Origin of the sequence: uncultured Agrobacterium sp. (assembly GCA_913777615.1) — a bacterium.
GTDB lineage: Bacteria > Pseudomonadota > Alphaproteobacteria > Rhizobiales > Rhizobiaceae > Agrobacterium.
Genome location: CAJYTK010000011.1, coordinates 1 through 229,806, shown reverse-complemented (window position 1 = coordinate 229,806; position 229,806 = coordinate 1). Strand labels below are relative to the sequence as shown.

At 57.4% G+C, this 229,806-nt stretch carries 204 protein-coding genes, 2 tRNA genes and 3 pseudogenes (1 of these 209 only partly in view); 108 read left to right on the top strand and 101 right to left on the bottom strand.

Annotated features, from left to right (window positions below):
* The 3 genes in view from grxC to QZ862_RS10170 are tightly spaced (at most 38 nt apart) and all read left to right on the top strand, a layout consistent with a single transcriptional unit that may run on beyond the window.
* Positions 1 to 208: the 3' portion of a glutaredoxin 3 gene (gene grxC / locus QZ862_RS10180; RefSeq protein ID WP_296020633.1), read on the top strand. The gene continues 47 nt to the left of window position 1, outside the view; only the last 208 of its 255 coding nucleotides appear in the window; its start codon lies off the left edge, out of view; its stop codon occupies positions 206 to 208.
* 38 nt (positions 209 to 246) lie between these two features.
* Positions 247 to 1,107 (top strand): carbon-nitrogen hydrolase family protein, encoded by an 861-nt coding sequence (locus tag QZ862_RS10175; RefSeq protein WP_296020635.1) that lies wholly within the window; start codon positions 247 to 249, stop codon positions 1,105 to 1,107.
* Complete coding sequence (locus QZ862_RS10170) at positions 1,104 to 1,532, top strand: DUF1178 family protein (protein WP_296020637.1); 429 nt, start codon at positions 1,104 to 1,106, stop codon at positions 1,530 to 1,532. The genes QZ862_RS10175 and QZ862_RS10170 overlap by 4 nt, the downstream gene beginning before the upstream one ends.
* Positions 1,533 to 3,513: 1,981 nt before the next feature.
* Here QZ862_RS10170 and QZ862_RS10165 read toward each other — a convergent pair.
* On the bottom strand, positions 3,514 to 4,458 hold the full coding sequence (locus tag QZ862_RS10165) for a hypothetical protein (RefSeq protein ID WP_296099547.1): 945 nt from the start codon (positions 4,456 to 4,458) through the stop codon (positions 3,514 to 3,516).
* 710 nt (positions 4,459 to 5,168) lie between these two features.
* On the opposite strand from QZ862_RS10165, the gene QZ862_RS10160 reads away from it, so the two are divergent.
* Positions 5,169 to 6,134, top strand: coding sequence for a LytTR family DNA-binding domain-containing protein (locus QZ862_RS10160; protein ID WP_296099545.1), 966 nt, complete (start codon positions 5,169 to 5,171; stop codon positions 6,132 to 6,134).
* Positions 6,135 to 6,250: 116 nt separating this feature from the next.
* Here the strand turns inward: QZ862_RS10160 and QZ862_RS10155 are convergent, their stop codons facing one another.
* The 8 genes and pseudogenes from QZ862_RS10155 to QZ862_RS10120 all read right to left on the bottom strand — a co-directional run bounded on the left by QZ862_RS10155 (position 6,251) and on the right by QZ862_RS10120 (position 15,682).
* The gene (locus QZ862_RS10155) at positions 6,251 to 7,567 is read right to left on the bottom strand and encodes a diguanylate cyclase (RefSeq protein WP_296099542.1); all 1,317 of its coding nucleotides are present in this window, start codon (positions 7,565 to 7,567) and stop codon (positions 6,251 to 6,253) included.
* Entirely contained in the window at positions 7,560 to 8,474 is a 915-nt protein-coding gene (locus QZ862_RS10150) for a hypothetical protein (RefSeq protein ID WP_296099539.1), read from the bottom strand. Before QZ862_RS10150 ends, QZ862_RS10155 begins: the two co-directional genes overlap by 8 nt.
* On the bottom strand, positions 8,471 to 9,457 hold the full coding sequence (locus tag QZ862_RS10145) for an AraC family transcriptional regulator (protein WP_296099536.1): 987 nt from the start codon (positions 9,455 to 9,457) through the stop codon (positions 8,471 to 8,473). Before QZ862_RS10145 ends, QZ862_RS10150 begins: the two co-directional genes overlap by 4 nt.
* A gap of 209 nt (positions 9,458 to 9,666) precedes the next feature.
* A complete protein-coding gene (locus tag QZ862_RS10140) occupies positions 9,667 to 11,448 on the bottom strand; it encodes a PAS domain-containing methyl-accepting chemotaxis protein (protein ID WP_296099532.1) in 1,782 nt (593 codons plus the stop codon).
* Positions 11,449 to 11,996: 548 nt separating this feature from the next.
* Positions 11,997 to 12,101, bottom strand: a pseudogene (locus tag QZ862_RS10135) (integrase); the annotation flags it as partial.
* 62 nt (positions 12,102 to 12,163) lie between these two features.
* A pseudogene (locus QZ862_RS10130) lies at positions 12,164 to 12,837 on the bottom strand (IS6 family transposase); the annotation flags it as partial.
* 475 nt (positions 12,838 to 13,312) lie between these two features.
* Complete coding sequence (locus QZ862_RS10125) at positions 13,313 to 14,317, bottom strand: substrate-binding domain-containing protein (protein ID WP_296099528.1); 1,005 nt, start codon at positions 14,315 to 14,317, stop codon at positions 13,313 to 13,315.
* 9 nt (positions 14,318 to 14,326) lie between these two features.
* Positions 14,327 to 15,682, bottom strand: a complete 1,356-nt coding sequence (locus QZ862_RS10120; protein WP_296099526.1) for an ROK family protein — start codon at positions 15,680 to 15,682, stop codon at positions 14,327 to 14,329.
* A gap of 191 nt (positions 15,683 to 15,873) precedes the next feature.
* On the opposite strand from QZ862_RS10120, the gene QZ862_RS10115 reads away from it, so the two are divergent.
* The 6 genes from QZ862_RS10115 (at position 15,874) to QZ862_RS10090 (ending at position 21,953) form a co-directional block, all read left to right on the top strand.
* Positions 15,874 to 16,701 carry a sugar phosphate isomerase/epimerase family protein gene (locus QZ862_RS10115; protein ID WP_296099525.1) on the top strand — a complete coding sequence of 276 codons (828 nt, stop codon included), beginning with the start codon at positions 15,874 to 15,876 and terminating at the stop codon, positions 16,699 to 16,701.
* A gap of 38 nt (positions 16,702 to 16,739) precedes the next feature.
* Entirely contained in the window at positions 16,740 to 17,861 is a 1,122-nt protein-coding gene (locus QZ862_RS10110) for a substrate-binding domain-containing protein (protein WP_296099524.1), read from the top strand.
* Between the two features lie 121 nt (positions 17,862 to 17,982).
* Positions 17,983 to 19,149, top strand: a complete 1,167-nt coding sequence (locus QZ862_RS10105; RefSeq protein WP_296099522.1) for a Gfo/Idh/MocA family oxidoreductase — start codon at positions 17,983 to 17,985, stop codon at positions 19,147 to 19,149.
* Entirely contained in the window at positions 19,146 to 20,720 is a 1,575-nt protein-coding gene (locus tag QZ862_RS10100) for a sugar ABC transporter ATP-binding protein (RefSeq protein WP_296081329.1), read from the top strand. The genes QZ862_RS10105 and QZ862_RS10100 overlap by 4 nt, the downstream gene beginning before the upstream one ends.
* Positions 20,713 to 21,654 carry an ABC transporter permease gene (locus QZ862_RS10095; RefSeq protein ID WP_296099521.1) on the top strand — a complete coding sequence of 314 codons (942 nt, stop codon included), beginning with the start codon at positions 20,713 to 20,715 and terminating at the stop codon, positions 21,652 to 21,654. Before QZ862_RS10100 ends, QZ862_RS10095 begins: the two co-directional genes overlap by 8 nt.
* On the top strand, positions 21,651 to 21,953 hold the full coding sequence (locus QZ862_RS10090; RefSeq protein ID WP_296039264.1) for a putative quinol monooxygenase: 303 nt from the start codon (positions 21,651 to 21,653) through the stop codon (positions 21,951 to 21,953). Before QZ862_RS10095 ends, QZ862_RS10090 begins: the two co-directional genes overlap by 4 nt.
* Positions 21,954 to 21,987: 34 nt before the next feature.
* Here QZ862_RS10090 and QZ862_RS21320 read toward each other — a convergent pair whose 3' ends face one another.
* From QZ862_RS21320 to QZ862_RS10075, 3 genes are all read right to left on the bottom strand, one after another.
* Positions 21,988 to 22,389 carry a DUF6538 domain-containing protein gene (locus QZ862_RS21320; protein WP_296076779.1) on the bottom strand — a complete coding sequence of 134 codons (402 nt, stop codon included), beginning with the start codon at positions 22,387 to 22,389 and terminating at the stop codon, positions 21,988 to 21,990.
* A gap of 158 nt (positions 22,390 to 22,547) precedes the next feature.
* Positions 22,548 to 22,621 (bottom strand) — tRNA-Gln (locus tag QZ862_RS10080).
* 109 nt (positions 22,622 to 22,730) lie between these two features.
* Complete coding sequence (locus QZ862_RS10075) at positions 22,731 to 23,168, bottom strand: Lrp/AsnC family transcriptional regulator (RefSeq protein WP_296039269.1); 438 nt, start codon at positions 23,166 to 23,168, stop codon at positions 22,731 to 22,733.
* A gap of 132 nt (positions 23,169 to 23,300) precedes the next feature.
* Here QZ862_RS10075 and rocF point away from each other — a divergent pair, with 132 nt between their 5' ends.
* Entirely contained in the window at positions 23,301 to 24,221 is a 921-nt protein-coding gene (gene rocF / locus QZ862_RS10070; RefSeq protein WP_296099519.1) for an arginase, read from the top strand.
* 13 nt (positions 24,222 to 24,234) lie between these two features.
* Positions 24,235 to 25,323 (top strand): ornithine cyclodeaminase, encoded by a 1,089-nt coding sequence (locus tag QZ862_RS10065; protein ID WP_296099517.1) that lies wholly within the window; start codon positions 24,235 to 24,237, stop codon positions 25,321 to 25,323.
* Here QZ862_RS10065 and QZ862_RS10060 read toward each other — a convergent pair.
* Positions 25,318 to 26,202 (bottom strand): DMT family transporter, encoded by an 885-nt coding sequence (locus tag QZ862_RS10060; protein ID WP_296099515.1) that lies wholly within the window; start codon positions 26,200 to 26,202, stop codon positions 25,318 to 25,320. The genes QZ862_RS10065 and QZ862_RS10060 overlap by 6 nt on opposite strands.
* A gap of 233 nt (positions 26,203 to 26,435) precedes the next feature.
* Here QZ862_RS10060 and QZ862_RS10055 point away from each other — a divergent pair, with 233 nt between their 5' ends.
* Entirely contained in the window at positions 26,436 to 28,718 is a 2,283-nt protein-coding gene (locus tag QZ862_RS10055; protein ID WP_296099514.1) for a heavy metal translocating P-type ATPase, read from the top strand.
* A 111-nt stretch (positions 28,719 to 28,829) separates the two neighbouring features.
* Here QZ862_RS10055 and QZ862_RS10050 read toward each other — a convergent pair whose 3' ends face one another.
* The 5 genes from QZ862_RS10050 to QZ862_RS10030 form a co-directional block, all read right to left on the bottom strand.
* Entirely contained in the window at positions 28,830 to 29,291 is a 462-nt protein-coding gene (locus QZ862_RS10050; protein ID WP_296099512.1) for a molybdenum cofactor biosynthesis protein MoaE, read from the bottom strand.
* Positions 29,292 to 29,294: 3 nt separating this feature from the next.
* Positions 29,295 to 29,549, bottom strand: a complete 255-nt coding sequence (gene moaD, locus QZ862_RS10045) for a molybdopterin converting factor subunit 1 (protein WP_296099510.1) — start codon at positions 29,547 to 29,549, stop codon at positions 29,295 to 29,297.
* The gene (gene pgsA, locus QZ862_RS10040) at positions 29,549 to 30,136 is read right to left on the bottom strand and encodes a CDP-diacylglycerol--glycerol-3-phosphate 3-phosphatidyltransferase (RefSeq protein WP_296018134.1); all 588 of its coding nucleotides are present in this window, start codon (positions 30,134 to 30,136) and stop codon (positions 29,549 to 29,551) included. Before pgsA ends, moaD begins: the two co-directional genes overlap by 1 nt.
* 102 nt (positions 30,137 to 30,238) lie before the next feature.
* Complete coding sequence (uvrC, locus tag QZ862_RS10035; protein ID WP_296099509.1) at positions 30,239 to 32,281, bottom strand: excinuclease ABC subunit UvrC; 2,043 nt, start codon at positions 32,279 to 32,281, stop codon at positions 30,239 to 30,241.
* On the bottom strand, positions 32,278 to 33,045 hold the full coding sequence (locus QZ862_RS10030; protein WP_296099507.1) for an SDR family oxidoreductase: 768 nt from the start codon (positions 33,043 to 33,045) through the stop codon (positions 32,278 to 32,280). The genes uvrC and QZ862_RS10030 overlap by 4 nt, the downstream gene beginning before the upstream one ends.
* A gap of 369 nt (positions 33,046 to 33,414) precedes the next feature.
* Between QZ862_RS10030 and QZ862_RS10025 the strand changes: the two genes are divergently transcribed.
* Complete coding sequence (locus tag QZ862_RS10025; protein WP_296018128.1) at positions 33,415 to 34,065, top strand: outer membrane protein; 651 nt, start codon at positions 33,415 to 33,417, stop codon at positions 34,063 to 34,065.
* A 76-nt stretch (positions 34,066 to 34,141) separates the two neighbouring features.
* Here the strand turns inward: QZ862_RS10025 and QZ862_RS10020 are convergent, their stop codons facing one another.
* A complete protein-coding gene (locus QZ862_RS10020) occupies positions 34,142 to 34,735 on the bottom strand; it encodes a glutathione S-transferase family protein (RefSeq protein ID WP_296018126.1) in 594 nt (197 codons plus the stop codon).
* Between the two features lie 18 nt (positions 34,736 to 34,753).
* Positions 34,754 to 35,482, bottom strand: coding sequence for a ribonuclease (locus QZ862_RS10015; protein WP_296099505.1), 729 nt, complete (start codon positions 35,480 to 35,482; stop codon positions 34,754 to 34,756).
* A 205-nt stretch (positions 35,483 to 35,687) separates the two neighbouring features.
* On the opposite strand from QZ862_RS10015, the gene QZ862_RS10010 reads away from it, so the two are divergent.
* Positions 35,688 to 36,644, top strand: coding sequence for a lysylphosphatidylglycerol synthase domain-containing protein (locus QZ862_RS10010; RefSeq protein ID WP_296099503.1), 957 nt, complete (start codon positions 35,688 to 35,690; stop codon positions 36,642 to 36,644).
* 109 nt (positions 36,645 to 36,753) lie between these two features.
* Here QZ862_RS10010 and QZ862_RS10005 read toward each other — a convergent pair whose 3' ends face one another.
* Positions 36,754 to 37,602, bottom strand: a complete 849-nt coding sequence (locus tag QZ862_RS10005; RefSeq protein ID WP_296099501.1) for a 23S rRNA (adenine(2030)-N(6))-methyltransferase RlmJ — start codon at positions 37,600 to 37,602, stop codon at positions 36,754 to 36,756.
* Positions 37,603 to 37,667: 65 nt separating this feature from the next.
* On the opposite strand from QZ862_RS10005, the gene QZ862_RS10000 reads away from it, so the two are divergent.
* On the top strand, positions 37,668 to 39,818 hold the full coding sequence (locus tag QZ862_RS10000) for a molybdopterin oxidoreductase family protein (RefSeq protein ID WP_363315915.1): 2,151 nt from the start codon (positions 37,668 to 37,670) through the stop codon (positions 39,816 to 39,818).
* A 12-nt stretch (positions 39,819 to 39,830) separates the two neighbouring features.
* Positions 39,831 to 40,448, top strand: coding sequence for an NUDIX domain-containing protein (locus QZ862_RS09995; protein WP_296099497.1), 618 nt, complete (start codon positions 39,831 to 39,833; stop codon positions 40,446 to 40,448).
* Between the two features lie 11 nt (positions 40,449 to 40,459).
* On the opposite strand, the gene QZ862_RS09990 is transcribed toward QZ862_RS09995, so the two are convergent.
* Entirely contained in the window at positions 40,460 to 41,311 is an 852-nt protein-coding gene (locus QZ862_RS09990) for an AraC family transcriptional regulator (protein ID WP_296099495.1), read from the bottom strand.
* Positions 41,312 to 41,441: 130 nt separating this feature from the next.
* On the opposite strand from QZ862_RS09990, the gene QZ862_RS09985 reads away from it, so the two are divergent.
* Positions 41,442 to 42,380, top strand: a complete 939-nt coding sequence (locus QZ862_RS09985) for a phytanoyl-CoA dioxygenase family protein (RefSeq protein WP_296099494.1) — start codon at positions 41,442 to 41,444, stop codon at positions 42,378 to 42,380.
* A gap of 67 nt (positions 42,381 to 42,447) precedes the next feature.
* On the opposite strand, the gene purN is transcribed toward QZ862_RS09985, so the two are convergent.
* Together purN and purM are read right to left on the bottom strand one after the other, a co-directional pair.
* Entirely contained in the window at positions 42,448 to 43,107 is a 660-nt protein-coding gene (purN, locus tag QZ862_RS09980) for a phosphoribosylglycinamide formyltransferase (RefSeq protein ID WP_296099492.1), read from the bottom strand.
* Positions 43,104 to 44,177, bottom strand: a complete 1,074-nt coding sequence (gene purM / locus QZ862_RS09975) for a phosphoribosylformylglycinamidine cyclo-ligase (RefSeq protein ID WP_296018109.1) — start codon at positions 44,175 to 44,177, stop codon at positions 43,104 to 43,106. Before purM ends, purN begins: the two co-directional genes overlap by 4 nt.
* Before the next feature lie 234 nt (positions 44,178 to 44,411).
* Here purM and QZ862_RS09970 point away from each other — a divergent pair, with 234 nt between their 5' ends.
* The 4 genes from QZ862_RS09970 to ppx all read left to right on the top strand — a co-directional run bounded on the left by QZ862_RS09970 (position 44,412) and on the right by ppx (position 50,068).
* Positions 44,412 to 45,566, top strand: coding sequence for an AI-2E family transporter (locus QZ862_RS09970; protein WP_296080211.1), 1,155 nt, complete (start codon positions 44,412 to 44,414; stop codon positions 45,564 to 45,566).
* Entirely contained in the window at positions 45,566 to 46,279 is a 714-nt protein-coding gene (gene hdaA, locus QZ862_RS09965; RefSeq protein WP_296099490.1) for a DnaA regulatory inactivator HdaA, read from the top strand. Before QZ862_RS09970 ends, hdaA begins: the two co-directional genes overlap by 1 nt.
* A 64-nt stretch (positions 46,280 to 46,343) precedes the next feature.
* Positions 46,344 to 48,548, top strand: a complete 2,205-nt coding sequence (locus QZ862_RS09960) for an RNA degradosome polyphosphate kinase (protein WP_296018106.1) — start codon at positions 46,344 to 46,346, stop codon at positions 48,546 to 48,548.
* The gene (gene ppx / locus QZ862_RS09955) at positions 48,545 to 50,068 is read left to right on the top strand and encodes an exopolyphosphatase (protein ID WP_296099488.1); all 1,524 of its coding nucleotides are present in this window, start codon (positions 48,545 to 48,547) and stop codon (positions 50,066 to 50,068) included. The genes QZ862_RS09960 and ppx overlap by 4 nt, the downstream gene beginning before the upstream one ends.
* Before the next feature lie 76 nt (positions 50,069 to 50,144).
* Here ppx and QZ862_RS09950 read toward each other — a convergent pair whose 3' ends face one another.
* From QZ862_RS09950 to rnd, 3 genes are all read right to left on the bottom strand, one after another.
* Entirely contained in the window at positions 50,145 to 51,506 is a 1,362-nt protein-coding gene (locus QZ862_RS09950; RefSeq protein WP_296099484.1) for an esterase-like activity of phytase family protein, read from the bottom strand.
* 205 nt (positions 51,507 to 51,711) lie between these two features.
* Complete coding sequence (locus QZ862_RS09945) at positions 51,712 to 52,734, bottom strand: adenylate/guanylate cyclase domain-containing protein (RefSeq protein ID WP_296018100.1); 1,023 nt, start codon at positions 52,732 to 52,734, stop codon at positions 51,712 to 51,714.
* A gap of 170 nt (positions 52,735 to 52,904) precedes the next feature.
* Positions 52,905 to 54,074 (bottom strand): ribonuclease D, encoded by a 1,170-nt coding sequence (rnd, locus tag QZ862_RS09940; protein ID WP_296099482.1) that lies wholly within the window; start codon positions 54,072 to 54,074, stop codon positions 52,905 to 52,907.
* A gap of 286 nt (positions 54,075 to 54,360) precedes the next feature.
* Here rnd and aspS point away from each other — a divergent pair, with 286 nt between their 5' ends.
* Positions 54,361 to 56,148 (top strand): aspartate--tRNA ligase, encoded by a 1,788-nt coding sequence (aspS, locus tag QZ862_RS09935; RefSeq protein ID WP_296039319.1) that lies wholly within the window; start codon positions 54,361 to 54,363, stop codon positions 56,146 to 56,148.
* Positions 56,149 to 56,153: 5 nt separating this feature from the next.
* Positions 56,154 to 56,630 carry an FUSC family protein gene (locus QZ862_RS09930; protein WP_296080154.1) on the top strand — a complete coding sequence of 159 codons (477 nt, stop codon included), beginning with the start codon at positions 56,154 to 56,156 and terminating at the stop codon, positions 56,628 to 56,630.
* A 103-nt stretch (positions 56,631 to 56,733) separates the two neighbouring features.
* On the opposite strand, the gene QZ862_RS09925 is transcribed toward QZ862_RS09930, so the two are convergent.
* Entirely contained in the window at positions 56,734 to 57,369 is a 636-nt protein-coding gene (locus QZ862_RS09925; protein WP_296018094.1) for a queuosine precursor transporter, read from the bottom strand.
* A gap of 193 nt (positions 57,370 to 57,562) precedes the next feature.
* Entirely contained in the window at positions 57,563 to 57,853 is a 291-nt protein-coding gene (rpmB, locus tag QZ862_RS09920) for a 50S ribosomal protein L28 (protein WP_296018092.1), read from the bottom strand.
* A gap of 251 nt (positions 57,854 to 58,104) precedes the next feature.
* On the opposite strand from rpmB, the gene QZ862_RS09915 reads away from it, so the two are divergent.
* Positions 58,105 to 58,878, top strand: a complete 774-nt coding sequence (locus QZ862_RS09915) for a DUF3108 domain-containing protein (protein WP_296018091.1) — start codon at positions 58,105 to 58,107, stop codon at positions 58,876 to 58,878.
* Between the two features lie 11 nt (positions 58,879 to 58,889).
* On the opposite strand, the gene QZ862_RS09910 is transcribed toward QZ862_RS09915, so the two are convergent.
* Both QZ862_RS09910 and gloB read right to left on the bottom strand, forming a co-directional pair.
* Positions 58,890 to 59,321 (bottom strand): cupin domain-containing protein, encoded by a 432-nt coding sequence (locus QZ862_RS09910; RefSeq protein ID WP_296018088.1) that lies wholly within the window; start codon positions 59,319 to 59,321, stop codon positions 58,890 to 58,892.
* Entirely contained in the window at positions 59,321 to 60,091 is a 771-nt protein-coding gene (gene gloB, locus QZ862_RS09905; protein ID WP_296099479.1) for a hydroxyacylglutathione hydrolase, read from the bottom strand. Before gloB ends, QZ862_RS09910 begins: the two co-directional genes overlap by 1 nt.
* Positions 60,092 to 60,192: 101 nt before the next feature.
* Between gloB and QZ862_RS09900 the strand changes: the two genes are divergently transcribed.
* The 6 genes from QZ862_RS09900 (at position 60,193) to QZ862_RS09875 (ending at position 64,922) form a co-directional block, all read left to right on the top strand.
* Positions 60,193 to 60,966 (top strand): class I SAM-dependent methyltransferase, encoded by a 774-nt coding sequence (locus QZ862_RS09900; RefSeq protein WP_296018084.1) that lies wholly within the window; start codon positions 60,193 to 60,195, stop codon positions 60,964 to 60,966.
* A gap of 83 nt (positions 60,967 to 61,049) precedes the next feature.
* On the top strand, positions 61,050 to 62,156 hold the full coding sequence (hisC, locus tag QZ862_RS09895) for a histidinol-phosphate transaminase (RefSeq protein WP_296099477.1): 1,107 nt from the start codon (positions 61,050 to 61,052) through the stop codon (positions 62,154 to 62,156).
* On the top strand, positions 62,156 to 63,085 hold the full coding sequence (locus tag QZ862_RS09890; protein ID WP_296099886.1) for a prephenate/arogenate dehydrogenase family protein: 930 nt from the start codon (positions 62,156 to 62,158) through the stop codon (positions 63,083 to 63,085). The genes hisC and QZ862_RS09890 overlap by 1 nt, the downstream gene beginning before the upstream one ends.
* Before the next feature lie 112 nt (positions 63,086 to 63,197).
* The gene (locus QZ862_RS09885) at positions 63,198 to 63,794 is read left to right on the top strand and encodes a hypothetical protein (RefSeq protein WP_296018078.1); all 597 of its coding nucleotides are present in this window, start codon (positions 63,198 to 63,200) and stop codon (positions 63,792 to 63,794) included.
* Positions 63,791 to 64,354, top strand: coding sequence for a hypothetical protein (locus QZ862_RS09880; protein WP_296099474.1), 564 nt, complete (start codon positions 63,791 to 63,793; stop codon positions 64,352 to 64,354). Before QZ862_RS09885 ends, QZ862_RS09880 begins: the two co-directional genes overlap by 4 nt.
* Positions 64,341 to 64,922 (top strand): hypothetical protein, encoded by a 582-nt coding sequence (locus tag QZ862_RS09875; RefSeq protein ID WP_296080135.1) that lies wholly within the window; start codon positions 64,341 to 64,343, stop codon positions 64,920 to 64,922. The genes QZ862_RS09880 and QZ862_RS09875 overlap by 14 nt, the downstream gene beginning before the upstream one ends.
* A gap of 22 nt (positions 64,923 to 64,944) precedes the next feature.
* On the opposite strand, the gene QZ862_RS09870 is transcribed toward QZ862_RS09875, so the two are convergent.
* Positions 64,945 to 66,249 carry a hypothetical protein gene (locus QZ862_RS09870; RefSeq protein WP_296099472.1) on the bottom strand — a complete coding sequence of 435 codons (1,305 nt, stop codon included), beginning with the start codon at positions 66,247 to 66,249 and terminating at the stop codon, positions 64,945 to 64,947.
* 88 nt (positions 66,250 to 66,337) lie between these two features.
* Positions 66,338 to 67,339 (bottom strand): DUF2125 domain-containing protein, encoded by a 1,002-nt coding sequence (locus QZ862_RS09865; RefSeq protein ID WP_296099470.1) that lies wholly within the window; start codon positions 67,337 to 67,339, stop codon positions 66,338 to 66,340.
* Positions 67,340 to 67,387: 48 nt separating this feature from the next.
* Between QZ862_RS09865 and QZ862_RS09860 the strand changes: the two genes are divergently transcribed.
* Complete coding sequence (locus tag QZ862_RS09860; RefSeq protein WP_112953097.1) at positions 67,388 to 67,921, top strand: gamma-glutamylcyclotransferase; 534 nt, start codon at positions 67,388 to 67,390, stop codon at positions 67,919 to 67,921.
* A gap of 78 nt (positions 67,922 to 67,999) precedes the next feature.
* Here the strand turns inward: QZ862_RS09860 and QZ862_RS09855 are convergent, their stop codons facing one another.
* The 6 genes from QZ862_RS09855 to QZ862_RS09830 form a co-directional block, all read right to left on the bottom strand.
* The gene (locus QZ862_RS09855; RefSeq protein WP_296099468.1) at positions 68,000 to 71,155 is read right to left on the bottom strand and encodes an efflux RND transporter permease subunit; all 3,156 of its coding nucleotides are present in this window, start codon (positions 71,153 to 71,155) and stop codon (positions 68,000 to 68,002) included.
* 9 nt (positions 71,156 to 71,164) lie between these two features.
* Positions 71,165 to 72,298, bottom strand: coding sequence for an efflux RND transporter periplasmic adaptor subunit (locus QZ862_RS09850; RefSeq protein WP_296018141.1), 1,134 nt, complete (start codon positions 72,296 to 72,298; stop codon positions 71,165 to 71,167).
* 89 nt (positions 72,299 to 72,387) lie between these two features.
* Complete coding sequence (locus tag QZ862_RS09845) at positions 72,388 to 72,945, bottom strand: TetR/AcrR family transcriptional regulator (RefSeq protein ID WP_112953094.1); 558 nt, start codon at positions 72,943 to 72,945, stop codon at positions 72,388 to 72,390.
* Positions 72,946 to 73,142: 197 nt separating this feature from the next.
* Positions 73,143 to 73,901, bottom strand: a complete 759-nt coding sequence (locus QZ862_RS09840) for an amino acid ABC transporter ATP-binding protein (protein ID WP_296018062.1) — start codon at positions 73,899 to 73,901, stop codon at positions 73,143 to 73,145.
* Positions 73,898 to 74,578, bottom strand: coding sequence for an amino acid ABC transporter permease (locus tag QZ862_RS09835; protein WP_296018060.1), 681 nt, complete (start codon positions 74,576 to 74,578; stop codon positions 73,898 to 73,900). The genes QZ862_RS09840 and QZ862_RS09835 overlap by 4 nt, the downstream gene beginning before the upstream one ends.
* Positions 74,579 to 74,689: 111 nt before the next feature.
* Positions 74,690 to 75,475, bottom strand: coding sequence for an amino acid ABC transporter substrate-binding protein (locus QZ862_RS09830; RefSeq protein ID WP_296099465.1), 786 nt, complete (start codon positions 75,473 to 75,475; stop codon positions 74,690 to 74,692).
* Positions 75,476 to 75,863: 388 nt separating this feature from the next.
* Here QZ862_RS09830 and katG point away from each other — a divergent pair, with 388 nt between their 5' ends.
* Positions 75,864 to 78,047 carry a catalase/peroxidase HPI gene (gene katG, locus QZ862_RS09825; RefSeq protein WP_296099462.1) on the top strand — a complete coding sequence of 728 codons (2,184 nt, stop codon included), beginning with the start codon at positions 75,864 to 75,866 and terminating at the stop codon, positions 78,045 to 78,047.
* A gap of 122 nt (positions 78,048 to 78,169) precedes the next feature.
* Here the strand turns inward: katG and QZ862_RS09820 are convergent, their stop codons facing one another.
* Positions 78,170 to 79,273: a TRAP transporter substrate-binding protein gene (locus QZ862_RS09820; protein WP_296018054.1), complete on the bottom strand. Its 1,104-nt coding sequence runs from the start codon at positions 79,271 to 79,273 to the stop codon at positions 78,170 to 78,172.
* A gap of 145 nt (positions 79,274 to 79,418) precedes the next feature.
* Positions 79,419 to 79,883 (bottom strand): truncated hemoglobin, encoded by a 465-nt coding sequence (locus QZ862_RS09815; protein WP_296099459.1) that lies wholly within the window; start codon positions 79,881 to 79,883, stop codon positions 79,419 to 79,421.
* A 149-nt stretch (positions 79,884 to 80,032) separates the two neighbouring features.
* Here QZ862_RS09815 and QZ862_RS09810 point away from each other — a divergent pair, with 149 nt between their 5' ends.
* Positions 80,033 to 80,392: a response regulator gene (locus QZ862_RS09810; protein WP_062427616.1), complete on the top strand. Its 360-nt coding sequence runs from the start codon at positions 80,033 to 80,035 to the stop codon at positions 80,390 to 80,392.
* A gap of 301 nt (positions 80,393 to 80,693) precedes the next feature.
* Complete coding sequence (gene clpB, locus QZ862_RS09805) at positions 80,694 to 83,312, top strand: ATP-dependent chaperone ClpB (protein WP_296099457.1); 2,619 nt, start codon at positions 80,694 to 80,696, stop codon at positions 83,310 to 83,312.
* Positions 83,313 to 83,374: 62 nt separating this feature from the next.
* On the opposite strand, the gene hpt is transcribed toward clpB, so the two are convergent.
* Both hpt and QZ862_RS09795 read right to left on the bottom strand, forming a co-directional pair.
* Positions 83,375 to 83,920: a hypoxanthine phosphoribosyltransferase gene (hpt, locus tag QZ862_RS09800; RefSeq protein WP_296099454.1), complete on the bottom strand. Its 546-nt coding sequence runs from the start codon at positions 83,918 to 83,920 to the stop codon at positions 83,375 to 83,377.
* 73 nt (positions 83,921 to 83,993) lie between these two features.
* The gene (locus tag QZ862_RS09795; RefSeq protein ID WP_296099884.1) at positions 83,994 to 84,665 is read right to left on the bottom strand and encodes a hypothetical protein; all 672 of its coding nucleotides are present in this window, start codon (positions 84,663 to 84,665) and stop codon (positions 83,994 to 83,996) included.
* A gap of 198 nt (positions 84,666 to 84,863) precedes the next feature.
* Between QZ862_RS09795 and ftsE the strand changes: the two genes are divergently transcribed.
* From ftsE to QZ862_RS09775, 4 genes are all read left to right on the top strand, one after another.
* Positions 84,864 to 85,523, top strand: a complete 660-nt coding sequence (gene ftsE / locus QZ862_RS09790) for a cell division ATP-binding protein FtsE (protein ID WP_296018044.1) — start codon at positions 84,864 to 84,866, stop codon at positions 85,521 to 85,523.
* Positions 85,516 to 86,517, top strand: coding sequence for an ABC transporter permease (locus tag QZ862_RS09785; RefSeq protein ID WP_296018042.1), 1,002 nt, complete (start codon positions 85,516 to 85,518; stop codon positions 86,515 to 86,517). The genes ftsE and QZ862_RS09785 overlap by 8 nt, the downstream gene beginning before the upstream one ends.
* A gap of 97 nt (positions 86,518 to 86,614) precedes the next feature.
* The gene (locus QZ862_RS09780; RefSeq protein WP_296018041.1) at positions 86,615 to 87,268 is read left to right on the top strand and encodes a YdcF family protein; all 654 of its coding nucleotides are present in this window, start codon (positions 86,615 to 86,617) and stop codon (positions 87,266 to 87,268) included.
* Positions 87,269 to 87,405: 137 nt separating this feature from the next.
* Positions 87,406 to 88,194 (top strand): 1-acyl-sn-glycerol-3-phosphate acyltransferase, encoded by a 789-nt coding sequence (locus QZ862_RS09775; protein WP_296099449.1) that lies wholly within the window; start codon positions 87,406 to 87,408, stop codon positions 88,192 to 88,194.
* Between the two features lie 3 nt (positions 88,195 to 88,197).
* On the opposite strand, the gene QZ862_RS09770 is transcribed toward QZ862_RS09775, so the two are convergent.
* From QZ862_RS09770 to QZ862_RS09755, 4 genes are all read right to left on the bottom strand, one after another.
* A complete protein-coding gene (locus QZ862_RS09770; protein ID WP_296099882.1) occupies positions 88,198 to 89,169 on the bottom strand; it encodes an esterase-like activity of phytase family protein in 972 nt (323 codons plus the stop codon).
* A gap of 58 nt (positions 89,170 to 89,227) precedes the next feature.
* On the bottom strand, positions 89,228 to 91,135 hold the full coding sequence (cobT, locus tag QZ862_RS09765) for a cobaltochelatase subunit CobT (RefSeq protein WP_296099446.1): 1,908 nt from the start codon (positions 91,133 to 91,135) through the stop codon (positions 89,228 to 89,230).
* A 157-nt stretch (positions 91,136 to 91,292) separates the two neighbouring features.
* Positions 91,293 to 92,282, bottom strand: a complete 990-nt coding sequence (gene cobS, locus QZ862_RS09760; RefSeq protein WP_296099443.1) for a cobaltochelatase subunit CobS — start codon at positions 92,280 to 92,282, stop codon at positions 91,293 to 91,295.
* Between the two features lie 63 nt (positions 92,283 to 92,345).
* Positions 92,346 to 92,972, bottom strand: a complete 627-nt coding sequence (locus QZ862_RS09755; RefSeq protein ID WP_296099438.1) for a J domain-containing protein — start codon at positions 92,970 to 92,972, stop codon at positions 92,346 to 92,348.
* 111 nt (positions 92,973 to 93,083) lie between these two features.
* Here QZ862_RS09755 and QZ862_RS09750 point away from each other — a divergent pair, with 111 nt between their 5' ends.
* Positions 93,084 to 93,365 carry a BolA family protein gene (locus QZ862_RS09750; protein WP_296037604.1) on the top strand — a complete coding sequence of 94 codons (282 nt, stop codon included), beginning with the start codon at positions 93,084 to 93,086 and terminating at the stop codon, positions 93,363 to 93,365.
* 30 nt (positions 93,366 to 93,395) lie between these two features.
* Here QZ862_RS09750 and aroB read toward each other — a convergent pair whose 3' ends face one another.
* Together aroB and QZ862_RS09740 are read right to left on the bottom strand one after the other, a co-directional pair.
* Positions 93,396 to 94,526, bottom strand: coding sequence for a 3-dehydroquinate synthase (gene aroB, locus QZ862_RS09745; protein WP_296099435.1), 1,131 nt, complete (start codon positions 94,524 to 94,526; stop codon positions 93,396 to 93,398).
* A 4-nt stretch (positions 94,527 to 94,530) separates the two neighbouring features.
* Positions 94,531 to 95,112, bottom strand: coding sequence for a shikimate kinase (locus tag QZ862_RS09740; protein WP_296037600.1), 582 nt, complete (start codon positions 95,110 to 95,112; stop codon positions 94,531 to 94,533).
* A gap of 287 nt (positions 95,113 to 95,399) precedes the next feature.
* On the opposite strand from QZ862_RS09740, the gene QZ862_RS09735 reads away from it, so the two are divergent.
* From QZ862_RS09735 to QZ862_RS09710, 6 genes are all read left to right on the top strand, one after another.
* Positions 95,400 to 95,552, top strand: a complete 153-nt coding sequence (locus QZ862_RS09735; RefSeq protein ID WP_296037598.1) for a hypothetical protein — start codon at positions 95,400 to 95,402, stop codon at positions 95,550 to 95,552.
* A 15-nt stretch (positions 95,553 to 95,567) separates the two neighbouring features.
* Entirely contained in the window at positions 95,568 to 96,530 is a 963-nt protein-coding gene (xerD, locus tag QZ862_RS09730) for a site-specific tyrosine recombinase XerD (protein ID WP_296099433.1), read from the top strand.
* 63 nt (positions 96,531 to 96,593) lie between these two features.
* Positions 96,594 to 97,547 carry an acetyl-CoA carboxylase carboxyltransferase subunit alpha gene (locus QZ862_RS09725; RefSeq protein ID WP_296099431.1) on the top strand — a complete coding sequence of 318 codons (954 nt, stop codon included), beginning with the start codon at positions 96,594 to 96,596 and terminating at the stop codon, positions 97,545 to 97,547.
* A 173-nt stretch (positions 97,548 to 97,720) separates the two neighbouring features.
* Complete coding sequence (locus tag QZ862_RS09720; RefSeq protein WP_296099428.1) at positions 97,721 to 98,458, top strand: YrbL family protein; 738 nt, start codon at positions 97,721 to 97,723, stop codon at positions 98,456 to 98,458.
* 235 nt (positions 98,459 to 98,693) lie between these two features.
* On the top strand, positions 98,694 to 99,746 hold the full coding sequence (locus tag QZ862_RS09715) for a glycosyltransferase family 10 (RefSeq protein WP_296099425.1): 1,053 nt from the start codon (positions 98,694 to 98,696) through the stop codon (positions 99,744 to 99,746).
* Between the two features lie 421 nt (positions 99,747 to 100,167).
* Positions 100,168 to 102,117: an acyltransferase family protein gene (locus tag QZ862_RS09710; protein WP_296099422.1), complete on the top strand. Its 1,950-nt coding sequence runs from the start codon at positions 100,168 to 100,170 to the stop codon at positions 102,115 to 102,117.
* A gap of 318 nt (positions 102,118 to 102,435) precedes the next feature.
* Here the strand turns inward: QZ862_RS09710 and QZ862_RS09705 are convergent.
* Positions 102,436 to 102,520 (bottom strand) — tRNA-Leu (locus QZ862_RS09705).
* A 229-nt stretch (positions 102,521 to 102,749) separates the two neighbouring features.
* Between QZ862_RS09705 and QZ862_RS09700 the strand changes: the two genes are divergently transcribed.
* Positions 102,750 to 103,268 carry a disulfide bond formation protein B gene (locus QZ862_RS09700; protein WP_296099418.1) on the top strand — a complete coding sequence of 173 codons (519 nt, stop codon included), beginning with the start codon at positions 102,750 to 102,752 and terminating at the stop codon, positions 103,266 to 103,268.
* A 24-nt stretch (positions 103,269 to 103,292) separates the two neighbouring features.
* Here the strand turns inward: QZ862_RS09700 and QZ862_RS09695 are convergent, their stop codons facing one another.
* Positions 103,293 to 103,850, bottom strand: a complete 558-nt coding sequence (locus tag QZ862_RS09695) for an HNH endonuclease (RefSeq protein WP_296022431.1) — start codon at positions 103,848 to 103,850, stop codon at positions 103,293 to 103,295.
* 99 nt (positions 103,851 to 103,949) lie between these two features.
* A complete protein-coding gene (locus QZ862_RS09690) occupies positions 103,950 to 104,594 on the bottom strand; it encodes a DNA-3-methyladenine glycosylase 2 family protein (RefSeq protein ID WP_296099415.1) in 645 nt (214 codons plus the stop codon).
* 54 nt (positions 104,595 to 104,648) lie between these two features.
* Here QZ862_RS09690 and gluQRS point away from each other — a divergent pair, with 54 nt between their 5' ends.
* Positions 104,649 to 105,530, top strand: coding sequence for a tRNA glutamyl-Q(34) synthetase GluQRS (gluQRS, locus tag QZ862_RS09685; RefSeq protein ID WP_296099412.1), 882 nt, complete (start codon positions 104,649 to 104,651; stop codon positions 105,528 to 105,530).
* On the opposite strand, the gene QZ862_RS09680 is transcribed toward gluQRS, so the two are convergent.
* A complete protein-coding gene (locus QZ862_RS09680) occupies positions 105,501 to 106,409 on the bottom strand; it encodes a YihY/virulence factor BrkB family protein (protein WP_296022426.1) in 909 nt (302 codons plus the stop codon). The genes gluQRS and QZ862_RS09680 overlap by 30 nt on opposite strands.
* A 172-nt stretch (positions 106,410 to 106,581) precedes the next feature.
* Between QZ862_RS09680 and QZ862_RS09675 the strand changes: the two genes are divergently transcribed.
* From QZ862_RS09675 to QZ862_RS09645, 7 genes are all read left to right on the top strand, one after another.
* A complete protein-coding gene (locus QZ862_RS09675; protein ID WP_296099409.1) occupies positions 106,582 to 107,415 on the top strand; it encodes an SDR family oxidoreductase in 834 nt (277 codons plus the stop codon).
* A 168-nt stretch (positions 107,416 to 107,583) separates the two neighbouring features.
* Positions 107,584 to 107,781: a twin transmembrane helix small protein gene (locus QZ862_RS09670; protein WP_062423947.1), complete on the top strand. Its 198-nt coding sequence runs from the start codon at positions 107,584 to 107,586 to the stop codon at positions 107,779 to 107,781.
* Position 107,782: 1 nt separating this feature from the next.
* Positions 107,783 to 108,370: a cob(I)yrinic acid a,c-diamide adenosyltransferase gene (locus QZ862_RS09665; protein WP_296039924.1), complete on the top strand. Its 588-nt coding sequence runs from the start codon at positions 107,783 to 107,785 to the stop codon at positions 108,368 to 108,370.
* A gap of 29 nt (positions 108,371 to 108,399) precedes the next feature.
* Positions 108,400 to 109,176 (top strand): rhomboid family intramembrane serine protease, encoded by a 777-nt coding sequence (locus tag QZ862_RS09660; protein WP_296099406.1) that lies wholly within the window; start codon positions 108,400 to 108,402, stop codon positions 109,174 to 109,176.
* Between the two features lie 181 nt (positions 109,177 to 109,357).
* Positions 109,358 to 110,104, top strand: a complete 747-nt coding sequence (locus tag QZ862_RS09655; protein ID WP_296099403.1) for an electron transfer flavoprotein subunit beta/FixA family protein — start codon at positions 109,358 to 109,360, stop codon at positions 110,102 to 110,104.
* Between the two features lie 23 nt (positions 110,105 to 110,127).
* Entirely contained in the window at positions 110,128 to 111,057 is a 930-nt protein-coding gene (locus QZ862_RS09650) for an electron transfer flavoprotein subunit alpha/FixB family protein (RefSeq protein WP_296099400.1), read from the top strand.
* Between the two features lie 164 nt (positions 111,058 to 111,221).
* Positions 111,222 to 112,103 (top strand): 3-hydroxybutyryl-CoA dehydrogenase, encoded by an 882-nt coding sequence (locus QZ862_RS09645; protein ID WP_296017721.1) that lies wholly within the window; start codon positions 111,222 to 111,224, stop codon positions 112,101 to 112,103.
* Here QZ862_RS09645 and QZ862_RS09640 read toward each other — a convergent pair whose 3' ends face one another.
* Complete coding sequence (locus QZ862_RS09640) at positions 112,104 to 112,772, bottom strand: TlpA disulfide reductase family protein (RefSeq protein WP_296099397.1); 669 nt, start codon at positions 112,770 to 112,772, stop codon at positions 112,104 to 112,106.
* 22 nt (positions 112,773 to 112,794) lie between these two features.
* Between QZ862_RS09640 and argH the strand changes: the two genes are divergently transcribed.
* The 6 genes from argH to QZ862_RS09610 all read left to right on the top strand — a co-directional run bounded on the left by argH (position 112,795) and on the right by QZ862_RS09610 (position 120,770).
* Positions 112,795 to 114,195, top strand: a complete 1,401-nt coding sequence (argH, locus tag QZ862_RS09635) for an argininosuccinate lyase (RefSeq protein ID WP_296099394.1) — start codon at positions 112,795 to 112,797, stop codon at positions 114,193 to 114,195.
* Between the two features lie 107 nt (positions 114,196 to 114,302).
* Positions 114,303 to 114,497 (top strand): lipoprotein, encoded by a 195-nt coding sequence (locus QZ862_RS09630; RefSeq protein WP_296017727.1) that lies wholly within the window; start codon positions 114,303 to 114,305, stop codon positions 114,495 to 114,497.
* A 12-nt stretch (positions 114,498 to 114,509) separates the two neighbouring features.
* A complete protein-coding gene (lysA, locus tag QZ862_RS09625; RefSeq protein WP_296099390.1) occupies positions 114,510 to 115,778 on the top strand; it encodes a diaminopimelate decarboxylase in 1,269 nt (422 codons plus the stop codon).
* Positions 115,779 to 115,953: 175 nt separating this feature from the next.
* The gene (locus tag QZ862_RS09620; RefSeq protein ID WP_296099386.1) at positions 115,954 to 118,641 is read left to right on the top strand and encodes a TIGR02302 family protein; all 2,688 of its coding nucleotides are present in this window, start codon (positions 115,954 to 115,956) and stop codon (positions 118,639 to 118,641) included.
* A gap of 153 nt (positions 118,642 to 118,794) precedes the next feature.
* Complete coding sequence (locus QZ862_RS09615; protein ID WP_296099383.1) at positions 118,795 to 119,964, top strand: zinc-dependent alcohol dehydrogenase; 1,170 nt, start codon at positions 118,795 to 118,797, stop codon at positions 119,962 to 119,964.
* Positions 119,965 to 119,975: 11 nt separating this feature from the next.
* Positions 119,976 to 120,770, top strand: a complete 795-nt coding sequence (locus QZ862_RS09610; RefSeq protein WP_296099381.1) for an SDR family NAD(P)-dependent oxidoreductase — start codon at positions 119,976 to 119,978, stop codon at positions 120,768 to 120,770.
* Positions 120,771 to 120,788: 18 nt separating this feature from the next.
* Here QZ862_RS09610 and QZ862_RS09605 read toward each other — a convergent pair whose 3' ends face one another.
* On the bottom strand, positions 120,789 to 121,805 hold the full coding sequence (locus QZ862_RS09605; RefSeq protein ID WP_296099879.1) for a substrate-binding domain-containing protein: 1,017 nt from the start codon (positions 121,803 to 121,805) through the stop codon (positions 120,789 to 120,791).
* Between the two features lie 258 nt (positions 121,806 to 122,063).
* Between QZ862_RS09605 and QZ862_RS09600 the strand changes: the two genes are divergently transcribed.
* The 9 genes from QZ862_RS09600 to QZ862_RS09560 all read left to right on the top strand — a co-directional run bounded on the left by QZ862_RS09600 (position 122,064) and on the right by QZ862_RS09560 (position 132,825).
* Positions 122,064 to 123,332, top strand: coding sequence for an ABC transporter substrate-binding protein (locus QZ862_RS09600; protein WP_296099379.1), 1,269 nt, complete (start codon positions 122,064 to 122,066; stop codon positions 123,330 to 123,332).
* Positions 123,333 to 123,395: 63 nt separating this feature from the next.
* The gene (locus tag QZ862_RS09595) at positions 123,396 to 124,364 is read left to right on the top strand and encodes a sugar ABC transporter permease (protein WP_296099377.1); all 969 of its coding nucleotides are present in this window, start codon (positions 123,396 to 123,398) and stop codon (positions 124,362 to 124,364) included.
* Entirely contained in the window at positions 124,361 to 125,194 is an 834-nt protein-coding gene (locus QZ862_RS09590; RefSeq protein ID WP_296099374.1) for a carbohydrate ABC transporter permease, read from the top strand. The genes QZ862_RS09595 and QZ862_RS09590 overlap by 4 nt, the downstream gene beginning before the upstream one ends.
* Before the next feature lie 10 nt (positions 125,195 to 125,204).
* Entirely contained in the window at positions 125,205 to 126,233 is a 1,029-nt protein-coding gene (locus tag QZ862_RS09585) for an ABC transporter ATP-binding protein (protein WP_296017744.1), read from the top strand.
* 56 nt (positions 126,234 to 126,289) lie between these two features.
* Positions 126,290 to 127,075: a ThuA domain-containing protein gene (locus QZ862_RS09580; protein WP_296039903.1), complete on the top strand. Its 786-nt coding sequence runs from the start codon at positions 126,290 to 126,292 to the stop codon at positions 127,073 to 127,075.
* A gap of 6 nt (positions 127,076 to 127,081) precedes the next feature.
* Positions 127,082 to 128,125, top strand: coding sequence for a Gfo/Idh/MocA family oxidoreductase (locus QZ862_RS09575; RefSeq protein WP_296099372.1), 1,044 nt, complete (start codon positions 127,082 to 127,084; stop codon positions 128,123 to 128,125).
* A 268-nt stretch (positions 128,126 to 128,393) separates the two neighbouring features.
* A complete protein-coding gene (locus QZ862_RS09570; RefSeq protein WP_296099369.1) occupies positions 128,394 to 130,559 on the top strand; it encodes a GumC family protein in 2,166 nt (721 codons plus the stop codon).
* A gap of 31 nt (positions 130,560 to 130,590) precedes the next feature.
* Complete coding sequence (locus QZ862_RS09565; protein WP_296099365.1) at positions 130,591 to 131,865, top strand: oligosaccharide flippase family protein; 1,275 nt, start codon at positions 130,591 to 130,593, stop codon at positions 131,863 to 131,865.
* A gap of 42 nt (positions 131,866 to 131,907) precedes the next feature.
* Positions 131,908 to 132,825 (top strand): ATP-grasp fold amidoligase family protein, encoded by a 918-nt coding sequence (locus QZ862_RS09560; RefSeq protein ID WP_296099361.1) that lies wholly within the window; start codon positions 131,908 to 131,910, stop codon positions 132,823 to 132,825.
* 54 nt (positions 132,826 to 132,879) lie between these two features.
* On the opposite strand, the gene ubiG is transcribed toward QZ862_RS09560, so the two are convergent.
* Positions 132,880 to 133,626, bottom strand: coding sequence for a bifunctional 2-polyprenyl-6-hydroxyphenol methylase/3-demethylubiquinol 3-O-methyltransferase UbiG (gene ubiG / locus QZ862_RS09555; protein WP_296099359.1), 747 nt, complete (start codon positions 133,624 to 133,626; stop codon positions 132,880 to 132,882).
* Between the two features lie 214 nt (positions 133,627 to 133,840).
* On the opposite strand from ubiG, the gene QZ862_RS09550 reads away from it, so the two are divergent.
* A complete protein-coding gene (locus QZ862_RS09550) occupies positions 133,841 to 134,623 on the top strand; it encodes an SH3 domain-containing protein (protein ID WP_296099356.1) in 783 nt (260 codons plus the stop codon).
* Between the two features lie 36 nt (positions 134,624 to 134,659).
* Here the strand turns inward: QZ862_RS09550 and QZ862_RS09545 are convergent, their stop codons facing one another.
* Positions 134,660 to 136,504, bottom strand: coding sequence for a DEAD/DEAH box helicase (locus QZ862_RS09545; protein WP_296099353.1), 1,845 nt, complete (start codon positions 136,502 to 136,504; stop codon positions 134,660 to 134,662).
* Between the two features lie 340 nt (positions 136,505 to 136,844).
* Between QZ862_RS09545 and QZ862_RS09540 the strand changes: the two genes are divergently transcribed.
* The 5 genes from QZ862_RS09540 to QZ862_RS09520 all read left to right on the top strand — a co-directional run bounded on the left by QZ862_RS09540 (position 136,845) and on the right by QZ862_RS09520 (position 143,832).
* Positions 136,845 to 138,125, top strand: coding sequence for an aspartate kinase (locus tag QZ862_RS09540; RefSeq protein WP_296014179.1), 1,281 nt, complete (start codon positions 136,845 to 136,847; stop codon positions 138,123 to 138,125).
* A 265-nt stretch (positions 138,126 to 138,390) separates the two neighbouring features.
* Entirely contained in the window at positions 138,391 to 140,658 is a 2,268-nt protein-coding gene (ptsP, locus tag QZ862_RS09535) for a phosphoenolpyruvate--protein phosphotransferase (protein ID WP_296014182.1), read from the top strand.
* Positions 140,659 to 140,689: 31 nt separating this feature from the next.
* Positions 140,690 to 141,769: a peptide chain release factor 1 gene (prfA, locus tag QZ862_RS09530; protein ID WP_296014187.1), complete on the top strand. Its 1,080-nt coding sequence runs from the start codon at positions 140,690 to 140,692 to the stop codon at positions 141,767 to 141,769.
* Positions 141,766 to 142,629 (top strand): peptide chain release factor N(5)-glutamine methyltransferase, encoded by an 864-nt coding sequence (gene prmC, locus QZ862_RS09525; protein WP_296099349.1) that lies wholly within the window; start codon positions 141,766 to 141,768, stop codon positions 142,627 to 142,629. Before prfA ends, prmC begins: the two co-directional genes overlap by 4 nt.
* A gap of 387 nt (positions 142,630 to 143,016) precedes the next feature.
* The gene (locus tag QZ862_RS09520) at positions 143,017 to 143,832 is read left to right on the top strand and encodes a DUF4167 domain-containing protein (RefSeq protein WP_296099346.1); all 816 of its coding nucleotides are present in this window, start codon (positions 143,017 to 143,019) and stop codon (positions 143,830 to 143,832) included.
* A gap of 90 nt (positions 143,833 to 143,922) precedes the next feature.
* Here the strand turns inward: QZ862_RS09520 and scpA are convergent, their stop codons facing one another.
* The 8 genes from scpA to QZ862_RS09480 form a co-directional block, all read right to left on the bottom strand.
* Positions 143,923 to 146,064 carry a methylmalonyl-CoA mutase gene (scpA, locus tag QZ862_RS09515; protein WP_296099344.1) on the bottom strand — a complete coding sequence of 714 codons (2,142 nt, stop codon included), beginning with the start codon at positions 146,062 to 146,064 and terminating at the stop codon, positions 143,923 to 143,925.
* 154 nt (positions 146,065 to 146,218) lie between these two features.
* A complete protein-coding gene (locus tag QZ862_RS09510; RefSeq protein WP_296099343.1) occupies positions 146,219 to 147,499 on the bottom strand; it encodes a GNAT family N-acetyltransferase in 1,281 nt (426 codons plus the stop codon).
* Between the two features lie 184 nt (positions 147,500 to 147,683).
* On the bottom strand, positions 147,684 to 148,577 hold the full coding sequence (locus QZ862_RS09505; protein WP_296099340.1) for an EamA family transporter: 894 nt from the start codon (positions 148,575 to 148,577) through the stop codon (positions 147,684 to 147,686).
* A gap of 79 nt (positions 148,578 to 148,656) precedes the next feature.
* Positions 148,657 to 149,703, bottom strand: coding sequence for a glutathione synthase (locus tag QZ862_RS09500; protein WP_296099337.1), 1,047 nt, complete (start codon positions 149,701 to 149,703; stop codon positions 148,657 to 148,659).
* A gap of 11 nt (positions 149,704 to 149,714) precedes the next feature.
* Positions 149,715 to 151,589 carry a flavohemoglobin expression-modulating QEGLA motif protein gene (locus tag QZ862_RS09495; RefSeq protein ID WP_296099335.1) on the bottom strand — a complete coding sequence of 625 codons (1,875 nt, stop codon included), beginning with the start codon at positions 151,587 to 151,589 and terminating at the stop codon, positions 149,715 to 149,717.
* Positions 151,586 to 152,404 (bottom strand): N-formylglutamate amidohydrolase, encoded by an 819-nt coding sequence (locus tag QZ862_RS09490; protein ID WP_296099332.1) that lies wholly within the window; start codon positions 152,402 to 152,404, stop codon positions 151,586 to 151,588. The genes QZ862_RS09495 and QZ862_RS09490 overlap by 4 nt, the downstream gene beginning before the upstream one ends.
* Positions 152,405 to 152,522: 118 nt before the next feature.
* Positions 152,523 to 152,756: a sulfurtransferase TusA family protein gene (locus QZ862_RS09485; protein ID WP_296099329.1), complete on the bottom strand. Its 234-nt coding sequence runs from the start codon at positions 152,754 to 152,756 to the stop codon at positions 152,523 to 152,525.
* Positions 152,753 to 154,057 (bottom strand): L,D-transpeptidase family protein, encoded by a 1,305-nt coding sequence (locus tag QZ862_RS09480; RefSeq protein ID WP_296099876.1) that lies wholly within the window; start codon positions 154,055 to 154,057, stop codon positions 152,753 to 152,755. The genes QZ862_RS09485 and QZ862_RS09480 overlap by 4 nt, the downstream gene beginning before the upstream one ends.
* Positions 154,058 to 154,182: 125 nt before the next feature.
* Between QZ862_RS09480 and QZ862_RS09475 the strand changes: the two genes are divergently transcribed.
* The 4 genes from QZ862_RS09475 (at position 154,183) to QZ862_RS09460 (ending at position 157,737) form a co-directional block, all read left to right on the top strand.
* Positions 154,183 to 155,643: a phospholipase D-like domain-containing protein gene (locus tag QZ862_RS09475; protein WP_296099326.1), complete on the top strand. Its 1,461-nt coding sequence runs from the start codon at positions 154,183 to 154,185 to the stop codon at positions 155,641 to 155,643.
* Between the two features lie 48 nt (positions 155,644 to 155,691).
* Positions 155,692 to 156,513, top strand: a complete 822-nt coding sequence (locus tag QZ862_RS09470; RefSeq protein WP_296014206.1) for an endonuclease/exonuclease/phosphatase family protein — start codon at positions 155,692 to 155,694, stop codon at positions 156,511 to 156,513.
* A 205-nt stretch (positions 156,514 to 156,718) separates the two neighbouring features.
* Positions 156,719 to 157,249, top strand: a complete 531-nt coding sequence (locus tag QZ862_RS09465; protein WP_296014207.1) for a DUF992 domain-containing protein — start codon at positions 156,719 to 156,721, stop codon at positions 157,247 to 157,249.
* Positions 157,250 to 157,350: 101 nt separating this feature from the next.
* Positions 157,351 to 157,737 carry a cytochrome c family protein gene (locus QZ862_RS09460; protein ID WP_296099323.1) on the top strand — a complete coding sequence of 129 codons (387 nt, stop codon included), beginning with the start codon at positions 157,351 to 157,353 and terminating at the stop codon, positions 157,735 to 157,737.
* Between the two features lie 10 nt (positions 157,738 to 157,747).
* On the opposite strand, the gene recX is transcribed toward QZ862_RS09460, so the two are convergent.
* From recX to QZ862_RS09440, 4 genes are all read right to left on the bottom strand, one after another.
* The gene (recX, locus tag QZ862_RS09455; protein WP_296099320.1) at positions 157,748 to 158,293 is read right to left on the bottom strand and encodes a recombination regulator RecX; all 546 of its coding nucleotides are present in this window, start codon (positions 158,291 to 158,293) and stop codon (positions 157,748 to 157,750) included.
* Position 158,294: 1 nt separating this feature from the next.
* On the bottom strand, positions 158,295 to 159,542 hold the full coding sequence (locus tag QZ862_RS09450; protein WP_296080014.1) for an adenylate/guanylate cyclase domain-containing protein: 1,248 nt from the start codon (positions 159,540 to 159,542) through the stop codon (positions 158,295 to 158,297).
* A 186-nt stretch (positions 159,543 to 159,728) separates the two neighbouring features.
* The gene (locus QZ862_RS09445; protein WP_296099314.1) at positions 159,729 to 160,079 is read right to left on the bottom strand and encodes a helix-turn-helix transcriptional regulator; all 351 of its coding nucleotides are present in this window, start codon (positions 160,077 to 160,079) and stop codon (positions 159,729 to 159,731) included.
* An 89-nt stretch (positions 160,080 to 160,168) separates the two neighbouring features.
* Positions 160,169 to 161,062: a helix-turn-helix domain-containing protein gene (locus tag QZ862_RS09440; protein ID WP_296039141.1), complete on the bottom strand. Its 894-nt coding sequence runs from the start codon at positions 161,060 to 161,062 to the stop codon at positions 160,169 to 160,171.
* A gap of 86 nt (positions 161,063 to 161,148) precedes the next feature.
* Between QZ862_RS09440 and QZ862_RS09435 the strand changes: the two genes are divergently transcribed.
* From QZ862_RS09435 to QZ862_RS09415, 5 genes are all read left to right on the top strand, one after another.
* Complete coding sequence (locus tag QZ862_RS09435; protein WP_296099311.1) at positions 161,149 to 162,420, top strand: sugar ABC transporter substrate-binding protein; 1,272 nt, start codon at positions 161,149 to 161,151, stop codon at positions 162,418 to 162,420.
* Positions 162,421 to 162,511: 91 nt separating this feature from the next.
* On the top strand, positions 162,512 to 163,372 hold the full coding sequence (locus tag QZ862_RS09430) for a sugar ABC transporter permease (protein ID WP_296014219.1): 861 nt from the start codon (positions 162,512 to 162,514) through the stop codon (positions 163,370 to 163,372).
* Positions 163,369 to 164,205 carry a carbohydrate ABC transporter permease gene (locus QZ862_RS09425; protein ID WP_296014220.1) on the top strand — a complete coding sequence of 279 codons (837 nt, stop codon included), beginning with the start codon at positions 163,369 to 163,371 and terminating at the stop codon, positions 164,203 to 164,205. Before QZ862_RS09430 ends, QZ862_RS09425 begins: the two co-directional genes overlap by 4 nt.
* A gap of 15 nt (positions 164,206 to 164,220) precedes the next feature.
* The gene (gene ugpC / locus QZ862_RS09420; RefSeq protein WP_296099307.1) at positions 164,221 to 165,303 is read left to right on the top strand and encodes a sn-glycerol-3-phosphate ABC transporter ATP-binding protein UgpC; all 1,083 of its coding nucleotides are present in this window, start codon (positions 164,221 to 164,223) and stop codon (positions 165,301 to 165,303) included.
* Positions 165,304 to 165,338: 35 nt separating this feature from the next.
* Positions 165,339 to 167,342: an aldo/keto reductase gene (locus QZ862_RS09415; RefSeq protein ID WP_296099304.1), complete on the top strand. Its 2,004-nt coding sequence runs from the start codon at positions 165,339 to 165,341 to the stop codon at positions 167,340 to 167,342.
* 39 nt (positions 167,343 to 167,381) lie between these two features.
* Here QZ862_RS09415 and QZ862_RS09410 read toward each other — a convergent pair whose 3' ends face one another.
* Positions 167,382 to 168,422 carry a LacI family DNA-binding transcriptional regulator gene (locus QZ862_RS09410; RefSeq protein ID WP_296014224.1) on the bottom strand — a complete coding sequence of 347 codons (1,041 nt, stop codon included), beginning with the start codon at positions 168,420 to 168,422 and terminating at the stop codon, positions 167,382 to 167,384.
* Positions 168,423 to 168,558: 136 nt separating this feature from the next.
* On the opposite strand from QZ862_RS09410, the gene QZ862_RS09405 reads away from it, so the two are divergent.
* The 6 genes from QZ862_RS09405 (at position 168,559) to QZ862_RS09380 (ending at position 174,730) form a co-directional block, all read left to right on the top strand.
* The gene (locus QZ862_RS09405; RefSeq protein WP_296099301.1) at positions 168,559 to 169,593 is read left to right on the top strand and encodes a Gfo/Idh/MocA family oxidoreductase; all 1,035 of its coding nucleotides are present in this window, start codon (positions 168,559 to 168,561) and stop codon (positions 169,591 to 169,593) included.
* 8 nt (positions 169,594 to 169,601) lie between these two features.
* Entirely contained in the window at positions 169,602 to 170,534 is a 933-nt protein-coding gene (locus tag QZ862_RS09400; protein ID WP_296099298.1) for a sugar phosphate isomerase/epimerase, read from the top strand.
* Positions 170,535 to 170,586: 52 nt separating this feature from the next.
* Positions 170,587 to 171,795 (top strand): sugar ABC transporter substrate-binding protein, encoded by a 1,209-nt coding sequence (locus QZ862_RS09395; RefSeq protein WP_296099294.1) that lies wholly within the window; start codon positions 170,587 to 170,589, stop codon positions 171,793 to 171,795.
* 139 nt (positions 171,796 to 171,934) lie between these two features.
* The gene (locus QZ862_RS09390) at positions 171,935 to 172,837 is read left to right on the top strand and encodes a sugar ABC transporter permease (RefSeq protein ID WP_296099292.1); all 903 of its coding nucleotides are present in this window, start codon (positions 171,935 to 171,937) and stop codon (positions 172,835 to 172,837) included.
* Positions 172,827 to 173,657, top strand: a complete 831-nt coding sequence (locus QZ862_RS09385) for a carbohydrate ABC transporter permease (protein ID WP_296099289.1) — start codon at positions 172,827 to 172,829, stop codon at positions 173,655 to 173,657. The genes QZ862_RS09390 and QZ862_RS09385 overlap by 11 nt, the downstream gene beginning before the upstream one ends.
* The gene (locus QZ862_RS09380) at positions 173,654 to 174,730 is read left to right on the top strand and encodes an ABC transporter ATP-binding protein (protein WP_296099286.1); all 1,077 of its coding nucleotides are present in this window, start codon (positions 173,654 to 173,656) and stop codon (positions 174,728 to 174,730) included. The genes QZ862_RS09385 and QZ862_RS09380 overlap by 4 nt, the downstream gene beginning before the upstream one ends.
* Positions 174,731 to 174,733: 3 nt before the next feature.
* Here the strand turns inward: QZ862_RS09380 and QZ862_RS09375 are convergent, their stop codons facing one another.
* Together QZ862_RS09375 and QZ862_RS09370 are read right to left on the bottom strand one after the other, a co-directional pair.
* Positions 174,734 to 175,144: a TIGR02588 family protein gene (locus QZ862_RS09375; RefSeq protein WP_296017616.1), complete on the bottom strand. Its 411-nt coding sequence runs from the start codon at positions 175,142 to 175,144 to the stop codon at positions 174,734 to 174,736.
* A 7-nt stretch (positions 175,145 to 175,151) separates the two neighbouring features.
* On the bottom strand, positions 175,152 to 176,000 hold the full coding sequence (locus tag QZ862_RS09370; RefSeq protein WP_296099284.1) for a TIGR02587 family membrane protein: 849 nt from the start codon (positions 175,998 to 176,000) through the stop codon (positions 175,152 to 175,154).
* A gap of 209 nt (positions 176,001 to 176,209) precedes the next feature.
* On the opposite strand from QZ862_RS09370, the gene minC reads away from it, so the two are divergent.
* The 6 genes from minC (at position 176,210) to QZ862_RS09340 (ending at position 182,483) form a co-directional block, all read left to right on the top strand.
* Positions 176,210 to 176,944: a septum site-determining protein MinC gene (gene minC / locus QZ862_RS09365; RefSeq protein ID WP_288431124.1), complete on the top strand. Its 735-nt coding sequence runs from the start codon at positions 176,210 to 176,212 to the stop codon at positions 176,942 to 176,944.
* 31 nt (positions 176,945 to 176,975) lie between these two features.
* Positions 176,976 to 177,788 (top strand): septum site-determining protein MinD, encoded by an 813-nt coding sequence (minD, locus tag QZ862_RS09360; protein WP_296017608.1) that lies wholly within the window; start codon positions 176,976 to 176,978, stop codon positions 177,786 to 177,788.
* Entirely contained in the window at positions 177,785 to 178,045 is a 261-nt protein-coding gene (gene minE, locus QZ862_RS09355; protein ID WP_296017605.1) for a cell division topological specificity factor MinE, read from the top strand. The genes minD and minE overlap by 4 nt, the downstream gene beginning before the upstream one ends.
* A gap of 113 nt (positions 178,046 to 178,158) precedes the next feature.
* The gene (locus QZ862_RS09350; RefSeq protein ID WP_296099281.1) at positions 178,159 to 178,878 is read left to right on the top strand and encodes a GntR family transcriptional regulator; all 720 of its coding nucleotides are present in this window, start codon (positions 178,159 to 178,161) and stop codon (positions 178,876 to 178,878) included.
* A 135-nt stretch (positions 178,879 to 179,013) separates the two neighbouring features.
* Positions 179,014 to 179,949: a dihydrodipicolinate synthase family protein gene (locus QZ862_RS09345; protein ID WP_296039166.1), complete on the top strand. Its 936-nt coding sequence runs from the start codon at positions 179,014 to 179,016 to the stop codon at positions 179,947 to 179,949.
* Positions 179,950 to 180,284: 335 nt separating this feature from the next.
* Positions 180,285 to 182,483, top strand: a complete 2,199-nt coding sequence (locus tag QZ862_RS09340) for a methyl-accepting chemotaxis protein (protein WP_296099279.1) — start codon at positions 180,285 to 180,287, stop codon at positions 182,481 to 182,483.
* A gap of 29 nt (positions 182,484 to 182,512) precedes the next feature.
* Here QZ862_RS09340 and QZ862_RS09335 read toward each other — a convergent pair whose 3' ends face one another.
* Positions 182,513 to 183,622, bottom strand: coding sequence for an RHE_PE00001 family protein (locus QZ862_RS09335; RefSeq protein WP_296099276.1), 1,110 nt, complete (start codon positions 183,620 to 183,622; stop codon positions 182,513 to 182,515).
* 296 nt (positions 183,623 to 183,918) lie between these two features.
* Here QZ862_RS09335 and QZ862_RS09330 point away from each other — a divergent pair, with 296 nt between their 5' ends.
* Positions 183,919 to 185,238, top strand: a complete 1,320-nt coding sequence (locus QZ862_RS09330; RefSeq protein WP_296017595.1) for an MFS transporter — start codon at positions 183,919 to 183,921, stop codon at positions 185,236 to 185,238.
* Positions 185,239 to 185,273: 35 nt separating this feature from the next.
* Here the strand turns inward: QZ862_RS09330 and QZ862_RS09325 are convergent, their stop codons facing one another.
* From QZ862_RS09325 to QZ862_RS09305, 5 genes are all read right to left on the bottom strand, one after another.
* A complete protein-coding gene (locus QZ862_RS09325; protein ID WP_296099273.1) occupies positions 185,274 to 186,584 on the bottom strand; it encodes an ATP-binding protein in 1,311 nt (436 codons plus the stop codon).
* A 22-nt stretch (positions 186,585 to 186,606) separates the two neighbouring features.
* Positions 186,607 to 187,260, bottom strand: coding sequence for a response regulator transcription factor (locus QZ862_RS09320; RefSeq protein ID WP_296099873.1), 654 nt, complete (start codon positions 187,258 to 187,260; stop codon positions 186,607 to 186,609).
* Positions 187,261 to 187,328: 68 nt separating this feature from the next.
* A complete protein-coding gene (locus tag QZ862_RS09315) occupies positions 187,329 to 188,984 on the bottom strand; it encodes a phosphoethanolamine--lipid A transferase (protein WP_296099270.1) in 1,656 nt (551 codons plus the stop codon).
* A gap of 134 nt (positions 188,985 to 189,118) precedes the next feature.
* A complete protein-coding gene (locus QZ862_RS09310) occupies positions 189,119 to 190,135 on the bottom strand; it encodes a DNA topoisomerase IB (RefSeq protein ID WP_296099268.1) in 1,017 nt (338 codons plus the stop codon).
* A 98-nt stretch (positions 190,136 to 190,233) separates the two neighbouring features.
* Positions 190,234 to 191,457 carry a PQQ-dependent sugar dehydrogenase gene (locus tag QZ862_RS09305; RefSeq protein WP_296099265.1) on the bottom strand — a complete coding sequence of 408 codons (1,224 nt, stop codon included), beginning with the start codon at positions 191,455 to 191,457 and terminating at the stop codon, positions 190,234 to 190,236.
* A 181-nt stretch (positions 191,458 to 191,638) separates the two neighbouring features.
* On the opposite strand from QZ862_RS09305, the gene QZ862_RS09300 reads away from it, so the two are divergent.
* On the top strand, positions 191,639 to 191,824 hold the full coding sequence (locus tag QZ862_RS09300; RefSeq protein WP_296039181.1) for a hypothetical protein: 186 nt from the start codon (positions 191,639 to 191,641) through the stop codon (positions 191,822 to 191,824).
* Here the strand turns inward: QZ862_RS09300 and QZ862_RS09295 are convergent.
* The 3 genes from QZ862_RS09295 to QZ862_RS09285 are packed head-to-tail and all read right to left on the bottom strand — an operon-like array spanning position 191,821 to position 193,765.
* Complete coding sequence (locus tag QZ862_RS09295) at positions 191,821 to 192,450, bottom strand: class I SAM-dependent methyltransferase (RefSeq protein WP_296099263.1); 630 nt, start codon at positions 192,448 to 192,450, stop codon at positions 191,821 to 191,823. The two genes, QZ862_RS09300 and QZ862_RS09295, sit on opposite strands and share 4 nt — an antisense overlap.
* 8 nt (positions 192,451 to 192,458) lie before the next feature.
* Complete coding sequence (locus tag QZ862_RS09290) at positions 192,459 to 193,127, bottom strand: pseudouridine synthase (protein WP_296017586.1); 669 nt, start codon at positions 193,125 to 193,127, stop codon at positions 192,459 to 192,461.
* Between the two features lie 50 nt (positions 193,128 to 193,177).
* Positions 193,178 to 193,765, bottom strand: a complete 588-nt coding sequence (locus tag QZ862_RS09285; protein ID WP_296099261.1) for a YigZ family protein — start codon at positions 193,763 to 193,765, stop codon at positions 193,178 to 193,180.
* A 76-nt stretch (positions 193,766 to 193,841) separates the two neighbouring features.
* Between QZ862_RS09285 and QZ862_RS09280 the strand changes: the two genes are divergently transcribed.
* Both QZ862_RS09280 and QZ862_RS09275 read left to right on the top strand, forming a co-directional pair.
* On the top strand, positions 193,842 to 195,056 hold the full coding sequence (locus QZ862_RS09280; RefSeq protein WP_296099258.1) for a TIGR03862 family flavoprotein: 1,215 nt from the start codon (positions 193,842 to 193,844) through the stop codon (positions 195,054 to 195,056).
* Positions 195,057 to 195,193: 137 nt separating this feature from the next.
* Positions 195,194 to 198,145, top strand: a complete 2,952-nt coding sequence (locus tag QZ862_RS09275) for a PAS domain-containing protein (RefSeq protein ID WP_296099256.1) — start codon at positions 195,194 to 195,196, stop codon at positions 198,143 to 198,145.
* Between the two features lie 10 nt (positions 198,146 to 198,155).
* Here QZ862_RS09275 and QZ862_RS09270 read toward each other — a convergent pair whose 3' ends face one another.
* From QZ862_RS09270 to QZ862_RS09230, 9 genes are all read right to left on the bottom strand, one after another.
* Positions 198,156 to 199,100: a glyoxylate/hydroxypyruvate reductase A gene (locus tag QZ862_RS09270; protein ID WP_296099254.1), complete on the bottom strand. Its 945-nt coding sequence runs from the start codon at positions 199,098 to 199,100 to the stop codon at positions 198,156 to 198,158.
* Between the two features lie 200 nt (positions 199,101 to 199,300).
* Positions 199,301 to 201,649, bottom strand: a complete 2,349-nt coding sequence (locus QZ862_RS09265) for a Wzz/FepE/Etk N-terminal domain-containing protein (RefSeq protein WP_296099251.1) — start codon at positions 201,647 to 201,649, stop codon at positions 199,301 to 199,303.
* 70 nt (positions 201,650 to 201,719) lie between these two features.
* The gene (locus QZ862_RS09260) at positions 201,720 to 202,712 is read right to left on the bottom strand and encodes a glycosyltransferase family 2 protein (protein WP_296099249.1); all 993 of its coding nucleotides are present in this window, start codon (positions 202,710 to 202,712) and stop codon (positions 201,720 to 201,722) included.
* Entirely contained in the window at positions 202,709 to 203,632 is a 924-nt protein-coding gene (locus QZ862_RS09255) for a glycosyltransferase family 2 protein (protein ID WP_296099870.1), read from the bottom strand. Before QZ862_RS09255 ends, QZ862_RS09260 begins: the two co-directional genes overlap by 4 nt.
* Before the next feature lie 20 nt (positions 203,633 to 203,652).
* Entirely contained in the window at positions 203,653 to 204,669 is a 1,017-nt protein-coding gene (locus QZ862_RS09250) for a glycosyltransferase family 2 protein (protein WP_296099247.1), read from the bottom strand.
* On the bottom strand, positions 204,666 to 205,865 hold the full coding sequence (locus QZ862_RS09245) for a glycosyl transferase family 1 (RefSeq protein WP_296099244.1): 1,200 nt from the start codon (positions 205,863 to 205,865) through the stop codon (positions 204,666 to 204,668). Before QZ862_RS09245 ends, QZ862_RS09250 begins: the two co-directional genes overlap by 4 nt.
* 39 nt (positions 205,866 to 205,904) lie before the next feature.
* Entirely contained in the window at positions 205,905 to 206,696 is a 792-nt protein-coding gene (locus QZ862_RS09240; protein WP_296017568.1) for a glycoside hydrolase family 16 protein, read from the bottom strand.
* Between the two features lie 3 nt (positions 206,697 to 206,699).
* On the bottom strand, positions 206,700 to 207,848 hold the full coding sequence (locus QZ862_RS09235) for an acyltransferase (protein WP_296099240.1): 1,149 nt from the start codon (positions 207,846 to 207,848) through the stop codon (positions 206,700 to 206,702).
* 355 nt (positions 207,849 to 208,203) lie between these two features.
* Positions 208,204 to 209,688, bottom strand: a complete 1,485-nt coding sequence (locus QZ862_RS09230) for a lipopolysaccharide biosynthesis protein (RefSeq protein WP_296099239.1) — start codon at positions 209,686 to 209,688, stop codon at positions 208,204 to 208,206.
* 120 nt (positions 209,689 to 209,808) lie between these two features.
* Between QZ862_RS09230 and QZ862_RS09225 the strand changes: the two genes are divergently transcribed.
* Both QZ862_RS09225 and QZ862_RS09220 read left to right on the top strand, forming a co-directional pair.
* On the top strand, positions 209,809 to 210,777 hold the full coding sequence (locus QZ862_RS09225) for a glycosyltransferase family 2 protein (RefSeq protein WP_296099238.1): 969 nt from the start codon (positions 209,809 to 209,811) through the stop codon (positions 210,775 to 210,777).
* Positions 210,778 to 210,811: 34 nt separating this feature from the next.
* Positions 210,812 to 211,765, top strand: a complete 954-nt coding sequence (locus QZ862_RS09220) for a polysaccharide pyruvyl transferase family protein (RefSeq protein ID WP_296099235.1) — start codon at positions 210,812 to 210,814, stop codon at positions 211,763 to 211,765.
* 24 nt (positions 211,766 to 211,789) lie between these two features.
* Here QZ862_RS09220 and QZ862_RS09215 read toward each other — a convergent pair whose 3' ends face one another.
* Together QZ862_RS09215 and QZ862_RS09210 are read right to left on the bottom strand one after the other, a co-directional pair.
* Positions 211,790 to 212,803 (bottom strand): glycosyltransferase family 2 protein, encoded by a 1,014-nt coding sequence (locus tag QZ862_RS09215; protein WP_296099232.1) that lies wholly within the window; start codon positions 212,801 to 212,803, stop codon positions 211,790 to 211,792.
* A 102-nt stretch (positions 212,804 to 212,905) separates the two neighbouring features.
* Positions 212,906 to 213,196 (bottom strand): exopolysaccharide production repressor protein, encoded by a 291-nt coding sequence (locus QZ862_RS09210; RefSeq protein WP_296017554.1) that lies wholly within the window; start codon positions 213,194 to 213,196, stop codon positions 212,906 to 212,908.
* Between the two features lie 342 nt (positions 213,197 to 213,538).
* Between QZ862_RS09210 and QZ862_RS09205 the strand changes: the two genes are divergently transcribed.
* Positions 213,539 to 213,808 carry a DUF6074 family protein gene (locus tag QZ862_RS09205; protein WP_296039217.1) on the top strand — a complete coding sequence of 90 codons (270 nt, stop codon included), beginning with the start codon at positions 213,539 to 213,541 and terminating at the stop codon, positions 213,806 to 213,808.
* Positions 213,809 to 213,827: 19 nt separating this feature from the next.
* On the opposite strand, the gene QZ862_RS09200 is transcribed toward QZ862_RS09205, so the two are convergent.
* On the bottom strand, positions 213,828 to 214,871 hold the full coding sequence (locus tag QZ862_RS09200; protein ID WP_296039219.1) for a LacI family DNA-binding transcriptional regulator: 1,044 nt from the start codon (positions 214,869 to 214,871) through the stop codon (positions 213,828 to 213,830).
* Between the two features lie 162 nt (positions 214,872 to 215,033).
* On the opposite strand from QZ862_RS09200, the gene QZ862_RS09195 reads away from it, so the two are divergent.
* The 3 genes from QZ862_RS09195 to QZ862_RS09185 all read left to right on the top strand — a co-directional run bounded on the left by QZ862_RS09195 (position 215,034) and on the right by QZ862_RS09185 (position 218,705).
* Positions 215,034 to 216,554 (top strand): sugar ABC transporter ATP-binding protein, encoded by a 1,521-nt coding sequence (locus QZ862_RS09195; RefSeq protein ID WP_296099229.1) that lies wholly within the window; start codon positions 215,034 to 215,036, stop codon positions 216,552 to 216,554.
* Between the two features lie 64 nt (positions 216,555 to 216,618).
* Complete coding sequence (locus tag QZ862_RS09190) at positions 216,619 to 217,632, top strand: ABC transporter permease (protein ID WP_296099226.1); 1,014 nt, start codon at positions 216,619 to 216,621, stop codon at positions 217,630 to 217,632.
* 125 nt (positions 217,633 to 217,757) lie between these two features.
* Entirely contained in the window at positions 217,758 to 218,705 is a 948-nt protein-coding gene (locus QZ862_RS09185; RefSeq protein WP_296017546.1) for a substrate-binding domain-containing protein, read from the top strand.
* Positions 218,706 to 218,763: 58 nt separating this feature from the next.
* Here the strand turns inward: QZ862_RS09185 and QZ862_RS09180 are convergent, their stop codons facing one another.
* The 3 genes from QZ862_RS09180 to QZ862_RS09170 all read right to left on the bottom strand — a co-directional run bounded on the left by QZ862_RS09180 (position 218,764) and on the right by QZ862_RS09170 (position 224,187).
* On the bottom strand, positions 218,764 to 220,026 hold the full coding sequence (locus QZ862_RS09180; RefSeq protein ID WP_296099224.1) for an FAD-binding oxidoreductase: 1,263 nt from the start codon (positions 220,024 to 220,026) through the stop codon (positions 218,764 to 218,766).
* A gap of 125 nt (positions 220,027 to 220,151) precedes the next feature.
* Positions 220,152 to 221,729, bottom strand: coding sequence for a glycosyltransferase family 39 protein (locus QZ862_RS09175; protein ID WP_296099222.1), 1,578 nt, complete (start codon positions 221,727 to 221,729; stop codon positions 220,152 to 220,154).
* A gap of 169 nt (positions 221,730 to 221,898) precedes the next feature.
* Positions 221,899 to 224,187 carry an NADP-dependent malic enzyme gene (locus tag QZ862_RS09170; RefSeq protein ID WP_296099219.1) on the bottom strand — a complete coding sequence of 763 codons (2,289 nt, stop codon included), beginning with the start codon at positions 224,185 to 224,187 and terminating at the stop codon, positions 221,899 to 221,901.
* Between the two features lie 384 nt (positions 224,188 to 224,571).
* On the opposite strand from QZ862_RS09170, the gene QZ862_RS09165 reads away from it, so the two are divergent.
* Complete coding sequence (locus QZ862_RS09165; RefSeq protein ID WP_296099216.1) at positions 224,572 to 226,002, top strand: mannose-1-phosphate guanylyltransferase/mannose-6-phosphate isomerase; 1,431 nt, start codon at positions 224,572 to 224,574, stop codon at positions 226,000 to 226,002.
* A gap of 27 nt (positions 226,003 to 226,029) precedes the next feature.
* Here the strand turns inward: QZ862_RS09165 and QZ862_RS09160 are convergent, their stop codons facing one another.
* The 5 genes and pseudogenes from QZ862_RS09160 to QZ862_RS09140 all read right to left on the bottom strand — a co-directional run.
* The gene (locus QZ862_RS09160; RefSeq protein WP_296099214.1) at positions 226,030 to 226,722 is read right to left on the bottom strand and encodes a ParA family protein; all 693 of its coding nucleotides are present in this window, start codon (positions 226,720 to 226,722) and stop codon (positions 226,030 to 226,032) included.
* A 115-nt stretch (positions 226,723 to 226,837) separates the two neighbouring features.
* On the bottom strand, positions 226,838 to 227,926 hold the full coding sequence (locus QZ862_RS09155; RefSeq protein WP_296099211.1) for a chemotaxis response regulator protein-glutamate methylesterase: 1,089 nt from the start codon (positions 227,924 to 227,926) through the stop codon (positions 226,838 to 226,840).
* A 6-nt stretch (positions 227,927 to 227,932) separates the two neighbouring features.
* Positions 227,933 to 228,781 carry a CheR family methyltransferase gene (locus tag QZ862_RS09150; protein WP_296099209.1) on the bottom strand — a complete coding sequence of 283 codons (849 nt, stop codon included), beginning with the start codon at positions 228,779 to 228,781 and terminating at the stop codon, positions 227,933 to 227,935.
* A 12-nt stretch (positions 228,782 to 228,793) separates the two neighbouring features.
* A complete protein-coding gene (locus QZ862_RS09145) occupies positions 228,794 to 229,288 on the bottom strand; it encodes a chemotaxis protein CheW (RefSeq protein ID WP_296017531.1) in 495 nt (164 codons plus the stop codon).
* 96 nt (positions 229,289 to 229,384) lie between these two features.
* Positions 229,385 to 229,806: pseudogene (locus QZ862_RS09140) on the bottom strand (methyl-accepting chemotaxis protein); the annotation flags it as partial.

The window sequence follows — 229,806 nt, the reverse complement described above, 5'->3', positions numbered from 1 at the left end:
TCGCGCCAAGGCTTTGTTGCAAAGCAAGAACGTGAACTTCACCGAATATAATGCGACCGAGAACGCTCAGTATCGTCAGGAGATGATGGATAAATCCGGCCGGAACACCTTTCCGCAGATTTTTATTGGTGACCAGCATGTGGGCGGTTGCGACGACCTCCACGCGCTTGATCGGGATGGGAAGCTCGATCCGCTTCTTGCAGCATAACATTCGATTAAATGCGAAATGACATTGGGAAGAGAGACATGAGCTTCAAGGCCGCTGCAATTCAGATGTGCTCGGGAACAGACCCGAAAAAGAACGCTGAAGCTATGGAGAGGCTAGTGCGGGAGGCGGTGGCCCAAGGCGCCGTCTATGTGCAGACGCCGGAGATGACCGGTGCGCTACAGCGCGATCGGACCGCGCTGCAGGCCGTCCTCAAAGATGAGGCGTGCGACATCATCGTTGCCACGGCCGCCCGCCTTTCTCGCGAACTCGGTATCTACGTCCATGTTGGCTCCACCGCGATTGCCCGTCCCGATGGCAAGATCGCCAATCGCGGATTTCTCTTCGCGCCCGATGGCGGTCGCATCTGCACCTATGACAAGATCCATATGTTCGATGTCGATCTCGATAATGGCGAAAGCTGGCGCGAAAGCGCGACCTATCATCCCGGTGAAGCGGCGAGGATTGCTGAACTGCCTTTGGCGACGTTCGGCTTCGCGATCTGCTACGACGTGCGTTTTCCAACGCTCTTCCGTGCGGAGGCAGTGGCCGGCGCTCAGGTCCTGACCGTTCCCGCAGCCTTCACCAAACAAACCGGTGAAGCGCACTGGGAAATTCTCTTGCGCGCCCGCGCTATCGAGAACGGGGCATTTGTGATTGCCGCTGCTCAAGGGGGAACGCATGAAGACGGGCGTGAAACGTTTGGTCACTCGATGATCATCGATCCGTGGGGCAAGGTTCTGGCAGCCGCAGGCGGCTCTGGCGAGGAGGTCATTCTGGCCGATATCGATCCTGAGGAGGTCGCAGCCGTCCGAGGCAAGATCCCAAATCTGAAGAATGCCCGCGATTTCCAGCTCGACACGGTGGCTTCAGGCGCGCGCTCCCGGAGTAATTTTGCTTGATACGCTACTCGCTGACCTGTGACCATGCGCATGCCTTTGAGGGATGGTTCTCCGGCAGCGCTGATTTCGACAGCCAGGTCGAACGCGGGCTGATCGAGTGCCCAGTATGCAACTCGCGCACTGTGACCAAGACGCTAATGGCCCCTTCCGTCGCAACCGCGCGCAAGAGGGATGCTATGCGGACGCTTGCCATGGACACCGCGCAACGGGAAGTCCTGGCAAAGATTAGGGAAGCCGTCGCCGCTGTTCGGGCCAATGCCGAAGATGTTGGCGACAAATTCCCCGAAGAAGCCCGCAAGATCCATTACGGAGAAGCGCAAGAGCGCGGCATTATCGGTCAGGCATCACTCGAAGATGCCAAGGCGCTTTTGGAGGAGGGGATAGAGGTCGCGCCTCTCCCCCTGCTGCCTGACGATGTGAACTAAGACGCTTCTCGTCGACTTTAACTTGCCGATCGAGCTTATACCTTTGTCGCCCGTCTGCAACAGCGTAATGGTGTCTCGTTGAAGCAATGGTCTAGGACCAAGCTATGCCCGAATTCCACCGGAGGCTGAGGAACCATACCTGCGGTTCAGCCATAACGAAAGCCACTCGAGCAAGAAACCGTCACGGTTCCAGCGCCAGCAGCAGCTTGTCCGGCTCCGCCTTAGTGACTCCGAGTTCCACGCCTTGATTACCCCCTAGTCGCGCATCCGGTCCAGCGCCTGGATTTCGCCATGGCGTGCCTCTTCGAACCTGCCGAGCCAAAGCCTTTCGTTCACGGAAATAATGAAGACCGAGTGAAAGCCGGCTACCGGAACGGAAATGCATTAAAGCGCTCGGAATCCAGCGACGCTAGTAGGGATGTTTCCGCGCGAGGCTCAGATTTCCTACCTCGTGATGCACGCCCATGGCAAAATCCCCGCCTTCGCTTAAAGGGGCGGCTGCGGCACGCTAGTGCCTGGGCATCGCGGCGCCCATCACACCAAAAAGGGTATCCGGCCCGAATGCAAAACCAAGGAATTAAGGAGATTTAGTGAGAATTGGCTGGGGAGCGTGGGTTCTTACATGATTTCAAAAGCTTAGAAGAAGAGCATAAAAATCGCCTTTGTTTTCCCATTCCGAGCGACCGTGGATGCCACCTTTGTGCCCGGACGGCCCCTCCGCGCCAATAGGAGACATGAACTACTCTGAGGTTGGCGGCTGGAATGGGGCCGCATGCGAACTGTCAGGTTACAATTGCTGAATAGGACTAGCTGCCAGAATTCAACTCGCGTCGATCACCGTGAGCAAAAGTCAAAGCGAAGCGCAGCCAGAGACCACGCTCTCTACTTCCTGCTCAAACGGGTCTCGCAAAATCGGCTCGGGACCACCAGATACTATCCGTTTTCAGGCACCCATTGGGGGAACGCAGCCGCCACAGCGTCTGGTAGTCACGCATCAGATAGACTGGTCTCGCTATCGCTGTAACGGGGTGTCGCGTCTGACGAGTTATGATCACAATTGCGCTTTGCTGGACGAAGTCACCTGGCTTCCATCAAACTGCGGCCTCGAGCGGGCTGGACCGTGCAAGGGATGCCTGACGTGTGCGCCCGAGTGATACGGTAAAATTCCCAAGGGTACAGATCATGTACGGCGTTGCGTGAATATTCGCCAATTTCCCATCTCAGTCTTGAAACGTTTGATATGCCAAATTCGAGAGCAATCTGATTTATCGTGCGATATCCGCTTTCAAGCTCCTCAGTGATGTGTCTCAGCGTGACGTATTTACAGTAACTCCTGATTCCAATCGACATTTTGTCCTTGAATACGGCTTCAAGAGTTCGCAAACTTACATTGGTCACCGACGCAACTTCAACAACGCTTTTCACTAGCCCACGCCTCGAATAGATGTAGTCGAGCGCTAGACGTAGTGCGATCGGTGGCTGCTGGTCGGGCGAGAGGCTCAACTCTTGACTGTTGGTGCTGGGCCAAACATGCGCTACTAGCCGGGCGAGATTGTGGAGCATGGCGTCTGGAAGAAGGTCGCCGACCTTAGTACCCTCAAACTTTACAAGCAGCCTCCGAAGGATCGCTGCGACACGCACGACTGAGGCTGAGAGACAGGCAACATGCGGTTCGAAGACAACCGGCGAAAAGACCTTTCTATTGAGGATTTCCACGAAGATCCCTCTCATTCTATCGTGAGAGATTGTGAGATGGATTTGTGGGCCAATTGACCTAAATTCGATCCCGTCGCGCGCAAAGACGATCCGCGATGATGTTGACGCGCATTCCCAGTCCAGACCTTCGCGTAAAATGAAGACAAATTCCGTGCCTTCGTGAGAATGGTGAGCGCTGAAAGCCACATTCGAAGGCTTCGAATTCTGATGTATCCTTGTTGTAAAGTTCAACGAACCGCTCCCGAAACCATGATCCAGCCAGGCTTTATCGATCGCTGATGTTTCGTCCGTATCTAATCCTGTATTCCAGATTGAGCCTCCTGAAGGCACCTGCACCGACCCTGTTTCGTATGGCTTCGATGAACATCTGATCACCCGCTCTTTCCTCGACTGCTCTCAGTCGGGAGCGGGTCACGAACTCAGAGATCGATAGTGACGTGAATTGCCGAAACCCGTTCTGAAGCGTGCGGACGCTGACATTTCCGCTATTGGCAAGGGCAGACATACTGAATTGGGCGAAAGGGTCAGCATGGATCGTCCCGATCGCCGAACGAACATGGCGAGGCGCAACACTCGGTGGCCCATCGGTGTGATTGTGCCACAGACTGTTTGGCCAGACCGCCAAAAGGCATATTTCCAGCGCCTCAATCCTGTTGGCAAGAAGCGCTGACCCAAGGAGACCGGCTTCAACGTCCTGGAAGACTACCTCGATCAAACCAACGATGCAGTCCAGCATTTGCTCATCAAGTTTTGGGGTTTCCTCAAAATCTATTGGCGTTTTGAAAGCCTGACCGTGAATTGACTTGATGTGCCGGTAGAATCGGCGACTTGGAATACCGAGGTGTATCTGCCTCTTTCCAGCCGCAAGCTTCATCCCGCGGCAATGCGACCGAGGAAAGGCAACCGCGCCGTTGGTGCGCAGCGTCCGCCTTGACTTCAGTGAGACCTCAACTTGCCCATCTGATGGCAGGAGAAAGGCGATGACATCGTCCGACTGACGGATCGATACCCGCGTTTCATTAAGATGCGTGGCGCTCAACAGCTCACAGTCCTGCCATCGCAGATGCCTTACTTCGCTCAGCAGCGCCTGATCCTGGCCCTGGTGCTGGCTGAACCAGAATTGGCTCTGTCCACACATGTCGGCGATCTCTCTCGATGTCGCCTCGGCCATAGAGCAATACTGTAAATGGTCCAGACTTGTGTTGGTCATAGCTCGACGTCTCTGATGGCCGTTATCTGCTTACCGATGGCCGATCGGATCACCGCGAGAGGTCTTCAAAGTGATCAGTTGTTGCGCGCATCCCGGCTCAGGCGTCTCGGTCGCAGATCTCTAACGACACCATTGATCTCGATAGGCTGCGCCTATGCCAGCCAAATCTTTCAAATTGCGCTGTAAATTGGCGAACTGAAGAAGCCGGACATTTCGTCATGGACGAGTTGCTTACCAACCTCGATGACTTGGTGTCTCATGCAATTCGCGACCGATTGGATGCGCGCATCGCAACCTATCCAGGGCGGACGGTTGGGCCGGCGATACGGTCAGACATTCAAGCTGTGTATCCGAATTCGCCTCTTTGGAGACACACTTCGGTAGCGGACGACGAAAGGTAGCCTGTTGCCGTTTCAGTCACAGGGGCATCACCCTGCGGGTGCGGCTCTACAGGTGCAAGCACCCAGGGCACTAGCATTGCCTAGCGCGAAGGCTGGAAACTTCGGGTATTGGTCTATCTAGATGTATTGACGGAAGTCTTGCGATCGGAATACGTGCACGACCGAATGTCAAATCTTGCAAGCGCCCAATACAAGATAGGTTTAGTGCAGACGCGAAGCACCGATGCAATTCAGTGGTGTTTCGTCGATGCCCGTCAATCATCATGGCGCGAGAAACCGAAAACCAAACCACGCTGAAGCGACCAGGCGATGAACAAGAACAACCCGATCGACAGGTTTGATGTCACGCTGATCACGGGGAAATCAATCAGCATTTCTCGCCAGGAAGTGACGGGCGTCTTCCTACATCCATGGATCCTGCTGACATATTCTGGGCTGTCTCTGATGACGGTTGCGATGAACCAGCAGCCGTGGACACTGGGAATGCCCATGTGGCTGCGTACGGCAATTTACTTTTTGTCCAGCGTGGTTGGTCTGTTCGGGGCGTGGGCGACATTGATTGCCCTGGCATGGGCTGTCACACGGGGACTCGTTCACAAGGTTCACTCAATCATCTTTGACTTGACCGGCGCATTTATGAGCCTCTTCACCACATACTGGCTGGTGGCCGTAAATCGCCAGCGTCCTGATTTGTTTAGCGCCCCAAGTGCTTTTCTTTATGCCTTTTACATCGTCATTATTGTGCACGTCAGTATCTACCTGTGGAGCGTTGTCATTCCACGTATCCTTTTACAACTGCGTGCGCAGGACGACATACCTTCGTCAACGCAAATCAATGTTAAAAAAGAACCAGATGGTGCCGCTCAGGCAACGATGACCCCAGCGTCTCCTGTTTTGGCAGAACGTGTCATCGACCAACATCACACAGTGGTGATTGGCGGCACACGTATTCCAGCGTCCTTGATCCTGCATATACGCGCTGAAGGAAACTATGTCAGGATCTATACGGCCCAATCAACCTACTTTGAGGCCTTCACCATGAAGGGCGTACTGTCGCAGATGCCCGCTCAGCTGGGTTTACAAACTCACAGAAGCCATTGGGTATCCTATTCGGCAATTCAAAGTGTTGTAAACGACGGGCGCGGGCTCCGAGTATCGCTGACCTCCGGTGTCGAAGTGCCGGTGTCCAGAAGCAACCTAGATAAGGTCAGAACCCTTGCCATTCGCGGCGTAAGTAATGCTCAACTCTCACAAGTGCAACCGCCAAGTGTCTGAGGCCTGAGGCACGATCTGTCCGAGGTCCATACCCAGATGGGTCGCGCTGTTGCCCGGCGCCAGACCATAGATGGGGTTCGACGTCGTTCTCCACCGGCCTTGTGTATCTTGCTAGGCTAGGCCGGCGGGCTAAACAGAAGATTGCTGCAGATTTGGTTGCGTCCCTGTTTCTTCGCGAGATAGAGCATCTGGTCGGCCGCATTCAATTGGTTGTCGAGGCTTTCGCCGACCTCAATTTCCACGATCCCGGCGGAAGCTGTCACGGTGAACTCGCCCTTCGTGGACGTAAATCGAATTTCGCGAATTTCCGCCAGCATTTTTTCCAGGATCGCTATGCCCTGCGTCAGACTATGAGTGCGCATGAGTAACGCAAATTCTTCGCCTCCCAACCGCGACGTGACCACCTCCGCAGATTGGGAGATTTCCTGGAAGGTCGCAGCCAGGGTCTTCAAAACGATGTCGCCGATTTCGTGACCATAGTTATCATTGATTGATTTGAAGTGGTCGATGTCGATGATTGCGACCGTCCCAGTCGAGCCACCTTCTTGTGGACGAGACAGGCTTCGCAGATGAGCATCGGCCTGCTCAAAGAAGGCGCGACGATTATAGAGAGAGGTGAGCGGATCGCGCTCGGCCAGATATCTTAAACGCTTTAGCTGAAGCAGTGTCTCGACATTGTTGTCGATCCTGCACTGCAGCTCTTCGGGGAGAAATGGGCGGTATATGAAGTCGGACGCGCCGGCCTTGAGAAAGGAAGCTGACAGGTGCCGATCACCCGACGCAGAGACGCCGATGATCCGCATACGGTCTGATGTGAAGCGGCGCCGGATCTGCTTGGTGAGTTCGAAACCATCCATGTCAGGCATGAAATAGTCGGTCACGACGATCTCCACACCGGGGTTCTCAGCTAAAATCCGAAGCGCGTCGCGCCCGGTGCGTGCCGCAAATACCCGAAAGTTTTGCCGACGCAGAAAGGAAACCAGTTCCGACCGCGCGGCGGTCATGTCGTCTACAACGAGCGCCGAGGTGGAGCCGTTGGCGACGACCCGGCAGACAGTGGCCGCAACGCGGTCTACAGCTCCCGGGCTCTCTTTGACGATATAGTCGATAAGTCGACGAGAGGCATAGTTCAGCACTAGATCCTCGACGACCGAGGCGGAGAACAGAATTGTCGGGATCTTGTTTTCCGAGAGCAGATGAAGAATCTGTCCACTGGGTGCGTCCGGCAGGTTAAGCCCCGTCACTGCGACCGTAACCTGTGCCGCAGAAATCGTCGCCACAGCTTCAGCATAGGACTTGCACTCGATGACAGAGCAATCAAGCTTCTGAGATATCGAAAGGCGGAGCAAACGCGAGAGGGCTGCTGAGTCCTCAACCAAGAGCACGACTGGCTCCACCTTCGGCTCCCCATCATAGATCGGCAGATCATGCATTCGAGTTTCCTTTTGTCAGAGCTGATGAGGCACGAGCCTGAACCACGGGATCTTGTGGTGTCTTCCGGTTCGAAAGCGCTCGATAGAGATTTTGCGGCAGGATACCCGTCTTCGTTGCCCAGTCGCGTTTTGATAGCTCCTGACGGAGCCTCGAAACGTTGGAGAAGCGGTACACCGGCGCAAGGGAGGCGAAATCCGAATGCGTGATCGCCTGCTGCTCGTCTAGCAAACTCAATCGCATGATCTTGGCGTAGCGCGCGACACCAACGCCAACCCAGTGACTGAACAGCTTCTCGAGCGTTCGCAACCCCGTGCCGGAGTTGTTGGCCACCGACTTTGCGCTCTCGACGACGCCTCGCTTGGAAACAATATAAGCAAGCGCTTGCCTCAGTGCCTGTGGCGGCCGTCGAGCAGGCCCCAGCTCGATCTCAGCTGTTTCGCTGTTTGGCCAATAAAGGACGATGAGCCGAAGGACGCTCTCGAAGAAGAGCGATACCTCAATCTGGTGTCCGTCCACTCGACTTGAGGCTCGACGCGCGGCAAGATGAAGGATGTTGGCGACAGACTCCAAGACGAGATGCAAATCGTCAGGCTGATCCGAAAACTGCGGCGCGCTGAAGACCCTCCGCTGGAGCAAATCGGAAGCAGCAGACATCAGAGCCTCACATCTGACGTCGAAACAGATTTCGGCATCCTGGGGGAAGGTCGGATGGGGAGGCAGGATACAGGTCACGCAAGACAGCGAACTGTCACCGGTATCCGGCCTGCGAGCAGACCGAAAAAAGCGGAACCGAAGCCAGCCAGGTTCAGGGTGGCTGGCCGTTTCCGGCTCATCTGACTGAACCACATTGACCAAGTAAGGAAGCGAAATGGGGCGCGACACCGCCAATGACGGTCTGGACTTCATTCAACGTTTCCAACCGTGAGGCACGACCACTCAACGAGAGGTCGACCATTCATGTTCTCATATCGCTGATTGAGGTATCGAAGCCGGTCCAATCCAACTCTCGTTTTGAGTTTGGCGAGGTCGTCTTGATCGCTCGCGCACTGCTTTAGTTGCTGCATGCGTCGCTGCAGCACGAATTCTCGTGGCGTGCAGGACGCGAAAGCCTTGAACCCGTATTGGAGGGTCCGGATACTTACACCGCATTCGCGCGCAAGATCAAGAATTGCGAGGGGTCGGAACGGATCCGCAGCGATGATATCCATCGCCAGTTTCACCGACATCGGAAGAATTGTGTGGTTTTGGGATTTGACCAACTCGGCGTAATTGTGCGGCCAAAGGTACAGCACCGCTGCCTCAATCATGCCGCCTAGCGCAGAAAGTCGCTCTTCAAACGCGCCATTGTTGCCAGACACCGCAGCGAAGCTGGCGAACACCATGCTACCTAGGACATGCGACAGGTGGTTGACAGTAGGGCTTTGTTCAAAGGCCAAGGGTGTGTGGATCGCGCCGCCCCCTTTGAGTTTTAGATGCGCCATGAGCTTTTTGCGTGCAATGGAAATTCGAATATGGCGGCGGAGCGGGGTGAAGCGGATCCTGCGGCAGTCCTGGGCCGTAACGGCTGTCGGTCCGGTTCCAGCAACAACGCGACCGTATTTTTGATCAATTTCCATGCCGCCTCGAAGAGGCAAGTAAAAGACGAAGGCATCCTCAGGTCTGTCAAAGCCGAGATCCACGTGCTGTAGATAGTCTGCCTGCAGATATTCGAGGCCGTCGAAATCAAGCCAGATAAAATCTTTCACTTCAGAGGATGCTGTATCTCCTGCGAAAACCGAACAATTGCATCGTTTGAAATCATCGAGCTGACAAAGGTCACTGACCATAGCTGATTGCAAACTGATGAAACTGTATTTCATTGTCTTGGTCATTGTGCTCACGACGCTCATAGGAACGCGCCACGCCGGCATGTGGCATTACAGGGATTTCGTAAGGGACTTTGTGCACGCTGCGGCGAAGACAGCACATGCGTGCATCGTGATGGGAGGAACGCGCCCCACGCGCCCGAACACATGCCGATTGGCTGTGCTCGGTCCGACGCGGATCAAGATTGACGGAACTGAATCAGGCTGGTGGCTCTGACACGATTGCGCGATGATCAAAAATCTTCCCAAGCCTCGGCGGCGAGTGCATTACCTCCGGAGAATGTACGAACAAGCTTCGGACCACGTCGCCTCGTTTCTCCGATCTTGGGTTGATTTGTACGCTGCACAGCAGGGACGGCGCGATCGCGAGAGCGAACGCCGTCATCAAGCCGGAACTTGCTCAGCTGCTGGAACAACTCCTCGGCCTCTTTGGCGAGCGAATGCGATGCCGCAGAAGTCTCTTCGACCATGGCAGCATTCTGCTGTGTACCCTGATCGATTGTGTTTACTGCCGTGTTGATCTCCTGCAAACCCGTCGCCTGCTCGCGTGAGGCTTCAACGATCGCTGCTACGTTTGAGTCGACCTGCACGACCTGCGTAACGATTTCCGACAGAGCCTTGCCTGTATTGTTCACGTAGGCCACACCATGATTGACATGTTCGTTGGATGCCATAATCAGGCCTTTGATTTCCTTGGCAGCCTTGGCGGAACGCTGCGCAAGTTCGCGCACTTCCTGTGCGACCACCGCAAAGCCCTTGCCGGCCTCACCGGCCCGGGCAGCCTCGACGCCTGCGTTCAGTGCCAAGAGGTTGGTCTGAAATGCGATCTCGTCAATCACGCCGATGATGCTTGCAATCTCGCTGGCGGAACTTTCAATTCGCCCCATAGCGTCAATGGCCTGACCGACAACGACGCCGGAACGCTCAGCATTCTCCTTCGTCAACCGGGCGAGAGTGCCAGCTTCGTGGGCACGCTGGCTGGAATCGGTGACAGTGGTCGTAATCTCCTCAAGCGCGGCGGCCGTCTCTTCGACAGAGGCTGCCTGCTGTTCTGTACGCCGGTAAAGGTCATCGGAAGCATTCCTGATCTGCTGAGAGGCTGCCGCGATCGCCGAGGCGTTCTCAGCAATTGCAGACATGGAGTCATGCAGTTTGCGGGTCACGAGATTGAAGTCTGTCCGCAATGGTTCAAGGGCCCGGATGAAGGGCGTGCCCAGGCGTTGCGTCAAATCTCCGACGGAGAGCTGCCTAAGGGCCTGCGCCAGGGCTTCAACGTCTTGTACACGCTGGGAGACGTCAGTCGCAAACTTTACGACCTTGTAGACACTGCCTGAAGCGTCAAAGATCGGGTTATAGGTCGCCTGAATATAGACCTTTCTACCGTTCTTTCCGATCCGCAGAAATTCGTCTGAAATATAGCTGCCTTGCGCCAGTCGGCTCCAAAAGTTGCGATAGTCCTCGCTTTCGACGTAGCTTGCTTGGCAGAACATCGAGTGGTGGCGTCCCCTGATCTCCTCAATTGTGTACCCCATGGCGTCGAGAAAATTCCGGTTGGCATCCAAAATCTCGCCGAGCGGGGTAAACTCAATCACCGCCTGGGCGCGGTCGATCGCATTGATTTTGCCGGCATGGTCGGCCGAGCGAAGCTGACGCTCGGTTACGTCGGTCGCAACCTTGACCACTTTGACGGGCCGACCAGAGCGCATGATCGGATTGTAGGATGCTTCAATCCATACCTCGCGGCCGTTCTTTGCAACACGCTTGTAGAGACGATGGTCAAACTCGCCTCTGTTGAGTTTGGCCCAGAAATCCCGATATTCCGGAGAAAGGGCCTCAGCCTGATCAATGAACATGCTATGATGTGAGCCGACAATTTCGTGCGGCTTGTAGCCCATAAGCCCGCAGAAATTTTCATTTGCCTGCAGAACAACACCGTCCATTCCGAACTCAATGATGGCCAGCGACTTATTGACCGCTGTCCAGACAAGCTGCGAAGTAGAATTGAAGATTTGCATGGTCAGACCCTTTCCGAGACGAGACAATCAAAACCCTGCCGATATTTGCAGGCTGTACTCCACGGATTGGCCGGGTGACTTTAATTTTAGTAAATATGAAGAAATCTGTTGCGCTTGTGCTGAGTTCTGAGAATTTTCTTCGCAAATTGTATGAAGCTTAAGGCTCGCTGGCCACCATCGTCCGAACCATCTTCGAGCCAGGCAATGATTGGCTAAGAAGCGCTTACGAGGACGGTAGGCGGATCGAGGTGGTGTAGCGCGTCGGTTCAATTTACGCTGCCGCTAAGGGTAAACCACTACCGTGCTCATAACTGGCCTCTTCAAACGCATCTGGGTTACGGTTTGTCCACCGAAGCATTGGATTGCAGCTTTGGGCATTTTGCGACGAGGCCTTAGAGAGGCTGCCGCGCATTCGTGATCCATGTCCGCCTTCCGGTATCTCACGCGGCGACCTCTAGGTCTGAGAAGAACGCGCGAAGCGGATAGAGTCTTTCGAGAGGCTCACGCGAGAGTCGGGCGTGGCCAACAACGTGCAGAGCCGTCCCCCTTTAAATTTCCGTCCGTTCGGCCAGTGCTAGTGCATCCTCAATGTCGACGCCGAGATACCTAACTCTGTTCTCGATCTTGGTGTAACCAAGCAGAATCTGGATGGCATCGTAATCCTAACCGCAACAAGGGCAGGCCATTGCACCGGCCTATTTCTCCGATCATGCTCGGCGATCTTCGCCCACAGGTTCATCGCCACTGAACGCAATTCGCGATGATGACCGGAGGAGATCTCGTGGCGGGGGATGTGGAACAGCTTGGCGATGGGATCGTGGATACAGACGAAACGCTGGAGGTGTCGCCTTGACTTGAAGCGTTTCATAATCCGAGCCCGCCGCCGGATTGGCTGATGGGAATGCTCTGCCCGATTGTTCAAGCCCTCGCGAGAGCGATGTTCAACACCTGGCATGATCTTGCGCTTTGCGGCGTCTTAGGACCGGAGCCTATCGGTAATCATCACCCGCGGCGCGCCCCCTGGCTCTTCGACAGCTTGCGCATCTGGCGCCTGGACGCCTTCGCATTTAGGCGGCTGTTCACCAGAACCTCGAGCACGAAGCCGTCCTGATCGCCAGCACGCCAGAGCCAGCGCTTCTTGCCACGGATCGAAACGACTGCCTCATCGAGATGCCACTTGTCGCTGAGCCGACCAACTGAACGGCGACGGATTTCGCTGGCGAAGTCCCGCCCGAATTTCTCTTCCCACAGCCAGACTGTTTGATGCGAGACAATGATCCCTCGTGCCGCAAGCATGTCCTCGACCATTCGTAGGCTGAGAGGAAAACCGAAGTAAGAGCCAGACAGCGTGCGCTATGATCTCGACGGGAAGCGATGGCGGCGGTACAGCGAGTCACGGTCTATCAAGCCCTGTCATCTCACAGCCATGGCCAGGCTCGTTTAGTTGACGATGCCATCAGGTCGCCAATGATGCCAAAACGATATCCGGCACGACTGGAAAATCAAGGAATTAAGGGCTTTTCGGGAGAATTGGCTGGGGAACCTGGATTCTCACATGATTTCAATAGCTTAGTGGGTTAGTCTTGAAATTCCCTGTGTTTTCCCCGTCGCGAGCGACCATGGATATCTCATTTGTGCCCTGGCTTTGGGCCTCAGTCAACAGGGCGCTAAAGCGGCAATTATTTCCGGATCGATGCGCTGAACTTTACGCGCAAAAGGGTGGGATATCACGCAGCGCACCGAAGTTGTGCGTGTGGCGGCACGGAGCCCATCGCATGAGACCAATCCGGGTTCTGGTCTCATCAGTCCAATTTTTGGACCGACGAAGGATCGCCTCGCAACAAAATCGTCAGATGAGCCAAACTCAGCGGAGAAGTTTCTGCTGCCTCAAGACTTCTCGAGGCGCCGGAGACCGCCAGATCGTCTGGAACGATTCCACCACATTTGTGGCAGTTACCGCAACGCCGGGCAGGGCTACCCAGGCTGGCGTAAGGCGACTGAGGAGAGCGGTTACCGTTGTCGAGGCGGCCGTCTGCCCCTGCCGGAATGGCTGCTGGGCGGCAATTGTTACAATTGGCCCGCCGCCCGAGAGGCTGATGGCCGCCTCCTTGCCGAGGTCGACTGTGGCGATCGGAACAGACAGGCCAGCGGAGACGAGAGCGGCCGCCGCCGCGATGGCCGGCGTATCCCAGACCACGAACAGCCCTTTTAGGTCCGGAAGCTTTTTTGCTAACGCCGAAGCCGTCGCGCCCGCCTCCGTGAGGGAAGGGAATCGGGCGACATGCAGGCGGTGGCGCGGTCGGTTGATACGCATCCATTTCACAAAGGCGATCTCGCGCTCGTTGGTCGCGAAGAAATCCGATTCGTATCCGAGCACACCGACCTCGGCTTCCTCGCCGAGATGGGGCGCGAGACCTTCTGCTGCCATCTTGCCGAGACCGAAGTTGTCTGCTGAAATCAGCGATACGTAATCCTTGCCCGGCAGTAGACCAGTCGGGACATTATCAAGCAGCACGAGCTTGATTCCGGCGGCGGAAACGCGCGCATGGGCCGTGGCGACCTTGGCATTGGCGACCGGGAGCGAAATGATGGCGTCCGGTGCTTCGCGGATCAGACGGTCCAGCGCCTCGATCTGCACCTCGGGCGTGAAACCGCAGTCGACGACATCGATAACTGCCACACCGCAGTCGCCGAGCGTTCCGACGATACCGGCCAGTTGCTGCTTGGCCCAGTCGCTCGCCAGCGTATGCAGGACGATGGCAATGCGTAAGCCCGCAGCCCGTGCCCGTGCCTTGTCCTCAGGAAGAAGCAAGACCCGCTCTGGTGCGGATGCGCGTTCGCCATGGGGACCAAGTCCTTCAATCACCATCGACACGCCTCAAGTTTTGGGCGGCGGCATGACCGCTGCAACGGCTGCGGTCTGCGCCTCTAATCGGCCGCGAACGGCCTCGAATTGTGGATGCGCCTGCGGGCGCCCTGCCATAATCCAGTCACGGAGAACGGCTGGCGAGAACAGGCTTTCCGTCGCCACGATAGCAGCCCCGACGAGGCCGGAGGAACTGCCCATCTGTGAGCGGATGATCTGTAGGTCGCGACTGACCAACGGGTGGGATGCGCCATAGATGGCCTCGCGAGCGGCTGCCAGCAGGATATCGTTGCTCTGAGCGATCGACCCGGAGAGCACGATCAGTTCCGGGTTCAGCATGTTTGCAAGCGTCGCCACGACCTGGCCGATCATACGCCCGCTTTGCGAGAGGATATCGATGGCCGCCGCGTCGCCCATATGCGCCGCCTGCGCCACTTCGACCGCCGTGATCTCGGCGCCGCGCCGGGCATGCTCGGCGAGGATCGGGCTCAAGCCCTTCTCCGCCTGTAACCGGCCGTCACGAATTATTGCCTCCGAGCCGGCCATGGTCTCCAGCGTACCGTGCCTCTCACCCGAACTCACCGGCACGGAGCCGATCAAGCCGACCGCGCCTTGTGCGCCCCGGAACAGCGCACCGTCGCTGACCAGCCCAGCGCCGATACGTTTACCGATCTTGACGAACAGCATCGCCCGGTGGCCGACGCCAGCGCCGGAGTGAAATTCACCCATGGTCATGGTCTCGACGCTGGACCGCAGCCAGACGGGAACGTCGAATCCCTCGACCAGTTTCTCGACCAGCGGAAAGCTCTCCCATCCCGGCAGCACCGGGGGTGTGCCAGTCTGAAAAAAGCTTTCGCCAGCGTCGGTCACGACGCCAGGCACCGAGATGGAAATGCCCCATAGCTCGCCGGCGTCCGGCTGCATATCGAGGATCCAGCGAAACAGCATGGTGAGCCGGTCGAGCAGCGTAGAGACAGGTTGCGTCAGGTCCGCTGCCTCGTGATGTTCCATCCTCAGATGGCCACCGAGATCGGCAAGGCCGACGCCAAGTGCAGTCTGGTCGAGGGTGGCGACGAGGATGCTGCCGCGATTTGCGGAGAACCGCACGAGCCGCGGCGCCCGACCGCCTGTAGCCGTCCCAAGCTCGCTCTCATCAACGAGCCGAAGTTCGGCGAGCGTCCCCAGGCGATCTGCCACCACGGCGCGGCCGAGTTCGCTTTCACGCTCCAGTTCCTGACGGGTCGTAGCCTTTTCCGTGCGCACTAGGTTAAGAATTTCCACAAGGCTGGGCGCAGCCGTTTCCGCCGTGCGCGGACGCCCCTTTCGTCGCGTGTGCATATCGGCGTCCATCTTCGCCGTAGCAGGCATATCTATTCCTTTCACCCCCCGAACCAAGCGGATAACCCTTGATAAATCCTCACCTTGAGACGTGCAACAACAAACTTTTGTATTAAAACAGCATAAGTTTGCCGATAAATGCATTTTAAATGTTGACATAAGTGGTTTAAAGGCGCACTCAAACCGATATAAGGTGGAAATGTCTTGAGGAGGAGATGACCATGGAGCGTTGCAAGCTGGCTTATCATGCCAATTGCTGGGGGGAGCTCGGCGGAAGTGCCGTTGGCGTCACCTCGATTACACAGCTCTCTTACCGGACCTTCGGTGACATGAGGCGTGCCTTCGCCGATATTGCAGCGGCAGGATATGAAGGCGTGGAGCTTTTCGATGGCAACCTGCTCGATTTCTCCACGGCGGATATGCGTGCCCTGCTGTCCGACAATGGTTTGAGCATTGTCGCCGCATATGCTGGCGGAAACTTCATCTTCGACGATATCCTTCCGGAGGAGTTGGCCCGCGTGACGCGCGCTGCGGAACGGGCCGCCGAACTCGGTGCTCCGCATCTCGTTGTCGGCGGCGGCGCAAAGCGTTTCGACGGAACGCGGGAGGCGGATTTTCACAAGCTCGCGGCAGCGCTTGATCGGGTAGGGGAAATTGCGAGCGCACACGGTTTGCGCGGCCATTATCATCCCCACCTCTCCACAATCGTGGAGGGACCGGAGGAGGTCGCAAAGATCTTCGGCCTGACGTGTATCGATTTCTGCCCGGACACGGCGCATCTCGCAGCAGCAGGCGGCGATCCTGCGCAGCTTATACGCGATCATGCGTCCCGTATTTCCTATGTCCACCTCAAGGGCCTGCAGCGCGAGCCGTTTGCCTTCACGCCTCTTGATCGTGGTGACGTACCGACCGACGGCATTATTGCCGCCTTGCGCGAGATCGGCTTTGCCGGCTGGATCTGCGCGGAACTCGATGCCTGGACCGATCCGCTGGAGGGCGCTCGTGCCAGTATGACTTATCTGAAATCGGCCGATCTCAAGACGGATTGAAGGCCACCGGGGCTGTGCCCCATCCACGGGAGGAAACCATGATTACCAGACGCATTCTTTTGTGCTCCGCGGCCATCGCGGCAGTGCTGTCCATCGCGGCCCCGACATTTGCCGCCGATCCCGATACCGCGCTCGCCAAGCTGCAGGAATCGGTGCTGTCGAAGGGACCGTCGGGTGAAGACCCGTCGCCCGCCTCCGGCGTCTCGCTGACCGCCGAGGAACTTGCCAAGGTCAAGGCAATGGGTGCCACGGCTGCCATCGTCATGCATTACGGCGGCAATGACTGGTCTCGCGCGCAGATCAACGGCTTGCAGACGCAGTTCGCGGCCATGGGCATCAAGGTCATTGCGGTCACGGATGCCGGCTTCAAGCCCGAAAAGCAGGTGGCCGACCTCGAAACCATCATGGCGCAGAAGCCGAATATCATCGTTTCCATCCCAACCGATCCGACTTCGACGGCCTCGGCCTACAAGGCCGCAGCGGACGCTGGCACCAAGCTGGTGTTCATGGATAATGTGCCTGCCGGCTTCAAGGCTGGCAAGGATTATGTCTCCGTCGTCTCCGCCGACAATTACGGTAATGGCGTTGCTTCCGCCCATCTGATGGCAAAGGCACTCGGTGGAAAGGGCGATATCGGCCTGGTGTTCCACGCTGCGGATTTCTTCGTTACCAAGCAGCGCTATGACGCCTTCAAGAAAACCATCGCGTCGGACTATCCCGATATCAAGATCGTAGCCGAGCAGGGCATCGGCGGCCCGGATTTCTCCGGTGACGCAGAAAAGGCCGCCGGCGCAATTCTGACGTCCAACCCGAACGTCAAGGGCATCTGGGCGGTCTGGGACGTGCCCGCCGAAGGCGTCATCGCCGCAGCGCGAAATGCCGGCCGAGACGACCTGATCATCACCACGATCGACCTCGGCGAAAACGTGGCGATCTCGATGGCGCAGAACAGTTTCGTCAAGGGCCTCGGCGCCCAGCGGCCCTATGATGCGGGCGTCGTGGAAGCCAAGCTTGCCGGCTATGCCCTTCTGGGCAAGACAGCCCCAGCCTTCGTCGCCCTGCCGGCTCTGCCTGTCACCCGCGACAGCCTGCTAGATGCGTGGAAGACGGTCTATTCGACCGAAGCGACCGCCAACGTCAAGTCCAGCCTCGGCAACTAAATCGCTTATAGCGCGCGGTGCGGAAAAACCGCGCCGCGCCAGGAGAGCCCCGGTAAGGCGATCGCTGATCCTGCCGGCATGTTGAGCAGCGTGTGGCTGCACCAAATTAGGAGATACCTCGATGACGAAAGTGATGAACGTCGCCATGATTGGCGGCGGCTTCATGGGCAAGGCGCATGCCATGGCCTATGCCGCTATGCCGATGTTCTTTTGGCCGGCTCCGGCGATCCCGCACCGCAAGGTGGTAGTGGATGTGACGGACGGCATGGCCGAGGAAGCCCGCCAACGCTTCGGTTTCGAGGAAGCTTCCTCGGATTGGCGCGCCACGGTCAACCGGCCGGATGTTGACGTTGTCGATATCTGCACGCCGAACAATGTCCATGCTGAGATCGCCATAGAGGCGGCAAAGGCCGGCAAGCATATCATCTGCGAGAAGCCGTTGGCTCGCACCGTGGAAGAAGCCCGCGCCATGGCCGAAGCGGTCAAACAAGCCGGCGTGATCAACATGGTGGCCTTCAACTACCGTCGCACCCCAGCCGTTGCTCTGGCGAAGAAGTACATCGATGAGGGTCGGATCGGTCGCATCCTCAATTTCCGTGGCACCTATCTGCAGGACTGGTCGGCGGATCCGGATTCACCGCTTTCCTGGCGCTTCCAGAAGAAGATCGCAGGCTCGGGCGCGGTCGGCGATATCGGCACCCATGTGGTCGATCTCGCGCACTATCTGGCAGGGCCGATTGCGGAGGTCATCGCGCTGACCACGACCTACAACAAGACCCGTCCGCTTCAACAGGGCGGTATCGACAAACTTGGTGCGGCGGAAAAAGCGGCCGACGCTGAACGTGGCGACGTGGATGTGGACGACGAAGTCGTATCCATGCTGAAATTTGCCAATGGTGCGATCGGTAGCCTTGAGGCGACCCGCAATGCCTATGGGCGCAACAATTTCATCACGCTCGAAATCCACGGTACAAAGGGCTCGATTCACTTCAACTACGAACGCCGTGACGAGTTGCAGGTCATGTTTGCGGACGACCCGGCTGATGCGCGCGGCTTCCGCACCGTGTATACCGGCCCGGCGCACCCCTATGGTGGCGGTCTCTGGCCGATCCCGGGACTTGGCATCGGATATTCGGAAACGAAGATCGTCGAGTGCTACGACTTCTTCCAGGCGATCGCGAAGGGCAAGCAGCCGAGCCCCAATTTTGAAGACGGCCTGCTGACCGAACTTGTCGCGGATGCTTTTATCCGCTCCGGTGAGTCGGGTGTATGGGAGAAGGTGGGATGAACGACAGCGCCGCAGCCGTTCGGATGACAGGCATTTCGAAATCCTTCGGGGGCGTCCGCGCCCTTGAAGGCGTCGATCTCGAGGTGTTGCCCGGCGAGGTTCATGCCCTGTTGGGCGGCAACGGCGCTGGCAAATCCACGATCCTGAAGATACTGAACGGGGTTCATCGGCCTGATCAGGGCACGGTCGTCGTCGCCGGACGCGCATTGACGGCTCACACGCCGGAAGAATCACGTGACGCCGGCATTGCCATGAACTACCAGGAAATGAGCCTTATCCCGACGCTGACGGTGGCGCAGAACGTGTTCCTGACGCGTGAAAGCCGCACCGGCACCGGATTGATCAACGATGCGGACGCGGAGCGCCGCGCCGCTGAACTTTTTGCGCGGCTTGAGGTCTCGGTCGATCCCCGCGCCCTGGTCGGCGATCTCGGTGCCGGCCAGAAGCAGTTGACCGAGATCGCCAAGGCGATTTCGCAGGATGCGAAGGTTCTCGTTTTGGACGAGCCCTCGACGGCGCTCGCGGTCTCCGACGTCGAACGCCTCTTCGTCTTCCTTCAAAAGCTGAAGGCCGAGGGTGTCGCAATCATCTATGTCAGCCACCGCATGGACGAGATCGCCCGCATCGCCGACCGCGCCACCATTCTGCGTGACGGCCGGCACGTCGTCACCGCGCCGCTTTCCGAACTGCCGATCGACACCATGATCGAGCATATCGTCGGCAAGCGCTCGAAAGGACTTTCGGACGTCGTGCGCGGCTCTTCCGTCAGGGGAAAGGTCTTGCTGGAGGTCAGCAATCTGAGCGGTGCGCACAAGCCTGAGCATGTGTCCTTCGCGCTCCACGCCGGCGAAGTCCTCGGCCTGGCCGGGCTTCTGGGTTCTGGACGGTCTTCGCTTGCGCGGCTGCTCGCCGGTATCGATCCTGCTGCAAGCGGCACGATCAGCATCAAGGGCAGGGAGGTCTCGATCCGTAAGCCCGGCGATGCGATCGACAACGGCGTGGCGCTGGTTCCAGAGGCGCGGGCCACCCAGGGCATTATTCCTGCGCATTCGGTGGCATCGAACATGGTGCTCGCGGTCATCGAACGGCTGTCGCGTGCCGGTGTGGTCGACCGCAAGGCCGTGGTCGACCTCACGGACAGGCAGATTGCGCGGCTTTCGATCAAAACGGCGAGCCGCGACCACGCGGTGGCCACGCTATCCGGCGGCAACCAGCAGAAGGTGGTGATCGGCAAGTGGCTGGCCACAGATCCCGACATACTCATTCTCGACGAACCGACAGCCGGAATCGACATAGGCTCGAAGTCGGAGATCATTCGTCTGGTGCGGGATCTTGCCGCCTCCGGCAAGGCCATCATCATGATCTCCTCGGAGCTTTCGGAACTGTTGACCGCTTGCGACCGCATTCTCGTCATGGCGGATGGACGCGTTCACTCGGACCTTCCCCGCGAGGCTTTCGACGATCCGGCAGTGGCGGTGGACGACCCGGCGCATCGCCTGCAGGCAGCGGAGCAAAAGCTCCAGACCGAAATACAGCGGGCGCTCGCAGCCCAGGAGACGATCAATGCTTAAGGCTTTCGCCGCCAACTGGCGCCAGAACATCATTTATATCGGCTTCATCGCCATCTTTGTCGTGTTCGCGGTGACGCTGAACGACAAGGGCTTCCTGACAGCCAACAATCTGCTCAACATCGTGCGCCAGACGGCGATGATCGCTGTCATGGCAATAGCCATCACCTTCGTGCTGTCGGCGGGCGAGATCGATCTCTCGGTCGGCGCGGTGGCAGGCCTGACGACGGTGACCGTCGCCATGGCGATAGCCGTCGGCGGACCTTTTGCAGGCGTGCTGGCAGGGATTGCCACAGGTCTAGCGGTCGGGTCCTTCAACGGCTGGCTGACCACGCGCGTCGGCATTCCATCCTTTCTCACGACGCTGGCGATGATGGGCATCGCCAAGGGCGTCGCCATGTGGATTTCCGCGACCGCTGCGGTTCCGATCCTTTCGCCCGGCTATTCGTGGCTGTTCGGCGGTGGCAATCTTGGTCGGATTCCCGTGCTGCTGGTGTGGATGCTCATGCTTGGCGTCATCGGCCATATGGTGCTGCGGCGCACAGGATTTGGTCGCCGTGTGCTCGCGACCGGCGGCGGCGAAACCGCTGCACGCTATTCCGGTATCGATACCCGCAACATCAAATTCAAGGTTCTGGTAATGTCGTCCTGTGCGGCGGCTCTGGCAGGCATGCTGTATGCAGGGCGTCTGCAATCAGGCCGCTTCCAGCTTGGCGAGGGTGACGAACTCTCGGTCATCGCAGCGGCGGTGCTTGGCGGCACCAGCCTGTTCGGCGGGAAGGGTACCGTGGTCGGTACCATCGTCGGGGCCTTGATGATCGGGCTTATCAACAACGGCCTCATTCTGATGGGTCTGGAATTCAGCCAGCAGTTGATCGCCCGCGGCGGCATCATCATCCTGGCCGTCGCCCTCAGCCAGAAGAAGACAGCATCATGACCGTCACCATTATCGGAACAGTAAAGGCCCGTCCCGAATACCGCGATGAACTACAGGCCATCCTCAGTAATCAGGTAGCTCCGACGCGGGCGGAAGTTGGCTGCATCAACTATGATTTCCATGTGGACGCGGCCGATGACTGTGTCTTCGTTTTCTACGAGAACTGGAGGAGCCAGGAAGACCTCGACCAGCACATGAAAATGCCGCATCTTGTGCCGCTTCTATCGCAGATAGACAGACTGCTGGCAAAGCCGGTCGAAATCCGACACCTGCGGATGATCGGCAACCCGGCCACATGAGCGAGCATTCAGGGCACCGGCCTCCTTGATTAGGCTAAAAGCAGCCTGGTTCTCTTGGCCCGAACTTCGCGACGAGCTGACAGGCCCAACCGGCCTCGAGATCAAGTTCCATCTCCTCGACATCCCCGCCACGGCCGTTGCGCCTGGCAAGCATATTGATCTCGTCGAGTCGCTCGAGTTCCTTGTCGCGCTCATGCTCGAACAGTTTCTGAAGCTGTTGCTTGGACATCATTTCCTTCGAGTTCAACTTCAATTCGGCCAGTCGCGTGTTGAGCTTCCGGCCAATCATCTGAGCCTTTCTATGGTCGGAACAATGAAGGCTGAGTGAAAGGCGGCTACCGGGACCGCAGTTGATGAGAGCGGCCGGGACGCGTGGCCGCCAATAAAAGATGTTTCCGCGGCGGATCAGATTCTCGACTTCGTGGCGGACGGCCATGACGAATGCCCTGTCTTTTCCCGGAAGCTCGTCCATCGCGTCTGTTTCGCGTGGGCATCACCTCTGGGCACCAGTTCTGGGCATCAGGTCGCCATTGATGCCAAAACGATATCCGGCACGACTGGAAAATCAAGGAATTAAGACATTTTAGGGAGAATTGGCTGGGGAACCTGGATTCGAACCAAGATCGACGGAGTCAGAGTCCGCTGTTCTACCATTGAACTATTCCCCAACTTCGAAGAGCGCCGGGCGCTTTCGTTTGGTGGGTCGTCATATAGATGATTTGGTTCGCTATGCAAGCCGAAAAATGCATTTTTCCCAAAGCTTATTCTTCGGCCGTATCAAAGTCTCGCTTTCGTGGACCTTTGTGTCGAAAGGATCAGGCTGGTCTCGCTGCCGGTGATGCCGGGAACAAGGCGTATGCGGCGCAGCACAGCGTCGAATTCGCTTAGCGTTGCCGCGCTCAGTTCGACGATCAGATCCCATCGCCCGTTGGTGGAATGGATTTCGGAAACCTCTGAGATGCCGCCAAGGGCGCGGATGACGCGGTCGGTGACGTGTCCTTCGATCTCGATCATCATGATGCCGCGCACGGCATTCTCTACTGCATCCGCCCGAAGGATCACGGTGTAGCCGATGATCGCGCCGTTTTGCTCCAGCTTTTCCATTCTAGCGCGGATGGTGGCGCGCGAAGCGCCGGTTTCAACCGCAAGGTCCGATATACTCCGTCTGCCGTTGTGGCGCAGAAGGGTGATGAGCTTTTCGTCGAGATGATCCATACGGATAGCCTTATATGGCAGGTTCATTGAACATAATGGTAAGCCAATTGGAGAAATTTGCCAATCAGTGCTGTTCATTCTGCCACCTTGATGTGGTGTCATGTCTCAAGGTTTGGAAAGCTGGAGATAGCGATGAACTGCAAGTTGATCGGAGTGCCTCTGCAGATTGGTGCAGGGCAGTTGGGATGCGAGATGGGACCGAGTGCTCTGCGCATTGCCGGCTTGAAAGCCGCGCTTGAAGAGCTAGGGCATCATGTTGCCGATCTTGGCAATGTGGCGCCCGCACCCTTGCGCGATCTTCAGCATCCGAACGCGGCCGTACATCATTTGTCTGAGACAGTCGCCTGGAGCGAAACGCTGATTGAAGCCGCCTATCGGGAAAGCGCGGACGCCATGCCGATTTTCCTTGGCGGCGACCACGCGCTTTCTGCCGGCACGGTTGCCGGGCTATCGCGCCGGTCTACCGAGCAAGGACGTCCGCTCTTCGTTCTTTGGCTGGATGCGCATACCGATTTTCATACGCTTGAAACGACACGTAGCGGTAATCTGCATGGCACACCTGTCGCCTATTACACCGGCAGAACTGGTTTTGAAGGGTATTTCCCGCCGCTCACACACCCCGTCGATCCGGGCAATGTCTGCATGATCGGAATTCGAAGCGTCGATCCGGCCGAGCGCGCGGCGCTCAAGGATTCCGGTGTTACAGTGCATGACATGCGCATGATCGACGAGCATGGCGTGGCGGTCCTGCTCAGAGATTTCCTTGCCAGGGTCGAGGCTGCCAACGGGATGCTGCATGTCAGCTTCGATGTCGATTTTCTCGATCCGTCGATTGCGCCAGCAGTTGGCACCACGGTGCCCGGCGGGGCGACCTTCCGCGAGGCGCATCTGGTGATGGAGATGCTGCACGATAGCGGTCTCGTCAGCAGCCTCGATCTCGTCGAGCTCAACCCGTTTCTGGATGAGCGTGGGCGCACCGCAACCCTTATGGTGGATTTGACCGCAAGCCTGATGGGCAAGCGTGTTCTCGATCGGCCCACGCGTGCGGGGTGAGGAGGAAAGGATCATGACCGCTATGGCAAAACTCAACGTCGTTCCTTTCGTCAGCGTCGACCATATGATGAGGCTGGTGCTGAAAGTGGGTATCGATACCTTCCTGCGTGAACTCGCGGACGTCATCGAAGAGGATTTTCTGCGATGGGAGAGCTTCGACAAGACACCACGTGTTGCCTCTCACTCACGCGAGGGCGTGATCGAGCTTATGCCGACGAGTGACGGCACGCTTTACGGCTTCAAATACGTGAACGGCCATCCGAAGAACGCCCGTGAGGGTCGCCAGACGGTTACGGCTTTCGGCGTTCTTTCCGATGTCGGCAACGGCTACCCGATGCTCCTGTCCGAGATGACGATCCTGACAGCGCTTAGAACGGCTGCCACCTCGGCGGTTGCCGCAAGGCATCTGGCAAGAGCGGATGCGCGGTCCATGGCCATCATCGGCAATGGTGCACAGAGCGAGTTTCAGGCGCGCGCGTTCAAGGCAATTCTCGGTATAGATCATTTGCGACTTTATGACATCGACCTCTATGCCAGCCGCAAATGCGAGGCCAATCTACGCGGGTTGGGCTTCTCGATCACGATCTGTGACAGTGCCGAGCAGGCTGTCGAGGGCGCCGATATTATCACCACGGTTACCGCAGATAAGCAGTATGCCACGATCTTGACGGATAACATGGTCGGCCCGGGGGTTCACATCAACGCAATTGGGGGCGATTGTCCCGGCAAGACGGAATTACACCGCGATATTCTGCTGCGCTCGGATATCTTCGTCGAGTATCCGCCGCAGACTCGCATCGAGGGCGAAATCCAGCAACTGGACGTGGATCATCCGGTCGTTGAACTGTGGCAGGTTATGGGGGGCAGGACTGCCGGTCGCACAGATGAGCGACAGATCACGCTTTTCGATAGTGTCGGCTTTGCCATCGAGGACTTTTCAGCGCTGCGCTATGTGCGCTCCAAACTGATGGAAACCGGCCTGTTCGATGAACTGGACCTTCTCGCCGATCCGGACGAGCCGCGCGATCTTTATGGCATGCTGCTTCGATGCGAAGCGGCGATGTCCGTCACTGATACGAACAAGCAGGCCGCACTGTCATAGTCCTTGAAGTCGGCGTTTTCTGGCGGTGAGTTGCTCGCGCCAGATGGTGAAGAGACCGGCTGCGATAACGATGAAGGCCCCGATGACCATATGAGCGGTCAACACCTCGCCATAGATCGTAACGCCGACGATGGAGACCAGAACAAGCTGATAGTAGGAGAAGGGCTGCACCGTTGCCGCATTGGCCACTTCGAAGGCTCGGATCAGCAAGTAGTGGCCGCTCATGCCAGTGATACAGAGTGCAAGCATCCAAAGCCAGTCATGCGGCGCCATATTGACCCAATAGAACGGGCCAACGAAGGTCAGCGCTACCGCGCCGGCGACGCCTGTGTAAAAGAAGCTGGTCATCGACGTATCGTCGCGGCTGGCAAGCCGGGTCAGGACACTGTAGAGCGCCAGCATGAACGCGGCGACAAAGGTCAAGAGCAGCGTCAGGTCGATGCCGGTTTCGCCGGGATTGATGATGATCAAAACACCGGCAAAGCCGACGAGGATGGCACACCATCGTCGCCACCCCACTTTTTCGCCCAACATCGGCACCGATAGTGCCGCGACGATCAGAGGAATGCAGGCAAAGATCGAATGGGTGTGGGCAAGGCCCACCAGCTTGAACGAAAATATCGAAAGAACGATCTGGGCGGCCAGCAGCACACCCCGGCTGATCTGCAACCAAAGCCGTTTGGACTGAATGGTCGCCTTCAGCCCGTCGCGAGAGCGTGCGGCGAGGATGACGGCAAAGACCGCAAACGCCCAGTATCGCACCATCACGACGAAGACGGGCGGATAGTACTGGCCGAGATGTTTGGAAATGCCATCCTGCACGGCAAATATTGTGAATGCCCCAAGGGCGTAAAGAAGTCCGGTGGATTGGCTGGGCATCGCTCTCTCTCGGCATATCGGCGGGAGGGAGGACATGCCGATAGTCTGATCACCGAACAATCTAACGAAAAATGACGGGGCGGAAAGGTCCGATTGAATCTCTTCCGTTCCCTCGCTCCTGTATGTGCGGCGCGCTCTGCAACGAATGCTGCGCATAAATCTCATTTTTGCTCTTGTAGCTCTAGTGGCTAGAGGTCGTAAGACGTGTGCAGCATCAAAAAGGGACCCATCGGATGAGCACGGACTTACAGACCAGATTTCGGATCGGCGGCATGGATTGCGCATCTTGCGCGAGCAAGATCGATACAGCCGTTCGGCGCATGCAGGGCGTGGAAGATGTCTCGGTTTCGGTCACCGCGGGAACGATGAGCATTCGCCACGATCAGACAAGCGATCTTGACGCCATCGGGAAGAAGGTTCGTGGTCTTGGCTATTCTGTAGAGCGCTTGGTGGCAGGCCACGCTGGTAATATGACAACGCCGGATCGTCATGTGGCCTGCTGTGGCGGTCATGCGCATGATCATGCGGATGGTGAGGATCATACGCATTGCGGTCAGGTCCACGACCACGATAGCCATGAACATGGCAAGCACCATCATATCGATCGTGCCGCCGCTGTAGAGGGATTGCATGGCCACGATCATGGGCCGAGCGATGGCCCATGGTGGAAGGGCAAGAAAGGCCGCGCAACGCTGTTGGCGGGTGCTTCTCTGGTCGCGGCTTATGTGATCGGTCATCTTGTGCCGTCCATCCAGCTTTATGCTTTCGCCGCAGCCATGCTGGTGGGCTTGGTGCCGATTGCGCGCCGAGCCGTCATAGCAGCGCTTGCCGGCACGCCTTTCTCCATTGAAATGCTGATGACCATTGCTGCCGTCGGCGCGTTGGCGATCAACGCCACGGAAGAGGCGGCGGCTGTCGTCTTCCTTTTTTTGGTGGGCGAATTACTGGAAGGTGTGGCAGCCGGAAAGGCTCGTGACAGCATCAAGTCTCTCTCCGCTCTGGTTCCGAAAACTGCATTGCAGGAAGAGGCGGGCAAAACCAATGAGGTGCCAGCCGAAAGCCTGCAGACCGGCGCTATCATCCTCGTTCGTCCAGGTGATCGCATATCGGCAGACGGTGTCATCGTATCTGGCGATAGCGCCATTAACGAGGCTCCAGTCACGGGTGAAAGCGTACCGGTTCAAAAGAATGCCGGTGACAGCGTGTTTGCTGGAACGGTCAATGGCGATGCTGCATTGCGGGTCCGTGTCACGGCAACCGCTGCCGATAACACCATCGTACGCGTGGTGAAGCTGGTGGAGGAGGCGCAGGAAAGCAAAGCGCCAACTGAACGCTTCATCGATCGCTTCTCTAAATATTACACGCCAGGCGTCGTCGCCGTCGCAGCACTTGTGGCCCTGATGCCGCCGCTTCTCTGGGGGGCGAGTTGGGATGAGTGGATCTACAAGGGTCTTGCCATTCTGCTGATCGGCTGCCCTTGCGCACTGGTTATCTCTACCCCTGCCGCCATTGCCGCGTCGCTCTCGGCGGGCGCACGCAGAGGGTTGTTGTTGAAGGGTGGCGCTGTCTTGGAAGGGCTTGGTCGTCTGACGGCGGTGGCGCTCGACAAGACGGGTACGCTGACGGAAGGCAAGCCAAAGGTCACGGATATTGCATCATTCGGGCTGTCGGAACCGGAAGTCCTTCGTCTGGCAGCAGCGCTTGAAACAGGCTCCAGCCATCCGCTTGGGATTGCCATTCTGGAAAGGGCTTCGGAAGATAAAATTCTTGTGCCCTCCGCAAGGGATGCCAAGGCGCTTGGCGGCAAAGGCGTGTCTGCCACCGTTGAAGGGCAATCGGTTTTTCTCGGTTCGGCGAAAGCCGCTCTTGCCATGGCCGATATTCCGGTTGGCGATCAGGCCACCGTCACCGCACTCAATGATCAAGGGAAGACGGTGTCGGTTCTCATCGTTGACGGTCGGCTTGCGGGTGCAATCGCCATGCGCGATGAGCCACGTGCGGATGCCGCAGAGGGTTTGCAGGCGCTGAAGGACGTGGGCGTCAAGGTCGTCATGCTGACAGGCGACAATGCCCGCACTGCAAGCGCCATCGGCAGGACGCTCGGTATCGAAGTGCGCGCAGACCTTTTGCCGGAGGACAAACAGCGGATCGTCGGCGAACTGAAACAACAAGGTCTTGTTGTCGGTAAGGTTGGAGATGGCATCAATGATGCGCCCGCTCTTGCTGCTGCGGATGTCGGCATCGCCATGGGTGGCGGAACGGATGTGGCGCTGGAAACAGCGGATGCAGCGATCCTGCATGGCCGCGTCGGCGATGTGGCGAGGATGATCGATCTTTCCAGACGCACGATGCGCAACATCTATCAGAATATTGCGATCTCGCTCGGTCTTAAGGCTGTCTTCCTCGTGACCACCATCATCGGCGTCACAGGTCTGTGGCCGGCAATCCTTGCAGATACGGGCGCGACGGTGCTTGTGACGATGAATGCGCTACGCTTGCTCAGGGTGGCGAAGTAGGGAGCAGCTCAAACCGCCAGCAGTCACGTCTCAGGCTTGTCATCTGCGAAGTCTGAGACAGTTCCAAGTGATGACCCGGGGGGTGTGATGAGACTTGGGGGGGCGAGATCTTTAACGCCACTTTTCCTTGGCGCTCTCATCGGCGTCTTTTGCCGACACCCAAGTGCCCGCAGTCCCATCCGTCGCGTGCTCCTTCTTCCAGAAGGGGGCGGCGGTCTTCAGATAGTCCATGACGAAATTGGCGCCGTCAAAGGCGGCTTGGCGGTGGGACGAGGCAGCGATGACAAGAACGATATTGTCGCCGGTGGCGATCTTGCCATAGCGATGGATGACGGTGAGTCCTCGAAGGTCAAAGCGCTCTATGGCGAGCGTGGCGATGCGCATCATTTCCGCTTCCGCCATACCGGGGTAATGTTCCAGCTCCAGCGCAGATAGAGCGCCACCTTCATCGCGGCAGAGACCCGTGAAGGTAACGAGGGCGCCGATCCCAGCGTCGTTGCTGGTGAGCAGTCCGGCTTCCGCCGCAGTGTCGAAGTCTTGGGCCTGCACGCGGATGGTCGGGGTAACACCCATTGATCAGCCACCTGTCATGGGCGGGAAGATACCGATTTCGCGCGCGCCGATGATGCTTTCGTGATGCTCGATATGTTCCTGATTGACCGCGACACGAATGACATTCGGATATTCGAACGCAGCTTCGTATTCTTCGCCAAGACTTTTCAGGTAATGGATCAGCTCGCGCGCGGTGTTCACCTCAGCGGGAATATCGAGGTCCTCTTCCGACTTCCCGATCTTCTCACGCACCCAGGCAAAGTAAACGACACGGGTCATCACTCTTCATCCACGATGTGGCGCAGCCCCGCCTTGAAGTAATCATAGCCGGTATAGATCGTAAGCGCCGCGGCTATCCACAGCAAGCCAATACCGATTTCGGTGGTGTGGGGCAGGATCGTATCACCTGCCGGGCCCGCTAGAAGGAAGGCGATAGCCACCATCTGAATCGTCGTTTTCCATTTGGCGATGCGCGTCACAGGCACCGAAACCTTCAACGCAGCGAGATATTCGCGCAGGCCGGAGACCAGGATTTCACGGCAGAGGATGGTGATCGCCGCCCAAAGCGACCAGCCGGCAATGGTTCCGTCTGCCGCCAGAAGCAACAGGATCGAGGCAATCAACAACTTGTCGGCAATTGGGTCCAGCATGCGGCCGATATTGGACGTCTGGTTCCAGATGCGCGCCAGATAACCATCAAGAAAATCGGTGATGGAGGCGATGATGAAAAGCCACAGCGCGGTCCATCGTGCAAAATCCGAACTCTCAAGTTTTCCTTCCACGAAGAAACACAAAACGATGACCGGCACGGCCAGAATCCGGCCATAGGTCAGGAGGTTCGGGATGTTATAGGTACGCGAAGCCATGGAAAACCTGTCTATCGATATCAAAGCGTTGATGACGCTCCGAGGTGGAAGCGTCAACACCTCTTTGTGTTTTTTTGGCGGGCGGCGGCAAAAGCCGCCCGGTCACTCGCGGCCGCTCTCGTGGAAGTGATTGTAAATCTGTTTTGCAACAGTTTCTGAAATGCCGCCCACGGCCATCAGGTCACTGAGCGCTGCGCGGGAAACGGCCTTGGCGGTGCCGAAATGCTGGAGAAGCGCACGCTTTCTACCCGGTCCGATGCCGCTGACCTCGTCGAGAGGGTTCTTGATCATCTCCTTCTTGCGCCGCGCCCGGTGCGAACCGATGGCGAAACGGTGCGCCTCGTCGCGCAGGCGCTGGACGAAGTAAAGAACGGGATCGCGCGGCGGCAGCGAAAAGTCGCTCCGCGTATCGGTAAAGAAGCGCTCGCGTCCTGCATCGCGGTCGACGCCCTTGGCAACGCCGATCGCTGTCACACAGTCACGGATGCCGAGTTCGTCGAGAATGGAACGCACTGCCGTCATCTGTCCTTGACCGCCGTCAATCAGAATGACATCCGGCCAGGTCGGGAAAGGCATATCTGCCGCATCCTCCGGCGAAACCGCCTGACTGCGGTCGGGTTTGCCTTCTTCCTTGAGCAACCTCGAAAAGCGACGCGTCATCACTTCCCGCATCATACCGAAGTCGTCGCCCGGCGTGATGTCAGTCGATTTGATGTTGAACTTGCGATACTGGTTTTTGACGAAGCCATCTGGCCCGGCCACCACCATGCCGCCTACCGCGTTGGTGCCCATGATATGGGAGTTATCGTAAATCTCGATACGGCGCGGGATCTGGGTCAGGCCGAACGTCTCGGCAAAGCCCTTCAGAAGACGTGCCTGGGACGAGGTCTCGGCAAGCTTGCGCCCATGGGCTTCGCGCGCATTGCCGAGTACATGGTCAACGACATCCTTCTTTTCTCCGCGCTGCGGTACTGAAAGCACGACTTTGTGCCCGGCCTTTTCGCTAAAGGCTGCCGCCAGCAATTCCTGCTCGTCTACGCTTTCAGACAAGAGGATCTGTCTTGGCACCGGTTTGTCATCGTAGAACTGGGCGAGGAATGCATTCAAAATTTCCGAGCCCGGCAAAGACGGGTCGGCCTTGGGGAAATAGGCGCGGTTGCCCCAGTTCTGTCCCGTGCGGAAGAAGAAGACCTGAATGCAGGAAACACCACCTTCGTGATGGATGGCGAAGACGTCTGCCTCGTCGATGCCTGCAGGGTTGATGCCCTGGTGGCTTTGCACATGCGACAGCGCGGCGAGCCGGTCGCGATAAACGGCGGCGCGTTCGAAATCGAGATCTTCTGAGGCCTCGTTCATCTGTCGGGCGATGGTGGATTTCACGCTCTGGCTTTTTCCAGAGAGGAAGTCCTTGGCTTCCTGTACGAGTTCTGCATAAGCCTCATCGCTGACCTCGTGGGTGCAAGGGCCAGAGCAGCGCTTGATTTGGTAGAGCAGGCAAGGCCGCGTACGGCTCTCGAACACGCTGTCGGTGCAGGTGCGAATCAGAAAGGCACGCTGTAGTGAGTTGATGGTCCGACCGACAGCACCGGCAGAGGCGAAGGGACCGAAATAGGCGCCCTTGCGCGCTCTCGCACCGCGATGTTTGAAGATGGCGGGCGCGCGGTTGTCGGCAGTGATCAGAATGTAGGGAAATGACTTGTCGTCGCGCAGAAGCACGTTGAAGCGCGGACGAAAGCGCTTGATGAGATTGGCTTCCAGCAGCAGGGCTTCAGTTTCGGTACGAGTGGTGACGAATTCCATGTGAGTCGTCAGCCGCACCATCTGGCCGATGCGGTTGGAATGCACCCGGCCCTGCGCATAGTTGCTGACACGCTTCTTCAGCGAGCGCGCCTTGCCCACATAAAGAACATCGCCAGCCTCGTTGAACATGCGATAGACGCCGGGATTGTTCGGCAGGTGTTTGACGAACTCGCCGATCAGATCCATGCCCTTCAAGCCGGACTCGTTCTTCCACCCGGCGTTCCAGTCGATACCTGCATTGTCCCGCTCCCCGGCGCTCTCGCCGGTGGACGGTGCAATATCGTCTTCATCGTCGTCGGTTTCATCGAAGAGAACACCGCCATCCGGCAGCTTCTTTCCGTTCATTCATTAATCTCCGCCACGTCCGGGGTTTCCCAGCCAAGGTGCTGGCCCCCGTCGAGTGCGATCATCTGGCCGGTCATCGAGGGGGTGTCGTAAAGAAAGCGAATCGTCCGCCCGAACTCGTCGGGCTTCGGACCTGTCTTCAATATAAGGGCGTCGACCTGCGCCTGAAAGTCCTCGGGGCTTTGTCTCTCATTTTTAAACGTCGGGCCGGGGCCGATGGCATTGACCCGGATACGTGGCGCAAAGCTCTGCGCCAGTGTTTGCGTTGCGGCCCAAAGCGCTGCCTTGGACAATGTGTAGGAATAGAACCGCGGATTGAGCGCCAACACGCGTTGGTCGATGATGTTGACGATCAGACCGGAATGCTTTTGCGGCAGTTGCTTTGCAAATGCGGCTGAGAGGATAGACGGCGCGCGCACATGTACGGCAAAATGCGCGTCGAAGGTCTCGGCGTCGAAGGTTTCGGCCTCGTCTTTATGAAAAACAGAGGCGTTGTTGACGAGAACACCCACGGTTCCAAGGGCTTTTGTTGCCTTTTCCATCAATTCGGCGGTGGAGGCGCAATCCATGAGGTCGGCCTGTAAGACGACCGCTTTGCCACCTTTTCGCCGTAAATCGTTAGCGAACTCTTCGGCTTCGGCCAAAGAAGAGCGTGCGTGGATCGCCACCGCAAACCCTTCGCAAGCAAGGTAATCGGCGATGGCTTTGCCGATGCGGCGCGCTGCGCCCGTGATCAAGACGGTCTTCGGTATAGTCTCTGTCAAAGCGGACCCGTGCTCTGCTTATTCCACATTTACCTGTAGATATAAATCGAAACCGTGAGGTTTGCCCACATCCGAATGGCGTTATACAGATTTATCAGGCACGAGTTTTGCCAGCTTAATTTGATGTAAACACAAGTAAAAACGCGCTTTGCTTAAATTAACGATCCGTTATCCTTAATAGATTTCTGTGTCCTTTTGGCAACGTCCAATTTCCGTCACGGCTGTGCCTCAATCAATTCACATTTTGGCTCTGTGATTTCCTCATTCCCCCATCATTTTGCATTTCCAGACGGGCAGGGAACTAACTGTTTTGTACCGCGTTGGGACCGAGTGTTTGAGTGCCCCCGCGGGTTTGAAAAGGAGAATGGCATGCGTACTATCGTTGCAACACTTTTGGCTTCTACCATGGCCGCGGCAGCTTTCTCGGCAGCACAGGCAGCCGATGCGGTAAATGAAGTTCCGCAGGCGCCGGTCGCAGTTGAGCAGCCCGCACCGATCAAGGATTGGTCTGGCGCATATCTCGGTGGTACCGTGAACTACGACTGGGGTCGTTTCAGCGGCAGCAACAACGGTCGCGATGCTGACGGTTTCGGCGGCGGCGTTTACGGCGGTTACAACTGGCAGAACGGCCAGATCGTATACGGTGGTGAAGCCGATCTCGCTTATGGCGATGAAAAGGGCTCTGCCGGCGGCAACCTTCAGGGCAAGCAGAAGCTCAATGGCTCGTTGCGCGCTCGCGTCGGTTACGACATGAACCCCTTCCTGATCTATGGTACGGGTGGTCTTGCAGTATCGAACAACGAACTGCGTGACACTGTCACCGGCAGCAAGGACGACAAGACGGCTCTCGGCTACACGGTTGGTGCCGGTGTTGAAGCTCTCGTCACCGACAACATCACGGCACGTCTTGAGTATCGTTACACTGATTACCAGGACAAGGACTTCGCCATCAACGGTGGCAACGTCTCGCGCGGCTTCGATGACCACAGCGTCAAGGCCGGTATCGGCGTCAAGTTCTGATCAGTCAGGCATAATGCGGAAAAGCCGGGGTTCGCGCCCCGGCTTTTCTGTTTTTATACCAAGGAAAACTCCACGATCAGCCAGCGGACTTTAGCTCCGTGTATTGCTTGAACTTCTTGCCGAACTTTTCCGGCCAATCCGCTAGCCGCTTGCGGCCATCCGCCCATTGCCCAGAGAAGCGCAGATCGAGATAGCCGATCATCGCAGCCAGTGCGAAGTGGCCACCATGCAATTTCTTGCCGGTCTTCGGCAGATTATCGTTCAGGTAATCAAGCGCTTTCACCACCTTGCGCCATTGCTTATCGATCCACTCCTGGTGGACCTTCTCCTCCGGTCGGAAGCGTTTTTCGTAGACGATCGCCAGCAGGCAGTCCATCACACCGTCGCAAAGGGCTTCGAGGATCTCGGCTTCGGTGCGCTTGGTGTGTTTCTTAGGATAGAGCTTTCCACGGGAAACGCGATCGAGATAATGCATGATCGCCACGCTGTCGTAGACGGAGCCACCCTCGTGCAAGAGCACGGGAATTTTGCCGAGCGGATTGTTGTCGATCAACGTCGCTGGCTCTGCATTGGTGTCAACGCGAACATCGGTGATGCCGATATCCAGATAGCGCGCCGCCATGCGCACCTTGGCGGAATAAGGGGAGGCCGGAGCATATAGCAGTTCCATTGCATTTTTCCTGTTTCACTAACGGATGGGGATAATCTCTGCGACGTTTGACCGGCAGCCCTGGCGATCGACCTCAGGGCAGTCGCGGAAGGACAGACCCTTTGACAGGCAGATCCGCACTTCCTCCAGTCGCGGTCCGTCGCAACTGATGGCGATACCACCCTTCGTCATGCCCGGATTGGCATTCACAAAAGCGGTCTCTATGGCGTCGGCGGAAAGCCGGTTGCTCTGATCGCCGGTCGAGATGTCCGCAGGGAGCTTGATGCGATCATAAGCATGACGGGTCTTGTCGAAATATTGTTTCTGGGTCAGGCCGCTGCAACTGCCGTGCTTGCGCCATTGATGGCCGATGAGCCACATGGACGGCATGATATCGAACATGCTTCGCCCGAGGTTGTCAGGAACGCGCTCCAGTTTGTCGGCCCCGCAGAATTCCGGATAGCCTTGAGCGTTTTGAGGCCAAAGCCCGTGAACCACAAAACCGAACTTCCGATCCGCGCCGCATTGCTGATGGCTATTGCGTCCAGCGTCACTGGCGCAGAAGGCCGGAGACCAGGAGAGCGAGAGTACATAGAAATCAAAACCGGATTCTGAGGTTTCTGTTTTTGTGCTTGAGTTCGGCGATGGGCGGGTTTCAGTTCTTTGCGCCACAGGACCGGGTGCAGGCTGAGGTTGGCCGAGGATAAGCCACCCAACTGCTGCCAGTGACAGGGCGCCAAGTGCGATAAAACCGAAATACTGTTTCATCGAGGACGGTGTCTTTCTGGCAAGGATGACGATGTGTTGAACGGGCTTCGGGTTTTATATCATCTTCCCCCTATGGCAAATAGACTGCCAAAAAATCATCTCTGCGGCATCCTTCGTGTTGAACCGGAGTTGGTATAGTGAATAAGCTTATCGAATCCGGCGTAATGCATCTGCCGGAGGGAGGATTGAGCCTGGGCATGTCCGCATGAAAATGAAAAAGTATCTCTGGCCTGTCGTCGGGATTGCGACGATCTGCTTTTCCGTGTGGCTGCTTTATAAGGAACTGCGCCATCTCTCGCTCGATGATGTCTGGGATAGCCTGATTGCCATCAATACGCATCACTGGTTCATGTCGGGGCTCTGTACGCTGGTTGCCTACGCCGCTCTTGCCGGTTACGACCGCATCGCCTTGCAACACCTGAAACGCAAGGTCGGCTGGCTCTTCATCACGTTGACATCGTTCACCACCTATGCCCTCTCCCACAATGTGGGTGCGTCGGTCTTTTCCGGTGCTGTGGTACGCTACCGCGCGTATACCTCCAAAGGGCTGAGCGCTGCGGAAGTGGGAATTCTCGTTGCGCTCTGCTCCTTCACCTTCCTTATCGGCACGATCATGCTGGTCGGATTCATCCTGGTTTATGAGCCGGAGATCACCGAGCGTTTCGTCGATGTCCTGCCTGTGGAAGCCTCGCGCACCACCGGAATCCTGCTGCTCGCAATCGTCGCGCTTTACATTCTCGGCAGCCTGATGAAGCTGAAGCCGCTAAAAATAGGCTCTTTCACACTGTTCTACCCGGTGCCGAAGCTGGTTGTGCAGCAGCTGGTCATCGGGCCGATCGAATTGATCGGCGCGGCCGGCATCATCTATTTCGCGCTGCCTGAGGTGGGCAACCCCGGCTTTATGGTGATCCTGGGGATTTTCCTGATTTCCTTTTCCGCCGCACTGATCTCGCATGCGCCGGGAGGGCTGGGTGTGCTAGAGCTCGTCTTCGTCATGGGCCTGCCGGATATGAACCCGGCAGACGTCATCGCCGCACTTCTCGTCTTCCGCCTTCTGTACCTGATCATCCCGTTCGTCATCGGGCTATTCGTCATCTTGTTCTTCGAACGCTCACAGCTTGCTGCCGCCGAGCGGGAGGAAAGACGGTTGCAGCAGAAGTAGCGTTTCTAGAGCGTGCCGCGATCTTTCAGATTCGCTCCTTCCGCTTTAGCTCCGTCTTCTGCCGCATGCCGTTATCGCAAAACCGCTGAACACTTTTGCGCGATATGCTCTATTCTTCGCCGCGCAGCCAGAAGGCGCGATGCGAGGCGTATCGGTCCTGCGCCATTATCGACTTCAGCACTGGCAGCATCACGTGCAGCTCATCCTTTAACGTGTAGGGTGGGTTGACGATAATCAGGCCGGAGCCGCTTAAGCCCTCTAGCCGATCGCTTTTGACGGATAGCTCGGTGCAGAGCATTTTTGGGATTTCGTAGGATTGCAGGCGCTCGTGGAAGTCCTTGATAGGCGCGTTCTTTTTTAGCGGATACCAGAGGCAATAAGTGCCTGTGGCAAAGCGGCGGTACGCCTTGTGCAAACCATCCGCGAGGCGATCATACTCGTTTTCCTTTTCGAAGGGCGGATCGACCAGAACGAGTCCACGCTTTTCCTTCGGCGGCAAGTGCGCGCCCAGCGACAGCCAGCCATCAAGTTCGGTGATGCGCGCCTGATAATCACCTTCGAACAGGCGTGACAGTGCACGGAAATCGTCCGGGTGCAGTTCCATGGCTGAAAGCCGATCCTGCGGACGAAACAGCATCCGGGCGAGCTTTGGGGAGCCTGGATAGTATTTGAGCCCGCCCTCCGGGTTCAATTCCCGAACGGCTGAGAGATAAGGCTCCATCAGTTCAGCGACGTCTGTCGGAAGATCGGCGTCCAGTATCTTGCCGATGCCGGTCTGCCATTCGCCCGTCTTCTGCGCCTCTTCGGACGAGAGGTCATACAGGCCGATGCCGGCATGGGTATCCAGAACGCGGAACGCCTTGTCCTTGTTCTGCAGATAGCGGACGAGCCGCGCCATAACGGCGTGTTTGAGAACATCGGCAAAGTTGCCTGCATGGTAGATGTGCCGGTAGTTCATCTGGGGCGATGCCTTTTATGAATTATCTTGATGCGCGTCACTTCGCCCTTTTGGCGACCTTTGACATGCCATATAGAAAATCCATGAATGTTGCGACCCCGATTTCCGCCAAAGCCGTGACCGAAGCGACCCGCACCGGCCACACCGTCTGTCCGCATGACTGTCCGAGCGCCTGCGCGCTTGAGGTCGATATCAACGCTGATGGCCGCATAGGCCGTGTGCGTGGCGCCAATGCCAACACTTACACGGCGGGGGTGATCTGCGCCAAGGTGGCGCGCTATTCCGAGCGCATCTATCATCTGGGCCGGTTGCTGACGCCAAAGCGTCGCAAGGGCGCGAAAGGCGCTGGCGACTGGCAGGAGATCGGTTGGAACGATGCGCTGGACGAGATCGCCAATGCCTTCATCAAGGCGGAAGCTGCGCATGGTGCCGAGGCCGTTTGGCCGTATTTTTATGCCGGTACCATGGGGCAGGTCCAGCGCGACAGCATCGAACGGCTTCGCCACGCCAAGAAATATTCCGGCTTCTTCGGCTCGATCTGCACAAATATGGCCTGGACCGGCTATGTAATGGGCACCGGCGCGCTTCGCGGCCCGGACCCACGCGAGATGGCGAAAGCCGATGTCGTCGTGATCTGGGGTACCAATGCGGTCGCTACACAGGTCAATGTCATGACCCATGCGGTCAAGGCGCGCAAGGAACGCGGTGCTAAGATCGTCGTCGTCGATATCTACGACAACCCGACGATGAAGCAGGCAGATATGAAGCTTGTCGTGCGCCCTGGCACGGATGCCGCGCTCGCCTGTGCGGTTATGCATATCGCCTTCCGCGATGGCTATGCCGACCGCGCCTACATGGAAAAATTCGCCGACGATCCGGCAGGGTTGGAAGCGCATCTTGCGTCGAAGACGCCGCAATGGGCCGCAGAGATCACCGGGCTTTCGGTGGAGGAGATCGAGGCTTTCGCTAAGCTCGTGGGCACCACGAAGAAAAGCTTTTTCCGTCTTGGCTATGGTTTTGCGAGGCAGCGTAACGGTGCGGTTGCCATGCATGCTGCACTGTCGATCGCTACGGTTCTCGGCTCATGGCAATATGAGGGCGGCGGCGCTTTCCACAACAATGGCGATATCTTCCGGCTGAACAAGGCGGAATTGATGGGAACGGCCTATGCCGATCCGAACGTGCGCCAACTCGATCAGTCGCAGGTTGGTCGTATCCTGACCGGCGACTCCGATGCACTACGCGGCGGCGGACCGGTGACGGCGATGTTGATCCAGAATACCAACCCGGCCAATGTCTGCCCCGAACAAAGGCTGGTCAGCCAAGGCTTCCAGCGCGAGGATCTTTTCGTTGCCGTGCATGAGCAGTTCATGACGGAAACGGCTGAGATTGCCGATATCGTTCTGCCAGCGACCATGTTCCTTGAGCACGACGATCTCTATCGCGCTGGTGGCCAGAACCACATACTGCTTGGGCCCAAGCTGGTCGAACCGCCGGAGACGGTATGCACCAATCTCTTCGTGATCGAGGAACTCGCCAAGCGTCTTGGTGTCGACCATATGCCGGGCTTTGGCCTCAGTGAGCGCGAGCATGTCGAGGCCATTCTTCAAGCGAGTGGGTGGGGCAGCTTTGACAATCTGGCTGAGGAGAAGTGGATCGATGCGCAGCCTGAATTCGACATCGCGCATTATCTCCAAGGGTTTGGCTATGGCGACGGCAAGTTCCGTTTCAGCCCGGATTGGCAGAACGGACCTTCCCCCAACAAGCCGCCGAAAAATATCGGCGTCATGGGGCCTGCCGACGCCTTTCCAAAATTCCCCGATCAGGTCGATGTGATCGAAACGGTGGACTCGGAACATCCTTTCCGGCTTGCCACGTCTCCGGCCCGCAACTTCCTGAATTCGACCTTCGCGGAAACCAAGACCTCGGTGCAAAAGGAAGGCCGTCCGGAATTGATGATTTCGCCCGTCGACGCTCTGCGGCTCGACATCGCGGAAGGTGATGTGGTGCAGATCGGCAATGGGCGCGGCGAAGTGCGCATCCACGCCAAAATCGTCGATGGCGCTCGCCCCGGCGTGCTGATCGCTGAAGGGCTATGGCCCAACAAGGCACATCTCGACGGCGAGGGCATTAATGTCTTGACGGGTGCCGATGCTGTTGCTCCTTACGGCGGCGCGGCGTTCCACGATAACAAGGTGTGGCTCAAGAAAGCCTGACAGGAGTTTTCCATGACGCAGTCCACCGCTATTCCAGTCTCGCACGTCGATGACGAAGCACGCGTCAGGCTCATCGAACAGCAGACGGTCTGGAGAAACTTCATCCACCTGCAAACGATGATCTTCGAACAGACGGCTCGCGATGGGCGGATGTTCCGCATCCATCGCGAAGTCCATGATCATGGCGTGGCGGCGGCCATCCTGCTTTTTGATCCAAAGCGGGAGGAAGTGGTGCTGGTGCGCCAGTTCCGCCCCGGCGCTTACGTGAATGGCGATCCAAGCTTCATGCTGGAAATCCCCGCCGGTCTGACGGACGGCGATCAGCCGGACGAGGCCATTCGCCGCGAATCCATGGAAGAGACGGGTTATGCCGTCAGTGCGCCACGTTACCTCTTCGATACCTATGCAAGCCCCGGCACTTTGACCGAAAAGGTCAGCCTTTTCTACGCCCGCGTCGATCTGGACGAGAAGGCGGGAGAGGGTGGCGGTCTCGAAAACGAGGGGGAGGACATCGAAGTTCTGACCGTGTCCCTCGACGCTGCCTATGGCATGATCGCAACAGGTGAGATCACCGACTCCAAGACGATCATCATGCTGCAATGGGCGATGCTTAATCGAACGAGCTTATAAACTGACTTTGCCTAACGCTGAAACGATGCGCGGTACGCGCGCGGCGACATGCCGCGCAGACGGCGGAACTGCCGGTTGAAGTTGGCGAGCGACGCGTAGCCTACTTCTGCCGCGATGAATTGAATAGGCTGGTTCGTCGCCGAAAGACGCGAGCAGGCTTCGCCGATCCGCAGACCGATCAGATACTCCGAAACACTGAGCTGCGTGTGCTTGCGAAAGAGCCGATGCAGGCCTGAAACGCTGAGTGCGGCAATCTCGGCGAGATCTTCCATGCGCAACGGCTGCTGATAGGACTGATGAAGGTGCTGCAGAACGCGATCGATCCGCTCGCGACTGGCCTCTGCCTGCGGTGGCGCCGTTGCTGATAGTGGTTGCGCCTCGAGTGCGGAGATGCGCAGCAGAATGTCCAGCAGGCCGAAAAGGCTCTGGGCTGGCGGCCTGGAATAGATGGCTTCGAAGTCCTTCGCCAGCGACAGGCCGATGGATGGATCGAAAGCAAGACCGCCGCCAGCGCGGTCGATCAGGCGGCGGATGGGGCGCAACTCCACCGTTTCGGTCGTCAACTGCTCAATCCATGCACGGCTGAACCAGAAGACGAGTGCGGTATGCGGTTCGCCTTCCCGGATTCTATCTCGGGATGCCCATGTGTGCGGCAGATTCGGTCCGATGAGAACGAGATCGCCGTCGTCGTAGCGATCCACATGGTCACCGATAAAGCGCTGACCGCGGGAGTTCAGCGTCAGTGTCAGTTCGAATTCGGGATGGTGATGCCACTCGAATGGAATACCGTCGTCGAGACGCCTGTTGAGCCTGCTCCAGGATGAGCCGGGCGGCAGGAGTAGGTGTTCGAGATATGACCGCATTGCGCACTCATCGGGCTGGAGACGCCAGAATAGTATCGAAATTGGCCAGTGTTCGACAACACCAATATCTTGCAGCGCTTAGTCTCCATCCATCGCCTGTTGTTCAGGGAGATTTCGATGGGAGAGGAAAATGCAGACTAGCGCAGCTTTGAAACGCGACAGCCATCCGACGACGACTGCCACAACGCAGCTTAAGGATATCCAAAAAACCTTGCCGCTACGGGTTTTATCGCAGGCCGATTGGGAGCATTGGATCACCAAGGGCTATATCATTGTCCGTCAGGCGGTGCCTGCGGCCAATGTGGAGCGACTTGTCGATTTGCTTTGGCGCTTCGACGAAAAGGATCCGAAAGATTCTTCCACCTGGTACGCGCCGCAACGGCGCGAACACAAGATGAAGGAGCTCAACAATACCGGCATGCTGGAGATCTATAACCATCAGCATCTCTGGGATAACCGTATGGAACAGCGCGTCTATGATATTTTCGTCGATATCTGGGATAGGGAGGACCTGTGGGTCACCATCGACCGGGCCAATCTCAACCCACCCAAAAAAGTGAAGGGCAATCCGAACGGCTTCATCCACTGGGATGTCGATACATCCATCCGCCCCTTGCCGATCGGCGTTCAAGGTGTTCTCAGTCTCCAGAAGCAGGACGGCGATGTCGGAGGCTTCCAATGCGTCCCGTATCTTTTCGAGCATTTTGACGAGTGGGTGGAGACGCAGCCTGAGGATCGTGACCCGATGCACCCGGATATGACCGGTCTTTCGATTGTCAACATCGACATGGAGCCGGGCGATCTAATGATCTTCAACTCGCTTCTGGCGCACGGCGTCAGACCGAACCACTCCGATGATCGGGTGCGCATGGCGCAATATATCTCTATGCATCCTGCCGAGTTCGATAACGAAGAAGAACGACTGGAGCGAATTCGACTGTGGAAGGAACGCGATCACCCGCGCCGAGATGCTTTTCCTGGTGACCCCCGCGAGTGGGAAAAGCACAATGCACAGACGGCAAAACTTAACCCGCTGGGTGAAAAGCTGCTTGGGTTGCAGCGCTGGTGAGGATGCTGCGGGGTCGCCTTCCATATGGGATGGCGACCCGATCGCGACTTCCGGCTAACAACCTCAGTTAGACGGAGATGAGCGTCTGAAGTTCGGAACTGCTGTCTATGCTCCGGGCGACCTTCCCGCCTTCCATCCGCACTTTGCCTTCAGCCAGCAAACGGAGTGACAGCGGATAAAGCTTGTGCTCAACCGTCAGAACGCGGGCGGCGAGGCTGTCCGCCGTGTCGCCAGCGGTAACAGGCACGGCGGCCTGGCCGATGACCGGTCCCTCATCCATGCCCTCAGTCACGAAATGCACTGTACAGCCGGTGATCTTCATGCCGCTGTCGATGGCGCGTTGATGGGTATGGAGGCCGGTGAAAAGCGGCAGAAGCGAGGGATGGATATTGATGATCCGACCCTCATAAGGCGCAATGAACTCGCCTGAGATCAGGCGCATATAGCCGGCGAGGCAGATGATATCGGGCGCAAGCTCGCCGAGTGCTGCCAGAATTGCGGCCTCATGCTCGCTCTTGCTCGCATAATTCTTGCGCTCAAAAACCAGCGTCGGGATGCCAAAGCCTTGCGCCTTGGCAAGCCCGCCTGCCGTTGGCTTGTCGGAGATGACGCAGGTGATCTCTGCGGGAAAATCAGGGGCTTGGCAGGCTTGTGCCAGCGCCACCATGTTCGAGCCGCTGCCGGAAATGAAGACGACCACACGCTTGCGTGGAGCACTGAGGCTCATAGTCCGAGCGTACCCTTGTAGATCGTGCCATGCGCGCCCTCTTCACGGGTCACCATTCGTCCCAGCGGGAACACAGTCTCGCCTTGCGCCGTCAAGGCATCTGTCACCGTCTTGGCATTCTCGGCGGAAACGACAACGATCATGCCGACGCCGCAGTTGAAGGTGCGCAGCATTTCATTTGCCGCAACGCCGCCGGTCTTGGCGAGCCAGGAGAATACCGCAGGCACTTCGATGGAGTTGAGATCGATTTCCGCCGCTAGATGCTTTGGCAGTACGCGCGGAATGTTTTCCGGGAAACCGCCGCCAGTGATGTGGGCCAGTGCCTTCAGCGCACCCGTCTCGCGGATCGCCTTCAGGAGCGGCTTTACATAGATGCGTGTTGGCGTGAGCAGAGCCTCGCCGAGCTTCTTGCCTTCGGCAAAAGGAGCGGGCGCATCCCAGCCGAGGCCGGACAGCGAGACGATCTTGCGCACCAGCGAGAAGCCGTTGGAGTGAACGCCCGATGAAGAGAGGCCAAGGATCAAGTCGCCTTCGGCGATATCGCCAGCTGGTAGAAGCTTTCCGCGTTCGGCAGCGCCAACCGCAAAGCCTGCGAGATCATAATCGCCATCGGAGTACATTCCGGGCATTTCAGCCGTCTCGCCGCCGATCAGCGCACAACCGGATTCCAGACAACCCGCGGCAATGCCGTTGACGATGGCAGCGCCCTGGTCTGGGTCGAGCTTTCCGGTGGCAAAGTAGTCGAGGAAGAAGAGCGGCTCTGCACCCTGAACCACGAGGTCGTTGACGCACATCGCGACGAGATCGATGCCAACGGTGTCGTGGAAATCCGCGTCGATCGCAATTTTGAGCTTGGTGCCGACACCATCATTGGCAGCAACCAGAACAGGGTCGGTGAAGCCCGCAGCTTTCAGATCGAACAGACCGCCGAAACCGCCGATTTCGCCATCCGCACCCGGGCGGCGGGTGGAGCGAACCGCTGGCTTGATCTTCTCGACCATCAGGTTTCCGGCATCGATATCAACGCCTGCATCACTGTAGGTAAGACCGTTCTTGCCCGACTGGCTCATGGCTCTCGTCTCCGCTGGTTTTCTTGGGCTCGCCATTCGCATGAGACGGGTGTCGATGCAAGCATAAGAGCGCTGCAGCCGACGTTTTTCGTGCCTTTTTGCCCGCGTCGAGGCCTTAAGCAATGCGCTGTTGAGGTGTCTGACCACCTGTCGTCACCCTTGACCTCTCCCACCGGGGCATCCTATCTCGTTGCAGTGCGTTATGAGGCGTCACTTGCCGCGAAGGAAAACGAGATGCAGCCACAGATCAGAGGCATCAATCTAAGACGCCAGATATTTTTCTGGCTGGGTGCGCTCGTCGTCTTTGTCGTCTTCCTGATGGTGTTCAGTTCCATTCTGTTGCCTTTCGTTGCAGGCATGGCGCTCGCCTATTTCCTTGACCCGGTTGCCGACTGGCTGGAGCGCCGTGGCTTAAGCCGCATGATGGCGAGCATCTTCATCCTGATTTCCTTCGTGCTCCTGTTTGCGCTTTCGCTGATCATCATCATTCCATTGATCGCGGCGCAGGCGTCGGACTTCATCAGCCGCATTCCGTCTTACATCTCGGCGCTGCAGAATTTGATCGCCGGAGCGGATACGAACCTGTTGCCGTCGTGGGTCAGCGCGCAGATCGACACGGTCAAGGAGAACTTCTCCAAGCTTCTCGCCGAAGGGGCAGGATTCATCGGCACCTTGCTGACGCAGATCTGGAATTCCGGCAAATCGCTGATCGACGTCATTTCGCTTCTGGTCGTAACTCCGGTCGTCGCCTTTTATTTGCTCCTGGACTGGGACCGGATGATTGACAAGGTCGACAGCTGGGTCCCGCGCGATCATGTTGCAACCGTTCGTCAGATCGCGCGTGATATGGATTCGACCATCGCCGGCTTCATCCGCGGGCAGGGCTCGCTCTGCATCATCCTTGGCGTCTACTACGCGGTTGGCCTGTCGCTCGTCGGTCTGAACTTCGGCCTGCTGATCGGCATGTTTGCTGGCGCCATCAGCTTCATTCCCTATATAGGTTCGATGGTGGGTCTGGTTTTGGCTCTCGGCGTCGCGCTCGTCCAGTTCTGGCCGGACTATCTCTATGTGATCCTGACGCTGGCGGTTTTCTTCTCCGGACAGTTCATCGAGGGCAATATCCTGCAGCCAAAGCTCGTCGGTAGCAGCGTCGGTCTGCATCCGGTGTGGTTGATGTTTGCGCTCTTCGCTTTCGGCGCGCTCTTCGGCTTCGTCGGCCTGCTCGTTGCGGTACCAGCAGCGGCAGCCGTCGGCGTTCTTGTCCGCTTCGCTCTGTCACGCTATCTGGAGAGCGATCTCTATCATGGACGCGCAGCCAATCTGCCTTGGCAACCCGATGTGGTGCCTTCGCAGAAGATCGACGCGCAGATCGATTCCAGAGCTGATTGATGAACGAAAGTGATAAGCCCGGCCCGTTCCGGCCCAAGGCCGAACAGTTGCCGCTGGCCTTCTCTCATAGCAGCGCCACGGGGCGGGAAGATTTGCTGGTCGCCGCTCCATTGGATGCGGCTGTCAGTCTCGTCGATGAATGGCCGAAATGGCCGTCACCGGTCGTCATTCTTGCTGGCCCTCCCGGGTCTGGTAAGTCGCATCTTGCCGCGATCTGGAGAAACACCAGTGGTGCCGTGGCGATCAATCCTCAAAAGGGATCGGATGCCGCACGCGCTGCCGAGAAGGCGCCCGTCCTGTTTGAAGATGCCGACCGCGTCGGCTTCAACGACACCGAGCTTTTCCACGTCATCAACAGCGTGCGGGAAAACGGGACGTCGCTTTTGATCACGACAAGACAGTGGCCCGCCAGCTGGCCCGTGTTACTGCCGGACTTACGCTCCCGTCTGAAGGCGGCAACGGTTGTGGAGATCGGCGAGCCCGATGAGGACCTTTTGGCGCAGGTGCTGATGAAGCTCTTCGCCGATCGCCAGCTTTATATGGATGACAAACTCGTCAGTTATATCGTGGCGCGAATGGAACGGTCCCTCGACACCGCGCAGATCCTCGTCGAGCGGCTCGACCGGCTGGCGCTCTCGCGTGGTACACGGATCAGCCGGTCCCTGGCGTCGGAGGTTCTCACTGAACTGGGAGCGGCTTCGCAAGACGATTGACTGTCATAGTTCCGTCGTCAAACTGTTATACGGGCTTTGAAACTTATCAGGGGTGGGCGATTTGATGGATTCGGTTGTGCAGAAAGAGTTGGAAGGTAACAACTCGGCGTCGGCAACGGAGGTTGAAAATCTCTGGGAGAGCCCCAGTCGCTTTGTGAACCGCGAATTTTCCTGGCTGCAGTTCAACCGCCGTGTTCTGGAAGAGACGCTGAATCCCGCCCATCCGCTTCTGGAACGACTGCGCTTTCTCTCCATCTCCGCCGCCAATCTGGACGAGTTCTTCATGGTGCGCGTTGCCGGTCTGGAAGGGCAGGTGCGCCAGTCCATCAGCATGAAGACACCTGATGGCAAGACGCCAGCCGAGCAGCTTGAGGAAATTCTCAAGGAAATCGACAATCTTCAGATGGAGCAGCAAGCCTCGCTTGCCGTTCTGCAGCAGTATCTTGCTAAAGAAGATATGTATATCGTTCGTCCGCCAGCGCTTTCGGACGAAGACCGCGCATGGCTGGAAAACGAGTTCGAGGAACGTATCTTCGCGGTGTTGACGCCGCTCTCCATCGATCCGGCGCACCCCTTCCCCTTCATTCCCAATCTCGGCTTCTCCATGGGGCTCCAGTTGGAAAGCGTCAATGGGCGCGAGCCGATGACGGCGCTTTTGCGCCTGCCAACCGCACTTGATCGTTTTATCCGCCTGCCGGATGACAAGACGGCGATCCGTTACATCACGCTCGAAGATGTGGTGGGGCTCTTCATCCACCGGCTCTATCCGGGCTACACCGTCAAGGGCTTCGGCACATTCCGCATCATCCGCGACAGTGATATCGAGCTGGAAGAAGAGGCCGAAGATTTGGTTCGCTACTTCGAAAGCGCGCTGAAGCGTCGCCGCCGTGGTTCGGTGATCCGTATTGAAACCGATAGCGAAATGCCGCAGTCGCTTCGCCAATTCGTTGTCCAGGAGCTGGACGTTCCGGAAAACCGCGTGGCCGTCCTGCCGGGCTTGCTTGCGCTCAACACGATTTCGGAACTGGCGAAAGCACCACGCGAAGATCTCAAATTTGAAGCCTACAACGCTCGCTTCCCGGAGCGTGTTCGCGAACATATGGGCGACTGCCTGGCCGCCATTCGCGAAAAGGACATGGTGGTTCACCATCCTTACGAAAGCTTCGACGTCGTCGTGCAGTTCCTGCTTCAGGCGGCGCGCGATCCGGACGTTCTGGCGATCAAGCAGACGCTTTACCGCACCTCCAATGACAGCCCGATCGTTCGCGCTCTGATCGATGCCGCCGAACTCGGAAAGTCGGTGACGGCGCTCGTCGAATTGAAGGCGCGTTTCGACGAAGAGGCCAATATCCGCTGGGCGCGCGATCTGGAGCGCGCCGGCGTGCAGGTCGTCTTCGGCTTCATCGAGCTTAAAACCCATGCGAAGATGTCTATGGTTGTGCGCCGTGAAGATGGCAAACTACGCACCTATTGCCATCTTGGTACTGGCAACTACCATCCGGTGACGGCGAAGATCTACACGGATTTGTCCTTCTTCACCTGCAATCCGAAGATCGCCCATGACATGGCCAATATCTTCAACTTCATCACCGGCTATGGCGAGCCGGAAGAGGGCATGAAGCTGGCGGTTTCGCCCTATACGTTGCGCCCGCGCATCTTGAAGCATATCAACGACGAAATCGAGCATGCCAAGAACGGCGCGCCGGCTGCGATCTGGATGAAGATGAATTCTCTGGTCGACCCGGAAATCATCGATGCGCTTTATCGGGCAAGCGCTGCGGGTGTGGAGATCGATCTGGTCGTGCGCGGCATTTGCTGCCTTCGCCCGCAGGTCCCTGGTCTTTCTGACAATATCCGCGTCAAATCGATCGTTGGTCGCTTCCTCGAGCACAGCCGCATTTTCTGCTTCGGCAATGGCCAAGGCCTCCCGTCGGACAAGGCGCTGGTCTATATCGGTTCTGCCGATATGATGCCTCGCAACCTCGATCGACGCGTCGAGACCCTCGTGCCACTCGTCAATCCGACTGTGCATGAACAGGTTCTTTCACAGATCATGCTCGGCAATCTCATTGACAACCAGCAGAGCTACGAGATACTTCCCGACGGAACGTCCAGGCGTATCGAGGTGCGCAAGGGCGAGGAACCGTTCAACGCGCAGCACTATTTCATGACCAATCCCAGCCTGTCCGGACGTGGTGAAGCTTTGAAATCCAGTGCGCCAAAACTGATTGCCGGGTTGATCTCTTCCCGCAAGAAACAGGCTGAATGACACGATCAGAAGCACAGGGGCGGCTCGTCGGCCTTGCCCCCGTTTCCGTCATCGACATCGGTTCGAACTCGGTTCGCCTTGTCGTTTATGAAGGTCTATCGCGCGCGCCTGTGGTGCTGTTCAACGAAAAGGTACTGTGCGGTCTGGGCAAAGGGCTGGCGCTGACCGGGCGCATGGACGATGAAGGCGTAAGGCGAGCGCTGATGACGTTGCGCCGTTTTCGCGCGTTGTCCGATCAGGCGCAGGCCACCCAGGTGCATGTCTTGGCCACTGCAGCAGCACGAGAAGCCGAAAACGGACCTGACTTCATTCGCGATGCGGAAGAGATTCTCGGTTGCGAGATCGAGGTTCTCTCCGGCGAGCGTGAGGCTCTTTATTCGGCCTATGGCGTCATTAGCGGGTTTCACGATCCCGATGGCATTGCCGGCGACTTGGGTGGCGGATCGCTCGAACTGATCGACATCAGGGGAAACACCTGCGGCAAGGGTATCACGCTGCCGCTCGGCGGTTTGAGGCTTTCCGAACAGGCAGGAGGCTCGCTTGAGAAGGCGACGGCTTTTGCCAAGAAACAGGTCAAGAAGAGTGCCGATTTGCTGGCGGCCGGCGAAGGCCGCACCTTCTATGCCGTCGGCGGTACATGGCGCAACATCGCCAAGCTCCATATGGAGATCACCCATTACCCCCTGCACATGATGCAGGGCTATGAGCTTCCGCTTCAGGAGATGTTGAACTTCTTGAATGAGGTCATCGCCTCTAAGGACAGCAAGGATCCGGCCTGGCAGGCCGTTTCCAAGAACCGCCGATCGCTGCTGCCATTTGGCGCGGTTGCCATGCGTGAAGTGCTTGACGTCATGAAGCCGGCGAAGATTGCGTTCTCGGCGCAAGGCGTGCGTGAAGGCTATCTTTACTCGCTGTTGTCCGAAACGGACAAGATGGCGGACCCGCTGCTGGTCGCAGCCGACGAACTCGCGGTTCTGCGTGCCCGGTCTCCCGAGCATGCCCGTGAACTCGCGGATTGGACCGGCAGAACGGTCCCTGTATTCGGCATCGATGAAACGGAAGAAGAAGGACGATACCGGCAGGCGGCATGCTTGCTGGCGGATATCAGTTGGCGCGCCCATCCGGATTACCGCGGGCTACAAGCTCTGAACGTCATTGCTCATTCATCCTTCGTGTCGATCACCCATCCAGGCCGCGCCTTTATTGCGCTCGCCAATTATTATCGCTTCGAAGGCCTGAACGATAATGGCACGACGCAGTCGCTTGCCGACATGGCCGGGCCGCGGCTGCTGGAGCTTGCCAAACTGCTGGGCGGGCTGCTCCGCGTCGTCTACCTCTTCTCGGCCTCCATGCCGGGCGTGGTGGATCACCTGCGGTTCCGCAAGTCGGATAACCCGGATCTCGATCTGGAATTTGTCGTGCCGCATGAGTATTGCGATTTCGCCGGCGAGCGGCTGGACGGACGCCTGCAGCAGTTGGCGAAGCTGACGGGAAAGCGGCTGGCCTTCGTTTTCGAGTAATCTGTGAACACTTAGCGCGGATAATAAGGTTCGCTGAAGGGAGAGAGCGCCGCCGAGAGGGCGACGCTCGTAATCGTCACTTCGCGTCGAGCAGGTCTTTCACGTCCAGGATGACGAACTCATTGTCGTCTGCCTTGTCCAGCGCACGACCGGCCGAGAAGGGCAGGTTGTTGTCGTTGCCGACGATGATATGTTCGGCATCGACACGGTCGACGTTTTCAATGGTGACGAAAGGCATGGTATAGATGCCGTTCTCGGAGCCCTGCCGGGCTTTCGTGTCGGGATCGGCGATCTTCATCAGATCGATGTAGCCGATCTTCCGGGCGGCCTTGCCGACATTGGCGTCGTTGAACTCGATCTTGTAGATGCGTTTCACCTTGGCAGGTGCTGCAAAGCAGTTCGGCTCCGGCTTCTTCGGGTCGGCACAGGCCTTGTCGGACGTACCGGCACCGTTGTCGCGCTCGATCACCAGCGCAGTGCTGTCGTCCAGCATGTTAAAGTCGCCGATTGCCTCGCCACCTTCTGCTAGAGGATAGAGCCATGTGCGGCCCGTCCATGCCTTAGACGCGACGTCGAGTTCGATGATACGCAGGCCAGTCGCACCGTCTTCCGTCTTTTCGACCTGACCGTCAGCGGTGTAGAGCGGGCCTTCCAGCAGGCCATAAATTTTCGTGCCATCCTTTGACATCGCCATGCCTTCAAAGCCACCAGAGCGCTTCAGGTTGAAGGCGGGAAGTTTCTGGGTAGGGTTGCCAGGGAGCGCCAGCATCGGGTTGTCGGGAGACTTGACTTCGATATCACCGGCCTTGGTAGCGATCACATCCGTCAGCTTGCCGTCACGGCTGAACTTCAGAATATAGGGTCCGAACTCTTCGCCGACCCAGAAACCATCCGCGACGGGCTGGATGGATTCCACATCGAAATCCGCGCCTGTCAGATAGCGCTTATCCGAACCTTCCATGACGATCGGGAAGGGTGCCTTTTTGTCGGGATCGGACAGGAAGACCGTTTCGAGCGCGTTCACCTTGCCGGCATCCCAGTCGAATTTCAGGTGGTGAAGCATCAGCATCGCATCGCTGGAGTTCAGCTTCGAGCCGAAGCCGTTGTCGGAGAGGCTCCAGAAGGTACCGTCTTCCACGGCCTTGATGCCGGAAAAGCCCTGCATCGCCTGACCGTCGAACGGCATGGACAGGCCCGTCTGACGAACGCCGTCCTTGCCCGGCACAGTGCCGAGGCCGTCCGCACGTTTGCGGTCTGGCGTGGTGAACTTGCCTGCACTTTTCAAAAAGTCCGGAGCATCGACCGGTGCCGGGATGATCGTATTGGCTGGCAGAATGGCCTGCGATACGAGCTTTGCCGAAAACTCTTTCTCAGCGGCAAGCGCATTGAGGGTTCCGAGCGTGAGGAAGACAACTGAAGAAAGCAGGATTTTTTTCATGGAGCATACCTGTCTGTTGCATAGAGCGGCGTGCTTCCTTTAGGACGCACAAAGGACGCTCTAACTTTTTGGATTTACGCATCGTGCTTTCCGAAAATCGATTCCGATTTTCGGGCCGATGCTGTGGAGGAGCAATGGACCGATAGGCGGGCTTTGTGACAGGCGCACAAAATCACTTTGAAGCTTTGATGACGGCCTTTGTTTCTTACAACGTCGGCTGGCGGCTGAGGGCGCAGACGCCAAGTGTCTGACCGCGACCTTTGACGGCATGTTCGCCGAGATACTCGCTCTTTATGCCCTTGGGCAGGAGAAGTTGATGGGCAAGATCGGATGAGATCAGAATGGGGTGGCCAAGCATTTTGCTCAGCGATTCCAGTCGTGCCGTCGTGTTCACCGTATCGCCGAAATAGGTGATCTTGTGATGGTCCACGCCGATTTCGGCCGTGATCACCGGCCCGCCGTGAATGGCGAAACGAAGCTTCGGTACAGTACCGAACTGGGCAATCCAGGTCGCACGGCTGCTTTCGATTTGCGACAGGATATCGAAGACGCAGTTGATGCAGGCCGCACGACGGATCGCGAGATGATAGGGCCAGGTGATGATCGCCGCGTCGCCGATATAGTCGTCGATGACGCCGCCATGTTTCCTGACCGGAGCGGCATAGGCGGAGAAAAGCTCCCCTAGAAACTCCTGTGCCTTGAGGTCTCCATGGGTCTCGGCAAAGGAGGTGGAACCGACGAGATCGATGAAGAGAAAGACGCGTTCTTCGCTGACCGGCCTGCGATAGCGTCCCAGGATCAGGTCTATGAAGATGTCGCGTCCCAGGAGCTCTCGCACTCGCATGATGAAGACGATGATGGCGCAGACACCCAGCGTAAACACCATCGTCTGCATTTCCGCATGCACGGCGCGCGCCCAGCTTGTGGGAAGAACGCCGGTCGCCCACAGAATGGTGCCGCCGAGACCGAATCCACAAAAGACGAGGATGACATAGACGACCATGCCGACCGCAATATAAGCGGGAGTCGGCAGCATGCTGATCTTTTTAGAAAGGCCCGGGAGAATTTGGCCACGTTCAAAGGCGAGAATCGGCGCGCAGGCGAATAGGGCGTACGTTGCCCCAATAAATGCGCCGCCGCCATATTCGAGGAATGCATAGACCACGCCGCTTCCGGCAACCGCCAGAAACAGCACGACATAGTCCAGCATCGCCAGAATTTTTCTCATCATCTGCCCTTAACTGAGGGGATTGGGTGTCACTTCCTCCCAAGTGAGCAGGTCGATTCCTCCCGGTGCGGGATCATAATGCGGATCAGATGCCGCCAAAAGAGATGTTCAAGCGATCGATCATGAAGAGGCGCGGTTGTGGCAGTTTTGCACGATCCCCGCTTTTCACCTTATTCGGTGGCCTGACTCTGGCCTGGCATCTCGACTGCCTCGACCTTCTTGCCTGCAAAGCGTAGGGCGACTTCTCCGCGGATGAGCTTCAAAGCGGGCTCACCGAAGAGTTCACGACGCCAGCCCGAGAGCGCCTGAACCTCTGCCTTTTCGCCTTCGGATGCGATCTTGTCGAGATCCTCGCTGTTGGCGATCACCTTGGCGGCGACACCGTGCTTGTCCGCCGAAAGCTTCAAGAGCACCTTCAACAGTTCTACGGCGGCACCCGAGCCTTCCGGCGAATGGCTGTGGCGCGGGGCCTGCGGCATGTCGGCCTTGGGAAGGGCTAGTGCCGCATTGACCGTCTCGATGATGGCCGTGCCGGAGGTGGAGCGCTCCCAACCCTTTGGAACGGTGCGCAGGCGTGACAGCGCTTCCGCATCCTTCGGCTGCTGCTGAGCGATCTCGAAAATCGCATCATCTTTGAGCACGCGCGAACGCGGAACGTTGCGCGAGCGTGCTTCGCGCTCTCTCCAGGCTGCAACGAATTTCAGGATGGCAAGCTCGGTCGGCTTGCGAAGCCGCGACTTCAGACGCAGCCATGCATCGTCGGGATGCATGTCATAGGTCTCGCGCGCTTCCAGAATATCCATCTCTTCCTTCAGCCAGGATGAGCGGCCTTCACGCTCCAACTGCGCCTTCAGCGCCAGATAGACATCGCGCAGATGGGTGACGTCCGCCAGCGCATAATCCAGTTGCTTTTCCGAGAGCGGACGGCGGCTCCAATCGGTAAAGCGGGAGGACTTGTCGATCTGGACGTTCTTGGTCTTCTGCACCAGTTGATCGTAAGAAATCGAATCGCCGAAGCCGCAAACCATGGCTGCGACCTGTGTGTCGAAGATCGGATGGGGGATGAGGCCGCCGAGATGATAGATGATCTCGATATCCTGGCGGGCGGCGTGAAAAACCTTCACCACATTCGGATCGGCCATCAGTTCGAACAGCGGCGTCAGATCGATACCCTTCGCCATCGGGTCCACCAGCACTTCGAGCGTGGGGCTTGCCATCTGCACGAGACAGAGCTGCGGCCAGAAGGTGGTTTCGCGGAGAAACTCGGTGTCGATGGTGACGAATTCCGATTTCGCCAGATCCTTGCAAGCGTCGGCGAGTGCTGCTGTCGTTTCAATCATTACGTTTGGCCAGTCCTGGAAAACACCCCGTCTTACTTTCCCTTTGGGCGCCGCATGTCAATATCAGAGGCGGCTTTACTCCACGCTTTTGCCCCGCCAATCGTCGATCTCGTGCCGTATTTTCTTCTTACCCGCCTCTCTTTGGCGTTCAGCAGTAAGTTCCGGCCGGGCGGCAAAGCCTCGTGCGTGGCGCTTTTCCTTGACAAATCGGTTCAGCCATGCGCTTTTCCGCCAAATTTCGAAAGTCGGCCCCAGAGGCCATGACACGCTTCTTCAGGATACAATCATGCATCGCTACCGCAGCCACACCTGTGCCGCTCTTCGCAAGTCTCACGTCGGCGAGACCGTCCGTCTTTCCGGTTGGGTGCATCGCGTTCGAGACCATGGCGGCGTTCTCTTCATCGACCTTCGCGACCATTACGGCATTACCCAGGTGGTTGCCGATCCCGACAGCCCGGCTTTCAAGGCGGCTGAGACTGTGCGCGGCGAGTGGGTGATCCGCATCGATGGCACCGTGAAGGCGCGTTCGGACGATACCGTCAACAAGGGCATGGCAACCGGCGAAATCGAGCTCTATGCACAAGAGATCGAAGTGCTGGGTGTTGCCAAGGAATTGCCGCTGCCGGTCTTCGGTGAGCCTGACTATCCGGAAGACGTTCGCCTGAAGTATCGCTTCCTCGATCTTCGCCGCGATACTCTTCACAAGAACATCGTCAAGCGCACCCAGATTATCTCCGCCATGCGCAATGGCATGGCCGAGGCTGGCTTTGCCGAATACACAACTCCGATCCTGACGGCTTCCTCGCCGGAAGGCGCGCGCGACTTTCTCGTGCCGAGCCGTATTCACGAAGGCAAGTTCTTCGCTCTGCCGCAGGCGCCGCAGCAGTACAAGCAGCTTCTGATGGTGGCAGGCTTCGACCGCTACTTCCAGATCGCGCCTTGCTTCCGTGATGAAGATCCGCGTGCGGACCGTCTGCCGGGCGAGTTCTACCAGCTCGACGTGGAAATGAGCTTCGTAACGCAGGAAGATGTCTGGGCAACCATGGAGCCGATGATGACATCGGTTCTGGAGCAGTTCGCCGAAGGCAAACCCGTCACAAAAGAATGGCCGCGCATTCCTTACGACGAAGCGATCCGCAAATACGGCTCCGACAAGCCGGACCTGCGCAACCCGATCGTCATGCAGGCCGTGACCGAGCATTTCGCTGGTTCCGGCTTCAAGGTCTTCGCCAACATGATCGCGTCGAACCCGAAGGTCGAAGTCTGGGCAATCCCTGCCAAGACCGGCGGTAGCCGCGCGTTCTGCGACCGCATGAATGCCTGGGCACAGGGCCAGGGCCAGCCAGGCCTCGGCTACATCTTCTGGAAGGAAGAGGACGGCAAGATCGCAGGCTCTGGTCCGCTCGCCAAGAATATCGGCGAGGAGCGCACCGAGGCACTGCGCACGCAGCTTGGCCTGGAAGCCGGTGATGCCTGCTTCTTCGTGGCGGGCGATCCTGCCAAGTTCTACAAGTTTGCCGGTGAAGCCCGCACCCGCGCCGGTGAGGAACTGAACCTCGTTGATCGTGACCGTTTCGAGCTGTGCTGGATCGTCGACTTCCCCTTCTTCGAATATAACGAAGAAGACAAGAAGATCGACTTCGCCCACAACCCCTTCTCCATGCCGCAGGGCGGTATGGAGGCGCTGGACGGTCAGGATCCGCTGTCGATCAAGGCCTACCAGTACGACGCCGTCTGCAACGGCTTCGAGATTGCGTCTGGCTCCATCCGTAACCAGTCTCCGGAACTGATGGTGAAGGCGTTCGAAAAAGTCGGTCTGTCGCAGAGCGACGTGGAAGAGCGCTTCGGCGGTCTTTACCGTGCCTTCCAGTATGGCGCACCTCCGCATGGCGGCTGTGCTTTCGGTATCGACCGTGTGGTCATGCTGCTGGTCGGGGCAAAGAACCTGCGCGAAATCACGCTGTTCCCGATGAACCAGCAGGCGCAGGACTTGCTGATGAATGCGCCGTCGCCTGCGACGCCGACACAGCTTCGCGAACTGGCTTTGCGCGTCGTTCCGTCCAAGAAGGACTAAGCGATATGCTCAGGCAGATCGCCGAGCGTCTCCAATCAGCATTCACTCGTGCACTTGCGGCAGCCCTGGCTGCCGCTTTTGCGTTCTGGGCCTCACGATATTTGCTCGGCCATCAGCAGCCCGTCTTCGCTGCGATCAGCGCGTTGATCTGTCTGGCGCCGGGCATTCCAAGCCAGATCCGTCAGGGTTTAGGCCTGATCGTTGGCGTCACCGTCGGCATTCTGGTGGGCGAGCTTGCGCTGATGATCCCGGCAGATCTTGCGGCGGTCCGGATGGCGTCAGCCACCTTCGTCGCCATGATGATCGCTGCTGCCTTCGGCATGGCGCCTGTGGTGCCGATACAGGCCGGCGCATCAGCCATGCTTGTGCTGTTGATGGGGCCACAGGTCGCGGGCCTTGCCCGTTTTCTCGACGTGCTGATCGGCGCCTCGACAGGCCTCATCGTCGCGCTCGTGTTCTTCCGTGAGCGGTTGAAGTTTTAGAGCATTTCTGGCGCCGCTGGCTGTAAATCAAATAAAGCAGCGGAGGCGATCAGCCTTCACTGCTTTATTTCGAAATCCAAGACTTTATGGAGCGACGGTTGGCTTAGATCGAGCGTGCTGGCGGCATGGGTTTGAGCGTGTTCATCAGAGCGCCGTAGGGTAGCAAGAGGACGAGTCCGACGAGAACCTTCACCGACAGATCGCCGAGCGCCCAGGAGATCCAGCGCGGGGCTTCAGTTGAGAAGATGCCAAGGATCGGCGCATTCTCGATGGCGAAGGCATCGTTCGGACCAATGAAGGCAAAGCTCGCTGCAAAGGCGATCGAGAAGAACAGCACGGTATCGAGTACGGAGCCGAACATGGAGCCTGCCAGCGGCGCACGCCACCAGCTTTGGCGACGCAGACGATTGAACACCGAAATGTCGAGCAACTGGCCGATCAGATAAGCGGTGCCGGAAGCAATCGCGATCCGCGGCAGCGAGGTCCAGAAGGATAGCGTGACGCCAACGATGAAGCCGGCCAGCACGACGCGACGCGCAATGGAGGGGCCGAACTGCCGATTGGTCAGATCCGTGACCAGAAAGGCGACAGGGTAGGTGAAAGCACCCCAGGTGAGAAGATCACCAAGATTGATGCCGAAGAGCGTGCCGGACAGCGGATACTGAACGAGAATATTCGATGCGACGACGACGAGGGTCATCAGCAGCACATAGATAAATGTTTGGCGCAGATAAGGCATTTTTTTATCCTGGGTGATGCCACCAGTTGGAGCGAACATATGCAAGCGGCGAGCCGTCTCAAACAGCGATGCAGCCTTGCGCGAAAAACGGGGAAGCTGGACGCAAAGGCATCCGCTACCCCTAAAACAGACAAAAGGCTTGAGCGGCAGAGCCATTCAAGCCTTTTGAAAAGGATAGACGTTTGAGCGGCTATTAAGCGGCTTCAGCGGTCTTCTTTGCGATCTGGCGACGCAGCAGGCGGGCGCGCATCGAGAGCTCGTTTTCGTCAGACTTCAAAAGGAAGGCATCGAGGCCGCCACGATGTTCAACGGAGCGAAGAGCGGCTGCGGAAACGCGCAGACGGAAACGCTGGCCGAGAGAATCGGAAATCAGAGTAACCTGGCAAAGGTTCGGGAGGAACCGGCGCTTGGTTCTGTTATTGGCGTGGCTGACGTTGTTGCCCGTCTGGACGCCCTTGCCGGTCAATTCGCATACACGGGACATGGGTACACCTATTCGTTGTCACTGTAAGACTATCAGTCTGCTCTCCGGCAAAATCCGGTTCGCAATCCAACAGCCGATGATTGGAAAGTTGCGGTTCTATAGTCAGAGCCGTCCGTGCAGTCAAGCCGCTCGCGCCTTTTTGTGCGCGATTTCACCGGTTTTGCTGTGGCTCCCGCTTTTTTATTGCCACAAGTCAGCGTATATGATCGCCGGAAATGCACGGCTTTCGCCGTTGCCGAGGTGATATCTCTATGATCGTCCATGCACAAAGACTTTTTGCCGTGACAGCGCTCGTGCTTTGCGGCCTTACGCCCGCATTGGCCGCCGAATCGCGCCATGACAGCGAATACTCAATCGCGCTCGGACCGTTGCCGATCGCGCGCGCCAACTTTTCGACGAAGATGAACGGCTCGACATACTCGATTTCCGGCTCTTTCAGTTCGGCGGGCATTGCCAGCGTGCTCAAGGATATTTCCGGCAAGACGACTGTCTCTGGCGCCAAGCGCGGCAACCGCATGCAGGCCAACGAATATTCGCTGGTGTATAAGGACGGCAAGCGCACCCGCACCTATGATGTGCAGTATCGGAATGGCAACGTCACCTCCACGACCGTCAATCCGGCACCGAAGGCGCGGCCGGACAATTGGGTGGACGTGAAGGATCGCGATCTTCGTTCCGTGCTCGATCCGATTTCCGGCCTGATCTTCCCGGTTGGCGGCCGTATCTGCCCCAGCCGGTTGCCGATCTATGATGGTGAGTCGCGTCTCGATCTGGTGCTGAGTTCCAGTGGAACGAAACCGTTCAAGACCAATGGCTTCTCAGGCGATGCTGTCGTCTGCAACATGCGCTATGTTCCGAAATCCGGCTTCCGCAAGGGCCGCAAGGATATCGAATATCTGAAGTCGATCTCCATGGAGGTTTGGTTCGCCAAGGCCAGCAGCATGGATCTCTATGCGCCGGTCTATGCCCGGATCCCGACAAAGGTCGGTCAGGTCTATATCACTGCGACAAAGTATGGCGGCTGACGGGCAGGCGATTAACCCGGTGCCCAGCCGGGCTCTGCCATGACAAAGCTGTCGAAAACGAAGCCGGGTGCGACGGTGCAGCCAACGAGGGTGAACTCGCCAAGGCTTTCCGCTGCCTGCCACCAGTTTGCCGGCACGATCGCCTGCGGTTGTTCACCGTCCAGCACCGCTGGCCCAAGCCGCACGGTCGAGACATTCTTTCCATCTTCGCACATATGAAGCGATAGGGCTGAGCCGGCGTAATAGTGCCAGATTTCAACCGCGTCGATCACCTTATGCCAGTGCGATCGCTGGCCCTTTTCGAGCAGATAATAGATCGCCGTCGAATGACCGCGCTCCGGGCCATCGGGATCGCGAAACGTCTGGCGATAAAAGCCACCTTCGGGATGCGGCTCCAGATTGAGTGCGGCGATGATGGCAGCAGCGGATTGTTCTACCGCCATCAGAACTTGTCCTTGCGGGCTCTGATCTCAGCAAAGACATCCTCGTCAGTTGCACCTTCCAAGCCAAGATGAGCACGAATGCTGGCGTCAGCCACGCGCAAATAGGGGTTGGTCTGCTTCTCGAGCGCTATCGTCGTCGGAATGGTGAAGCGGCCCTCGCTGCGCAATGCTTCGACTTCACTCAGGCGGCGCGTCAGTGCTTCGTTCTCGGGATCGACCGTCACAGCAAAGCGGGCGTTGGAGAGCGTATATTCGTGACCGAAGTAGACTTGGGTGTCATCCGGGAGCGCCATAAGCTTTCGGAAAGAGTGCCACATATCGGCGGCTGGGCGCTCGAACAGGCGCCCACAGCCCATGGCAAACAGCGTGTCTGCGGCAAAGAGCAGGCCGTCATCTGGAAGATAGTAGCAGATATGTCCGGCGGTATGTCCCGGCGTGGAGATGATCTGCACGCGACGCCCGGCAATCTCGAATTCATCGCCGTCGGCAGCGGTCTTGTCGAGACCGGGAATGGCAACCGCCTCGTCATGCGGCCCCCGGATTTCGCAGTGGAAGCGCTCTTTCAAAGCCAGATTGGCATCCACGTGATCCTGATGGTGGTGGGTTGTGAAGATGTGGGTCAACTGCCAGCCGCGGCGATTGAGAGTGTCCAGAATCGGCGCTTCCTCTGGCGCGTCGATGGAAATCGTCGTTCCGCTTTCGCTGTCATGCAGCAGCACACCAAAATTGTCACTTCGGCATGGAAAGACTTCGATATCCAGCGGCTTCATGGTCGGCTCCCTATCTCGCAATAAACCTGTCTCTTCTATTTAGGTGACACGCGCTTGAAGTCCAAGCTTGAAGTCCTTTCGCGACCCGCTACATTCCAGCGATGAACACCGATATCGTCGATCTGCGCGAATTTTATCATTCCCCGCTTGGCCGTTCTGCCGAACAGGCGATCACCATGGCGCTGTCGACGCTGTGGCCAACGCTTCCGGATGAGCGCCTCGTCGGGCTCGGCTATGCGGTGCCGTTTCTCGATCGGTTCCGCCACGACACCGAACGCACCTTTGCCTTCATGCCCGCAGGGCAGGGCGCGGTGAACTGGCCGGCGGGCGAACTCTCCTCCACAGCTCTTGTCTTCGACGAGGAACTGCCGCTGCCCGATTCCTCGATCGACCGCGTGTTGATGATCCACTCGCTGGAATTCGTCGAAAATCCGCGCGAGGCTCTCAAGGAACTCTGGCGCGTTTTGGCGCCCGGCGGCCGTCTGGTTATCGTGGTGCCCAATCGGCGAGGTGTGTGGGCGCGCATGGAGCATACGCCCTTCGGTTCCGGACGCCCCTATTCCCGCAGCCAGTTGACGGCCCTTCTGCGCGAAACGAACTTTACCCCTGGCGCCTCTGCCGAAGCGCTGTTCTTCCCGCCGTCCAAGGTGCGGTCCGTGTTGAAGTTTCGCCGCTACATGGAGACGATCGGGCGCAGGCTATGGCCGGTCTTTTCCGGCGTCATCATCGTTGAAGCGCAAAAGCGGCTCTATCAGGGTCTTCCGGTGACACAGCGTGCGTCCCGTCGCGTCTTCGTCCCGGTACTGGCGCCGCAAGGCGTGCCTAGTACCCGAACCACATTGACGCAGGGCCGGAAACAGCAAAAGCCGCGCTGATACTCGACAACGGGTTGCTTCCAGTCTAATGCCTTCGGCATTGTCAGGCCGGATTTCCCGGCGCTTTTTCGAAGGTCGATGAAATGAGTGCAGAGCTTAACCAACCTGTTCCGCGTCCAGGCATACTGGACATCGCCGCCTATGTTCCGGGTAAGGAGCATGTGGATGGTGTTGCGAAGGTCTATAAGCTCTCCTCCAACGAAACGCCGCTTGGCGCCAGTCCCAACGCCATCGAGGCGTTCAAGGCGGCGGCCTCCAATCTGGAAATCTACCCGGACGGTCAGGCGGTGGCGCTGCGCCAGGCGATCGCCGATGTGCACGGTCTGAACCCGGCCAACATTATCTGCGGCAATGGCTCTGATGAACTGCTCGGCCTGCTCTGCCATGTCTATCTCGGCGCGGGCGACGAGGCTATCATCACCGAGCATGGCTTTCTCGTCTACAAGATCCAGATCATGGGTGCGGGTGCCAAGCCAATCACCGTGAAAGAGACCGACTGCACGGTCAATGTCGACGCAATCCTCGATGCGGTTACACCGAACACGAAGATGGTGTTCATCGCCAATCCTGGCAATCCGACCGGCACTTATGTTCCCGTCTCGGAAATCCGCCGTCTCCAGGCCACCCTGCCAAAGAACGTCATTCTGGTTCTTGACGCGGCTTACGCCGAATATGTGCGCAAGAATGATTACGAAGCCGGCCTTGAGCTGGTTTCCGGCAGTGCCAACGTCGTCATGACCCGCACTTTCTCCAAGGTCTATGGTCTGGCAGCGCTGCGCGTCGGCTGGATGTATGCCCCGGGTGCCATCATCGATGCGCTGAATCGTGTGCGTGGTCCGTTCAACATGAACGCGCCGGCCATTGCCGCTGGCGCTGCAGCCATTCGCGATCAGGCCTTCATGCAGCAGGCCGTGGCGCACAACCTGCTGTGGCTAGACAGATTGACCTCGGTCTTCACCGAACTCGGCCTGAAGGTCACGCCGTCGGTTACCAACTTCGTTCTCATTCATTTCCCGGATGAGGACGGCAAGCGCGCAGCCGATGCCGACGAATTCCTGAGCCGCCGTGGCTATATCTTACGTGCCGTGCGTGGTTATGGCTTTGCCAATGCTCTTCGCATGACAGTCGGCTCGGAAGAGGCGAATCTCGGCGTCATCGCAGCGCTCAAAGAGTTCATGGGTCAGGCGTGATGGAGGGCATTCTGTTTGAACGCATCGCGCTGATCGGCATTGGCCTCATCGGCTCGTCGATTGCCCGCGACATCAAGGAACTTGGACTTGCGCGCGAGGTCGTCGTCTCCACACGCCGGGAAGAAACGCTGAAGCGTGCCGAGGAACTGAAACTCGGCACCTCCTACACCGTCTCGGTCGCCGATGCGGTGAGCGACGCCGATCTCATTATCGTCTCGGTTCCCGTCGGTGCCTCCGAAGAGGTGGCAAAGCAGATCGCACCGCATTTGAAGGCAGGCGCGATCGTGACCGATGTCGGCTCCACGAAGGCATCCGTGATTGCCCAGATGGCGCCGCATATGCCTGAGCATGTTCACTTCATTCCCGGCCACCCGCTGGCGGGTACGGAAAAATCCGGCCCGGATGCCGGTTTTGCTGGTCTCTTCCGTGATCGCTGGTGCATCTTCACGCCGCTGCCGGGTACGGATGCTGCAGCTCTCGATCGTCTGAAAGGCTTCTGGCTGGCGCTCGGCTCACGGGTCGATGAGATGGACCCAGAGCACCATGACAAGGTGCTGGCGATCGTCTCGCATCTTCCCCACATCATCGCCTACAATATCGTTGGCACGGCGGACGATCTTTCGACGGTAACGGAATCGGAAGTCATCAAATATTCGGCGTCCGGCTTTCGCGACTTTACCCGATTGGCTGCGTCGGACCCCACCATGTGGCGCGATATCTGCCTGCACAACAAGGATGCGATCCTTGAAATGCTGGCGCGGTTTTCGGAAGATCTTGCCTATCTGCAGCGCGCGATCCGCTGGGGCGAGGGCGACAAGCTGTTCGAGCTTTTTTCCCGCACCCGCGACATTCGCCGCTCCATCGTTCAGGCAGGTCAGGATGTCGATGCGCCGGACTTCGGCCGTCATACGCTAGACCAGAAGAAATAGGATCTGCATTTCCGGCGTCATTCTTGGGCCGGAATTGCGTTGAAGACTTTGGGTTCGCGTCTTCAGCGGATGTTGGAGTAGACTTCACAAGGGCGGCTATCGCTGATCGGCAATGGTGGGGAACACTGAAACACAGGCTCGAAGAGGGCGTCTGCGGAAACTGATTGCAGGGGCGGGCGGTCTTGTTGCCGCCGGCCTGTCGCTTGGTTATTCCATGTATGAGCGGCGCGAGAGCGAGCTTGTCCCGGTGGTGGAAGCTAAAAAGACTATCGATGCCGGGCGTTGGCAAGTGGCGCTGGAATCTGCTCGTATCATCGCGCTCACGCCGAACGGGCTGAAGGTCACTCCCAGGAAACAGGCAGTTGCTGTCGAAATGCGCCTTGAGAACCTGTCCGCAGAAAGCTCAAACATCTATGGCGACCTTATCAAGCTCGACAACATTAAGGATGCACCGCGACCGGCGTTCTATCTCGATCGGGATCGTGATCTGCTGGGCGACTTGCAGCCGGTGATGCCAGAGATGGTTACAGCCGTGTGGGAACTTCCCGCAGATGCTCCGGTGCCATCCTCACTGGACCTCTCGGTTCAGGGTGAGGCTTTTCGTCCGCGCGATAACCTCTATGCGGCACCGGGTTGGTTTGCGAAAGGCCCCGTCGCGAAAGTCGTTCTACCCCTGTCCGGTGGCGCATCCGTCGAGGAAGCACCATGATCCGCGCGGTCTTTTACTCCGCTCTCGTCGCACTTTCGGTGGGCGCCCTGATAGCGCTGAAGGAAACGACGCCGTCATACGCCATGCTGACAGGTCCGATCGTCACAGATGGACATGCGAGGGAGGAGGTATCCGGGCGCGCATTCAGCGGTAAAGTTTCGCAGGTTCGCAAGGCCAAGGTGCTCTCCTATGAGAGCTTCGGACGGAAGGTGGAGCGCAGCACCTCGGGTGTCTGGCTTGTCGTCGCAGTGGACGCTGCTGCATCGGCCGAGACCTTGCCCCTCCAGGCCGCGACAATCGTCGGCGCATCCGGCCGCTCATACAGGCAGTCTACGCGGGTGGACGGTGTGCCGGGCGCCCTGTCGACCAAGACCATCCAACCTGGCTTGCCAACGTCTGGCATATTCGTTTTCGAGTTGCCGGAGGCGGAGACCTCACGAATGTCGCTACTCTTGGCCAGGCAATATTTCCCGCAACTCAGCGACCAGCTCGATATCGCTATTGATGCGGACAAGATTGTCTCCCAAGCGGCATTGGAGATCGGCAATGATGGGCGCTGATCGCGAACGCACATTGTGGTGGATTTCGTTTATCAGCCTGCCTGCCCTGGTGGTGCTGGCTTTCTCGCTGAGCGCCTGGCGCAGCTTTCAGGAATATCAACGCCGTAGTGAAATTGAGATCGTCGGCAACGCAGGCGATCGCATCTACGCCGGAGCGCTGTGGCAGGTCGAGGCGGCGCGTCTGCTGGGCGATGGCAAGGATACGCCGCTTCGGCTTCCCGGGGAACGACGGCTGGTCATCCTTCGGCTGAGCGCAACGGCGGTGAAAGACATCGGGGAAGATTGGTCCCAGTGTCAGATCAGTCTGGTCGATGGCGAAGGACGCCGGTGGTTGCCGCTGGATGTGACACTGTCCAACAATGTCAGTCGCGAACTCGATCCGAAGGCAACGCCGATCAATGGCTGCGGCATCGCCTCGCTGACACCGCTTTCGAAAGGCGAGAACACCTTGATTGAGGAGAAATTCCTTGTACCGGCGCCGGTTGCAGGACGGCTTTCGGCGCGCATCAGTTTCGCCGCGTCCCGCCCCGCCGCACTTTCCATTCCGCTTCGTCTTGGTGCGCGATAGGAAAACTCAGACGAAAGCAGGCCTAAACGTCCAGCGTGCGTGCCCGCCATTCACGGCCTCGCGCAAAGCCGATTTCGAGCGTGGCGGCAAGCAGGCAGATCTTCAGAGGCGAGACCAGCAGTCCCTCTCCGGGATCGCTGGGCGTGCCGAAAAGCAAGGAGATCCCTTGTGCGATGACTGGCCAGAGCGCCGTTTCCTGCGGACCGATCCATCGTGAGATCCCGAACCATGCCCATGCCGAGCCGAAATCGAGCAGGCGGTAGGAGAGAATAGCACAAAGGGTCAAAGCGAAACCGGAGCTGAGCGCCAGCCCAACGCCTTCCGTCAGGGTTCGGTAGCGCTTCAACGTGCCCGCGATGAAGTGAGCGACGAAGTCCTGCAAAAACTTCGGTAGCGCTTGCCATCTGGAGATTGCGGCAGAAAGACCGCGGGCCGGCAGCGGATGTTCGCCATTGATATCGTAGCCATAGATCAGTGCTGCGATCGTCAGCCAGACAGCCGGATAGAGCGCATAGAGGAAGACAGATTGTAGACGTTGGCTGAATGAGGTGTCGGCAAACTCAGCGGGCGCAGGGAGATCCTGCGCGATAGCGCCGGGTACTGGGTCAAGCATCGTAAAGAGGTTGCAGATGACGTCCGGCAGATGCGTGAACCAGTTGCGAATGTCGTCCTGCCAAGTGGAAATGACAAAGATACCGATGAATGCCCAGTTCGCTTCGCAGATAACGATGACTATCGGCCATAAGGGCGACTTCGATCGCTTGCTCATGAATTTCGCAAAGCGTCTGATGGCCCAGGCAATCGCGACGGAAACGACGAGCCAGGCGCCACCCGTGACCTCCAGCAGCTTTGCGGTTTCGCCTGACAGCAAGAGGTCGAAGGAGAGCCTTGCATAATCTCGTAGCGTGTCGGCGAGGAAACCCCAGGCGGCATAGAAGGCGAAGAAGGGAACGAGCGTTAGTGCCAGCGCGGTGACGAAGTTCGTCTTCCTCGCCACGCCCGGCTCTGTCGCTCCCAGATCATTCTGAGCGGATGCGGCTTGGAGCGTTGGAAGGCCGCGCCGGACTGTCTCGAACAGCGCGACGATGATGACCAACTTTAAGAGGACGACCAGCGATAACAGAGACAGGCCCGCCAGTGCATTCCATCGACCAACGAGAGCGGCGAGATCAGTCAGCGCGAGGCCTCCCGAGAAGCCGATCAACCACAGCGCGATGAGTTGCGGCCAGAAGCGTGCAAAGAGCATGAGCGTCAGATGCAGAGCCGCCGCGCAGTCACGTAGCGGGTTGGTTTCAGACGGCTTTATCGACTCCAGAGATTGCTGCATCTGCCTATCAGCGTGTGTTTCAAACCGGACACTTTGACCGGCGCCCATCAATCGGTATGACGGGAGCCGGTCGTGCTCTGTTGGTTTGTCAGATCGGCGGAATTTTGCCGAGTGGAATGAAGCCGCTGACGGTAGCGCGGCCGCGATCAACCACGAGATCGACGGATGTGCGGTCGCCGCCGCCAGCCAGTGCGCCGAGAAGCTTGCGGGCGGTGTCGATGGTCGATTGAAGCTGCGGGAAGGCTTGCTTGGCATTGTCGGCCCAGTCGCCCAGCTTTTCGATTTCCAGCTTGAATTTGCCCGACAGATAACCCTGATCGTCAAAGGCAAACGGGCCGCTGATACGCATGATGCGACCTTCGCCAATATCGAGCATGACACGGCGTAGCTCGCCGCTTGCGCCGTAAAGCCCGGTCGTGTCGCTGCCGTCGATCATGCCGGCCTTGCCCGCAAGCGTCACGTCAGCGATGGCGTTAAGGCGTGGCAGAATCTGCGGCCAGCCTTGAAAGACTGTCGCAGCGTTGTTCAATGTTATGGCACCGTCGAGATCAGCACCGTTCTGGCGAAGATGGACTTCGGTCTTTGCTGCATCGAAGTCGATGGTCTGATTGGTGACGGAAGAGACAGCCTGCGCCTTCAACCCATCAATAACCAGCGAGGTGCGATCGATGCCCTTCAGCTTGGTCACTAGGCTTGATCGTAAATCCGCCCATTGCGCCGAAACGGTCAGCCCATGCGGTGTGCGAATTTCAGCTGGCGAATCCAGCTCCCAGACGATATGGCCCGGCGCGTAGACCTGTGCCGCCGAGCGCAGAGCGCCGAACGATGTCGTAACACCTGTTTTTTTATCTTCGACATTTACTTTTGAGCAAAAGAGGCCGATGCGGAAGGGATAACCGCGAAAGGCCATATCGGTGCATTCGCCCTGAATGCTGGAGGTGCCGCCCGGCGCGATGGCCTTGATCACAGTCTCTTCCAGCCGCTTGGCCGCATAAAACCAGCCAGCCGTGTAGATGGCGATGACAAGCACGATGCCGAGCCCGAGAAAAAGGAATTTTCTGCCTGTACGGGATTGGCTTGACGTTGCCATGATGATCTCCAATGCTGAGCGGCTTCGAATAGTGATTTGGCGTGCGATATGGACGATTTTTGGGTCTTTGGCTACGGTTCGCTGATGTGGAACCCCGGCTTCCCGTTTGAGGAGCGTCAGAGGGCGCGGTTGTTCGGCTACAGGCGAGCGCTCTGCATTCGCTCCAACCATTACCGCGGGACGGAGGAAAGACCGGGTCTGGTGCTGGGTCTTGAGCGCGGCGGCTCCTGCCTTGGCGTGGCTTTCCGGGTCAAGGCGTCGGGCCGCAAGCCCGTGCTCGATTACCTGCGAGAGCGAGAACTGGTGACGAATGTCTACAAGGAGCGCTTGATCATGGTGAGCCTTGAGGATGGTCGGCGGCTCAACGCACTGACTTATGTGGCTGACCCTTGCCACCCGCAATATGTCGGTGGACTGGAGGTGGATGATGCCGCCTCGATCATCCGCACGGCTGAAGGCAGTTCCGGACCCAATGCCGATTATGTCTTCAACACGGTGGAGCATCTGAAGGCCATCGGCATTCGCGATGCACTTCTGGAAAAAATCGCTGCTCATGTTGGGGATGGAGCCGAAGCGACGTAGTTCCAACCGAGATTTGCACGATCGGACAATAAAACGCCGCGGATATTTCGATCCGCGGCGTTTGTGTTTCAATCTTCGTCAGGACGAATGCGCTTCGGACGCCGGTGGCGGTGCCTCGCGGTGTTCGTCATGCTCCGCTACAGGCCGCTTGGTTCGCATCAGCGTCAGGACGAAGACGAAGAAGGCGGGCACGAAGAAGACGGCAAGAATTGTAGCCGAGATCATGCCGCCCAAAACGCCGGTGCCGATAGCGTTCTGGCTTGCCGCACTTGGGCCGGTCGCGATCGCCAGCGGTACGACGCCGAGCGTGAATGCAAGCGAGGTCATGATGATCGGGCGGAAGCGGACGCGTGCAGCCTGTACCGCCGAATCCAGCAGTGACTTGCCTTCCGCATAATAATCCTTGGCAAATTCGACGATCAGGATCGCGTTCTTTGCCGACAGGCCGATGATGGCAATCAGACCCACCTTGAAGTAGATGTCGTTCGGCATATCCCGAACCATGACGGCCAGCACCGAGCCGATGATGCCGAGCGGCACGACCAGCATCACCGAAAGTGGAATGGACCAGCTTTCGTATAGACCCGCAAGAAGCAGGAAGACGAAGAGAATGCTGAGGCCAAACAGGAATGGTGCCTGCGAGCCCGACTTGATCTCCTCAAGCGCCTGGCCCGTCCATTCGTAGCCGATACCGGCCGGAAGTTCCGAGGCGATGCGTTCCATTTCGGTGATGGCGGCGCCAGTGGAATTGCCGGGCGCCGGAGCGCCGGCGATACGGATCGTCGGATAGCCGTTATAGCCAACCACCTGCGGAGAACCCTTTTGCCACTGGGCGATTGCAAAGGAACTCAGGGGCACCATGCCGCCGCTTGCGTTGCGGACATTGAGCTTCAGCAAATCTTCCACCTGAAGACGGTCGCGATCCTGTGCCTGCACGATGACACGCTGCATACGACCGGCATTGGGGAAGTCGTTGATGTAGGACGAACCGAGATTGGCAGTGATGGTGTTGTTGATATCCGCAAATGTGACACCGAAGGTGTTGGCCTTTTCGCGGTCTATCACCAGCAGCACCTGGGCCGCATCCGGCAGACCTTCAATACGCATGCCGGTGAGGATCGGGCTTTTGCCGGCCTTCTGCATCAGTTCTGCAGCTGCGGCAGAAAGGGCCGCCTGGCCGATGCCGTTTCGGTCCTGCAGGCGGAAGGAGAAGCCGCCGGACGTGCCGAAGCCTTCAATGGGCGGAGGCGAAAGCGCAAAGGTCGTCGCATCCTTGAGGCCGAAGAGCTTCATGTTGGCACGGTTGGCGATATCCTGCGCCGAATTGCCTGCACCACGCTCGCTCCAGTCCTTCAATGTCACGAAGGCAAGGGCAGCGTTTGCGCCGTTACCGGAGAAGCTGAAGCCCTGGATCGCGACGATGTCCTTCACGGCAGGATCCGCCTTGAAGATGGTCTCGATCTGCTTGATGGAGGCGAGCGTACGGTTTGCGCTGGCCTCTGGCGGACCCTGGATATCGACGATCAGGAAGCCCTGATCCTCATCCGGGACGAAGGCGCTTGGCAGGCTAATGAAGAGGTAGCCGAGACCGGCGACCAGCGCCAGGTAGATCACCATCATCCGGCCTGCTCGCTTGGCAGTGGCCGTTGCTGTCTTCGTATAGCCATTCGTCAGGCTGTCGAACTTGCGGTTGAACCAGCCGCCAATTCCGCGCTTTTCATGATGCCCCTTGGGGATAGGCTTCAGGAAAGTGGCGCAAAGCGCTGGGGTCAGCGACAGGGCGAGGAAGGCGGAGAACAGGATCGACACCACCATGGTCAAGCTGAACTGGCGGTAGATGATACCCGTCGATCCGGGGAAGAATGCCATCGGAATGAAGACGCAGGCGAGAACCAGCGTAATACCGAGAATGGCGCCGGTGATCTGGCGCATGGCTTTCTGTGTGGCGGCTTTTGGAGACAGGCCCTCTTCGGCCATGATGCGCTCGACGTTCTCGACCACGACGATGGCGTCGTCGACGAGAATGCCGATGGCAAGTACCATGGCAAACATCGTTAGCACGTTAATGGAGAAGCCTGTCGCATACATGATGGCACAGGTGCCGAGCAGCGCTACCGGAACAACCAATGTCGGGATGACGGTGTAGCGGAAGTTCTGGAGGAAGACGAACATCACCACGAAGACGAGAATGATGGCTTCGACCAGCGTATGCAGTACCTTCTCGATCGACGCCGAAACGAACGGGCTGGTATCATAGGGAACGCTATAGGCAACGCCTGACGGGAAAAAGCGGGAAAGCTCCTCAAGCTTGGCCGTCACCGCTTTCGAGGTGGCGACTGCGTTGCCTGTCGATGATAGCTGGATACCGACGGCAGCGCTTGGCTGGCCGTTCAGACGGCTCGAAAAGTTGTAGGTCTCCGCACCGAGTTCGATGCGGGCGACGTCCTTCAAGCGGACCGAACTGCCATCCGGATTGGCGCGAAGAACGATGTTGCCGAATTCCTTCGTGTCTGTCAGCTGACCCTTGACGAGAACCGTCGCCGTCAGATCCTGGGACACGGGGTTAGGGGCGGCGCCGATCTGGCCGGCGGCGACCTGAGCGTTTTGTGCAGTAATCGCGTTATTGATATCGGCGGCCGTCAGGTTGAGACCAACGAGTTTGTCGGCGTCGATCCAGACGCGCATGGCGCGCTGGGCAGAGAAAAGCTGCGCACGGCCGACGCCATCGATACGGCGCAGTTCACCCAGAACGTTGCGGTTGAGATAATCGCCAAGCGCCACCTCGTCCATCGTCCCATCGGTGGAGGTAAGCGTAATGAACATGAGGAAGCCGGATGAGGCTTCTTCAACGGTCACGCCCTGGGAAGCGACGGCTCTTGGAAGGCGGGCTTCTACGCGGCGGATGGCGTTCTGCACATCGACCGATGCCTGGTTGATGTTGGTTCCGGCTTCGAACGTAGCGTTGATCGAGACCTGACCCGACGTATCCGACGTCGATTCGAAGTACATCAGGCCTTCGACACCGTTCAACTCGTCTTCAATGAGACGGGTCACGCCTTGATAGATTTCCTGCGGCGAGGCGCCCGGATAGCTGGTGGAGATCGTCAGCTGCGGCGGCGCCACCTTCGGATACTGCGCGATCGGCAGGAAGGGGATGGCGATAATGCCGGCAATCGAGATGAACAGCGCAAAGACCCAGGCAAGGATCGGCCGTCTGATGAATAGCTGTGCCATGAGGTGACCTTACTGCTTCGGCGCTTGCGCTGCGGCTTCGGCAGGCTGTTGCTGCTGCCAGGGTTCTGCAGCGATCTTGCCGCCCGGCTGAACTTTCTGCACGCCATCGACGATGATCTTCTCACCCGCTGACAGGCCCTTCTCGACAACCCACTCGGTGTCGAGAGCCTGCCCAAGCTCTATCGGGCGGGCTTCGGCAGTGCCGTCATCCTTGGCGATATAGACCATGGGCTTGCCCTCGGCGTTGCGAAGAACGGCGCGCTGGGGAATTGTGATGGCGTCCTGGCGCACGGCCTGTTCGATGCGCACGCGCACATACATGCCGGGCAGAAGGTTGCGCTTGGCGTTGGGGAATTCCGCACGCAGCGTCACCTGACCGGTGGTGGCATCGACGCTGGCGCTGGCAAAGAGCAGGCGGCCGGCATCTGCATAGACGGTGCCGTCATCGAAGACGAGACGCACGCTGGCCTGATCCGGTGCGGGGCTTGCGAGCTTGCCATCTTCGACAGCGCGCTTCAGCGCCAGCATGTCCTGCGCCGACTGCGTGAAGTCGGCGTAGATGGGATCGATCTGCTGGATGAGCGCAAGGTTCTGGGTTCCATCCGCCGTTACCAGCGCGCCTTCGGTCACAAGTGCCGCACCGATGATGCCGGTGATGGGTGCGCGAACTTCGGTATAGTCTAGATTGATCTTGGCTTCATCGAGTGCTGCCTGCTGAAGTGCGACATCGGCATCCGCCTGCGCCAGGTTTACAGCGGCGGTGTCGTACTCGATGCCGGTCGCGACATTGCGCTCGCGCAGCGTCTTCTGGCGTTCAAGCTGCTGGCGGGCATTGGCCTGCGTTGCCTGGGCGCGCTGGAGCGCCGCCTGGGCACTTTCCACTCGAACCTTGAAGAGCTTTGGATCGATGCGATAGAGAACGTCGTCCTTCTGCACCAGCGTGCCCTGCTGGAAGACGCGCTCCAGAAGAATACCGGAAACGCGGGCGCGCACTTCCGCCACACGCGTTGCGGCGACCCGACCCGGCAGCTCGTTGACCACGGGCACGGCGCGCGTCTTCAACTCAAGAACGCCGACCGCAGGCGGCGGCATCTGCATACCGCCTTCCTGCGCGTGCAGCGACGGTCCCGACAGCATGATCATGCTGCCAAGGAACAGGCTTGCAAGGCGTGGCAAAGCTTTTCTGCTCAGCATTTTATAAAGTCCTCGTCTTCATCGCTATCGAGCGATCGTCATTTTTTATCGGGTAGGGAAGCGTAGATGTCTTTGATGCCGTCGAGGATGTTGTGTCTCTCGCTGGTCTCCCAACGGTGGAAATCAAACAGTTCCATGCAACAGAGACCCGTCAGGGCAAGGTAGGCGAGAAGAGCCGCTTTCGGACGCGGCCCGGCTTTCATGGCTTCAAGGTCGGCCTTCGTCCATCCCCGCATGCGCTCATGAACATTTTCCTCGCTCGACATCGCGGCGGAAATGGCAAGACACACGGCTCGATCGATATCGTCCGGGGCCTCTTCTGCAAGGCTGATCCGGCCAAAAAGCTCGGGGTGGGGGGCCTCGCTGTGCGAGCCGACGGCTTCGCGGATGCGCGTTTCCTCGGCAGACATGTGCCGATCAATCAGAGCTTCCAGAAGCGCACTTTTGGACTTGTGGTCATAGACCACGCGCGACTTGCTGACGCCGGCCTCCTGCGCCACCGCGTCGATAGAAAGGCCCGCCGCGCCGTCCCGCATGACAACACGCTCGGCGGCGTCAAGAATATCGTCGGTGCTGATTTTACGGGTTCTAGCCATGAAACGTCCTTTGAAAATTTAAGTACGAACGTTCGTTTTTAAAATCAAGCAGTTTTTGATACCCGCTCAAGCGGAAGATGTGGAAGAAGATACAATTCTAATGTGGCTGAGAATATAATGGCTTATGGAGAGGAAGCGCTCAATATGCGCGGCTTCCGTAAATTCGCCTTTGCCTTGTTATCACGCAGAGTTGAGCATCAAGAGAGTGTTTGAGCCGCATTGATGGAGGAAACGAAGCGACGAGTCCTTTCTTGTTGCGGGCTGCGGAAAATGGCGTCGGAGGTGCCGGTCTCAACCACCTTTCCGGCTTCCAGGAACACGACGAGGCCAGCGATCGTCGAGGCAAGTCGAAGATCATGGGTTGCCATGACCATGGTGGTGCCTTCATGAGCCAATTGTCCCAGTACCTCGACCACTTCGGCTGACAATTCCGGATCGAGCGCTGAAGTAGGTTCGTCGCAGAGTAGGACCTTCGGCGAGGGAGCGAGAGCGCGGGCAATGGCGACGCGCTGCTGTTGGCCACCCGAAAGGTTCGCAGGCCAGGCATCCGCCTTGTGCGCCATGCCAACCTTTGTCAAAAGCTCCATCGCTCTCGCACGGGCCTTTTCCATCGACCACTTCTGCACGACGAGCAGGCCTTCCATGACATTCTCGATCGCGGTTCTGTGCGGGAAGAGCTGGAAGTTCTGAAATACCATGCCTGTCTGGCGGCGGATCTTCTGGATGTCCTGCCAGGCAACCTTGCGACCCTGCTGGAAGGAGACACTGTCCGCGCCGATGCGTACCGTGCCTTCGGTTGGCAGTTCAAGCAGGTTGATGCAGCGCAAAAGCGTGCTCTTGCCGCCACCCGAAGGACCGACAAGGGCCGTCACGCTGCCCTCTGGAAAGCTGAGTGAGATGTCCTTGAGGATCACCGCATCGCCGAAGCGCTTTTCGATGTTGTTAAGTTCGATCATCGGTTGCTCTCCATCATGCCGCCATATCGTGCAAAGCGGGTCTCAAGTCGCGCCTGAAGAGCTGACAGAACGGAGCTCAGCGCAAGATAGATGAGGGCTGCTTCGATATAGAGGATCAACGGCTCGTAGGTCGTAGCGACGATGCGCTGGGCGGATTGAAACAGTTCCGGCACGGTGATGGCTGCCGCAAGCGAGGTATCCTTGACCAGCGAGATAAAGGTGTTCGACAGAGGTGGAACCGCAACGCGTCCAGCCTGCGGCAGGATCGTGCGCTGCATGGCCTGGCGCCAGCTCATGCCGGTGGAGAAGGCGGCTTCCCACTGTCCTTTCGGCACGGACGAAATAGCGGCACGAATAATCTCGGACGTATAGGCGCCGACATTCAGCGTGAAGCCGATAAGCGCTGCGGGAAATGCATCGAGAAGAATGCCGATGCTCGGCAGACCGTAGAAGATAACGAAAAGCTGCACGAGAAGCGGCGTGCCTCGGATCACCCAGACATAAAAGCGGGCGAGCAGAGCAATCGGTGTCGGCCCGAACAGCCGCGCAACCGCGGTTGCAAGCCCAAGTGCCAGGCCGAGGACAAAGGATAGCAGGGTCAGCGGTATCGTGAACTTCACCCCGGCCCACAGAAGCGTGGGAAGTGAATCCATCATCAATTGCAGCCAGTGCGGCACGAAGAAACCCTCAAAACAAAAAGGAAGCCCGGCGCTGGCCGGACTTCGTCTGTGAATGATCAATGTCAGCAGAATATAGCAGATGCGGCGCGTCCGCTATTTAGAAAGCGCTTACTTGGAGACGTCCTGACCGAAATAGGTGTCGGAAATCTTCTTGTAGGTGCCATCAGCCTTGATGTCTGCGAGCGCCTTGTTGATTGCGGCAACCAGTTCATCATCGCCCTTGCGGACGATGATGCCCGAGTAGTCGGCATCCGGCTTTTCAGCCACGATCTTCACCGGGGCCTGCGGCTGCTTCTTCTTGAAATCCAGGAAGGACAGGCTGTCATTGACGGTCGCATCGGCGCGGCCGGTCAGAACCAGCTGGATGGACTGGTCGAAGCCATCCGTGCCGACGAGGTCAGCCCCCGCTTCGGTGGCAAGCTTGCCGAAGTTACTCGTCAGGGACTGTGCCGACTTCTTGCCCTTTAGGTCAGCGAAGCCCTTGATGTCGGTGTTCTTGTCGCTGACGATCAGCACGGCTTTCGAAGCAATGTAAGGCTCGGAGAAGGCGTATTTCTGCTTGCGCGCTTCTGTAATGCCAACCTGGTTGATGACGGCGTCATAGCGCTTGGAATCAAGGCCAGCGATCAGGCCATCCCACTTGCCCTCGATGAATTCCGGCTTCACCCCAAGCTTCTCGGCAACGGCCTGGCCAACCTCGACATCGAAACCGACAAGCTTGCCGCTGGCGTCGTGGAATGTGAAGGGAGCATAGGTACCTTCGGTGCCGATCTTGATGACGCCGGAGGACTTGATCTGATCGAGGTTCTCTCCTGCTGCAGAAGGAGAGATCATTATGGCGTGCAGCGCAACCGTGGTTACGGCCGTCGTCACGATTGTTTTGAACAAGCCCATTGGTATTCCTTTCCCTGTGTTCCGGATAACATCGCTCCGGTTGATGTCTCATCCCATAAAGCGTGACGCATTAAACGGCAGAAACATTCAAAAAGATGCGGCGTCGGAGAATATTTTTGCTGCATTTTTTAATCTCGTTGCGACCTGTGCAGACAATACCGCCCAGTCGCAGTTACAGACGGTTTCGATAACAATTTCCTATCGACGTAATCGGTAAATCCAACTTAAAACTATCACATCTATTGGCTAAGACATGAACCGCGAGGAGCGCCGCGCTGGCTCAATCCAGGAAGGTGGGATGATAGCGCGACGAAAGACGGGTCATATTATTTCCGCAACCGCTCCTCATTGAATTTGATGATTTGATTTAGCAAAGCAGGAGAACATCATGGACAATCCCAACGCCAGCGCGGGCAAATGTCCCGTCGCACACTCTTCCCCGCGTGGAAGAGGCAATCGTGACTGGTGGCCCGATCAGCTGGATATCCAGAAGCTTCACCAGCATTCCAGCCTGTCTGACCCGATGGGCAAGGACTTCGACTACGCGGAAGCGTTCAAGTCCCTCGACCTTGATGCCGTAAAGAGCGATCTTCATGCGCTGATGACGGATTCGCAGGATTGGTGGCCAGCCGACTTCGGTCATTACGGCGGTCTCTTCGTGCGCATGGCCTGGCACAGCGCAGGTACTTACCGCATCACCGATGGTCGCGGCGGTGCCGGCATGGGCCAGCAGCGTTTTGCGCCGCTCAACAGCTGGCCGGACAATGCCAACCTCGACAAGGCGCGCCGCCTTCTGTGGCCGATCAAGCAGAAATACGGCAACAAGATTTCCTGGGCCGACCTGATGATCCTGACGGGCAATGTCGCGCTCGAATCCATGGGCTTCAAGACCTTCGGTTTCGCCGGCGGTCGCGCAGACGTCTGGGAGCCGGAAGAGCTCTATTGGGGTCCGGAAGGCACATGGCTCGGCGATGAGCGCTATAGCGGCGAGCGCCAGCTCTCCGAACCGCTCGGCGCGGTGCAGATGGGTCTCATCTACGTCAACCCGGAAGGCCCGAACGGCAATCCGGATCCGGTTGCCGCAGCCCGCGATATCCGCGAGACCTTTGCCCGCATGGCGATGAACGACGAAGAAACGGTGGCGCTCATTGCAGGCGGCCACACCTTCGGCAAGACGCATGGTGCCGGCGACCCGTCGCTGATCGGCGCAGAGCCGGAAGGTGGCGCGCTTGAAGACCAGGGTCTCGGCTGGAAGAGCAAGTTCGGCACCGGCGTCGGCAAGGATGCCATTACCGGCGGACCGGAAGTGACCTGGACGCAGACGCCGACCCAATGGAGCAACTTCTTCTTCGAAAACCTCTTTGGTTTCGAGTGGGAACTGACCACGAGCCCGGCTGGTGCAAAGCAGTGGGTGGCGAAGAATGCAGAGCCGTCTATTCCCGATGCGTTCGATCCGTCGAAGAAGAAGCTGCCAACCATGCTGACGACGGATCTGTCGCTGCGTTTCGACCCGGAATATGAAAAGATTTCGCGTCGCTTCCTGGAGCATCCGGAACAGTTTGCCGATGCTTTCGCTCGCGCATGGTTCAAGCTGACCCATCGCGACATGGGTCCGAAGGTTCGCTACCTCGGTCCGGAGGTTCCCGCCGAAGACCTGATCTGGCAGGACGTCGTTCCAGCCGTCGACCATCCGCTGATCGACGATCAGGACATTGCCGAGTTGAAAGCAAAAGTTCTGGCGACCGGTCTTTCGGTTCAGGAATTGGTTTCCACTGCCTGGGCGTCTGCTTCGTCCTTCCGTGGTTCGGACAAGCGTGGCGGTGCCAATGGCGCACGCATTCGCCTGGAGCCGCAGAAGAACTGGGAGGCCAACCAGCCTGAGCAGCTGGCAAAGGTTCTGTCTGTTCTGGAAGGCGTCCAGCGTGACTTCAACGCGGCTCAGACGGGCGGCAAGCAGATATCGCTTGCCGATCTCATCGTGCTGGCAGGTGCTGCCGGAATCGAGAAGGCCGCGAAGGCTGGCGGACAGGATGTAACCGTACCTTTCACGCCTGGCCGCGCCGATGCCTCGCAGGAGCAGACCGATGTTGCCTCCTTCGCCGCACTCGAGCCACGCATCGATGGCTTCCGCAACTACGTCAACGAGAAGCGCCACCAGTTCATGAAGGCGGAGGAAGCACTGATCGACCGTGCGCACCTGTTGACCCTGACCGGTCCTGAAATGACGGCGCTCTTGGGTGGCCTTCGTGTTCTCAACGCCGGCAAGCCGGAACATGGCGTCTTCACCGATCGTCCCGAAGTTCTCACGAACGACTTCTTCGTCAACCTTCTCGACATGAGCACCCAGTGGGCGCCGGTCGCTGGAGAAAAGGGCATTTACGAGGGCCGCGATCGGAACACCAACGAGGTCAAGTGGACGGGTACCCGCGTCGATCTGATCTTCGGTTCGCATTCGCAACTGCGCGCCTTCGCCGAGGTCTATGCCTCTGCCGATGCCGGTCAGAAGTTCACCAAGGACTTCGTTGCCGCCTGGAACAAGGTGATGAACGCCGACCGCTTCGATCTCGTCTGAATTCAGAAGACAGGACATATGAAGGGGCGCGATGAAAGTCGCGCCCCTTTTCGTTTGTTCTGAAAAAGGAAAAAGCCATCCGCACGCGTCGGATGGCTTTCGCAGTTCTGCCCAGATAACGCTTAGAGCGTACCGTTGCGCTGCTGGATCATCATGTAGGTGTCATAGGTATATTCAGCGATCTGTGCCCAGAGATAGGCATCCTTCTTGAAGGCCTGCTGGCTTTCGTAGATCGCCTTGAAGTCTGCATTGACCGCTGAGATACCGGCATATGTCTCAACCGCTGCCTTGTGGCAGACATCAAGGATTTCCTGGCTGAAGGGACGGAGGATTGCGCCTTGAGCCACAAGCTCTTTGAGAGCCTTCGGGTTTTGCGTGTCGTAGCGCTCCAGCATATAGGCGTTGCCGGCGGCGCAGGCGTCTCTCAGAATGCGTTTGTAGTTTTCCGGAAGGCCATTGAACTTCTCCAGATTGATAAAGGCGTGAACCGCAGGGCCGCCCTCCCACCAGGCCGGATAATAATAATACTTTGCGACCTTGTAGAATCCGAGCTTTTGATCGTCATAGGGGCCGACGAACTCGGTTGCGTCGATCGTGCCTTTTTCAAGAGCTGCGTAGACATCACCGCCGGCGATCTGCTGTGGTGTAACGCCCACCTTCTGCATCACCTGACCGGCGAGACCGGCGATGCGCATCTTCAGACCTTTCAGGTCATCGATGGTGTTGATTTCCTTGCGGAACCAGCCACCCATCTGTGCGCCGGTATTGCCGAGCAGGATGGAGTAGATGTTGTGCTTGGCAAGAAACGCGTTCAGCAGGTCATTGCCGCCGCCCTGATTGAACCAGGCATTGGTCTGGCGGGCATTGAGGCCGAATGGAATTGCGGTGCCGAGCGCGAATGTCGGATCCTTGCCAACATAATAGTAGGAGCAGGTATGGGCCATCTCGACCGTACCAGCGCTGACTGCATCTGCTGCCTGGAGGGCCGGGACGATCTCGCCGCCAGCGAAATGCTGGATGACGAACTTGCCGCCTGAAGCTTCCTTTACATGGTCAGCAACCAGCTGCCCCGCGCCGAAGAGAATATCCAGCCCCTTGGTAAAGGAAGAGGTCATGCGCCATGTGATCTGCGGGTTTTCCTGCGCGATTGCGGGTGCGGCGAGTGCTGCTGCGGTGACGCCTGCGCCTGCGGCGCCTGCGTTTCTGATAAACGATCTGCGATCCATTACTGATTGCCTTGACTGAAGCTTCGGCGAACCGCTTGGTACGCCTCCCGCCGATGTAATAACCACGTCCGATTGCAGCCTTCAAGACAATAGTGGTGATATTTCGGCCAGCCTCGGGTAACCGCAGGTTGAGATCAGCGATCCGTCAGGATTTGCGTGCGGGGTCGTCGAGGGCGGGGTTGTAGAAAAGGGAAAGGGTCAGGCTTCTGGCGATGCGCTCAGCGGTCTGCATGAACCAACAATGCGCTTCTGACGTAGGTGCGATCTCATCCAGCGTCTGTGAAAACAGTGTCAGCCATTGAGGAAAGAGATCGGCGCTCATGCCGCTGACACCCACATGCGCCTGGACCGGTTTTCCACCATAGGCGCCCGACTTGAAGGCTACGGAAGACCAGAAGCTCTTCATCTTTTCCATGTGCTCCGGCCAGCGACCGGCAAGCTTATTGTCGAAGACCGATCCCAGCGCTTCATGCTCGCGGACACGCATATAGAAAGTCTCGACCAGCTGGGAGATTAACGCGACGTCGATACCCATGCGAGCCATGTCCTCTCGCGCACGTTGTTGCATTGCCATGCTGTGTGCGGCTCTTGCTTGCAGGTCTTCACTCATCAGTTAACGGTTCTGCCTCGGATTGGGTGGAACGCAAATATGGCATGGGTTGTTAACCATGCCACCGGTGGCCTCGCCGTCATTTACTTATTGCAAAGGGAAATGACCGAGTTTGGGCTCGCTGGAATGAATACCAGGAGCAATGGAAGATGGCCAGAATTCTGATTACCGAAGACGAAGACGCTCTGCGTACATTCGTGGCCCGGGCGCTTCGCCTGGATGGACATGAAACCCATGAAGCCGCCGATGGCGAACAAGGGTTTGAAAAATTGAGCGAGCAGGATTTCGATCTTCTGCTGTCCGATATCCGTATGCCTGTCATGGACGGTATCGAACTGGCCCATCGCGCCTCTACACAATATCCCAACCTCAAGATCCTGCTGATGACTGGCTACGCCGAACAGCGTGAACGCGCTGACGATCTCGTCACCAAGATCATTGATGTGGTTCCCAAACCCTTCGCATTGCCGGACATCCGTCTTGCCGTAGCCCGCGCTCTCGCAGCCTGACACATAAACCACTTTGCGCGCGACGGGTTCTTGAACCTGTCGCTTCTGCGGTTCTCGCTCTTTGCCTTTTTACAGGCCGCAGATTTTTGCATGCGCAGTTGCCGCACGCTCTTTAAAGGCATGAAAACACCCACCATATCCTTGTCAATCAAGCAGAGGCGATACTGTTCGCCGAGGCTTGACGGCATCTGCAAATGCAAAATGTACGATGTCGAAAAAGCGGTCTGCCGCTTACGGGGGCTCCAATCCCAACGTTCCGATCTGTGCCGAAAGCGGGCAGGCCGGCAAAGGAGGTTACGATATGAACATTGAAAAATACTCAGAGCGCGTGCGCGGATTTCTTCAATCCGCCCAGACCTATGCGCTGGCGCAGAATCATCAGCAGTTTGCTGCCGAACATGTCCTGAAAGCGCTGCTCGACGACGACCAGGGCATGGCGTCCTCGCTGATCGAACGTGCGGGCGGTAACGCCAAGGAAGCACGGCTTGCCAATGATGCCGCACTTGCAAAACTCCCCAAGGTTTCTGGCGGTGATGGCGGTCTTTCGCTGACGGCGCCGCTCGCAAAGGTGTTTGCAACCGCAGAAGATCTGTCCAAGAAGGCAGGCGACAGCTTCGTGACTGTCGAGCGCTTGCTTCAGGCTCTCGCCATTGAAACCTCTGCGTCGACATCCGCTTCGTTGAAGAAGGCTGGTGTCACGGCGCAGGCGCTAAATCAGGTCATCAACGATATCCGCAAGGGTAGAACGGCAGATAGTGCCAATGCCGAACAGGGCTTCGACGCGCTGAAGAAATTCGCTCGCGACCTGACGGAGGAAGCACGCGAAGGCAGGCTCGACCCGGTCATTGGTCGCGATGACGAAATTCGACGCACGATCCAGGTCTTGTCGCGCCGTACGAAGAACAATCCCGTTCTGATTGGTGAGCCGGGCGTCGGTAAAACGGCGATTGCCGAGGGCTTGGCGCTACGCATCATCAATGGTGACGTGCCGGAAAGCCTGAAAGACAAAAAGCTGATGGCGCTCGACATGGGCGCGCTGATTGCCGGTGCAAAATATCGCGGCGAATTCGAAGAGCGTCTGAAGGCTGTCCTGAACGAGGTTCAGGCCGAAGCCGGCGGCATTATTCTCTTCATCGACGAAATGCACACGCTGGTCGGAGCAGGAAAGGCGGATGGCGCGATGGATGCGTCGAACCTTCTAAAGCCAGCCCTTGCCCGCGGCGAACTGCACTGCGTCGGCGCAACCACGCTGGATGAGTATCGCAAGCATGTGGAGAAGGATCCGGCCCTTGCCCGGCGCTTTCAGCCTGTCATCGTCGATGAACCGACGGTCGAGGACACGATCTCGATTCTGCGCGGTCTGAAGGAAAAATATGAGCAGCACCATAAGGTCCGCATCTCGGATTCGGCTCTGGTGGCGGCGGCTCAGCTTTCCAACCGCTATATCACCGATCGCTTCCTGCCAGACAAGGCAATCGACTTGATGGACGAAGCCGCATCGCGTCTTCGCATGCAGGTTGATTCCAAGCCGGAGGAACTGGACGAACTGGATCGTCGTATCATCCAGCTCAAGATCGAGCGCGAAGCCTTGAAGCAGGAGACGGATGCGTCCTCGGCTGATCGGCTGAAGAAGCTCGAAGATGAGTTGACCGACACTGAAGAGAAGGCCGATGCCCTGACGGCCCGTTGGCAGGCTGAGAAACAGAAACTCGGCCACGCAGCGGATCTGAAGAAGCAACTTGACGAAGCTCGCAACGAATTGGCGATTGCCCAGCGCAACGGTCAGTTCCAGCGTGCAGGTGAGTTGACCTATGGCATCATTCCGGGATTGGAAAAGGAACTGGCTGCGGCGGAAGAGCGCGATGGCAGCGGTGCAGCTTCCATGGTGCAGGAAGTGGTGACCGCGGACAATATCGCTCACGTCGTCTCTCGATGGACCGGCATTCCAGTCGATAAGATGCTGGAAGGTCAGCGTGAAAAGCTTCTGCGCATGGAAGACGAGCTCGGCAAGTCCGTGGTCGGCCAGGGTGAAGCGGTTCAGGCTGTATCGAAGGCAGTGCGCCGTGCGCGTGCCGGCCTACAGGACCCGAACCGTCCCATCGGCTCCTTCATCTTCCTCGGCCCAACGGGTGTGGGTAAGACGGAGCTGACGAAGGCTTTGGCACGTTTCCTTTTCGATGACGAAACCGCGATGGTTCGCCTCGACATGTCGGAATATATGGAGAAGCACTCCGTTGCCCGGCTGATCGGTGCGCCTCCCGGCTACGTCGGCTATGAAGAGGGTGGCGCATTGACGGAAGCGGTTCGCCGCCGTCCGTACCAGGTCGTTCTGTTCGACGAAATTGAGAAGGCGCATCCGGACGTCTTCAACGTGCTCTTGCAGGTGCTGGATGACGGTCGCTTGACCGATGGTCAGGGCCGCACGGTCGATTTCAAGAACACCATCATCATCATGACCTCGAACCTCGGTTCTGAGTTCCTGACACAGATGGGTGACAGCGACACGGTCGACTCTGTCCGCGAAATGGTGATGGAACGCGTGCGCGGTCATTTCCGCCCCGAGTTCCTGAACCGTATCGACGATATCATTCTCTTCCATCGCCTGCATCGCGATGAAATGGGTGCGATTGTCGATATCCAGCTTCGCCGCCTCGTATCGTTGCTGAGCGATCGCAAGATCACGCTCGATCTGGACGAGGATGCACGGATCTGGCTCGCCAACAAGGGTTATGATCCCGCCTATGGTGCGCGCCCGTTGAAGCGCGTCATTCAGAAGTCCGTTCAGGACAGGCTGGCCGAAATGATCCTCGGTGGCGAGGTTCCCGATGGTTCGACCGTCAAGGTGACCTCCGGTACCGACAGGCTGCTGTTCAAGGTCAGGCCAAATTCGGCGCATGATGGCGTGGCAGACGCCGCCTGATATGATTAAGGGCTCCTTCGGGAGCCCTTTTTCGTTTCACTGTCCCCTGAACAGAGAAAGCGTTATTCCGCGTCGCCAGTGACGACGCCGACGAAAGGCAGTTCGCGGAACGCGTAAGCCACATCCATTCCGTAGCCGACGACGAAGTAATCGGGGCATTCGAAGCCGACGAAATCTGCCTCCAGATCTTCCTTCCGCTTGACCTTCTTGTCCAGCAGCACTGCGATGGACACGTTGTGAGCGCCACGCTCGTAAAGCAGTTCTTTGGCAAAGCGGAGTGTGCGGCCGGATTCGAGAATATCGTCGATCAGAAGAACGTCGCGATCCTTCACGTCGCTGTCGATATCCTTGACGATCTTTACGCCCTGCGAAACCGTGCCGGTGCCGTAGCTGGACAGTGTGATGAACTCGACTTCCGGGGCAAGGCCGCTGTCGTGCAGTGCGCGGATCAAGTCGGCGGCGAAAATGAAGGAGCCCTTCAGCACCGCGATCACCAGCAGGTCCTTCGTTGGTCCCTGAGCAATATGCTTTGCCATATCCCGGTTACGCTCGGCGATCTGGTCGGCGGTGTAAAGCGGCTCGATGTTTTTTCCACGAACGACGGGCATATCTTCTCCTGCATTGCTTCGCAGCCAGCGACAGTTTGCCGGCGGGTGGAATGAAGCGCGTGCGGTAGCACAGTCAGCGCGCGGACGCATCCGTTTCGACGAAGGAAAGCTTGATTTCGGGCGTTTTTCCACCGGGATAGCGCAGTTTTGCCGAAAAGCCGTGGCTGAGGCGGGGGCCAACTTCTTTCACGGGAGGCTCGATCAACATGCTGGCAACCTTCTCACCTTTTGCCGCGAAGAGATCGGCGCGGATGGCAGGAATTTCCTGAATGTCGGCCGTGCTGTTTTCGACGATGCCGTTGATGACAAGCACTTCCATGCCGCCAGCGTCTTGTGGCGTGATGCTGACGTGGCTGATGGCCAGCGGTTCCGGCAAGGCGGCGATGGCTTGATGCTGCGTAGGAACAACCGAAAAGCCGCCGGACAGTATGAACATGCCGACCGCTGCGGCGGCGACCACCGCCGAGTATCCATCGACGGAAAGTGAGGAAAGCTTGCGGTCGACCCATGCGATCATCGCTTGAAACGTGTCGACCGCGCCGACCGGCTTTACCTTGCCTTGTTGATAAACGGCGCGGCGATTATCGTTTCCATAGTCACGGTAAAGCGTTTCCTTTACCGTCACAAACTCGGCATCGATCGTCTCATGCTGCACTCTCCTGCCGGTCTTCGGGCGAGGGGCGGGCATGTCCGGCATCAAAAGGTCGTAATCATGTGCCGTGTGGTTGCGGAATGGACGGAACATAGCCATGGAGTTCCCTTGGTCAGGTTTTCAGCCCGGGTGTTACCAGGCATTGAAAGGAATCTTGTCCAGTCGTAAATTTAATTGGTTAACGCTTCGCAAAGATTGCTTGCATCGTGCCGGGCTTCCGGCTGTTTGCAGTTGGCGCTAAGAAGCGGCGGAGCCGGTGCCGGGTCGGAAGAGAAAGAGACTGGAAAAACGTTGATCCATTTCGAAAATGTCGGGCTGCGTTATGGCATGGGACCTGAAATTCTAAGGGACATGACCTTCGATATTCCCAAAGGTTCTTTCCAGTTTCTGACCGGCCCATCGGGTGCGGGCAAGACGACGCTGCTGCGTTTGTTGCTGATGTCGCTGCAGCCGACGCGGGGTCACATCCGCATGTTCAACCGGGATATTTCGCGCATACCGCGTAGCGAACTTCCCATGCTGCGCCGGCGTGTCGGTATCGTTTTTCAGGATTTCCGTCTTCTCGACCACCTCACGACCTATGAGAATGTTGCGTTGCCCTTACGGGTTCGCGGCAAGGATGAGAGCGCCTATCGCAATGATGTGATCGAGTTGTTGAAGTGGGTTGGGCTTGGAGAGCGCGTCAACGTTCTTCCCGCCATTCTCTCCGGTGGTGAGAAGCAGCGTGCGGCCATTGCCCGCGCGTTGATGGACCAGCCGGAAATTCTCCTTGCCGATGAGCCGACAGGTAACGTCGATCCGCCGATGGCCAAGCGGCTCCTCAACCTCTTTCTCGAACTCAATAGGCTGGGGACTGCAGTCGTCATCGCAACGCATGATTTCGCTTTGATGGATCAGGTCGATGCTCGCCGGATGATTTTGACCGAAGGGCGGCTCGACATCTATGAATGAGATGACCCGTAAGACGCCGAATCCGAAAGCGCCGCCGCAAAGCGCGCCGCAGATGCGCATCCGCCCTATGGCGCCAATTCTTCCGCAGTCCAACATTCAAGGCAATGCGCTGATCGTCGTCATCGCCATCATGGCATTCCTCGCCTGTCTGACGCTTGGTGCCGTGAGCATGGTACGCGCCACCGCGGGTAGCTGGCAGAGCCAGATCTCGCGTGAGATCACCATTCAAATCAAGCCTGAAGAGGGGCTCGATATGAACGCGGCGCTTAACAAGGCTCGTAATCTTGCGCTGGGTTTCGTCGGCACGCGCGAAGGCACGATCATGGACGATGCCGCGACAAGCCGGCTTTTGGAGCCATGGCTTGGTTCGGGGCTCGATCTTTCCGAATTACCGGTGCCGCGTCTTGTCATCATCACCATCGATGAAAACAATCCGCCGGATTTCGAAGCCATGCGGGCAATGCTGAAAACCGAGATCCCGCAAGCCTTTCTGGACGACCACCGCACCTGGGTGGATCGTCTGGTCTCCATGGCCCATACCACCGTAATGATCGGGGTAGGTGTGCTGGTGCTCGTCTTTACCGCCATGGTGCTGACGGTGATCTTCGCCACACGTGGCGCACTGTCCGGCAATCGGCATATCGTTGAAGTACTACATTTCGTCGGCGCGGAGAGCGGCTTCGTAGCGCGCGAATTTCAGAAACATTTTCTCAAGATCAGTCTTAAAGGATCGGGTGCTGGCAGCGCGGTGGCCGCGCTGGTGTTTCTTGCTGCAGGCTTCTGGCAATCGCGTTCGCTTGCCACGCCGCAAAGCGATCAGGCAACGGCCTTGTTCGGCACCTTTTCCGTCGGCTTCGAAGGTTATCTCGGTATCCTTGCCACCATGATCATCATTTCTCTGCTGACGACTGTAACGGCGCGGATGACAGTCATCCGCACGATTGACGAAATAGACCGCATCCGCTCAGACCCGTCGAAGAGCGAGGGCTTATAGGCGCTGATGGTGAGGCGGGCTACAACCGCCTGTTCCTTGCCATAGTCCGTGCATATGGTAACCCATGGAAATGAGTCGCATAGACCGGCACGATCATATGGATGATTCGCCGCGAAACCGTCTGTTTTCGCGGCGCGGTCGCCTGCGCCGCTTCGTGCGTATCGCCATACTTGTTTTTGTCGTGACTGCGGGGGCCGTGTTCGGCGGCTTTCTCTGGTTTGCCGATTCCGTTGCGACCATGCGTCCGCCGGAAGGCGCAAGGGCCGATGCGATCATCGTGCTCACCGGTGGATATCAGCGTATCGATCAGGCGGTCGGTCTGCTGCGCGACAAGGTAGGCAAGCGGCTCCTCATTTCCGGTGTCAACCCTTCGACGACGCGCGCGCAGATCAGGAAGATGACGCAAAGTTCTCCCGATCTCTTCGCCTGCTGTGTCGATATGGGCTACAAGGCGATCGACACCATCGGCAATGCCAATGAGGCCGCCGGGTGGATACGCGATAAGGGCTATACTTCCATCGTCGTCGTCACCAATAATTATCACATGCATCGCAGCCTGCATGAATTGAGAAGCGCCAGTCCCGATACCGAATTCATCGCCTATCCGGTCATCAACTCGGATTTGAGCCGCACAAACTGGTTCGCCAATCCGGATGTTTTACGGACCATGATGTATGAATATGCGAAATTCGTCGTCGCCGCCCTTCGCGACCTGACCGGCATCGGCAAGGGCAACGGGCTTCGCGATTGAGGGCCTGATGGACTATGTTTCAGGCGTTGCGGCGGATAGCTCTTGCTGCGCAGCACGAATTTCGTGTAGGCGTTGCCCATCTGCGCTGGCGTGAAGAGCACCCGTCTTCGGCCCGAGCGCCCGGAGACGCCAGGTTCATGCTCAGACTACGTTCGGTTCTGTTCAATACGCTTTTTTATCTCAATTTGATCGTGCGGATGATCGTACTGACGCCGATCTATTTTATCGTACCGCGCAAGCTCGCCTATGAGATTCCGAAGAACTGGGCACGGTCCAACCACTGGCTGATGAAGACGATCGTCGGAACGACATTCGAAGTGGATGGCCTTGAAAACATTCCCCAAACCGGCTGCATCTTCGCACCGAAGCACCAGTCTTTCTGGGACACCTATGCACTGCTGCCGCATCTGAAAGACCCGGTCTATATTCTCAAACGCGAACTGATGTGGATTCCTCTGTTCGGCTGGTATGTCGCCAAGCAGCGCATGATACCCGTCAACCGTGCAGCGCGCGGCAAGGCGATGCTGAAGGTCATGGACCGTGCCAAGGAGGAGATGGCCAAGGGCCGTGAGCTTATCATCTATCCCGAGGGCACGAGGCGTCCTCCCGGTGCAGAACCGGAATATCGTTATGGTATTGCACGTCTCTACCGCGATCTTAAAGTGCCTGTCGTGCCCGTTGCAATGCATCCAGGCCTCTTCTGGCCGCGCCGCTCCACCATGCGCTATCCCGGCCATTTCAAGGTGCGCATCTTGCCCCCGATCCAGCCTGGTCTCGATCCCGATACCTTTTTCCAGACGTTGATCGAGGTCACGGAGAGGGCAAGCGACGAGTTGTTGATCGAGACGGCGCGCAGCAATCCAGACCTACCCATGCCGCCGACGGCGCAAAAGCGGCTGGCCGAGCTCGGTTTTTCCCGGGGCTGAAAATCAGTCCAGCTTGAATTCCAGCATCAGGTTGCGCTGGAGGAAAGAGCGATTGTCATCGGACACGACGATGATGTGCGTCGATCCATCTTGCTGGACCAATACATCCATGCCCTCCATGTTGTCGATCTGATAGGATGGTCCGGCTTCGATCAACGTTTCGCCATCGACGACGGCGCCTGGACGAATATCCTGGCCAGCGATGCGGCGGATGCGCATACCGATCCCTTCGCTCAGATTGAAGCGTCGCTCCAATAGAAGCAAATCGCCATTGGGTAAGAAGGCTCCGTCGGTCACGGCAAAAGACCCATGCCGCTTTACGGAAAAAAGGCCCTTCAACGGTCCTTCCAGAATAGCAGCGAAGAGATCACCATCTTGATTCAGGCTGTCTTCCGCCACGGCAACCAGGGCCCCTTTCAGGGGTGAGTTTTCCGGCGAGGCGACAAGCGTCTCCAGTCCGCCATTGCGACGAAGCTCGCTGTTCGGAATGAGGTGGGGGAGCCGACCCCGCGGCTTCGCCTCGGCCAGATCGTGATCCGGATAAATGCCAATCCGGTGGAATTGTTCGTAGCTGACATAGAGCCGGTCGCCGCGAAGCGCCAATCCCTCGGCATCCATGTCCACTTTTTTACGAGCCGTGTTGCCGCTCTCGTTCAGCATCGGGTCGATGCGAAGATGCGTGACGCCGGAAAGGGCGCCTGTTGCGACATCGCGCTGGATTTCTCCGGTCATCCAGTGGCCGGTGTCCAAAACCGCGACGAAACTGCGCTGATCGGGCCGGAAGCGGATGCTCGAAATCGCACCGAACTGGGAATCGGATGATCGAAGTGTCATGCCGCCGAGAATTTCCAGTTTACCGAAGCGCTTTTCAGTCGATCCAAGAAGGAAATCCCGGATCGGTGTGGCTGTGACAGGTAGATCGGGTGCGGAAGCACCAATTGTAGCCGGGGTCAGACCGACGAGTGTGAAGCCGATTGCTGCAAGGATCGACCTCGAAGATCGACGGGGGCGAACGCCCCCGCCAAGACGTGTCTTATCCCGCACGGCGCATCCTGCCGGAGGACTTGGCCGAGCTTGCGCTTTTATCTTCGAAAAGAGCCGCCAGTTGCTCGGTCATGGCGCCAGCCAATTCATCCGCGTCCACAATGGTGACGGCGCGACGATAGTAGCGCGTGACGTCGTGGCCGATGCCGATGGCGAGAAGCTCGACCGGGGAACGCGTTTCGATCTGTTCGATCACGGCGCGCAGGTGCCGCTCGAGATAGTTGCCCGGATTGACAGAAAGGGTCGAGTCGTCCACCGGCGCACCATCGGAGATCATCATCATGATCTTGCGTTGCTCCGGCCTGTTGATCAACCGGTTATGCGCCCACATCAACGCTTCGCCATCGATGTTTTCCTTGAGCAAGCCTTCCCGCATCATCAGGCCGAGATTGTTTCGCGCACGGCGCCAGGGCGCATCGGCGCTCTTATAGATGATGTGTCGCAGGTCGTTGAGGCGGCCGGGCGACGGTGGCTTACCATTAGCCAGCCACTGCTCGCGCGACTGTCCGCCCTTCCAAGCCTTGGTGGTGAAGCCGAGGATTTCGACTTTCACGCCCGAACGCTCCAGAGTGCGCGCCAGAATATCGGCACACGTTGCGGCGACTGTGATCGGGCGTCCTCGCATCGAGCCGGAATTGTCGATGACGAGCGAAACGACCGTGTCGCGGAATTTCGTATCGCGTTCCTTCTTGAAGGAAAGCGGCTGCATCGGGTCGATGATGAGACGTACGAGCCGAGCCGGATCGAGGTATCCCTCTTCCAGATCGAAATCCCAGGAGCGATTCTGCTGCGCCATCAGGCGGCGTTGCAGACGGTTCGCCAAGCGCCCGACCGCTCCTTGAAGATGCGCCAGCTGCTTGTCGAGGAAGGCGCGCAAGCGATCGAGCTCCGCTTCGTCGCAAAGCTCTTCGGCGTGGATTTCCTCGTCGAATTCCTGGGTGAAGATGCGGTAGTCCACCTTCTCGTTGAAATCGTCAAACGGGCTATTGGGACGGCGGGTCTCTCCGGGCGTTTCTGACTCATCGTCGAGATCGTCGGACATTTCGTCCTCCGACATCTCTGCGCCATCCATCTCGCCGTCTTCCATCTGCTCCTGAGAGGCTTCGCTCTCTTCGGCAGGGGCTGCATCGGAGCCGGCCTCTTCCTCGACCTGCTCTTCCTGCTGCTCGTTGCTGCGCGGCTGGTCCTCGTCGGATTCGGCCTCTTGCGATTCCGGCTCGTCATTCTCGTCGCCGAAATCCTCTGCCATCTGCATGGATGTCAGCATTTTGCGCACAAGCTTGGAAAAGGCTTTCTGATCCTCAATGACGGAGGAAAGATCTTTCAGATCGCCGGACGCCTTGTCTTCGATAAAGGAACGCCAGACATCGAGAATTTTGCCAGCACTTTCCGGTGGCTTCTCGCCCGTCAGCTTCTCGCGCACCAGAAGGGCCACAGCCTCGGCGATCGGCGCGTCTTCCTGGCTGTTGATGGTGCCGAAGTTGGCCTTGGCATATTTCTCCGTGTTCATCGCACGGATATTGTTCGCCATGCCGGGCATGCGCAGCGCGCCAATGGACTCGACACGTGCCTGTTCCACGGCATCGAATATCTGCCGTGCATCGGCGCCCTGCGGCGACATCGTCGCATGCACATCGCTATCGTGGCACGCAAGGCGAAGCGCCATGGAATCACCAAGCCCGCGGGTGATCGCCACTTCCTGCGCCGTCGGCTTCTTGGAGATTTCAGGCAGACGCATCCGCTCGCCAGCAAGACCCGGGCGCTCATTGGCGAAGACCACTTCGACTTCAGAGCTGCCCGCCACTGAGCGCACGCAGCCAGTAATGGCCTGACGCAACGGTTCAGTGTCGATCACCGTGCCGGATTTGGGTCTCGAATTGTCGCCGCGCGCTGCCATGGTCTTTCCTGTCGATTCTGAACGCTCCGCGCAGGCATTATGCCTTGCGCGCGGAAGCGTCTTCGTCTTCATGCATTGAGAGCAACTTCAAACGCAAAGCCGAGCGTGGTTTCGCGTAAGGCCGCTCCAGCGATCTTCCCGGCTCTCGCTGGAAGGATCAGGCGCTGAGAACGATGTTCGCAGCACTTTCCTTGAGCTCGACACCGAAGGCGCGCTGGTACTGTTCTGCCACCAGCGTCCGCTCCAACTCATCGCACTTGTTGAGGAAGGTGACGCGGAAAGCGAAAGCGAGATCGCCGAAAATTTCTGCGTTTTCTGCCCAGGTGATGACGGTACGCGGGCTCATGACGGTGGAGAGATCGCCATTGATGAAGGCCGAGCGCGTGAGATCGGCAACGCGCACCATCTTCGATGCGGTTTCGCGGCCCTTCTCGTTGTCTAGGCTCTTTACCTTTGCGACGATGATGTTCACTTCCTGCTCATGCGGCAGGTAGTTCAGCGTGGTGACGATAGACCAGCGGTCCATCTGCGCCTGGTTGATCTGCTGCGTGCCATGGTAAAGGCCAGTCGTATCGCCGAGGCCAACCGTATTGGCGGTTGCGAAAATGCGGAATGCCGGGTGAGGGCGGATGACACGGCTCTGGTCGAGCAGCGTCAGGCGGCCGGATGATTCCAGAACGCGCTGGATCACGAACATGACGTCCGGGCGCCCGGCATCGTATTCGTCGAAGACGAGCGCGACATTGTGCTGGTAGGCCCAGGGCAGAATGCCGTCCTTGAATTCGGTGACCTGCTTGCCATCCTTCAAGACGATGGCGTCCTTACCGACGAGATCGATACGGCTGACATGGCTGTCGAGGTTGACGCGCACGCAGGGCCAATTGAGGCGCGCAGCGACCTGTTCGATATGGGTGGATTTACCCGTGCCGTGGAAGCCAGACACCATGACACGTCGGTTATGAGCAAAGCCTGCAAGGATCGCCAGCGTCGTATCGCGGTCGAAAAGATAGTCGGGATCTAGATCGGGCACATAGGCGTCACCCTGGCTGTAAGCCGGGACCCGCAGATCCGTATCGATACCGAAGACCTCACGGACAGAAACAGTCGTATCCGGAAGGTTGGTAATATCAAGGTCAATTTTGCTCATCACGTCTCCAAGGCGGGTAGCAACCACCCGGCCACATCTTCATAAGGCAATTACCAAAAGGGCTTAGCAGAAACCCGATTGCTTTAACAATTGGTAGGCTTGAATGACAGCCCGAAAACGCTCTTCCGAACCGCGATCGCCACCATTAGCATCAGGATGGTGCTTTTTGACAAGCTCCTTATAACGCCGTTTTATGTCATCCTGCTTTGCGCCAGCCTCAAGTCCCAGCGTATCGAATGCCTTCGCCTCGAGCGTTTTCAGCTTTCTGTCTGGCTGGACGCGTTGCCCACCTGCCTTGCCCTCGCCAAAACCGTTGGCGAAGCCGAAAGGATCCCGGATGCGCGCGTTTGCCGCACCTGAGCGCAGGGTGGAGTGAAGCGGGCTGTCTCGTGCGGTCTTGTTCACCCCGACCGTCCATGTCGGGCGGTGGCCGGTGATCGCTTCCTTCTGATAGCGGGCAATCTCGCTGTCGGACAGGCCGGAGAAGTAGTTGTAGCCCTTGTTGTAATCTTTCACATGTTCAAAGCAGAACATGAAGAATTGACCTTCGGCATTGCGACCGACGGGTGCGCGGTGATTGCCAGGCTTGTCGCATCCGTCCCACTGACACACGGGGGCCTGAGCCTCCGGCGGTTGCTCTCTTTTGCGACGCGTACGGATGCGGTCGAAATATTTCGAATCCAGTTTCATGATATCCTGATTATGGTGCGCAAAAGCGCACACAACAAGAATTGACAAAGCGGAATGTTACAGGCTTTTAGGGAGCCCCTTCAACAACGCGACAATCAGGAGATGGATGCTATGTCCTTGCGCCAAAGCATGGAAAACAAGCTGCGAGACGCATTTTCGCCGGACCGCCTGAATGTCATTGATGAAAGTCACATGCATGCCGGGCACCAGCCGGATATGACCGGAACAGGCGAGACGCACATGCGTATTCAGATAGTGTCCGAGCAGTTTTCCGGCAAGTCTCGCGTGGACCGCCACCGTGCAATTAATGGCCTTCTGAAGCCCGAACTGGATGCCGGCCTGCACGCACTTGCCATCGAAGCCGCAGCGCCGGGCGAGCCGACGCGGTTCTGATCGGATAACGCGTCTATCGCCGCTGCGGCGTCAGCCGGGATGCTTTTCCGACAGGAAGCTCTGAACCTCGGACGCAGCCACATCATCCGCCACAAAAGAACGGCCGATGCCGCGGGTAAGGATGAAGGTGAGCTTGCCGCCCTTGACCTTCTTGTCCTGAGCGATCGCCGCCATCAGCGTTTCGACCGGCGGAAGCTGGCCGGGAATATCCTTCATCGATGTGGGCAGACCGACTGCCTTCAGATGGGCTTCGACGCGGTTTGCATCATCCGGGCTTGCGAGATTCATGCGAGACGAGAACTGGTGTGCCAGCACCATGCCGATGGCAACGCCTTCGCCGTGGACCAGGCGCTCGCTGTTATATTCCGTTGCCGCTTCCAAAGCGTGGCCGAAGGTGTGGCCGAGGTTCAAAAGGGCGCGAACGCCGTTTTCCTTCTCATCCGCCACCACCACGTCGGATTTCGCCTGGCAGCTCGTGGCGATCGCTTGGATGCGGGCGGGTCCGCCTGTCTCGATCTCTGCCCAGTTCTTCTCCAGCCAAGCGAAAAATTCAGGCTTGTCGATCAGGCCATATTTGACCACTTCTGCATAGCCTGCCCGGAATTCGCGTGGGCTCAGCGTATCAAGTACTGCAGTATCGGCCAGAACCAGATCCGGCTGGTGGAAGACTCCCACGAGGTTCTTGCCATGGCGGCTGTTGATGCCGGTCTTGCCGCCAACGGAGGAATCGACCTGCGCCAGAAGCGAGGTCGGAATCTGCACGAAGCGTACACCGCGGCGCACAATGCCGGCGGCGAAGCCAGCCAGGTCGCCGATGACGCCGCCGCCGAGCGCTATGACTGCGTCGTTTCGCTCGATCCGCGCGGCGAGGATCGCATCGCACACGGTTACCAGGTGCTCGAAGCTCTTGGTCTTCTCGCCTGCGGGTAGCGTCAGCGATACGGCCTCGATACCATCCGTCTGCAGGCCGTCCATCAGGGTTTCGAGATAGAGTGGGGCCACATGCTCATCAGTAATGATGGCGGCCCGCTTACCCTTCAGCCGTGAGGAAATTTCCCCTCCGGCACGGCCAATCAGGCCTGGCCCGATAAGAATATCATAGGCGCGTTCACCCAGCGGAACATGAACAAGGCGCTCGTCGGTCTGGATGGCAGAGGGCATGGAATCAGGCTTTCCTGGTAAGGCTGGCGATGGCTTCAAGAACTTCCGTCGTGATGATGTCCTTGCGAACATCCCGCGATTCGATGGTGATATCGGCTTCGCGATAAATCGGATACCGCTTCTCCATCAGCGCTGCGAGCGTCGCCTTCGGGTTCTCGGTTTTCAGCAGTGGACGATGATCGCGCTTGTTGACGCGCTCCCACAGAATTTCGAGATCGGCCTTCAGCCAGAGAGAGACGCCGCCACGCTTGATATGTCTGCGGGTATTATCGTTGATGAAGGCTCCGCCGCCGGTGGAAACGACCTTCGGACCGCCGCGCAAAAGCCGCTTGATGACCCGCGTTTCCAACGCGCGAAATTCGTCCTCACCGTAAGTGGCGAAAAGCTCCGAAATCGTCATGCGCGACACACGCTCGATCTCATCGTCGGTATCGACGAAAGGGACCCTCATCTGCTGTGCCGCCGACCTGCCGATGGCGGATTTGCCCGCACCCATCAGCCCGACAAAGACGAGATTGCGCCTGCCGAGTGCGGCACGTGCTTTCTCGCCTAAGCTCTGGGGAACGGATAAGTTGATTTCGCTCATGTATGATGGCCCATTTGGCTTCGGTATCTTCAAATGTTTACCAAGCGTCAAGCCAAATCGCGCCTTATAAGCATGTCGCGCAAAAGTGTGCAGCGGTTTTGCGATAACGACATGCGATGAAACAAGAACCTAAAGCCTAAAGCGCGAACCTGAAAGATGACGGCGCGTTTTAGGCCAGAGAAATCGCCTGACCGGATGACGTCGGTCGTCATGCGCAAGGCCAGCGACGCCATGTCCTTGCCAAGATGTTTTAAGAGGCAAGGCTGACCAAGCGCAGCGGAGTGACAATGCCCACCCTTTTCCGTTTCATCTTCATCCTGGCGGCCATCGCAGGCATCGTTTACGGAAGCATGGTGTCGCTCGTCACGCTGGTGAAGCCGCGTGAGCGGGAAGTAACCGTGCGCATTCCATCCGAACGCTTGAATCCTCCAACCCCTTGAGGAGCTGGTAGCCCGATGGCTGGAATGTCTCGCCAGGATCATGCAAGGCTTGAAGGCTTTCTGGAGATGATGAGCGCCGAGCGGGGTGCTGCAACCAACACGCTTGCTGCCTATGAGCGCGATCTTGTCGATGTGATGGAGTTTCTCTCTTCCCGCCAGGCATCTTTGACTGAGGCTACGACGGGGGACCTTTCCGCCTACCTTGCCCATCTCGCCACCCAGGGTTTTGCCGCGTCGTCGCAAGCAAGACGCCTGTCCTCGCTTCGCCAATTCTACAGATTTCTCTATTCGGAAGGTGTTCGGAGCGACGATCCGACGGGAATACTCGATGCGCCGCGCAAAGGCCGCGCTCTCCCCAAGACCATGAGCGTCGCCAACGTGACTGCGCTACTGGCGCAGGCAGCTGAGGAGGCAGAACAGGAAGGGCCGGGGCAACTGTCACGCATCCGCATGCATCTTTTGCTGGAACTGCTCTATGCCACAGGCATGCGGGTGAGCGAGCTTGTCTCTCTTCCCGCCAAAGTATTGCGCCACGAAGGCCGGTTTCTGATGATCCGCGGCAAGGGCAACAAGGATCGCGTCGTCCTGCTGTCGCGTGCAGCCATCGACGCGATGGAAAAATATGACGCGGGCCGCAAGGTGCTTGCACCAAAGAACCAGTCGCAGGGAGAAAGTCCCTGGTTGTTTCCCTCCGTCAGCAAGGAGGGGCATCTGCCGCGTCAGGTGTTCGCCCGCGATTTGAAAGATATCGCCATCCGCGCCGGGTTGACGCCATCGGCGGTCTCGCCGCACGTGTTACGGCACGCCTTTGCCAGCCATCTTTTGCAGAATGGGGCGGATCTGCGCGCCGTGCAGGAACTGCTTGGTCATTCGGACATTTCCACGACACAAATATACACGCATGTGCTGGAAGAACGCCTTCAAGAGCTGGTACAAACGCACCACCCTCTTGCCAAACAGGGCAAAAACCTTGATTAGAGCGACCGGAACCGCCGGGAGACCCCGGTCAAACCTTGCGCAAAACGATCGGAAACGGATCTCATGCTCAGCTATCTCGACTTCGAAAAACCCATTTCGGACCTGGAAGGCAAGATTCTCGAACTGAAGAAACTGGCCACCGAAGATGAGAGCATAGATACGTCCGAGGAAATTTCGCGCCTGGAATCCCGTGTCAATGACGCGATGCAGGATATCTATTCCAAGCTCAACGCATGGCAGAAGACGCAAGTTGCCCGCCACCCGCAGCGACCTCACTTTATCGACTATGCGAGCGCGCTCTTCACCGACTTCACGCCGTTGGCCGGCGACCGCAAATTTGCCGAAGATGCCGCCATCCAGGCAGGCCTTGGCCGTTTCAAAGGTCAGCCAGTCGCCATCATCGGCCAGGAAAAGGGCAACGATACGAAGTCGCGGCTCAAGCACAATTTCGGTAGCCCGCGTCCGGAAGGATACCGCAAGGCAATCCGCGTTCTGGAACTGGCCGACCGCTTCTCTCTACCCGTCGTGACACTCATCGATACCGCCGGTGCCTACCCGGGGGTCGGTGCCGAAGAACGCGGCCAGGCGGAAGCCATCGCCCGGTCGACAGAAATGTGCCTGAACGTCAAGGTGCCGATCGTGTCCGTCGTCATCGGCGAAGGCGGCTCCGGCGGCGCCATCGCGATCGCGACGGGCAACCGCGTCTACATGCTTGAACACGCAATCTACTCCGTGATTTCGCCCGAGGGGGCAGCTTCCATTCTTTGGCGCGACTCGACTCGCGCCAAGGAAGCCGCAACCAACATGAAAATCACCTCCGATGATCTGAAGGCGCTCGGGGTTATTGACGGCATCATCAAAGAGCCGATCGGTGGCGCGCATCGCGATCCGGCGGGTGTCATTGCTGCAACCGGCAAGACGATCGATTCCGCATTGAAAGAACTCACGGCGCAATCCGGAAGTCAGTTACGCGCCGAACGCCGCCAGAAGTTCCTGGATATCGGCCGCAGCCTGTAATTCGCTCGACCCTGTTTTCTGTTTACAAAGGCGCGCCGCTCGCGGTGCGCCTTTTGCTTATCTGTGGTTCACACTGCCGAGCGATAGGCCCGCCTTCTCGCAAACGACGCTTTTGTCTCGCAATAATATGCAATATGAGGAGTATCTCATATTTGTGACAGCAGGAGACAGTGATGTCGGTATCGGCGTCGGTAAGGGATGATTCCCGATTCCCGTTAAGACTTCTGGAAAAGCCGCTGGCGTCCGGCATGTCGCGTGAGGTCTACGCTCTTCCCGGTACCAACATGCTCGTGAAGGTGCAGACAAAGATACCGCCACGCCGCTACTTCCAGAACATCCGGCTGCTGTATCTAGTGCGGCGTTTTTATAAGGCCATCGTGCCACTGCGGCGCGAATTGAGAGAGTATGAGCGGGTCGCACAAGAAGGCCCTAGAACCGCTCGCCATCTCCAGCATTTTGCAGGCGTCGTTTCCACCGACAGGGGCACGGGAATTCTCGTGAAGGCTGTGCGCCGGAGGAACGGTGCTCTCGCGATGACCCTTCAGGATGCGATCGAGAGCGGGCAATACAGCCAGCAGACGGATGCTGCACTTTCGGAATTCCTGGACTGGCTGGTCAAGAGCGAGATTGTTGCCGTGGACGTGCACCTGAAGAATATCGTCGTTGACGAGAAGAACGGTGCACTCGTCCTGATCGACGGCATCGGAGACAAGACCTTCCTTCCCGTCCGGTCATGGTTTTCCTGGCTGAACAGGAGCTATAAGAAGCGGCTGGCCCAGTCGATCCGTGCGGAAGTGGCGCACCGCTTTATGAAGTCAGCGTTAAGCAACCGGACTGTTCTTCTGCTCTTCGTATTCGCAGGTACGGTGTTGGGCATCGATATCTCGGATGGCCAGTTGATTGATGGATGAGAACCAAAGCGATCGTCGCGCCCCCGCGTTCTTAATCTAGAAGTGCGGTCCAAATGGTCCAGCTTGATGTGCCCGTTGCACCAACTTCGATCTTGAGATGGTCGATGGCGACGCTCCGTAATGCGCACAGTCTACTGATCGGATTTTTCTAGACAAATCTGCCTTCCCGTTGAATATGCGAGACTAAACAGAGCGGAATTAGCTTTGGCGCTGGTTACTGTGGACGCACCTCCGCATGACCCACACCATTACGAAGTCGGAAAACTGGATGACGCTGAGATACATAATATACGATCCCCAGCAACGTGATATGGACGACATGTTTATGCCGCCCGCAGATTTGCTCCAAGACGACAGTATTTGGCACATTGTGCAGACGCGTTTTAGAGAAATTGGATTTGAACTCGCGACTCCCGCCTCTTACAAAGGTGATTTGAAAGACGTTAGCTTCGTCATCTTTCAAAACATGCCTATCGAATTCAAACCTTTGAGCTTCGACCGTCGCATCAAAAGACGCTTCAAAGCCTTTTTCAGACAGCCGTCATTTTACCAACAATGCCGTAGGGCGGGGTTGTCAGCAAAAATGGCGGTAATTCTTTACGAACCAGAGGTGGTATTACCATACAACTATAATGAGAAACTGCAAAATCTATTTGCGGCGGTCTTCACATGGAATAAAAATCTTATTGGAATTGGAGCACCTTATAAGGAGTTTGTATTTCCACAACCGGTCTGGTCAAATTCGCCATCGCCAACCATGGCCTTCAATGAACGAAAGCTACTTTGCAATTTTTCAGCCAACAAGAAATCCAGCCATCCTTATGAACTCTACTCAGCCAGGATAGAAGCTATTAAGTTTTTTGAGAACGCCTGCTTGGAAAACTTTGACCACTATGGGCGCGGCTGGTCAGACCAATATAAAAGTTGGAAGGGACCCGTTGCGAATAAAGAATTAATTATGTCGAAGTATAAGTTCAATCTTTGTTATGAAAACGCACGGGGTTTTCCAGGATATATAACTGAGAAAATATTTGATGCCTTCAGAGCCGGCTGTGTACCAATTTACTGGGGTGCGCCTAACGTGAATGAGATAGTTCCTCCCGAGTGCTTCATTGATCGCACAAAATTTTCATCTTATTCGGCCATGCTTGCATTTATAGAGAATATGGATGAAGCGGAATGGAGGACATACGTCTTACATGGAGAGGCTTTTTTAAGAAGCTCTGGATATTCGAAATTTTTACCAAATTCGGTTTTCAATCTTCTCAAGCGCGGACTTCGCCTTTGATGTTGGTCAATACCCGCAAAAAGAACATTTCCAATTCGATCTGGCCATTCCGGCAAATACGTCCCACGCTAAGAAGCTTCTTCCGCCAAATTAACGCAGCTGCTGCTTTTGTTGTCTAAAAACGGCTCCGCTAGTTTGGATAGCGAAGCCTCAACAAGTTGTTGAGTTCGTCCAATCTGAGAGAGCAAGAATGCCTTCCCAAAGGCGAGATCTTGGGCGTTCCTCTTAGCGCGGGCACGTAGGCGTCGTCCACTACATATAGAGAGATTCGTGACCGCATCGTGGAACTTCTTGCTGGTCGTTCACTGAGCGCGGAGCTGCGGTTGAAGGAAGTTTCGGTACGATTACGGCATTCGGAGATTGCCTAGTCGAAGAGCGATTGTTATCGCGATTTGCAACTTAATTTGGATTGTTGAAGACCATGCTGATGTCGAGAGGCTATCGTCCGGAAATAGATGGGCTGCGCGCTCTTGCGGTTCTGCCGGTGCTGTTTTTCCATGCAAAATTGCCAGGCTTTTCTGGAGGTTTCGTAGGAGTTGATGTCTTTTTCGTAATCAGCGGATATCTGATCACGGCAAAAATTTACGCCGACCTAATCGATGGTCGCTTCAGTTTTTCGGACTTCTACGAACGCCGCGCGCGCCGGATACTTCCGCTTCTGCTATGCGTGATTGCCACGTGCGTCCCAATAGCTTTTTTTATCTTGACGCCAGGAGATTATTCCCGGTTTGCCATTAGTATTACTAAAGTACTCGAATTAAAGGCAGAGGTTTATTTCCGCAAAACCGGTGGCTATTTCGACGCGATAGATTATCCGCGACCACTGCTCCACACTTGGAGCTTATCGATCGAGGAGAAGTACTATATTGTATTTCCGATAATTTTTTGTTTTGTGTACTCTAAATGGAGACCGCAGCTCGGCCACGCTTTAGCGGGTGCCACGTTGCTGTTTTTAATACTTTCTGGCGCTCTTACCGTTGCAGCACCCAGCGGTTCATATTATATGTTTTGGGCCCGGATATGGGAAATCCTTTTAGGAGCAAGCGTTGCTATTCTAGGCGAATCTTTCTTAGGAAAGCTAAGCAATCAACAGCGGGATCTGACTTCATGGATCGGTTTCGCAACGCTTATTCTTTGCGTCATTTTGTACCATGAAGGGCTAGCTTACCCCGGCTTAAACTCAGTCCTTCCATCGCTGGCGGCGGCGACACTCATACTCACTCTAAATCGTCAGTCGTTTATAGGAAAAATAATGTCTTGCCGGGCAGCCGTTTTTACGGGCCTGCTAAGCTACAGTATATACATGTGGCATCTTCCAGCATTCGTCATCGCGGAAGAGGCAGGATTATTCTCTACGCCAATCCAACAAGCGCTTGTATTAGTAGGGGTGTTAGGCGCCTCATTAATATCCTGGCGCTATATCGAGACACCCTTTAGAAGTAAAACCATAATCGGGAGAAGGAAATTCTTCCTCTTTGCGCTCAGTGTAGTTGTTTTACTTTTGTTTGCTTCTTCGTCACTTCAACAAATAAACGACAAACGTCTAGCGTCCATTACGCCGCGAAATACAAACGACAGTCAGTTGGTAGACGAGTGCTTTCTGGTGCAAGCATCCGAATTTGCTGAAAAATGCCACCTAGCGACAAATACGAAATTGCGTCAGGTTCTTTTGATTGGTGACTCTCATGCTTCGGCGATATATCCAGCTTTGAAAGACTGGGCGGCCTCCAAGGGTGTAGAACTCAAGGGGATGACAGCAGCATATTGTTTGCCTGTGGTGACGGAGTTCCCCGAAAATAGATCTCAGACAGCAACACAGCGATGTGCGCAGATAAATCGAGCCGTTCGCGCTGAGATAGACAACAGGAAGCCAGATCTCGTTGTGTTGGCGGCATATATGTACGAGTGGTCCGGCCGCGGCGGGAAATCATCAACAGACGAGCGTTGGTCTTACTCGTCTTATTTTGGCGACTTTTCTAAATCGTTGGCTGAACTCACAAAGCGACAAAATGTCGTCGTCGTGGGACAAGTCCCAGTTTGGAAGAAGTTTTTACCTGATATTGTAACTCAAGAACTAGGAGTTTTTCCAAGAGACTTAGCAAGCCTCGCCCAATACTCTAATCGTGGCCTAATGGAAGGACTACGCGAGTTTGATGAGGATTACCGCCGTTCAGTTTCCGCTTCCGGAGCTAAGTATGTTTCTGCAATCGATGCTTCCTGCAATCCGTTTGGATGCCGAAGATACGTAGAGAATGAAGACGGGCAACTTGAACTGACTACTTTCGATTACGGTCATTTGTCAAAAGTCGGGGCGCGCAGCCTTGTTGCTAACGCGTTGGGTCCCCAACTCGATATAATTTTTGAAGAATGACAGTGGGCGTAAGTCTCAAGGCCGGGTGGTCAGCGGGCCGGGAAGACGATAAAGTCGGCGGTTTGAAATTTACACTTGGTGCATGTTGACCGGTCGCGCGGAGTAGGAAAGTCGAGGAAAGCATCGGAGCTCAGCTCCTCGGCCGTAGTTTCCATACTTTGCCATATATTTCGAGCTCTCTGCTTATCGGGTGGGTAAATCTGCCGGACTGTAGGGAGGGCAACAAACGTTAAACCAACGCGCGCAACTGGGCAGCGTGGACCGAAAACCTAAGACGTCAGCTCACAGCTTGCTTCAGTCGTGCAACGTAAAAAAGTTTGGTGCCCCTTGCCGGAATCGAACCAGCACTCCTTTCGGAACCTGATTTTGAGTCAGGCGCGTCTACCAATTCCGCCAAAGGGGCAAATCCGAAGCGTGTCGATTGGTATGCGGCGGACTATACGAACCGCGGGTCTTTGGTCAACCTGTTTTTGCTGAAAAGTGTGTTTCACGAAACTTTGTTTTGGCGCTTCAAACTGGGCGGCTCCGAGGATTGCAGTCTGGCGCGGGCTGGATTAGAGCGATGGTGGTCCCGCCTTATTTTCCACCTGTTCAAGTGGTTTCAAAAATCTCCGAAGTTGTGAAGGACGATCATGACCTATGTAGCCTCAGTAGAAAAAAGCCGTGCTGTTTCGGCGGTGCTCGTCACTACGGGTATGATCTTCACCGTGGGGTCGGCGCTCGGTTTCCAGCATATTGGCGGCTACACGCCCTGCGCCCTTTGTCTGTTGCAGCGTGATCCGTATTATTACGCCATTCCAATGGGTATTCTCGCCATTATTGCCAGCGTCTTCAAGCTGCCGGTGGCGCTGACGCGGGTTCTGCTCGTTTTGATCGGTGTGGCCATGCTGATTGGGCTTGGACTTGGTGTGTATCATTCCGGCGTTGAATGGGGTTTCTGGCCTGGCCCGACGACATGCGCCACAGGCGCCCCGTCGATCACCACAGATGCGGGCAATCTTCTGAGTGATCTTAATGCCATCAAAGCGCCGTCCTGTAACGAGGCAGCGCTTAGAGTTCTGGGGCTTTCCTTCGCAGGATGGAACGTGATTGCAAGTGCGGTGCTTGCGGGCATCGCTTTCTGGGGTGCAAGCCGTAAGAGCGCGCGATAAGGAGAAATTGCAGTCCTTCGAAGATCAGGGCTGCAGCTCGGTATCCCAGTAGAGATAGTCCACCCAGCTCTCATGCAGATAATTCGGCGGGAAGAGCCGCCCGTTATTGTGCAGATCCTGAACCGTTGGCTGATAGGGATGCTGATGCGGGAACATGCCTGCCTGCTTAGGCAGCTTGCTGCCCTTTTTCAGATTGCAGGGCGAGCATGCCGCCACGACATTATGCCATGTCGTCTCTCCGCCATGGGCGCGAGGGATGACATGGTCGAAGGTCAGGTCATCGCGCGATCCGCAATATTGGCATTCAAACTTGTCGCGAAGAAACACGTTGAAGCGGGTGAAGGCGGGATTTCGCGTTGGCTGCACATAGGTCTTGAGGCTGACGACGCTCGGCAGCCGCATCGAGAAGCTCGGTGAGCATACCGCCTGATCGTATTCCGCGATGATGTTCACACGGTCAAGAAAGACTGCCTTGATCGCGTCCTGCCAGGACCAGAGCGACAAGGGATAGTAACTCAGCGGCCTATAGTCTGCGTTCAGTACGAGCGCCGGCAGGGCCTGTGGTGAAACTGCAATCGTCAAGGGATTCTCCTGATCGATTCGGCATCTGCATCTGTATATTAGGTCCGTTGTTACAGGATTGTGAAGCCTCTAAATGAAGCGTGAAAAGAAAGGCGGATTTCAGGCAATCGGCAAGGCATTGCGCCGCGTGACGGATGCGTAATATGCCCAGAAAAGACGCGCTGCGACCGACCGCCACGGAGACCAGATGCGCGCTCTTTCCGTCAGTTCTGCCTTTCCAGGACGGGCATCGAGCGCGAATGCGTGCCTCACGGCGGCCTGAAGCGCGACGTCGCCTGTTGGAAAAATGTCTGCATGCCCACCGCAGAACATCAGATAGACTTCCGCAGTCCATGGACCGATGCCTTTCAACGCGGTCAATTTCTGCATGGCGATCGACGCTTCCAAGCGGGTGATCCCGGCAAGGTCGAGTTCACCCGTGGCGACGGTGGCGGCCAGCGACAGAAGCGTCGCTTTCTTGGCATTCGATAGGCCGAAGCTTGAAAGTCTTGATTCATCCAGGCTCAAAAAATGCTTGGCCGTGACGTCAGCCATGCCAGCCTTCATCCGGCGCCAGATGGCATCGGCGCTGGCGCGAGACACCATCTGGGAAACCACGATGTGCGCAAGCCCGGAAAAGCCCGCCTCGGTGCGGCGTAGAGGAATGTCGCCTGCGCATGCAATCACAGGCTCCAGCCGCGGGTCAGCATGACGAAGTGCTGCGATGCCTTCCTCGATATCCGCCATTGAGCTTACGATCCTCATCGCGTCATCGAAGCTCACGATGACAACAGGCTGGCAAACATGGCAGAAAGCATCATGACTTCATCCCTTCGTCAAAATTCCGTCTATCGCTTCGCGCCCAGTCCCAACGGTCCTCTGCATCTGGGGCACGCGCTGTCTGCTTTCCTGAACTATGATATGGCGCTTGCACAAGGGGGGCAGTTCCTGCTGCGGATCGAAGATATCGATCTGACGCGCTGCACGCCTGAATTCGAACAGGGGATCTACGAGGATCTGTCCTGGCTTGGGTTGAAGTGGCCGCAACCCGTCCGGCGGCAGTCAGATCATCTCTCACACTATCGCGAAACGCTCGACCGGCTCATTCACATGGGTCTGGTCTACCCTGCTTTTATGAGCCGGGGCGAGATCAAGGCTTTCGTGGTGAACTACGAAAGAGCGGGCTCAGCCTGGCCACGTGATCCGGATGGTGCTCCGCTCTATCCGCCACTGGACAAGCGCCGGGCTCCACACGAGGTAGAGGCGTTGCTTGCTTCTCGGGTGAAACATGCATGGCGGCTCGATATGGAGAAGGCGCTAGCCAAAGTCGGTGAGCCGTTGACTTGGAACGAACTGGGGCAGGGAAGCGAAAGGACGATCGAGGCAGACCCGGGGGCATGGGGAGATGTGGTGCTGTCGCGTTCAGATGCGCCGTCGAGCTATCACCTGTCTGTCGTCATCGACGATGCGCTGCAAGGCGTGACTCAGGTGGTTCGCGGGCTGGATCTGTTTCACGCCACCTCAGTACATCGACTTATCCAGAGGCTTCTCGATCTGCCGGCGCCAGACTACAGTCACCATCGCCTTATCTTGGGGCCGGATGGACGCAAGCTTTCCAAAAGCGAAGGCAGCACGGGGCTATCGACCCTGCGTCAGCAGGGGCATACGCCCCTAGATATCCGCCGCCTCGTCGGCCTCTAGCGCTTGCCTAAGGCTCCCGGTGCGGATGCCGACCTTCACCACCCGGCGCACACGGTATTTCATCAGCGCCGCATTCACTTCAGCGCCCAACATGAAAATGACCCCGACCATATAAAGAAATACCAGCACGATCATTACAGAGGCCAGACCTGCATATGTCGCGGCATAATTGGCGAAGGTTGCGAGATAGTAGGCAAAGATCGCAGCACCGATGATCCAGAAAATCATCGTCAGCAGAATACCCGGCAGTACGTCCCAGAGTTTACGACGGCCCGCTGGCAGCCAAAGATGAGCGGCAACGAGGCCCATAGTCAGAACGACGATCGTTCCATAGAGGCCGAGATTGGACACCAACTGCAGAACTTCGGTCAAAAGCGGGGAGCGGGTTTCGACGAATTTCAATGCCACAGGAACGGCAACCAGCACGATGCTGATGCCGGTAAAGACGACTACGGCAAGCACGACATAGAAGAGGCTGAGCAGGCGGGTCACGTACCACCAGCGTGTTTCCGTCACGCGGTAGGCGCGGTTCAACGAGATGCGGATCGCCTCCACGCCATTGGAGGCAAAATACGCCGCCGCCAGAACCGAGATGGTCAGAAGTCCGCCGCGCGGTATCGTCAAAACCTGCTGTACCTGCGCCGCCAACGGTCCGGCGATCGCTTCCGGCCAGGTATCGAAAATGAGATGGACGGCTGTTTCTGAAAACTGGTCCGCTCCGAGAAAGCTGGCCAATGCAGTGCCGAAAATCAGAAAAGGAAAAAGCGCCAGCAGGCCAGACAGCGCCACGTGGCTTGCCATCGCCCAGCCGTCATCCTCTGCAAAATGAATATAGGCGTCGAAGGCAACTTTGCGGGCGAGGCTTAAAGCAGCAGCCATGTCACCTCCTTGATCAGCATTTCATTCGTAGGGTGCAATGAAATATGGGAAATGGGTTTTGATTTGTATAGCGCCTGAGACCGGCCATCGGTTCCATTTCACCGCAAAGAATTGTGCGCTATTCAACGGGACGCAAACTTCCTTATCTTCATCGTGAATTGTCGAGGAACTCATGTCTGAAAAGCCGGTCATCATCGTCACCGGATGTTCAACCGGAATCGGCGCTCATTGCGCGAGCGCGCTTCACCATGATGGCTGGCGGGTCTTTGCCACCCTGCGCCGAACGCAGGATATGGCGCAACTGGAGGCGCTCGGAATAGAAGCGCTGCTTATGGATTATACCAGACCGGAGACTATCGCAGCACTGGTCGATGAGGTCGCATCCCGCACGGACGGACGCATCGATGCGCTGTTCAACAACGGGGCATATGGGCAGGCCGGCGCGGTGGAGGATATTTCGGTAGAGGTTCTACGCCAGCAATTCGAAACCAACGTTTTTGGCTGGCATGACCTGACCTGCCGTGTGATTCCATTCATGCGCAGACGAGGGAAGGGACGAATCGTCCATTGCTCTTCCATCCTCGGTCTGGTGCCTTATCGATATCGCGGCGCGTACACCGCGTCGAAATTCGCTCTTGAAGGACTTGGGATAACGCTGCGCATGGAGCTTGAGGGTAGTGGCATTCATGTCAGCCTCATCGAGCCCGGACCGATCGCCTCGAACTTTACGTCTACCGCCCTGAAACATATCAGGGCCAATATCGATCTCGAGAGCTCTTTTCATGCCGAGGAATACCGAAGACAGCTCGCCCGGTTGGACGGTAGCGGACCGGTTAACAAGCATAAGCTTGGACCGGAAGCCGTCTACAAGGAGCTACGACATGCGCTGACGGCTCGCCGTCCGAAACCGCATTACATCATAACGGTTCCGGCAAAGCAGGGTGTGTTACTGAAGCGACTTTTACCGGCCTCTCTATTTTACAGACTTCTTCGCAAGTTCGACTAGCTAAGTCGACGTTTCATCCGTTAGAACCGGAGCAATGGTGTGGAGTCCGAAGCGTGTCGCGATCAGCAGATTCGCTCTCTTCATGCTTTCGGTTTTGTTTTGTCGCATGCCGCTATCGCAAGGCCACTGATTAGTTTTGCGCGGATCATGCTCTAGGGAGGCAACGAGATGTCGAGCTTTACCACCGTTCTTGCGGTCATCGTCATGGGGCTGGTTGTGCTGGTTCTCATCCGCGGCCTGTTCAACATGCTCAAGGGCACCGACGCCAACCGTTCCAACCAATTGATGCAGCTGAGGCTGATCTTGCAGGCGGTTGCCATCGTTTTGATCATGCTGACCTTGTGGCTCACAGGAGGTGGACGCTGATATGGTAAAGCTCAACAAGATTTATACCCGCACCGGAGACGATGGTACGACCGCGCTGGTTTCGGGCCCGCGCCGGGCGAAATATGATCTGCGCGTGGAAAGCTATGGTGACGTGGACGAAACAAATTCGGTCATCGGCATGGCGCGGCTACATACCGCCGATTTGCCGGAGCTCGATGCGATGCTGTTTCGCATTCAGAACGATCTTTTCGATCTTGGGGCAGATTTGGCCACGCCCGATGATGGTAAGCCGTTGTCTTACGAGCCATTGAGGATCGTCGAATCGCAGGTCACCCGTATCGAGAGGGAGATCGATGCTTTGAACGACACGCTGTCGGCTCTCACCTCCTTCGTACTGCCCGGCGGCTCGGCCGCGGCGGCGCATCTGCATCTGGCGCGCACGGTGTCGAGACGCGCGGAGCGTCGTATGGTGGAGCTTGCGAAGATGGAAGACGAGATCGTTAGCCCAGCGGCATTGAAATACATCAACCGCCTGTCCGATTTCCTTTTCGTTGCTGCGCGTTTCGCCAATCATAATGCGGACGCGATAAAGGCGGATGTTCTGTGGGTGCCGGGCAAGAACCGCTGAGTTGAGCGTAAAAGCAGAGGTCGCATTCCATGTTCATCCCGCTGCATGATGCGAACTCGCTGAAGCACATCAAGCTGCAATATGTGACGGTGTCGCTGATCGGCATCAACATTTTCGTCTGGCTGGTCGTTGGCGCATTTTCGAGCGAGCAGCAGGCAAGCGCTGCGGTGCTGGGGCTAGGTTTCATTCCCGCCGTTCTGTTCGACTATGCTTCGCTCGACCCTGCGCTGGTATTGGTGCCGAAGGATGCGACGATCTTTACCTATGCGTTCCTGCATCTGAGCTTTTGGCACCTCGCCTCGAACATGGTGTTTCTCTGGGTGTTCGGCGACAATGTCGAAGATGCGTTCGGCCATCTCGGCTTCCTGATCTTCTATCTTGCCTGCGCCGCCGCCGGTGCGCTGCTTCACGGGTTCATCGCGCCACAGTCCCAAGGTCCACTGATCGGGGCATCGGGTGCGGTTTCCGGCGTGGTGGCCGCTTATCTTCTGCTGCATCCGCGCGTGCGGGTCTGGGTGCTGGTCTTCATGCGCATTCCGGTGCCGCTTCCAGCCTTCATTCCTCTGGCACTATGGGTTGGCCAGCAATTCGTCATGCTGCTCTTGAGCCCGGAGGAAAGCGTCTCCTGGGGGGCGCATGTGGGAGGCATTCTGACGGGGGCGATCCTTGTCGTTTTCTTTCGTCGAAGCGGCGTTCCACTGTTGGACCGGACACTGGTTACGCCGCGGGCGGTTCAGCATAAAAATCGGGGGCTGCAAGACGCGGGCGTGTCGCAAACGGAACGGCCATCCGACGGGTTTCCGTGAAAATTAGTCTGAGAGCGAGTATTTACGTTGACGTCAACGTAAGGTATCTCGTCAGTGCATGGCGTCATGAGCATTGTTCCGTTGAACTCGATGGAAAAATGCGTATCCATGGCTCAACTTGATTGTCAGGAGGACCGTTTGCGTACGCGCTTAACGGTCAGGAGTTGAAAGAAGGCTGCCGATGAAGATTCTTGTCCCAGTGAAGCGTGTGGTGGACTACAACGTGAAGATCCGCGTCAAGGCGGATGGCTCCGGTGTAGAGCTTGCCAACGTCAAGATGTCGATGAACCCTTTCGACGAAATCTCCGTCGAGGAAGCCCTGCGCCTGAAAGAGGCTGGCAAGGCCGAGGAAGTGATCGTCGTGTCCATCGGCCCTGCAAAGGCTGAAGAGACGCTGCGTACCGCACTCGCCATGGGCGCCGACCGGGCGATTCTGATCGAAACCGACGAAACGGTAGAGCCGCTATCGGTTGCCAAGCTGTTGAAGGGCGTGGTCGAGGCGGAAAATCCAGGTCTCGTCATTGTCGGCAAGCAGGCGATCGATGACGATTCCAACCAGACCGGCCAGATGCTGGCGGCGCTCCTGGGCTGGGGCCAGGGCACCTTCGCCTCCAAGGTGGAGCCGTCCGACGGCAAGGTTGCTGTCACCCGCGAAGTGGATGGCGGTCTCCAGACTGTCGATCTCAAGCTTCCGGCAGTCGTTACCACCGACCTTCGCCTCAACGAACCGCGTTATGCGTCGCTGCCGAACATCATGAAGGCCAAGAAGAAACCGCTCGACAAGAAGTCGCCAGCCGATTTTGGCGTGGATATTGCTCCGCGCCTCAAGGTTTTGAAGACCGAGGAACCCGCTGGCCGCAAGGCAGGCGTCAAGGTCGGTTCTGTTGGCGAACTGGTGTCGAAGCTCAAAGCTGACGGCGTCCTCTAAGGAAAGCGAAAGGGAGATAAACCATGGCCATTCTTCTTCTGGCAGAACACGACAATGCAACCCTTTCCGACCAGACGGCTAAGACGCTGACGGCGGCAACGCAAATTGGCGGCGATGTGCATGTGCTGGTTGCCGGCTCAGGCGCCAAGGCTGCAGCCGATGAAGCTGCGAAGCTTTCCGGCGTTTCCAAGGTACTGCTTGCCGACGACGCATCCTATGCCAACCAGTTGGCCGAGCCGCTGGCTGCTCTGATCGTTTCGCTGGCCGCGTCCTATGATGTGATCATCGCCCCGGCGACGGCTTCGGCCAAAAACGTGCTGCCCCGCGTGGCCGCTCTTCTTGATGTGGCGCAGATTTCCGAAATCACGGACGTCGTGTCCGCCGATACTTTCAAGCGTCCGATCTATGCCGGTAACGCCATTCAGACGGTTCAGGCGACCGACGCCAAGAAGGTCATCACCGTCCGGACCGCGTCCTTTGCTCCGGCTCAGGCTGGCGGTTCTGCCTCTGTCGAATCCGTCTCGGCGGCCGAGAACCCCGGCGTTTCCTCCTTCGTTTCGGACGCGCTTGCTTCGTCCGACCGTCCGGAACTCACCTCTGCCAAGATCATCATCTCGGGCGGTCGCGCGCTTGGTTCTTCGGAGAAGTTCAAGGAAGTCATCCTGCCCGTTGCCGACAAGCTCGGTGCTGCCGTCGGCGCATCGCGCGCTGCTGTCGATGCCGGTTACGCGCCGAACGACTGGCAGGTTGGCCAGACCGGCAAGGTGGTGGCTCCGCAGCTCTACATTGCCTGCGGCATTTCCGGTGCCATCCAGCATCTGGCAGGCATGAAGGACTCTAAGGTCATCGTCGCCATCAATAAGGACGAAGAGGCACCAATCTTCCAGGTGGCGGATTACGGTCTGGTCGCAGACCTCTTCGAAGCTCTGCCAGAGCTTGAAAAAGCAATCTGATCACCGCAATGATAGCAAGCGGCGCGTTTTTACCGACGCGCCGCTTTCGTTTTGTGGCAATATGCGCAACAACGAAGATCTGAAGCGCCACCGGGTTCGGTTCAAGAGCCAAGACGCGCTTCGAAGTGACCAGCGCTGAGACGAATTCAACAGGAGAGATACGCATGACAGGCCCAATCAAGAATATCGGTGTTATCGGAGCCGGTCAGATGGGCTGTGGCATTGCGCATGTCTCTGCTCTCGCGGGTTACAAGGTCCATATCTACGACGTCTCCAAGGACAGGATCGAAGCAGGGCTGGCCACCATCAATGGCAATCTGGCGCGTCAGGTTTCCAACGGCAAACTGGAGGACGATACGCGCAAGTCGGCGCTCGGCCTGATCGGCGGCTCCTCCGATCTCAACGATCTGGCTGCGATGGATCTCGTCATCGAGGCCGCCACGGAAAATGAAGAGGTAAAGCGCAAGATTTACGCGCAGGTTTGCCCGGTGTTGAAGCCAGAAGCCCTGCTTGCCACCAACACCTCGTCCCTATCGATCACCCGCCTCGCATCTGCGACCGATCGCCCCGAACAGTTCATGGGCATTCACTTCATGAACCCGGTGCCGGTGATGAAGCTGGTCGAACTGGTGCGTGGTATTGCGACCGGCGAGAAGACTTTTGAGACTGCCAAGGACTATGTCCGTTCGCTGGATAAGGCGATTACGGTTGCGGAAGATTTTCCAGCCTTCATCGTCAACCGTATTCTTCTGCCGATGATCAACGAGGCGATCTACACGCTCTATGAGGGCGTTGGCACGGTCGAGGCCATCGATACGGCCATGAAGCTCGGCGCCAACCACCCGATGGGTCCGTTGCAATTGGCGGACTTCATCGGTCTTGATACCTGCCTTTCGATCATGCAGGTGCTGCATGATGGTCTGGCCGACAGCAAGTATCGTCCCTGTCCTTTGCTGGTCAAATATGTCGAGGCAGGCTGGCTTGGCCGTAAATCCGGCAGAGGTTTCTACGACTACCGTGGCGAGACACCGGTTCCGACACGTTGATCAAGGCTGCGTAACTGCCGTCACGAGCGCCTTAGCGTCGGGGCTGTCCCAGGCAGCTGGGCCGTTCATGGACGCCAGCAGGCAGCCCTTATCATCCAGAAGCAGCGTTGCCGGCAGGCCGAAGGCGAGACCTTCTTTCTTCAGGACGTTGAACACGCCCATGGAACTATCGCGATAAAGTTTGAGCGAATCGATTTTGTATTCGCTCATGAAGGCCTTCGGCTTTTCATCCTCGCCCGTGTCGATATTGATCGTCGCTACTTCGAACCTGTCGCTACCCTTTTCCTTTTCCAGCGCGTTCAGTGCCGGCATTTCCTCCCGGCACGGGACGCACCATGTGGCCCAGAGGTTCAGCAGAATTGCTTTGCCTTTGAGATCCGCTTGCGTCATCGCCGTGCCTTCCGGAGACTTGAACGAGAGCGGGATCACGCGCGGCTTGTCGGTCGGCGCCATGGCCGCAAGTTGGCCTTTCAGCAGCGGTTCTATGGATGCGATGCGCTTGCCGGCACCCTCACATAAAGCCGCGTCCGCTACCGCTGCCCCTTGAACCTCAGCTTCAGACCCAATATGCCTGAACAACACCACTCCCCCGCCGCTGACAATGCCGGCGATGGCGGCAATTGCAACAAGTCTGGCGGAAGGAAGTCTGAAAGGTCTTTTTTCTGTCATCGAATACTCCAGGGCATGCACAATGGCTGACGGCGCAGAACAGAAATCCTCCAATCAGATGTGGGGCGGACGCTTTGCTTCCGGTCCCTCAGCCATCATGGAAGAGATAAATGCCTCCATTGGCTTCGACAAGAAGCTTTACGCCCAGGATATCCGTGGCTCCATCGCCCACGCCACCATGCTTGCTGCAAAAGGCATTATTTCGGCTGAAGATAAAGACAAGATCATCGAGGGCCTGAACACGATCCTGTCAGAAATCGAGGCGGGCGCATTCGAGTTTTCGCGCAAGCTCGAAGACATTCACATGAATATCGAGGCGCGGCTGGCCACTCTGATCGGTCCGGCTGCCGGTCGCCTGCATACGGCGCGCTCGCGCAACGATCAGGTGGCGCTCGATTTCCGCCTCTGGGTCAAGGAAGAGCTTCAGAAAACCGAAGCCATGTTGAGCGCGCTGATCGCAGCCTTCCTCGACCGCGCCGAACAACATTCCGATACGGTCATGCCGGGCTTTACCCATTTGCAGACGGCCCAGCCCGTGACGTTTGGTCATCACTGCATGGCCTATGTCGAAATGTTTGGGCGCGACCGCGCCCGCGTTCGCCACGCCATCGAGCACTTGGATGAAAGCCCGATCGGGGCTGCGGCGCTGGCTGGAACTGGTTACCCTATCGACCGCCACATGACGGCCAACGCCCTCGGCTTCCGCGAGCCGACGCGCAACTCCATCGATACGGTGTCGGATCGCGATTTTGCGCTGGAGTTTCTCTCCATCGCATCCATCTGCGCCACACATCTGTCGCGTCTGGCGGAAGAAATCGTCATCTGGTCCACACCACAATTCGGCTTCATACGTCTGTCTGATGCCTTTTCCACCGGCTCTTCTATCATGCCACAGAAGAAGAACCCGGATGCTGCCGAACTGGTGCGCGCCAAGACCGGTCGCATCAATGGTTCGCTGGTCGCGCTGCTGACGGTGATGAAGGGCCTGCCGCTCGCCTATTCCAAGGATATGCAGGAAGACAAGGAACAGGTTTTCGATGCGGCGGAGAGCCTGGAACTGGCGATTGCCGCCATGACTGGCATGATCCGCGATCTGGAGGTGAGGGCTGATCGTATGCGTGCCGCTGCCGGATCCGGTTATTCGACCGCGACGGATCTGGCCGACTGGCTGGTGCGCGAAGCGGGGTTGCCGTTCCGTGATGCGCACCACGTGACCGGACATGCCGTGGCGCTTGCGGAAAAGAAGGGTTGCGATTTGGCCGACCTTTCGCTTGAGGAATTGCAGGCGATCAATTCTGCGATCACCGCCAGCGTCTTCGACGTGCTGTCGGTCGAAGCGTCGGTCGCAAGCCGCACGAGTTTTGGCGGCACGGCGCCGTCCGAGGTCCGCAAGCAGATTGCCTGGTGGCGTGGTCGCAACTGATCGGTCGACCGATCAATCCAGCGTTACACCACCATCACAAGAAACAGGGTGCACAAGCGCCCTGTTTTTCGTTATCAGAGATGCAAAGAATTCCTTTGGACGGGTCCATGCTCTTTAAAACCTCTCGCAGTTTCATCATTCCGGTCAGCGTGGCGCTTGCCGCAGGCCTTGCTCTCTCCAGCTGCGGCCGCAAAGGCGATCTTGATGCGCCGAGCACGCCAGTCGAGCAGCGCAACCAGCGCTCGGACAAAAAGGTGGAAACGACGCCGGAACGTCCCTTCGTTCTCGATAAGCTTCTATAACGGAATACGGACGTGAACCATTTTCATTACATCGACGGCGTGCTGCACGCCGAAAACGTTGCTGTGCCTGAAATTGCCAAGGCTGTCGGGACGCCCTTCTACATCTATTCGACAGCGACGCTTGAGCGCCACTACAAGGTTTTCTCTGAGGCCTTCAGCGATGTAGATGCAATGGTCTGCTACGCGATGAAGGCCAACTCCAACCAGGCGGTGCTGAAAACGCTGGCCAAGCTTGGTGCGGGTATCGATGTGGTGTCCGGTGGTGAACTGCGCCGCGCGCTGGCCGCTGGCGTCCCTGCAAGCCGCATCATGTTTTCCGGCGTCGGCAAGACGCCGGCGGAAATGGATCTGGCGCTTGAGGTAGGGATCTACTGCTTCAACGTAGAATCGGAGCCGGAACTCGAAATCCTCAATCTGCGAGCGGTGAAGGCAGGCAAGAAGGCACATGTCTCCTTCCGCATCAATCCGGATGTGGATGCCAAGACGCATGCCAAGATTTCGACCGGCAAGAAGGAAAACAAGTTCGGCATTTCATATCAGCGGGCGCGGGAGGTTTATGCCCATGCCGCAACGCTGCCCGGTATCGATGTCAGCGGCATCGACATGCATATCGGCAGCCAGATCACCGATTTGCAGCCTTTCGAAGATGCGTTCCGACTTTTGCGCGAGCTGGTGGAATCCTTGCGCGGCGACGGTCATACGATCAGCCATGTGGATATTGGTGGCGGTTTGGGCATTCCCTACAAGGATGACAACAATCCACCGCCTTTGCCGGATGCCTATGCGCATATCGTCAAGAACGAATTGAAGAGCCTCAATTGCAAGATCGTCACCGAACCTGGTCGGCTGATCGTCGGCAATGCCGGTATTCTCGTGACCGAAGTTCTTTATGTGAAGGATGGCGGCGAGAAGGATTTCGTCATCGTCGATGCGGCCATGAACGATCTCATTCGACCCACACTTTATGAAGCCTATCACGGCCTTCGTCCGGTGGTTCAGCCGGCGGCCGATGCGCCGCGCATCAAGGCGGATGTGGTGGGACCGGTCTGTGAGACCGGTGATTATCTGGCACTTGATCGCGAGATGGCGTTACCTCAGCCGGGTGATCTCATCGCGGTCAGTTCGGCGGGTGCATATGGCGCTGTTCAGGCCGGAACGTATAACTCCCGTCTTCTGGTGCCGGAAGTCTTGGTCAAGGACCATCAGTTCCATGTCGTTCGTCCTCGCAGCACCTATGAAGAACTGATCGCGCTCGACTCCTTACCCGCCTGGCTGGACTGATTGGCGTCATCACGATTAGGCGAACTGAACTAAAAAAAGAGGGCAAGCCGTGGCTTGCCCTCGTCTTCGCCACAAACGATGTTATCCTGCGCTCTGTTGCACTGAGGGATTTCGTGGCTGCGGCGTTGGCGAGATCGGCGGCGAAATCGTGTGGCCAGACCGGGAGAACGGATTGATGACCACCAGGCAGGGCGCAAGAGGCGCTTTCGATAAAAGACCCGAGCTCGCACGACGCGTGGCAGCGAAGCGGTTCTTTGCGAAAGTCGTTCTGTTTGTCGAGCGCCTCGCTCCGCAGACGGTTCTGCCGCTCTCCATCGCCGCACTCTTCCTGTCTTTTGGCTGGTTCGGACTTTTCCGACAGATGCCCGACATTTTGCGCTGGGCCGTCGTTTTTCTTCTCGTCTTTTCGTTCCTCATATCATTGCTGCCGATAGCGCGATTGCGCTGGCCATCGAAGGATGAGGCGTCGCGCCTGCTCGAAGAGCGTAACGGCCTCGCGCACCAGCCAGTCGGCGTGCAGGAAGACGAACCCGCTTTCGACACCCCGATCGCGCGCGCCTTATGGCGAGAACACCAGACGCGTATGGCCGAGCGGATTGCCGCGCTCGATGCCGGCTTGCCTCGACCGGATATTGCTGGACACGACCGAATGGCGTTGCGCGCCGTTCCGGCGCTTCTTTTGGTGGCGGCTTTTGGCTTCTCCTATTCGAACGGTGCGGGCAGCGTTGCCGATGCGTTTCGCAACCGCCCTGCCTCCGGTCCGCTGAACCCAGATATCCGTCTCGATGCTTGGGTCACGCCGCCATCCTACACCGGCCGTGCGCCGATCTTTCTAACCAGTCAGAATGCCGATCGCGATGAGGCAGTCTCGGTTCCGCAATCTTCCAAGCTGACAATCCGCATGACGGGCGGCGCTGGCCAGGAAGAGGTGACGTTCGAGCCGGACGAGGCTGGCGAGTTGCAAAGGCTCGCGCCCGAAGGGACGGAAGAAAAGAAGACCGCCGCTGAAGCTACAGCATCGCCGCCAAGCCCAGACAATCCCGCTGCCGTTGCGCCGCGGACCTTCACTATGGAGTTCAAGGAAAGCGGGACGATCGAGGCCAATGGCCAGTCCTGGTTCTTCAACATCATCCCGGACAAGCCGCCAGTCATCGCTTTCGATAATCTTCCTCGCCGTGCGGCCAATGGCGCGCTTGAGATCGGCTTTACCGCCAAGGATGATTATGGCGTGCGCGAGGCCCATGCCGTCATCGAGCCTCTTGAGGTTCAGGCAGATGCAAAACCGCTTTATCCGGCCCCGGAGTACAAGCTCGATCTTCCGCGCCAGAACCCGCGCGACATGAAGGGTGTCACCAGCCGCAATCTCACCGAACACCCGATGGCTGGCAAGCGCGTTCGCATTACGCTGGTTGCAACGGACGGCGCCGGGCAGACCGGCAAGAGTCCGCCGCAGGAAATGATCCTTCCCGGTCGCAATTTCTCTGAACCTCTGGCAGCCTCTGTCGCCGAACAGCGGCAAATATTTTCGCTCGATACCCGGCAGATGCCGAAGGCGATCGCCTATAACGAGGCAGTCAGCCTACGCCCCGAAGAGACGATTCCCAACAAGACGCACTATCTCCTGCTGCAATCCGCGCAGGCGCGCATGAAGCTCGCCTATAATGAGGAGATGCTGAAGAATACGGCGGATTATCTCTGGGAAATCGCCTTGGGGATCGAAGACGGTGATCTGTCGCAGGCGGAAAAGCGCTTGCGGGACGCGCAGGATGCATTGTCGCAGGCGCTGGAGCGCAAGGCGCCAGATGAAGAGATCGCCAAGCTGATGCAAGAGCTTCGCGACGCGATGAACGAGTTCATGAAGGAGCTCGCACAGCGCATGCAGAACGCGCCTCAGGGCAATATGAACCAGCAGGCGCAGAACGTGCTGCGCCAACGCGATTTGGAGAATATGATGAACCAGATCGAGAACCTGGCCCGCTCCGGCAACCGTGACGCAGCGAAGGAAATGCTGTCGCAAATGCAACGCATGATGAACAACCTGCAGGCAGGCAGACCGCAGCGCGGCCAGCAGGGTCAGCAGCAAGAAAACAGCCAGTTGCGCCAGCAGATCGACAAGCTTGGCGAGATCATGCAGCAGCAGCAAAAGCTGATGGACGAAACCTTCAAGCTCGATCAGGCACTGCGCGACCGCATGCAACGCGGCGATCCTCAAGAGGGCGAAGAGGGTGGCGAACAGCAGATGGGCGAGAATGGCCAGCCGCCGCAAGACCAGCAAGGCCAGAATGGGCAGCAGCAGAATGGGCAGCAGCAGAATGGGCAAGGGCAAAACCCCGACCAGATGACTGCCCAGCAGCTTCGCGAGGCGTTGAAGAACCTGCGCCAGCAGCAGGACGGGCTTGGTAAGCGGCTTGGCGAGCTTCAAAAGGGCTTGCGCGATCTCGGCATGGAGCCTGGCCAGAACTTCGGTAAGGCAGAGCAGGAAATGAAGGGTGCTGGTGAGGCGCTGGGACAGAGCCGCGGCGAACAGGCAGTCGAAGGTCAGGGCAATGCGCTGAATGCGCTGCGTCAGGGCGCGCAGGACATGATGGGTCAGATCATGCAGGCCATGCGCCAGCAGGGCCAGCGGCCTGGTCAGGGTCAGCAGGGCATGATGGGGCAGGGCGACCAGAATGGTCGCGATCCACTAGGCCGTCCGCGTGCAAATTCTGGTCCGGATTTCGGCGACTCGCAGGTTCGCGTGCCGGATGAAATCGATGTGCAGCGCGCGCGTGAAATCCTCGAAGCGATCCGCGAGAAGCTCGGCAACAATCCACCTGCCGATGTGGAGCGACGCTATCTGGAGCGCCTGCTCGACATCCAGTAATCGTCCATGGGTTTTTAGCAGGACGGTTGCGGGTTCGCCATGAGGAGATTGTCTCATCTGGCGACGTAATGGCTGCGCGATTTCCATCGTCAGGAACATTCTCAGACAGCTCAGGTTCGAAGGGTAACCCCAAGCGAACCTGAGGAGAATGTTATGAAGGCGCTGACTTGGCATGGAAAACACGATATTCGTTGCGAAACCGTGCCCGATCCCGTGATCGAGGATGATCGCGATGCCATCATCAAGGTGACTGCCTGCGCCATCTGCGGCTCCGACGTTCACCTCTATCATGGCTCCGTTCCAGACATGCATTCTGGCGACGTGATGGGCCATGAGGCCATGGGCGAGGTGGTCGAAGTCGGCAAGGGCAACAGCAAGCTGCAAGTCGGCGACCGCGTGGTCGTACCCTTCACCATCTCTTGCGGCCACTGCTTCTTCTGCCAAAGAGGTTTCTTTTCCGGTTGCGAGAACAGTAATCCCGACAAGGAAAAGGCGAAGAAAATGTGGGGAAATTCGCCTGCGGGTCTCTTTGGCTACACGCATATGCTCGGTGGCTATAGTGGAGGGCAGGCGGAATATCTGCGTGTGCCCTATGCCGATGTTGGGCCGGTCAAGGTGCCGGAGGGATTGACCGACGAGCAGGTTCTGTTCCTTTCGGATATCTTCCCGACCGGCTACATGGCCGCTGAGTTCTGCAATATTCAACCTGGCGAAACCGTCGCAATATGGGGCTGCGGACCGGTCGGCCAGATGGCGATCCGTTCCGCCTATATGCTGGGCGCTGAGCGTGTTATCGCCATCGACAGCGTGGTGGAACGGCTGGCGCTTGCAGCCGCCTCGGGCGCATTGACTCTGAACTATCTCGAAACCGATATCTACGACGAGATCATGCAATTGACCGGCGGGCGTGGTGCGGATGCGTGCATCGACGCCGTCGGTACGGAGGCGGATCCGGCGGCCAGTTGGGATTCGCGCATCGACCGCATCAAGGTCGCAACGTTCATGGGCACCGACCGGCCGCATGTACTGCGCCAAGCTATCCATTGCTGCCGCAATTTCGGCACCGTCTCCATTGTCGGTGTCTATGGCGGCTTCCTCGACAAGATCCCCATGGGGTCCGCCATCAATCGCGGGTTGACGCTTCGCATGGCGCAGACACCTGTCCAGCGATACCTCCCGATGTTGATGGATCGGGTATTGAAGGGTGAGATCGATCCATCCTTTGTCATTACTCATCGCGCCACGCTGGAAGAAGGCCCCGGCCTCTTCGAAACATTCAAGAACAAGGAAGACGGCTGCATCAAAGTTGTCATCAAGCCGTAAGGAGAAGCACTATGTCTGAGACGCAAAGGGAGAGGGGGCTTGCGCTCGTGACCGGTGCCTCCAGCGGCATCGGCTTCGAACTGGCAAAATGCGCAGCCGAAAGAGGTTACGACCTGGTCGTGGTCGCTGACGACGAACGTATTTTGAGCGCCGTGAGTGCTTTTACCGTTCGGGGCGTTAAGGCCACACCCGTTATCGCCGACCTCGCAACGCCGGCTGGGATTGAAAGCGTCGTGAAGGCCATCGCAACTCAGGGACGACCCGTAGATTTGCTGATGGCGAATGCAGGTCAGGGGCTCGGCGATGCATTTCTCGACCAGGATCTTTTACGCGGCCAACGTGTCATCAACACCAATATCAGCGGCACGGTGGCGCTGGTGCATCACGTTGGCAATCTGATGCGCAGTAGTGGCTCCGGCAGGATATTGTTGACCGGCTCGATCGCCGGCTTCATGCCCGGCAGTTTCCAGGCGGTTTATAACGCCACCAAGGCCTTCATCAACAGCTTTGCTCTGGCACTACGGGATGAACTGAAAGACACGGGCGTCACTGTTACATGCTTGATGCCAGGGCCAACGGACACCGAATTCTTCGAGCGCGCCGGTATGCTGGACACGCCGGTTGGCCACGGGAAAAAGGACGATCCCACTTTCGTTGCCGAAGTCGGTTTCGACGCCATGATGAAGGGCGACGGCGATGTCGTCAGCGGCTGGAAAAACAAGATCGTGACGGCGGTCGCAAATGCGACGCCGGCTGGCATTCTGGCAAAACAACATCGTCAGATGGCGGAGCCCCAAAAAACGTAATCAAGAATATCGGATGGGTCATGCAAGAGAGCCGGTGGATTGGCGCAGAATCAACTCCACCGGCCATAGCTCTTGGCATTCCTGAACCGGCCTGCCCGATATGATTTGAAGCAGAAGTTCGGTCACGCGCATGCCGGCCATTCGCATGGATGAGCGCGTGGTGGAAAGCGGCGGCATCAGACTTTCCGGCGTCAGGTAGGGGAAGACGTCGTCATGGGCAATCACGGAGACATCCTTGCCGATGGAAAGGCCCATTTGTGTGGCGGCGCGATAGACCCCTTGTGCCGTCATCATCGCGCCTGCGACGAAAGCGGTCGGGCGGGATGGCTGCTCTAGAAGCGCACGCGCGAATCGGAAGGCTGTTTCCTCGCTGAAATGCTCGTTCATCATCAGTTTGGGGTCGGGGGTCAGGGCGTACTCCGTGAGAGCGTCCCGGAAACCCTGTTCTCGGTCGTTGACGAATGTCCTTCCCTTCGGTCCGTTGATCAAGGCAATGCGCCGGTGGCCGCGCTCCAGAAAATGCATGGTGGGGCGGTATGTCACATCGCGATTGTCGATATCGAGCCAGGCATGCGGAAGAGAGATATTTGACCGGCCATGCACGATGAAGGGGACGCCCAACCGGTTGAGCAAGGCGATGCGTTCATCCGCAGGGCGAGGAGAATGGACGACGATGCCATCTACCTTGCCACTTGCCGCCAAGCGGTTGAAGATCGCCAGTTCCTCGTCCAGATTGTTGTCGATAGCCACGCTGACGAGAATGTCGGTTTCCTGTCCTTCCAGACGGGCTGCCATGCCGCCCATGAATTCCGAGAAAAAGTGTCCGCCGCCGCTGCGGCCCATGACAACACCAATAGCGCCTGCGCGACCTGTAACGAGCCTCACTGCGTTGGCATTGGGTCTATACCCAAGCCTGCGCGCAGCCTCCATCACCCGCTCGCGAGTTTCCTGACGAACCTCCGGATAGCCCCCAAGGGCACGGCTGACCGTCGTTGGAGAGAGGCCAACCTGTTCTGCAAAATCCTTGAGCTTCATGATGTCCGCCGTTTTCATCTGCATGCTAGCTCAATTGGAATTTTTCAAGCAACAAAAATCGAAACCGATTTAAAATTATACGATCGTCATGAACCATTTAGATTCATGGGCTTCACGTTGGGCCACGGGTTGTCAACGGAACAGCTCGATTAAATAGCAATTGGCGCCCTATTGACAGAAGAAATGGGAATTGTAAGCTTCCCAAAATTGAAAGCGTTTTCAATTAGTGGTCGTCAAAGTTTCAGAGGGAGGAGAATGATGACGAACTTTTCTAAGAGGGCTTTGTTCCTGTGTGGCAGTCTTTTGGCGTTTGCCGCGTCTGCGCAGGCTGCCGAAATCGCCATGGCCGCGAACTCAACCGGCAAGAACCTCAACTTCATTCGCGAGCGTCTGACCGAATTCGAAAAGCAGAGCGGCCACAAGGTGAAGCTTGTGACGATGCCGCCGTCGTCAAGCGAACAGTTTAGTCAGTACCGGCTGTGGCTCGCAGCTGGAAACACGGATGTGGATGTTTATCAGACCGATATCGTCTGGGCTCCGCAGCTTGCCGATCAGTTCGTCGACCTGACGGCTGCGGCGAAGGACGTCATCGCTCAGCACTTCCCGTCTGTGGTTGCTTCGCAGACAGTGGACGGCAAACTGGTTGCCATGCCGATGTACACCGACGCCCCGGCAATGTTCTATCGCAAGGATTTGCTCGACAAATACGGCAAGCAGCCGCCGAAGACCTGGAAGGAAATGGCGGAAACGGCCAAGGAAATTCAGGACAAGGAACGAGCCGCCGGACAGAAGGACATGTGGGGTTTCGTGTTTCAGGGCAGCGCCTATGAGGGCCTGACATGCAACGCCCTCGAATGGGTGGCATCCGCTGGCGGCGGGCATATCGTCGAGACCAACGGCGATCTCAGCATCAACAATGAAAAGGCTGCCGCCGCACTCGAAATGGCCAAGAGCTGGATCGGCACTATCGCTCCGCAAGGTGCGCTCGCCTACAAGGAGGAGGAGGCCCGCGGCGTCTGGCAAACCGGCAATTCGGTGTTCATGCGTAACTGGCCTTATGCCTATGCTCTGGGCAATGGTGCAGATAGCGCTATCAAGGGCAAGTTCGGCGTCGTGCCGCTACCTGCTGGCGCAGAGGGTCAGGCACCTGCTTCGACCTTGGGTGGCTGGAACGTCGCTGTCTCCAAATATTCAAAGAGCCAGGACGCAGCCATCGAACTGGTGAAGTTCCTGACCTCTGCCGAGACGCAGAAGAAGCGTGCGGTGGAGCTTTCCAACATGCCCACCATCGCGGCACTCTACGACGATAAGGATGTGGCCGCCGCGCAGCCCTTCATGCCGCAATGGAAGCCCATCTTTGAAACGGCGGTACCGCGTCCGTCCGCAGCTACGAAGGTGAAATATAATGAGGTGTCGTCCAAGTTCTGGGGCGCTGTTCACAACACGCTTTCCGGCTCCGGTACGGCCGCAGAAAATCTCGAGCTGCTCGAAGTCGAGCTGACCGATCTCAAGGGAAGTGGCTGGTAACACTTAAAACGCGAAGCGGTATCGCTTGCCGCTTCGCTTCCCGTCCAATCGGTGGAAACTCTCATGAAAACTCCTGTCCCTGATCGACCGGCGGCGACGGTCGGCTCCGACCTGCAATCGGAAAGGCTGCGCTCCGCGTGGCTGTTCCTCGCCCCGACCTTCCTCGTGCTCGCCCTGGTCGCGGGCTGGCCTCTCGTCAGAACCGTCTGGTTCAGTCTGACGGACGCCTCTCTGACCAACCTCTCCGACGCGCAATTCGTTGGCCTGAAGAATTACATTTCCTGGATTACACTCAGCAGCGGTCGCACCGTTTATCGTGGCCTTTTGGCAGACCCTGTCTTCTGGGGTGCCGCTTGGAACACGGTGAAATTTACGATTCTCTCAGTGTCGCTGGAAACGGTTCTCGGTCTTATCGTCGCGTTGGTGCTGAATGCCGAATTCAAGGGCCGAGGCCTTGTCCGCGCCGCGATCCTCATTCCCTGGGCCATTCCCACCATCGTTTCGGCGCGCATGTGGTCGTGGATGCTGAACGACCAGTTCGGCATTCTGAACGATATGATGCTGAGCCTTGGCCTCATCAGCCAGAAGATCGCATGGACGGCCAATCCCGAGACGGCGATGACCGCCGTACTGATCGTCGATGTCTGGAAAACGACGCCCTTCATGGCGCTCCTCATCCTTGCCGGTCTGCAGATGGTGCCGAAGGATATGTATGAGGCGGCCAAGGTCGATGGCATCCACCCGATCAAGGTGTTTTGGCGCGTCACGCTTCCGATGATCCGCCCGGCCCTTATGGTCGCGGTCATCTTCCGTATGCTGGATGCGATGCGTGTCTTCGACCTGATCTACATCCTGACACCGAACAATGCGCAGACCCGGACGATGTCGGTTTTGGCACGTGAGAATCTCTTCGACTTCGACAAGTTTGCTTATGGCGCTGCGGTTTCGACCATGCTGTTTCTCATCATCGCCTCGATCACCATCGTCTATATGTGGCTTGGCCGCGTCAACACTGATGGAGGCGCAAAATGACGGCAACGACGGTTCTCAAAAACACCGCCTTCTACGCGCTCGTCGCCATTATCATCGTAGTGGCCGTGTTCCCCTTCTACTACGCCATCCTGACGAGCTTCAAATCCGGCACGGCGCTGTTTGAAATCAATTATCTGCCAAGGACGTTTTCAATCGGCAACTATGCCGACGTTCTGGCCAATGACAACTTCCTTCGCAATCTCGGCAACTCGTTGCTGGTCGCGACCTGCGTCGTCGCGTTGTCTCTGCTTCTGGCCGTGACTGCCGCCTACGCGCTGGCCCGCGTTCGCTTCCGGGGTCGTGCTCTGCTGCTGCTGACGATCCTGTCAGTCTCTATGTTTCCGCAGATCGCGGTGCTGGCGGGTCTCTTCGAACTGATCCGTTGGGCAGGCCTTTTCAACACCCCCTTGGCGCTGATCTTCTCCTACATGATCTTCACGCTGCCCTTTACCGTCTGGGTGCTCACGACCTTCATGCGGGACCTGCCGGTTGAAATCGAGGAGGCTGCGATTGTCGACGGCGCTTCGCCTTGGGTCATCATCACGCAGGTTTTCTTGCCGCTGATGTGGCCGGCATTGGTCACGACGGGGCTTCTCGCCTTCATTGCGGCCTGGAACGAGTTCCTGTTTGCGCTGACCTTCACCTCATCCAACGAGCAACGAACGGTTCCGGTAGCGATTGCGTTGCTCTCGGGAAGCTCTCAGTTTGAAATTCCCTGGGGAACGATCATGGCGGCTTCCGTCATCGTCACCGTCCCACTCGTCATCCTCGTTCTGATCTTCCAGCGACGCATCATTTCCGGCCTGACAGCCGGTGGCGTCAAAGGCTAGGAGAAATCTCATGACCAGCATTCAACTGCGAAACTTACGCAAATCCTTCGGCGCTTTCGATGTCATCAAGGGCATCGACATGGATATCCGCTCCGGCGAATTCATGGTCTTCGTCGGCCCATCAGGCTGCGGAAAATCCACGCTTCTGCGCCTGATCTGCGGCCTGGAGGAAATCACCGGCGGCGAGCTTTCCTTCGAGGGTGAGATCGTCAATCGCCTGACGCCGGCCAAGCGCGGTGTCGCCATGGTCTTCCAGTCCTATGCGCTTTATCCGCATATGACAGTTTTCGAAAACATGGCCTTCGGCATGAAACTCGCCGGTTCCAGCAAGGAAGAGAGGCGCAAGCGCGTGGAGGCAGCAGCTGAGATGCTGCAGCTAACCCCTTACCTGGAACGTCTGCCCAAGCAGCTTTCGGGCGGACAGCGCCAACGCGTGGCGATCGGACGCGCCATCGTTCGCGATCCGAAGGTCTTTCTCTTCGATGAGCCGCTTTCCAACCTCGATGCCGCCCTTCGCGTCGCCACCCGTCTTGAAATCGCCAAGCTCCACCGTAGCATGCATGACACGACGATGATTTACGTTACCCACGACCAGGTGGAGGCGATGACGCTTGCGGACAGAATTTGTGTGTTGCGGGACGGCCGTGTCGAGCAGATTGGCACGCCACTTGAGCTATATGAAGCCCCGGTCAACACCTTCGTCGCGGGCTTCATCGGCTCACCGAAGATGAATTTTATCGGCGGCCGTCTTGCAGAAAGCCATGGTGCGCATTCGATCGGCATTCGGCCAGAACATATCGTCGTTTCAGACGGTGCGGGTGGCTGGACGGGCGAGATCGTCCACTCCGAAATGCTTGGCTCCGATAGCTACATATACGTTGATATCGGCGCGGACGAGCCGCTCGTCGTTCGCGAGGAGGGGGTTTCCCACCGGGCGACGGGAGAGACGCTCAAGTTATCGCCCTTGCCGGAGCACATTCACCGTTTCGATCAGGCGGGCGTTTCGCTGAGACGCGCAGAAACACGCGGAGCCGCCTGATCAATTTCCGTTCACTGGCGTTAACAACCAGCGCTGGTTCATCAAGGAGTATCTCTATGACCATCAACACCGTCGTGTGGGGTGAAAATATCCACGAACACATCAACGAGACCGTTCGTGCTGTTTACCCAAACGGCATGCATAACACGATCGCCGATGCCCTGAACAAGGACCCGGAGATCAACGCAACGACCGCCACTCTGCAAGAGCCAGAACATGGTCTTTCGCAGGCGAGATTGGACCAGACCGACGTGCTGGTCTGGTGGGGCCACAAGGACCATGGCGCAGTTCAAGACGAAATCGTCGAGCGCGTGGCGAAGCGCGTCTGGGAAGGCATGGGCCTTATCGTTCTCCACTCAGGCCACTTCTCCAAACCGTTCAAGCGGCTAATGGGCACCCCATGCGCGTTGAAATGGCGCGAGGCCGGCGAACGTGAACGCATCTGGACCATCAATCCCCGCCATCCGATCGCGGCTGGTCTGCCGGAGCATTTCGAACTGGAAAACGAGGAAATGTACGGAGAGCAGTTCTCCGTTCCCGAACCATTGGAAACCGTGTTCATTTCCTGGTTCCAGGGTGGCGAGGTGTTTCGCTCAGGCCTGACCTGGCGCCGCGGTGCGGGCAATATCTTCTATTTCCGCCCAGGGCATGAAACATATCCCACCTACCATGACGACAACATTCAGAAGGTGATCAGCAATTCGGTCAAGTGGGCCTACAATCCAGTGGGAGCGCTCAAGAGCATTCACGATGCGCCGAACGTGCCCGTCGAAAAGGCGCTCGAGCCGATCGAGGAACGCGGCCCCAAACTGCACCAGGCTGGTGAAGCAGGTTACAGGTAATTCATTATGAAGCTACTTATTCTTGGAACCGGTGGTATGGCGAACACGCACGCCACCCACTTCTCTCAGATTTCGGGCGTGGAAACCGTTGCCGCTGTTGATGTCGACGAGGTGATCGTGCGCGCCTTTGCTGCACGCCACCACATACCGTTGACCTTCACCTCGCTGGATGATGCTCTGGCATGGGGTGAATTCGACGCTGTGGCCAATGTCACGCCGGATGCGATCCATCATCCGACCAGCCTCAAGTTGTTGGCTGCGGGAAAGCACGTCTTCTGCGAAAAGCCTTTGGCGGAAACCTATGGTAAAGCCGCGGAAATGGCAGATGCCGCCGAAAAGGTAGGCTTGGTTGCCATGGTGAACCTCACTTACCGCAACGTGGCACCGCTTCAGGAAGCGCGCAAGATGGTGCTGGAAGGCCGTATTGGCAAGCTGCGGCATCTGGAGGCTTCCTATCTCCAGAGCTGGCTGGTGTCGAAAGCCTGGGGCGACTGGATGACGGAGAGCAAATGGCTCTGGCGCCTTTCAACCAAACACGGCTCGAACGGCGTTCTTGGCGATGTTGGCATTCATATTCTCGATTTTGCATCTTACGGTGCGGGCAGCGACGTGGAGCGTATCTTCACGCGCCTAAAGACCTTCGACAAGTACGAAGGCAACCGGATCGACGTCTACGACCTGGACGCCAATGACAGTTTCACCATGACGGCGGAACTACAGAATGGCGCCATGGGGGTCATTCACGCCACCCGTTGGGCGACCGGCCATCTGAACGAGCTTCGCCTGCGCCTGCATGGCGACAAAGGTGCGCTTGAGGTTGTTCATACGCCCGAATATTCGACACTGCGCGGATGCCTTGGCGACGATATCGAAAAGGCGATCTGGCGCGATATCGAGCCGGAGCCGGTGCCGACGAATTATGAGAAATTCGCCAAAGCCGTGATGGAAGGCGGAGTTGCCGATCCGGATTTCCGCCACGCCGCCAACCTTCAGAAGGTTCTCGATCTCTCGATCGTCACCGATCGTGAACGACGCGAGATTGCCGTCTGAGGGCAAGAACTACGATGTCGATATTAAAGGTCGGGGAGCATCTAGCCCCTCGGCCTTTTTTGCTGCGTCGTGTCAAAAGACCCGCAAAACGGTATGTTAACAGGTCCCGTTCTAAGGTGACCCAGAAAGTGTCCAGGTCTGGCCGTCTGTTATATTGAGGCGATCCTGTCCAAAACTTAGACCTTTCTTTACGTGGGTCATGGTGTGCCGATGTCTTCACCGGTTCCTCGTCTGCTTTATGTATTGAGTTATAGGCCGGTGAACTGACATGGCGATGAACCAGAATGTGATGGACGAAGCGAGTTATCGCGAACCCACGCATGGGCCGGAGAACCTGTTGCGACTCTTCGCGCTTTTGTGGCGAAACATTCTTCTTATCATCCTCAGCGGGCTGCTGCTGGGCATGGTCGCATTCGGCATTTCACTGCTGATGCGCAATTACTACCAGGCGACCACACAAATCCTGCTCGACCCCGAAGGCTCGCGAATTCTGGAAAGCGAATTGTCCACCCAGCCGCGGGCGGTGGACTCGCATGTGCTGAACCAACAGTATCTGCTGACGTCGAACGAGCTTCTGGCCCGTGTGGTCGAGAAGGAAAACCTCGAGGATGATCCGGAGTTCGGCGCGTTCGGATCCGAGTACACCGACAGCAGAAGCCGCACTCAGCTTGCCATCGATAGGCTGCGTAAGGCTCTGTCCGTGGCGATCGTCGGTAAAAGCTTCATCGTCAATGTAACGGTACGGTCGAACAGCCCGGAGCAGGCGGCGAAGATCGCCAATACCATTGCCAACACGTACCTCCAGCTCCGTTCCGAAATGAATACCGATACGCTGAAACGGACGGGGGGCAGCCTTTCCGCACAGCTCGAACAGCTTCGAAAAGCTGTGGAGGATGGAGACCGCGCCGTTCAGGCCTACCGAGCCACGCATAATCTTGCAAATGTTGCCGGTCGCCCTGACATCGAACAGCAGATCACCGATAGCAATGCCGAAATCGCCCGCCTCTCCGGCACAATCGCCGAGAACGAGGCGCTGGTGTCCGAGCTGACGCAGGCGCGCAACGACAGGCAATATCTGCGATCCATTCCAGACACGTCTCTCACGCCCTCGATCATTTCTCTGAGGGCGCGCTATCAGCAAAGCCAGGAGGAGCAAGCCGTTCTTGCCACCTCGCTTGGCGCGCAGCATCCCGCGCTTCAGGCGGCGAGAGCCAGAACCCAGTCCCTGGCAACGATCCTTGACGATCAGCTTCGCAACTTCGCGACCACCACGTCGCGCAATCTGGATCGACTGAAAAATCAGTTGGCGCTTCTTCAGGCCAATCTCGACACGCTCAAGCGCAATCTCAATGGTGAAGAAGACACCATGGTTCAATTGCGCGAACTTCAACGGAAGCTCGACAGCGATCGCGCTGTCTATGAGTCCTTCCTGTTGCGCACCCGCCAGCTATCGGAGCAGCAAAGCGCACCCGCAGAAAATCCAAAGATCATTTCCGTTGCAGAGGCGCCGTTGCGCAAGGCCGGACCGCCGCGAGCCCTGATTGCAGCAGGTGCCGGGCTGTTCGGTATGATACTTGCAGCAGGTTTTCTGGTGCTGCGCGACCAATTCGGCGGGCGAAACGCAGTCGTGAGCGCGCCAGGTCCGGCAAACGTCATCAACCGCTTTAAACGGTCGAAGGCTGCAAAGGCCCAAAAGGCCGTTGAAACGCTTGCCGAGCCGACCGGAGCGCCCAAGGCTGTCACTGTCGAGGAGGCGAGCCCGCCTACCCAAGCGGTTGCGCCCGCCACGCTATCGGAGCCGGTGGCTAATTCTGCGCTTCGGAGGTCCGGCATCATCTCCGGCGCTCATAGCCGTGCTCTTCTCGCGCGAGACACGGATGATTATGCCGGGCTTGTGAAAGAAGTTTGCGCCTCCGTTCCCCTTGCAAAGGGTTATGCGGTTCTGGTCGTTTCTACCGGTCCGAAAAACCGGGCCTCCAACGCTGCGTTCAATCTGGCCCATGCCGCCGCTCGGTTGGGACGGCGCGTCTTGCTGGCGGACGGCGCAAGCCGCGATCCTGCCTTGACGGCCATGTTGCTTGGCTATTCTCCATCCGTAAAAGACTATGCCGCCGAACCCCATGGTGGAGTGATTGCCGATTTCGAGGAGACGTCGCTTCTCAAATTTTTGCCGGCGGGCGCCGATCTTGAGGCACATCTGTCCGGACATATGGTGAATGATGAGAATGAGGCTTTCGATCTGATCGTCGTGGATGGCGGGATTGCTAGCGCACATGCAGCATCGAGTTCGATTGCAAGAATGATTGATGAAGTCGTTCTCCTTGAAAACGAAGAGGACGCAGGAAGCACTGTCCTCTCGCTCGTGGCTCTCGAAGAAGGTGGGCTAAAGCAGGCGCGTGTGGTTCGTCAGGACCACGCCGGCCTTCACTTTTGAGGTTGGTTTGGCACAGACTGGACACCTTGCGATGAAGCGCTTTCCATTCCTCGGCAATGGCCTTAGGTCGATGGGTCTTAGCGTGCTTTTCAATACCGGGCTTCGTGGGTCGACGCTTGTCCTGCGTTTTGCCCTCTCATTTTATATCGTCAAATTCATGGGTTTGGAGGCGGCCGGCATTTACGGTCTGGCGCTTGGTGTTGTCACTACTGCGCCCGCCATCCTTGGGTGGGGTCTCAATTATTTTATTACCCGCGATGTCAGCGGCAAGTCGAATGGCGTGACCGGCGCCTATATGAAAACGCGGCTTGCGGTTACGGTCGCTTCGCTGTCGATCATGACGCTGCTTTTGGTGGCCTTCGCCTTCCTCTTCGACTATTCAATCAAGCCGCTTTACCTACTCGTTCTCATCGTTGTGTGGTTGGAAACCATTTCCTGCGATATCCATATGCCCTTGATTTCCAAGGAAATGTCGAGCGCTGCCAATATTCTGTTTTTCTTGCGCACCACATCCTGGGTTCTGCCGGTCATTGCACTGGGGCTGCTGTTCTCTTCGTTTCGCAACATTGAGACGGTGTTCGCCGGATGGGCTCTCGGATATCTCGGCATGTTTGCCGGGCTTTTTTATTTTCTGCGGCACTGGCCGCTTGTGCGGATCGCCAGAACACCTATCCGCTACGAGTGGATCAGGAGCCGCATGCGCCGTTCCTGGCTCATCCACATTAGCGATATGAGCAATGTCGGCCTGGTCTATGCGGACCGCTACATCGTGTCGCTGTTGCTGACCTTGTCCCTCACGGGCGTCTATACGTTCTATTGGTCGCTGGCGAATGCGTTGCAGACGTTGATTTCGACGGCGGTGTTACAAATCGCCATTCCCAAATTGTTCAAAGCCTATAGCGATGGTTCGATCAATGAGTGGCGTCGCATGATGATACGGCAGTTCGTCAAGACCGCAGTGGTCGGGCTCGTTCTCGGGGCAGCAATCTTTATTGCGGGAAGCATCGTCGTACAGTTCATGAACATGCCAACGCTTAGCGAGTACAAGGGCATTTTCGCGCTGCTGCTGCTGACGGCGGCGGTGCGTGCCTGTACGGATCTGATGGGCTTCGGATTAAGCAGCCTTAGAAAAGACGGCTCCTACGCCTTCGTCAACCTGTCGAGTGTGATCCTATCTGTCGGAATGAGTTTCCTTCTCATCGGCACATTCGGCTTCATGGGGGCGGGGCTGGCCGCGTTTGTGACCGCGCTGATAACGGCATCCATTTCGGGGATCATGCTCTGGCGGGCGTCCAGAATTGTTTAAAGCTATTGGAGTCAGCCGGTGGGCGGGCGAAAGAGGATGGGCATGGCAGTCGGTCAACCGCAGAAAAGTGTCATCGGAAAACTCTTGAAGGCGCTCTATCACGCCACGATCCGTTGCCTGCCTATCAAGCAGGCGACGCAGTTGCAGTATTTCCGCTATCATAAGCTCTGGCCCAACATTGATCATCCAAAGACGCTGAACGAACATCTGGTCGCCCGCAAAATCGCCTGGCGAGAACCGGCGGACGATCCGCGCCTGATCCTCTTAAGCGACAAGATTGCGGTCAAAGCGCATGTGGCGAAACTGCTTGGCGAGGAATGGGTGACGCCGACGCTTTGGCGGGGCAAAAATCTCGATGATTGCCCGGCGCTGCCGTTTCCTTACGTGATCAAGGTCAATCACGGGTCGGATCGAAACATCTTCGTCTATGGGCCGCAGGATCTGGTTGGCGCGAAAGAGAAATGTGACGCCTGGCTTCAGGGCCGCACCGCTTGGCGACTTGCGGAAGAATGGTACAACCACATCGATCCAGAAATCTTTATCGAGCCCTTTATCGGCGAAAATGGCGAAGCACCGGTCGATTACAAGCTCTTTTGTTTCGAGGACGACATTCCCTGCATCCAAATCGATACGGCACGCTTCAGCGATCACCGGCGTTGCTTTTATGACGAGAATTGGAAGAAGCTGCCTTTCGGTCACTATTACCCGATGGAAGACAAGGAGCTGCCGCGTCCGCCGCACCTCGATGCCATTCTTGCCGCAGCCCGGACGCTTGCGCAAGGCTTCGAGTTCGTCCGTATCGACTTCTACGACAAGCCGACCGGGCCCGTCTTCGGTGAGATGACGTTCTGCCCAACCTCCGGCTTCGGCGCGTTTCGCCCGCCATCGACCGATGCCTGGCTTGGCACCTTCTGGCGCGACACTCCAAAGGGCCACCGTCGCCCATCAGCGGACAGTTGATCGAAGCAGGATGTGGACGAACGGTCATGCGCCATCGCGCTGCCGTCTGAAGGCTTACATGGGGCGCTTTGCGAGCATCATATAATTCACATCCATGTCGGGAGAGAGATTCCACCTGTCTTGCAAGACATTGTAGAACACGCCCGTGCGGTGAGTAATTTCCAGCCCGTTCGCCTTCAAAGGCGCTTCCAGTTCCTCGGGTCGCACCAGCTTTTCATATTGATGTGTTCCGCGTGGCAGCCACTTCAACACATTCTCTGCTGCAAATATGGCAAGCGCGCGGGCCTTCAGCGTCCTGTTGATTGTTGCTGCGAACATCAACCCGCCGGGCCGGACCATCTGCGCGCAGGTCGTCAGGAAAAGATTGACGTCGGCCACGTGTTCGACCACTTCCATGTTGAGGATTACGTCGAATGTCTCGCCCGCGGCCTGCAACTGCTCGGCCGTAACGGCGCGGTAATCGACGCTTACGCCGCTCTTGCGCGCATGGGTAGACGCGATGCCGATGTTTTTCTCAGATGGATCGGCGCCAACGACATCAGCGCCCATCCGCGCCATTGGCTCCGACAGGAGACCGCCGCCGCAGCCGATATCCAGGAAACGCAGACCTTCGAGAGGGCGATGCGCTTTTGGGTCGCGACCGAAATTCTCGCAGACACGGTTTCGAATATATTCGAGCCTTACCGGGTTGAATTTATGGAGCGGGCGAAATTTGCCGGTAGGGCTCCACCATTCCGCGGCCATGGCGGAGAAACGATCCACTTCGCTCTGGTCGATCGTCGTTTTCGCGGTATCGCTCATGGTCATCTCCTAAAATTCTATGATCCTGAAGTCGGATGCTTGAAAGGTGAAGTCAAGGGGCTGCCCGCTATGGAGCAATGGTTTTGCGCGGCCCATAGGCGCAAGGAACCGTTTTGCCGCCCTTTCGTTTCATGCTGCGTTCAGCAAGGCAGCGTATTTTTACAGCGCTGAGTGCCGAACACCGGTGGCCAGTCCTTTGCTTGAGGAGAAAAAAGTGAAGAAGAAATTATTAGGTGCAATTGCACTGCTGGCGCTCGCTGCTGCGCCCGCGCTTGCGCAAGCGGCGACGCGCGGCTTTGCCACCGCCAACGTCAATATGCGCTCCGGTCCAAGCACGGCCTATCCGGCGGTGGTGGTTATTCCAAACGGCGCGCCTTTGACGATTCATGGCTGCCTGTCCGACACGCCCTGGTGCGATGTATCGTTCAGCTATGGACGCGGCTGGGTCGCCGGGCGCTATATCCAGACCACCTATCGCCAGAACCGCGTTTACGTCGAACCGCGCTACTACCGTGATCTCGGCGTTCCGGTCATTACGTTCGAGGTTGGCCGTTACTGGGATCGCTACTACCGCGACCGCGACTTCTATCGCGAGCGTGACCGCTGGCGCCGCCCGCCGCCCTCCGGCGGTTATTGGAATGCACCTCCACCATGGGCCGACCGCGATCGCCCGCGCCCGCCACGCGAGGAGTGGCGTGATCGCCGTGGCCCTGGCCCTAACGACGGACGCTGGGAAGAGCGCTATGGTAACTGGGACCAGAACGACCGGGACCGCCGCGAGCGTGAGCAGCAACGCATAGAGCGAGACAGAGAGCGCGAGCGTGACCGCGACAGGGACCGTCCACGCTGGGAGCGCGACCGTGACCGCGACGGTCAACGCGATCGCAACTGGAATGATGGCGAGCGTCAACGGCGTTGGCAGGAGCAGGAACGCGCTGTCGAGAGCAATGGCGAAATGTCCTGCCGCCCCGGCGACCGCACCTGCGAGGGACGCTAAAACTAAAAAGCCCGGCGCTAAGCCGGGCTTTTTCCGTTAGGCGTGATCTTTTTTCTTAGGTCCGCGCTTTTCGAAAGGCTTGTCTTTCTTGCCCTCGAACTTGCCGGGCCTGTCGCCGGCGGCATTGGCCTTTTTCTTCCAGGGCTTGTCTTCGCCACGACGCTCTCCGCCGAAATCCCCCTTGCCAGCAAACTTCTTCTGCGCCTTTGGCGGACGGGTGTCTTCGCGGCTCTTGCCCGTCATTTCGGGCTTGCCTTCCATGGCCTTGACCCGAATACCCTTTTCGAGCGTCATGTCCTTGCCGAGAGCGGACTCGAAGCGGTCGACGGCATCAGCCGCCAGTTCCACGTAGGTTTCCGTCTGCTGCATGCGGATCGCGCCGATATCCTGGCGTGTCAGCTTGCCGAAGCGGCACAGCATGGGGATCAGCCAGCGTGGCTCGGCGTTCTGCTTGCGGCCGACAGAAAGGGTGAACCAGGCGCTATCGGCGAAGTCCGAACGATCGCGACGCGGCGCATTGTTCTCGACAGTTTCGAAGCTGTCGCGACGTGGCTTGCGGCCATCAAGGGCAACTTCGGAAATGTCTTCAGGCGCCGAGCGACCAGAGTGATACATCCGCACAAAGGCCGCAGCGACTTTTTCCGCGCCATGCTGCTCCAGAAGCTTGGTGACGAAATCGCGCTCGTCATCGGTGACAGGCTCGTTCAGCGACGGATCTGCCAACAGGCGTGCACCATCGCGTTCGACGATCTCGTCGGCGGAAGGTGGATGAACCCATGCGGGGCTGATTTTTGCGCCTTCGAGAAGACGTTCGGCCTTGCGACGCTGGTTGACGGGAACGACGATTGCGCTGACGCCCTTCTGACCGGCGCGGCCGGTACGGCCCGAGCGGTGAAGAAGCGTTTCGGAATTGGTCGGCAGATCGGCATGGATCACGAGTTCCAGCCCGGGCAGGTCGATACCGCGGGCGGCAACGTCAGTCGCCACGCAAACGCGGGCGCGACCGTCGCGCATGGCCTGAAGCGCATGGGTACGTTCGTTCTGGGACAATTCGCCGGACAGCGCGACGACAGAGAAGCCACGATTGTTCAGGCGGGCTGTCAGATGATTGACGGCAGCGCGTGTCGAGCAGAAAACAATGGCGTTGCGCGCCTCGTAGAAACGCAGCGCGTTGATGATCGCGTGCTCGCGGTCCGACGGCGCGACCATCATGGCGCGATATTCGATATCGACGTGCTGCTTCTGCTCTGAAGCAGTCGCGATGCGCACGGCATTCTTCTGGTAGCTTTCGGCAAGCTTGGCGATGCTGCGAGGGACAGTGGCCGAGAACATCAGCGTCCGGCGGTCTTCGGGCGATTCCTCCAGAATGAATTCCAGATCTTCGCGAAAGCCGAGATCGAGCATCTCGTCAGCTTCGTCCAGAACAACGGCGCGCAGCGAGGAGAGGTCGAGTGCCCCACGCTTGATGTGGTCGCAGATACGACCCGGCGTGCCGACCACAATATGGGAGCCACGTTCCAGCGCGCGGCGCTCGTTGCGAATATCCATGCCGCCGACGCAGGAGGCAATCGAGACGCCGGCAAATTCATAGAGCCACTCCAGCTCGCGCTTCACCTGCATGGCAAGTTCGCGCGTGGGCGCAATGGCAAGCGCGAGCGGAGCGCCAGCCTGGCCGAAACGTTCGCTATTGCTCAGAAGGGTACGCGCCAGCGCAATGCCGAAAGCGACCGTCTTTCCCGAGCCGGTCTGCGCCGAGACGAGCGCGTCCTTGTCGGCAAGTTCCGGATCCAGCATGGACTGCTGAACCGGGGTCAAGTCTTTATAGCCGCGCTTCTCCAACGCCTGCGCAATCGCAGGGGCGATACCCTGAGTGTCTGTCATCTACCGTCTTTCGGAATATGGATGCCTGTATTTGTCCCAAACGGACGACGCCACACAGGCCGTTGAGGCCACTATGGCCATTTCATGTGGCGCGCTTTTACTGCCATTGGCCGCATTTGTACAGTGCGGGGCGGTACGCTTGCCGATTTTGCGCTTAGGCCCGCTTCAAGGTCGACACGGGTAAGCCCCCAGAACCGTACCGCATGGTTCACAAACGGCATTGCATGGCCTTATCCTTTTCGCTAAGAGACCCGCAACCTGCAAGCCCGGTCTTTCTGGGGGCGGGATGTCTTCTTATCTGCCGCTCGCGCGGCGCAGTGGGATGGTACTGGTCTAGGCTATGGCTCGCATTGTCATGAAATTCGGCGGTACGTCCGTCGCAAACCTTGAACGTATTCACAATGTCGCACGGCATGTGAAACGTGAAGTGGATGCAGGCCATGAAGTGGCCGTGGTGGTTTCGGCAATGTCCGGAAAAACCAACGAACTGGTCGACTGGGTACAGAACACGCCCAAAGTCGCCGGCGCCAGCGGCTCCGCATCCTTTTACGATGCCCGCGAATATGATGCCGTGGTTGCCTCCGGTGAGCAGGTCACATCCGGTCTTCTGGCCATTGCACTTCAGTCCATGGGTGTGAACGCCCGTTCCTGGCAGGGCTGGCAGATCCCGATCCGCACCGACAATGCCCATGGCGCAGCCCGTATTCTCGACATCGATGGTTCCGATATCATTCGTCGCATGGGCGAGGGACAGGTGGCTGTTATTGCCGGTTTCCAGGGTCTCGGTCCGGATAACCGCATTGCCACCCTCGGACGTGGCGGTTCCGATACATCGGCCGTGGCTATTGCCGCTGGCGTGAAGGCCGATCGCTGCGACATCTACACCGACGTCGACGGCGTCTACACGACCGACCCGCGCATCGAGCCAAAGGCTCGCCGCCTGAAGAAAGTGGCATTCGAGGAAATGCTTGAAATGGCGTCTCTCGGTGCCAAGGTTCTGCAGGTCCGTTCGGTCGAGCTTGCCATGGTCCACAAGGTTCGGACCTTCGTGCGCTCCAGTTTCGAGGACCCCGATGCGCCGGGCATGGGTGACCTTATCAACCCGCCCGGTACTTTGATTTGCGACGAGGATGAAATCGTGGAACAGGAAGTCGTAACAGGCATCGCCTATGCCAAGGATGAAGCACAAATCTCGCTGCGCCGCCTTGCGGATCGCCCCGGCGTTTCCGCTGCGATCTTCGGCCCGCTGGCGGAAGCCCATATCAATGTCGACATGATCGTGCAGAACATCTCCGAAGACGGCTCGCGCACGGATATGACGTTTACGGTTCCCTCCGGTGACGCTCCCAAAGCCCTGAAGGTTCTGGAAGACAACAAGGCGCAGATCGGCTTTGACGTGGTGCAGAACGAAACCGGGCTTGCCAAGGTGTCCGTCATCGGCATCGGTATGCGCAGCCACGCGGGCGTTGCTGCTAGCGCGTTCAAGGCGCTGGCCGAAAAGAATATCAACATCAAGGCGATCACCACTTCGGAAATCAAGATTTCCATACTGATCGATGGCGCCTATGCCGAACTTGCAGTTCGTACTTTGCATTCCGCCTATGGTCTGGATAAAAGTTGATTCTCTGACTTTGACACACGGCACTCGATTCTTCTGAAACGTGCGTTGTCCCGGTCAAATGCCGTCGCGCAAAACCGCCTTGCGATTTTGCGATATCGACATGCGTGAAGCGACGACCTAAAGCTTTAAAGGTGAATCTTAAAATTCGCACACGCTTTAGGGGTACCAATTTCAGCTTGTCGCTGTAAAAGGTGCGCTATAAGTTTGATTGAACCTTTCGTGCGAACCCCTCGCTTCGCACGTTCGGCATTCGGGAGCATACGCGATGAGAGACCTTTCTGCAGGTCCGCGCGTCCTTCTCAGGCGGCTTCGCGAAATGATGGCGGAGCACCTTGAGCCGCAGGAGCGCCTCGACCAGATTGTCCGGCAGATTGCCAGCAACATGGTTGCCGAAGTGTGTTCCGTTTATGTGCTTCGCTCCGACAGCATTCTCGAGCTCTACGCTACTGAGGGCTTGAACAAGGATGCGGTGCATCTTGCCCAGTTGAAAATGGGGCAGGGCCTTGTCGGTACGATCGCCGCTTCCGCCCAACCGCTCAATCTTTCGGACGCGCAGGCGCATCCTGCTTTCCGCTATCTCCCTGAAACGGGTGAAGAAATTTATCATTCCTTCCTCGGTGTGCCGATTTTGAGATCCGGTCGCACTCTTGGCGTTCTTGTCGTTCAGAACAAGACCAGCCGAACATACCGGGAGGATGAAGTTGAAGCGCTTGAGACAACCGCGATGCTTATTGCGGAGATTGTGGCGAGCGGCGAATTGAAGAAAATCACCCGCCCTGGCGTGGAGTTGGATCTGACCAGAGCCGTCTCCATCGACGGTGACGCCTATGCCGAAGGTATAGGCCTCGGTCATGTGGTTCTCCACGATCCGCGCATCGTCGTGACCAATCTTCTCAACGAGGACGCCGATACGGAAATTCGCCGGCTGGCCGAAGCGATCGGCTCATTGCGTCTTTCTATCGACGACATGTTGCAACGTCGTGATGTCGCCACCGAGGGCGAGCATCGCGAGGTGCTTGAAACCTACCGCATGTTCGCCCACGATCAGGGCTGGGTCCGCCGTATGGAAGAGGCGATCCGCAACGGTCTGACAGCCGAAGCTGCGGTCGAAAAGGTGCAGAGCGACACCAAGGCGCGTATGATGCGCTTGACAGATCCCTATCTGCGCGAGCGGATGCATGATTTCGACGATCTGGCCAACCGACTATTGCGCCAGTTGATGGGTTTTGGTGGCAGAAGCCCCGAACACGAGTTTCCGCTCGATGCCATCGTTCTGGCGCGCGCCATGGGTGCGGCCGAGCTTCTCGATTATCCACGTGAAAAGCTGCGCGGACTGGTGCTGGAAGACGGCGCGGTCACAAGCCATGTCGTGATCGTTGCCCGCGCCATGGGTATTCCGGTCATCGGCCAGGCGACTGGAATCGTGGCGCTTGCCGAGAACAATGATCCGATCATCATCGACGGTGATGATGGCAAGGTTCATCTGCGTCCCGTCACGGATTTGCAGCGGGCTTACGAGGAAAAGGTTCGCCTGCGTGCGCGGCGCCAGGAACAGTTCCGTGCACTGCGCGACGTGGAGCCGATCACCAAGGATGGCCAGAAGGTCAGCCTGAAAATGAATGCTGGCCTGCTGGTGGATCTGCCGCAACTGGAAGAGTCCGGCGCGGATGGCATCGGGCTTTTTCGCACCGAACTGCAGTTCATGATTGCTTCCAACATGCCCAAAGGCGAGGAGCAGGAGGCCTTCTATCGCAGTGTTCTGCGCCAGGCCAAAGGCAAGCCGGTAACATTCCGCACGCTTGACATCGGCGGCGACAAGGTCGTCTCCTACATGCGTGGGCAGGAAGAAGAAAACCCGGCACTCGGCTGGCGCGCCATTCGTCTTTCGCTCGACCGTCCGGGTTTGTTGCGTACTCAGATGCGCGCGCTTCTGCGCGCGGCATCGGGGGCGGAATTGAAGATGATGTTGCCGATGGTGACCGAAGTCTCGGAAATCCATGCGGTCCGAGATTTGATGCAGAAGGAAGTTCAGCATCTTTCCAAGTTCAGTCATGCGTTGCCGCGCAAGCTGCAATTCGGCGTCATGCTGGAAGTGCCGTCATTGATGTGGCAGCTCGACGAATTGATGTCGGAAGTGGATTTCGTCTCGGTTGGTTCGAACGATCTGTTTCAGTTCGCGATGGCTGTGGATCGCGGCAATTCCCGTGTTTCGGATCGGTTCGACAATCTGGGCAAGCCTTTCCTGCGTATTCTGCGCGATATTATTCGTGCCGGAGAACGAAACAAGACGCCGGTGACGCTGTGCGGAGAAATGGCCAGCAAGCCCTTGTCCGCCATGGCCCTGATCGGGCTCGGTTACCGTTCGATCTCAATGTCGCCCACGGCGATCGGTCCGGTAAAGGCCATGTTGCTCGGGCTGGATGCGGGTCTGCTCGCAGAAGAATTGAATGCGGCTTTGGACGACAACAAGTCGTTCGAAAATACGCGCGATCTGCTGGTTCGGTTTGCTGCGACGCATTCCATCCCTATTTAACACGATGATCTTAGAGTGGAGTATGTGACAGGTGGCGAAGCTTCCCGTCGACAAAATGCGTGAGCTTGAACGACGCTTCGGTGAAATCGAGGCGCGTATGTCTGAAGGCCCCGCCGCAGACGTGTATGTCAAGCTGGCCTCCGAATATTCGGAATTGCAGCCTGTGGTGAAGACCATTCGCGAATATGAGAAAGCTCAGGCCGAGGCTGCGGACCTCGAAGCGATCCTGTCCGACAAGACCATGGATCGGGATATGCGTGAGTTGGCCGAGGCTGAGCTTCCAGAGCTGTCCGAGCGTATCGAAGCGCTGGAGAAGGATATGCAGATCCTTCTTCTGCCCAAGGACGCGGCAGATGAGAAGAGCGCCATTCTGGAAATTCGTGCCGGCACCGGCGGATCAGAAGCAGCGCTCTTTGCTGGCGATCTTTTCCGCATGTATGAGCGTTTTGCTAGCGGCAAGGGCTGGAAAGTGGAAGTCCTTTCGGCAAGCGAAGGGGAAGCGGGCGGCTTCAAGGAAATCATCGCCACGATCAGCGGTCGCGGCGTGTTCTCAAAACTCAAATTCGAGTCCGGCGTGCATCGCGTGCAGCGTGTGCCGGAAACGGAGGCGGGCGGACGCATCCATACATCTGCCGCAACCGTCGCCGTTCTGCCGGAAGCCGAGGATATCGATATCGAAATTCGCCCGGAAGACATCCGCATCGACACGATGCGTGCGTCCGGCGCCGGAGGTCAGCACGTCAACACGACGGATTCGGCCGTTCGCATTACCCACCTGCCGACCGGACTGATCGTTACCTCCTCAGAAAAATCGCAGCACCAGAACCGCGCCAAGGCGATGCAGGTTCTGCGCTCGAGGCTTTACGACATCGAGCGACAGAAGGCAGACAGCGAACGCTCCGCCGACCGCAAGAGCCAGGTGGGGTCGGGTGATCGATCCGAGCGCATCCGCACCTATAACTTCCCGCAAGGTCGCGTCACCGACCACCGCATCAATTTGACGCTCTACAAGCTCGACCGTATGATCGAAGGCGACATAGACGAGTTGGTGGACGCGCTGATTGCCGATTATCAGGCGGGCCAGCTCGCGCAGCTTGGCGAGCAGCGGTGAAGTCCAGTTTAACAGTTCAGGCTTGCGTGGCCGAGGCAAAGCAGCGTCTCAACGCTGCCGGCATCGCCGATCCGACAACCGATGCTCGTCTATTGATCGGCGGGGTCATTGGCTTTTCCTTGACAGACTTCGTTCTGAACGGTGCCCGTCCGCTTCAAGCGGATGAGGTGGATCGGATCGAGGCCTTGATTGCGCGGCGCGAGAGGGGAGAGCCAGTTCACCGCATCCTCGGACGCCGTGAGTTCTACGGGCTCGATTTTCTGCTGTCGCAGGGGACGCTGGAACCCCGTCCTGATACGGAGGTGCTGGTCAACGCTGCGCTGCCATATGTCCGCGCTGCAGTGCAGCGTAAGGATGCGGCGCGTATCCTCGATATGGGAATCGGAACCGGCGCAATATGCCTTTCGCTTCTCCACGCAGTTCCCGAGGCAACAGGCGTGGGAAGCGATATCTCGCAAGACGCAATTGCGACTGCGCGTGGCAACGCAGAGCGGCTTGGACTTGCAGAGCGCTTCGAGACAATCGAGAGCGACTGGTTCGAGCATATTTCGGGACGTTTCGACATAATCTTGTCAAACCCGCCCTATATTAGAACCGATGTCATCGATGCATTGGATCGCGAAGTTCGCGAATTCGATCCGTTCATCGCCCTAGACGGCGGTGTGGATGGGCTTTTCCCGTATAGAGTTATAGCTGAAAAAGCAGTGGATTTTCTCGAAAGCGGTGGAGTGGTCGGGGTCGAAATAGGCTACGATCAGATGGCAGACGTAACCACCATATTTGCATCCAAGGGATATGAATGCGCGAACCGCGTCAAAGACTATGGCGGTCATGATCGCGTATTGATATTCCGCAGATAGGTCGAAAAGCAGCTGCGGATGTTTTGTTCAAGGATATTTTGCAAAGCAAAAGAAAAGGCTTGGATTTCCGCAGGAAGCGGGCTAGTTTGCGGCCACATGCCGGGTGGCTGAGGGCGAAATAAGATTCGCCAGGGTTTGGATCAGTCCCGAAGCGGGTTCTCTTGGAGAGCTCTGAAAGGCTGGGCATTTCCGGCATGTGATTCAGGAAACTTTGTTCGCAAGCGGCTTGATGCAGCATATGCGCATCCGGTCGGAAAACGCGAAGTCTTGTCTCTCAAGAGAGCAGGGCGCGTAATGGTCGCGGTTCAGGAGAAGCGTTTTGTTGCTCGCCTGGATCGCATCGAAATACGAGAATTATCAGCAAAACAGAATTCAGGTGAGCAATTGATGAGGCCAGGACAGCAAAACAAGCGCGGCCGGGGGCGTAATAACAACAACAATAATAACGGCGGCGGTAACAACAACAATTTCAACCGTAAGGGTGGAAATCCGCTGACCAGGACTTATGACAGTTCCGGCCCTGATGTTAAAATTCGCGGCACTGCTCAGCATATTGCGGAGAAATACGCTGCTCTCGCACGGGATGCGCAAAGCTCTGGCGACCGCGTTATGGCTGAAAACTATCTCCAGCACGCCGAACACTACAATCGCATTATCTTGTCTGCCCAGGCGCAGATGCAGGAACGTTTCCAGCGCGACGATCGCGGCGATTACGGCAACGATCGTGATGGCGACGATATGGATGGCAATGAAAATGACGATGTCGTCGTTGTGCTGCCCGTTGCGCATGAGCAAAATGAACAGCGCGCCCAGCGCCACGATCAGCCCGAGCGCCAGGAGCGTCCCGAACGGCAGGATCGTCAGGACAGAGGTGAACGTCGCGATCGCCGTGACCGTCAGAACCGTCCTGAGCGTCAGCCGCGTGAAGCGCAGGCTGAGGAAGGTGCCGAGACTGTTGTAGCTGCAGCGCCTGTACCGGTCGCGCCTGTTTACGATGCAAGCTCCGCGCCGCAGCCCGTCATCGAGGGTACGCCCAAGGAAGTGGCTGTGGAAGAAGAAGCTCAGGCTGAAGCCGGTGCAAGCGAGCGCGCACCGCGCCGTGCACGCAGCACCAGCCCGCGTCCCCGCCGCCCGCGCCGTACCGCCGGTGCCGAAGAGGCAGAAGGCGCTGAGCCTTCCGAACTGGAGAAGGCAGCCGAATAAGGCCTGCCCTCAACACTCACAAAAACAAAAAGCGATGGGTGCAAATCCATCGCTTTTTCGTTGGGACCATTTTATCGGCGTTGGTTGTAATCAAGCGTTACGCAGTCGACCCTGCATCAGGTCTATCACGGCGCGGGCAGCTTCCAGTACATTGGTGCCAGGTCCAAAGACCGCGGCAACGCCGTTGTCCAGAAGGAAGTCATAGTCCTGACGTGGAATGACGCCGCCGACGATGACGATGATCTTTTCTGCTCCTTTGGCCTTCAGCGCTGCGACCAGTTGCGGCGCCAGCGTCTTGTGGCCAGCAGCAAGTGACGACATTCCCACCACATGCACTTTGTTCTCCACCGCGAGATCTGCCGCTTCCTCCGGCGTCTGGAACAGGGGGCCTGCAATCACATCGAAGCCGATATCGCCAAAAGCGGATGCAATGATCTTCGCCCCGCGGTCGTGGCCGTCCTGACCGAGCTTGGCGATCATCATGCGTGGTTTGCCGTCCACGGTGTGCGAGAGTTCGACGATCCGGTTACGCAAGGTTGCAAACTCCGGATCGTCCTCATAGGCCGCGCCGTAAACGTCGTGAACCACCTCCGGAACGGCGGCATGGTCTCCGAAGACAGCGCGCATGGCGTCTGAAATCTCTCCGACGGTTGCCCTAGCGCGCGCCGCTTCCACAGCCGATTCGAGCAGGTTGCCTTGTCCTGTGCGCGCGACATCGGAAAGGTTTGCCAGTGTTCGTTCAACGTCTACCGGATTGCGCTGACGGCGAACGGTTTCCAGACGCTTGATCTGCGACGCACGGACGGCGGAGTTGTCGATATCGAGAATATCGATCGGCTCTTCGTTCTCCAGGCGGAACTTGTTGACGCCAACGATAATCTCTTCGCCCCGGTCTACAGCCGCCTGGCGTTTGGTCGCTGCCTCCTCGATCAGCCTCTTCGGCAGACCTTCATCGACGGCTTTGGTCATGCCGCCCATTTGCTCCACCTCCTCCATCAGCGCCCAGGCTTTCTCTGCAAGCTCGTTCGTCAGGCTCTCCACATAGTAAGAACCTGCCAGCGGATCGACGACTTTGGTGATGCCGGTTTCATGCTGCAGAATAAGCTGAGTGTTGCGAGCGATACGGGCGGAAAAATCAGTCGGCAGCGCCATGGCTTCATCGAGCGCGTTGGTGTGGAGCGACTGTGTTCCGCCTAGGACGGCGGAAAGGGCTTCATAAGCGGTGCGAATGACATTGTTGAATGGATCCTGCTCCTGCAGAGACACGCCCGATGTCTGGCAGTGGGTGCGCAACATCATAGAAGACGGCTTTTGCGGATTGAATTCTTCCATGACACGCGACCATAGGAGGCGTGCAGCGCGCAGCTTGGCAGCCTCCATGAAGAAGTTCATGCCAATGGCAAAGAAGAAGGACAGGCGACCGGCAAAATCATCAACATTCAATCCCTTCTTCAACGCCGCCCGCACGTATTCCCGTCCATCCGCCAGCGTGAAGGCCAATTCCTGAACCAGCGTCGCACCCGCTTCCTGCATGTGATAGCCGGAAATGGAGATCGAGTTGAAGCGTGGCATCTCGCGCGCCGTATACTCGATGATATCGGCGATGATGCGCATCGAAGGTGCCGGGGGGTAGATATAGGTGTTGCGCACCATGAATTCTTTGAGAATGTCGTTCTGGATGGTGCCTGAAAGCTCCGCATGGGAGCATCCCTGTTCTTCCCCAGCGACGATGAACGACGCAAGGATGGGGATGACCGCACCATTCATGGTCATCGAAACAGACATTTCTTTCAGAGGAATGCCGTCGAACAGGATTTTCATGTCTTCAACGGAGTCGATCGCTACACCCGCCTTGCCGACATCGCCAACGACGCGCTCGTGATCGCTATCGTAGCCCCGGTGTGTCGCAAGATCGAAAGCGACAGACAATCCCTTTTGGCCAGCTGCCAGATTGCGCTTATAAAAGGCGTTCGATTCTTCCGCTGTGGAAAAACCGGCATATTGACGGATCGTCCAGGGGCGGCCGGCATACATGGTGGCGCGGGGTCCGCGAACGAATGGCTTGAAGCCGGGTAAGCTGTCGAGATGGGATAGGCCGTCGAGATCGTCTGATGTGTAAAGGGCCTTGACGGCAATTCCTTCAGGCGTCTGCCAGGTGAGGGTATCGGGAGCGCGCCTCAGTTCCTTTTCGGCTAATTGCTCCCAATCCTTTACCGACTTTTCGTCCGCCATGCCTGTCTCCCTGTTGCATTTCGTCTGATGTGAAAACGAAACGTTTTACTCTCCATCCGGTCGCATATGTGCGCAGCCGGAAGGGCAAGATAAAATCATTGGAGAATTTAACAACCGCGACTATCGATGAAGATGTCGTCACGGGTCGTCACGATCAGGTAGCAGTGCCGCCCTTTCGTCCAAGAGACATGATCCGCTCGCGCAGCGCTTTCGCCAGATTGCGGGTGTTGCGGTACATATGGACCTGGGTTGCCACCTGGCGCACATCTCGGTCGCTGTTTTGCGATAAGCCGACAACGAGCGTTCCCATTTCGGCCGCATCGTCCCACAAGCCTGTGAGCGACAGCTCCTCTTCGACAACGCAATTGTCAGTGCAGATGATGTTGGCGTCATCAAGCTGCCATTCGGTCAGGCGTTGAGTCAGAAGCCGCTCGGGCATGTAGTTCGCATACCGCTCGTTGAACGCTGCCTTCCAGATATAGGCTTCACCCATGGCCATGAGAATGACGACGGAGGCGATCGCCTCTCCATTCAAATCGACGGTGTGGATACGCGCCGCGTCGATCTCAGCCAGATTGTTAATCGCTTCACGGGCAAAGGCAGTGCGGTAGCGATCGGTCACGAGTGCATTGCGCTTGCGCCCTTTCGTGCCATTCGCCTCCAGCGCCAGAAACTCCTCCATCCGCATACGCACATCGCCTGCCTGACGAGCGACATTGTAGGACACAGTCCCCAATGCCTGAAGATCCGACCACTTTGCTTTCAGCAAGTTGCGATCGTCGAAGGAAAGCTTGTTCTGAAGATAGATGTCGGCATCGGGTCCGTTTTGAAGCAGATGCCTTCTGTGGCGCTCAGCCATGGAAACTGGAAGATTTCGGCTTAACGCCACAGCCCTGATCATGCGTACGAAAGGTCCGTTCAGCCGCACCAGCGGAAGCACGAGCACGCTTGGCAACCGAAGTTCAGGCTGCATCAATGCATCGAGAAGATTGTCGATGGTTTCGGCTGCGCCCTCGCTATCCACCAATGGCGTTCCAAGCGGCCCGAACGGGTTGGCCCAGGCGCGCAAGATGGAGGGGCCGACGGAGAAACCGGGTTTCTCGATGGTGAAGGGCATGAGAAAGCGCATGCGACTGCGTCGGCCGTTCTCGTCACGCATCAGAGCGAAGCGAACGGACCGATCTTCGATGCGCGGCATGGCAGGTGCAAGCAGCCGACCGGTGAAAAATACGTTAGGCTCCATCACCCGGTTGGACAAGAAATCAAGTTCTTCCTGAAGGTCGTATCCGAGTTGGGCGGGATATATGCAGAATTCACGACCCTCGCGGCCCACACGGATGCTGCTGTCCGCCTCAGGCCTCTCAACCTCTGCGGCAGGTCTGGGCATGACGAACTGGTTTTCGCTGAAGTCCGGATCGTTCGGGTCACTTGCCATGCTTATCTATACCATCCCCGGGTGTAGTATCACCGTAAGTCCAAGCGACCTCCATCCTTGAACGGTGGCAGGCAAATGAGACAGGTACGCGAATCTCTGCTCTAGCAGATATCATAACATACTGATCATAGAACGAAGTTGGAGAAATGTTGAGGGCCGTCCCGCACGAAATTTTCGCACTTGATTATAAATCCGGCACGACAGGTGCGCGCCTTCGTGCTGGAAGAACGCCCAGCACCAGCGCGCAGCCTATGATGATGATGGCCGCACCGATGAATTGCGCCGCCGAGAGGGGCTCATCCAGCACGAAGGCTCCGATGAAGACGGCGATCACGGTCACCACAAACTCAACGCTGATCGTTTTGGTCGCGCCGATGGTTGCTACCAGACGGAAATAGGTGATGTAGGTGAGCGCACTCATGATGATTGCGAGTGCAATGAGATAGCCTACATCGACGAGTGACGGCAATGCGGGAACCGGTACAACGGCAAGAAGCGGTAGTGTGAGGACGCCGCCGGCGAAAAACGATCCGATGGTGATCTCCCAAGAACCGGTGCCCTTCAGGAAGCGGCTGGCATAATTGCTGCCAAATGCCGCGCAGAGGCAACCGATCATGCAGGCGAAAGAGCCCAGGACAAAAGCCTGCGTTACCGGCACTGCTGGAAAGCCGACAAGAACGACTATGCCGACTATGCCGCAGCAGATGCCGATCATCGACTGCGCTGATATTTTTTCAAGGCCCCAGAGTTGCCCGATCAACATTGAGAACAGTGGAATACTGGCCACGAATATCGCAGCCATGGCAGTGCCGATCTGCGGTGTGGCGTAGGATAATCCGATCAGCTGGCCTGTCACCGTCGTTGCGCCGACAATCGAGAAGGCGCGCCATCCGGCTGAGAAGTCAAGCGGTCTCCCGCTTGCCTTTGCCACCAGATAAAGTGTGCCGCTGGCAATAAGGCACCTCAGCGACACCGCGCCGACCCAACCGAAGGACTCCACAACACGCAGCACGAGCGTGAAGGACAATCCCCAAGCCACGGCAAGGAAAATATAAGCGGCGAGTTGGCCCGGCTTCATGGGATTTGTCGTTCCGGCAAGAGAGATGCTGACGGAACAGTTATGGGAGGGTCAGCAATCCGTCAATCGACTTTCGACCCTAAAGCGTGGCAAGCAACCGGTTGCTGACCATACCTGCGGAGGCTGCCTGCATGGTAACCTTCTTCTCGACAGCCTCAATGACGGTGTCGGTGAAATCCACATTGGTGAGTTCACGAATATGTCCAAGACCGCCCGGTGAAAAGACATTTACTTCCAGGATCTTATCGCCGACGATATCGAGGCCGACGAGGAACATGCCATCCTCCACGAGCTTGGGTCGCATCATCTCCGCCAGCGCCAGCACGTCGTCGTTGACCTCCACCGCTTCGGCGGTGCCGGAAGCATGGATATTGGAGCGTAGATCGCCCTTAGCTGGAACGCGCCGCAGCGCAGCGTAAGCGCCATCGCGCATCAAAGGCTCTCCATTCATCATGAAGAAGCGGATATCGCCGTTTTTCGCCGCTGGCAGATAGGCCTGCGCTATCAGGTAACCTTCGATGCTGATAGCCTCGAAAATCTGATTGAGATTTGTCTCCTTGGAAGACCCGATCTTGAAGACATTCTTGCCGCCGGAACCCTGTAACGGCTTGACGATAACGCCCTTGGGATGCGCGTCCGCAAAGGCCCGTATCTCCTCAACATTGCGGGAAATCAGCGTGGTCGGACGAACGATTTCAGGAAAGCTCTGGAAGTAGAGTTTGTTTTGCGCCAGCGCCAGGCCTTCCGGGTCGTTTAGAACAAGTACGCCCCGTTGCTCGGCAAGTCGTCCAAAAAGAATGCCAGAATGAACTGCCCAGGGTCGCGCGGTCTGGTCGAGAGAGGGATCGTTGCGCAGCATGAGCGCATCGATCTCTTCGATGTCGATGGTTTCTCGCTGCAACTGCCGCTCCTGCAGAGTGGCGTGAAAAGTTTCCACCTTTTTGTATTTTTGTTTCGGCATGACGAGCGCGTGCACAGCGAGCGTATCATCTGGACGCAGAGTGAAATCACCGGGTGTCAGGTAAATGACGTCGTGACCACGGTTGAGCGCCGCCATGGCGAGGAGCCCGGTGGCGTAGCTTGGATGTTCGCCTTCGATCGAATTGACAAAGAATGCTAGGCGCATAGTTCCCTCCCTTAAAGTGTGGCCATTTCGGCGATGGAAAGCCCCGATCGTATTTTTTCGAGTCTCTCATTGGCTCGCGGTAACAGTAGAAAAGCCGGTCGAATGCCGGGTGGACGTAAGAGGCCACGCAAAGACAGTTCCTGCATCACCGGGAAATGAGCAGCCGAGATTTTGCCCATCCAGAAGGGGTCGAGCGCGCCGCCTTTTCGTAAGTGCTGCAAGACTTCGTTCAGCCCGCGCAGATAAATCGCATCTTTCGGCAATCCGCCACCGCGGTAGATGCGCAGCACCATATTGAATGCGTTGGCCGCATCGAACCCATGTTGTTGCGTCATCAGCCGGTAGGTATCGACAAAGGTTGCACCATCGAGCATCGCGGCGCAGGCAACGACGCGTCCGGCAATCAGCCGCAAGCGTTGACGCGTCATGCCGCCTGCCAGATGTTCGGCCAGCACGGCCAGACCTTCCTGCACACCCTCATAACCGGACAGGCCGGTACGAAACAGGCGCAGTCCTTGAGCCGAACCATTAAAGTAGGTCAGCAAATGGACGCCTATTTCGTGATGCAGGAGAGCGTCGACGCGCCGTTGTTCCATCACCGTATGGCGGGAGATAAGCAGCTTTTCGCCCGTCACCATCAGCCCCGGAGGAAGGTCGTCACGAATTTCGACGCGTGCTCTGAAACTCGGTTCCTCGTGATGATAGGCGTCGACCATCTCGCGGGATTTCTGCACCACCTCGTAACAGCCGACCAAAGGTATTTCGCCCTCATCGACCGGCATTCTACACTGCGCGAGCACGTCCGATGCGAGTGTCAGGAGTTCAGTCTCGACGGAGCCGTAAAGAGCCCGCCCGAAGTCTGTGTATTGACGCCTGTGCATATGCGCCAGCATCGTCAGTTGCAGGTCTATTTCCTGCTGCTTTTCGCGGTAGAGGTGATAGAGGACGGGGTCTTCGAGATGATCGAAAGCGACCGAATAGAGTTTACGCTTCTGCTCTTCGACATCGACGCCCAGCGGGCGATAGAGAAAATGCGGAGCATACTGAAAGTCGCTTTGCTGGAACTCATCGAAGGCTTGCCGGGCATTGATGGGCGTGACGGAAAGTAGGAAATCGAACGATTGAGCGATCTCGTCAATGGACCTGTCCGCGCGTCTCACAGCGTCTACGAAGGCTTTTCGGCCAAGCGCCCGGTGCGTGGTGATGCGCAGCGTTTCGGTGTCCGCCGCAAAAGCTGCAAAGGCCCGCAGCCCCGCATCGAAAAGATCGGCAATCATCGTCTCGCGCAGACCCGGGTAATCCGACCCGGATTCCGGTTGCCGATAGATCGGCGCAAAGCGAACGCCGACGCAGGGAAATCGAACATCGGCTTCCTGCAGCCGGAGGACTGGATCCTGCTTGGGTTCCGGGCGTGTGATCCTCGGTGTGCGGAAACGCACTTCGGCATCGCAGATTGCCTTGATGAAGGCTTTTCGCGCGTTCTGCGTCTGGGGTTCGCTTGTGGCCGAAACCGCAACCTCGTAATGCGGCAGGAAGGGTGAATCGTCGGCAAGCCGGATATCATGCTCCAGTTCACCAATGTCCAGTACGATAAAAGCGCCGAAACGCTTCATCATCTCCGCGCCGACGGCTTGGACGATGGGTGCCGCCTCGCTGAGGCTCGATGCGATGAGATAGGACGCGTTCGACGACGTGATGTCGCGTGCGGCCAGATTTTTTGTGCCATAGGTCAGGTGTAGGCAGAGGAATGGCAGGGGACGGTCGATGTGGAGGCGGCCATCCTTGCCGACATCGGTGCGGATCGCCTGACCCTCTGCCAGAGCCGTGGCAATCTTCGTCGATAATGGAATGTCATCGGTTGCTTTGAGCGAAGACACGTTGTTCATCGGCTCTCTCGCAGCAGTCGCTCGAGGACGGGTTCCAATTCAGTTATGGCGTGACGAATGTCGGAGACGATGCGGGTATCTGGCCTTCCCGTCCACTCGTCCATGAAGATCTTCTTGAACTCGATTGCGATGGCGCAGCCGTTCTGTGGATATCTATCATGAACGAAGCGTGTCTGTTCGCCGCGCCCTTGAAAGGCAACGTTCTCACGAACATCCAACTTGCGGCCACCGATATCTGCCGAGGCAAAGTGCGCCATCACGGCGTCCACGACAAAAGACCATCGGCTTCGATCCATGGAGATCGTACCGATATTGATATCGGGTGCTGTCTCCTGAGGAGTTGGCTCTCCATTCGGGCCACCGCGACGGTGATTGTAGCTGTGAATATCCAGTAGAACAAACCGCCCATGAGACATCTCGATCCGGTCGAGAAAGGACGCAAGCATGGCGTAGTAGTCGTCGTGAACGGAAAGCGACGTAGCGAGTGCCGCCTCTGACGGTGGTTCTTTCCAGACCTCAAGGCCCCAGGACTGGTCTTGCGTCAGATAGATGGCGGCATCGCTAGCCCTGTTGAGATCGATTTCAAAGCGCGATCTGTGTCCGATGATCCGGTTCGTCAGCCCGCCGATCATCTCGCCAGTGAACGGGTCCTCCTCATAGAGCCGTTCCTCGTTCGAAAGTGCGATACTGGCAAGGAGGTCTTCTCGCAGAAGATGCCCGTCATGGATCGCAGTGCCAACAATCGGAGAGCCGCCAAAAGCTGCCGACCAGATTTGTTTCTGCATGATTTCGGATGGGGTCCCGTTTCTCGTCATTTGCGCCTCATGGAGTCCGCAGGACAACACGAAGACGAGAACGTTGGTTCCAGGATACCTCTATCTCGATACGAAGGGCCCAGCTGCAGGCCCGTGAGACCTTAGGCAGGCGATCTCTTCAAGCGCGGCGAATGTGGAAGCGATGGCCGTCTGTCGTAACGACGGTTTCGAGAAGAGCATGACCGTCTTCCCGGCACATATGAGGGATGTCGATAACCGCCAGAGGGTCGGTCGTTTCTACAAACACTTCGTCTCCGGAGGCCATTGCGGCCAGCCTTTTGCGGCAGCGCAGGACAGGCAGAGGGCACTTGAGCCCTCTAAGATCAAAGACGGTCCTTGCGGCCAAAATCACTCCTTGGCCCAGAACTTCCAAAAAGGCTTCTTTGTCGGTTCTTCCGGCTCCTGTGCGCTGAAGGCCAGCGGGTTGACGGCCGGAACGGGCACAGTCTGCGTTGCCGCTGCCGGTGCTGCGCGTTGCGGCACCTGCGCTGCTGCAGCCAGCATGATAGAAGACGGCCGTGCGGTCGTTGCCGGCTGAGATGTCATCGGCTGAGAGGCCGGTACGGCTGGCCCTGCTGGAAATGTCGAAGCAGCGGCGATCGCCGTGGCTCCCGTTGCCGAGATGCCCTTCGCCGCCTTCTTTTCCATCAGTGCGGCAAATTCCGTTTCCTTCATCAGCTTGCCGGCTTTCAGCGCAGAGCCCGTCGGCGCGTATGCCGGTTCACGCCCCTTGCGCTTGTCCGCCACCAGCACCTTGCGTTCGGCTTCGGTTGGATCGTACCACACCATGCCATCGAATTTTTTCATGGCCTTGTCATAGGCAAGGTCGTAGCTCTTGTTGTAGCTGACGAGCGCGCTTGCGAGCGCCGGCGGCGTGCTTGTTGCGGGGCAGGCGGCTGCCGCGTTGAATTGACCACCCTGCGCCTGCTGGTTGAAGACGTACTTCTTCTCGCAGAAATTGACGTCCGGTGGACGCTTGGTCACTTCGAAATGATCGTAGCCGATCTTCAGCATCTTCCAGAATTCGTAATTTTCGCTTTTACGATGACGAGCCATGTTTTCCGCCGTCATGCGGAACGGCAAAGCCTGGAGCTGAATCGTCTTCTGGCCGCCCTTGAAGGCGTCCCGTGCGAATGCGTAGATCTCCAGCATCTGTGCGTCGGTCATCGAGTAGCAGCCCGACGACGAGCAAGCGCCATGGATCATCAGGTTTGTGCCATTGCGACCATTCGCCTGATCGTAGCGGTTCGGAAAACCGGTATTGATCGACAGATAATAATTTGAATAGGGGTTCATGTGCCCGGGCGAAAGATTGTAGAATCCTTCCGGTGCCTGACGGTCGCCCTCTTTGACCTTTGGTCCGAGTTTGCCGGACCAAGCGCAGATATCGTAGGAAGCGATCACCTCGAAGCGATTGTCGCGTCTCGCCTTCCAGACTTCCAGCTTGCCTTCTTCCTTCAAGATGCGAATCATGATCGGCGCATTGCGATCCATGTTCTTCTTGTCCATCTCAGCAAGGATGGTGGGGGAGAGAGGATAATCGACCTTGTTTTTGACGTGAGACACGTCACGCTCGACGGTTTCGAGCGTTTCGTTGCAGCCCGCGAGCATTACACCGGCGCAGGCAAGAAGAGCGATGTGTCTCAAACGCATGGGCGTCATACCGATTTGCATGATGTCGAACGGTCCTAAGGTAAATTGGATTTGATTACAAGTCAGTTGTTTTCTCTCGCAATTCAGGTCGTTGCGGCTTGGTCCTTCATCGCTATATTGATGGCATGATCGCATTGTTTGAAGCTTACTGGCCCCACGTTCTCGCACTGCTCTCGCTTGTCATGGGGACTGTGGCTGCGGTGCATGCGACCATGACCAAGCAGGAAGTCCGTTCAGCCCTCGGCTGGGTGGGCGTTATTGTGCTTTCTCCCATCATCGGCGCTTTGCTCTATGCCATCGCCGGCATCAACCGCATCCGCCGTAACACGCTGGGGCAACAACGATCGTTGATGCATGGCACGATCATGGACCGGGTGGCGCGTTTCGATGCCGATAACAGTCTTGTCGTCGAGCGTTTCGGTCGCCGTTTCGTCGCCATGAAGACTGTTGGCGACCGCGTGACGCGCGCGGCGCTGACGACCGGCAACACCATCGAAACGCTGTCCGATGGAGATCAGGCCTATGCGGCCATGCTCGAAGCCATCGGTCTTGCCCGTCGTTCAATCATCCTGGAAACCTATATTCTCGATCACGACCGGATAGGACTGAGGTTCGTCGCAGCTCTGGCCCGGGCCAGGGAGAGGGGCGTCGAAGTCCGTGTTCTGGTCGACGCCGTGGGTGCGCGATACTCTGTGCCAAGCATACTATCGAAGCTGCGGCTGGAAGAAATTCCCTCCGCTGTCTTCAACGGCAATGTCATCATGGGGCTTCGGCTGCCCTATGCAAATCTGCGCACGCACCGCAAGATACTGATCGTCGATGGCAAGGTTGCGTTTACCGGGGGCATGAATATTCGCGAAGGCTTCACACGCGAGTTCCATGGCGACAAGCAATCACATGATACCCATTTCAAGGTCCAGGGGCCGGTGGTATCCGACCTTTTCACCGTGGCCGCCGAGGATTGGGGCTTTGCCAGTGGCGAGCGTCTTGACGGACCTGTCTGGGACGTCACCATACCGAACGGCGTTCCCGGTCAACCGCTCCTCATGCGCGCCGTGGCTTCCGGTCCCGATAACAGCATCGAGACCAGCCATAAGATGCTTATGGGCGCTTTTTCCATTGCCCGTTCCTCTATCCGCATCATGTCGCCCTATTTCCTGCCGGATCGCGAACTGATTTCCGCCCTCACGACGGCGGCAAGACGAGGTGTTATTGTCGATATCATTGTTCCGGCGACCAATAATCTCATGCTGGTCGACAGGGCGATGACGGCGCAGTTCGACCAGTTGCTGAGGAGTTACTGCCGGATCTGGCGTGCCACGGGCCCCTTCAACCACTCCAAACTGCTGGTGATCGACGACCGCTGGTCCTATGTCGGTTCCTCTAATCTGGATCCGCGTTCGCTCAGATTGAACTTTGAGGTGGATATTGAAGTTCTCGACGAGGGCTTTGCAACGACGGTCTCGGAGCGCATGGCGACTGCCATGGAGGGCGCGACACCGGTAAAGCTGGATGAACTGAGGGCCAGACCGTTTTTTGTTCGTCTCACAGAGCGGATATTGTGGCTGGCTTCGCCTTACCTTTGACACCGGGATCGAGTTGAAACCCTTCACGCGATCCAAGACAGGAAACCGATGCGACCGAAGAACGATAGCCTCCCCGCAGTCTTTATGTCGTCGCTGCGCAACCGCAAGAACAGGCGATGTCCGGACCAGATTGCGGCAGAGCAAACCTCCCCCGTCGTTGCATCCTACAATGTTCACAAGTGCGTCGGTCGTGATGGCAAATTCGATCCCGACCGGATCAGCAAGGTGATCCACGAGTTGCGGGCCGATGTGGTCGCATTGCAGGAGGCGGACAGCCGTTTCGGGGAACGAACGGGCCTTCTGGATCTCGGACGGCTTGAACGTGATTGCGGTCTTACCCCGGTGCCGGTTTCCGGGGGCAGCAAGGCGCATGGCTGGCATGGCAACGTCGTGCTGTTTCGCGAAGGTGCCGTCCGCGACGTTCACACGGTCAAGCTCCCAGGGCTGGAGCCTCGCGGCGCGCTAGTCGTGGAGCTCGATCTAAAGGCGGCTGGAACCTTGCGTGTGATAGCAGCGCATTTCGGCTTGCTGCGGCACTCTCGCGCGCAACAGGCTCGAGCCCTGGTGGAACTGCTCAACGCGCGTGAGACACAGCCGACCGTGCTGATGGGCGACCTGAATGAATGGCGGCTTGGTAACGGGTCATCTCTCAATACCTTTCGTGATGCCTTCGGCACTTTGCCGCCCGCAGTGCCGAGTTTTCCTTCGGGGCTGCCAGTGCTTGCGCTGGATCGGATCATTGCCAATCGTGACGGCATGATCGAGAAGGTCGAAGCGCACGATAGCGCTCTAGCGCGTGTGGCCTCCGATCATTTGCCTTTGAAGGCGACGATCAATACCGCACTCCTGGATGGTCCTGTGGCGAAGTAGACCTGCATCATGCTGTTTTAAAATGCCCTGATCCCGCCCAAATAGATGCCTACTCAGATACCGCAATAGGGACGATTGCAAAGAATCCCCGTTTGCCTCGAACGGTTCGAACCATTTCGTTGGAACCAATCTTGGTGGTGCGCAATTGAATGTCCAACAAAGACATCCGGGCTGCCGCGGGTCATAATTAAACAGGAGAAAACAGATGAAAAAGACTTTTGCCGTAACGTTTGCCGCTGTCACGCTTGGACTGAGCGGTCCTTTGAGCGCGGTCGCCGCAGATCTGGCGCCTTATCGCGAGACCTATCAGGACAGCGATGATCGCAACGGCGTCAAGATTGGTTACCTGACCTGCGACGTTGGCGGCGGTGTCGGCTATGTCATCGGTTCTGCCAAGGAACTGGAATGCACGTTCAAGTCCACGGTTGGCGCGCGTCGCACGGACGTCTACACTGGCGTCATCCGTAAGATGGGTGTTGACCTGGGCTTCACCACGCAAGGCAAGCTCGTATGGGCCGTGTTCGCTCCGACCGCCGGCTACCATCGCGGTTCGCTCTCCGGCCTCTATCAGGGCGCTACGGCTGAAGCGACGCTTGGTGTTGGCGTCGGTGCAAACGTTCTGGTCGGTGGCACGGCTGGCTCCATCCAGCTTCAGACCGTCAGCGTCACCGGCCAGGTTGGTCTGAACCTCGCCGCAACGGGCACTTCGGTCACCCTGACACCGGCCAACGGTTGATCGTCATTTCTGCGGCCACGTCAAAATGCCGCATGAAAGAGACTGCCCTTCTCGCTATAATGGCGGGGAGGGCATTTCTGTGAGAGCGAACGAGGAGTGAAATGAAGGCGACCCTATCTGCCGCAGCGTTTCTGCTGACGTTATCTGTCGCGAGCGTCAGCGCCGAAGGTGATCCGGTGGAAGGTGAACGTGCTTTTGGTAAATGCGCCAGTTGCCACAACATCGACAACCCCCGAACACGCCTTGGTCCGCATCTGATGGGTGTCGTCGGTCGTCGTGCCGGCTCCGTGGCGGATTATCCCAATTACTCGCAAGCGATGAAGGACGCTGGAGCCAGCGGTCTTGTCTGGGATGAAGCGGCATTAAGAGAGTTTCTCTCCAGCCCAAAGAAGAAGGTACCTGGCACTTTTATGCGCTTCTTCGGTCTGTGGAGCGCCACCGAAATCGACAATATCATTGCCTATCTGAAGACAAAGCCTGCCCCGTGACGCCTTTTGATCATCGCGAATCGAGGATCTCCTCTGCGTCCTCGATGGACATGGCATACACCCGATTAGCGATGTCGAAACTGTAGCCGTTGCGGGCAAAGGCCGAGATTTCCTTGCTCATGCGTTTTTCATCAACCTCATCGTCCCGGCGAAACGGACCGAAGCGTCGCTTGCGCGCCAGAACGACAGCTGCGTAGAGATCGTCGCTGTCTGCAAGTGCGTGCTCGGCAATATCTCTACTCACGCCTTTCTGGGTCAGTTTCTGCGCAATGGCGCGCCTGGATCTGCCGCTCCTGACGCCAGAGCGCGTGGTGATTTCGGCAAAGGCGTTGTCGTCGAGCGCCTTGATCTCATAGGCAAAGCGGACGGCTGACTCGGCAAGCGCCTGCACCTGTGATGTGGAGATATCCTGGAACTTCTCTTTTGCCTTACGTGAAATGGCGTCGAACAGCTGGCGCTCCGTCATCATCCGCTTTTCGAGACGATAGATTGTGGAATTTCTGGCCCAGGACAGCATCCGGCTCGTCGGGGCGCTTTCAGTCTCGTCGTCGCTCATGTCATGCCGTGGGTGGGTCGATCGTGGAGTTTCGCAGGGCGTAGACACCGATCGGATGTTCAAGGCCTCGCAGCAGGCGCGGGCCGAGGCTCTCGAACGTGCTCTTGTCCTCCAGCATGCTGACGAAGTCCTCGGACAGGAGAACGCGCCTGCCGACGGTCTTCGTCAGGGTTTCCAGCCGTGAAGCGATATTGACTGCCGGGCCAATCACCGTGAAATCGAGACGGGTCCGGGAGCCGATATTGCCGTACATGACATCGCCGACGTGAACGCCAATCCCGTAGCCGAAGGGCTCATGGCCTCTTTTGATATTGTTTTCATTCAGCTTTTTAAGCCCTTCCTGCGCCTCGCCAATAGCTGCAATCAGATTGGTTGCGGCATCGGCATTGTTCAACGGGAATATTGCCAGCAGGCCATCGCCCATGAATTTGAGGATTTCACCGCCGTTTTTCTCGATCGGCTCCGCCATCGCATCGAAATAGCCGTTCAGCAATTCGATCACGTCATCACGCGGCCACAAGTCGGAGATCCGGGTAAAGTCCCGCAAATCGCAGATCATGATGACAGCGCTCACCGTGTTGCCGCTTCCTCTGCGGGTTGCGCCGTCCAGAATTTCCTGACTGGCATGGGGCCCGACATAGGTTTCAAGCAATGTGCGAGCCATACGATTTTTCAGACGAATTTCCGAAACCAGCGCGATCGCCGGCACCAGACTTTTCAGCGTTTCGATTTCGGACGCCAGAAATCCGTTCGGCCGGTCGCTGGCAAATGTCACCACATGGCGCTTGCCGAATGTGTGTTGGAGCGGCCAGGCCACATAGTCTGTCAGGCCTTCTTGGCGTAGATCGCGATAAATCTGGTAGTCCCGCTCGATGACGCCTGGTCCATGGAGCGCCTGACGGACTTCCTCCGCCCCGTTATGGATATCGTACAAGGGGCTGTTCAGATATTCCGCCGCCGTTTCGCTGCCATAGGCGTAGGTGTCGAATGCCGCTTCCGGCTGGCCGTTGCGCCAAAGGATACGAGCGCCGCGCCATTGTGGATGCTGGACAAGGAAGTTCATCGATGCGCGTGCAATAGAGACGCCCTGATCTCTCAGGCGCACGCACATTTCGACGAATATATTGTCGATATAGCGATTGCCGCTGGTCTGTGTGACGAGCCAGTCGAGCACATTGCTTCTCTGGTGTGGCCAGAGCGCTTTGTTTTCGACTGGGTGTGAAATCTCTACGCTGTCAACAAGAGCCATATGCTCGCCTCCTTCGCCTTAACATGCTTGAAGAGGCGGCAGCGCTCCCACTCCATGCAGGGCATTTGGTGCATCATAGCGGAAAATGGAAGAGCGAAGAGGATAAGAAATATTGTATGTGAAAAAGGCGCTTGCATTTGGCATCAGCCGCAAGCGCCCTTCGTCGATCGGCGTGTGTTCAGGTCTTTAAAGAACGGCAGCCAGAGGAATCTGGAGCGCGTTGGCAACGCGCTTGAGGCGCGATGGGTCGCTGTCTGCGCCCGTTTCAAGCGCAAGAATTTCCTGAGTTGTCAGTCCACAGGTCAAGGCCAGTTGATCGACCGTATAGCCTGCCGCATTACGGGCTGAAGCGATTTTACCTGCAAAAGGCGCATTGGCTTCGTGTGCTGTAAAAGATGTTGAGACGGAAATCGTCATTGAAAATCTCCCTGAAAGAATGGACACGGACGTGTCGGCGGCGAGTGCCGTCGCGTTGATTGCATGCGACTGCGCTGCAAAGGAGAGATGATGTTGCAGCGCAGCAGGGAAAATAGCCATCTTTGACGCACATGCAATAGTTAAATTGCGATTAACGGTTTTGCCATCTCACGGTCCGTCGCAGGCTTCAGACAGCAATAACCCTGCGGCTACTGAAAATAGCCATTGCTGCCGCGCCGGAAGCCTGATGGCGGAATACCGGCAATCTGGCGAAACGCCTTGTTGAATGCGCTGACCGATCCAAAGCCGCTTTCCATCGCGATGCTCAGTATGCTCTCCTTGCCATTCACCAGCATGGCCTGCGCCCGTGACAGGCGCAGAAGCGTCAGATACTTCATCAGCGTCATGCCCGTCGATTTGCGGAACAGGTTCATGGCATATTTCGGGTGCAGGTTGGCCACTCGGGCAATATCCGTCGCATCGATATCGTCGAGGAAGTTGGCGGCGATAAAATCGCACATGCGTGCAACGGCAACAGATGCAGCGTTTTCCTGGCTCGTGGTATTGGCGGCTGAGGCCGCCGAAGAGATCACGTCGTAGGGCTCCATGAACATGCGCTCGACTCGCAGGATCAACTCCTCGACCGCATGTTGCGCCTTTGCCGTATCGCCGGATTTAGCATATTCCCGCCATCGGGCGAAGTTCTCGTCATCCGCCTTTCCTGTGACGTCGGTCAGCATAGTCGCGCCACCCATCAGCATGGCCGATACAGCCGGTGGCAAGCGCATTCGGAAGAAGTGAAAAAGTGGCAGATGTGCGCCAGCGTAAAAGGAATCATCTGAGGATTCGTCCATCTGATGCGGTTGCCCGCCCCAGAACAGGCACATTTGCCCGGCGCCCATCCGGAACGTATGGTCGCCCATGCGATAGTGAACGCTTCCCGACATGACATAATTGACCTCGACCTGCGCGTGCCAGTGGGGCATCAGCATGACGGGCGGATGGTCGTAGAAAAACTGCAGCGTCGTTGGCCACCCTTCGATGCTGCTCGCACCCGGCTGATAGACGGCTTTTTCATCGATCTTACTTTTCGACAAATTCACGTTCCCTTTTTACGAGACAGATTTCGCCACCCCGCTAATCTGCGCATGTTCGCTTAAGAACGGCAATTGAAAAAGGGAGGTTTTCAATGTGCTTAAAATTGACGGGCGTGGCGGTATCGCTTGCCCTGCTTGCGGCAGCACCCGCATCCGCACAAACCACCATCACGATCTGGAGCTGGAATGTTGCCGCATCGGCGCTGAAATCTACCTTGGAAGGCTTCAACAAGGCCAATCCAGACATCAAGGTGGATGTCCAGGATCTTGGTAACAATCAGGTTTATGATAAGGCGCTCGCCGCCTGTGCCGCTGGCGGGGAGGGCCTGCCGGATATCGTAACCGTTGAAAACTTTGAGGCCGAAGTTTTCTGGAGCCGCTTTCCGGATTGCTTTACCGATGTCACCGCGCTCGGTTACACGCCTGAAAAGCAGGCGCTTTTCCCTGAATTTAAACGCACGGAACTGGAAGTCGATGGCGTCGCCTATGCCGTTCCGTGGGACTCCGGTCCTGTTGCCGTTTTCTACCGCCGTGACTTCTATGAAAAGGCCGGTGTCGATCCGGCGACCATCAAGACCTGGGACGATTTCATTGCCGCCGGCAAGAAGGTCATGGAGGCCAATCCCGGCGTGGTCATGACGCAGGCCGACTTCAATGGTGATAGCGAATGGTTCCGCATGATCTCCAACGAGCAGGGCTGCGGTTACTTTTCGACAGATGGGCAATCCATCACCATCAATCAGCCAGCCTGCGTTGCGACGCTGGAAAAGCTGAAGCAGATGAAGGATGCGGGCATCATCACAGCCGCGATCTGGGATGAAAAGATCCAGGCCAACACGGCAGGCAAGGTCGCGAGCCAGATGTATGGAGGCTGGTACGAAGGCTCGATCCGCTCCGGCTCTCCAGACCTTTCCGGCAAGTGGGGCGTCTATCCTATGCCGAGCCTAACGGCAGATGGTCCTCGGGCGGCCAACCTCGGTGGCTCGTCGCTTGCCATCAGCTCCGTCTCCAAGAACAAGGAAGCGGCGTGGAAATTCGTCGACTATGCGCTGACAACGAATGAAGGCCAGGTGACGATGCTGAAATCCTTCGGCCTCGTTCCGTCGCTCCTGTCTGCCGTCAACGATCCGTTCGTCAAGGAGCCGCAACCCTATTGGGGCGGGCAGGCCGTATGGACGGATATTCTGGCGACCCTGCCGAAGATCAAGCCGAGCAGAGGCACGGCCTATCAGTCGGATGCGGAAGGCATCTACCGTGCGGTCCAGACCAAATATCTGGCGGGCGGTTACCCGGACGCCAAGACGGCACTCGACGATGCCGCCAAGCAGATCGAATCCGCAACGGGTCTTCCGGCTGCACAGTGATCTCCCAAGCTGAACCAGAGCCGGGCGCCCCTTGCATGGGGCGCCCGGATAGGCTCAGCCTTCATGCACAATCATCATTCGGGAGGTGAAGATGCCCATCAGAACCAGGGTCGCCTACGCGTTTCTCGCGCCCTATCTTTTGATCTTCACGACGTTCTGGCTCTGGCCAATCATCAATTCGTTTCTGCTCTCGTTTCAGAACACACGCGTCAATCCGTGGCGCTTTGCGCCGACGATGAACTGGGGCCGTCTGATCGGCGACCCGGCATTCTACAACGCACTTTACAACACGCTGATCATCCTCGTCATTCAGGTGCCGATCATGATCGCGCTGGCCACCATCATGGCCGTGCTGCTCAATTCTCCCATGCTGAAGGCAAGACCGCTTTACCGCTTTGCCTTCTTCGCCCCGGTTGTCGTGGGTGAGGTTGCCTATGCTGCCGTCTTCCGTCTGATGTTCAGTGCCGATTTCGGCATCATCAACAAGATGCTGGTGAATGTCGGCCTCCCACCCATATCGTGGTTCGACAATGCCACAGCCGCCATGGCGCTGATCATTATCGCCGTGACGTGGCGGTGGGCGGGCTATAACGCGATCATCATTCTTGCTGGGCTGCAATCCATTCCAGGCGACGTCTATGAGGCGGCGCGGCTAGACAGGGTCAGCAAGCGCCAACAATTCTTTCACATCACGCTGCCGCTTCTCAAACCCATTATCATCTTCTGCATGGTGTTGTCGGTCATCGGGACGATGCAGCTCTTCACCGAGCCTTTCCTTATCACCAATCGCGGTGGGCCGGGTGGCGGAACAGAGACGCTTGGCATCTTCCTCTACCGCCAGGGCTTCACCTCGCTCAATTTCGGCTATGCCTCGGCGATTGCCTATACGATCGCAGCGCTTGCCATCGTCATATCGCTCTTCAATCTCTGGGTCGGGAGGGAGCAGAAATGAGGTCGAAATCGAGATCGCTTCTCTGGCAGAAAATAGCACTGCACGCGACGCTGACGCCGCTTGCGCTGATCTGGCTCTTCCCGCTGTGGATGATGTTCGTCTTCTCCACCATGCCGGATTACGGCATCTTCAGCCCAAATATCGAGTTGATCCCGTCGACGCATTTCATCGAGAATTTCCAGAACCTTCAGGCCGATACCGATTTTCTACGGGCCATGTTCATCTCGATCACGGTAGCGGTGGTCTACACGGTTCTTTCCGTCATGCTGACCTCGATGGCCGGATGGGCCTTGGCGCGCTATCGCTTCGCCGGACGTTCGGTGGTTGTCGCCATCATTATCGGCACGATCACCTTGCCCTATGCGGTCGTGGTCATTCCGCAGTTCATTATGGTGGCGCGCGAGTTCAAGCTTGCGAATACATGGGTAGCGTTGATCGTGCCGCCGCTGTTCAACTCGCTCGGCGTGCTCTTCATGCGCCAGTCTTTCACCATGATGCCGGGTGAGCTTTTCGATGCAGCGCGTGTGGAAGGGGTAAAGGAGTGGCAAATCTTCCTGCGCATCGCGCTGCCGCTTGCGCGCCCGACGATGGCCGCCCTTTCGATCATCCTGTTCCTGGCATCCTGGAACAACTACCTCTGGCCACTGCTGATCAATTCGCGGCCTGGCATGATGACCGCACCTGTCGCCCTCGGCACGTTGATCGGGCTCACCAAGGTTTCTTGGGGTGGTATCATGGCAGGTGCTGTTCTGCTCACCGCACCCATTCTCGTCATCTTCGTGGTGTTGCAGCGCCACTTCATCGCCGGCATCTCTGCCGGTGCCGTCAAGTAATCCGGGAGGAGCCGCATGGCGGGACTTTCACTTAAAAACGTCGTCAAACGTTATGGTTCGCTGGAGGTCATCCATGGTGCGAACCTCGAGATCAAGGACGGCGAGTTCGTCGTTTTCGTCGGCCCCTCCGGCTGCGGTAAATCAACTCTTCTGCGCATGATCGCCGGTCTTGAGGATATTTCCGACGGGGAGATCAGCATTGGTGGTGATGTCGTCAACGATGCCGAACCTGCCGACCGTGGCATAGCGATGGTCTTCCAATCCTACGCGCTCTATCCGCATATGACGGTCGAAGAAAACCTCTCCTTCGGCCTTCGCATGAACGGCAATCCGAAGACGGATACAGAAGCCCGTGTGCGGCGTGCCGCCGAAATTCTTCAGATCAACGAGTTGATGCAGCGCAGGCCAAAGCAGCTTTCCGGCGGCCAGCGGCAGCGTGTTGCCATCGGTCGGGCCATCGTGCGCGAACCGCAGGTGTTTCTGTTCGACGAACCGCTCTCAAATCTCGATGCGGAGCTGCGTGTGCAGATGCGCGTGGAAATCTCCAAGCTGCATAAGCAACTCGGGACCACGATGATCTACGTGACCCACGATCAGACAGAAGCTATGACGCTTGCCGACAAGATTGTGGTGCTGCGCGGTGGCAAGATCGAGCAGGCCGGTGCGCCGCTCGATCTCTATGATGATCCTGAAAACCGATTTGTTGCAGGCTTCGTCGGATCGCCAAAGATGAATTTTCTGCCGGGCATCGTCACTGGTGAGGCCGCCGAGGGCGTAACCATCACCCTCGACCACGCGCCGTCATTCTCACTGACCTTGCCGATTGCAGCACGGCCCGGAACCGGATCGCCTATAATTCTCGGCATTCGTCCGGAGCATTTCGAGGATGCCGGCAAGGCTGCTGATTTGACGGTCGCGGTAGATGTCGCGGAACATCTGGGTAACACCAGCTATGTCTACGCCCATCTGGCGGAGCAGCTACCGCTGGTCGTCGAGCGACCCGAGTCCCGGCATGTCGGTAAACTCGATCGGCTTACCGTCTCCGTTCCTGCCAACAAGGCTTTCCTTTTCGACAGCGGTGGCAAGCGCCTACGCTGACCCCATTTTTCCATCAAAAGCAGATGAGGACTACAATGCCCGACCTTCAACCCATACGCTGGGGTATCATCGGACCTGGCACCATCGCAAAGACCTTTGCCGAAGGCGTTGCACACTCCACCACCGGCAAGCTAGTCGCGATCGCCACGCGAAACCCCGATCGCCCGGGCCTGAGCGATGGCTTCCCCGGCGCTCGCATCGTCAGTGGCTACGACGCGCTGTTATCGGATGCCGAGATCGACGCGGTCTACATTTCAACCCCGCACACCGGCCATGCGGAATGGGCCATCAAGGCGATCCGCGCGGGCAAGCATGTGCTGGTGGAAAAGCCGATTGCGCTTTCGGCCTATGATGCCGATGCCATTTTTCATGAGGCCAAGAAGGCAGGGGTCTTCGTTGGCGAAGCCTATATGTACCGGCTGCATCCGCAGACCGCCAAGATTGTCGATTTGGTCAAGAGCGGCGCGATTGGCGAGGTGCGGATTATCCGTTCCAGTTTCGGCTTCAGCATGGGCAGCTTCCGCGCTGATCATCGGCTTTTTGCCAATGAGAGTGCCGGTGGCGGCATTCTCGATGTCGGAGGCTATCCGGTTTCCATGGCACGGCTAATTGCCGGTGCCGCTTCCGGTCAGCCTTTTATCGAGCCTACCAAGGTGTCCGGCGTCGCCCATCTCGGTCAGTCGGGCGTCGATGAATGGGCGTCCGCCGTCCTGAAATTTCCGAATGATATCATAGCCGAAGTCTCCTGCTCGATCATGGCAAACCAGGATAACGTGCTGCGCATCATCGGCTCTGAAGGGCGCATCGAAGTGCCAGACTTCTGGTTCGCCTCCGGCCATAAGGGCGGGGTCGGCAAGATCGATGTGATTAAGGGCAAGGAACGCCAGACCATCAATGTGGCGGAAGATCGCTATCTTTACTCGTTCGAAGTCGATGCGGCGGGTGAGGCCATCCGCAACACATCACCGGAATTTGCTTATCCTGGGATGAGCTGGGCCGATACGCTCGGGAACCTCAGGGTCATGGACCAGTGGCGCGCATCGGTCGGCCTGGAATATGGTGTGGAGACCGCAGCCAAGCGAGTTCTGAACATCGCTGGCGGCAAGGTCGCTCCCGGCAATTCCGTGCCCAAGCGGCAGATTCCGGGCGTTGCAAAGCCTGCCTCCGTCGTGGCGCTCGGTTTCGAGTTCTTTCCCAACTTCGCCTCCGCCTCGCTGACGCTCGACAGCTTCTACGAGGCAGGCGGCAATCTGTTCGATACAGCCTTCGTCTATGGCGGCGGCAAGACCGAAGCGATCTTCGGCGACTGGCACACCAGCCGCAACGTTCCGCGTGAAGAGATCGTGCTGATCGGCAAGGGAGCGCATTCGCCGCTTTGCTATCCTGACGTTATCGCCAAGCAGCTCGACCAATCGTTGAACCGGCTGAAGACGGATTATGTCGACATCTATTTCATGCATCGCGACAATACCGATGTCCCTGTGGGTGAATTCGTCGATGCCATGGATGCCGAGGTGAAGCGCGGGCGCATCAGAGGCATTTTCGGTGGTTCGAACTGGACGCGCCAGCGCATGGATGAGGCGATTGCCTATGCTGAGAAGACCGGCAAGACAGCACCCGGCGCGCTGTCCAACAACTTCTCGCTGGCCGAGATGCTGGACCCGATCTGGGCCGGATGCGTGGCGGCGTCTGACGAGCCCTGGAAAGAGTGGGCGAAAGAACGCCAGATCCCGAACTTTGCCTGGTCAAGCCAAGGCCGAGGCTTCTTCACGGACAGAGCAGGCCGGGACAAGCGCGACGACGAAGAGATCGTGCGCGTCTGGTACTCCGAGCGCAATTTCGAGCGCCGTGACCGTGCCATCGAGCTCGCAAAGGAGCTTGGCCGTCATCCGATCCACATCGCACTTGCCTATGTGATCGCCCAGCCATTCCCGGTCATCCCGCTGATCGGTCCACGGACCATCGCCGAGTTGGAAGACAGCCTGTCGGCGCTCGACATCAAGCTGACGCCTGAGCAGGTCCGTTGGCTTGAGGCTTGAGTGAATGAGGATATCCGGCCTCCTAATGGTGGCCGGATATCATTTGGATTGCGAGGCGGAGATATCGCTATCGCCCGGAATGAGCTGCATCGGCCAGATGATGTTTTTTGGCTGATCGGGGTAAAAGCTGCTATAAGCCGGCATGGTCGACAGCAGGGTCTTGCCGACAGAGACGCCGAGATCACGCAGCGACATGCGAAAACTTGTGAGCCTCGGCTCGAGAAACTGGCCGCTCGGTCCTTCGCGAAACCCGATCACAGCGAGATCTTGTCCGGCGCGCAGGTTAACCTCGGCCAAGCGCCGGTAGAGACCGATTGCCATCAATTCGTAGATCAGAATAAGCGCCGTTGGGCGTGGGCGCATTTGCAGCCATTCGCTTGCCGCGTGATAGCCACCCTGTTCGCTGGACTTGGCGCGGATGATGAGTTGGTCGTCATAGGGGAGCGAAGCTTCCTGCAGACCCTTGCGATACCCCTCCAGAAAAACGTAGCCGAGGTTGATATCGGTATCTGGTGCAGCAACGGCTATTGAACGATGACCTGCAGCGGCAAGACGAAGCACGGCGGTTCTCGCCACGCCTTCGAAATCGAGATCGATCCAGGCGTGATCGGTGCTGGAACCCGTTCGCCCAAGAGTGACAAAGGGAAGCCGTGTCTGCTTGAGGAAATCGACACGCTTGTCGATCCTGCTGGTGGAGGAGATGACCATCGCATCGACCATGCGCCGCGCTACCATCCGCTTTAAATATTCATCCGGATCTTCTTCGGCCGGACAAGGCAGCACAATGAGATCGAGATTGTGGGCGGAAAACACGCTTTGCAGCCCATCCGTCAGGCCGAGGAAGAAGTTGTCTGCATTCTCGACAGTCTGCGCATCGCTGCCTGTCATCAGGCCAATGACGTTGGTCGTTCCCTGTCTCAGACTCCGTCCAGACTGGTTCGCGACATAACCGAGCTTTTCGGCTGCCTCCAGAACCTTGCGGCGGGTGTCGTCATTCACGTCCGGCTTGCCGTTCAAGGCGCGGGATACGGTGCCGATGGAGATATCCAGATAGTCTGCGAGCTGGCGTATGCCCTTCATGCATGTCCTCCCGGCTCCGGAATTGAGAAGCCTTTCACTATCGTCTTGACACATCTAGCATCTTAAGCATAGTCTCGTAAACGTTTACGAAAGCTGGTTGCGCAAAGAGGAGTTTGCGCGCAGCGGGGAGGATCATGTGACATTGAACGCCGTTTTGTGCGGGTGCGGAGCTATGGCCAAAGGCTGGCTGCGCGCGATCGAATCACATCCAGATTTGCAGGCCTCAATCCGCATATGCGGTCTTGTCGATTTGAACGAAACCGCGGCACGAACTCTAGCCGACGAGTTCTCGCTCCGCGACGTCGTCATCGGCAACGACCTCGAGGACGTCCTTACCAAAACCAGTGCAGACGTGGTTTTCGACGTTGTCATTCCTGATGCGCGTTTCAGCGTGGTCGCCACCGCATTGGCGGCGGGGTGCCACGTGTTGAGCGAAAAGCCGATGGCGCCTTCTCTCAAAGAGGCGAAGACGCTGATCGACTTGGCAGCGCATGCCGGAAAAATCCACGCGATCGTTCAAAACAGACGCTTTATCAGAGGCATACGTCGCTTGCGTCGCGCCGTTCAGGATGGGGTCATCGGCACGCTGACCGCCATTCACTGCGACTTCTTTCTTGCGCCGCACTTCGGCGGCTTCCGCGAAGACATGCAGAATGTGCTGTTGCTGGACATGGCAATCCACACCTTCGATGCAGCGCGTTTCGTGGTCGATCAGGATCCTCTTGCGGTCTACTGCGTCGAGAAAAATCCTGCCGGCTCCTGGTATGCCCACGGCGCATCGGCCAACGCGATCTTCGAACTGTCCAATGATGTGGTGTTTACCTATCGCGGCTCTTGGTGTGCCGAAGGCGAGCGTACGAGTTGGGAAAGCACATGGCGGTTGGTCGGATCTGAGGGTATGATCCTGTGGGATGGGGAAGGCAATTTCTCCGCGTCCTTGGCGGGGACAGACAACGGTCTTCTGCGTGGAGCGTCTTCCGTAAACGTTTCTGAAACTGTGGACGAGGAGCAGACGCAAGGGCATGCTAGCGTGCTCCTGTCGTTCCTTAGGGCGATCGAAAACGGCACAGTTCCCGAAACAGTTTCGTCCGACAATATTAAAAGCTTGGCCATGGTCATGGGCGCGATTGAAAGCGCCCGCACTGGCCGGCGTGTTCCTATCGAAATCTGAGGTCTAATATGAGCGATCCAGCAAAATCCGTCCGTATCGGCACCATGGTCAGTGCGACAAAGGGAGACGCCGCCGAGCGCATCTCTGAAATCGGCGACCTTGGTTTCGAGAGTTTCGAACCGTTCTTCTGGCAGACGACCAATGGCCAGGATCTTGCGGAGCTTGGCAAGCGTTGCGTCGAGGCCATCGGCGATCGCGATATCACCATTTCGACGCTCGGCATGTTCGGCAATCCGCTGGAAGAGACGGAGATGGACCTCCAGACCCTTCAAGGCTGGAAGGACTGCATCGACAACGCCCATCATTTTGGCGCCACCTGCGTGGCAGGCTTTACTGGCCGCGTCCGGGGCAAGCCTTTGCCGGAGAGCTTGCCACGCTACAAGCAAATCTGGAGCGAGCTGGCGAAACGCGCTGCCGACAAGGGTGTGAAGATTGCGTTTGAGAACTGCGCCATGGACGGCAACTGGCAGACGGGCGACTGGAACATAGCGCACAACCCGGACGCCTGGGAGATGATGTTCAACGAGACGCCAGACGACAATATCGGTCTTGAGTGGGAGCCCTGTCACCAGATGGTCTATCTGATCGACCCGCTGCCGCAAATCCGCAAATGGGCGCACAAGATTTTCCACGTCCATGGCAAGGACGCGACCATCCGTTGGGATGTGATCAAGGAACACGGCATCTTCGGCAAGCACCCATTCGTTTTCATGCGCACGCCAGGCTTCGGCGACAGCAACTGGACCAATATCATTTCCGAGCTTCGGCTGGCCGGCTGGTCAGGCTCGATCGACATCGAAGGCTGGCATGATCCAGTCTATCGCGATCAGTTGGAAATGACCGGTCAGGTCCATGCGCTCAACTATCTGAAGCATAGCCGGGGAGGGACCTTCGTCGATCTCGCCGCAGAATATGGAGGCGGCGACCCGTCGCTTCTGTAAGGATAAGGCCGGTGGAGGCCGGCATCGCAATCATGATCAAAGGAGGAGTATCATGACTATTGCAAAGCTTATGGGTGCAGTTGCACTTGCCGCATTGTCGACGCCCGCATGGGCGGAGCCGGTTCAGATCAATCTCTGGACCGTCGATCGGCCGGGAGAGTACCACTACAAGATGGCGGAGGAATTCTCGGCCAAGAACCCGGACATCAAGGTCAACGTCCGCTCGGTTCAGTTCCCGGATATGGTCAACGAACTTGCGAAAGCCATGGCGACGGGTGAAGCGCCAGACGTTACCTATATCGACAATCCGGATGTAGCGCTCTTTGCATCGCGCAAGCTGCTGCTCGACATGAAGCCGATGATCGAAAAAAGCTCGGTCATCAAGCTCGACCAGATCCTGCCTGGCCCACTCGCTTCCGTTACCTATAAGGACGGCGTCTACGGTATCCCACGCGGCGCAAACACCATCGCGCTTTACTATAATGCCGACATGTACAAGGCCGCAGGCCTCGATCCGGACAAACCACCGCAGACATGGAACGAGCTTTACGATGCCGCCAAGAAGCTGACGCAACCGGATAAGGGCGTTTATGGCCTGGCCTTCTCCGCCGCAGCGACCGAAGAAGGCACGTTCCAGTTCCTGCCATGGCTGCAGATGGCGGGCGGTGATTACAACAAGGTCAATGTCCCGGGCGGTGTCGAAGCGCTGACACTGTGGAAGAAGTTCATCGACGAGGGGCTCGCGTCCAAGGACACGCTGATCCGTGGTCAATGGGATTCCACTGGCACCTTCAATGCCGGCAACGCTGCGATGAGCATTTCCGGCCCATGGGAGCTGCCGCGCATTAGTCAGGACGCGAAATTCGACTATCGCGTCGCGATCTTGCCTGTTCCAAAGGAAGGCGCGCCGCATGCCTCCGCGCTTGGAGAGGGCGACAACGTCATCGTTGCCAACTCCAAGCATCCGGAGGAAGCCTTCAAGTTCATCGAATATATGTATGAGCAGATGCCGCGTGTCTGGAACGAGTTCGGTTACGTTCCGGCCTATCCGGTCAAGACCGAAGACCCGAAATACCCGCAGGCCTACAAGGTGTTCGAAGAGTCGATGAAGTTTGCGCGCAACCGCGGGCCAAGCCCCGACTGGTCGAAGATTTCAAAGGCGATTCAGGTTGCCATTCAGACGACGCTGACTGGTCAGGCCAAGGCGGAAGATGCCCTGGCGACGGCACAGAAATCGATCGACAAGATCCTGGGCAAATAATCCGCAGCATCTGTCTGTCTCAAAGTGCTGCGGGCGAAGAAGTCTCGTCCGCAGCCGGTTTGCAAACTGCTTGAGCGCTTCAATCCCTAGGGTAGGTCATAGCACCCGGGGATGCTCATGTGAGATATCGGGAGGTGAAATGCTTCGTTTCAATCGAGTTTTTCGGGATGGTGGCGGATTTGACAGTGTGCTCGTGCTGTTCGCGCTCGCCTATCTTGTCGCATTTTCAGCCTTTCCGTTGATCTATAATTTTGTCATCTCGTTCCAGAGCGTCGATCTCTTCACCATCGCCACCTTCGATCGTCCGTTTGTCGGTCTCGATAATTACCGCGAGATCATAGACGATCCGCTATTCATGCCGATTGTTCGAAACACCTTTCTGTTCGTCTTTCTTTCGGTCATTTTCCAGCTGGGCATTGGGCTGGCGCTCGCCTTGTTCTTCCGGCTTGATTTTCCCGGTGCCTCGTGGCTGCGTGGTCTTTTCCTCGCGGGCTGGATCATGCCGGGACTGGTGGTCGGTGCGATCTGGGGCTGGATTCTGGCCGGTGACTTCGGCGTGGTGAACTGGCTTTTGCAATCGCTCGGTATCACCCAGCAGAAGATCTTCTGGCTCTCTGATCCGTCGATCTCGATCTATTCCGTCATCATCGCCAATATCTGGCTCGGCGTCCCCTTCAACATGATCCTGCTGTCGGTCGGCCTCGCTTCGATCCCCGACGATGTCTACGAGGCGGCGGAACTCGATGGCGCGACGCGACTGCAGCGCTTCTTCACCATCACGCTGCCGATGATGCGGGCGCAGCTTGGTGCCGTCATTTCGCTCGGTATCATCTTCACCCTGCAGCAGTTCGACCTCTTCGCAGCGCTTACCCAAGGCGGGCCATCCAATGCCTCCAACGTGTTGCAATATTGGTCGTGGGAGCTTGCCTTCCGCGAGTATCGCATTGGCCATGGGTCGGTCGTTTCCGTCGTGATGACCCTTCTGGTCATCGTCGTTGCCACCGCTTATGTCCGCTCGACGAGGCACGAACATGTTGTCTAGTAACCTCTGGAAACGCTGGCTTCTGCTGGCCATCGCCCTCGTCGTCGTCGCTATCTACCTCTTCCCGCTCTACTGGATGTATGTGACGGCGCTGAAGACCAATACCGAAACCTTCGCCAATCCGCCGACACTCTGGCCGCATCATCCAGAGTTGAAGATAACCCGTGTCTGGAACGACATGGGCATGGATACCTTCATCCAGAACTCGCTGATCATCGCCTTTGGCACGGTGTCGCTTGTCGTGCTCTTCGGTACGGGTTGCGCCTATGCCCTTGCGCGTGTCCGCTCTATCTGGATGGATATGGCGCTCTTCCTTGTTTTGATGCTGCAAGTTCTGCCGCCGTCCCTGATGGTGACGCCCATCTTCGTCGCCTTCAGCCAGCTTGGCCTGCTGTCATGGCCGCGCACGGGCGTGATCCTGGCGACCGCTGCCAACAAGCTGCCGCTCTATATCGTCCTGGTGCGTGCCGCCTTCACCCAGGTGCCGCGTGAACTCGAAGAGGCGGGCATGGTGGATGGGAACAGTCGCATCGGCGCGTTCTTGCGCATCTCGGTGCCGCTTGCGCGAAACGGCATTCTCGTTTCCGCAATTCTTATCTTCCTTCAGTCGCTCGGCGAATATGTCTATTCGCGCTCGCTTATTACCGATCGCGCCTTCCAGCCAGCGACGGTCGGCTTGCAGTTCTTCGTCGGGCCGAACGCCTCCGACTGGACCGGCATCATGACCTTCGCGGCGATCTATGTAACGCCCATTCTCATCATCTTCGTCCTGCTTCAGCGCCGCATCGTCAGCGGGCTGACATCCGGAGCGCTCAAATGACATTGCAGATCGAACTGTCCGGCATCCAGAAACACTACGGCGCCTATCACGCGCTGCGTGGCATCGATATCGCCATCCCCAAGGGTCAATTCGTGGCGCTTGTGGGGCCATCCGGCTGCGGCAAGTCGACCTTGCTACGGACACTCGCTGGTCTGGAAACGATCTCAAGCGGCACGATCCGGATCAAAGGCGAGGATATCACCCGCCAGCCGCCACGCATGCGCGATATCGCCATGGTATTCCAGTCCTATGCGCTCTATCCCCATATGACAGTGGAGAAGAACCTTACCTATTCGCTTCGCCTCAAGGGTGTGGCCAAGGCCGACGCGCGGCGCAAGGCGGAGGAGATCGCCGAGATCACCGGCCTGACTAATCTCCTCCAACGTTATCCACGCGAGCTTTCCGGTGGTCAGCGCCAGCGCGTGGCAATGGGCCGCGCCATCATCCGCAATCCCAAGGCCTTTCTTTTCGACGAGCCGCTTTCCAACCTCGATGCAGCGCTCCGCGTCCACATGCGCGCTGAAATCCGCAAACTGCACAACAGTCTGGATGCAACGTCCGTTTACGTGACGCATGACCAGATTGAAGCCATGACCATGGCCGACCATGTCGTCGTCATGCGAGCCGGCGCTATCGAACAGCAGGGAGCGCCGCTTGAGCTCTATGACCGGCCGGTGAACCGCTTTGTCGCTGGCTTCATTGGCTCCCCCGCTATGAATTTCGTGTCGGCTGTCGCGGCGGAAGACGGACGAACGCTCGTTTTGAATTTCGGTGGAAAGTCGAAGTCTCAAACGATCATGTCGCCCTTAGCTATTGTACCGGGTATGCGGGTCACGGTCGGCGTCCGGCCCGAGCACATCACGCTCGCACCGCCCGGATCCTCGATGATCACGCTGCCGGTCGGGATCGTGGAAACAACAGGGTCAGCGACCTCCGTCACCACGGCGACGCAGCCGGAAATGACGGTGGCGCTTCAGGGAAGGAGCAATGTGAAAGCCGGCGACCTAGTGAGCTTCAACATCGATCCGGCATCTCTGCATCTCTTCGACCATGAGACCGAACAGCGCCTTTGATCGTCAAGGATCGGTGAAGCCCGCAACACGCAAATCCAGCGTGCCCGATCGCGGATCGTTCTTGAGGAACAGCGTGCCGTTATCATGGGATTCGGCAGCGACATAGTCGAAGGTCACATCCGCCGTATCCGTCGCTCCGTCTGCGCTGCGCAGCGCACCGACCACATGAACTGTGGCGGCCGTGGACTGGCTGACATTGTGGATGTCGAAGTTTACCCTGAAGCCGCTGCTGACAGGCTCTATCGAGACGACGGCAAGTTCGAAATCCGCTTTAGAATCGTCATAGCGATAGATGTCCCATGAAATCCAGCCCAGCATCGCTATCACGAGCAACGACGACACGATGCCGGTTACCCACTCGATCCAGTGAGGTGAAGACGTTTCGATATGGCCGTCTGCGGAGGATTTGGTCATGGCGTTCTCATAGCACGAGGCGGGCGGAAGCCGCGCCGATTGCAGCCGGGAAACTTAAAATCACGACGGCTGCAACGATCTGCGACAAGGATGTTCCCGAAAGCCGTTCAAAGCTCCACAGACAAAAGAGGCTGATGCCAAGGGCTATAACATAGCCTGGCATCGTAAAGCGGATGAAGGTGTTCCACCAGGCGCTGTCTTCCGGCTGGCCGTGTCCGCCCTTGAAATGCAGGGCGTAGACAAAACCATGCATCAATACGAGGGACAGCAGAACGGTGATCAGCGTCTGATAGGGTGTGATCTTGTAGGCGATCAGGATCATTTCCTCAGTCGGGGCGACATTCAGCGCAAGGAAAAGAGCGCCTACCAGCATCATGAAAAGCTCGACAAAATAGCTCGTCTCTGTTTCTGCGTCGTCGCTCTCATCATCGTCTTCGGAATGCATGCCGAGTTGGCTGCGGCCGAGAAGCGCACCGATGCTGGCAGGCACGGCTTGGAGTCCGATCTTTGCGACCGTCGTGCTGGTCGTCACCTGGTCGTTGATGATCCCGAAAAGCGCCAGAATGGCAGCGCTGACGATGATCGCAAGCCCGTAGGCTGTGACAGCATCGCGGATTGCCTCAAACCAGGAAGAGGTTTTCTCAAAGCCGACACGCTTTGCCAATACCACGAGAAGCGGGATGTTCAGGAGGCATAGGAGCAGCAGCTTTTCCCGCGGCATGTAGAAGCCGAGAAACCACATCTCCATCGTCATGAACATGGGAAGTGCAAAGAGAAGCGCACCACCGACGCCGCGCGCAAGTCCGATCAGAAACTCCCTTTCCCTAGATGAGTGTTTGGTTGCGTTCTCAGTCATCGTGTTCCCCCCGGATGAGCTTATAACCTTCTGGATTATGGCCGGTTCCCGCAGGTCGTGAAGCGGCCAGTTTGGCAGGGATCGAGCGACTCAGTCCGTCAGACGGTCAAGGGGGTATCGAAGTTAATTTTCGCAGGTGCGGATGGGCCGCGTTAACCATTTGTTAACCAAATCACCGCTACCTCTCTATCAACGAATTCTTTACCAAGATGACCAAAGTGCTAACAGACTCGCGTTCGATCCGTATCAAGGGCCGCTCATTTCTGGCGGTTGTTCTTTCTCCCGAGTCGCCGCTGGATGTCTGGCTGGAGCGACTTGACGATCTGGCAGCACGCTCTGCCGGGTTCTTTCTGTCACGTCCGGTGGTGCTGGATGTGGCCGAGCTGAAGCTCGACAAGGCAGGCCTCAAGTCCCTGTTGGCAGAGCTTTACAATCGCAACGTTGCCATCATGGGCATCGAGGGCGCGCGCCCTTCAATGATTGAAACTGGCATGCCGCCCGCGCTCAAGGGCGGAAAGCCGGCCTCCGATGTTGACGTGGAGCCAGTGGCGCTTGCCGAGGTGGAAACCCCGGCTCAGTCGCAGAAGGCACCGGTGACGGAAATCCGCAGCGTCGTTCAGTCGCTCATGATCAGCGAGCCTGTACGGTCCGGCCAGTCGATTATCTTTCCGGAAGGCGACGTGACGATCGTAGGCTCTGTTGCTTCCGGCGCAGAGGTGATCGCAGGCGGTTCGATCCATATCTACGGTGCGCTTCGCGGACGCGCCATGGCCGGTTCGCTGGGGAACGCCACAGCGCGCATCTTCTGCAAGAAGCTTGAAGCCGAGCTTCTCGCCATCGACGGTGTTTACAAGGTCGCGGAGGATATCGACCCGAAGCTTCGGGGGCAGGCCGTCCAGCTCTGGCTGGAAAACGATACGATCAAGGCGGACAAACTCAATTAAGCCGTAAGCGGCAAGGAAACAGGAGATCAGGATGGGGAAGGTAGTTGTCGTTACCTCCGGCAAGGGAGGCGTCGGAAAGACGACGTCCACCGCAGCACTTGGCGCAGCGCTGGCGCAGAACAAGGAAAAGGTTGTCGTCGTGGATTTCGACGTCGGTCTCCGCAACCTCGATCTGGTCATGGGTGCGGAACGTCGCGTGGTCTACGATCTGGTCAATGTCATTCAGGGCGATGCCAAGCTGACGCAGGCCCTCATTCGTGACAAGCGTCTTGAGACGCTGTTTCTGCTGCCGGCCTCCCAGACGCGCGACAAGGACAATCTGACGCCGGAAGGTGTCGAATGGGTCATCAACGAACTGAAGAAGCATTTCGATTGGGTTATCTGCGACAGCCCGGCCGGTATCGAGCGCGGCGCAACGCTTGCCATGCGCCATGCGGATGTTGCCGTTGTCGTCACCAATCCGGAAGTATCTTCCGTCCGCGATTCCGACCGCATCATCGGCCTTCTCGATTCCAAGACGATCAAGGCTGAGCGCGGCGAGCGGATGGAGAAACACCTTCTTCTGACCCGTTACGATGCCGCCCGCGCAGAGCGTGGCGATATGCTCAAGGTCGATGACGTTCTGGAAATTCTGTCTATTCCGCTGATTGGCATTATTCCTGAGAGCATGGACGTGCTACGCGCCTCAAACGTTGGTGCCCCTGTTACGCTCGCAGACGCCAAGTCGGCACCGGCCATGGCGTATTTCGATGCGGCACGACGTTTGTCGGGTGAAGACATTCCCCTGTCGGTTCCCGGCGAAAAGCGCGGCATCTTCGCCAAGATTTTCGGGAGGGCTGCATGAGCATCTTCAGCCTTTTTCGCAAAGAGAAGTCCGCACCCGTCGCACGCGAACGATTGCAGGTGCTTCTGGCGCATGAGCGCACCAATCAAGGTTCGGATCTGGTGGCTATACTGCGTGAGGAAATTCTCGCCGCAATCGCCAAGCATGTGCAGATCGATAGCGACAAGGTCCATGTGAAGATGGACAGCGACGAACATATGTCGCTTCTTGAAATCGATGTAGAGATCCCCTTGAGCGCGGCGCTTCGCGCAGCCTGAGAAGATCGAGATGACGCCGGGCATTGTCCCGGCGTTTTCATTGGACGGTTTGACCTTCCCATCTGCGGCGATTCTGGACTAAGCCTGTCTAATTGACAGCGAAGGATGAACTGATGGCAGAGCTGGACAAAGCCGACGAGCGGGAAAAACAGACACACCGAAGAGGCTTTGGCGTCTCCACCGTCTATGAGACGCTGCGCAACGAAATCATCGAATTGCGGCTTGCGCCCGGCAGTCCGATCGACGAACTGCAGCTGTCCGAACGCTTCTCGCTATCGCGCACACCCATTCGCGAGGCGCTGGTTCGTCTTTCCGCCGAGGGGTTGATCACGACGCTGACCAACCGCGCCACCATCGTGTCGCAGATCGACTTTCTAGGATTGCCGGAGTTCTTCGATGCATTGACGTTGATGTATCGTGTGACCACCCGGCTTGCAGCCGCCAATCATACAGAAGCGGATATCACGCAGATTCGTGCCCTGCAGAGCGCATTCGCGCTTGCTGTCGAGCAACGTGACGCGCTGGCGATGATTTCCACCAACCGCGATTTTCATGTCGCGATCGCGCAAGCCGGCGGCAACCGCCACTATGTCGAACTCTTCACGCGGCTTCTGGACGAAGGCAGGCGTATTCTTCGTCTCTATTACTCGTCCTTCAACGATGTGCTTCCCAACCAATATGTCAGCGAACACGAGGACATGATCCAGGCAATCATCGACCGCAATGTCGAAAAGGCCGATGCGCTTGCAAGGGCACATGCCGATCAGATCGTCACCCAGATCCGCTCCTACATTACCGCCGATACCCGCCAGAGCGCCAATCTCAGCCTGTGAGTCCGCCAGAGGATACTCACGGGTCAATACAGTTTCGCCGCCAAATTTCTTGTATTTTATTTGTCGACAGAGACGAGCTTTGATGCTAAAAGGGTGCATATCAGGCGGCTGTGGTGCCGCGAAAGGATTGGAACGATGGCCAGCACGATCTTTACCGGATGCATTCCCGCCCTCATGACGCCTTGCAAGGCGGACAGAACCCCTGACTTCGATCTCCTCGTGAAGAAGGGCAAGGAACTGATCGCCGCCGGTATGTCGGCAGTCGTCTATTGCGGTTCCATGGGCGATTGGCCGTTGCTGACAGACGAGCAGCGCCAGGAAGGCGTTAAGCGTCTTGCCGAAGCGGGTGTTCCAGTCATCGTCGGAACCGGCGCAATCAACACCAAGTCCGCCGTCAGCCATGCTGCGCACGCTGCAAAGGTCGGGGCCAAGGGCCTCATGGTCATTCCGCGTGTTCTGTCTCGCGGGTCGTCGGTTTCCGCGCAGAAGGCACATTTCTCCGCCATTCTGGAAGCAGCAAATGGTCTGCCGGCGGTCATCTACAACAGCCCTTATTACGGTTTCGCCACCCGCGCCGATCTCTTCTTCGATCTGCGCTCGCGCTATTCGAACCTCATCGGCTTCAAGGAGTTCGGCGGCAAGCAGGATATGACTTACGCTGCTGAAAACATCACCGCCGGTGACGACGACCTGACTCTCATGGTCGGCGTAGATACGGGCGTCTATCATGGCTTCGTCAACTGTGGTGCCGGCGGCGCCATCACCGGTATCGGTAATGCCCTGCCGAAGGAAGTGCTGCATCTGGTCGCATTGTGCGAAAAGGCAGCCAAGGGCGATGCGACCGCACGCGCTGAGGCCCGCGAGTTGGAAGAGGCACTGACTGTGCTGTCGACCTATGATGAGGGTCCGGATCTCGTTCTGCACTACAAGTATCTGATGGTCCTGAACGGCGATACCGAATACACGCTGCACTTCAACGAAACGGACGAACTCAGCGCGTCTCAGCGCCGTCATCTGGAAAGCCAATATGCTCTGTTCCAGAAATGGTACGCATCGCGCTACCCAGCTTGAATGGTCTGTGACCTCCGTGCGGGAAAGCCGATGGTGTAGCGTCAAGAACGACGCGCGTGCATCAGTCACTCGTTTCTGAGAGGTAGGATTAGAACAAGCAAGGAAGAGGTGGCTGGACGTCAGTCACCTCTTTTTATTTCCGGGCCGTGAGGGAAGACTGATCTGCCAGCTCTCGTGATCTGTCGATCAAGCAGAGCCGTGGGTTTTTCTGACAGATAAAGCAATCAATCCATTTCAAGGACTATCAATTAGACAATGCTCTTCTTTCAGCGATTTGTTTGCAGATTGTTTAAAAGTTTACACTAACGTCGCCCTGAAGTTAGAGGGCTCGTCGCATGAAGAAGATTCTCAATTCGGTTTCCGGAAAGCTTATCCTAGCCACCGGAACAGCTATCGCCGGCATCATGATTGCTTACACCGCCGTCAATGTTCTGAACGTGAAGTCAGCGACAGAGCGTGACGTCATGGCACTTGCAACGGAGAAGGCAGGTGCGGTCAGCCAGCGTATCGCTGCAGATGTATCCGTCGCAACATCGGCAGGCGCAACGCTTGCTGCCACCATCGGTGGCTTCATTGAGAAAGGTTCGCGCAGCCGCGCCGACATCGTTTCGATGATCGAGACCGTAGCGCCGCAATATCCAAACGTTTTTGGCGCATGGATGTGTGAACTGGTTGATGGCAAAAGCCCGAAGCCGACCGTGGGCACCGAGGGGCTGAACAAGGAGGGCATCTTCACGCCCTACTGGACCAAGAGTGATAGCGGCAAGGTTGAGTTCTCGACATGGTCGATCAAGCCGGAGGATGAGTATTATGGCGGCGTGCTGAAGACCGGCAAGCCACTCATCACCTCTCCCTATCTCACCAACATGCAGAAGCTCGTCACATCGGTCTCGGTGCCGGTGAAGGTGGGTGGCACGCTCGTGGGTATGGCGGGTGTCGATATAAAGCTCGACGATCTGACCGCCAGCCTGTCGCAGATCAAGCCTTTCGAGGGTGGCAGCGTCATGTTGCTGGCGAGCAACGGCAAGTGGCTGTCGCACACCAACGCCGACAATCTGATGAAGGACTACGCCGATGTCGGCGCCGATCAGGTCAAGCAGGCCTTGGGAGACGGAAAGGTACGTGTGATCCACGGCCTTCCCGATGGTTCTGTCCGCCTGATCTATCCGTTCACTGCGCCTGGCATGAACACCACCTGGGCGACGGTACTGGACGTGCCGCCAGCGGTTTTCTCCGCGCCTGTCTGGCAGCAGATCTACAACATGCTGATCGGTAGCCTGATCATTCTCGTAGTGACGCTCGGCGTTATTCTCGTCGCGACCCAGATCCTGATCAAGAAGCCTCTGACCTCCGTTTTGGGGTCGGTCGGCAAGATGGCGAATGGCAACTACAAGGACCAGGTAGCCCAGACCGGAAAGAAGGATGAACTCGGCAATCTGGCAGCCGCTCTTGAGAAATTCCGCTTCGCGCTGGCTCGCGGCGAGGACGTCCAGGCCGAGCAGGAGCAGCTGCAACGTCAAGTCGAATCGGACCGCAAGCGTCAGAGTGACGTGGACAACGCCAAAGCAGAAGACCTCCGTCACTTCGTGGAAGTTGTTCAGAGCCGCTTCAACGCTCTGGCGGCTGGCGATCTGACCGTGCGGATGAACGAAAAAGTCGCGCCGGAATTCGAGTCTATCCGGCAGAACTTCAATGTGTCCGTTACCGCACTGGAAGAAACTATCAGCAATGTCGTGCAGGCGGTTTATACCATCCGCTCCGGCCTTACCGAAATTTCCACGGCCTCGAACGATCTTGCGCGCCGCACCGAGCAGCAGGCTGCGTCTCTGGAAGAAACCGTTGCAGCTCTGAGCGAAGTCACCCGCGGCGTCAACGACACAGCTGAAGGTGCATCCGATGCGCAAAGAAAGGTCGCAAGCGCCAGGGGCGATGCTGAAAAGGGTGGTGATGTCGTTGCCCGTGCCGTCGCCGCAATGACTGAAATTCAAGGATCGTCCAGCAAGATTGGCAATATCATCAGTGTGATCGATGAAATCGCCTTCCAGACGAACCTCTTGGCATTGAATGCCGGTGTGGAAGCTGCCCGCGCTGGCGAGGCAGGTAAGGGCTTTGCTGTCGTTGCCCAGGAAGTGCGGGAACTGGCTCAGCGTTCTGCGCAGGCCGCAAAGGAGATCAAGAGTTTGATCTCCATGTCGTCCAGCCAGGTAGAGGTCGGGGTTCAACTGGTTGAGGAAACCGGTGCGTCCCTCGGCAAGATCGTCGAGCAGGTTGTCGGCATGAGCCAGACCGTCAACCAGATCGCCTCCGGCGCTCGCGAACAGGCTGTCAGCCTTCGCGAGGTTTCGTCTGCGGCCGATCAGATGGACAAGGTGACACAGCAAAACGCGGCGATGGTTGAAGAAACCACAGCGGCGGCTCAGAGCTTGTCGCAGGAAACAGAAAACCTGGCCAGCATGGTTGGACGCTTCCGTGTCGGTGGTGAAAGCAGGATCGGCGCGGCGCATTCGCACCCACGCTACGCGATGGCAAGCTGATCAAACCTGCCTAAAGGAGGGGCGTGGGGCTACAAAATCCCCCACGCCCTGAACCGTCCGCGCCCCGTCATCTCTCGCAATTCCAGTTGATTGGCAAGAACGACTGCACCCTGCGGCGTGGTACCGAGCGCCTTGACGATCATCGCGGTGGACACGACAGGATTTGCGAGAACGAGTTCGATCAGGTCGGGAAGCCTCGAATTCGAACGCCTTCCCGCAAGTCGCCTCTCCATGCGGCTCTTGCCGTTTAGCAGGCGGTCATGTTCCCTCATTCCCAGTTGCGAAGCCTCATGCATCCCGTCGAGGATTGCGATCAGACGCTCCTCCTGATGCGGTGAATGGCGTCGCTCTCGTTGAATGGTGCGGAGTCCGGTGTTAAGCGCCGGAAGCGTTGCCAATCCCCCCGCGCGAAGGGAGGCCGCTGCCAACTGACGGCCAAGCCAGGGGCTGCGATCCAGAACCTCAAGGCTGCGCCAGGCATCAAGCAGGATCGCCGCACGGAGCGGTCCGGGATAATCAACGCATTGATCCACAAGCTTTCGCCATTGCTGAAGCCGGTCGTCTTCGCTTTCCTCTACGGCCCCCCTGTCCTCGGGTATTTCTGAGGATCGCAACGCGGGTGAACGGTAGCTGAGGGCATCGCTGACCATAGCGCTGCTGCGTAAAAGCAGGGCATCCATTTCGGCGAGCTCCTCGGCAAGAGCGTCATCCGTATTGTTCTTGTCTTCGCGGTCGGGCTGTTCAGTCTCGTCGTTATCAGTATCGACATTTGGCGATAGCGGCTGCGGTTGTGAACTTTTGCCACGCAATAGATTGATGCCCTCGTCGCCGAACGGCCACTGCGGCGCATGGCTTTCCATCAATCGTCTTGCGCGAAGGATACGGTGTGCGTTGACGATTTCGTTTGTAGGAGCGCGGATATCCATCCGCGCATCGTGAAGGACAAGATCCTCGACATGCACCAATTCGCCATCGATCCAGAGGGAAGAGACCGCGTCCTGAAAATTCTGCCGCTGCAGGAACCCGTCGCGGATTGGCGAACGGCTCACCCGTTCATCGAAGCGCGCCAGCGCTTCGGCTGCCCGCGTGAGCGGCAACAGAAGCTTGGATGGCTTGAGAAGCGAAAACGCATAGGTCATTGGGATTTAATAGGGCAGACGCCGCAGTGAAAGCAATCCTGCAGGTTATGTTTCAAACGATGTTCACAAGTATGGATCGAACTGCCTAGCTTGGCACCTGCGTCGAGGTCATACCGGTCGGATGAAAGTCTCACGGCGAGACGCCACAAAGCACCTATACGTGCAAACAATAAGTAGTCCGAATTATCTTGTCCGCTCTTGTTGCGGGGGTGTATAGCCCTCAGACGCCAGTTGCTGACACCAGCACCCCACGGCCCAAATATTGTTTTTCCGGCTTGAAATAAACGGAGACCACCATGAGCAACCTTCCAGATCAAACAACCGCTGGAACTCCTCCTGATCAAAAAACGAGATTGAAGTCGATCATCGGCGGATCGGCGGGCAACCTCGTCGAATGGTATGATTGGTATGTCTATTCCGCATTTACCCTTTATTTCGCGCCGATCTTCTTTCCATCTGGCAACCAGACAGCAGAGCTGTTGAGTGCAGCCGCGGTATTTGCCGTGGGCTTTCTGATGCGTCCGATCGGTGCATGGCTGATGGGAACCTACGCAGACCGCAAGGGCCGCAAGGCGGGGCTGACGCTGTCTGTAACGCTCATGTGTCTGGGATCTCTAATGATTGCCGTGACGCCCGGGCACGAGACGATCGGCATTGCAGCGCCCGCCATTCTCGTTCTCGCGCGCCTGATCCAAGGGATCAGCGTTGGTGGCGAATATGGCGCAAGCGCAACCTATCTCAGCGAAATGGCGGGAAAGAACCGCCGTGGCTTCTTTTCCAGTTTTCAGTATGTAACGCTTATTTCCGGTCAGCTTGTCGCGCTTGCCGTGCTTCTGGTGTTACAGCGCCTTTTGACGCCAGAGCAACTCAGCCAATGGGGCTGGCGCATTCCCTTTTTCATCGGTGGTATTCTTGCCATCGCGGTGTTCTACATCCGGCGCGGGCTTGTCGAAACCCACTCTTTCCAGAACGCTAAGGCAGCCACCGCTCAGACACCAAAATCCAGCGGATGGGCGCTCTTCAAGCACTATCCAAAAGAGGCGCTGATGGTGATGGCGTTGACATCTGGCGGCACGCTCGCTTTCTATGCCTACACCACCTATCTGCAGAAATTCCTCGTCAATACGTCCGGTTTCAGCAAGGAATCCGCGACCGAGATCACCACGGTCGCGCTTTTTGTTTTCATGCTTTGCCAGCCGCTGGCAGGCGCCCTGTCGGATAAAATCGGCCGTAAGCCGCTGATGGTCGGTTTCGGTATTCTTGGCACGCTGTTCACCTATGTCATCTTCAGCGTTCTTTCGACGACCACAGACCCTTATATCGCGTTTGCCCTGGTGCTTGGCGGCCTATTGATCGTGACGGGCTACACGTCGATCAACGCGGTGGTTAAAGCAGAGCTGTTTCCCGCCCATATTCGCGCGCTCGGTGTGGCGCTCCCCTATGCGCTGGCCAACACCATCTTTGGCGGCACCGCGGAATTCGTAGCCTTGAAATTCAAGCAGATTGGGCATGAAAGCTGGTTCTTCTGGTATGTTACGCTGATGATCGCGCTATCATTGATCGTGTATGTAAAGATGCGCGATACCCGCGACCACAGCCACATCCACGAGGATTGAGCGAACCCGGCCTTCGGATATTGTTTCCGAAGGCCTCAATCTTGCTTTGGCAGATCGATCCGCGCCTCGAAGCCTTCTTCACGGCCGGTTGCGGGAGAGGCAAGCGTCAGGGTCGCGTTCATCCGCTCTGCCAGATTGCTTACGATGGCAAGGCCAAGCCCTGAGCCGGCAGCCTGGGTCTGGCCCCGCATGAAACGCGTCGTCAGGCGTGGCAGCAACGCAGGATCAACGGTCGGACCATCATTGACCACCCGTACGGTGCTATCCTCCACAAACACCTCCACCTTGGAATCCTCCGCGCCATGTGTCAGCGCATTTTCCAGGAGGTTTCGGATAGCGATGCCAAAGGCGTCGGGATCGACTTTGGCTTTCAGCGTCGCATCCGCCGCATGGTGAAGGCGGATGCGGCCGTTACCAAGTTCAGAACGATCCATGTCCGTCACCATCAGTCCAACGACTGGCAGAAGATCGACAAGCGTATCCGAAATGCCGATACCTGCTTCGGCGCGAGACATTTGCAGCAGTTTCTCGGAGAGTTGCGCCAGATTCGAGAGCGACAATTCAATTTGGTCGACGCGGCCTGCCAGGTTGGCCGGAATATCGGCTTTGAGGCGCTGTGCCTGTGCCAATGCGCCTGCGATCGGTGTACGCAATTCATGCGCGCTGTTGGAGGCGAAAGAGCGCTCCGCCTCCAATGCGGAGCGCAATCTTTCCAGAAGCAGATTGACAGAGCGCGCTATTGGATCCAGTTCGGCGGGAAGTGTGCCTGAATCGACGGGCGCGAGGTTGCCGCCATCCTTACGGCCAATATCGTCCCTCAATATCTGGATTGGCGCAAGGGTACGGCGAATGACCAGGATAACCGCGATGATGCTTGCAGGGATGAGGACCAGAACAGGCAGTATAAGTGCCGTTGAAGCCTCCTCTATGGCTTCACGCCGATTGGCGAAGGCATCTGCCACTTGAAGGTAAAGATCGCCTTCCGGTGTGACGACAGTGTAGATCCGCTGGGTATCGGTGTCAGCGAAACCCGGTGTGAGCGGCACGTCGAATCCCTCTCTGGCACTGTCATGAGAGTGCAGCAGGACCGCGCCGTCGCGGTCGCGTACCTGATAAGTCAGATATTCCGTGCCGGTGCTGGGTTGGCCTAGGCGGCGCTGCGCCTCCGGACTGCGCTCGCGAAGATCCTCAGCGACAAGCGGCAGCAGCCTGTCGGCTGTTTCCTGGACGCCGCTGTCGAATATCTCTGCAAATTCGTCCTGCATCACCATCACGCCCATGGCGCAAGCGACCATCCAGGAAAGCGCCAGCACGCTCACGAGAGCAAGAACCATCCGACGCGTCATGCTGTTCTTCGGGGGGATGAGATCAGCGTATCGTATAACCAAGCCCTCTTACGGTTTCGACGCGGTCAGAGCCGATTTTCTTGCGCAGGCGGCTGACATAGACCTCGACGGTATTGCTCTCTATCTCGGCGCCGAATTCGTAGAGCGTTTCCTGTAATTGCGCTTTCGAGACCAGTGCGCCTGGCCTTTCGACAAGTTTCTCAAGCACCGCCCACTCGCGCGCACTCAGCGACAGCAACCGGTCATTGACCGTGATACTCTTCGCTGCCTGATCGATCTCAATTCCCGGTAGCCTGACGATCGGCGTCGAACGGCCTTCATAACGTCGCGACACGGCGAGCATCCGTGCTGTCAACTCGCCCAGATTGAAGGGCTTGACGAGATAATCGTCGGCACCTGCGTTCAGGCCTTCGATCCGATCCGAGACCTGATCATGGGCAGTCAGGATGATAACGGGAACAGGGTTGTTTGCTTTGCGAAGCGTTCGAAGCAGTGTCAGTCCTTCTCCGTCGGGTAGACGCAGATCGAGCAGTATCAAGCCGTAGCTCACAGTCTGAGTTGCGGCTGTCGCTTCGCTCAATGTCTGAAACCAATCCACCGCGTGATTTGCCGCGGCAACATGGTCCCTCAGCGCCTCTCCCAAAACGTGATCGTCTTCAACCAATAGAACCCGCAACTCGACCCTCACTCCTGAACTGCCCATGCGTATCGCTCCGGGCAGTTCGTCGTCAAGGCGATTGTCGGTCAGGTCGAGGGCTTCGACTGACATGGGCGGAACACATCGAGCGATGAGTCATAGACTGAAGTCGATACGTTCATCATGCCGAGGATACTATGGAAGAAATTGTCGTGGGACTTGCCACCAGCCTTCGCCTCGTCGGCAAGGCAGGCGCGGTCGACACCCATGGAGCGTGCAAAATCATCATCCATCCAGACAAGGAAGGGCACGTGCGTCTGTTCTGCCGGTGCAAGCATGTAAGGCGCGCCGTGGAGATAGAGGCCGTTTTCACCAAGAGACTCACCATGGTCGGAAGCGTAGAGCATACCCGTCGCCAGCTTGTCGGAGCGTGCCTTCAGCTTGTCAATGATGGCCGAGAGGAAATGGTCCGTGTAAAGGATCGTGTTGTCATATGAGTTGACGATCTCTTCGTCCTTGCAATTGCCGAGTTCTGAGGTGCGGCAATCCGGCGTGAATGTCCTAAAATTGTCGCCATAGCGAAGATAGTAGGACGGACCGTGGCTGCCGAGTTGATGAATGACGATGACGCTGTCTTTCGTAACGCGGTCGAGCCAACTGTCCAGCCTGTCGAGAAAGATGTCGTCGCTGCATTCACCTGTCTTGCAGAAGGTGGGATCGCGCGTCGCGCTCAGGTCGAAATAGGGAATTCTGTCGGCAACGCCCTTGCTTCCGGTGTCATTGTCGAGCCACTGCGCGTCGATGCCGGCATGGACCAGAACGTCCATGACATTCTCGTTCGAAAGCGCCTTGCTATGTGTGTACTCCGAACGGGTGAACTTCGAGAACATGCAGGGAATGGAGATTGCAGTGGAGGTTCCGCAGCTGACCGTGCTCGGGAAATAGATGATATTTCTTTTCTTCAGTTCCGGATTGGTTTCCCGTCCGTAGCCGTTCAGGGAAAAATTTGCAGCGCGAGCGGTCTCGCCCGCAACGACCACCGTGATGCGCGGCTTGTTGATAGCCACGACCGGGGCCTTCACTTTCGCATCCAGACCAGTCTGCGTGACCGTCAGTTGCGCTTCCTTATTCGCGGCCTGGAGATAATGCGCGGTCGAGAAGATCGGCGTGATTGGGTTCAGGCTCTTGACGATGTCCCGGTGCTGACGAATGGCAGTGGTGAAGGTTTTGGAGTTTAACGCACCCATCCCGGCGATGATGACCAGGCAAGCGATCACGCTGACCGTATTCCAGAAAAGCTTCCCGAGAATTGGGCGATGGCGGATGCGGACGAACGCGAGAAGCACGATTGGAACGAGCGCATAAATGATCATATGCACGACGAAAGCAGATGTGATCAGATTGTTCGCTTCGCCGGTGGTCGTTTCGAATGCATTACGCACCATGTCGCGGTCGATAACCGCTCCGAAGCGATCCATGAACCAGGAGCACAATGCCGAAATGACGATCAACACCATGAAGATCGGCTTCATGATGTACTTCGCCGAGAATGTGACCAGAATTGCGATGAAAAACGCCGTCATCGCAATGTAGAGCGCGTATATGGCAACTGGATAGGCCGACAGATGCGTGTTCACCTTCGACCAGAAGGTCTGGTTCATGAAGAAAAGCAGATAGAGCGCAGTGATAACACTGAGCGTGATGCTGCCGATCTCGGGACGCCGGATAGTGCTGCGATGAAGGTCATCTGTCAAAGGTGCCAAAACGTATGCTCTCCAGTGGCAATGGGTGTAGCCGGAGGCGCACAGTTGTTTTGCTTTGCCGGCTCATCAGCGCCTTCTGGAGGGCGTTGCTGACACCAAGCTGAACGGGACAGATCGGTTAGCGCCCCCCGTTATCAGGGGAGATAAGCAATGAGGCGCCTTTCGTCGGCCCTCAGCCCGGATATCGCTTTCGCAGGGGCTTCGAGAACGGTCTCCAGCCGCTTGATGGCTTTGGGCTCCGTTGCCAGGGAGAGGACGGAGGGATGCACATAACTTTTGCGGCAGATGGTCGGCGTGTTGGACAGTTCTTCAGCGGCTGCCTCGCAGATGCTTTTGATCGTCGGTGTACTTCCGCTCGCCAGCCGCTCGGCGGCATGGCAAAACCCTGCCAGCGTACCGCCCCATGTGCGAAAGGTCTTGGCCGATATGCCTTCGCCTGATGTTTCCGAAAGGTAAGCGTTCAACGCGCTGGAATCGATTGGATGGACGACGTGGTTTTCATCCTGCCAGACGAAGAGCTGCTTGCCGGGCAAGTCGGCGATTTCTTCAAGGATTTTCTGCAGGCGGGGATGCCGGAGGCTTCGGCGGACCTTCTGGCCACCCTTTGCAACGAACCGCAATTCGATGGTTTCTCCGAGTGATACGTGGCGCTTCAGAAGAGTGGTCGCCCCGTAGGTTCCGTTGCTCTCCAGATAGGTCTTGTTGCCCACGCGAAGATAGGCTGCATCCAGAAGGAGCACCAATGCGGCAAGTGTCCGGCTCTGGCCGTTCACGTCCTTTTCTATGTCGGAAATCGCCTTGCGGCGTAGCGCCGGGAGGGCTTCACCAAACGCTTTCAGCTGGAAAAATTTCGTTTCACCGCGGAACGCATGCCAGTCGGCATGATAGCGATACTGCTTACGCGCTCTCGCATCAAAGCCGGTTGCCTGAAGATGCCCGGAGGGCTCCATGCAAATCCAGACGCGCTGATAGGCCGGCGGGATAGCCAGTGACCGGATCCGGGTAATTTCGATCTTGTCAGAGAGCAGCGTGCCATCCGGAAGCCGGTAGGAAAAGCCCTTGCCGCGCCGCTCCCGGGTAATGCCCGGTTCCTGATCGCTGACATAGGTGAGGCCGATTTTCTTCAGGAGTCGGACGGGATGTTGGTTCATGATGCTCACGCTGCCTTCGAGTTTCCTCAAATAACTGTCGTGAACAGCGTCCGTTCCCGCAAAAAAGGAGCGGGACGCGCCCGCTCCTGCGAATTTGATCAGGCTTCCGGAGCCAGGCGAATGATCTGCGATTTTCCGCCGCCCCGCTCTTCGGTCACGGCGTAGACAGAGCCATCTTTTCCAAGCTCCACGTCACGGATGCGTGCGTCCAGCGGCAAACGCCCTTCCGACACAACCTTGTCGCCGTCCATTTTCAGCACCACCAGACCCTTGGTAACCAAGCCGCCGATGAGGAAGGAGCCCTTCCACTCCGCAATTGCATCGCCATCATAGTAAACCATGCCCGAAGGACCGACGACGGGATCCCAATAATAGACTGGCTGCTCCATGCCCTCTTTGGCGGTCGAGCCTTCACCAACCCTGTCGCCGCTATATTCGATGCCGTAAGTTATGACCGGCCAGCCGTAATTCAGACCCGCTTGGGGACGGTTGAGCTCATCGCCGCCCTTCGGCCCGTGTTCTACTGTCCAGAGGCGTCCCTCACCGTCGAGGGCGGCAGACTGGATGTTGCGGTGACCATAACTCCAGATTTCAGGCAACGCGTTTTCACGTCCGGCAAAAGGGTTGTCCTTGAGCGCCTTGCCGCTGGTGTCGATCCGGAAAACTTTTCCCAAGCCGCTGGACAGATCCTGCGCCTGCACACGTGGTTCCTTGTCGGAGCGTTCGCCCACCGTCACATAGAGTTCCCCATTCTTGCCAAAGACCAGCCGCGAGCCGAAATGCTTGTCTCCGTCATAGGTCGGCATTTGACGAAAGATGACGGTGGTGTTCTCCAATGTTGTCGAGCCGTCTTTCTCAACGAGCTTTGCAGAGGCTACCGAGGTGCCGTTCCCGCCATCGCGCGGCTCGGAGAACGAAAAATAGATCATTCCCGATGTAGCGAAGTCAGGTGCGAGTGCAATGTCAAGAAGACCGCCCTGGCCAGACGAAGCGACTTCCGGCACGCCTTCGATAGCAGGACCGACTTTGCCCCCGGCAAGGATGTGCATGGCGCCTTCCTTGGCCGCTACAAGGATACGCCCGTCGGGAAGTAGGGCCATCGACCACAGATGCGGCAGGTCGTCGGCTATGACGGTCTTTTGCAGAGACGGCATTTTCTCCGGCTGTGGCGCCCGGGTCTGCCCTTCGAAAGCAGGACGCTGATCTTTGCCGTGCGGCGGGTTGGTTTCAGCCGGGCCGGATGATTGTGCGATGGCGTAGCCCGGCACAGTTAGCATGGCGGATAGAATCGTGGTGGACAGCATCTTTCGTAGGCGCAACATGGCACTCCCTTCCAGTTTTATCGAGCGGACCGGGAACAATTCGAGCGTTTTTTAGTTGCACCAGTCAGCGTCAAGAAAACTTGATCGACGCGTGTTCGCGCATGCAAAATATCCTCCACGCATTTTAATGAGGAACATTTCCTCTGGCGCGGCGTTTATCCACGTCAGTCAGGAGGGCATCATGCAAATATTGGATAAGGACACGCTTGACACTACAGAGGTCAAGCCGATTTTGAGCGTCATGGAATTTTGCCGGCGCTACAGGCTTGACGAAGCTGAGGAGAAACGTCTTCGCAAGCTTTTCGGGGATTTTGCTTCGCGTCATGAGCTATTGATGAACGCCCATCGCAAACCGGTTTTTCGCTAGTCTTCTGCAGGCAAATTTCGGAACATCATGAAGACGTCGTAGCGGGTGTTTTTTCCGCAAATCTGGTGAGAGGGCTTTGGCAGTCCCTCCATCGGCGCCGCCCTCAGCGGCCACTTAAGTACAACCCTTTTCGATGCGCATTCCAGGGCTGTCATCATCAGCTCAAACTGGTCCGGGTCTGCACCCACCACAGCGCGTAATACCCTCATCTCCTTCTTTACCAGCGCACTGTTATGGCGCGGTGGATGCATCGGATCGACGACAACCACCTCGGGGGATAGAACCTTTATCAAGTCTCTGGAATCGCCAAGAAGAAGGGTCATGCGAGATGCGATCTCTTCGTAGATTCCGCCTTCCGCCTTCGCCCTAGCAATCCCGTCTGCCAGATGCGCATGCATCTCCGGCGATCTTTCAATCAACGTTACGTCAGCACCGAGTGAGGCGAGCAGAAACGCATCCCGGCCCAGTCCCGCCGTCGCGTCCACGACACGCGGTGTACGGCCTTTGGTGAAGCCAGCTGCCTTCGGCAAGGCCTGCCCGCGTCCTTCACCGGAGCGCAGCCGATGACCGACTGCTCCACCGACAAAATCAACGACAAATTCTTCTTTGGTTTGTTTCGGTGCCATCATGCATCTCAAAAGGGGGCTAGAACACGAAAGGTGACATCGCCCCCATCGGGATGGGTGAAGCCGAGCTCTTCCGCATGCAACAGAAGACGGCCCGATGCCGCAAGTGCCTCACTTTCCGCGTAGAATTCATCTCCGAGAATTGGATGACCGATTGCTTTCATGTGGACGCGCAACTGGTGAGTTCTTCCCGTCAGAGGCCGCAGCTCGAGCCGCGTTGAAGGCAGAGGAAGACGCTCCAAAACATGCCATTGCGTTTGCGCCGGGCGACCGTCCGCGTAATCCACCCGATGGCGTGGCTTGTTGTCCTGGTCCAAGGCAAGCGGGAGATCGATCTCACCATCCTCGCCCTTAACGTCTCCCCAGACGATAGCCTTGTAGATCTTTCGTGTCGTGCGGCTTTCGAACTGGCTGGCAATCGCCGCATGCACCTTTTTATTGAGAGACACCAAGACGATACCTGAAGTGTCCTTATCCAGGCGGTTGATCATCTGCGCTGATGGAAACTGTTTTTGCACCCGGGTGGCGAGACTGTCTGCAAGAGCCGGGTCACGTCCCGGTACCGACAGGAGGCCGCTTGGCTTGTCCAGCACGAGAAAGCCTTCATCCTGATGGACAATCGAGATGAAGGGCACGCGCGGCGGATTATAGATCGGGTTGTGCAAATCGACGGACATGCACGCCTCATAGCATGTTTTGGGGAGCATGCCAGCGCAGCACAGACCTGCTACTCCGGCAGGGGAAGATTGGCACGTCCGCTGGTCACGTCCTGGATCGTTTGCGCAATGCGCTCCGCCTCGCTGACCGGCACGGACAACTTCAGATCCGCGCCCGAGTCGGTGAATGTTTCACTCTCGATCACAAGGTGATCGATGGAAAGAAGGCGTGCCTTGACCAGTGCGAGATCGGAAAAAACGCAGCTCATTCGCGCCTGATAGGCTGGAATGATGGCAGTCTTTTCCGCGCTTTTGAGGCAGGATGCCGCCGTTCCGCCATAGGCGCGCATGAGACCACCGCTGCCAAGGAGAATGCCCCCGAACCAGCGCGTCACGACCACCGCGACATGATCGAGGGCATGTCCATCAATGGCCTGAAGAATGGGTTTGCCCGCTGTGCCGGAAGGTTCGCCGTCATCGTTGAAGCGGTAGTTTTGTCCGATCTTCCAGGCCCAGCAGTTATGATTGGCTGCGGGGTTAGAGTGCTGAGCGATGAAGCGTTTAGCCGCGTCCTCATCGGCCACCGGACCAGCTATCGCGAGGAACCGGCTTTTCCTGATGTCCTGCTCGAAGTTTTCCGTTCGGGTCAGTGTGAACATGCCGTCTCAATAGCGGATATACGCACGGTGGCAAACGGATTAATAAGAGCAAACACACGAAGGATGACGGTTGGCGATGCGCAGAAAACAGGTTGCTATCATTGGCGCAGGCCCGGCGGGCCTCATGGCTGCCGAAGAGCTGTCCTCGTCGGGTGTAGACGTAACTGTTTATGAAGCTATGCCGACCGTTGCGCGAAAGTTTTTAATGGCCGGGAAGTCCGGGCTCAATATCACCCATGGCGAGGACTACGCACTCTTCACCACGCGCTACGGTGCTTCGCAGCCTCGGCTGAAACAAGCTCTCGATCGCTTTACCCCGTCTATGCTGCGCGACTGGGCGCATGCATTGGGACAAGAAACCTTCGTCGGCACATCCGGCCGGGTCTTTCCGCGGGCAATGAAAGCGTCACCCTTGCTACGCGCATGGCTTGGCCGTCTCGCTAGTGACGGTGTCGAAATCAGGACCAGACATCGGTGGATTGGACTGGGTGATGGCACCTTTCTCTTCGAGACCCCGACTGGGCCGCTTGAGATCAGACCGGATGCTGTCTTGCTTGCGCTTGGTGGAGCGAGCTGGCCGCGGCTTGGCTCAACCGGGGAGTGGGTGGAAGAACTCCGAAATGCCGGAGTCGATGTCGCGGATTTCCAGCCGGCCAATTGCGGCTTCGACGTTGCCTGGAGCGACCATTTTCGCGATCGTTTCGCTGGCGAGCCGGTAAAATCCGTGACCACGACCTCGTCTGCCGGGCGGTTCGAAGGCGAGTTTGTCGTCACCCGGCATGGCGTGGAGGGTAGTCTGATCTACGCCCATTCCGCCGCGCTAAGGGATAGCCTCTCGGCGACAGGCCAAGCCGTCTTGACAATTGATCTGGCGCCGGGTCGTTCCGAGGAGCGCATCGAGCGGGATCTGGCGCGCGGCTCCAGCAAGGACAGTCTCTCGAACAGATTGCGCAAGAGTGTTGGTCTTCCGCCGGTAAAGGTGGCGCTTTTGCGCGAATGCGGATCCCTCGCGGGCATGTCTGCCAGTCAGATCGCACGGCTGATCAAGGCGCTTCCACTCAGTCTAGATGCGCCTCGTCCGATCGCAGAAGCAATCTCCAGCGCGGGAGGGATTCGCTGGGAGGGCATTGATGACGATTACATGCTCAGAGCACGCCCGGGCGTCTTCGTCGCGGGGGAGATGCTCGACTGGGAGGCGCCGACGGGCGGATACCTTCTAACGGCTTGTTTTGCAACTGGAAAAGCGGCCTCAAACGCTCTTTCGAAGTGGTTGGCACATGGCTGTACCTAATAGCGCTTCCATGCCTCTTGCATAGTGTTGAAAAAAAAGCTTCATAAGTGCATTCGAAAGGGCGAGCGAAAGCGCTTTCCACTTCCTGTGTTCAAGGCTTGGCTGTTGCAAGCCTACGTTCTTGTTGGTGAATTTGCATGAGTGATATGGACGCTTCGGCCAATTGGCCCGTTGGCGGTGGAGAAGCCGGTGCGCTGGTACGGGCGTTCGACTGGTCCAGAACCTCGTTGGGGCCGATTTCCAACTGGTCGTCCATATTGCGGTTGAAGGTGAATTCAGTCGTTAACTCCCCCATCCCGCAGGTTTTGATGTGGGGGCCCGATCATGTGATGATCTACAATGACGGCTACTTCGAAATTGCCGGAAACAAACATCCGCAAGCGCTTGGTGGTACCGCTGCACAGGTGTGGCCGGAAATCTGGGACTGGAATCGGAAAGTTCTGGAAGCGGGTTTTCGTGGAGAAATCCAGTCCTTCCGCGATCAGAGAATGGTGCTTCACCGAAACGGCGCTGCGGAAGAAGTGGTATTCGATCTCTTCTACACGCCGATCTATAATGATGCGGGTGTTGTCGAAGGTCTGTTATGTACGGTTCTTGAGAACACCGAAAAGGTTAAGACAGTTCAGGCGCTGGCGGCAAGCCGCGAGGAACTCAGCCGTTTAACCGCCGCTTTGCCCATTCTCGTCGGCTTCATCGACCTCAACTACACCTATCGCTTTGCCAATCAGGGCTATTTCGAGTGGTTCGGGCGCAAGCCTGAAGATGTTCTTGGCAAGCAAGTTATCGATGTCGTCGGCGAGGAATTCTTTCGCGAGCGCAAGCCCTTCATAGAAAAGGCGATGGCTGGTGAGGAGGTTGTGTCCGATACCACCATCAAACGTGCTGATGGAGTACGGCATGCGGCTGAAATTCGTTATGTTCCAAGACGCGATCACAGAGGTGAAGTCGACGGCTGCTACATCCTCATCATAGATATCGAAAACCGCAAGCAGGCAGAGCGCGAAATTATCGTCAGCAACAGCCGTTTCAAGGCCGCGGTTAATGCAGTTCATGGCGTATTGTGGACCAACAGTCCCGAAGGACGGATGAAGGGTGAACAGCCAGCATGGTCGCAACTGACCGGCCAGTCTTTCGAGGAATATCAGGGTTTCGGTTGGGCCGAGGCGGTGCACCCGGCTGATCGCGAAGGTTCCATAAACAGCTGGAATCGCGCGGTTGCAGCCAAGGCCACCTATGTATGGGAACATCGTGTCCGTAGGTGTGACGGCATGTATCGCACGTTCGCCATTCGTGGCGTGCCGATCATCGGAGAAACAGGCGATATCATTGAGTGGGTCGGCGTCCATACCGACATCACCGAACAGCGCAGCGCGGAGATGGCTCTAAAGGAACATGCCGCTAATCTCGAGCGTGAAATCCGTCACAGGATCAGGGCCGAAGAGCAGCTTCGTCAGTTGAACGAAGGCCTCGAGACGCGCGTCGAAAAGGAAATAGCCGAGCGCCGCCAGACGGAGCTTGCGCTTCAGCAAGCGCAGAAAATGGAGGCCATCGGCCAGTTGACCGGCGGCGTTGCGCATGACTTCAACAACCTGCTCCAGGTCATTGCCGGAAATCTTCAGCTCCTCTCCAAGGATGTCGCGGGTAACGAACGGGCGGAGCGCCGGGTCGGCAATGCGCTGGCCGGGGTCAGCCGTGGCGCGAAACTGGCAAGCCAACTCCTGGCTTTCGGACGTCGTCAGGCGCTGGAACCGAGGGTGATCAATGTCGGCCGTTTCGTCGCCGGCATGGACGATCTTCTCAGACGCTCGCTCGGCGAAGCGGTCGAAGTCGAGGTCATCACGGCGGGTGGCCTGTGGAATACGTTTGCCGACCCGACTCAGGTTGAGAACGCCCTTCTGAACCTTGCGATCAACGCGCGCGATGCAATGGAAGGCGCTGGCAAGCTGACGATCGAAGTGGGCAATGCCTCGTTGGACATGGACTATGCCCGCAGTCATGCGGAGGTCGAACCTGGACAATATGTCATGCTTGCGGTGACCGACACCGGGAGCGGCATGCGACCGGAAATCCTCGACCGCGTCTTCGAACCATTCTTTTCCACCAAGCCGGAAGGCAAGGGGACGGGTCTTGGCTTGTCGATGGTCTATGGTTTCGTCAAGCAGTCCGGCGGCCATGTGAAGATCTATTCGGAGATCGGGCAGGGAACGACGGTTCGCATCTATCTGCCGCGCTCCATTGCCGATGAGGATCGCGAGATCGTCGTTCACAACGGTCCCGTCGTCGGTGGATCTGAAACCGTTCTCGTTGTCGAGGACGACGATGAGGTGCGTGGCACCGTGGTAGAAATGCTGTCTGATCTCGGCTATCGCGTGCTCACCGCACGGGATGCTCAGGCTGGATTGACGGTGGCCGAAAGCGGCGTGCCGATCGATGTCATCTTCACCGATGTGGTCATGCCCGGGCCGCTCAAAAGCAGCGAGATGGCACGGCGCGTGAAGGAGCGCATGCCTCATCTGGCGATCCTGTTTACGTCCGGTTACACGGAAAACTCCATTGTTCACGGTGGCAAGCTGGATCCGGGCGTCGAGCTTCTGTCGAAACCTTACACCCGTGAAGCGCTTGCCAGACGTTTGCGCCATGTCATCGCCAACCAGAAGCAGAGGGCAGAGGCGGGACGCGACCGCACGCCCGACAGCGCCGCCGCGCCCGAGATATCGGCGAAGGTTGCCAGTACAGACGCCTTGCGTATTCTGCTTGTCGAAGATGACGATCTGATCCGCATGAACACGACCGATATTCTGATGGAAAGCGGTCACGCAGTGGTCGAAGCCGCTTACGCATCTCAGGCGCTGGACCTTCTCGACCGCGAAGAGGTGGACGTTCTGGTGACCGATCTCGGCCTGCCGGATATGGGAGGCGCGGAACTTGCCGTGCTGGTCAAACAGCGCAAGCCCGACGTTGCCGTGGTCTTCGCCACCGGCGACAATCTGTTGCCGAAGAACGCTCCTGCTGGTGCCGTGCTGCTATGCAAGCCCTATACTGAAACCGACGTCCGTTTTGCAATCGAGCAGGCAATGGGCAAGCCTTGACGCTCAAGGCTTAGTAGCCTCGCTGCACGTCGATCGTTGCCGGCAGGTTTCCGCTAAGCCGCCAGTTGCGGATATTTTGTGCGACGATCGCCGCAGATGAGCGAGGATCGGTCGGGGCCGAGATGTGCGGGAGAACCGTGATTTTGGGATGCGTCCAAAAGGCAGAGTTCGCATCCAGTGGCTCTTTCTCGAAGACATCGAGAACGGCGTGGGCGATATGGCCACTGTCGAGCGATTCCAGAAGATCGTCGCCAACAATGACCGCGCCTCTTGCGAAATTGATGATGGAAGCGCCCTTTTTCATACGCTGCAAGCGGCGAGCGTTGATCAGCCCGCGGGTTTGCGCGGTCAGGGGAACGAGGCACACGGCGATATCGCTTTTTGCCAGAAGTCGATCAAGACCGGCTTCGCCGGACAGGGTTTCCACGCCCTCTTGGACCTTGAGCGAACGGCTCCAGCCCATGACATTGAAGCCGGCATCCTGCAAACGCCTTGCGGATGCCGTGCCAAGCAGACCCAAACCGATGAGACCAACGGTCACCTCCCGTGGATGCCGGTAGTCGAGGTCTTTCCAGATCCGCCTTTCCTGCTGCTGACGATAGGCCGGCATGTCGCGATGCAGATAATAGGTCCAGGCAAGAACGGCCTCCGCCATTACACGCGATAATTCCGGGTCCGTCAGCCTCACAATGGGCGGCGTTGAGGGCCCAAGTTCGGCGACCAGCCGCTCGACCCCTGCCCACAGGCTGTGAATCCACTTCAGACCAGAAAGTTTGCCGATATCGTCGGGATCGGGATTGGCAACGACGGCGATTTCCGCAGCTTTGTGCTGGTCGTCCGTCATCTGACGCACGGAAACGATCGTCTCTTCCGGCATCGCCTGAGACAGCATCGCGATCCACTTTGCCTCCTCCTCATCGGTTGCGCGAGAGACATAAGCGATAGGGGAGGTCATGTAGCATTATCCTGCGTGGCATCGATCGTGCCGACATAAAGGCGAATAATCTGTCGGCTCGCAAGGGCACGCTAAGAAATTGCCCGCTCATGGGCGGGCATTTCTACAGAGCTTTACCACGGCCTGGACGCGTGAATGAGGCTATCACTGCCTCAATCAACGCCCACGCTTTCCAATATCCGTGCCTATAGTCTGCCTGGTCACACCGTTTCGGGCGTAGGCTTCTTGGCGTCACCGTAATAGGCGTCGAACTGCTCGTGATAGTGCTCCGAGCCACCGGGGTCGGCGTAGCGCTGAAGCTCTGTCATGTCCGTCTTGTTCAGGACGATACCGAGAGTCTTGCTGGCGATCTCCGGTTCGTGGTTCATCAGGTTCTGAACCATCTGGATCGGCGTCTTGCCCCATTCGGTGACGAAAACGAAACCATCCACCTGTGAGGCGAACGCCTTCGCGTCGATAACGGGTACGACCGGCGCAAGGTCTACGATGATGTAATCGCAGGCTTCGCGGGCAGATTCCATGAACCGACGCATGCCGGCTGATGCCAGAAGCTCGCTCGAATGGGCGAACTGATTGCTGACGGAAACCGGCAGGATGCCCATCTTGGTGCGGCTGTCGACCTTGACCGCTTTCGTCCATGGAACGTCGTCGAGAACGACTTCGACTAGCCCGGCGGACTGACGCGTCGTCAGCATGCGGCTGAGGCCGGGGTTGCGGATATCGGCGTCCACAACAAGGGTCCGCTTTCCGGTGGTGGCGATCAGGCCTGCGAGATTGAGCGCCACGACGGATTTGCCTTCATTCGGCAGGCAAGAAATGACGCCGATGACGCGGCACTGACGTTCCTGGATCACGACATCTGCCGTCAGTTTCACGTTGCGCAGCGTTTCGGTGAAGCTGGAGCGCGGACTGTCGACGGCAAGTCGCAGCATCTTCTGGAACGAGACTTGCCCATTGTCCTCGATATTGGCATCCGGCACGTCCGGGGTGGCGGCGCCCGTTTCCGATTTACCACTCTCGACGCCCTTTTCGCCAATGAAGGGCAGGTAGCCGAGGAAGCGCATACGCAGATTGTCACGAACGTCGTTGCCCGTATGGAAATACCGGTCGCGGAATTCCAGGACCGCTGCCAGGCCTCCACCGAGCATCAGCCCGAGTACGATCGACAGCGCCATCGTCATGGTCTTCTTGGGGCTGGAAGGCGATGTCGGAAGTCCTGCCTCAGAGATGATGCGTGCTTTTGCAATCGGGAACGACTGTTTCTGCGATGCCTCCTCGAAGCGGCCGAGATAGGACTCGTAGAGGGTCTTCAATGCTGCGGCCTGCTGTTCCAGTTCCCGCAGCTTGACCATCGTTATGTTGGTCTGCGAATTACGGCCAGCAACTCTGTCGATGTTCTCGCGTAGCGATTTCACGCGCGATTGCGTCACGTCGTATTCATTCTTGAAGCTACCGGTCAGTTGCTGAAGCTCCTGGTAGATCTGGCCTGCCACATCCTTTTTCTCGGACTCGAGTGCGACGGCCTGTGGGTGATCCTTGCCGAACTGCTGCACCACGCCGCGCTCGCGGTCGGAGATCGTAATGTAGCGCTTGCGCAAGTCCTGAATGACGGTGTTGTCCGTGTCCCGCGCCGAAACGACCGCATTGTTGACAGCGTTTTCCGGTCCCTGATCGATAATTGTCTTATACTGCGTGTAGCGCGCCTGCGCGGTCGCGGCATCGGCCTGCGCTGCGATCAACTGACCGTTCAGATCGGCAAGCTGGCCCTCTGAGATCAACTCCCCGCGAGAGGAGACGATATTGTTGTCGGACTTGTATTTTTCGACAGCAAGCGAAGCGGCCTGAGCACGCTGGTTCAGATCCGTCAGACGTTCCTGTAGCCAGACGGAAGCACGCTCGGACGCATCGAAATTGGCGTTCAACTGTTCCGTCAGATAGGCATTGGCGTAGGTCTTGGCGATGGTTGCCGCCAACTGGCGGTCGGTGGACCGGATAGAAATGGCGATCACCGAGCTTCGTCCGACGCGCTCCACGGTCAGCGCCTGCTGGATGACAGCGGCTGCCTTTTCTCGCTTGCCATTGCGGATGGCATCTTCGGAGGCGGCAGGATCGCTCGGTGTCACCAGATCGACGATCGTCTTGACGGATGATTTGACAATATCCACGGGCGACATGGACGGGTTGACGATCGTGTCGTTCTCGTCAAGCTTCGCCTTGTCGACAACGGTCAGGGCCATTTCCTTCGACTTAAGAACTTCCACCGCGCTGGCAATGCGGTTGTCGATGACCTGTGCTGCCGGGACAGGCGCTTCTTCCTCGGCGTAGCGAGAGAGGCTTTCATCCAGCAGTACTTGCGTCATTGCGGTATAGACCGGTGTCGCGACCACAAGATAAAGGCCGGCCAGAACCATGCACGCAACGACGCAGGCACCGATCACATTGGCGCGGCGGACAATCGCGGCCCAAAGGCGGTCAAGGTCGATGAAGGTGTCGGAATCCTTCTCGGGGTCGTGGAAATGGCCGTTTGATCTAAAGGTTTTCTGGTTCATGGACCTACCTTGTAACTTTTAAAAGGGCGCGGGACGCGCGGCAGTCATTGCCTCGCCTGACCCGCAGCGTTCAGTTTCTGGACGGCGTCGCCGGAGATAAGGATGAAGGAAGTAAAGTATTTCGGAGCTTCTGGAGTCTAATAGAGATCGGCATGCGGAGATGTTTCAAAGCGATAGGGTCACGAAGCGCGATCTTGACCGTTTCGCCCACCGAACGCCGTTTGATGCTGTCGACCAGCATGAGGAAATGCCTCGCCTCGATGAGGCTCCTCGTTCGTTCGGCTTGTGCATCCGTTGCGGCGGGCAGAAGCGTAAATTCCCGAAGAAAGTTTTGATCCGCCTCGATCATCGCGTCTACGTGGTGGATTTCGAGCACACGGGAGATCGATCCTTGCCGCACATGATAGACATAGCCCGGCATTGGCTCGATAACGCAGGAACCGCCAGAGGCAAGCGCCGATGCGAGCAGAAGGTAGTCCTCGCCGATGCGCAATTCCGGCCGAAAACGCAGACCATTGTCGTTGAGAAAACTGCGGCGGAACATAGGCTTCATGTAGCCGAAATTGAACGTCGACTTGAAAACGATGTTGGAACGAATGAAGTCTTCCAAAGTCAGATATGCTTTGGCTTCCAGAAAAGCTGGCTCGAACATGGTCTCCCGCGCACGTCCGTCGCTATATACGACGTCCAGATTGTCGACGGCGATGTCCGCATTGGCCTTCTCCGCGCGCCCAATCATCTGCACGGTGCGATCCGGATAGATGACGTCGTCGGAATCGAGCACCGCAATCCAACGTCCCTGAGCAGCATCGATACCTGCATTTCGTGCACCACCCGGACCGCGATTGTCGTCAAGGGCAATGAGCTTGACGCGGGGATCTCGCTGAGCGACGGCGTGAACCACGGCTCGCATGTCGTCGGGGGAGCAGTCATCCACGACGATGACCTCAAGCGAGACATTGTCTTGCGACAAAGCGCTATCGATGGCCGCGACAATGGTATCGCTGGCCTTATAGGCGGCGATGATAAAGCTGACGTCCGGTTGCGTTTGCAGCGCGCTCATACAGTCTCCACCGTGCCATATTGACGGATTTCGCGAACACCAAAAATGCCGCTCAGTGCGCCGGCATGAAGCGCGGTGCGTAAGGCAGAGCGCGTGCGGCGCACGGGATCGAATGCAGTCAGAAGCGTGAACGCAGCGCTGTAGGCAATCTTCGCCGCTGTCACTCCAACGAGCGGCAGTCGACGTAGACCCGTTTTATGCTCCGCTTGCAATCGACCATGGGTCTGACCGGAGCGGAAGCGCCGCTTGGCAAGCCATGTGAAGCTTGCTCGGTTGCCCGGTACGGGCTCTGTCAGAAGAGCCTTTTCAGCGTAAGCGATGCGGCCTCCTGCCTGATGCATATGAGTGAAGAAATGCGTGTCTTCGCCTCCGCTTTGTCCAAGAGACAGCGCAAAGCGTCTGCCTTTCACTGCATGGGACGCCATCCGCAAAAGCGTGTTGCACGTATAGCCAGTGACGATTTCGCCATTGACCCAGACGGGCCGTGTGGAGTGGAAATCGCCCTTTCGCATCCAGAGAGGGGTGTCATTATCGTAAAGCGCGGTTACCGGGCCAAGTACCGCGTCTGCCTCCGTTTCCTGTGCCGTTTTCAGGAGTTCAGCCAACCAGTTGGATGGTGCCGTTTCATCATCGTCGATAAAGGCCAGATAGTCCGCTTCACTGTGAGAAAGGCAGGCATTTCGCGCAATAGAGATGTTTGACTTCGGGCAGTGGACATAATGGATCGGGAAGGGCGAGCGCTCCCGCAATGCATCGATAATACCGCGCGCTGACGGCTCGGCGTCATTGTCCGCAACGATCAGGCGAACGGAAAGATCGGCCGGAACCTCCAGTCGGAAGAGCGACAGCAACGTATCCGCCACCATGGGACGGCGATAGGTGCAGATCGCGATATCGACCTTCAGCAAAGCAGGCGGGATTGGCAAGGCGGAGTTGATCGTCACGAGACAGCCTTTCCTGCAAGCGGCTGGGTTGCTGTGATGGAGCCTATGAGCTCGCGCCAGAAACCTGTCGACCACGCGAGGTGCATGGTCATAGCCGAGATCGCCGCGAGCGGCCCGTAAGGATTCTTTTCTGCAATCGCCATCCAGACGCCATATGCCAGGCATGCGGCAATCCAGAGGCAAAGCGGCAGAACGGCAAGCCAATGCACAAAGCCGAACACAGAAAGGGCGGCACAGGGCAGCACGGCAAGCGGGATCATCTGACGAATTTTGGGTATGGACCGGTGCTTGAGCACATTTTTCGCTCTGCCGCGCCCGTAGCCCATGTACTGGCGGAAAAGCGGCCCGATACTGGCGCGTGGATAGTAGGTCATGCGGGTCTTGTCAGTCATCCAGATACGAAAGCCTGCTTTGCGCAGGCGATGGTCAAGTTCGGCATCCTCGTTGTGGCTGAAGCTCTCGTCATAGCCGCCGACGACTTTAAAGGCTTCAATCCGCATCAACGCATGATGGCCGTGATCGATCCAACGGCCTTTAGCGCCCTCGCGATGCTTCGATCCGCCATTGCCAAGCTTGGAGTTCTGCGCCACGGCCGTTGCCTTCTGGAAGACGCCGTGCCCAACGGTCTCCATTGCGACCACCACTGAATCCGCGCCCGTTGCGACCGCGTCTTCCAGCAGCCGGTGGCAATAGTCATCGGGATAGTCACCATGCGCATCGATGCGGATCATATAGTCGTAGCCTACGCCGAAAACGTCCACAGCCAGATTGATCCCCGCGCTCTGTATGCGTTTGGGGTTGGCCAGTAGAATGACACGCTGATCCTGGCGCGAAAAATCGGCGACGATTTCGCGTGTTCCATCCGTGCTGCCGCCGTCTGCGACGATGATACGATCATCGCGATTGTTCAGTGTGCTGGAGAACTTCAACAGCAAATCGTCAATGGTTCGTGCTTCATTGAGGCAGGGAATGACAATCAACGTCTTCACGTGAGGGATTAATCCTGACTTCATGATGTTCTCCCGCACAGAGCAAGTGGGGCAACCGGATCGGCAGCAGTCCCCGACGTCTGTGACGTCAGAGAGTGAAAAACGCGGACGAATTCGCGGCAAGCGTTTGTGTCCGTCACCCATTGCTGGCGCCCGATCGCCGCAAGCTTTCGCACCCCGTTCAGATAAGCTGCATCGTCAAGATCGGCAAACAGCCCCTCTAAAGAGGCAGGGTCCGCTTTCTCCAGAACATGGCCGATATGACGCTCCTCAAGAAAACGGGCTGTCTCAGTTCCTGCAACCGCAATCGGCAAGGCACCATGCAAACAGCCTTCATAGAGCCGGTTGGGTAACAGCCAGCTTGAGTTCAGACCTTCTTCGAAAAAGTCGATCGCCCATGTAAACTGTACCTCACGATAGATCGACGCCAAATCCTCCGGGTTTCGATACGGCCCAAGAAAAGTGAGATGCGGCGATCTTTCGACGAAGCCATCAAAATCGTCGAACTCGGAATAGGCCGGACGACCGCGCAGGATCACCTCGACCTTGCCATCCATGCGCGCTGCAAAGTCGGCCAGAACTTGGAGAGACTTGCGGCAGCGCAATGCGCCGAACCATCCGATTTTCCAGGGTTGTCCGGATACGGGCACTCGAGGGGAGGGCGCCAGCATGGTGGCGCCGTCCAGTGCCAGCACCTTGTTTTCCTGCAACAGCACCGGAAGGTTGAGGCCGGAGCGTGGCTTGAAATAATTCTCGACGAATGCCGGCGAGCTTGTGACAAGCAATTTGACGTTTCGGCCAAGAGCACGCTGAACCGCGTTCAGCAATTTGCCAGGCAATCCATTATTCAACAGCAAGCGATGGATATCCAGGCACTCATAGACCACCGGAATGTCGGCTCCATAAAAAGCGTTCGCCCGACGGGCGAGTGCGAGCATCTCCAAATTGCGGGCAAGGATGATGTCTGGCTTTGCGTTCCCCTTCAGTCTTACACCAAGATTGAAGCTTGCCTTTGCGACCGATGCGATACGCTGGGCAAAACGGCCATCCGCAGTCTCCCCGAGCACAATAGGCATCAGGCCATCCACGCTGGCCAGCGTATTGTCGCCGCGCTTGAAACCCGCGAGGATGACGGTCGCCCCGCCAGCTTGCAACGTCATGACGCGGCGGCGGATGGCGGGGTCGCCCAAATCATGCGCGAGATAGAGAATATGGGTCATGGTCGATCCAGTCATCCAATCCGTTCGAGTTGGCTTGCGTCAGTTGTTATCGGCGTTGCAGGCTACCGACTCAGGAAATTGGCACTTGTCGCCGAGCGCGGTGAAAGCGAAGCGATCCACCTGCATGTCCACTGGGCCGGAATAGTCGAATTTGCCCATCCAGCTTTTCAGCGTGTCGGTGCCCCAAAGGCTGAAGAAGATCTTCTGAGCATTTTGCGGTATTTTCGACGGGTCGGTGACGTCGTGAACCATCTTGCCATTCACATAGTAACGCAGCCGCTGCGGTTCCCAAACAAATGCGTAATCATTGAAGCCATTGTCGGCGCCGCCTGGCACATCCACCAGCTTTTCATTGCCGCCCTTGGCTGAGATATATTGGTTCAGCTGAACTTGGTTGCTGTTCTTTCCCAATATCTCCATGTCGATTTCGTCATGCGGTTTTTTGTCGGTTGGTCCGATATAGGTGAAGAAGGCCGAGTTGAGGCCGGGTCCGGACGCGGTCTTGATCCGGGCCTCGTAGGTGCCATACCGGTAGCGGCCTTTCGTCTGGATTTCGCCACACGAATAGTTGCGATCTCCAAGCTTTTCATCGGAGAATCCCAGTTGCAGATGGCCGCCTTCGAACTGCACCAGCTTCTTTGACCAGGTGCAATTCTGGTGCGGACCATTGTTCCATCCATCGGATACGTACCAGAAGGAGCGGTCCATGCTATCGAAGTTCTCGACGAAGGACTTTCCGTTGTCTTCCTGGGCGAAGGCAGGAGAAATGCTGGTAAGCGCGATCAAAGCGGTCGCCAGAATTTGCGACTGGCGTTGGGCGGGGTAGGCCATGTGTTACCTCCGTCGTGGCGTGTAAGCGGTTGTTGCGGAAATGCGTTGAGACGAAGCCGGCTCTGCCGCGCTGTTATGAGCGAGAGGTTTCGGTTTCCCGCTACGGCTGCCTGTCAGGATCGCATAAAGTGCGGGAAGCCTAGCGCGCATCTGTTGATTGGTGACGATGAGAAGCAAGAAGGTCACGGCTACCGCGCCGATATAAAAAGCGGGGTAGAAGTCCGCCCCTCCCTTGTTCCAAACCATCCAAAGAATGACCAGCAGCGGGTAGTGAGCGCAGAAAATCCAGAAGCTCAGGCTCCCCGTCTCAGACAGGCGCCGCCCGAGACGGTTCTCCACCAGCAGGGACGAGGCGACCCAGAAGCCCAGAGCGCCGAAAACTGCCAGCAGATTTCGCAGAAGGTTTAGGCCAAAGGTGAATTCCGGCCCGGTCAAATAGAGCCCGGTGGCAAGCCCGGCAGACAGGATCAGCGTAGTGACCGTCAAGAGTTTGGCATAGGGATCGAGCATCTTCAGATCGATTTTGTGAAGAGCAAGCGCAATGCCGAGCGTGAAACTGAACAGGATGGATTTCTTCTGCACGATCACCAGGCTGAGATCGGGTATGGCCGTCAATAGCAACAGGACGGCAAGCGTCGGCACTGCGAAGCGCCGAACCGATAGCGCAAGCAGAGGGGATAGCAGGATGCAGACAAAGAGATCGCGCAGGAAGTAGAGCGGAACGTTGACGGGCAGTTCTTCCACCGCCACCCCATGGCTTAGCATTTCGCGCGGGCTGGCGTTCCACAGGTCCGGAAAATAACCAACGCCGACACCTGCGCGCTGGAGAAGCATGACCGCGATCAATAACCCGCCATTCCACAGGATAAACGGTAAAAGCACGGTCTTGGTCTTGGATTTGATCGTTGCCGGATAATTGAAGGCATTCCAGCCGCGACGAAACAAGAGATATCCGGAGATGGCGCTCAGGCATGGCACGCCGATGCGGAAAAGCGCATCGCCAAAAAACACCCGCAACCAGTCGAACACGCCATAGAGACCCAGAAACGGGCTCGTTTCAGGGTCGTGTGGCACGTGAACAAGTACGATGCCGGATATCAAAATTATACGCATCAGATTGATACGGGAAGATAGGTTCTGATCAACAGTCACATCAGTTACCCTTGTTGGGCGGTGTCTCCCCTCACCGCGATTCAAACAAAGCGAACTTGAAGCCCGTGACACAGAGTCTGGTTTTGACTTGAGGATAAAATGTGGCGGCGCGGGAAAAACGCGCCGCAAGATATGAGGGGTAAATGTCTGGGTGCGAATACTCAAAAATGAAATTTCATATCAAGCTATTGAAATTTATTGATTAAAAACAGGATCCCGCGTTGGGGCAAGCAGGCTTTCAACTGTGGATAGCGCTTGGGATTTATGCTGCATCGCAAAAAAGATCGCGATGCGCTGTCTTGTTACGCCACATTGAAAACGAAATCGCCATTGTGGCAAGGGGAACTGTGTTCCGTTATGTGGCGATCGGCGTTGGTGCGCCTGCGCCTTTGCGCGCCCGCACGAGCCCGATGATTTTGAGCAGAAGCGCTCTTTCGGTCAGCAGGATCAGTGCGCCGTAGATGACGCCGCCTGCAAGAGCTCCCACCAGAACCTGCATGTAAGCATGAGGAAGCGCAGGGCCCGTCCATTGCAGAATGTAGCGGACACCGAGCGCCATGATGAAAGCGGAGATCATCGGTCTGTTGCTGATGTAGAGACCGGAGAAGAAGGGTGTCTCACTTGCCTTGAATACTGCCCAGGAATAGGCAACGAGTGTTGCCGCATTGACAATGCAAAGCCAGACCATCGCATCGATCAGCGACCCATAGATTGCCGCAAGCCAGACGGCGCCAGTAGTGACGACCGCGCGGATCGTTGCCGACCAGAACAGCACGCGACCATAGCCTGCCCCTTTGAGATAGGGGATGAAGGTGCTGCATGGCGTCAGAATGGCCTTGGAAAGCGCAAGCAGACCGAGAACCGGCCAGGCATAGGCCCAATTTTGCCCGAATATGACGAGCATTGCCGGCTCTGCTACCGCCCAAAGGCCGAACATCATGGGAGCAAGGATGACGGTCAGCACCTGCGTGCTGAACATCAGCGCTTCGCGCCGCCGCTGCCGATCGTCCATCATCCGACTAAAGGCCGGGAAAAGAACGCCCATAACGGCAGAGAGCACCACTTGGTTGGGTATACTGGCGAAGCGGTTGGCTGCGGAGTAGGCGCCGGCGTCGGCAAGTCCTAGATGCCGGGCAATGACGACCATTGGCGATTGAAACGTGACGAAATTGGCGAGTTCCGATCCCATCAGACCGGAACTGAAGCCAAGCAATGGGACGAGCCGCCTCGGCCTCATAACGAAACGCGGTCTGTAGCGCGATACGACGTATAGCCCTACGAGGCGGATGAGTGCTGCGGCAAAAAGCTGGATGATCAGAGCCCAGACCCCGAAGCCAACAAAGGCCAGGACGACGGCAAGAACGGCCGCAGCGCTTTCGGACGTCATGCTCCAGATGGCGTCCTTGCTGAAATTCATTCGTCTCGCCAGCAGCGAATAAGCGACATCGCCTGCCAATTGCAGCGGAATAAGAAAGGCCATGATGCGAAGGAGATAGGCGCTTTCAACAGCGCCCAGCAGCCCACCGAAAAACTCGGCACCGAAATAAAGGATCGCCGCCATGGTGCAGGAGATGGCGAGATTGGCCCAGAATACGGTATGGATCGTATCCATATCCTCTTCCTTCTCTACAATCAGTGCGGAGGTCAGGCCAGCGCCCGCAATCATCGTCAGGAATTGCACGACGGTCAGCCCGACCGCTACCACACCGAATTCTTCCGGTGTCAACAAACGTGCGAGAATCGGGACTGTGACAAATTTAAGCCCGAATGTGCCTGTCTTTGATAGCACGCTCCAGCCGACATTGGCCGTGATGGTTTTGACGCTTGGGGCTGGAGGCATGGGTCCATCCTGTGTCTGGAGGCCGGCGAAATAAGGTATGCCGGCGGGAGGTTTGCCACTCATCGGGGCCGTAGTCCTACGGCGGGCCCGACACTTCTTGATGAAACAAGGGGCGAAACAATGGCGAAATTTACAGTCGTTATCCCATACTACCAGAAGAAACATGGCATACTCGGTCGTGCATTGGCATCGGTCTTCTCGCAAGAATGCCAGGATTTCGATCTTGTGATCGTCGACGATGAATCGCCGTATCCTATTGAAAATGAACTGGCTGAGCTCAGCGAAGAGCAGACGAATCGTATCAAAGTCGTCAAGCAGCCGAATGGTGGTCCAGGCGGAGCGCGCAATACCGGGCTCGATCACGTGCCAACTGAGACGCGCTACGTCGCGTTTCTTGATTCGGACGATATCTGGACGCCGGAGCATCTGACGAACGCTGAACTGAGCCTCGACCGCTTCGAAGGCGAATGCTATTGGGCGTCGATGCAGGCAAGCGATGAGTTTTACTATCACTTCGCTATGTCGGAGCTTGAGAAGAACGAGGGTGCCGAGCGCTTAAGCGAATCACCGCGAGTCATCGAACTGCCGGATCTCGCCAGCGTCATGCTGCGAAATTGGAGCTTTCTTCATCTCTCCTGCATGGTCATCGGCAGGCCGCTGTTTGAAAAAATCCGTTTTGATCCAGCACTTCGGCTGGCGGCAGAAGATGTCCTGTTTTTCTGCGACTGCATTCTGGCGTCAAAGCGCACCCTTCTGTGTGACGATGCCGGTGCCGCACGCGGCATGGGCGTCAATATCTTTCACAGCATCGACAACACCTCGCCGGAGTTTCTGCGCCAGCAGTTCAATACCTGGGTCGCGCTCGACACCTTGCAGAGCAGGTTTTCGGCACGGCCCGCCGATGTTGCGTCTATCGCATCTTACAAAAATACGGCGCGCAGACAGGCGCTTTGGAGCCAGGCAGGTAATCTGAAACGCCGCAAGGCGCCGGAGCTTGGCCTTCTGTTCAAATGGATGATGCGTGATCCAGCAATTTTGCGTGCAGCTTTCGAACTTGGTGCGGGCAAATTTGCCCGCTCGAAGTCATGATCCCTGCATTCCGTTTTTCTTTCAGGAGTGATCCATGAAACCTTACCATTGGGAATCCCATCACGGGAATTTCGGCGACGACCTCAATCTCTGGCTCTGGGATTTCCTGCTGCCGGGGCTTCGCGATGTTCATCCGGATGTTCTGCTTGTCGGAGTCGGCACCGTTCTCAACGATGTGCTCTTCCCCCCCGGTCAGCGCAAGCTGGTGATCGGCAGCGGATATGGATATGGTGCCGTGCCCGATACATCGAACCCCGATCTCTGGGATATTCGTTGCGTGCGCGGTGAAATGACCGCCGCCAAGCTTGGATTGCCGCCCGAAAAGGGCATCGTCGATCCTGCCGTGATGGTGACGGAGATGCCGGAGTTTCAGAACCTGCAGAAGATCTACAAGAAGACCTTCGTTCCCCATTGGGAATCGGCGGAGTTCGGCATGTGGGACACTGTGTGCGAACCGGCTGGTCTCACCTATCTCGATCCGAGAGGAGAGGCGAAGTCCGTGATCAAGCAGATTGCCCAGTCGGAAATGATCGTGGCCGAATCCATGCATGGCGCGATCCTCGCCGATGCGTTTCGCGTTCCCTGGGTAGCGGTCAGCACCTCGCAATCGATCAACAGCTTCAAGTGGAGTGACTGGGCAGGAAGCGTCGGCGTCGCCTACGAGCCTCGTTACATTCCCGTGTCCACACGCGCAGAAGCTGCAAAGAAAGGTTCGAAGTTCTGGGGCATGAGCTTTCCGCCACCGCCACCGCCCGTCATCGTCGAACGTACCTCTGCCGCGCCACATGACGATGGCGACGTGCTCGTCCGTGCCGATACCCAACGCCCGCTGCGCAAACTGGCAAAGCAGGTTCTCGCCGCTCCGTCGATTCTGGCGCTATGGCAGGCAAGCCGTGCGGAACCAAGACTGAGCCCCGACGGACGGCTGGAAGAGCGTAAGGAGCGTTTTCAGGCGGTTCTGGAAACCGTCAAGCGGGACTATTTCTGAGACGAAAAAACGCCGCTTTTTCCATCAGGAAGACAGCGGCGTTCCTTTCAGAAGATAACGAATATCGGCGGGCTGAGCGGGCTTCTTGCGCAAGCGTGCTGTCTTGTCGTGCCAAATCCCGTTGGTGATGGCAGGAACGGCGGGAAGGCGCCACAATGCATGAACCATGGCGCCGCCCAAGCCACGCTGTGATTTGGCGTCGAGGAAATCCCGCAATTCGAACTTCTCCCGAATGTGCCGCTCATGCTCCCTCAGCGCCGATTGTTCCTCTTCCGACAGAGCGTAGTCGGCGAGAATCTTGCGATCGGCCTCATAGAGACGCCTGAGATCCTGTGTGCTGTGTCGTCCGCTCAAGGAATTGCCGCGCACGATGGCACCGTAACCGCAATTGTGGATAACTTTGTATCGCGCACCTGAGGCAAGTGCCCGAACGTAGAGTTCGTAATCCTCACCAAGACGCAGGGCGTCGTCATAGCGAAGCTGGTGCTGGTCGAGAAACGATCGGCGGATGACGGGTTTCAGAAAGCCGGTTTCACCGCGCTCAATTCCTCTTGTGGAAATATTTCCCTTTACAAATTCGGTGAGCGTCAGGAAGTGATGCTGGGGGGCAAAGCGACGGGGAGTGATACCGGTTGCCGAAGGTGACCCTTGCTGAATGAAGGCTATATTGTCTGCCACCAGATCCCAGTCGTCCTTCTCCACCATTGCGGCAAAGCGCCCCTTGAAGAAAAAATCGTCCGCGTCGAGAATGCTGATCAGCGGCGCCGAGGAAATTCCGATCGCATGATTGCGTGCGGCGGAAGGGCCACGATTGATATCGAAGCGCTCAACGACTAGTCGCCCCGTTGCGTCATCGCATTGCTTGGCAACCTGAAACGTGTCGTCCGTGGATGCATCATCGATGACGACGACCTCCGAGACTTCCGGCTCCACCAGCGCTGATCGGATCGCCTCTGCGATCGTCGATGACGCATTTTTAGCTGCAATGATGACGCAGATGGATTGTGAGCCCACGACTTCGCTCCCGTTCTTCAGCATTCGACATGATTACTGGAGAGAAAACATGGCAGGGATGAGGAGAGGGAAGTGCTATTTCGCACCTGCGAAATATATTCAAAACGCTTCAGGAGGTGAGCGCAGTCAGATGTCTTTTAGCGTCGGGCGATGACGACTGACGGCCGGTATGGCTTCCGGGCCTGCCTGGTCGGCTGAAGCAGGCCGATCTTTCTGAAATTCGAGTGTCTTGCGCATGCGCTTCTTCTCGCGCGATACCATAAACACGACACCGATGAAGTAGAATATCTGAATGATGACAAGCGAGATGGCCGTCTGGATCAACGTCGTGTAGAAGGAGCCATGGATCCAATATGTCGCCACCGCGAACACCAGCAAGGCGCAGATCATGCTGACGAAAACGCGGGGCGCGTACATGTCTCTCTCCTCGCCTGATGTCACCCCGCTTTGCGGGCTACAATTTTTCATCTGTTCTTTTTCCATAAAATATATGGGCAAATTGGCATCGTTTCAACCAAGTAATAGGCTCAAATACCCCGCCGAACATGAAATTCAGGTAAGGTTTCAGGGTAAAAATATGCTCAACAAGGATATTTTCACATCGGAGGATGCGACCTCAGGCAATCGCCCTTGACGGGAATCCTGAGCAAAACGTGACGTCGAGTTGCCGATAACCCGTTCCGCTCGACCTCTCCAGACTTCGTTAACTATGTAGACCGTAAAACTTGGGAACCGATTCTCAAGCTGTCAGGTGTATGTGTGACCAAGCGTTCAGAAGTAATTGCGTTTCCCGTCAAAAACCGTCTGCGCGATATTCAGCGTTGCGCTGATATGCTGGAGACCCTTCATGGGGATCAGGCGAACCGGTTCTGGCGGGATGAATGCCGTGCGCTCGCCGCGCATTTGACGGAGTTGGGCTACGACGAGACAGCCATGCGTGAAGAGGTGATGGAGTTTCAGAACGCTGTCCAGACAACGCTTTGGGCGCAATCCCAAACCGAAGAAGCTGCGCGCCGGGATACTTACTAAATATCAGCGGCCTTTTTGATCAGCTTCTGTCGCGCGGCCTCTGGCCGCGCCTTGATGGCGCCGCCACAGAATTTCTGACGACAAGATCAGGCGTCAGCAGGATGTCCGACTGCGCCGGCTCCTCATTGTTGAGGAGTTGCAAGAGAAGCGCCATAGCATGCTTACCGATCGCGCTGCGGGGCTGGCGAATGGTGGTGAGCGGCGGCGACATGAAGACGGCTTGCGGAATGTCGTCAAAGCCCGTCACCGAAAAATCCGCAGGCACATCATAGCCACGTGCAGACAGGCCGATCATGACCCCGATAGCCGTCTGATCGTTGACACACATGAAGGCTGTCGGCAACTTGTCGCGCATGAAAAGCTGTTCCACGGCAAGCCGCCCGCTTTCCAGCGTGCCGTCGCCTTCCAATATCATGCGGTTGCTCTTCGCCAAGCCCGCGGCGTCCATGCCCTCGTCGAAGCCTGCGCGCCTGCGCATATAGGCGAGGCGAACGCGCGAATCGCCGATGAAGGCGATGTGCTCATGTCCCTCGGCAATCAGCATGTCCACCACCTTTCGAGCGCCTGCGGTATCGTCCACGCCGACATAAGGAATGCCGCCGTTGAAGATGGGCTCGAAGACGCCAACGCTCGGCGGAAGACGCGCCGTCATCGCCTGATGTCCAAACGGGAGAATACCGGTGAACAGGATGAGACCGGCGGTCTGATTGGCATTGAGAAACTTCAGATACTCAAGACCGCGCTGGGCATCGTTCTGCGTATGTCCGATCAGGATACCGTATCCATGGGCGCGAGCCTCGTTCTCCAACCCAATCAGAATATTGGAGAAATTGGGATCGCCGATATCTGGCGCCACCACTAGGATCATATTGGAGCGCCCCAGTCTCAAGCTCCTTGCCACTGCATTGGTGGTGTAGCCTGTCACTGCAATGGCTTGATTGACCTTTAGCCGGGTCGAGTTTGCAACCTTTTCAGGGTTGTGGATGGCGCGAGACACGGTGGCAATCGAAACCTCCGCAATACGGGCTACGTCTTCAATCGTGGCTGGTGGCGAATTGGACAAAGAAAAGCCTCGGGTCTGCCTGCGACCGGACACTACACACGCCGCGCTTTGCGTCAAATGGATTGATCACATCTGTGTAACGAGAAGCAATGTAAACCTTTACATTGTCCATGTAAAGGTTTACACCGACCCAGCGGAATGGGAGCCGCATGGAGGAGTGGGATGGAAACCGTCGAGAACGGCAATGCGGTGCTGTGCGCACGCCGGGTTTCAAAATCGTTCAATGGTGTGCAGGTCCTGTTCAGCGTCAATTTTGAGCTGAGGGCGGGCGAAATCCATGCTCTGATGGGCGAAAACGGTGCAGGCAAGTCCACGCTCGTCAAAGTTTTGTCTGGGTTCGAGCAGCCCAGCTCCGGTGATATTCTTCTGGACGGGCAGCCTGTGAGGCTGCCGCCGAACGGCGCAGCCGAAGCTCTTGGCATTGTCATTATCCATCAAGAGTTCAATCTCGCAGAACACCTCACCGTTGCCGAAAGCATTTTTCTCGGTCGTGAGGTAACTCGCTTCGGGGTCCTCGATCGCAAATTCATGCGTGCCGAAACACGCCGCATCCTCGACCTTCTCAATTGTCATGTTGATGAGAATGCGCTGATTTCCAGCCTTTCCATTGCAGAAAAGCAGATGGTGGAAATCGCCAAGGCTATCAGCCGTGAAGCGCGCATCGTTTTTATGGATGAGCCGACCGCCGTTCTGTCACGGGAAGAAACCAGCTATCTGTTCAAGCAGGTGCGCAAGCTGCGCGATCAGGGAACGAGCTTCGTCTTCGTATCACATAAGCTCGACGAAGTGATGGAGTTGACCGACCGGGTCACCGTGCTTCGAGACGGTCATTGGGTCAAGACCGCCCCGACCTCGATGTTGGATGGAGAGGCGATCGCGCAATTGATGGTAGGGCGCGAACTTTCTAGCCTCTACCCGGCAAAACGCGAGCCGGATGTGGATGAAGAGATCGTTCTTAATGTGAAAGGCGTCTCTACCGGCTACGTCAAGGACGCGAGTTTCGATCTGCGCAGGGGGGAAATCCTGGGCTTCTCCGGTCTGATCGGCTCTGGACGAACGGAACTGATGGAGGCGATTGTCGGCCTGAAGGGCAGGCAGACGGGCGATGTAGACGCCAATGGCGTTACACTTCCCTCGCATGATCTGCATGCCTCTATCGATGCCGGACTTGCCTATATGACGAAGGACCGCAAATCCAAGGGGCTTCTGCTGGGTGCCGGCATGGGCCTCAATCTCACCCTGCAATCGCTCGATCGTCATGGGCGCTTTGGTTATCTCAGTTCGGGCAGCGAGGCGAAAGCTCTCGAGAAGGCGCGTCGGCGCTTCGATATTCGCGTGCGCGATGGCAATGTGATGGTCGGTCGGATGTCGGGTGGCAACCAGCAGAAGCTTCTTTTGGCGAAGGTCATGGAGACCGAGCCGAAAATCATCATCATTGATGAGCCTACACGCGGTATCGATGTCGGCACCAAGCAGCAAATATATCACTTCATTTCGGCACTTGCGCGCGATGGTCATTCCGTCATCGTCGTCTCCTCTGAAATGCAGGAAGTCATCGGACTTTGCACTCGCGTTGCGGTGATGCGCGAAGGTCGGATTGTCGGCATGCTTGAGGGTGACGAGATCAACGAGCATGAAATCATGCGCTATGCCGCCGGATTGAAAACAAAGGCAGCAGCCTGATGCAGAACTCGATCAAGCGAGATCGCACGGGCAACAATCGCAGGACGGGAGGTCCTTTGTGGGTATGAGCATAAGTGAAGATGGCAAGGAAAAGAGTGCCCGCCGTTCGCGATCCTTTCGCGATGTCGACTTGCGCGCAGTGGCGCCCTTTGTGGCCCTCCTGTTGCTGTTGATCGTTGGGGCGTTGGTCAATCCAAACTTCATCAGCATCACCAATCTGGCCAACGTCGCGACCCGAAGTGCTTTCATCGCCATCATTGCCGTTGGTGCGACTTTCGTCATTTCGGCCGGTGATCTCGACCTGTCGGTCGGCTCCATGGTCGCCTTTGTTGCAAGCCTCATGATCCTGCTGATGAATTCAGGTGCGATTGCCGATCCTGCCCTGATGCTGGCAGCGGCAATCGTGTTCGCTGTCATTGCCGGTTCGCTTTGCGGATTGGCAAACGGCCTGATCACCACGGTCGGCAAGATCGAGCCTTTCATCGCCACACTCGGGACGATGGGCGTCTATCGTGGTTTGACCACATGGCTATCGCAAGGCGGAGCCATTACCTTGCGCGAACCGCAATTACAGAGCATGTATCGCCCGGCCTATTTCGGCACGATTTTCGGAGTGCCTGTTCCGATCATCGTCATCCTCGCGGTGACGGCGATCGCTGCCTTCATTCTTTACCGGACACGCTACGGGCGGCATGTAACGGCGGTGGGATCGAACCGCGACGTTGCCAAGTATTCCGGCGTCGCCGTCAACCGGGTTCGCACCATTGCCTTCGTCATCCAGGGGCTTTGTGTTGCCATTGCCGTTCTTCTCTACGTGCCACGCCTAGGATCGACATCTGCCACGACCGGAATGATGTGGGAGTTGCAGGCGATCACTGCGGTCGTTGTCGGCGGCACAGCGCTGAAGGGCGGAGCAGGTCGCGTTTGGGGAACGATCTGCGGAGCGTTCATTCTCGAACTCGTCGGCAATATCATGCTGCTCTCAAACTTCATCAGTGAGTATCTGATTGGCGCCATTCAGGGTGCGATCATCATCATCGCCATGTTGGTACAGCGTTCGCTGATGCGTCAGCGCTAATGCGGATCACAGAATCTTGGAGCGCCGCCGAATGTGTCCGGTCGGACTGGCGGTGCTCAAGAAATACCGGGCTTTGAGGTCGCCCGGCTTCAGGAATGAGACCTTATCTTGTGGGAGGAAGACACATGCGTAAAAGACTGTTGGGAATGGCTGTCGCCATGGTGGCGTTGGCAGGGGCAGCACATGCCGAAGACAAGAAGGTAACGATCGGCGTCTCGATCCCGGCCGCCGACCATGGCTGGACATCGGGCGTCGTGTTTCACGCTGAGCGCGTTGCAAAGCTTCTGATGCAGGAGCATCCGGGCCTGAACGTAATCGTCAAGACATCGCCGGATGCCGCAACCCAGGCGAATGCGGTGCAGGATCTCGAGACCCAGGGCATCGATGCGCTGGTCATCCTGCCGTCCGACCCGGATCCGCTGGTCAACGCCATCAAGGAAGTCAAAGGCAACGGCAAGTTCGTGGCGCTTGTCGACCGCGCACCGAGCGTGAACGACGACACCGTGCGCGACCTCTATGTCGCTGGTAATAATCCGGCGCTTGGTGAAGTTGCCGGCAAGTACATCGCCGAAAAGACGCCCGATGCAGAGGTCGTGATCATTCGCGGTCTGCCGATTCCGATCGATCAGCAGCGGCAGGACGGCTTCGACAAGGGTATTGCCGGCTCGAAAGTGAAGGTTCTGGACCGCCAGTTCGGCAACTGGAACCGCGACGACGCTTTCAAGGTCATGCAGGACTATCTGACCAAATATCCGAAGATCGACGTTGTATGGTGTCAGGATGACGACATGGCAGTCGGCGTTCTTCAGGCCATCGAGCAGGCCAAGCGCACCGACATCAAATACGTCGTTGCCGGCGCAGGCTCCAAGGACATGATCAAGAAGGTCATGGACGGCGACAAGATGATCCCGGTCGACGTTCTCTATCCGCCGTCGATGGTGGCAACCGCCATGGAACTGACCGCTGCCAATTTCTACGATCAGGTTCCAGTCCGCGGCACCTATATCCTGGATGCCACGCTGGTGACGAAGGACAACGCGAAGGACTTCTACTTCCCCGATTCGCCGTTCTGATTTTATCGAAGGGAATGATGAGAGGCCCGCTGTCGAAGCGGGCCTTTTTGCGTCGAGGTCAAGAGAAGCGGTTGGCGCGGAAGGGATCGACAGGGACCGACGTATCGCGCTCGCAAACCAGTTCGGTGACAAGGCGGGCCGTTGCTGCCGATTGCGTCAGACCAAGATGGCCGTGGCCGAAAGCGTAGATGACCGAACGCGTCGCACGCGATGGTCCGATAATTGGCAGAGTATCGGGTAGCGAGGGGCGGAACCCCATCCATTGCTGACCGCCTTCGGTTTTTAAGCCCGGCAGGAAGCTGCTTGCTTTTTTCAACATCGCTTCGGAGCGACGGAAGTTTGGCGGCAGGTCGAGACCGCCGAGTTCGACGGCACCTCCGACGCGTACCCCACTCGACAGCGGGGTGACGACGAAGGCGTGGTCGTTGAAGTAGATCTGGCGTTTCAGATCAAAGCTACCGGCAGGCAGGGTCGTGTTGTAGCCACGCTCGGTTTCCAGAGGAACCGTATTGCCAAGAGAAGCCGCGAGTGGCTTCGACCATGCACCGGCGGCGAGGATGACCTTGTCGGCATCGATCTTATCGCCATTGGCGAGTGTAACGATGGTGCTTTCACCGACGGTTTGAATCCGGACTGTTTCACCCTTTCTGAAGCTCGCACCACGTGCAATAACCAGTTCGGCAATGGCTTTGGTAAATTCGTGCGGGTCGCCGACCTGCGAACCGGAGGGTGTGTAGATCGCGTGTTTGAATTGCGGGGCAAGGCCTGGCTGCAACTCGTCGATCTCGTTACGCTGAATTCTGGAAAAGACGAAGCCCGCTTTTGCCTTCTCTTCCCAGTGGTGGCTCGACGCGTCGAAGCTCGTTACGCTGTCGTAAAGATCGAGCGTTCCGGTGTTGGAGATGAAAGACGACAGCTCCGGCATCGCGGCGACATGCTGCATTTCTTTTGCGGCAAGCGCCATCATCCTTGTTTGGACCCGCATGCCATGTTCGAACATGCGTGGAGAGCTGGCTTTCCAGAAGCGCCATAACCAGGGTGCGATCCTGTGAGCATAGGCTGGAGGAACGCTCAATGGTCCGAGTGGGTCGATCAGCCACTTCGGTGCTTTCTTCATGATCCCAGGGGCGGGTATCGGAATGATCTCTGGAAAGGCGAGAATACCCGCGTTGCCCGCACTTGCTCCACGTGCGATCTCGCCCCGTTCCAAGAGTGTCACGGACTTGCCCGCATTTTGCAAATAGAGCGCCGACATGACGCCGATGATCCCGGTGCCGATGACCAGCACTTCGCATTTCCCCTGAGAGCCGTTTCTTTCCATGTCGCATCCATCCGGAACGAGCCAAGCGCCGACCGCTGATCTGTCGACCTGATTAGCACCTTTAAATACTGTTTGTCGACTAAGGGCGCCGACCTCTTGAAGGGTTGTTTCCCCTTACATTGGTTCTATGGCTGCCCTGCCGTTTTTATCACGTTCTCGGGCTTGATCAGGATGTAGCTGAACCTTTGCATCTTGCCTTCCACTTTGAAATACATCGGCGCCTCGAAGGTTTGAATGCTGAGGTCTTTCAAGGTTGCGCCCATCTGCGCTTCCAGCCATTGCGCCATGCCCGCGGATTGATCCCTTGCTGTCGTCCAGACCATCAGAACGGGACGATCGGCAGTAAGCCGGAAGGCAGGATCGAAATCGTCATAGGTCGTGGTTGCGACGGTGATTTCGGGGAAGAGGAAACGCATGTTTCCACCCGTGAACCAATCTGAAGTCACAATGAGCGAGGGTGTGATGCCTTTGTCTTGAAGGTGATGGCGGAATACCTGCCAGTCATTGTTTGATCTGGATGTATTGCCGAACATCGCCTGGACCGGCACGGAAACGATCAAGGCAATAGGAATAAGCGCCATGACGGCAAGGCAAACAGGAAGCACCTTCTTGACGAAAGACGCGACATCGAAGGCTTTCCGTTCAAGCCACAATACGCCGAGAATGGGAAACGGCATGACCAGCGGGAGCAGCCATCTGTCACGGACTTCAGTCATCGTGGTGGAGATGATGACAACGAGGAGTACGGCCCCGAGGGCAAGAAAATAATGAAGGAAGAAACGTAGCCAAGACGAACCTTCTGGCTCTTGCCTTTCCAGTTCCCGTCTGGTCCCGCGGCATGCGAATAGCATCAGCGCTGGCAGGATGATGACGATCGCTGACCCCAACAAAACCCGCGCAATGCCCGTGAGGATCTGCAGCCACCGGCTTTCCGGCGCCTCTTCCGCCATACGCCGCAAGGTCACGTCGGATGCGAATTGCAGATTGTCGAAGAGCCATATGGAGTGGGGCAGAAACACCAGAAAACTGATACCGATCGTCAGAAGAAAGCGACGGTCAAAAATGCGTTCCCGGCCCTTTGGATGAAACCAAACGGCGAGCAAGGTGGCTAGCAGAATGAGGATAAAATTATATTTGGACAACATACCCAGGCCGACCGCGAGCCCGGTGAGGACGTAGCCGAGGGTAGTTGGCTTTTGAAGAAGGCGAACGCTCGTGTAGATCGCCCAGAGGCCGGTCAGCATCAACATCGTAGTATGCGTGAGATCGCGCTGCGCCTGCCAGAAGAGTTGCGGGCTGAGGAAAAATGCCAGCGCGGCAACAATGACCAGACGCTTCTCTTTCAGCACAGTATCCGCCAGCTTGACGTAGATGGCGAATATCAGAAAGAGCATCAGGTTCTTGGCGACGGCGAGGCCGAGCAACGACGTTCCAAAAATTTCGAAGAAGACTTGCTGATACCAGTTGTAGAGCGGCGGCTGGGCATCATAGCCGAGTGCCAGCCATTGCGCGAACAACACCTGTTGCGCCTCATCGATACGCAAGGCCGGAGGAAGCAAAAGCCTGACAACGATCTGAACAAGATAATAGACGCCGAAAAGAGCAATGACTGCATTCGGCTTTTCAAGCAAGCATCCTGACAACCGGTGGTAAAGACTGTCTCTGCCGGGCATGTCTTCCGCCGGGCATGTGCAGGTTTTCATGGGCTATCCAGCTATTTGTAACGCGCACCCGCCGGAGCGGCGAATGTTTCCGAGGCCACTTAGCACGAGCTGATGTATTTGTTGATGAAGAATGTCGCGTTTGAAACAGGAAATTCTCACGCGTGGCGCGCGAGACGAGGATGCCCGGCGGACCGGGCATCCTTTCGCATCATCGTCCTGCGTTATAAGCGGCAATGGCCGCCATGTTGACGATATCGCTGTCCTTAGCTCCCATGGCGGTGATCTGTACCGATTTGTCGAGGCCCACCAGCAGTGGGCCGATGACCGTGGCGCCGCCCAGTTCCTGCAACATCTTGGTCGAGATCGACGCGGAATGGATGGCGGGCATAACGAGGACGTTGGCCGGTCCCGAGAGGCGGGCAAACGGATACTGGCTCTGCATCTTCTGATGATTGAGTGCGATGTCAGCAGACATCTCACCATCAACCTCGAAATTCACATTGCGCTTGTCGAGGATACGAACGGCCTCGCGTACCTTGTCGGAGCGTTCACCCGTCGGATGGCCGAAGGTCGAATAAGCGAGCATGGCCACTCGCGGTTCGTAACCAAAGCGACGTGCAAGCCCCGCCGCTTCCTCCGCGATATCCGCCAGATCTTCCGCCGACGGCATGTCATGAACGGCTGTGTCGGCAACGAAGACGGTGCGATTGCGCGATACGACCAGCGATACGCCGATGACGCGGTGACCCGGCTTGACGTCGATGCAGCGGCGCACATCCTCGAGCGCTGTCGAGTAATTGCGCGTCGTGCCAGTGACCATGGCGTCGGCATCGCCCATCGCTACCATGCAGGCCGCAAAATGGTTTCTATCATTATGGATCAAGCGCTGGGCGTCGCGCAGCAGGAAGCCTTTTCGCTGCAATCTCGCATAGAGATAATCGATATAGGAATCCACCCGCGCGGAGAGGCGTGCGTTGGTGATCTGGATATTCGGGCGGTCGAGATCGATGCCGGCCCGCTCGGCATTCGCCTTGATGATGTCGTCACGACCAAGCAGGATCGCCGTGCCAAGGCCTTGCGCGGTGAAGGAGATTGCCGCACGCATGACCTGCTCTTCCTCCGCCTCGGCGAAGACGACGCGCTTCGGTGACCGGCGAATGCGTTCGTAGAGGCGCTGCGTTGTGGATGCCATCGGATCGCGACGGGCGGAAAGCTCACGTGCGTAGGCGTCGAGATCCGGCAGGACACGGCGCGCGACACCGGTCTCGATCGCGGCCTTGGCCACAGCAACAGGGATAGCGGAGATCAGACGCGGATCGAAAGGAACCGGAATGATGTATTGGGCCCCGAAGCGAGGACGATTGCCCTGATAAGCGGCAGCGACATCATCCGGCACGTCTTCACGGGCAAGGTCCGCCAACGCCTGCGCGGCTGCGATCTTCATCGCGTCATTGATCTGGCTGGCGCGAACGTCCAGCGCTCCGCGGAAAATATAGGGAAAGCCAAGAACGTTATTGACCTGGTTCGGATAGTCCGAACGCCCTGTCGCCATGATCGCGTCGTCGCGAATGCGCGAAACTTCTTCCGGCGTTATTTCCGGATCTGGGTTGGCCATGGCGAAGATGATCGGCTTCGGTGCCATGGAGGCGATCATCTCTTCAGTGAAGGCGCCCTTCTGCGACAGGCCGAAGACGACATCCGCATCCTTCATAGCTTCGGCAAGCGTGCGGTCGTCCGTCTTTACCGCATGTGCCGATTTCCACTGGTTCATGCCTTCGGTGCGGCCCTGATAGATCACGCCCTTGGTATCGCACATGATGATGTTGGCAGGGTTGAAGCCCATGGCCTTGATGAGGTCCATGCAGGCAATCGCCGCTGCACCCGCGCCATTGCAGACGAGTTTCGTGGTGTTGAAGTCGCGCCCTGTGAGGGCAATGGCATTGATGAGGCCGGCGGCGGCAATGATGGCCGTACCGTGCTGATCGTCATGGAACACCGGAATGTCCATCAGCTCGCGCAGGCGACTTTCGATGATGAAACATTCCGGGGCCTTGATGTCTTCGAGGTTGATACCGCCGAAAGACGGGCCAAGATAGCGAACGCAATTGATAAAGGCATCCGCATCTTCGGTATCGACTTCCAGATCTATGGAATCGACGTCAGCAAAGCGCTTGAAGAGAACGGATTTGCCTTCCATCACCGGCTTCGACGCCAGGGCGCCAAGGTTCCCCAGGCCGAGGATCGCGGTTCCGTTGGAAATCACCGCGACCATGTTGCCACGCGTGGTGTAATCATAAGCGGTAGCCGGGTCTTCGGCGATCGCCTTGACCGGAACGGCAACGCCCGGGGAGTAGGCGAGAGACAAATCTCGCTGCGTCGCCATCGGCTTCGTTGGAGTGATCTCAAGCTTCCCGGGGCGGCCCTGCGAATGGAAATCGAGGGCCTCCTGATCCGTCACCGACGTTCTCGTGCTGGCAGGTTTGGTCGTATCTGACATGAGCTTGAGGAACCTTCCTTCATAACAAACGGCATAAAATTCCATCGTTGTTATTGTATTTTTTGCGCAGCTGCCAAGTTCTGAATGTTGTTCGGTGCAGCAAAAATGAACGAGTAGATCCAACGCTTCGATTCAATCGATTGATTGCTGAAATTACGGTCGAGACTTTGTGGAACACCGTCAAGCGTGATGTCGATAAGCGCTACGGCTTTCAGATTAGGGAACTCGAACTCCCCCGTGACGTTAGGAATGTGCCGGGCAGAGGGGGGCGTACCGTGTACCGCTGAGCTTTCGCCTTAAGCTTTCCCAAACCGAAGATGGCGGTATCGGGAAATTTCTATATTGTCCGGCGCAGGAATTTTATGCGTTGGAAAGGTCTATAACGTGAATGAACAGGTTCGAAAGATTACTCCCGTACTTCTGGCAGGCGGCGCGGGGTCAAGACTTTGGCCGGTGTCACGCGATCAGCTGCCCAAGCAGTTCCAGCCGCTGGTGGGTGAACTGTCTACCTATCAGCAGACATTGAAGCGTGTCGGTGATAAGAGCCTCTACGACGAGCCGCTGGTCATCACCAATGAGGACTTCCGTTTTTTTGCGCGGCGACAGGCAGAGGAGGTCGACCTTCCTGTAACGGTCGTCCTGGAACCTGCAAGACGCGACAGCGCCGCGGCGATGGCTGCGGCTGCTGTGTTGGCCGACCGTCACGAGAAGGGTTCGCTCGTGCTGGCGCTTGCTGCCGACCATGTGGTGATGGACGAAGACCTTTTCGCGGACGCTGTGCGTCTGGGCGCTGAAGCCGCAGAGCAGGGTAACATCGTGGTCTTCGGCTTGACGCCGACAGAGCCGCGAACCTCCTACGGCTATATCAATGCCGGTGAAAGCCTGAATGGGAACCCCGATTTGTGCAGCGTGGAGGCTTTCGTTGAAAAGCCTGATGAAGAGCGCGCGGTCAGCTACGTAGAAAAAGGCTATCTCTGGAACTCGGGCAACTTTCTGTTCCGCTCCGATATCATGATCGAGGAATTGCAAAATTACGCACCGGACATTTTGAAGGCGGTCGAGGCGGCAGTTGAAAACCACGAGAGCGATCTGGGTTTCCTTCGCCTGCATAAGGAGAGCTTCGAAGCGTCGCCAAAGAATTCTATCGACTATGCCGTGATCGAGAACACCAAGCGCATGGCTGTTGTTCGGGGTCATTTCCGGTGGTCCGATATCGGAAGCTGGGATGCCATCTGGGAAATCGCCGACAAGCATAATGATCGAAACGCAATCGAAGGGCAGGGTGTTCTGCTGGATTCAGAAGGTTGCCTTGTCCACTCTAACGGAATTTTGACGACTGTCGTCGGAGCAAAAGACCTGGTGGTCGTTGCGACCAAGGACGCAGTCCTTGTCACGCCGAAGGATCGCGTGCAGGAAGTTAAAGGTCTCGTCGAAAGCTTGAAGGATGGCGATCACTCGCTCAAGACCGAGCGACACAAGCGCGCCTATCGTCCGTGGGGACATATCGAGCAGACGGATTCCGGTCCGCGCTACCGCGTCAGCCACTTGAAGGTGGAGCCTGGCCATCGCATTTCGCTTCAACAGCATTATCACCGGTCGGAACATTGGATCATCGTGCGCGGTACGGCAACCGTGACGATTGAGGATGAGACCCGGCTTCTAACCGAAAACGAGTCCATCTATATTCCGATCGGAAAGTCCCATCGGCTCGCCAACGATGGCCAAATTCCACTGGAGCTTATCGAGATCCAGACCGGTTCCTACTTCGGAGAGGACGACATCATCCGGTTGCACGACGATTACAAGCGCGAATAGCGCGACGTTTGCTTCAACTGAGCGCTATCACGCCGCTGAAGACAATCGCGCCGTGGACTGGGCGGGAAGAAGTCTCAGCACTTCGTCGGCAAGCGCGGCGCTGTTTTGAAGAGCCTTGTCCAGGTTGCTGACCTGGGACGGGTTCATCATGTGGAGATAGCCGCTGAACTCGAACATATCGCGGAAGGCTGCGCGTTCGACGATCGGTGTATTGAGAACGTTGACGTTGCGTTTTGCCAGTAGCGCCTTGGCTGCAAGCAAGGCGCGTGTGGTAACCATCGAATTGACGCGTGACAGCAGGACCGAATGCGGGATCTTGATGCCTGCGCGATCATCGAGGTAGCGCAGTAGCTCCAACACCTGCGCGCCGCCCTGGGCGTCCATCGTGCTGCCTTGTACCGGGATGACGACATGATTGGAAAGACCAACGGCTGTCGCAAGCAGTGGTGATTGCGCTCCGGGAAGATCGATGATCACGTGGTCGAATGCTTTGCGATTGTCGAGCACATGCTGTTGCAGACTGGTCGCCGAAACATAGGTAATGACGGAAAGATCGACGCGGTAATCGGCATTCTCCCGCCATCTGGAAAGCCATCGCTGGGGGTCGGTATCGATAACGCAGATACGCAGTCCTCGCCGTGCAAGCTCCGAGGCGAGTAGAAGAACCGCCGTTGTCTTGCCTGCACCACCTTTGGTGTTTGCGAATGTGATGACTGCCATAATGGACCCAAGTAAAAGAGGGAGGCGATCATCGCGCGTTGAACGCACCGCTTCATAGTGCCGTTCAATCATTCAACAATATGGTTAACAGCGTCTGAAGATGGAGGATCACAAACTAGCGTTTGTAATCTTCTGCCATGATTTCGCGAGCAATCTGATCCAGCGGTACGATCTTATCGACGCCGCCATGGGCAATCGCTTCCTTCGGCATGCCGAAGACCACGCAAGAGGCTTCGTCCTGGGCAATCGTATACGCGCCCGATTGGTGCATTTCGAGCATGCCGCGCGCGCCGTCGTCACCCATGCCTGTCATGATTACGCCCATGGCATTCGATCCTGCAGAGCGGGCGGCGGACCGGAACAGTACATCGACCGATGGCCTGTGGCGTGACACGAGCGGTCCGTTCCTAACCGAAACGTAGTAGCGTGCGCCTTGACGCTCGAGCAGCATGTGCTTGTCGCCGGGAGCGATCAGCACATGACCGCGCAGCACGGGATCTCCGTCTTCGGCTTCCTTTATCTCGACTTCGCACAGGCCGTTGAGACGCTTGGCAAAGGCTGCGGTGAACTTTTCCGGCATATGCTGGACGATGACCATGCCGGGCGCGTTTGCGGGTAGTCTCTCCAGCATTTCTCGCAGGGCCTCGGTGCCGCCCGTCGACGCACCGACGCAGATTACCATTTCTGTGGTGCGTGCCATGGCCTTGCCGGAAGGTGGCGGCAGCACAGCATCTGCGGTGAGCTTGGCCTGAACGCCGAGTGTGCCTGCCCCACGCGGCTGCATGCGTATGTTCTTTACGCGGGCATGGGCGGCACTTTTGACCACCTCGCAGATGCGAAACGCGGATTCGGCCAGATGATCGGCGGCACCGATGCGCGGTTTCAGGATAATGTCGACCGCTCCGGCCTCCAGCGCCTGAACCAGTGTTTCGGAACCGGCTTCGGTGAGCGAGGAGCACATCACGACGGGTATGGGATGCTGCGACATGATCTTGCGCAGGAAAGTGATGCCGTCCATTCGCGGCATCTCGACGTCAAGCGTAATAACGTCGGGTAGGTCCTCCTGGATCCTTTTGGCGGCCATGAAGGGGTCGGACGCCGCACCAATGACCTCGATTGCAGGATCAGCTTCCAGCACGGCAGTCAGCGTCTGCCGAACGCTAGCAGAATCATCAACGATGAGGACGCGGACTTTTTTGACCATGGTGACTTACTCTTTGACAAAAACGGTGTTTGCGACCTGTTTGACCGGCAGACTGATGCCCGTCACAGATTCCGAATGTCCGATCATGAGATACCCGCCGGGCGCCAGGCATTTGCACAGCTCTGTCAGGACGTGCGTCTGTGTCTTCTTGTCGAAGTAGATCAGCACGTTGCGGCAAAAGATGGTGTGAACTGGCTCGCCGATATCATAGGAAGGGTTCATCAAGTTCATACGCGCAAATCCCACTTTCGAGCGGAGCTTCGGCGAAATCCTGACATCGTTGCGATATTTGTCTCGCGCCTGCATGACGTATTTGCGGTGCATCGCGTTTGGAACCGGCTCCAGAAGGTCACGATTGTAGATGCCGGAATGTGCCTTCTTTAAAACGTCGGTTGATAGATCCGTTGCGAGAATGTTGAAATCCGAGATAACACCCTTCTCGACGGCTTCCGCCATGATCATCGCCATGGTGTAGGGTTCGGCGCCTGTCGAGCAAGCGGCGCTCCACATGCGAGGTTGTCTGATCCCCTTTTTGGCAAGCGTAGGAAGAGCGGTCTTTTCGAGAAAGTCGAAATGGTTCGGTTCGCGAAAGAAGTCCGTTTTGTTCGTCGTTACGACGTCGATAAGATAGATAACCTCATCTTTGAGGCCGTCCTGGCGAAACAGGTACTCGCAATAATCCGCAAAGGTTGTAAAGCCTGTGGCGCGCAAGCGCTTGCGAAGCCGTCCTTCCAGCATCGAACGCTTGGCGTCCGTCATTTTGATTCCGCAATAATCATAAATGAAGCTGGACAGCTGGCGGAAATCACGTGTGCTTATACTATCGTCGAAATTAACGCTGACAGCGGTACTCAATTACTCGTCCTTTCAGGCTGCGCGCATCGGGCCGTTGTCGACCTTCGCAAGCTCCCCGGCGTCGCCGGTGAACAGCTTTGCGAGGTCGATGATGACGACGAAATCGCTTTCGCGCCGAACCACTCCAGCGATATAGCTGGAGTTCCAGCGAATGCCGATGTCAGGCGCGGTCTCAATCTGGTCCTGCCTGAAAGGGGTTACCTCGAAGACCTTGTCGGCAACGAGACCAAGCGCCAATACCTTTTCGACGAAGGGAATGTCGAGCACCAGAATGCGCGTATGCGATGTCTTCACCGTCTTGGTCATGCCAAGGCGCAGACGCAGGTCGATGACCGGAACGCCTTGGCCGCGGACATCTCTCAGGCCGAGAAGATAATCGGGACCATGAGGGATCTTGAACGCCTCTTCGTGGTCGAGGATTTCACGAACGACGTCCACTGGGACCGCGAAGACTTCCTCGCCAAGGCTGAAAGTCACGTATTGCATGATAGATGTTGGGCTCGCCATTTGCGTGTTCTCCAGAAGTCTTGGTCGCCATTGCCGATTGAGAGATTGTTTCGTCAGGTCAGGGAAGCGGGCTTGTCGCCCACGTCCATTTGTTCATCAGCCAGCGTGTCGGAAGTCATCGTCATTCTCGTCCGGGCCACCCATGGACATGTCCAAGGCAAATCCCTTTGCTCGTGCCTGCTGGGCGTGGACAGGGCTCGACGGGGCAGGGCGACGACCTAGAGCGGCGGGCTTCGCAGCACTGCGCGAAGACGATACCGGCGCTGCGTGTCGAATCTGGGCGGAATGCGTCGGAGCTGCGGCATTTGAGCGCTCGACCTTGAAGAAGGCGATGCTCGCCTGAAGCTCTTCAGCCTGCGCAGCCAGTTCCTCAGAGGTGGCAGATACCTCTTCGGACGCGCCGGAGTTCTGCTGCGTTACCTTGTCGAGCTGCTGGATCGCTTCGTTGATCTGACTTGCACCGATGTCCTGCTCACGGCAGGCAGCAGAGATTTCCGAGACCAGTTCTGCGGTCTTGC

Excerpts from the sequence above, each read along its gene's own strand:
- QZ862_RS10175 (WP_296020635.1), top strand. The coding sequence starts at position 247 with ATGAGCTTCAAGGCCGCTGCAATTCAGATGTGCTCGGGAACAGACCCG.
- QZ862_RS10165 (WP_296099547.1), bottom strand. The coding sequence starts at position 4,458 with ATGACCAACACAAGTCTGGACCATTTACAGTATTGCTCTATGGCCGAG.
- QZ862_RS10160 (WP_296099545.1), top strand. The coding sequence starts at position 5,169 with ATGAACAAGAACAACCCGATCGACAGGTTTGATGTCACGCTGATCACG.
- QZ862_RS10155 (WP_296099542.1), bottom strand. The coding sequence starts at position 7,567 with ATGCATGATCTGCCGATCTATGATGGGGAGCCGAAGGTGGAGCCAGTC.
- QZ862_RS10150 (WP_296099539.1), bottom strand. The coding sequence starts at position 8,474 with ATGAAGTCCAGACCGTCATTGGCGGTGTCGCGCCCCATTTCGCTTCCT.
- QZ862_RS10145 (WP_296099536.1), bottom strand. The coding sequence starts at position 9,457 with ATGAGCGTCGTGAGCACAATGACCAAGACAATGAAATACAGTTTCATC.
- QZ862_RS10140 (WP_296099532.1), bottom strand. The coding sequence starts at position 11,448 with ATGCAAATCTTCAATTCTACTTCGCAGCTTGTCTGGACAGCGGTCAAT.
- QZ862_RS10125 (WP_296099528.1), bottom strand. The coding sequence starts at position 14,317 with ATGGTGATTGAAGGACTTGGTCCCCATGGCGAACGCGCATCCGCACCA.
- QZ862_RS10120 (WP_296099526.1), bottom strand. The coding sequence starts at position 15,682 with ATGCCTGCTACGGCGAAGATGGACGCCGATATGCACACGCGACGAAAG.
- QZ862_RS10115 (WP_296099525.1), top strand. The coding sequence starts at position 15,874 with ATGGAGCGTTGCAAGCTGGCTTATCATGCCAATTGCTGGGGGGAGCTC.
- QZ862_RS10110 (WP_296099524.1), top strand. The coding sequence starts at position 16,740 with ATGATTACCAGACGCATTCTTTTGTGCTCCGCGGCCATCGCGGCAGTG.
- QZ862_RS10105 (WP_296099522.1), top strand. The coding sequence starts at position 17,983 with ATGACGAAAGTGATGAACGTCGCCATGATTGGCGGCGGCTTCATGGGC.
- QZ862_RS10100 (WP_296081329.1), top strand. The coding sequence starts at position 19,146 with ATGAACGACAGCGCCGCAGCCGTTCGGATGACAGGCATTTCGAAATCC.
- QZ862_RS10095 (WP_296099521.1), top strand. The coding sequence starts at position 20,713 with ATGCTTAAGGCTTTCGCCGCCAACTGGCGCCAGAACATCATTTATATC.
- QZ862_RS10090 (WP_296039264.1), top strand. The coding sequence starts at position 21,651 with ATGACCGTCACCATTATCGGAACAGTAAAGGCCCGTCCCGAATACCGC.
- QZ862_RS21320 (WP_296076779.1), bottom strand. The coding sequence starts at position 22,389 with ATGGCCGTCCGCCACGAAGTCGAGAATCTGATCCGCCGCGGAAACATC.
- QZ862_RS10075 (WP_296039269.1), bottom strand. The coding sequence starts at position 23,168 with ATGGATCATCTCGACGAAAAGCTCATCACCCTTCTGCGCCACAACGGC.
- rocF (WP_296099519.1), top strand. The coding sequence starts at position 23,301 with ATGAACTGCAAGTTGATCGGAGTGCCTCTGCAGATTGGTGCAGGGCAG.
- QZ862_RS10065 (WP_296099517.1), top strand. The coding sequence starts at position 24,235 with ATGACCGCTATGGCAAAACTCAACGTCGTTCCTTTCGTCAGCGTCGAC.
- QZ862_RS10060 (WP_296099515.1), bottom strand. The coding sequence starts at position 26,202 with ATGCCCAGCCAATCCACCGGACTTCTTTACGCCCTTGGGGCATTCACA.
- QZ862_RS10055 (WP_296099514.1), top strand. The coding sequence starts at position 26,436 with ATGAGCACGGACTTACAGACCAGATTTCGGATCGGCGGCATGGATTGC.
- QZ862_RS10050 (WP_296099512.1), bottom strand. The coding sequence starts at position 29,291 with ATGGGTGTTACCCCGACCATCCGCGTGCAGGCCCAAGACTTCGACACT.
- moaD (WP_296099510.1), bottom strand. The coding sequence starts at position 29,549 with ATGACCCGTGTCGTTTACTTTGCCTGGGTGCGTGAGAAGATCGGGAAG.
- pgsA (WP_296018134.1), bottom strand. The coding sequence starts at position 30,136 with ATGGCTTCGCGTACCTATAACATCCCGAACCTCCTGACCTATGGCCGG.
- uvrC (WP_296099509.1), bottom strand. The coding sequence starts at position 32,281 with ATGAACGGAAAGAAGCTGCCGGATGGCGGTGTTCTCTTCGATGAAACC.
- QZ862_RS10025 (WP_296018128.1), top strand. The coding sequence starts at position 33,415 with ATGCGTACTATCGTTGCAACACTTTTGGCTTCTACCATGGCCGCGGCA.
- QZ862_RS10020 (WP_296018126.1), bottom strand. The coding sequence starts at position 34,735 with ATGGAACTGCTATATGCTCCGGCCTCCCCTTATTCCGCCAAGGTGCGC.
- QZ862_RS10015 (WP_296099505.1), bottom strand. The coding sequence starts at position 35,482 with ATGAAACAGTATTTCGGTTTTATCGCACTTGGCGCCCTGTCACTGGCA.
- QZ862_RS10010 (WP_296099503.1), top strand. The coding sequence starts at position 35,688 with ATGAAAATGAAAAAGTATCTCTGGCCTGTCGTCGGGATTGCGACGATC.
- QZ862_RS10005 (WP_296099501.1), bottom strand. The coding sequence starts at position 37,602 with ATGAACTACCGGCACATCTACCATGCAGGCAACTTTGCCGATGTTCTC.
- QZ862_RS10000 (WP_363315915.1), top strand. The coding sequence starts at position 37,668 with ATGCCATATAGAAAATCCATGAATGTTGCGACCCCGATTTCCGCCAAA.
- QZ862_RS09995 (WP_296099497.1), top strand. The coding sequence starts at position 39,831 with ATGACGCAGTCCACCGCTATTCCAGTCTCGCACGTCGATGACGAAGCA.
- QZ862_RS09990 (WP_296099495.1), bottom strand. The coding sequence starts at position 41,311 with ATGCGGTCATATCTCGAACACCTACTCCTGCCGCCCGGCTCATCCTGG.
- QZ862_RS09985 (WP_296099494.1), top strand. The coding sequence starts at position 41,442 with ATGCAGACTAGCGCAGCTTTGAAACGCGACAGCCATCCGACGACGACT.
- purN (WP_296099492.1), bottom strand. The coding sequence starts at position 43,107 with ATGAGCCTCAGTGCTCCACGCAAGCGTGTGGTCGTCTTCATTTCCGGC.
- purM (WP_296018109.1), bottom strand. The coding sequence starts at position 44,177 with ATGAGCCAGTCGGGCAAGAACGGTCTTACCTACAGTGATGCAGGCGTT.
- QZ862_RS09970 (WP_296080211.1), top strand. The coding sequence starts at position 44,412 with ATGCAGCCACAGATCAGAGGCATCAATCTAAGACGCCAGATATTTTTC.
- hdaA (WP_296099490.1), top strand. The coding sequence starts at position 45,566 with ATGAACGAAAGTGATAAGCCCGGCCCGTTCCGGCCCAAGGCCGAACAG.
- QZ862_RS09960 (WP_296018106.1), top strand. The coding sequence starts at position 46,344 with ATGGATTCGGTTGTGCAGAAAGAGTTGGAAGGTAACAACTCGGCGTCG.
- ppx (WP_296099488.1), top strand. The coding sequence starts at position 48,545 with ATGACACGATCAGAAGCACAGGGGCGGCTCGTCGGCCTTGCCCCCGTT.
- QZ862_RS09950 (WP_296099484.1), bottom strand. The coding sequence starts at position 51,506 with ATGAAAAAAATCCTGCTTTCTTCAGTTGTCTTCCTCACGCTCGGAACC.
- QZ862_RS09945 (WP_296018100.1), bottom strand. The coding sequence starts at position 52,734 with ATGAGAAAAATTCTGGCGATGCTGGACTATGTCGTGCTGTTTCTGGCG.
- rnd (WP_296099482.1), bottom strand. The coding sequence starts at position 54,074 with ATGATTGAAACGACAGCAGCACTCGCCGACGCTTGCAAGGATCTGGCG.
- aspS (WP_296039319.1), top strand. The coding sequence starts at position 54,361 with ATGCATCGCTACCGCAGCCACACCTGTGCCGCTCTTCGCAAGTCTCAC.
- QZ862_RS09930 (WP_296080154.1), top strand. The coding sequence starts at position 56,154 with ATGCTCAGGCAGATCGCCGAGCGTCTCCAATCAGCATTCACTCGTGCA.
- QZ862_RS09925 (WP_296018094.1), bottom strand. The coding sequence starts at position 57,369 with ATGCCTTATCTGCGCCAAACATTTATCTATGTGCTGCTGATGACCCTC.
- rpmB (WP_296018092.1), bottom strand. The coding sequence starts at position 57,853 with ATGTCCCGTGTATGCGAATTGACCGGCAAGGGCGTCCAGACGGGCAAC.
- QZ862_RS09915 (WP_296018091.1), top strand. The coding sequence starts at position 58,105 with ATGATCGTCCATGCACAAAGACTTTTTGCCGTGACAGCGCTCGTGCTT.
- QZ862_RS09910 (WP_296018088.1), bottom strand. The coding sequence starts at position 59,321 with ATGGCGGTAGAACAATCCGCTGCTGCCATCATCGCCGCACTCAATCTG.
- gloB (WP_296099479.1), bottom strand. The coding sequence starts at position 60,091 with ATGAAGCCGCTGGATATCGAAGTCTTTCCATGCCGAAGTGACAATTTT.
- QZ862_RS09900 (WP_296018084.1), top strand. The coding sequence starts at position 60,193 with ATGAACACCGATATCGTCGATCTGCGCGAATTTTATCATTCCCCGCTT.
- hisC (WP_296099477.1), top strand. The coding sequence starts at position 61,050 with ATGAGTGCAGAGCTTAACCAACCTGTTCCGCGTCCAGGCATACTGGAC.
- QZ862_RS09890 (WP_296099886.1), top strand. The coding sequence starts at position 62,156 with ATGGAGGGCATTCTGTTTGAACGCATCGCGCTGATCGGCATTGGCCTC.
- QZ862_RS09885 (WP_296018078.1), top strand. The coding sequence starts at position 63,198 with ATGGTGGGGAACACTGAAACACAGGCTCGAAGAGGGCGTCTGCGGAAA.
- QZ862_RS09880 (WP_296099474.1), top strand. The coding sequence starts at position 63,791 with ATGATCCGCGCGGTCTTTTACTCCGCTCTCGTCGCACTTTCGGTGGGC.
- QZ862_RS09875 (WP_296080135.1), top strand. The coding sequence starts at position 64,341 with ATGATGGGCGCTGATCGCGAACGCACATTGTGGTGGATTTCGTTTATC.
- QZ862_RS09870 (WP_296099472.1), bottom strand. The coding sequence starts at position 66,249 with ATGCAGCAATCTCTGGAGTCGATAAAGCCGTCTGAAACCAACCCGCTA.
- QZ862_RS09865 (WP_296099470.1), bottom strand. The coding sequence starts at position 67,339 with ATGGCAACGTCAAGCCAATCCCGTACAGGCAGAAAATTCCTTTTTCTC.
- QZ862_RS09860 (WP_112953097.1), top strand. The coding sequence starts at position 67,388 with ATGGACGATTTTTGGGTCTTTGGCTACGGTTCGCTGATGTGGAACCCC.
- QZ862_RS09855 (WP_296099468.1), bottom strand. The coding sequence starts at position 71,155 with ATGGCACAGCTATTCATCAGACGGCCGATCCTTGCCTGGGTCTTTGCG.
- QZ862_RS09850 (WP_296018141.1), bottom strand. The coding sequence starts at position 72,298 with ATGATCATGCTGTCGGGACCGTCGCTGCACGCGCAGGAAGGCGGTATG.
- QZ862_RS09845 (WP_112953094.1), bottom strand. The coding sequence starts at position 72,945 with ATGGCTAGAACCCGTAAAATCAGCACCGACGATATTCTTGACGCCGCC.
- QZ862_RS09840 (WP_296018062.1), bottom strand. The coding sequence starts at position 73,901 with ATGATCGAACTTAACAACATCGAAAAGCGCTTCGGCGATGCGGTGATC.
- QZ862_RS09830 (WP_296099465.1), bottom strand. The coding sequence starts at position 75,475 with ATGGGCTTGTTCAAAACAATCGTGACGACGGCCGTAACCACGGTTGCG.
- katG (WP_296099462.1), top strand. The coding sequence starts at position 75,864 with ATGGACAATCCCAACGCCAGCGCGGGCAAATGTCCCGTCGCACACTCT.
- QZ862_RS09820 (WP_296018054.1), bottom strand. The coding sequence starts at position 79,273 with ATGGATCGCAGATCGTTTATCAGAAACGCAGGCGCCGCAGGCGCAGGC.
- QZ862_RS09815 (WP_296099459.1), bottom strand. The coding sequence starts at position 79,883 with ATGAGTGAAGACCTGCAAGCAAGAGCCGCACACAGCATGGCAATGCAA.
- QZ862_RS09810 (WP_062427616.1), top strand. The coding sequence starts at position 80,033 with ATGGCCAGAATTCTGATTACCGAAGACGAAGACGCTCTGCGTACATTC.
- clpB (WP_296099457.1), top strand. The coding sequence starts at position 80,694 with ATGAACATTGAAAAATACTCAGAGCGCGTGCGCGGATTTCTTCAATCC.
- hpt (WP_296099454.1), bottom strand. The coding sequence starts at position 83,920 with ATGCCCGTCGTTCGTGGAAAAAACATCGAGCCGCTTTACACCGCCGAC.
- QZ862_RS09795 (WP_296099884.1), bottom strand. The coding sequence starts at position 84,665 with ATGTTCCGTCCATTCCGCAACCACACGGCACATGATTACGACCTTTTG.
- QZ862_RS09785 (WP_296018042.1), top strand. The coding sequence starts at position 85,516 with ATGAATGAGATGACCCGTAAGACGCCGAATCCGAAAGCGCCGCCGCAA.
- QZ862_RS09780 (WP_296018041.1), top strand. The coding sequence starts at position 86,615 with ATGGATGATTCGCCGCGAAACCGTCTGTTTTCGCGGCGCGGTCGCCTG.
- QZ862_RS09775 (WP_296099449.1), top strand. The coding sequence starts at position 87,406 with ATGCTCAGACTACGTTCGGTTCTGTTCAATACGCTTTTTTATCTCAAT.
- cobT (WP_296099446.1), bottom strand. The coding sequence starts at position 91,135 with ATGGCAGCGCGCGGCGACAATTCGAGACCCAAATCCGGCACGGTGATC.
- cobS (WP_296099443.1), bottom strand. The coding sequence starts at position 92,282 with ATGAGCAAAATTGACCTTGATATTACCAACCTTCCGGATACGACTGTT.
- QZ862_RS09755 (WP_296099438.1), bottom strand. The coding sequence starts at position 92,972 with ATGAAACTGGATTCGAAATATTTCGACCGCATCCGTACGCGTCGCAAA.
- QZ862_RS09750 (WP_296037604.1), top strand. The coding sequence starts at position 93,084 with ATGTCCTTGCGCCAAAGCATGGAAAACAAGCTGCGAGACGCATTTTCG.
- aroB (WP_296099435.1), bottom strand. The coding sequence starts at position 94,526 with ATGCCCTCTGCCATCCAGACCGACGAGCGCCTTGTTCATGTTCCGCTG.
- QZ862_RS09740 (WP_296037600.1), bottom strand. The coding sequence starts at position 95,112 with ATGAGCGAAATCAACTTATCCGTTCCCCAGAGCTTAGGCGAGAAAGCA.
- QZ862_RS09735 (WP_296037598.1), top strand. The coding sequence starts at position 95,400 with ATGCCCACCCTTTTCCGTTTCATCTTCATCCTGGCGGCCATCGCAGGC.
- xerD (WP_296099433.1), top strand. The coding sequence starts at position 95,568 with ATGGCTGGAATGTCTCGCCAGGATCATGCAAGGCTTGAAGGCTTTCTG.
- QZ862_RS09725 (WP_296099431.1), top strand. The coding sequence starts at position 96,594 with ATGCTCAGCTATCTCGACTTCGAAAAACCCATTTCGGACCTGGAAGGC.
- QZ862_RS09720 (WP_296099428.1), top strand. The coding sequence starts at position 97,721 with ATGTCGGTATCGGCGTCGGTAAGGGATGATTCCCGATTCCCGTTAAGA.
- QZ862_RS09715 (WP_296099425.1), top strand. The coding sequence starts at position 98,694 with ATGACCCACACCATTACGAAGTCGGAAAACTGGATGACGCTGAGATAC.
- QZ862_RS09710 (WP_296099422.1), top strand. The coding sequence starts at position 100,168 with ATGCTGATGTCGAGAGGCTATCGTCCGGAAATAGATGGGCTGCGCGCT.
- QZ862_RS09700 (WP_296099418.1), top strand. The coding sequence starts at position 102,750 with ATGACCTATGTAGCCTCAGTAGAAAAAAGCCGTGCTGTTTCGGCGGTG.
- QZ862_RS09690 (WP_296099415.1), bottom strand. The coding sequence starts at position 104,594 with ATGAGGATCGTAAGCTCAATGGCGGATATCGAGGAAGGCATCGCAGCA.
- gluQRS (WP_296099412.1), top strand. The coding sequence starts at position 104,649 with ATGACTTCATCCCTTCGTCAAAATTCCGTCTATCGCTTCGCGCCCAGT.
- QZ862_RS09680 (WP_296022426.1), bottom strand. The coding sequence starts at position 106,409 with ATGGCTGCTGCTTTAAGCCTCGCCCGCAAAGTTGCCTTCGACGCCTAT.
- QZ862_RS09675 (WP_296099409.1), top strand. The coding sequence starts at position 106,582 with ATGTCTGAAAAGCCGGTCATCATCGTCACCGGATGTTCAACCGGAATC.
- QZ862_RS09670 (WP_062423947.1), top strand. The coding sequence starts at position 107,584 with ATGTCGAGCTTTACCACCGTTCTTGCGGTCATCGTCATGGGGCTGGTT.
- QZ862_RS09665 (WP_296039924.1), top strand. The coding sequence starts at position 107,783 with ATGGTAAAGCTCAACAAGATTTATACCCGCACCGGAGACGATGGTACG.
- QZ862_RS09660 (WP_296099406.1), top strand. The coding sequence starts at position 108,400 with ATGTTCATCCCGCTGCATGATGCGAACTCGCTGAAGCACATCAAGCTG.
- QZ862_RS09655 (WP_296099403.1), top strand. The coding sequence starts at position 109,358 with ATGAAGATTCTTGTCCCAGTGAAGCGTGTGGTGGACTACAACGTGAAG.
- QZ862_RS09650 (WP_296099400.1), top strand. The coding sequence starts at position 110,128 with ATGGCCATTCTTCTTCTGGCAGAACACGACAATGCAACCCTTTCCGAC.
- QZ862_RS09645 (WP_296017721.1), top strand. The coding sequence starts at position 111,222 with ATGACAGGCCCAATCAAGAATATCGGTGTTATCGGAGCCGGTCAGATG.
- QZ862_RS09640 (WP_296099397.1), bottom strand. The coding sequence starts at position 112,772 with ATGACAGAAAAAAGACCTTTCAGACTTCCTTCCGCCAGACTTGTTGCA.
- argH (WP_296099394.1), top strand. The coding sequence starts at position 112,795 with ATGGCTGACGGCGCAGAACAGAAATCCTCCAATCAGATGTGGGGCGGA.
- QZ862_RS09630 (WP_296017727.1), top strand. The coding sequence starts at position 114,303 with ATGCTCTTTAAAACCTCTCGCAGTTTCATCATTCCGGTCAGCGTGGCG.
- QZ862_RS09620 (WP_296099386.1), top strand. The coding sequence starts at position 115,954 with ATGACCACCAGGCAGGGCGCAAGAGGCGCTTTCGATAAAAGACCCGAG.
- QZ862_RS09615 (WP_296099383.1), top strand. The coding sequence starts at position 118,795 with ATGAAGGCGCTGACTTGGCATGGAAAACACGATATTCGTTGCGAAACC.
- QZ862_RS09610 (WP_296099381.1), top strand. The coding sequence starts at position 119,976 with ATGTCTGAGACGCAAAGGGAGAGGGGGCTTGCGCTCGTGACCGGTGCC.
- QZ862_RS09605 (WP_296099879.1), bottom strand. The coding sequence starts at position 121,805 with ATGAAGCTCAAGGATTTTGCAGAACAGGTTGGCCTCTCTCCAACGACG.
- QZ862_RS09600 (WP_296099379.1), top strand. The coding sequence starts at position 122,064 with ATGACGAACTTTTCTAAGAGGGCTTTGTTCCTGTGTGGCAGTCTTTTG.
- QZ862_RS09595 (WP_296099377.1), top strand. The coding sequence starts at position 123,396 with ATGAAAACTCCTGTCCCTGATCGACCGGCGGCGACGGTCGGCTCCGAC.
- QZ862_RS09590 (WP_296099374.1), top strand. The coding sequence starts at position 124,361 with ATGACGGCAACGACGGTTCTCAAAAACACCGCCTTCTACGCGCTCGTC.
- QZ862_RS09585 (WP_296017744.1), top strand. The coding sequence starts at position 125,205 with ATGACCAGCATTCAACTGCGAAACTTACGCAAATCCTTCGGCGCTTTC.
- QZ862_RS09580 (WP_296039903.1), top strand. The coding sequence starts at position 126,290 with ATGACCATCAACACCGTCGTGTGGGGTGAAAATATCCACGAACACATC.
- QZ862_RS09575 (WP_296099372.1), top strand. The coding sequence starts at position 127,082 with ATGAAGCTACTTATTCTTGGAACCGGTGGTATGGCGAACACGCACGCC.
- QZ862_RS09570 (WP_296099369.1), top strand. The coding sequence starts at position 128,394 with ATGGCGATGAACCAGAATGTGATGGACGAAGCGAGTTATCGCGAACCC.
- QZ862_RS09565 (WP_296099365.1), top strand. The coding sequence starts at position 130,591 with ATGAAGCGCTTTCCATTCCTCGGCAATGGCCTTAGGTCGATGGGTCTT.
- QZ862_RS09560 (WP_296099361.1), top strand. The coding sequence starts at position 131,908 with ATGGCAGTCGGTCAACCGCAGAAAAGTGTCATCGGAAAACTCTTGAAG.
- ubiG (WP_296099359.1), bottom strand. The coding sequence starts at position 133,626 with ATGAGCGATACCGCGAAAACGACGATCGACCAGAGCGAAGTGGATCGT.
- QZ862_RS09545 (WP_296099353.1), bottom strand. The coding sequence starts at position 136,504 with ATGACAGACACTCAGGGTATCGCCCCTGCGATTGCGCAGGCGTTGGAG.
- QZ862_RS09540 (WP_296014179.1), top strand. The coding sequence starts at position 136,845 with ATGGCTCGCATTGTCATGAAATTCGGCGGTACGTCCGTCGCAAACCTT.
- ptsP (WP_296014182.1), top strand. The coding sequence starts at position 138,391 with ATGAGAGACCTTTCTGCAGGTCCGCGCGTCCTTCTCAGGCGGCTTCGC.
- QZ862_RS09520 (WP_296099346.1), top strand. The coding sequence starts at position 143,017 with ATGAGGCCAGGACAGCAAAACAAGCGCGGCCGGGGGCGTAATAACAAC.
- scpA (WP_296099344.1), bottom strand. The coding sequence starts at position 146,064 with ATGGCGGACGAAAAGTCGGTAAAGGATTGGGAGCAATTAGCCGAAAAG.
- QZ862_RS09510 (WP_296099343.1), bottom strand. The coding sequence starts at position 147,499 with ATGGCAAGTGACCCGAACGATCCGGACTTCAGCGAAAACCAGTTCGTC.
- QZ862_RS09505 (WP_296099340.1), bottom strand. The coding sequence starts at position 148,577 with ATGAAGCCGGGCCAACTCGCCGCTTATATTTTCCTTGCCGTGGCTTGG.
- QZ862_RS09500 (WP_296099337.1), bottom strand. The coding sequence starts at position 149,703 with ATGCGCCTAGCATTCTTTGTCAATTCGATCGAAGGCGAACATCCAAGC.
- QZ862_RS09495 (WP_296099335.1), bottom strand. The coding sequence starts at position 151,589 with ATGAACAACGTGTCTTCGCTCAAAGCAACCGATGACATTCCATTATCG.
- QZ862_RS09490 (WP_296099332.1), bottom strand. The coding sequence starts at position 152,404 with ATGACGAGAAACGGGACCCCATCCGAAATCATGCAGAAACAAATCTGG.
- QZ862_RS09480 (WP_296099876.1), bottom strand. The coding sequence starts at position 154,057 with ATGCGTTTGAGACACATCGCTCTTCTTGCCTGCGCCGGTGTAATGCTC.
- QZ862_RS09475 (WP_296099326.1), top strand. The coding sequence starts at position 154,183 with ATGATCGCATTGTTTGAAGCTTACTGGCCCCACGTTCTCGCACTGCTC.
- QZ862_RS09470 (WP_296014206.1), top strand. The coding sequence starts at position 155,692 with ATGCGACCGAAGAACGATAGCCTCCCCGCAGTCTTTATGTCGTCGCTG.
- QZ862_RS09465 (WP_296014207.1), top strand. The coding sequence starts at position 156,719 with ATGAAAAAGACTTTTGCCGTAACGTTTGCCGCTGTCACGCTTGGACTG.
- QZ862_RS09460 (WP_296099323.1), top strand. The coding sequence starts at position 157,351 with ATGAAGGCGACCCTATCTGCCGCAGCGTTTCTGCTGACGTTATCTGTC.
- recX (WP_296099320.1), bottom strand. The coding sequence starts at position 158,293 with ATGAGCGACGACGAGACTGAAAGCGCCCCGACGAGCCGGATGCTGTCC.
- QZ862_RS09450 (WP_296080014.1), bottom strand. The coding sequence starts at position 159,542 with ATGGCTCTTGTTGACAGCGTAGAGATTTCACACCCAGTCGAAAACAAA.
- QZ862_RS09445 (WP_296099314.1), bottom strand. The coding sequence starts at position 160,079 with ATGGCTATTTTCCCTGCTGCGCTGCAACATCATCTCTCCTTTGCAGCG.
- QZ862_RS09435 (WP_296099311.1), top strand. The coding sequence starts at position 161,149 with ATGTGCTTAAAATTGACGGGCGTGGCGGTATCGCTTGCCCTGCTTGCG.
- QZ862_RS09430 (WP_296014219.1), top strand. The coding sequence starts at position 162,512 with ATGCCCATCAGAACCAGGGTCGCCTACGCGTTTCTCGCGCCCTATCTT.
- QZ862_RS09425 (WP_296014220.1), top strand. The coding sequence starts at position 163,369 with ATGAGGTCGAAATCGAGATCGCTTCTCTGGCAGAAAATAGCACTGCAC.
- ugpC (WP_296099307.1), top strand. The coding sequence starts at position 164,221 with ATGGCGGGACTTTCACTTAAAAACGTCGTCAAACGTTATGGTTCGCTG.
- QZ862_RS09415 (WP_296099304.1), top strand. The coding sequence starts at position 165,339 with ATGCCCGACCTTCAACCCATACGCTGGGGTATCATCGGACCTGGCACC.
- QZ862_RS09410 (WP_296014224.1), bottom strand. The coding sequence starts at position 168,422 with ATGAAGGGCATACGCCAGCTCGCAGACTATCTGGATATCTCCATCGGC.
- QZ862_RS09400 (WP_296099298.1), top strand. The coding sequence starts at position 169,602 with ATGAGCGATCCAGCAAAATCCGTCCGTATCGGCACCATGGTCAGTGCG.
- QZ862_RS09395 (WP_296099294.1), top strand. The coding sequence starts at position 170,587 with ATGACTATTGCAAAGCTTATGGGTGCAGTTGCACTTGCCGCATTGTCG.
- QZ862_RS09390 (WP_296099292.1), top strand. The coding sequence starts at position 171,935 with ATGCTTCGTTTCAATCGAGTTTTTCGGGATGGTGGCGGATTTGACAGT.
- QZ862_RS09385 (WP_296099289.1), top strand. The coding sequence starts at position 172,827 with ATGTTGTCTAGTAACCTCTGGAAACGCTGGCTTCTGCTGGCCATCGCC.
- QZ862_RS09380 (WP_296099286.1), top strand. The coding sequence starts at position 173,654 with ATGACATTGCAGATCGAACTGTCCGGCATCCAGAAACACTACGGCGCC.
- QZ862_RS09375 (WP_296017616.1), bottom strand. The coding sequence starts at position 175,144 with ATGACCAAATCCTCCGCAGACGGCCATATCGAAACGTCTTCACCTCAC.
- QZ862_RS09370 (WP_296099284.1), bottom strand. The coding sequence starts at position 176,000 with ATGACTGAGAACGCAACCAAACACTCATCTAGGGAAAGGGAGTTTCTG.
- minC (WP_288431124.1), top strand. The coding sequence starts at position 176,210 with ATGACCAAAGTGCTAACAGACTCGCGTTCGATCCGTATCAAGGGCCGC.
- minD (WP_296017608.1), top strand. The coding sequence starts at position 176,976 with ATGGGGAAGGTAGTTGTCGTTACCTCCGGCAAGGGAGGCGTCGGAAAG.
- minE (WP_296017605.1), top strand. The coding sequence starts at position 177,785 with ATGAGCATCTTCAGCCTTTTTCGCAAAGAGAAGTCCGCACCCGTCGCA.
- QZ862_RS09350 (WP_296099281.1), top strand. The coding sequence starts at position 178,159 with ATGGCAGAGCTGGACAAAGCCGACGAGCGGGAAAAACAGACACACCGA.
- QZ862_RS09345 (WP_296039166.1), top strand. The coding sequence starts at position 179,014 with ATGGCCAGCACGATCTTTACCGGATGCATTCCCGCCCTCATGACGCCT.
- QZ862_RS09340 (WP_296099279.1), top strand. The coding sequence starts at position 180,285 with ATGAAGAAGATTCTCAATTCGGTTTCCGGAAAGCTTATCCTAGCCACC.
- QZ862_RS09335 (WP_296099276.1), bottom strand. The coding sequence starts at position 183,622 with ATGACCTATGCGTTTTCGCTTCTCAAGCCATCCAAGCTTCTGTTGCCG.
- QZ862_RS09330 (WP_296017595.1), top strand. The coding sequence starts at position 183,919 with ATGAGCAACCTTCCAGATCAAACAACCGCTGGAACTCCTCCTGATCAA.
- QZ862_RS09325 (WP_296099273.1), bottom strand. The coding sequence starts at position 186,584 with ATGACGCGTCGGATGGTTCTTGCTCTCGTGAGCGTGCTGGCGCTTTCC.
- QZ862_RS09310 (WP_296099268.1), bottom strand. The coding sequence starts at position 190,135 with ATGAACCAACATCCCGTCCGACTCCTGAAGAAAATCGGCCTCACCTAT.
- QZ862_RS09305 (WP_296099265.1), bottom strand. The coding sequence starts at position 191,457 with ATGTTGCGCCTACGAAAGATGCTGTCCACCACGATTCTATCCGCCATG.
- QZ862_RS09300 (WP_296039181.1), top strand. The coding sequence starts at position 191,639 with ATGCAAATATTGGATAAGGACACGCTTGACACTACAGAGGTCAAGCCG.
- QZ862_RS09295 (WP_296099263.1), bottom strand. The coding sequence starts at position 192,450 with ATGGCACCGAAACAAACCAAAGAAGAATTTGTCGTTGATTTTGTCGGT.
- QZ862_RS09290 (WP_296017586.1), bottom strand. The coding sequence starts at position 193,127 with ATGTCCGTCGATTTGCACAACCCGATCTATAATCCGCCGCGCGTGCCC.
- QZ862_RS09285 (WP_296099261.1), bottom strand. The coding sequence starts at position 193,765 with ATGTTCACACTGACCCGAACGGAAAACTTCGAGCAGGACATCAGGAAA.
- QZ862_RS09280 (WP_296099258.1), top strand. The coding sequence starts at position 193,842 with ATGCGCAGAAAACAGGTTGCTATCATTGGCGCAGGCCCGGCGGGCCTC.
- QZ862_RS09275 (WP_296099256.1), top strand. The coding sequence starts at position 195,194 with ATGAGTGATATGGACGCTTCGGCCAATTGGCCCGTTGGCGGTGGAGAA.
- QZ862_RS09270 (WP_296099254.1), bottom strand. The coding sequence starts at position 199,100 with ATGACCTCCCCTATCGCTTATGTCTCTCGCGCAACCGATGAGGAGGAG.
- QZ862_RS09265 (WP_296099251.1), bottom strand. The coding sequence starts at position 201,649 with ATGAACCAGAAAACCTTTAGATCAAACGGCCATTTCCACGACCCCGAG.
- QZ862_RS09260 (WP_296099249.1), bottom strand. The coding sequence starts at position 202,712 with ATGAGCGCGCTGCAAACGCAACCGGACGTCAGCTTTATCATCGCCGCC.
- QZ862_RS09250 (WP_296099247.1), bottom strand. The coding sequence starts at position 204,669 with ATGAAGTCAGGATTAATCCCTCACGTGAAGACGTTGATTGTCATTCCC.
- QZ862_RS09245 (WP_296099244.1), bottom strand. The coding sequence starts at position 205,865 with ATGACCCATATTCTCTATCTCGCGCATGATTTGGGCGACCCCGCCATC.
- QZ862_RS09240 (WP_296017568.1), bottom strand. The coding sequence starts at position 206,696 with ATGGCCTACCCCGCCCAACGCCAGTCGCAAATTCTGGCGACCGCTTTG.
- QZ862_RS09230 (WP_296099239.1), bottom strand. The coding sequence starts at position 209,688 with ATGCCTCCAGCCCCAAGCGTCAAAACCATCACGGCCAATGTCGGCTGG.
- QZ862_RS09225 (WP_296099238.1), top strand. The coding sequence starts at position 209,809 with ATGGCGAAATTTACAGTCGTTATCCCATACTACCAGAAGAAACATGGC.
- QZ862_RS09220 (WP_296099235.1), top strand. The coding sequence starts at position 210,812 with ATGAAACCTTACCATTGGGAATCCCATCACGGGAATTTCGGCGACGAC.
- QZ862_RS09215 (WP_296099232.1), bottom strand. The coding sequence starts at position 212,803 with ATGCTGAAGAACGGGAGCGAAGTCGTGGGCTCACAATCCATCTGCGTC.
- QZ862_RS09210 (WP_296017554.1), bottom strand. The coding sequence starts at position 213,196 with ATGTACGCGCCCCGCGTTTTCGTCAGCATGATCTGCGCCTTGCTGGTG.
- QZ862_RS09195 (WP_296099229.1), top strand. The coding sequence starts at position 215,034 with ATGGAAACCGTCGAGAACGGCAATGCGGTGCTGTGCGCACGCCGGGTT.
- QZ862_RS09190 (WP_296099226.1), top strand. The coding sequence starts at position 216,619 with ATGAGCATAAGTGAAGATGGCAAGGAAAAGAGTGCCCGCCGTTCGCGA.
- QZ862_RS09185 (WP_296017546.1), top strand. The coding sequence starts at position 217,758 with ATGCGTAAAAGACTGTTGGGAATGGCTGTCGCCATGGTGGCGTTGGCA.
- QZ862_RS09180 (WP_296099224.1), bottom strand. The coding sequence starts at position 220,026 with ATGGAAAGAAACGGCTCTCAGGGGAAATGCGAAGTGCTGGTCATCGGC.
- QZ862_RS09175 (WP_296099222.1), bottom strand. The coding sequence starts at position 221,729 with ATGAAAACCTGCACATGCCCGGCGGAAGACATGCCCGGCAGAGACAGT.
- QZ862_RS09170 (WP_296099219.1), bottom strand. The coding sequence starts at position 224,187 with ATGTCAGATACGACCAAACCTGCCAGCACGAGAACGTCGGTGACGGAT.
- QZ862_RS09160 (WP_296099214.1), bottom strand. The coding sequence starts at position 226,722 with ATGGCAGTCATCACATTCGCAAACACCAAAGGTGGTGCAGGCAAGACA.
- QZ862_RS09155 (WP_296099211.1), bottom strand. The coding sequence starts at position 227,926 with ATGGTCAAAAAAGTCCGCGTCCTCATCGTTGATGATTCTGCTAGCGTT.
- QZ862_RS09145 (WP_296017531.1), bottom strand. The coding sequence starts at position 229,288 with ATGGCGAGCCCAACATCTATCATGCAATACGTGACTTTCAGCCTTGGC.